The 230,686-nt window shown below is 50.0% G+C and carries 188 protein-coding genes, 3 tRNA genes and 1 pseudogene; 86 read left to right on the plus strand and 106 right to left on the minus strand.

Annotation, left to right across the window (positions count from 1 at the left end; translation table 11 throughout):
• Positions 1–109 precede the first annotated feature (109 nt).
• The 7 genes from FIU95_RS09750 to FIU95_RS09780 all read left to right on the plus strand — a co-directional run bounded on the left by FIU95_RS09750 (position 110) and on the right by FIU95_RS09780 (position 9,734).
• Positions 110–1,540 carry an aspartate kinase gene (locus tag FIU95_RS09750; RefSeq protein WP_152453591.1) on the plus strand — a complete coding sequence of 477 codons (1,431 nt, stop codon included), beginning with the start codon at positions 110–112 and terminating at the stop codon, positions 1,538–1,540.
• Positions 1,525–2,454 (plus strand): hypothetical protein, encoded by a 930-nt coding sequence (locus FIU95_RS09755; RefSeq protein WP_152453592.1) that lies wholly within the window; start codon positions 1,525–1,527, stop codon positions 2,452–2,454. The genes FIU95_RS09750 and FIU95_RS09755 overlap by 16 nt, the downstream gene beginning before the upstream one ends.
• A 60-nt stretch (positions 2,455–2,514) precedes the next feature.
• The gene (locus FIU95_RS09760; RefSeq protein ID WP_152453593.1) at positions 2,515–3,948 is read left to right on the plus strand and encodes a sodium/proline symporter; all 1,434 of its coding nucleotides are present in this window, start codon (positions 2,515–2,517) and stop codon (positions 3,946–3,948) included.
• 520 nt (positions 3,949–4,468) lie between these two features.
• A complete protein-coding gene (gene betB, locus FIU95_RS09765) occupies positions 4,469–5,932 on the plus strand; it encodes a betaine-aldehyde dehydrogenase (RefSeq protein ID WP_152453594.1) in 1,464 nt (487 codons plus the stop codon).
• 12 nt (positions 5,933–5,944) lie between these two features.
• A complete protein-coding gene (gene betA / locus FIU95_RS09770; RefSeq protein ID WP_152453595.1) occupies positions 5,945–7,618 on the plus strand; it encodes a choline dehydrogenase in 1,674 nt (557 codons plus the stop codon).
• A gap of 121 nt (positions 7,619–7,739) precedes the next feature.
• Positions 7,740–8,957, plus strand: coding sequence for a BCCT family transporter (locus FIU95_RS09775; protein WP_152453596.1), 1,218 nt, complete (start codon positions 7,740–7,742; stop codon positions 8,955–8,957).
• A 69-nt stretch (positions 8,958–9,026) separates the two neighbouring features.
• Entirely contained in the window at positions 9,027–9,734 is a 708-nt protein-coding gene (locus tag FIU95_RS09780) for a TorF family putative porin (protein ID WP_152453597.1), read from the plus strand.
• A 124-nt stretch (positions 9,735–9,858) separates the two neighbouring features.
• Here the strand turns inward: FIU95_RS09780 and FIU95_RS09785 are convergent, their stop codons facing one another.
• The gene (locus FIU95_RS09785) at positions 9,859–11,481 is read right to left on the minus strand and encodes a BCCT family transporter (RefSeq protein ID WP_152453598.1); all 1,623 of its coding nucleotides are present in this window, start codon (positions 11,479–11,481) and stop codon (positions 9,859–9,861) included.
• A 312-nt stretch (positions 11,482–11,793) separates the two neighbouring features.
• On the opposite strand from FIU95_RS09785, the gene FIU95_RS09790 reads away from it, so the two are divergent.
• From FIU95_RS09790 to rnr, 3 genes are all read left to right on the plus strand, one after another.
• The gene (locus FIU95_RS09790; protein ID WP_152453599.1) at positions 11,794–12,675 is read left to right on the plus strand and encodes a M15 family metallopeptidase; all 882 of its coding nucleotides are present in this window, start codon (positions 11,794–11,796) and stop codon (positions 12,673–12,675) included.
• 241 nt (positions 12,676–12,916) lie between these two features.
• Complete coding sequence (locus tag FIU95_RS09795; RefSeq protein WP_152453600.1) at positions 12,917–13,126, plus strand: cold-shock protein; 210 nt, start codon at positions 12,917–12,919, stop codon at positions 13,124–13,126.
• 257 nt (positions 13,127–13,383) lie between these two features.
• Positions 13,384–15,690 carry a ribonuclease R gene (gene rnr / locus FIU95_RS09800; protein ID WP_152453601.1) on the plus strand — a complete coding sequence of 769 codons (2,307 nt, stop codon included), beginning with the start codon at positions 13,384–13,386 and terminating at the stop codon, positions 15,688–15,690.
• A gap of 58 nt (positions 15,691–15,748) precedes the next feature.
• Here rnr and FIU95_RS09805 read toward each other — a convergent pair whose 3' ends face one another.
• The 3 genes from FIU95_RS09805 to FIU95_RS09815 all read right to left on the minus strand — a co-directional run bounded on the left by FIU95_RS09805 (position 15,749) and on the right by FIU95_RS09815 (position 20,935).
• On the minus strand, positions 15,749–17,443 hold the full coding sequence (locus FIU95_RS09805; RefSeq protein ID WP_152453602.1) for a BCCT family transporter: 1,695 nt from the start codon (positions 17,441–17,443) through the stop codon (positions 15,749–15,751).
• 401 nt (positions 17,444–17,844) lie between these two features.
• Positions 17,845–19,506 carry a BCCT family transporter gene (locus FIU95_RS09810; RefSeq protein ID WP_152453603.1) on the minus strand — a complete coding sequence of 554 codons (1,662 nt, stop codon included), beginning with the start codon at positions 19,504–19,506 and terminating at the stop codon, positions 17,845–17,847.
• A gap of 373 nt (positions 19,507–19,879) precedes the next feature.
• Positions 19,880–20,935: a DNA-binding protein gene (locus FIU95_RS09815; RefSeq protein ID WP_152453604.1), complete on the minus strand. Its 1,056-nt coding sequence runs from the start codon at positions 20,933–20,935 to the stop codon at positions 19,880–19,882.
• 192 nt (positions 20,936–21,127) lie between these two features.
• Between FIU95_RS09815 and FIU95_RS09820 the strand changes: the two genes are divergently transcribed.
• Positions 21,128–22,135, plus strand: coding sequence for a site-specific integrase (locus FIU95_RS09820; RefSeq protein WP_152453605.1), 1,008 nt, complete (start codon positions 21,128–21,130; stop codon positions 22,133–22,135).
• A gap of 9 nt (positions 22,136–22,144) precedes the next feature.
• On the opposite strand, the gene FIU95_RS09825 is transcribed toward FIU95_RS09820, so the two are convergent.
• On the minus strand, positions 22,145–22,819 hold the full coding sequence (locus tag FIU95_RS09825) for a hypothetical protein (RefSeq protein WP_152453606.1): 675 nt from the start codon (positions 22,817–22,819) through the stop codon (positions 22,145–22,147).
• A 356-nt stretch (positions 22,820–23,175) separates the two neighbouring features.
• On the opposite strand from FIU95_RS09825, the gene FIU95_RS09830 reads away from it, so the two are divergent.
• The 4 genes from FIU95_RS09830 to FIU95_RS09845 all read left to right on the plus strand — a co-directional run bounded on the left by FIU95_RS09830 (position 23,176) and on the right by FIU95_RS09845 (position 26,550).
• Positions 23,176–23,922, plus strand: coding sequence for a flavodoxin family protein (locus tag FIU95_RS09830; protein WP_152453607.1), 747 nt, complete (start codon positions 23,176–23,178; stop codon positions 23,920–23,922).
• Between the two features lie 226 nt (positions 23,923–24,148).
• Positions 24,149–25,009: a mechanosensitive ion channel family protein gene (locus tag FIU95_RS09835; protein ID WP_152453608.1), complete on the plus strand. Its 861-nt coding sequence runs from the start codon at positions 24,149–24,151 to the stop codon at positions 25,007–25,009.
• 388 nt (positions 25,010–25,397) lie between these two features.
• Positions 25,398–25,592, plus strand: coding sequence for a hypothetical protein (locus FIU95_RS21310; protein ID WP_216646333.1), 195 nt, complete (start codon positions 25,398–25,400; stop codon positions 25,590–25,592).
• A 364-nt stretch (positions 25,593–25,956) separates the two neighbouring features.
• Positions 25,957–26,550, plus strand: a complete 594-nt coding sequence (locus FIU95_RS09845) for an FMN-dependent NADH-azoreductase (RefSeq protein WP_152453609.1) — start codon at positions 25,957–25,959, stop codon at positions 26,548–26,550.
• 249 nt (positions 26,551–26,799) lie between these two features.
• Here FIU95_RS09845 and FIU95_RS09850 read toward each other — a convergent pair whose 3' ends face one another.
• The 3 genes from FIU95_RS09850 to FIU95_RS09860 form a co-directional block, all read right to left on the minus strand.
• Positions 26,800–27,726, minus strand: a complete 927-nt coding sequence (locus FIU95_RS09850) for a metallophosphoesterase (RefSeq protein WP_152453610.1) — start codon at positions 27,724–27,726, stop codon at positions 26,800–26,802.
• 269 nt (positions 27,727–27,995) lie between these two features.
• A complete protein-coding gene (locus tag FIU95_RS09855) occupies positions 27,996–31,172 on the minus strand; it encodes an efflux RND transporter permease subunit (RefSeq protein ID WP_152453611.1) in 3,177 nt (1,058 codons plus the stop codon).
• Between the two features lie 11 nt (positions 31,173–31,183).
• Positions 31,184–32,359 carry an efflux RND transporter periplasmic adaptor subunit gene (locus tag FIU95_RS09860; RefSeq protein ID WP_152453612.1) on the minus strand — a complete coding sequence of 392 codons (1,176 nt, stop codon included), beginning with the start codon at positions 32,357–32,359 and terminating at the stop codon, positions 31,184–31,186.
• A 275-nt stretch (positions 32,360–32,634) separates the two neighbouring features.
• Here FIU95_RS09860 and FIU95_RS09865 point away from each other — a divergent pair, with 275 nt between their 5' ends.
• Positions 32,635–33,294, plus strand: a complete 660-nt coding sequence (locus FIU95_RS09865; RefSeq protein ID WP_152453613.1) for a TetR family transcriptional regulator — start codon at positions 32,635–32,637, stop codon at positions 33,292–33,294.
• Positions 33,295–33,370: 76 nt separating this feature from the next.
• Here the strand turns inward: FIU95_RS09865 and FIU95_RS09870 are convergent, their stop codons facing one another.
• Complete coding sequence (locus tag FIU95_RS09870; protein WP_253869042.1) at positions 33,371–33,805, minus strand: isoaspartyl peptidase/L-asparaginase; 435 nt, start codon at positions 33,803–33,805, stop codon at positions 33,371–33,373.
• 323 nt (positions 33,806–34,128) lie between these two features.
• Between FIU95_RS09870 and FIU95_RS09875 the strand changes: the two genes are divergently transcribed.
• The 5 genes from FIU95_RS09875 (at position 34,129) to FIU95_RS09890 (ending at position 36,625) form a co-directional block, all read left to right on the plus strand.
• Positions 34,129–34,386 carry a YjhX family toxin gene (locus FIU95_RS09875; RefSeq protein ID WP_152453614.1) on the plus strand — a complete coding sequence of 86 codons (258 nt, stop codon included), beginning with the start codon at positions 34,129–34,131 and terminating at the stop codon, positions 34,384–34,386.
• A gap of 64 nt (positions 34,387–34,450) precedes the next feature.
• Entirely contained in the window at positions 34,451–34,684 is a 234-nt protein-coding gene (locus FIU95_RS21315) for a hypothetical protein (protein WP_216646334.1), read from the plus strand.
• 24 nt (positions 34,685–34,708) lie between these two features.
• Positions 34,709–34,957 carry a hypothetical protein gene (locus FIU95_RS21320; protein WP_216646335.1) on the plus strand — a complete coding sequence of 83 codons (249 nt, stop codon included), beginning with the start codon at positions 34,709–34,711 and terminating at the stop codon, positions 34,955–34,957.
• A 63-nt stretch (positions 34,958–35,020) separates the two neighbouring features.
• Positions 35,021–35,545: a GNAT family N-acetyltransferase gene (locus FIU95_RS09885; protein WP_152453615.1), complete on the plus strand. Its 525-nt coding sequence runs from the start codon at positions 35,021–35,023 to the stop codon at positions 35,543–35,545.
• Positions 35,546–35,677: 132 nt separating this feature from the next.
• Positions 35,678–36,625: an IS30 family transposase gene (locus tag FIU95_RS09890; RefSeq protein WP_152450975.1), complete on the plus strand. Its 948-nt coding sequence runs from the start codon at positions 35,678–35,680 to the stop codon at positions 36,623–36,625.
• Positions 36,626–36,632: 7 nt separating this feature from the next.
• Here FIU95_RS09890 and FIU95_RS09895 read toward each other — a convergent pair whose 3' ends face one another.
• The 12 genes from FIU95_RS09895 to FIU95_RS09950 all read right to left on the minus strand — a co-directional run bounded on the left by FIU95_RS09895 (position 36,633) and on the right by FIU95_RS09950 (position 51,326).
• Positions 36,633–37,220, minus strand: coding sequence for an isoaspartyl peptidase/L-asparaginase family protein (locus FIU95_RS09895; protein WP_253869045.1), 588 nt, complete (start codon positions 37,218–37,220; stop codon positions 36,633–36,635).
• 67 nt (positions 37,221–37,287) lie between these two features.
• Positions 37,288–40,047, minus strand: coding sequence for a TonB-dependent receptor (locus FIU95_RS09900; protein ID WP_152453616.1), 2,760 nt, complete (start codon positions 40,045–40,047; stop codon positions 37,288–37,290).
• 163 nt (positions 40,048–40,210) lie between these two features.
• A complete protein-coding gene (locus tag FIU95_RS09905) occupies positions 40,211–40,906 on the minus strand; it encodes a gluconate 2-dehydrogenase subunit 3 family protein (protein WP_152453617.1) in 696 nt (231 codons plus the stop codon).
• 1 nt (position 40,907) lies between these two features.
• Entirely contained in the window at positions 40,908–42,704 is a 1,797-nt protein-coding gene (locus tag FIU95_RS09910; RefSeq protein WP_152453618.1) for a GMC oxidoreductase, read from the minus strand.
• Positions 42,705–42,951: 247 nt separating this feature from the next.
• Positions 42,952–43,884: a sugar phosphate isomerase/epimerase gene (locus tag FIU95_RS09915; RefSeq protein WP_172975367.1), complete on the minus strand. Its 933-nt coding sequence runs from the start codon at positions 43,882–43,884 to the stop codon at positions 42,952–42,954.
• On the minus strand, positions 43,881–44,099 hold the full coding sequence (gene tatA / locus FIU95_RS09920) for a twin-arginine translocase TatA/TatE family subunit (protein ID WP_152453619.1): 219 nt from the start codon (positions 44,097–44,099) through the stop codon (positions 43,881–43,883). Before tatA ends, FIU95_RS09915 begins: the two co-directional genes overlap by 4 nt.
• Positions 44,100–44,103: 4 nt before the next feature.
• Positions 44,104–44,817, minus strand: a complete 714-nt coding sequence (locus FIU95_RS09925) for a DUF1080 domain-containing protein (RefSeq protein ID WP_152453620.1) — start codon at positions 44,815–44,817, stop codon at positions 44,104–44,106.
• Between the two features lie 78 nt (positions 44,818–44,895).
• Positions 44,896–45,906 carry a LacI family DNA-binding transcriptional regulator gene (locus FIU95_RS09930; protein WP_152453621.1) on the minus strand — a complete coding sequence of 337 codons (1,011 nt, stop codon included), beginning with the start codon at positions 45,904–45,906 and terminating at the stop codon, positions 44,896–44,898.
• 56 nt (positions 45,907–45,962) lie between these two features.
• Positions 45,963–47,285 carry a sugar MFS transporter gene (locus tag FIU95_RS09935; protein WP_152453622.1) on the minus strand — a complete coding sequence of 441 codons (1,323 nt, stop codon included), beginning with the start codon at positions 47,283–47,285 and terminating at the stop codon, positions 45,963–45,965.
• Between the two features lie 55 nt (positions 47,286–47,340).
• Entirely contained in the window at positions 47,341–48,402 is a 1,062-nt protein-coding gene (locus tag FIU95_RS09940) for a sugar phosphate isomerase/epimerase (protein ID WP_152453623.1), read from the minus strand.
• 222 nt (positions 48,403–48,624) lie between these two features.
• The gene (locus tag FIU95_RS09945; RefSeq protein ID WP_253868546.1) at positions 48,625–49,794 is read right to left on the minus strand and encodes a Gfo/Idh/MocA family protein; all 1,170 of its coding nucleotides are present in this window, start codon (positions 49,792–49,794) and stop codon (positions 48,625–48,627) included.
• 275 nt (positions 49,795–50,069) lie between these two features.
• Positions 50,070–51,326 (minus strand): FAD-dependent oxidoreductase, encoded by a 1,257-nt coding sequence (locus tag FIU95_RS09950; protein ID WP_152453625.1) that lies wholly within the window; start codon positions 51,324–51,326, stop codon positions 50,070–50,072.
• 627 nt (positions 51,327–51,953) lie between these two features.
• Between FIU95_RS09950 and FIU95_RS09955 the strand changes: the two genes are divergently transcribed.
• The gene (locus FIU95_RS09955) at positions 51,954–52,496 is read left to right on the plus strand and encodes a lipocalin family protein (RefSeq protein WP_152453626.1); all 543 of its coding nucleotides are present in this window, start codon (positions 51,954–51,956) and stop codon (positions 52,494–52,496) included.
• Positions 52,497–52,735: 239 nt separating this feature from the next.
• On the opposite strand, the gene FIU95_RS21125 is transcribed toward FIU95_RS09955, so the two are convergent.
• Positions 52,736–52,891 (minus strand): hypothetical protein, encoded by a 156-nt coding sequence (locus FIU95_RS21125; protein WP_172975368.1) that lies wholly within the window; start codon positions 52,889–52,891, stop codon positions 52,736–52,738.
• A 217-nt stretch (positions 52,892–53,108) separates the two neighbouring features.
• On the opposite strand from FIU95_RS21125, the gene FIU95_RS09960 reads away from it, so the two are divergent.
• The 6 genes from FIU95_RS09960 (at position 53,109) to arsJ (ending at position 59,457) form a co-directional block, all read left to right on the plus strand.
• The gene (locus tag FIU95_RS09960; RefSeq protein WP_152453627.1) at positions 53,109–55,208 is read left to right on the plus strand and encodes a carboxy terminal-processing peptidase; all 2,100 of its coding nucleotides are present in this window, start codon (positions 53,109–53,111) and stop codon (positions 55,206–55,208) included.
• A 94-nt stretch (positions 55,209–55,302) separates the two neighbouring features.
• Complete coding sequence (gene xthA / locus FIU95_RS09965; protein ID WP_152453628.1) at positions 55,303–56,118, plus strand: exodeoxyribonuclease III; 816 nt, start codon at positions 55,303–55,305, stop codon at positions 56,116–56,118.
• 111 nt (positions 56,119–56,229) lie between these two features.
• The gene (locus FIU95_RS09970) at positions 56,230–56,649 is read left to right on the plus strand and encodes an arsenate reductase ArsC (RefSeq protein ID WP_152453629.1); all 420 of its coding nucleotides are present in this window, start codon (positions 56,230–56,232) and stop codon (positions 56,647–56,649) included.
• 19 nt (positions 56,650–56,668) lie between these two features.
• Complete coding sequence (locus FIU95_RS09975) at positions 56,669–57,013, plus strand: metalloregulator ArsR/SmtB family transcription factor (protein WP_152453630.1); 345 nt, start codon at positions 56,669–56,671, stop codon at positions 57,011–57,013.
• A 107-nt stretch (positions 57,014–57,120) separates the two neighbouring features.
• Complete coding sequence (locus FIU95_RS09980) at positions 57,121–58,128, plus strand: ArsJ-associated glyceraldehyde-3-phosphate dehydrogenase (protein WP_152453631.1); 1,008 nt, start codon at positions 57,121–57,123, stop codon at positions 58,126–58,128.
• 84 nt (positions 58,129–58,212) lie between these two features.
• Complete coding sequence (gene arsJ, locus FIU95_RS09985) at positions 58,213–59,457, plus strand: organoarsenical effux MFS transporter ArsJ (RefSeq protein WP_152453632.1); 1,245 nt, start codon at positions 58,213–58,215, stop codon at positions 59,455–59,457.
• Positions 59,458–59,817: 360 nt separating this feature from the next.
• Here the strand turns inward: arsJ and FIU95_RS09990 are convergent, their stop codons facing one another.
• The 7 genes from FIU95_RS09990 to FIU95_RS10020 all read right to left on the minus strand — a co-directional run bounded on the left by FIU95_RS09990 (position 59,818) and on the right by FIU95_RS10020 (position 65,870).
• Positions 59,818–60,666 carry a polysaccharide deacetylase family protein gene (locus tag FIU95_RS09990; RefSeq protein WP_152453633.1) on the minus strand — a complete coding sequence of 283 codons (849 nt, stop codon included), beginning with the start codon at positions 60,664–60,666 and terminating at the stop codon, positions 59,818–59,820.
• A 30-nt stretch (positions 60,667–60,696) separates the two neighbouring features.
• Entirely contained in the window at positions 60,697–61,287 is a 591-nt protein-coding gene (locus FIU95_RS09995) for a cytochrome b (protein WP_152453634.1), read from the minus strand.
• 203 nt (positions 61,288–61,490) lie between these two features.
• Positions 61,491–62,129 carry a hypothetical protein gene (locus FIU95_RS10000; RefSeq protein ID WP_152453635.1) on the minus strand — a complete coding sequence of 213 codons (639 nt, stop codon included), beginning with the start codon at positions 62,127–62,129 and terminating at the stop codon, positions 61,491–61,493.
• A 130-nt stretch (positions 62,130–62,259) separates the two neighbouring features.
• Positions 62,260–62,685 carry a hypothetical protein gene (locus FIU95_RS10005; RefSeq protein WP_152453636.1) on the minus strand — a complete coding sequence of 142 codons (426 nt, stop codon included), beginning with the start codon at positions 62,683–62,685 and terminating at the stop codon, positions 62,260–62,262.
• A 97-nt stretch (positions 62,686–62,782) separates the two neighbouring features.
• A complete protein-coding gene (locus FIU95_RS10010; RefSeq protein WP_152453637.1) occupies positions 62,783–64,072 on the minus strand; it encodes a DSD1 family PLP-dependent enzyme in 1,290 nt (429 codons plus the stop codon).
• A 76-nt stretch (positions 64,073–64,148) separates the two neighbouring features.
• Positions 64,149–65,540, minus strand: a complete 1,392-nt coding sequence (locus FIU95_RS10015) for a D-arabinono-1,4-lactone oxidase (protein WP_172975370.1) — start codon at positions 65,538–65,540, stop codon at positions 64,149–64,151.
• 6 nt (positions 65,541–65,546) lie between these two features.
• Positions 65,547–65,870 carry a cytochrome c5 family protein gene (locus tag FIU95_RS10020; protein ID WP_253868548.1) on the minus strand — a complete coding sequence of 108 codons (324 nt, stop codon included), beginning with the start codon at positions 65,868–65,870 and terminating at the stop codon, positions 65,547–65,549.
• A gap of 552 nt (positions 65,871–66,422) precedes the next feature.
• On the opposite strand from FIU95_RS10020, the gene FIU95_RS10025 reads away from it, so the two are divergent.
• Positions 66,423–67,910 (plus strand): endonuclease/exonuclease/phosphatase family protein, encoded by a 1,488-nt coding sequence (locus FIU95_RS10025; protein WP_152453639.1) that lies wholly within the window; start codon positions 66,423–66,425, stop codon positions 67,908–67,910.
• Positions 67,911–68,156: 246 nt separating this feature from the next.
• Here FIU95_RS10025 and FIU95_RS10030 read toward each other — a convergent pair whose 3' ends face one another.
• Positions 68,157–68,981 carry a S1/P1 nuclease gene (locus FIU95_RS10030; RefSeq protein ID WP_172975371.1) on the minus strand — a complete coding sequence of 275 codons (825 nt, stop codon included), beginning with the start codon at positions 68,979–68,981 and terminating at the stop codon, positions 68,157–68,159.
• Positions 68,982–69,217: 236 nt separating this feature from the next.
• Here FIU95_RS10030 and FIU95_RS10035 point away from each other — a divergent pair, with 236 nt between their 5' ends.
• Positions 69,218–72,355: a TonB-dependent receptor gene (locus FIU95_RS10035; protein WP_152453641.1), complete on the plus strand. Its 3,138-nt coding sequence runs from the start codon at positions 69,218–69,220 to the stop codon at positions 72,353–72,355.
• A gap of 76 nt (positions 72,356–72,431) precedes the next feature.
• On the opposite strand, the gene FIU95_RS10040 is transcribed toward FIU95_RS10035, so the two are convergent.
• The 16 genes from FIU95_RS10040 to FIU95_RS10115 form a co-directional block, all read right to left on the minus strand.
• On the minus strand, positions 72,432–74,642 hold the full coding sequence (locus FIU95_RS10040; RefSeq protein ID WP_152453642.1) for a response regulator: 2,211 nt from the start codon (positions 74,640–74,642) through the stop codon (positions 72,432–72,434).
• Between the two features lie 44 nt (positions 74,643–74,686).
• A complete protein-coding gene (locus FIU95_RS10045) occupies positions 74,687–74,890 on the minus strand; it encodes a DUF2788 domain-containing protein (protein ID WP_152453643.1) in 204 nt (67 codons plus the stop codon).
• Between the two features lie 109 nt (positions 74,891–74,999).
• A complete protein-coding gene (locus tag FIU95_RS10050; protein ID WP_152453644.1) occupies positions 75,000–75,272 on the minus strand; it encodes an acetyltransferase in 273 nt (90 codons plus the stop codon).
• Between the two features lie 226 nt (positions 75,273–75,498).
• Positions 75,499–75,984 carry a type II secretion system protein GspM gene (gene gspM, locus FIU95_RS10055; protein ID WP_152453645.1) on the minus strand — a complete coding sequence of 162 codons (486 nt, stop codon included), beginning with the start codon at positions 75,982–75,984 and terminating at the stop codon, positions 75,499–75,501.
• Positions 75,985–76,027: 43 nt separating this feature from the next.
• Complete coding sequence (gene gspL / locus FIU95_RS10060) at positions 76,028–77,371, minus strand: type II secretion system protein GspL (protein WP_152453646.1); 1,344 nt, start codon at positions 77,369–77,371, stop codon at positions 76,028–76,030.
• Between the two features lie 13 nt (positions 77,372–77,384).
• Positions 77,385–78,401 (minus strand): type II secretion system minor pseudopilin GspK, encoded by a 1,017-nt coding sequence (gene gspK, locus FIU95_RS10065; protein WP_152453647.1) that lies wholly within the window; start codon positions 78,399–78,401, stop codon positions 77,385–77,387.
• Positions 78,388–79,176, minus strand: coding sequence for a type II secretion system minor pseudopilin GspJ (gspJ, locus tag FIU95_RS10070; RefSeq protein ID WP_152453648.1), 789 nt, complete (start codon positions 79,174–79,176; stop codon positions 78,388–78,390). The genes gspK and gspJ overlap by 14 nt, the downstream gene beginning before the upstream one ends.
• A gap of 5 nt (positions 79,177–79,181) precedes the next feature.
• Positions 79,182–79,565 carry a type II secretion system minor pseudopilin GspI gene (gspI, locus tag FIU95_RS10075; protein ID WP_152453649.1) on the minus strand — a complete coding sequence of 128 codons (384 nt, stop codon included), beginning with the start codon at positions 79,563–79,565 and terminating at the stop codon, positions 79,182–79,184.
• Positions 79,555–80,142, minus strand: a complete 588-nt coding sequence (locus tag FIU95_RS10080) for a prepilin-type N-terminal cleavage/methylation domain-containing protein (protein WP_152453650.1) — start codon at positions 80,140–80,142, stop codon at positions 79,555–79,557. The genes gspI and FIU95_RS10080 overlap by 11 nt, the downstream gene beginning before the upstream one ends.
• Positions 80,143–80,162: 20 nt before the next feature.
• The gene (gene gspG / locus FIU95_RS10085; RefSeq protein ID WP_152453651.1) at positions 80,163–80,591 is read right to left on the minus strand and encodes a type II secretion system major pseudopilin GspG; all 429 of its coding nucleotides are present in this window, start codon (positions 80,589–80,591) and stop codon (positions 80,163–80,165) included.
• Positions 80,592–80,856: 265 nt separating this feature from the next.
• Positions 80,857–82,074, minus strand: a complete 1,218-nt coding sequence (gene gspF / locus FIU95_RS10090) for a type II secretion system inner membrane protein GspF (RefSeq protein ID WP_152453652.1) — start codon at positions 82,072–82,074, stop codon at positions 80,857–80,859.
• A gap of 2 nt (positions 82,075–82,076) precedes the next feature.
• A complete protein-coding gene (gene gspE, locus FIU95_RS10095; RefSeq protein WP_152453653.1) occupies positions 82,077–83,573 on the minus strand; it encodes a type II secretion system ATPase GspE in 1,497 nt (498 codons plus the stop codon).
• Positions 83,570–85,609, minus strand: coding sequence for a type II secretion system secretin GspD (gspD, locus tag FIU95_RS10100; protein ID WP_152453654.1), 2,040 nt, complete (start codon positions 85,607–85,609; stop codon positions 83,570–83,572). The genes gspE and gspD overlap by 4 nt, the downstream gene beginning before the upstream one ends.
• Positions 85,610–85,666: 57 nt before the next feature.
• The gene (locus tag FIU95_RS10105) at positions 85,667–86,359 is read right to left on the minus strand and encodes a type II secretion system protein N (protein WP_152453655.1); all 693 of its coding nucleotides are present in this window, start codon (positions 86,357–86,359) and stop codon (positions 85,667–85,669) included.
• Between the two features lie 220 nt (positions 86,360–86,579).
• Positions 86,580–87,509, minus strand: a complete 930-nt coding sequence (locus tag FIU95_RS10110) for an electron transfer flavoprotein subunit alpha/FixB family protein (RefSeq protein ID WP_152453656.1) — start codon at positions 87,507–87,509, stop codon at positions 86,580–86,582.
• Positions 87,509–88,258: an electron transfer flavoprotein subunit beta/FixA family protein gene (locus tag FIU95_RS10115; RefSeq protein ID WP_152453657.1), complete on the minus strand. Its 750-nt coding sequence runs from the start codon at positions 88,256–88,258 to the stop codon at positions 87,509–87,511. The genes FIU95_RS10110 and FIU95_RS10115 overlap by 1 nt, the downstream gene beginning before the upstream one ends.
• Positions 88,259–88,611: 353 nt before the next feature.
• Between FIU95_RS10115 and FIU95_RS10120 the strand changes: the two genes are divergently transcribed.
• Positions 88,612–90,249 carry an electron transfer flavoprotein-ubiquinone oxidoreductase gene (locus tag FIU95_RS10120; RefSeq protein ID WP_152453658.1) on the plus strand — a complete coding sequence of 546 codons (1,638 nt, stop codon included), beginning with the start codon at positions 88,612–88,614 and terminating at the stop codon, positions 90,247–90,249.
• 129 nt (positions 90,250–90,378) lie between these two features.
• Here the strand turns inward: FIU95_RS10120 and FIU95_RS10125 are convergent, their stop codons facing one another.
• The 4 genes from FIU95_RS10125 to FIU95_RS10140 all read right to left on the minus strand — a co-directional run bounded on the left by FIU95_RS10125 (position 90,379) and on the right by FIU95_RS10140 (position 96,580).
• Positions 90,379–93,108, minus strand: a complete 2,730-nt coding sequence (locus FIU95_RS10125; RefSeq protein ID WP_152453659.1) for a TonB-dependent receptor domain-containing protein — start codon at positions 93,106–93,108, stop codon at positions 90,379–90,381.
• Between the two features lie 121 nt (positions 93,109–93,229).
• On the minus strand, positions 93,230–94,879 hold the full coding sequence (locus FIU95_RS10130) for a serine/threonine protein kinase (RefSeq protein ID WP_152453660.1): 1,650 nt from the start codon (positions 94,877–94,879) through the stop codon (positions 93,230–93,232).
• 467 nt (positions 94,880–95,346) lie between these two features.
• On the minus strand, positions 95,347–95,910 hold the full coding sequence (locus tag FIU95_RS10135; protein WP_216646229.1) for a DUF1285 domain-containing protein: 564 nt from the start codon (positions 95,908–95,910) through the stop codon (positions 95,347–95,349).
• Positions 95,903–96,580: a TetR/AcrR family transcriptional regulator gene (locus FIU95_RS10140; RefSeq protein WP_152453662.1), complete on the minus strand. Its 678-nt coding sequence runs from the start codon at positions 96,578–96,580 to the stop codon at positions 95,903–95,905. The genes FIU95_RS10135 and FIU95_RS10140 overlap by 8 nt, the downstream gene beginning before the upstream one ends.
• Positions 96,581–96,965: 385 nt before the next feature.
• On the opposite strand from FIU95_RS10140, the gene FIU95_RS10145 reads away from it, so the two are divergent.
• The 11 genes from FIU95_RS10145 (at position 96,966) to FIU95_RS10195 (ending at position 106,913) form a co-directional block, all read left to right on the plus strand.
• Entirely contained in the window at positions 96,966–97,814 is an 849-nt protein-coding gene (locus FIU95_RS10145) for an acyl-CoA thioesterase II (RefSeq protein ID WP_152453663.1), read from the plus strand.
• A 72-nt stretch (positions 97,815–97,886) separates the two neighbouring features.
• Positions 97,887–97,963: transfer RNA gene (locus tag FIU95_RS10150), tRNA-Pro, on the plus strand.
• Between the two features lie 1,140 nt (positions 97,964–99,103).
• Positions 99,104–99,937 carry a hypothetical protein gene (locus FIU95_RS10155; protein ID WP_152453664.1) on the plus strand — a complete coding sequence of 278 codons (834 nt, stop codon included), beginning with the start codon at positions 99,104–99,106 and terminating at the stop codon, positions 99,935–99,937.
• Between the two features lie 134 nt (positions 99,938–100,071).
• Positions 100,072–100,305, plus strand: coding sequence for a hypothetical protein (locus FIU95_RS10160; protein ID WP_152453665.1), 234 nt, complete (start codon positions 100,072–100,074; stop codon positions 100,303–100,305).
• Between the two features lie 86 nt (positions 100,306–100,391).
• Positions 100,392–102,299: a S8 family serine peptidase gene (locus FIU95_RS10165; protein ID WP_152453666.1), complete on the plus strand. Its 1,908-nt coding sequence runs from the start codon at positions 100,392–100,394 to the stop codon at positions 102,297–102,299.
• A gap of 387 nt (positions 102,300–102,686) precedes the next feature.
• Entirely contained in the window at positions 102,687–103,973 is a 1,287-nt protein-coding gene (locus FIU95_RS10170; protein ID WP_253868550.1) for a hypothetical protein, read from the plus strand.
• Positions 103,974–104,397: 424 nt separating this feature from the next.
• Positions 104,398–104,471 (plus strand) — tRNA-Cys (locus FIU95_RS10175).
• 94 nt (positions 104,472–104,565) lie between these two features.
• Positions 104,566–104,652: transfer RNA gene (locus FIU95_RS10180), tRNA-Leu, on the plus strand.
• 479 nt (positions 104,653–105,131) lie between these two features.
• Complete coding sequence (locus FIU95_RS10185) at positions 105,132–105,407, plus strand: hypothetical protein (RefSeq protein WP_152453667.1); 276 nt, start codon at positions 105,132–105,134, stop codon at positions 105,405–105,407.
• Positions 105,408–106,140: 733 nt separating this feature from the next.
• Positions 106,141–106,428 (plus strand): hypothetical protein, encoded by a 288-nt coding sequence (locus FIU95_RS10190; protein ID WP_152453668.1) that lies wholly within the window; start codon positions 106,141–106,143, stop codon positions 106,426–106,428.
• A 146-nt stretch (positions 106,429–106,574) separates the two neighbouring features.
• Positions 106,575–106,913: a hypothetical protein gene (locus FIU95_RS10195; protein ID WP_152453669.1), complete on the plus strand. Its 339-nt coding sequence runs from the start codon at positions 106,575–106,577 to the stop codon at positions 106,911–106,913.
• 163 nt (positions 106,914–107,076) lie between these two features.
• Here FIU95_RS10195 and FIU95_RS10200 read toward each other — a convergent pair.
• Positions 107,077–108,215 (minus strand): IS3 family transposase gene (locus FIU95_RS10200; RefSeq protein WP_152453670.1). Its coding sequence is split into 2 segments (ribosomal slippage): positions 107,077–107,957 and positions 107,957–108,215, totalling 1,140 coding nucleotides; the frame shifts between segments, so codons are not numbered across the junction.
• Between the two features lie 206 nt (positions 108,216–108,421).
• Positions 108,422–109,585, minus strand: coding sequence for a dipeptidase (locus FIU95_RS10205; RefSeq protein WP_253868553.1), 1,164 nt, complete (start codon positions 109,583–109,585; stop codon positions 108,422–108,424).
• Between the two features lie 187 nt (positions 109,586–109,772).
• Here FIU95_RS10205 and FIU95_RS10210 point away from each other — a divergent pair, with 187 nt between their 5' ends.
• Complete coding sequence (locus tag FIU95_RS10210) at positions 109,773–110,252, plus strand: LEA type 2 family protein (protein WP_152453671.1); 480 nt, start codon at positions 109,773–109,775, stop codon at positions 110,250–110,252.
• 112 nt (positions 110,253–110,364) lie between these two features.
• Here the strand turns inward: FIU95_RS10210 and FIU95_RS10215 are convergent, their stop codons facing one another.
• From FIU95_RS10215 to FIU95_RS10265, 11 genes are all read right to left on the minus strand, one after another.
• Entirely contained in the window at positions 110,365–111,321 is a 957-nt protein-coding gene (locus tag FIU95_RS10215) for a lipid A-modifier LpxR family protein (protein WP_371416904.1), read from the minus strand.
• A 507-nt stretch (positions 111,322–111,828) separates the two neighbouring features.
• Complete coding sequence (pgsA, locus tag FIU95_RS10220) at positions 111,829–112,395, minus strand: CDP-diacylglycerol--glycerol-3-phosphate 3-phosphatidyltransferase (RefSeq protein ID WP_152453673.1); 567 nt, start codon at positions 112,393–112,395, stop codon at positions 111,829–111,831.
• Between the two features lie 105 nt (positions 112,396–112,500).
• Positions 112,501–114,315 carry an excinuclease ABC subunit UvrC gene (gene uvrC / locus FIU95_RS10225; protein ID WP_152453674.1) on the minus strand — a complete coding sequence of 605 codons (1,815 nt, stop codon included), beginning with the start codon at positions 114,313–114,315 and terminating at the stop codon, positions 112,501–112,503.
• Positions 114,316–114,355: 40 nt separating this feature from the next.
• Complete coding sequence (locus FIU95_RS10230; RefSeq protein ID WP_152453675.1) at positions 114,356–115,009, minus strand: response regulator; 654 nt, start codon at positions 115,007–115,009, stop codon at positions 114,356–114,358.
• Positions 115,010–115,498: 489 nt separating this feature from the next.
• Complete coding sequence (gene murB / locus FIU95_RS10235; RefSeq protein ID WP_152453676.1) at positions 115,499–116,515, minus strand: UDP-N-acetylmuramate dehydrogenase; 1,017 nt, start codon at positions 116,513–116,515, stop codon at positions 115,499–115,501.
• Positions 116,516–116,527: 12 nt separating this feature from the next.
• Positions 116,528–117,295, minus strand: coding sequence for a 3-deoxy-manno-octulosonate cytidylyltransferase (gene kdsB, locus FIU95_RS10240; protein WP_152453677.1), 768 nt, complete (start codon positions 117,293–117,295; stop codon positions 116,528–116,530).
• Between the two features lies 1 nt (position 117,296).
• On the minus strand, positions 117,297–118,319 hold the full coding sequence (gene lpxK, locus FIU95_RS10245) for a tetraacyldisaccharide 4'-kinase (protein WP_152453678.1): 1,023 nt from the start codon (positions 118,317–118,319) through the stop codon (positions 117,297–117,299).
• Positions 118,320–118,327: 8 nt separating this feature from the next.
• Complete coding sequence (gene msbA, locus FIU95_RS10250) at positions 118,328–120,142, minus strand: lipid A export permease/ATP-binding protein MsbA (protein ID WP_253868554.1); 1,815 nt, start codon at positions 120,140–120,142, stop codon at positions 118,328–118,330.
• 127 nt (positions 120,143–120,269) lie between these two features.
• The gene (locus FIU95_RS10255) at positions 120,270–120,689 is read right to left on the minus strand and encodes a biopolymer transporter ExbD (RefSeq protein WP_152453680.1); all 420 of its coding nucleotides are present in this window, start codon (positions 120,687–120,689) and stop codon (positions 120,270–120,272) included.
• Between the two features lie 15 nt (positions 120,690–120,704).
• Positions 120,705–121,328, minus strand: coding sequence for a MotA/TolQ/ExbB proton channel family protein (locus FIU95_RS10260; protein ID WP_152453681.1), 624 nt, complete (start codon positions 121,326–121,328; stop codon positions 120,705–120,707).
• A 78-nt stretch (positions 121,329–121,406) separates the two neighbouring features.
• Positions 121,407–123,974, minus strand: coding sequence for a DNA internalization-related competence protein ComEC/Rec2 (locus FIU95_RS10265; protein WP_172975373.1), 2,568 nt, complete (start codon positions 123,972–123,974; stop codon positions 121,407–121,409).
• Between the two features lie 284 nt (positions 123,975–124,258).
• Between FIU95_RS10265 and FIU95_RS10270 the strand changes: the two genes are divergently transcribed.
• Positions 124,259–125,236 (plus strand): porin, encoded by a 978-nt coding sequence (locus FIU95_RS10270; RefSeq protein ID WP_152453683.1) that lies wholly within the window; start codon positions 124,259–124,261, stop codon positions 125,234–125,236.
• 130 nt (positions 125,237–125,366) lie between these two features.
• On the opposite strand, the gene FIU95_RS10275 is transcribed toward FIU95_RS10270, so the two are convergent.
• Positions 125,367–126,851 (minus strand): bifunctional 2-methylcitrate dehydratase/aconitate hydratase, encoded by a 1,485-nt coding sequence (locus FIU95_RS10275; protein ID WP_152453684.1) that lies wholly within the window; start codon positions 126,849–126,851, stop codon positions 125,367–125,369.
• A gap of 336 nt (positions 126,852–127,187) precedes the next feature.
• Between FIU95_RS10275 and FIU95_RS21720 the strand changes: the two genes are divergently transcribed.
• Together FIU95_RS21720 and yegQ are read left to right on the plus strand one after the other, a co-directional pair.
• Positions 127,188–127,394, plus strand: coding sequence for a cytochrome P460 family protein (locus FIU95_RS21720; protein ID WP_371416965.1), 207 nt, complete (start codon positions 127,188–127,190; stop codon positions 127,392–127,394).
• Positions 127,395–127,513: 119 nt separating this feature from the next.
• The gene (yegQ, locus tag FIU95_RS10285; RefSeq protein WP_152453685.1) at positions 127,514–128,881 is read left to right on the plus strand and encodes a tRNA 5-hydroxyuridine modification protein YegQ; all 1,368 of its coding nucleotides are present in this window, start codon (positions 127,514–127,516) and stop codon (positions 128,879–128,881) included.
• A 208-nt stretch (positions 128,882–129,089) separates the two neighbouring features.
• Here yegQ and FIU95_RS21130 read toward each other — a convergent pair whose 3' ends face one another.
• Positions 129,090–129,266 (minus strand): hypothetical protein, encoded by a 177-nt coding sequence (locus FIU95_RS21130; RefSeq protein WP_172975374.1) that lies wholly within the window; start codon positions 129,264–129,266, stop codon positions 129,090–129,092.
• Positions 129,267–129,380: 114 nt separating this feature from the next.
• Here FIU95_RS21130 and FIU95_RS10290 point away from each other — a divergent pair, with 114 nt between their 5' ends.
• The 5 genes from FIU95_RS10290 to FIU95_RS10310 all read left to right on the plus strand — a co-directional run bounded on the left by FIU95_RS10290 (position 129,381) and on the right by FIU95_RS10310 (position 135,310).
• Complete coding sequence (locus FIU95_RS10290; RefSeq protein ID WP_152453686.1) at positions 129,381–130,631, plus strand: HlyD family secretion protein; 1,251 nt, start codon at positions 129,381–129,383, stop codon at positions 130,629–130,631.
• A 35-nt stretch (positions 130,632–130,666) separates the two neighbouring features.
• A complete protein-coding gene (locus FIU95_RS10295; protein ID WP_152453687.1) occupies positions 130,667–131,383 on the plus strand; it encodes an ABC transporter ATP-binding protein in 717 nt (238 codons plus the stop codon).
• Positions 131,380–133,815, plus strand: coding sequence for an ABC transporter permease (locus tag FIU95_RS10300; protein WP_152453688.1), 2,436 nt, complete (start codon positions 131,380–131,382; stop codon positions 133,813–133,815). Before FIU95_RS10295 ends, FIU95_RS10300 begins: the two co-directional genes overlap by 4 nt.
• 89 nt (positions 133,816–133,904) lie before the next feature.
• Positions 133,905–134,801, plus strand: coding sequence for an alpha/beta fold hydrolase (locus FIU95_RS10305; RefSeq protein WP_152453689.1), 897 nt, complete (start codon positions 133,905–133,907; stop codon positions 134,799–134,801).
• Positions 134,802–134,992: 191 nt separating this feature from the next.
• Positions 134,993–135,310 carry a heavy metal-binding domain-containing protein gene (locus FIU95_RS10310; protein ID WP_152453690.1) on the plus strand — a complete coding sequence of 106 codons (318 nt, stop codon included), beginning with the start codon at positions 134,993–134,995 and terminating at the stop codon, positions 135,308–135,310.
• 205 nt (positions 135,311–135,515) lie between these two features.
• Here FIU95_RS10310 and FIU95_RS10315 read toward each other — a convergent pair whose 3' ends face one another.
• Positions 135,516–136,811: a S41 family peptidase gene (locus tag FIU95_RS10315; RefSeq protein WP_172975375.1), complete on the minus strand. Its 1,296-nt coding sequence runs from the start codon at positions 136,809–136,811 to the stop codon at positions 135,516–135,518.
• A gap of 224 nt (positions 136,812–137,035) precedes the next feature.
• Here FIU95_RS10315 and FIU95_RS10320 point away from each other — a divergent pair, with 224 nt between their 5' ends.
• The 5 genes from FIU95_RS10320 to FIU95_RS10340 all read left to right on the plus strand — a co-directional run bounded on the left by FIU95_RS10320 (position 137,036) and on the right by FIU95_RS10340 (position 146,860).
• Positions 137,036–137,911, plus strand: coding sequence for a trypsin-like serine protease (locus tag FIU95_RS10320; RefSeq protein WP_152453692.1), 876 nt, complete (start codon positions 137,036–137,038; stop codon positions 137,909–137,911).
• 50 nt (positions 137,912–137,961) lie between these two features.
• Entirely contained in the window at positions 137,962–138,420 is a 459-nt protein-coding gene (locus tag FIU95_RS10325; protein ID WP_152453693.1) for a nuclear transport factor 2 family protein, read from the plus strand.
• Positions 138,421–138,982: 562 nt separating this feature from the next.
• On the plus strand, positions 138,983–144,109 hold the full coding sequence (locus FIU95_RS10330) for an alpha-2-macroglobulin (RefSeq protein ID WP_152453694.1): 5,127 nt from the start codon (positions 138,983–138,985) through the stop codon (positions 144,107–144,109).
• The gene (pbpC, locus tag FIU95_RS10335) at positions 144,106–146,472 is read left to right on the plus strand and encodes a penicillin-binding protein 1C (protein ID WP_216646231.1); all 2,367 of its coding nucleotides are present in this window, start codon (positions 144,106–144,108) and stop codon (positions 146,470–146,472) included. The genes FIU95_RS10330 and pbpC overlap by 4 nt, the downstream gene beginning before the upstream one ends.
• A gap of 16 nt (positions 146,473–146,488) precedes the next feature.
• Positions 146,489–146,860 carry a tetratricopeptide repeat protein gene (locus FIU95_RS10340; protein ID WP_152453695.1) on the plus strand — a complete coding sequence of 124 codons (372 nt, stop codon included), beginning with the start codon at positions 146,489–146,491 and terminating at the stop codon, positions 146,858–146,860.
• A 37-nt stretch (positions 146,861–146,897) separates the two neighbouring features.
• Here the strand turns inward: FIU95_RS10340 and FIU95_RS10345 are convergent, their stop codons facing one another.
• Positions 146,898–147,263, minus strand: a complete 366-nt coding sequence (locus FIU95_RS10345; protein WP_216646232.1) for a MarR family winged helix-turn-helix transcriptional regulator — start codon at positions 147,261–147,263, stop codon at positions 146,898–146,900.
• Positions 147,264–147,450: 187 nt separating this feature from the next.
• Here FIU95_RS10345 and FIU95_RS10350 point away from each other — a divergent pair, with 187 nt between their 5' ends.
• The 3 genes from FIU95_RS10350 to FIU95_RS10360 all read left to right on the plus strand — a co-directional run bounded on the left by FIU95_RS10350 (position 147,451) and on the right by FIU95_RS10360 (position 149,067).
• A complete protein-coding gene (locus tag FIU95_RS10350) occupies positions 147,451–147,780 on the plus strand; it encodes a cupin domain-containing protein (protein ID WP_152453697.1) in 330 nt (109 codons plus the stop codon).
• 188 nt (positions 147,781–147,968) lie between these two features.
• Positions 147,969–148,475, plus strand: coding sequence for a GNAT family N-acetyltransferase (locus FIU95_RS10355; RefSeq protein WP_152453698.1), 507 nt, complete (start codon positions 147,969–147,971; stop codon positions 148,473–148,475).
• 109 nt (positions 148,476–148,584) lie between these two features.
• Positions 148,585–149,067 (plus strand): AgmX/PglI C-terminal domain-containing protein, encoded by a 483-nt coding sequence (locus FIU95_RS10360; protein WP_152453699.1) that lies wholly within the window; start codon positions 148,585–148,587, stop codon positions 149,065–149,067.
• Between the two features lie 130 nt (positions 149,068–149,197).
• On the opposite strand, the gene FIU95_RS10365 is transcribed toward FIU95_RS10360, so the two are convergent.
• A complete protein-coding gene (locus FIU95_RS10365; RefSeq protein WP_152453700.1) occupies positions 149,198–149,800 on the minus strand; it encodes a nitroreductase family protein in 603 nt (200 codons plus the stop codon).
• 117 nt (positions 149,801–149,917) lie between these two features.
• Positions 149,918–150,823, minus strand: coding sequence for a LysR family transcriptional regulator (locus FIU95_RS10370; RefSeq protein WP_152453701.1), 906 nt, complete (start codon positions 150,821–150,823; stop codon positions 149,918–149,920).
• A 103-nt stretch (positions 150,824–150,926) separates the two neighbouring features.
• Between FIU95_RS10370 and FIU95_RS10375 the strand changes: the two genes are divergently transcribed.
• Positions 150,927–151,871, plus strand: a complete 945-nt coding sequence (locus FIU95_RS10375; RefSeq protein ID WP_152453702.1) for a DMT family transporter — start codon at positions 150,927–150,929, stop codon at positions 151,869–151,871.
• Between the two features lie 49 nt (positions 151,872–151,920).
• Here FIU95_RS10375 and FIU95_RS10380 read toward each other — a convergent pair whose 3' ends face one another.
• Entirely contained in the window at positions 151,921–152,166 is a 246-nt protein-coding gene (locus tag FIU95_RS10380) for a DUF2164 domain-containing protein (RefSeq protein ID WP_152453703.1), read from the minus strand.
• Between the two features lie 197 nt (positions 152,167–152,363).
• Between FIU95_RS10380 and FIU95_RS10385 the strand changes: the two genes are divergently transcribed.
• The gene (locus FIU95_RS10385; RefSeq protein ID WP_152453704.1) at positions 152,364–153,200 is read left to right on the plus strand and encodes a DUF4349 domain-containing protein; all 837 of its coding nucleotides are present in this window, start codon (positions 152,364–152,366) and stop codon (positions 153,198–153,200) included.
• A gap of 142 nt (positions 153,201–153,342) precedes the next feature.
• Here FIU95_RS10385 and FIU95_RS10390 read toward each other — a convergent pair whose 3' ends face one another.
• From FIU95_RS10390 to FIU95_RS10420, 7 genes are all read right to left on the minus strand, one after another.
• The gene (locus FIU95_RS10390; RefSeq protein WP_152453705.1) at positions 153,343–155,970 is read right to left on the minus strand and encodes a TonB-dependent receptor; all 2,628 of its coding nucleotides are present in this window, start codon (positions 155,968–155,970) and stop codon (positions 153,343–153,345) included.
• A 288-nt stretch (positions 155,971–156,258) separates the two neighbouring features.
• Complete coding sequence (locus tag FIU95_RS10395) at positions 156,259–156,933, minus strand: 2OG-Fe(II) oxygenase (protein ID WP_253868556.1); 675 nt, start codon at positions 156,931–156,933, stop codon at positions 156,259–156,261.
• Positions 156,934–157,232: 299 nt separating this feature from the next.
• Positions 157,233–158,414 carry a 2-methylaconitate cis-trans isomerase PrpF gene (gene prpF / locus FIU95_RS10400; protein WP_253868557.1) on the minus strand — a complete coding sequence of 394 codons (1,182 nt, stop codon included), beginning with the start codon at positions 158,412–158,414 and terminating at the stop codon, positions 157,233–157,235.
• The gene (gene acnD, locus FIU95_RS10405; protein ID WP_152453706.1) at positions 158,415–161,012 is read right to left on the minus strand and encodes a Fe/S-dependent 2-methylisocitrate dehydratase AcnD; all 2,598 of its coding nucleotides are present in this window, start codon (positions 161,010–161,012) and stop codon (positions 158,415–158,417) included.
• Between the two features lie 129 nt (positions 161,013–161,141).
• Complete coding sequence (gene prpC / locus FIU95_RS10410; RefSeq protein WP_152453707.1) at positions 161,142–162,269, minus strand: 2-methylcitrate synthase; 1,128 nt, start codon at positions 162,267–162,269, stop codon at positions 161,142–161,144.
• A 98-nt stretch (positions 162,270–162,367) separates the two neighbouring features.
• Positions 162,368–163,246, minus strand: a complete 879-nt coding sequence (prpB, locus tag FIU95_RS10415; protein ID WP_152453708.1) for a methylisocitrate lyase — start codon at positions 163,244–163,246, stop codon at positions 162,368–162,370.
• Between the two features lie 3 nt (positions 163,247–163,249).
• On the minus strand, positions 163,250–163,930 hold the full coding sequence (locus tag FIU95_RS10420) for a GntR family transcriptional regulator (RefSeq protein WP_152453709.1): 681 nt from the start codon (positions 163,928–163,930) through the stop codon (positions 163,250–163,252).
• Positions 163,931–164,236: 306 nt separating this feature from the next.
• Between FIU95_RS10420 and FIU95_RS10425 the strand changes: the two genes are divergently transcribed.
• Complete coding sequence (locus FIU95_RS10425; RefSeq protein WP_152453710.1) at positions 164,237–164,764, plus strand: DUF2062 domain-containing protein; 528 nt, start codon at positions 164,237–164,239, stop codon at positions 164,762–164,764.
• Positions 164,765–165,180: 416 nt separating this feature from the next.
• On the opposite strand, the gene FIU95_RS10430 is transcribed toward FIU95_RS10425, so the two are convergent.
• From FIU95_RS10430 to FIU95_RS10450, 5 genes are all read right to left on the minus strand, one after another.
• Positions 165,181–166,440 carry a lipoprotein-releasing ABC transporter permease subunit gene (locus FIU95_RS10430; protein ID WP_152453711.1) on the minus strand — a complete coding sequence of 420 codons (1,260 nt, stop codon included), beginning with the start codon at positions 166,438–166,440 and terminating at the stop codon, positions 165,181–165,183.
• Positions 166,433–167,185, minus strand: a complete 753-nt coding sequence (lolD, locus tag FIU95_RS10435; protein WP_152453712.1) for a lipoprotein-releasing ABC transporter ATP-binding protein LolD — start codon at positions 167,183–167,185, stop codon at positions 166,433–166,435. The genes FIU95_RS10430 and lolD overlap by 8 nt, the downstream gene beginning before the upstream one ends.
• A 72-nt stretch (positions 167,186–167,257) precedes the next feature.
• Entirely contained in the window at positions 167,258–168,499 is a 1,242-nt protein-coding gene (locus FIU95_RS10440; RefSeq protein WP_152453713.1) for a lipoprotein-releasing ABC transporter permease subunit, read from the minus strand.
• A gap of 51 nt (positions 168,500–168,550) precedes the next feature.
• Positions 168,551–170,185 carry an alpha/beta-hydrolase family protein gene (locus tag FIU95_RS10445; RefSeq protein ID WP_152453714.1) on the minus strand — a complete coding sequence of 545 codons (1,635 nt, stop codon included), beginning with the start codon at positions 170,183–170,185 and terminating at the stop codon, positions 168,551–168,553.
• 84 nt (positions 170,186–170,269) lie between these two features.
• The gene (locus FIU95_RS10450; protein WP_152453715.1) at positions 170,270–171,904 is read right to left on the minus strand and encodes an alpha/beta-hydrolase family protein; all 1,635 of its coding nucleotides are present in this window, start codon (positions 171,902–171,904) and stop codon (positions 170,270–170,272) included.
• Between the two features lie 185 nt (positions 171,905–172,089).
• On the opposite strand from FIU95_RS10450, the gene FIU95_RS10455 reads away from it, so the two are divergent.
• Positions 172,090–172,386 carry a hypothetical protein gene (locus tag FIU95_RS10455; protein WP_152453716.1) on the plus strand — a complete coding sequence of 99 codons (297 nt, stop codon included), beginning with the start codon at positions 172,090–172,092 and terminating at the stop codon, positions 172,384–172,386.
• A gap of 217 nt (positions 172,387–172,603) precedes the next feature.
• Positions 172,604–174,010, plus strand: a complete 1,407-nt coding sequence (gene asnS, locus FIU95_RS10460) for an asparagine--tRNA ligase (RefSeq protein ID WP_152453717.1) — start codon at positions 172,604–172,606, stop codon at positions 174,008–174,010.
• A gap of 58 nt (positions 174,011–174,068) precedes the next feature.
• On the opposite strand, the gene FIU95_RS10465 is transcribed toward asnS, so the two are convergent.
• Positions 174,069–176,030: a GMC family oxidoreductase gene (locus FIU95_RS10465; protein ID WP_152453718.1), complete on the minus strand. Its 1,962-nt coding sequence runs from the start codon at positions 176,028–176,030 to the stop codon at positions 174,069–174,071.
• Between the two features lie 673 nt (positions 176,031–176,703).
• Here FIU95_RS10465 and FIU95_RS10470 point away from each other — a divergent pair.
• The 4 genes from FIU95_RS10470 (at position 176,704) to FIU95_RS10480 (ending at position 178,467) form a co-directional block, all read left to right on the plus strand.
• Positions 176,704–177,081, plus strand: a complete 378-nt coding sequence (locus FIU95_RS10470) for a hypothetical protein (protein WP_152453719.1) — start codon at positions 176,704–176,706, stop codon at positions 177,079–177,081.
• A 293-nt stretch (positions 177,082–177,374) separates the two neighbouring features.
• Complete coding sequence (locus FIU95_RS10475) at positions 177,375–178,016, plus strand: hypothetical protein (protein WP_152453720.1); 642 nt, start codon at positions 177,375–177,377, stop codon at positions 178,014–178,016.
• A 63-nt stretch (positions 178,017–178,079) separates the two neighbouring features.
• Positions 178,080–178,238: a hypothetical protein gene (locus FIU95_RS21135; protein WP_172975376.1), complete on the plus strand. Its 159-nt coding sequence runs from the start codon at positions 178,080–178,082 to the stop codon at positions 178,236–178,238.
• On the plus strand, positions 178,225–178,467 hold the full coding sequence (locus tag FIU95_RS10480; RefSeq protein WP_172975377.1) for a cyclase: 243 nt from the start codon (positions 178,225–178,227) through the stop codon (positions 178,465–178,467). The genes FIU95_RS21135 and FIU95_RS10480 overlap by 14 nt, the downstream gene beginning before the upstream one ends.
• A 135-nt stretch (positions 178,468–178,602) precedes the next feature.
• Here the strand turns inward: FIU95_RS10480 and FIU95_RS10485 are convergent, their stop codons facing one another.
• The 9 genes from FIU95_RS10485 to FIU95_RS10525 form a co-directional block, all read right to left on the minus strand.
• Positions 178,603–179,478: an alpha/beta hydrolase gene (locus FIU95_RS10485; protein WP_152453722.1), complete on the minus strand. Its 876-nt coding sequence runs from the start codon at positions 179,476–179,478 to the stop codon at positions 178,603–178,605.
• A 248-nt stretch (positions 179,479–179,726) separates the two neighbouring features.
• Positions 179,727–181,097, minus strand: coding sequence for a M23 family metallopeptidase (locus FIU95_RS10490; protein WP_216646233.1), 1,371 nt, complete (start codon positions 181,095–181,097; stop codon positions 179,727–179,729).
• 3 nt (positions 181,098–181,100) lie between these two features.
• Positions 181,101–181,649 (minus strand): M23 family metallopeptidase, encoded by a 549-nt coding sequence (locus tag FIU95_RS10495; RefSeq protein WP_152453723.1) that lies wholly within the window; start codon positions 181,647–181,649, stop codon positions 181,101–181,103.
• A 63-nt stretch (positions 181,650–181,712) separates the two neighbouring features.
• Entirely contained in the window at positions 181,713–182,597 is an 885-nt protein-coding gene (locus FIU95_RS10500; protein WP_152453724.1) for a M56 family metallopeptidase, read from the minus strand.
• A 22-nt stretch (positions 182,598–182,619) separates the two neighbouring features.
• The gene (locus FIU95_RS10505) at positions 182,620–182,997 is read right to left on the minus strand and encodes a BlaI/MecI/CopY family transcriptional regulator (RefSeq protein WP_152453725.1); all 378 of its coding nucleotides are present in this window, start codon (positions 182,995–182,997) and stop codon (positions 182,620–182,622) included.
• A 936-nt stretch (positions 182,998–183,933) separates the two neighbouring features.
• Positions 183,934–187,056, minus strand: coding sequence for an efflux RND transporter permease subunit (locus tag FIU95_RS10510; RefSeq protein WP_152453726.1), 3,123 nt, complete (start codon positions 187,054–187,056; stop codon positions 183,934–183,936).
• Positions 187,053–188,411 (minus strand): efflux RND transporter periplasmic adaptor subunit, encoded by a 1,359-nt coding sequence (locus tag FIU95_RS10515; RefSeq protein WP_253869105.1) that lies wholly within the window; start codon positions 188,409–188,411, stop codon positions 187,053–187,055. Before FIU95_RS10515 ends, FIU95_RS10510 begins: the two co-directional genes overlap by 4 nt.
• A gap of 27 nt (positions 188,412–188,438) precedes the next feature.
• Entirely contained in the window at positions 188,439–189,113 is a 675-nt protein-coding gene (locus FIU95_RS10520; RefSeq protein WP_152453728.1) for a TetR/AcrR family transcriptional regulator, read from the minus strand.
• 368 nt (positions 189,114–189,481) lie between these two features.
• Positions 189,482–190,882 (minus strand): tryptophanase, encoded by a 1,401-nt coding sequence (locus FIU95_RS10525; protein WP_253868559.1) that lies wholly within the window; start codon positions 190,880–190,882, stop codon positions 189,482–189,484.
• A 782-nt stretch (positions 190,883–191,664) separates the two neighbouring features.
• On the opposite strand from FIU95_RS10525, the gene FIU95_RS10530 reads away from it, so the two are divergent.
• On the plus strand, positions 191,665–192,489 hold the full coding sequence (locus tag FIU95_RS10530; RefSeq protein ID WP_152453729.1) for a hypothetical protein: 825 nt from the start codon (positions 191,665–191,667) through the stop codon (positions 192,487–192,489).
• A gap of 308 nt (positions 192,490–192,797) precedes the next feature.
• Here the strand turns inward: FIU95_RS10530 and FIU95_RS10535 are convergent, their stop codons facing one another.
• Both FIU95_RS10535 and FIU95_RS10540 read right to left on the minus strand, forming a co-directional pair.
• The gene (locus tag FIU95_RS10535) at positions 192,798–193,163 is read right to left on the minus strand and encodes a VOC family protein (RefSeq protein WP_152453730.1); all 366 of its coding nucleotides are present in this window, start codon (positions 193,161–193,163) and stop codon (positions 192,798–192,800) included.
• 213 nt (positions 193,164–193,376) lie between these two features.
• On the minus strand, positions 193,377–194,600 hold the full coding sequence (locus FIU95_RS10540; RefSeq protein ID WP_152453731.1) for a CaiB/BaiF CoA-transferase family protein: 1,224 nt from the start codon (positions 194,598–194,600) through the stop codon (positions 193,377–193,379).
• Between the two features lie 142 nt (positions 194,601–194,742).
• Here FIU95_RS10540 and FIU95_RS10545 point away from each other — a divergent pair, with 142 nt between their 5' ends.
• Positions 194,743–195,060 carry a DUF962 domain-containing protein gene (locus tag FIU95_RS10545; protein WP_152453732.1) on the plus strand — a complete coding sequence of 106 codons (318 nt, stop codon included), beginning with the start codon at positions 194,743–194,745 and terminating at the stop codon, positions 195,058–195,060.
• 6 nt (positions 195,061–195,066) lie between these two features.
• Here FIU95_RS10545 and FIU95_RS10550 read toward each other — a convergent pair whose 3' ends face one another.
• On the minus strand, positions 195,067–196,491 hold the full coding sequence (locus FIU95_RS10550) for a TyrR/PhhR family helix-turn-helix DNA-binding protein (protein ID WP_152453733.1): 1,425 nt from the start codon (positions 196,489–196,491) through the stop codon (positions 195,067–195,069).
• A 196-nt stretch (positions 196,492–196,687) separates the two neighbouring features.
• On the opposite strand from FIU95_RS10550, the gene phhA reads away from it, so the two are divergent.
• From phhA to FIU95_RS10565, 3 genes are all read left to right on the plus strand, one after another.
• On the plus strand, positions 196,688–197,494 hold the full coding sequence (gene phhA / locus FIU95_RS10555) for a phenylalanine 4-monooxygenase (protein WP_152453734.1): 807 nt from the start codon (positions 196,688–196,690) through the stop codon (positions 197,492–197,494).
• 311 nt (positions 197,495–197,805) lie between these two features.
• Positions 197,806–198,282, plus strand: a complete 477-nt coding sequence (locus FIU95_RS10560; RefSeq protein WP_152453735.1) for an Lrp/AsnC family transcriptional regulator — start codon at positions 197,806–197,808, stop codon at positions 198,280–198,282.
• Positions 198,283–198,348: 66 nt separating this feature from the next.
• Positions 198,349–199,518 (plus strand): cation:proton antiporter, encoded by a 1,170-nt coding sequence (locus FIU95_RS10565; RefSeq protein ID WP_152453736.1) that lies wholly within the window; start codon positions 198,349–198,351, stop codon positions 199,516–199,518.
• Here FIU95_RS10565 and FIU95_RS10570 read toward each other — a convergent pair.
• Genes FIU95_RS10570 through FIU95_RS10580 form a run of 3 tightly spaced genes read right to left on the minus strand, consistent with a single transcriptional unit; the run spans position 199,515 to position 205,331 of the window.
• Positions 199,515–202,664, minus strand: a complete 3,150-nt coding sequence (locus tag FIU95_RS10570; protein ID WP_152453737.1) for an efflux RND transporter permease subunit — start codon at positions 202,662–202,664, stop codon at positions 199,515–199,517. The genes FIU95_RS10565 and FIU95_RS10570 overlap by 4 nt on opposite strands.
• Positions 202,657–203,895 (minus strand): efflux RND transporter periplasmic adaptor subunit, encoded by a 1,239-nt coding sequence (locus FIU95_RS10575; protein WP_152453738.1) that lies wholly within the window; start codon positions 203,893–203,895, stop codon positions 202,657–202,659. The genes FIU95_RS10570 and FIU95_RS10575 overlap by 8 nt, the downstream gene beginning before the upstream one ends.
• Entirely contained in the window at positions 203,895–205,331 is a 1,437-nt protein-coding gene (locus FIU95_RS10580) for an efflux transporter outer membrane subunit (RefSeq protein WP_152453739.1), read from the minus strand. The genes FIU95_RS10575 and FIU95_RS10580 overlap by 1 nt, the downstream gene beginning before the upstream one ends.
• Before the next feature lie 314 nt (positions 205,332–205,645).
• On the opposite strand from FIU95_RS10580, the gene FIU95_RS10585 reads away from it, so the two are divergent.
• Positions 205,646–206,830 carry an acyl-CoA dehydrogenase gene (locus FIU95_RS10585; protein ID WP_152453740.1) on the plus strand — a complete coding sequence of 395 codons (1,185 nt, stop codon included), beginning with the start codon at positions 205,646–205,648 and terminating at the stop codon, positions 206,828–206,830.
• 101 nt (positions 206,831–206,931) lie between these two features.
• Here FIU95_RS10585 and FIU95_RS10590 read toward each other — a convergent pair whose 3' ends face one another.
• Positions 206,932–207,813 carry a DMT family transporter gene (locus FIU95_RS10590; RefSeq protein WP_152453741.1) on the minus strand — a complete coding sequence of 294 codons (882 nt, stop codon included), beginning with the start codon at positions 207,811–207,813 and terminating at the stop codon, positions 206,932–206,934.
• Positions 207,814–208,208: 395 nt separating this feature from the next.
• Between FIU95_RS10590 and FIU95_RS10595 the strand changes: the two genes are divergently transcribed.
• From FIU95_RS10595 to FIU95_RS10605, 3 genes are read left to right on the plus strand one after another with little or no spacing between them, the layout of a single operon-like run.
• The gene (locus tag FIU95_RS10595) at positions 208,209–208,826 is read left to right on the plus strand and encodes a trimeric intracellular cation channel family protein (RefSeq protein ID WP_152453742.1); all 618 of its coding nucleotides are present in this window, start codon (positions 208,209–208,211) and stop codon (positions 208,824–208,826) included.
• Positions 208,827–208,878: 52 nt separating this feature from the next.
• Complete coding sequence (locus FIU95_RS10600; protein ID WP_152453743.1) at positions 208,879–210,537, plus strand: alpha/beta hydrolase; 1,659 nt, start codon at positions 208,879–208,881, stop codon at positions 210,535–210,537.
• Between the two features lie 35 nt (positions 210,538–210,572).
• Complete coding sequence (locus FIU95_RS10605; RefSeq protein WP_253868561.1) at positions 210,573–211,412, plus strand: sulfurtransferase; 840 nt, start codon at positions 210,573–210,575, stop codon at positions 211,410–211,412.
• 72 nt (positions 211,413–211,484) lie between these two features.
• Here FIU95_RS10605 and msrA read toward each other — a convergent pair whose 3' ends face one another.
• A complete protein-coding gene (gene msrA / locus FIU95_RS10610; protein WP_152453744.1) occupies positions 211,485–212,108 on the minus strand; it encodes a peptide-methionine (S)-S-oxide reductase MsrA in 624 nt (207 codons plus the stop codon).
• A gap of 174 nt (positions 212,109–212,282) precedes the next feature.
• Between msrA and FIU95_RS10615 the strand changes: the two genes are divergently transcribed.
• On the plus strand, positions 212,283–212,810 hold the full coding sequence (locus tag FIU95_RS10615; RefSeq protein ID WP_152453745.1) for a molecular chaperone DnaJ: 528 nt from the start codon (positions 212,283–212,285) through the stop codon (positions 212,808–212,810).
• Between the two features lie 21 nt (positions 212,811–212,831).
• On the opposite strand, the gene FIU95_RS10620 is transcribed toward FIU95_RS10615, so the two are convergent.
• From FIU95_RS10620 to FIU95_RS10630, 3 genes are read right to left on the minus strand one after another with little or no spacing between them, the layout of a single operon-like run.
• Positions 212,832–213,629 carry a methyltransferase gene (locus tag FIU95_RS10620; protein WP_152453746.1) on the minus strand — a complete coding sequence of 266 codons (798 nt, stop codon included), beginning with the start codon at positions 213,627–213,629 and terminating at the stop codon, positions 212,832–212,834.
• A complete protein-coding gene (locus FIU95_RS10625; RefSeq protein WP_253868563.1) occupies positions 213,626–213,955 on the minus strand; it encodes a nucleotide pyrophosphohydrolase in 330 nt (109 codons plus the stop codon). The genes FIU95_RS10620 and FIU95_RS10625 overlap by 4 nt, the downstream gene beginning before the upstream one ends.
• On the minus strand, positions 213,942–214,673 hold the full coding sequence (locus FIU95_RS10630) for a DUF599 domain-containing protein (protein WP_152453747.1): 732 nt from the start codon (positions 214,671–214,673) through the stop codon (positions 213,942–213,944). The genes FIU95_RS10625 and FIU95_RS10630 overlap by 14 nt, the downstream gene beginning before the upstream one ends.
• Positions 214,674–214,848: 175 nt before the next feature.
• On the opposite strand from FIU95_RS10630, the gene FIU95_RS10635 reads away from it, so the two are divergent.
• From FIU95_RS10635 to FIU95_RS10650, 4 genes are all read left to right on the plus strand, one after another.
• Positions 214,849–217,758: an insulinase family protein gene (locus tag FIU95_RS10635; protein WP_152453748.1), complete on the plus strand. Its 2,910-nt coding sequence runs from the start codon at positions 214,849–214,851 to the stop codon at positions 217,756–217,758.
• 122 nt (positions 217,759–217,880) lie between these two features.
• On the plus strand, positions 217,881–218,624 hold the full coding sequence (gene cmoA / locus FIU95_RS10640; RefSeq protein ID WP_152453749.1) for a carboxy-S-adenosyl-L-methionine synthase CmoA: 744 nt from the start codon (positions 217,881–217,883) through the stop codon (positions 218,622–218,624).
• Between the two features lie 6 nt (positions 218,625–218,630).
• On the plus strand, positions 218,631–219,608 hold the full coding sequence (gene cmoB / locus FIU95_RS10645) for a tRNA 5-methoxyuridine(34)/uridine 5-oxyacetic acid(34) synthase CmoB (protein WP_152453750.1): 978 nt from the start codon (positions 218,631–218,633) through the stop codon (positions 219,606–219,608).
• Positions 219,609–219,795: 187 nt separating this feature from the next.
• Positions 219,796–221,181: an L-serine ammonia-lyase gene (locus FIU95_RS10650; protein ID WP_152453751.1), complete on the plus strand. Its 1,386-nt coding sequence runs from the start codon at positions 219,796–219,798 to the stop codon at positions 221,179–221,181.
• A gap of 429 nt (positions 221,182–221,610) precedes the next feature.
• Here the strand turns inward: FIU95_RS10650 and FIU95_RS10655 are convergent, their stop codons facing one another.
• Entirely contained in the window at positions 221,611–223,578 is a 1,968-nt protein-coding gene (locus tag FIU95_RS10655; protein ID WP_152453752.1) for a hypothetical protein, read from the minus strand.
• A gap of 260 nt (positions 223,579–223,838) precedes the next feature.
• On the opposite strand from FIU95_RS10655, the gene FIU95_RS21140 reads away from it, so the two are divergent.
• Complete coding sequence (locus FIU95_RS21140) at positions 223,839–223,982, plus strand: hypothetical protein (RefSeq protein ID WP_172975378.1); 144 nt, start codon at positions 223,839–223,841, stop codon at positions 223,980–223,982.
• A gap of 363 nt (positions 223,983–224,345) precedes the next feature.
• Here FIU95_RS21140 and FIU95_RS10660 read toward each other — a convergent pair whose 3' ends face one another.
• Positions 224,346–224,552: a hypothetical protein gene (locus tag FIU95_RS10660; RefSeq protein ID WP_152453753.1), complete on the minus strand. Its 207-nt coding sequence runs from the start codon at positions 224,550–224,552 to the stop codon at positions 224,346–224,348.
• 1,178 nt (positions 224,553–225,730) lie between these two features.
• On the opposite strand from FIU95_RS10660, the pseudogene FIU95_RS10665 reads away from it, so the two are divergent.
• Together FIU95_RS10665 and FIU95_RS10675 are read left to right on the plus strand one after the other, a co-directional pair.
• Positions 225,731–227,971 (plus strand): annotated as a pseudogene (locus FIU95_RS10665) (ribonucleoside triphosphate reductase).
• 2 nt (positions 227,972–227,973) lie between these two features.
• Positions 227,974–228,600 carry an anaerobic ribonucleoside-triphosphate reductase activating protein gene (locus FIU95_RS10675; RefSeq protein WP_152453755.1) on the plus strand — a complete coding sequence of 209 codons (627 nt, stop codon included), beginning with the start codon at positions 227,974–227,976 and terminating at the stop codon, positions 228,598–228,600.
• 141 nt (positions 228,601–228,741) lie between these two features.
• On the opposite strand, the gene FIU95_RS10680 is transcribed toward FIU95_RS10675, so the two are convergent.
• Positions 228,742–229,515 (minus strand): FMN-dependent NADH-azoreductase, encoded by a 774-nt coding sequence (locus tag FIU95_RS10680; RefSeq protein WP_152453756.1) that lies wholly within the window; start codon positions 229,513–229,515, stop codon positions 228,742–228,744.
• 121 nt (positions 229,516–229,636) lie between these two features.
• Here FIU95_RS10680 and FIU95_RS10685 point away from each other — a divergent pair, with 121 nt between their 5' ends.
• On the plus strand, positions 229,637–230,512 hold the full coding sequence (locus FIU95_RS10685) for a LysR family transcriptional regulator (RefSeq protein WP_152453757.1): 876 nt from the start codon (positions 229,637–229,639) through the stop codon (positions 230,510–230,512).
• The last annotated feature ends 174 nt before the right edge of the window (positions 230,513–230,686 follow it).

A 230,686-nucleotide genomic window follows, 5' to 3' on the forward strand; every position in this document is an offset into this window, starting at 1 on the left:
AAAGAAAGCGGCCCCGCTTTCGATCAAGATATCTTAATCCGGCCTTATTTGCGGAATTAATCCTAGCGATAGAGGCTATCCAAGAGTACAAAAGGATCTATTAGAGACTATGCATACGATAGAAAAGATTGGTGGGACTTCAATGACGGATTATGAATCTGTCAGGGATAATATTATTAAGGGAAGCCCAGGTGATCTCTACAATCGAGTGTTTGTGGTTTCTGCTTATGGCGGCATAACTGATTTATTGCTGGAGCACAAAAAAAGCGGCCAGCCTGGTATCTACGGATTGTTTTCTAGCGGCATAGAAGATGACAGCTGGCTGGATAAATTTGATGAACTGCGCTTAAAGCTACGCGAGATAAACGAGCGCCTATTTGGCGATAGTGAGCTGCTCACTGAAGCCAACCTATTCCTGGATGAGCGCCTGCAAGGTGCGCAAAAATGCTTGCGCGACTTACAAAGCCTTTGTCAACACGGCCATTTTGCACTGGATGCCCACCTGGGCACCGTAAGAGAGATGCTCGCCAGTCTAGGGGAGGCTCACAGCGCCTGGAACACCTCTAAACTCTTACAGCGGGATGGCGTTAACGCTTGCTTTGTCGACTTGACCGGCTGGCGTACCAGTAAACATATATCCCTGGATGAGCGTATTCGCGACGCCTTTGCAAGTATCGACTTGGGTAAACAGCTGCCTATTGTCACCGGCTACGCGCACAGCGATAAGGGTCTGCTGATCTCTTTTGACCGAGGGTATAGTGAGATGACCTTTAGCCGCCTTGCGGTATTAACCGGCGCCAAAGAAGCGGTCATCCACAAGGAATTCCACTTGAGCAGCGCCGATCCGCGCTTAGTTGGCCCCGACAATGCCGTTCCCATTGGTCGAACCAACTACGATGTGGCCGATCAGCTGGCCAATCTGGGGATGGAAGCGATTCACCCAAAAGCAGCCAAAGGTCTTCGTCAGGAGAACATTCCCCTGCGGGTAAAAAACACCTTTGAGCCCGAACATGCCGGAACCTTGATTACGGGTGACTACGTCAGTGACTCCCCCTGCGTGGAAATTATCGCCGGTTGTAAGGGGGTCTACGCGCTGGAGATGTTCGACCAAGATATGGCCGGAAGCCTTCCGGATTACGATCGCGAAGTGCTGGCAGTGATCAAAAGGTATAAGGCCCATATCATATCCAAAGATACCAATGCCAATACGCTGACTCATTTCCTTTCCACTAACCTGAAAACCATAAAGCGCATACAGTCCGCCATTGAGGAGCTCTTTCCAGAGGCAGAGCTCAATCAGCGCAAAGTAGCGATTGTTTCCGCAATAGGCAGTGATATGCAGATTCCTGGGGTCCTGGCCAAGGCGGTTCAGTCGATCTCCAGCAAAGACATCAGCGTACTGGCTGTACACCAATCAATGCGGCATGTAGACATGCAGTTTATTGTCAATGAATCCGACTATGACATGGCGGTGAGAGCACTGCACGAAGGATTGGTTGAGGTTCACGATCATGGAACCGCGATATGCCTCGCCTCCTAGCAGTTATTTTTTCAGTGGTTCTGTTCGCCTCTTTCGCAGTATTTGCCCAAGAGGCGAATGATAAAAAAAACAATGACACGAACAAAAACAACAATATTGAGCAAGAAGTAGAGGCCCTGAGTGAGGCCATGTATACCCCTTTTATAGAGCGGTATATCCTGGATGAGCTCAAGCAATTGCGTATTGACCAGGCGCAAACCAAGCAGGATCTGATCCAACAGATCGTAGATCGTGAGCACAACTCGGTGGATCGGGCGGTAACTTACGCGACCGATACCGTTACTTACTTCTTCTACCTGATTGCCGGTGCCACCTCGATTTTAGTTCTGGTGGGATGGCGATCATTTCAGGATATTAAGGAGCGTGTGCACTCTCTTGCCGATGAGGAAATTTCCCGCTTGGTGCAGGAATATGAAAAGCGTCTTGAAGTGATTGAGAATCAACTTCAGCAAAAGACCCAGCATATTGAGGAAAACCGCGAGGAAATCGAGCTAACCCAGGAGGTTCAGTCCCTCTGGCTGCGCGCGCAGCAGGAATCATCTGTAGCCAATAAGATCGCTGTCTACGATGAGATTTTGCAGCTGCGCCGAGAGGATGTGGAGGCGCTCACCTATAAGGCTGATGCCGTTCTGGAGCTCAACGAACCCCAGTGGGCCATCAATCTTTGCCATCAAGCGCTGAGTATTGACCATGACAATGGCCATGCTTTTTATCAATTGGCCTGCGCACATACCACCATGGGGCAGTTCGATGAGGCCTTGCGTTATCTGGCAGAGGCCATCATCAGGAGTGAAAGCTATCGCGAAGAAACTCTCAATGATAGCGCCCTAAAACCCCTGGTCGAAAGTGAGGTTTTTGCAGAGCTCGACAAGATTGTCGCCATGAAAAGCCACGATCACGAAAAGAACGCTTAAAACGGTATTTGTGAAAAGCATCGTCAAATCTAAAAAATGATAACGAGATAGGGTCTGCAGGTGATCTACGCATTTATTGGCTTTCTACTGTTATTTACCCTGGTGGGTATCTCCTCCGCACTGTTTAGCCGCGGTACCAAGGCCGATTACTACCTTGCCAGTGCCGGCATCCCACCCTGGCTGGTTGGCTTGTCTGCGGTGGCAACCAATAACAGCGGTTATATGTTTATCGGGGTGATCGGGTACACCTATGTCAGCGGGCTGGCATCTATCTGGCTGATGCTAGGCTGGATTGCTGGTGACTTTATCGCCTCTCTCTATGTGCATAGACGCCTGAGCTGCGCAACCAATGCCAGTGGCGAGGTCAGTTATGCCGGGGTGCTCAGTAATTGGTATGGGCAAAATCACTCTACTCTTCAGCGCCTTATCGGGGTTATTTCCCTGTTGTTTTTATTAGTCTACGCCTCTGCTCAAATGATTGCCGGCAGTAAAGCGTTGCATGTACTTTTGGATTGGCCACTTTGGTCCGGCGCTGTCGCTGGGGCGGTGCTGATTTGCCTCTACTGTTTTGCCGGTGGTATTCGCGCATCTATCTGGACAGACGCCGCACAATCCATAGTGATGATTGGCGCTATGGGCATCCTATTGGCGGTCGCCCTGGCCGACCTGGGTGGGATCTCCAGCACACTTGAGCAAATGAGGGGCGTCGAAGGATTTATGGACTGGTTCCCACAGGAGCTTGTCCTGCCCGGCTGGGCGGGTGTTGCCGTTTTCGTCGTGAGCTGGCTCTTTGCTGGATTTTCCGTTATCGGTCAGCCCCATGTCATGGTGCGCTTTATGACACTCAGCAACCCCAGCAAAATGCACCAGGCAAGAGCTTGGTACTATCTATGGTTTGTGCTCTTTTACTGTATGGCGACCGGAGTTGGCTTGCTGTCCAGGATATATATTGCGGATGCTGGCAGTTTTGATGCGGAGCTTGCCCTACCCACGATGGCCATAGAGTTGCTCCCTCCTATTCTCGTCGGTCTGATACTGGCTGGGATCTTTGCTGCGACTATGTCCACAGCAGACTCCCTACTACTAAGTTGTTCGGCGGCTATTACTCACGACATACTGCCCAAAAAGACTGAAAAGACCTGGCTACTGAAGGTCGCTACAGTGTGCATCACGGGCGCAGCGCTTTTGATGGCCTTAACCAACAATCAAAGTGTTTTCAGCCTGGTAATTTTCTCTTGGTCCGGCCTTGCCAGTGCATTTGGGCCATTGTTATTGGTGTTGTGCCTGGGCTGGAAGCCTTCACAGGCTACCAGCATCCTGGCGGTGCTCGTTGGCTTTTCCTCTGCAATAGGTTGGCGAGCCCTTGGGCTTCACGGTGCTGTCTACGAGGGGTTGCCTGGAATTATGGCGGGACTATCAGTGTTCTATTTGGCTCGCCAGTTCTTCCAGCCCGTTAAGCTTCCGTGTGCGAACCCGGCTGAAGGTAGTCGCTAAGCCGAAGGTCATTTTGATCACTTTTCCCTCATGGCCCCGGGGAGCTTTTCTGGGGCCTGCTTTTTCCAGCCCCTTCCTGGCCCCTATTTTTACCGCGGATAGCCCTCTCCTTAAGTGAGAGCCCAATCAAGTGACTGCCAGGTATTTTGATAGAGTTCGAATGAGATATTTGGTCTTAATTGATCAGATTTTAACGTATGACTTTCTTGTAGCTCCTCTATTTTCGGGAAAATCAATCTCGTTTTTTATCCCTCTCAGTGGTGCATCGAATACGAACAATTAGAGTTCAAACTAATAATATGTTACATTTTGCGTCATATACCCTACTACTTATGTATTAGGCATGGGCTTTCGTCCTGAACCTGTCGTCTGGTTTCGAAACGGTAAGCCCTATTTGCAATGATGAATTGCAGCGATGACCAGCGGTCCAAAAAAATGGCTAGCAAGTCTACCTACCCTGCTCTATCGCTTGAAAAACAACCTATTGACCCTCTGTTAAAGCAGTATGGAGAAACAACAGATGTCATTGGAAAAAGAACAAAGTTTTGTTGATGGCCGCTACCTGGCGAATGAAAGCGGTGATTGTTTTGACGTATTCAACCCCGCAACCAATGAAGTCAGCTATCAAGTAGAAGTCGCCGATGACAAGGTGCTAAAAGAAACCATTGAGAGCGCCAAGCGTGGCTTCGCTCAGTGGTCAGCGATGGCACCCATCGAGCGCAGTCGTATCCTGCTGAAAGCGGTGGCCATTCTGCGCGAGCGCAACGATGAGCTGGCAGCTATCGAAGTGGCTGATACCGGCAAGCCCTGGCAAGAGGCGAGTGTTGTCGATGTGGTGACCGGAGCCGATTCCATCGAGTTCTTCGCAGGCGTAGTCGCAGGCATCGAAGGTAATCAGCAGCAGGTCGGTGAAGACTTCTACTACACTCGCCGCGAGCCCCTGGGTATCTGTGCCGGCATCGGCGCCTGGAACTACCCTTTGCAGATCGCCTGCTGGAAAGCCGCCCCGGCTCTGGCCTGCGGTAACGCCATGATCTTCAAACCCTCCGAGGAGACCCCCAAAGGCGCTTTGAAGCTGGCGGAAATCTTTATTGAAGCGGGCATGCCTCCTGGTGTTTTCAACGTAATCCAGGGCGATGGCTCCGTGGGTGCCTGGCTGACCAACCACCCGGATATTGCCAAAGTCTCTTTTACTGGTGAGGTAGGTACCGGTAAAAAAGTAATGGCTGCAGCAGCTTCCAACCTAAAAGAGGTAACCATGGAGCTGGGCGGTAAGTCCCCACTGGTTATCTTTGAAGATGCCGACCTGGAGCAGGCAATTTCGGCCGCAATGCTCGGTAACTTCTACACCCAGGGAGAGATCTGCACCAACGGCACCCGGGTATTTGTACACCGCAGCATTCACGATCAGTTCCTCGCTCGCCTGAAAGAGCGTGTCGAAAAAAATATTGTTGCCGGCGACCCCATGAACCCGGACACCAACTTTGGTGCGCTGATCTCTGCCAAGCACCAGCAGCTGGTGCTGGATTACATCAATAAAGGGAAAGAAGAAGGTGCGACCCTGCTCTGCGGTGGCCATACCCTCTCCCCAGAGAATTCGCCTAACGGCTACTTTGTCGCACCCACCGTATTCACCGACTGTCATGACGATATGACCATCTGCCGCGAAGAGATTTTCGGCCCGGTAATGTCGGTATTGGTGTTTGACGATGAAGATGAAGTCATTCGTCGCGCAAACGACACCCGCCTGGGCCTCGCCGCTGGCGTTTTTACTCGCGATATCACCCGCGCCCACCGTGTAATTCACCAGCTGCAAGCAGGCATTTGTTGGATTAACGCTTATGGCGCTTCCCCGGCAGAAATGCCCGTGGGCGGATATAAATTATCTGGCATCGGCCGCGAAAATGGACTTGCGACCCTCAATCACTACACCCAGCTGAAAGCGGTGTATGTGGGTCTGGCACCACTGGGAAGTCCATTTTAAGCGGTATTCTGCATGAGTGAGTTTGATTACATTATCGTTGGCGCCGGCTCTGCCGGCTGCGTTCTGGCCAACCGACTGTCTACCCAGGAGGATAAAAAAGTCCTTCTGATCGAAACTGGCGGTAGCGATCGCAGCATCTTTATCCAAATGCCCACCGCGCTGTCTATCCCCATGAATACCAAAAAATACGCTTGGCAGTTTATAACTGAACCCGAGCCGTATTTGGATAACCGCAGTATGCACTGTCCTAGGGGCAAGGTGCTCGGAGGTTCTTCCTCCATTAACGGTATGGTTTACGTGCGTGGCCACGCAAAGGACTTTGATGAATGGGCCGAGCACGGTGCAGAAGGTTGGGATTACGCCCACTGCCTACCCTATTTCAAACGTTCTGAAACTTGGGCTTTTGGAGGCGATGAATACCGGGGCGATGAAGGTCCACTTGGGGTCAATAATGGCAACGAGATGGCAAACCCTTTGTACCGCGCCTTTATCGAAGCCGGTAAAGAGGCCGGTTACGATTACACCGCTGACTACAATGGCGAGCAGCAAGAAGGCTTCGGCCCCATGCATATGACGGTAAAAGATGGAAAGCGCTGGTCTACCGCCAATGCCTACCTGAAACCGGCCATGCAGCGCCCCAATCTGACCGTATTGACCCATGCCACCGTGCATAAGGTACTACTGGAAGGTAAACGGGCAGTGGGTGTGAAAGTTGAACGAAAAGGTAAAATCCAGGAGTTTAAGGCGCGGCAGGAAGTGATCCTGAGCGCAGGCCCCATCGGCTCCCCTCACCTTCTCCAGCTCTCCGGTATCGGAGATTCCGACACACTGGCAGAAGCCGGTATTGAACTTAAACACGAACTTCCCGGCGTTGGCCAAAACCTGCAAGACCACTTGGAGTTCTATTTCCAGTTCCGCTGCAACCAGCCAATTTCTTTGAATGGCAAGCTGGATCTCTGGAATAAATTCCTTATTGGCTCACGCTGGATACTGAAGAAAGATGGCCTGGGTGCAACCAACCACTTCGAGTCCTGCGGTTTTATTCGCTCCAAGGAAAATGTCGAGTGGCCGGACCTGCAATACCACTTCCTGCCAGCAGCCATGCGCTACGACGGTCGCGAGGCTTTCGATGGCCACGGCTTCCAGGTACATATCGGCCACAACAAGCCGAAGAGTCGTGGCAGGGTCAAAGTGGTGAGCAGTGACCCCAAGCAATCTCCTTCAATCCTGTTTAACTATTTACAGGAGAAAGAAGATATCGAAGGGTTCCGCGCTTGCGTGCGTTTGACCCGTGAGATTATCAATCAACCAGCTTTTGATGAATTCCGCGGGGATGAAATCCAGCCCGGTACTGATATCCAGACTGATGAACAAATTGATGCTTTCGTGCGGGAGTCCGTCGAAAGCGCCTACCACCCATCCTGTTCCTGCAAGATGGGCACCGATTCAATGGCAGTGGTAGACCCGCAAACCCGTGTGCACGGTTTGCAGGGCTTGAGAGTTGTGGACTCTTCCATCTTCCCGACCATTCCGAACGGCAACCTGAATGCGCCCACCATTATGGTGGCGGAACGGGCTGCTGACCTGATTTTAGGGTGCACCGTATTGGCACCCTCCGAGGCATCGGTAGCCCTGGCGGCTACCAGCACGCAGCGACCTGGCCGCCCTGTGCGGACAGCAAGCTAATCACCACCGGCGTCCTGTCAAGATTTGACTATCCCCTTCATTGTGGCGGGGATACTCAAATCTCGCACAGTTTAGCCTTCTGGAGGCGCCGGTATACCAATAACATAGCTGGAGACACAGCATGACGTTATGGCTTTCTGCGGGAATATTGTTTACTTTTACAGCAATAATCTTTGCTTTAATTCGCTGGGGAAACGTGAAGTTGGTTGGGGTTACACCTGTCCACACTTTCACTTTCATCGCTATTCTTTTCACTTCGGGCCTGGATGTTGGCCTGATCATGTTCCCACTAACCGAATTTGCCGGTTACGCGGATCTGGCCAACAGCCCGGAATACGGCTTCACCAACCCACTCGCTATTGAGTTTGGTTTTTGGGCCTTTTTAATCTGGGGCTTTTACTTTCTCACCTGCTTCTACTTTTGCGTCATTGAGCCCAAAGTGAAGTTCTTTGAGATTGGCCTGGTTAAGCTGATTAACAATGTGGTAATTATCGGCACCTGCGCATTTACCGCTTACCTGCTGCTTAGCAACCTGCCCTGGTATCTGCCCCAAATTGGCGATGGTGAAACCATTGTGGGCAGCTTCTATCTGATCGTATTTGCGGTAATCGCGGCTGCGGTTTATTCCTCCACCAGTTTGCGCTATGTGCGGCTTCTTAGCCTGGCCAGTACCTGGCTTTTCATCGGCCTGATCGCCCTGATGTGGGTTGGTGCTTTTACCGGCGAGAATGGCAACGTTGGTGACTTTACCTCAACCTTTGCCCTACTTGGCGGTTACTTTGGCAACATCCACCAGTTCGTACTGCCTCTGAATGACTACCACGAGTTCTACCTGTTCTGGTGGTTTGCCTGGAGCATCATGATCGGCCAGTTCACCTCCCGCTTTGTGGGCGGCCTGCGCACTTATCAGGTACTTGCTGCGATGCTGATCTTCCCGTCGATCCCCATCGCTCTGTGGTTCACGGTTCTCTACTACTACTCCAGCCAAGGCCTGGATACCAGTGGCTTCTATAATCTGGCTATGGTGGTAGTGGGTATCACCTTTGTGATCAACTCGCTGGACTCCCTAATTCGCCTGTATACCGACAACCTGGGTATGACGGTAGCCCGCCTCGGCAAGATGAAATACATCATTTTGAACCTGGTGGCTTTAAGTCTACTGACTCTGCTGTTCAAACTGGACTTCCTGCAAATCCAGTGGATCGGCGCTCTGGTAATCGGCATCTTCTTCTGCTGCCTCGGCTACATCCTGGTTAAACGTTACCGGGCGGTTGCCGCAATCGACTCCTCACCGAAAGAAAACCTGATTGATTTCAGAAAAATCGAGATGGCCAACTAAGAATTCTCAAGTGAGACAACCTGCCCGTTATACGGGCAGGGATAACGAATAATTTAAGGGGACAATACTATGAAATTGAAATTATCTGCCCTGGCTTGCGCCTCAATGCTGGCCCTTTCACAACAGACTTTTGCAGACCTTTCTTCAACTGTAAATCTGACCACCGACTACACCTTTAATGGTGTTAGTCAGACCAAAAGCGACCCGGCCCTGCAGGCTAGCCTGGACTACGGCTTCGATAATGGTTGGTACATCGGCTCCTGGGCTTCCAATGTGGATTTTGTAGGTGATGACGTCAATCTCGAGCTAGATTTCTACGCTGGCAAATTCTTACAACTAAATGACAAGGTGAGTCTGGATACTGGTATTGCTTACTACACCTATCATGGTGATGAGGATGTATCTAGGGATTATGACTATCCAGAAGCTTATACCAAGCTGGGTTATAGCTCCGACCTGGGCGAGTCAGAAGTGAATGGCTGGTACAGCTGGGACTACTTTGGAACTGGCGGCAACCACTACATTATGATGCTGGCTCACACTTTTGAATTTGCAGAGGGACATAACGTTCGTTTCAGTGTTGACCGCTCTACTTCTACAAATTTGGAAAACTGGGTTTGGGGTAATAATAAAAAATCCTACAACCACTACCGTGTAGAATACATGACTTCTCTAAACGGTTTTGATTTCAATATTGCTGCTGAGAACACTACTATCGATTCGAAGGATACCGACGAGCGTATCGTCTTCTCTGTTGCTCGCACATTTAACCTGTAAAGCTTGAATAGTGTGCCGAGGCCTATTATGGGCCTCGGTATTTCTTACTCTACTCCTAGTTATCGTCCTTTCCCAGGCTACCCCCCTTCCCTATCCCAGCCAGTTTCTGCGAAAAATTCCACCACTATTTACTCTCATTCCGGTTTTCCTTTTTTTCATCCCACGGGTCTTTTACCGGTAGCCCCTCCAGAACGATTTCTTTTTCCATTAGCGTCGAATGTGATCGCAAATCATGACGAGCAATTTTAACGATAGAGAAACAGAGCAATAGTGCGACTAACAATAAGGGGGCACCCGTAATAATACTCGCCGCCAGCAGTGCCTCGAATCCTCCAAGTATCATCAAGGCAACTGGCAACACTGCCAGAGCAAAAGCCCAAAAGATACGATTCCAACGCAGTGGCTCAACATCGACTTCTTTCTGTACAACTGCAGCAAGGATGTAGGATATATAATCAAATGTGATGGCTGTAAACAGCAGCGCCGCCAATGTGTATACCAGTACCACCAATTGACTTGCAGGCAGGGTTTTTAATATCGCGAAGATTGTCGCATTTGCTCCCTGATCATTGAGGGTTTCCACCAGGTCCAGCTCTCCAGAAAAATGCAGATAAACACCATAGTTGCCGAGCACCATATAAAACAAAAAGCATCCAAGGGTTCCGTATATTATGGAGCCAACGATCATTTCTCTGATTGTCCTGCCTCTGGAAATCCGAGCGATAAAAAGCCCGATGCTCGGTGCAAACACTAACCACCAAGCCCAGTAGAATACAGTCCACTGCTGGGGGAAACGATAACCTGGAGATTGCTCGAAGTGTGAAAAGGAATCGGTCCAGGTGGCCATTTGCAAGAAGCTGTGAAGCATTCTTCCCAGAATCTCCATACCATTATCGATAATAAATAAGGTTGGGCCAGCAAGGAAAACAAAAACTAACAACGACAGTGCAAGCCACATTGTGAAGTTGGAAAACGCACTGATCCCACGCCTTAAACCAACAAAGGCACTGTAACCAAACAATAATGCACAGAGTATAAGAACCGCTATTTGTGTCTTAAGTCCTATGGGGAGGCCCAACAACTCATGGAAACCTTGAGTGATCAATGGCGCGGCAATACCTAACCTGGTGGCAACTCCTCCCAACATGCCTAACACCAGAGAGATATCGATCAGTTTGCCTATGGCACCATTAGCTCTTCTCTGCCCTAGCACGGGCGCAAGCGCTTGACTGAACTTCAGTACATTGCGCTTCCTCACATAATAGTAATAAGCGATAGGTAATGCGGGGATTAGATAAATGGACCAAGCCAAAGGGCCCCAATGAAATATGCCATAGGTAACCCCCCAGCGAGCAGCCTCTGTTGTATTCGCCTCAACGAGAAATGGTGGCTCTTGGTAATAGTAAATCCACTCTACAAATGACCAATACAAGATAGAGGCTCCAATACCGGAGCACAGCAGCATGGCAACCCAAGGAATTGTTGTAAACTCTGGAGTCTCCTCTTTACCTCCTAGTTTTATACGGCCTATATCACTAAAGGCGATATAAGCCATGAAAAGAATCGATCCAATTCCCAGTAAGAGATAGAGAATACCAAAACGGTTCGTAAGAAAATCTTTTGCTGACATTATCCATAGAGAGCCAAGATCAGGAAATAAGATCAAAGGCACTGTCGTTATTAGCAACAACAGAAGTGCGCCGCAAAAAGTGGGCTTATCGATAAGGCCTTTTGTAGACTGACTCAATAAATGTCTCCACCCCAATGGAGTTTTAAAACAAATAACAAGCGTAGTCACTTAGAATGCTGTTTTTAAACAAAGACCTGACATCTTAGCCTCTCTTAGAGGGGTAAGTTACGCCAAACTCTTTGAGAGATACTTCAATCAATTCGTTAAACGCCAATCAACGATATTGAACGTCATATACCCCCTCCCCCCAAGGTATTCCGTAAATATCTACCACAATTCAATATATCCAAATTGATGGATACACATATCCTACCCAAATAAACACCGTTAAATGGGAGGAAGCCTTCATCGAACTGAGGCTGGGGAAGCATGTTCTATTTCTATATCATTGTGTTCGCTACTTTTGGCCTGTTTGCCAGTGCCAAAGACCCCTTAAGCCATATCACGGAAAAGGATTTCCGACCTGAATCTGAAGCGGGCATCTATGACATTTCTGAAGAAGAATGTGCCTTGATGATTTATCGAAAAATAATCATTAAGGAGTCACCTATCGGCTGTGAAAGGCTAAAGAAAGTAGTCTTCGAGTTTTACCCATTAACAGATGAGCAGCCTGGTGGAGCAGGAAGTGAAAACAAAAGAGCCTTAATAGTTCTTGATGTTGTAGCCGACAGTGTCCTTGCCCTATTCGATGAGCTATATCGAAGACAATTTCCAATAAAATCTGCAATACCCATTGAGTTCTTTAGTATGCAAGAGCGAAAAACAGAGGATATGAACAACTCTCTTGCATTTGACTCCCGACCAATCACGGGTGAAAGTCAATGGTCCGAGCACGCCTATGGCGTTGCCATTGATATTAACCCATTACAAAACCCCTACCTCTATATAGACCAGTCATCGAAAGCAATAGTGGTACCGAAAGATGCCAAGGAAGGTTACTTAAACCGAGCGAAGTATCGGGTGGGAAAGCCTGTGCGTGTCGGGATGTCTGAGGATGTAACCACCGTGTTTGCCAAACACGGGTTTGCCGTTTGGGGCGGGGATTGGAATATACCTATTGATTATATGCACTTCCAAGTGGGCTCTCGCCAATTTATTGAGCGCCTCGTTGCCTTACCTATAAAGGAGGCAGGCGAGTTATTTCGCCGCTATGTGAAACAGCTTAATCAATGTTTCCAGAAGAAAGAACCTACCGATAACGTTGCACTTCTGAGGAAAACCTGTGTAGAGCTAGTTTCGAGAACAGACTGAGACAAAACTGCTAGAATTGGAATGGTCCTCCGGCAAGCAATATTGGCACAAAAAAACTTGACCCAAGGCCCAGAACGCGTATACTGCCCCCCACAGCCAAAAAGTAAGTTACCCTTGTTTACACTCTCCATTACGTCGCATCTCTGTAGTACTTCGTCCTGTAGATTATTAAATCCAAGTCTGTCTTTTTGCTATTCTTGCCTTCTGAAGGCTTATTCTTTTTTATTTACAGGATATTATTATGTCTAAAACAAGCACCGGCACAGTTAAGTGGTTCAACGAAGAAAAAGGCTTCGGCTTTATCGAGCAAAAGTCTGGCCCAGATGTCTTTGCGCACTATAGCTCAATTGCCAGCGCAGGCTTTAAAACTTTGGCCGAAGGTCAGACTGTTGAGTTCGAAGTGACTCAAGGTAAAAAGGGCCCTCAGGCAGAGAACATTATTTGTATCTAAGCCGCTAGATTACTTTGCAGTTGCACAGCACTGCTAAGTAATTTTGTGATTCGTAGGTTGAGATAATAAATAGTTATATCTCAACCTCGATAACAAGTATTCGAGCAATTCGCACACCCTCCTATTTTAAGTCCTCGATTTCTATTGAGTGACGCCCGCCATTTTACCTTGCTGAGTTAAATCTGATCTGCACCAACACATCATTTAAGCCTTTACTAAAAGCAAAGAACGTTATTGGCGGTTTTCTGAGAAAAACTATGAATACAGCCATATTAACGGCACCCACCTCCCCAGACTCCTCTAAATACAGAAATCCCACCTCCGAACACACACTAATTATAAGCTTGCTGGAAAAAAGCCATAATGGGCTTCACCATGAAGAGCTAGCAAGAGCATTGCATCTAGCCTGTAAAGAACAGAAGAAAGCCTTAAATCGGCGCCTACGTGTAATGGAGCGCGACGGGCAACTCACTTTCAGCAAGCAAAAAGGTTATGGCTTGGTCAGAGCAGATGACGTGGTCAGCGGCATTGTAATCGGTCACCCCGACGGCTTTGGTTTTTTATCCTGTGATGATGTCGAAAATGACTTGTACCTTTCTAAAACCGAAATGTTCACTGTATTTGATGGTGATCGGGCTCAAGCCCGCATAAGTGGTATTGACCATCGTGGCCGACAACAAGGCACCATTATCAAAGTACTTGAGCGCAATACTACTCACGTGATTGGGCGCTTGCAGGTTGAAAATCAGGAGTATTACATAAAACCCGAAAACAGCCGCATCGCTCATGATATTGATGTGGATAGTGATCGGTTGATGGGGGCGAAAGCCGGCCAATATGTGTCCGTAGAGATCATTCACCCCCCCTGTCGTAGTTACAGTGCCTTCGGGCGGGTGACAGAGTTACTTGGCGATGCCGCGGCTCCAGGCATGGAAATCGAGGTGACGATTCGAAGCCACGATATTCCGAATCACTGGCCCCAACAGGCCGCCAAGGCTGCGCAATCTATGGGGAGTAAGGTCACAGAAGCCGATAAACTCAACCGCACAGACCTGAGATCACTGCCCTTCGTTACCATTGATGGTGAAGATGCGCGTGATTTTGATGATGCTGTCTATTGCGAAAAATCCAAAAACGGTGGCTGGCGATTATTTGTAGCCATCGCAGATGTGTCCCATTATGTTCACCCCGGCAGCGCACTGGATCAGGAAGCAAAAAAGCGTGGCACCTCCGTATACTTTCCCGGTCATGTCGTCCCCATGCTGCCAGAAACCCTTTCCAACGGATTATGCTCACTGAATCCTCATGTTGACCGGCTGGTTATGGTCTGCGAGATGACACTAAACGCCTCGGGCAAAATGACGGATTATAAGTTCTCGGAAGGAGTGATTCACTCGCATGCAAGGCTCACTTACAATCAGGTAAATGCATTATTAACCTCTTCTCACTCCAAGCCTTACCAAATGGCATCCGACCAGCATGCTGCAATAACGCCACGTATTTGCGAACTTTATAATCTTTACGCAGTACTGAGGAAAGCTCGGGACAAACGCGGCTCAATGGATTTCGACAAGCAAGAAGTACAATTTCAGTTCACGAAAGATCGCAAGCTTGACCGAATAATACCAGCCATACGCAATGATGCTCACAGGATGATCGAAGAGTTTATGTTGTGTGCAAATGTGGCTACGGCAAGGTTTCTAGATAAACTCAAAATGCCGGCACTATATAGAGTACATGTCGGCCCAAGGGATAAAAAGCTGGCTAGTCTGCGCGACTTTCTTGGGAATAAAGGGCTCAAACTGGCAGGAGGGAGCAAACCTTCACCCGTCCATTATAATCGCTTACTCAAAAGTATTGACCAGCGTGTCGATGCCGACATTATCCAAACGATGATGCTGCGCTCTCTTAGTCAAGCTGAATACAGCATTGAGAATCAAGGTCATTTTGGCCTGGCCTACCCCGCTTACGCGCACTTTACCTCACCAATTCGCCGCTATCCTGACTTGCTAGTACATCGCGCGATTCGCTCGGTGATCCACCAGGCAAAAAGTAAAAGTCCGTTACGCCGAGCCCTGAACTTTGTAAGCCGTGTTGGCAGAACCATGGGGCGGCGTAACATGAAAACAGAAGTCCTTGATTCAGCCAAAAGCTACCCTTATGACAATAACATCATGCAGGATTTAGCCGTGCATTGCTCGATGGCCTCCCGGCGCGCCGACAAGGCAAACTGGGAAGTTGAGGCCTGGTTGAAGTGTGAGTATATGCAAAATTTTGTCGGCGACACCTTTCATGGAGTCATCAGCAGCGTCACCCACTTCGGCCTATTTATAGAGCTTGAAGATACCCAAGTTGAGGGGTTGGTTCATATCTCTGCCTTGAAGGATGATTTTTATCACTTTGACGCCGTCAGCCAGAAACTTTGCGGCGAACGCAGTAATAACAGCTACGGCCTTGGCGACTCTATTTATATTCGCGTGGCAAGAGTCAATATGGAGCGACGAAAGATTGAGTTTGAGCTGGCAACCCAGCCAACAACTCAGAAGAAGTCCAAGGTGAATTGATCACAACAGAGCACCTTATATTTTAGGTGCTCTGTAGCAGCCAGCTTAACCTATCTGGCTATAAGCGAGATGGGTGGCTTCCCGGATCACCTTCTATATGAGGCTTGTCATTGTGCGACACCCCATGAGGCGGTTGAGCTGGTAGCTCCCAATCACCCTCCTTGCTCCAAGGGTCATCCTTAGGGAAATCCTCAATGTAGATTTCTTTCTCTTCGTAATTGGGTTGGAAGCGCAAATCATAGTGAGCGGCCTTAACAATAGAAATACACAGCAGCACCGCCACTATCAGCAGCGGGACGCCACCAATAACACTGGCAGTTTGCAAGGTATCCAATCCACCGAGGAACATTAGGGTTACGGGCATTATGGACAGAGCAAATGCCCAGAATACCCGATTCCAGCGCACCGGCTCTTCATCCACTTCTTTCTGCACCACCGCGGCAAGAATGTAGGAAATGGAATCAAACGTGGTAGCCGTAAAGATCAAGGCAAGAACTGTATAAACCAGTATCACCAGTTTGCTAGCCGGCAGGGTCTGCAAAACGGCAAAAATCGCCGCGGTGGCTCCCTCTTGGTTGAGCACCTGAACCACATCCAGCTCACCAGAAAACTGCAGGTAAACGCCGTAGTTCCCAAGCACCATAAAAAACAGGAAACAGCCAAGAGTGCCAAAGAATATGGAACCCACCACCATGGCTTTAATGGTCCTACCCCGAGATATCCTCGCAATAAACAACCCAACACTTGGGGCGAAAACCAACCACCAAGCCCAGTAGAAGATGGTCCAATCTTGTGGGAAATGGGTATCGGGAAACTGCTCAAATTGCGCGAAGGGCTCTGTCCAGGAAGCCATATGAAAGATGTTATCCAGCACCCGGCCCAGTGCATCCAGACCAGTATTCAGCATGAATAGCGTTGGCCCAACGAGAAACACAAATAAAAGGAGCACTACAGATAGCCACATATTGACATTGGAAAGTGCACGAATGCCATTCTTAAGGCCAACGAAAGCACTGTAGCCAAAGATAAGTGTGCAAATCATCAACACGATTACTTGAGTGCTTAACCCCTTGGATACTCCGAGCAGCTCATGGGCACCTTCGGTAATCAAAGGTGCAGCAATACCTAGGGTGGTGGCCCCTCCTCCCAGCATGCCAAATATGAAGAGAACATCAACCAGCTTGCCGATACCGCCCTTCGCACGCTCCTCGCCAAGCACCGGCATCAGTGCTTCACTAATTTTCAGTACACTGTGGTTTCTGACATAGTAGAAGTAGGCAATCGGTAAGGCGGGGATCAAGTAAATTGACCAGGCCAGCGGCCCCCAGTGGAAAATACCATAGGCGACCGCCCAGCGAGCCGCATCGGGAGTACCGCCCTCAATCTGGAACGGTGGCGTTTGATAGTAGTAAATCCACTCAACCATCGACCAATAGAGGATAGAGGCTCCAATGCCAGAGCAAAACAGCATAGATGCCCAGGACATCGTTGAAAACTCCGGGTCTTCTTCCGGAGTGCCGAGCTTTATCTGGCCAATATCGCTAAATACGATATAGACCATAAAGAGTATCGCCCCTACCCCTAGCAGCAGATAAAAGGCTCCCAGCTTGTCAGTAACAAAGTCCTTTGCCAGCCTTACCCATGCTGCACCCACATCGGGGAAAATAATCAGCGGCACCGTTACCAGCAATAGCAGTACCAATGACCCGAAGAAAGTCGGCTTGTCGATAATCTCTCTGAAACTCTTAGTCAATGCACTCCTCCAAAGTAACTAAAACCGACAAAATAAAAGTGGGCGCGGTGTCACATAGGACATCAAGACAAGTGAGAGAGCGGGGAAACTTTTATAGAGGCGGAATACGACAGATAATGTATTTCTTATAGTGGTGTCGAATTTTAACAGGACGGCGTTTTATTTCAACGTGGGGAACCGACAAGGTAATTGCGAAGGCCATCGCGTATGTCAAGCTGTATAGAGCAGATAATCTATTTAATGGTCAACAAACTATAATGTTGTTTGGCATGGACTTGAAAGGCAGATTAAGAGTATTAAAGGGTACACTCACCGCTTACCTTGAATGTGGTGACACTATAAGCTTAGTCAAGCAGCATCTTGGAAAGATATATAGAAGAGATATATAAAGGTAGCCGTATTTATGGCTTCTCATTACTGGAAGTCTTTTTATCGTTTACAGAGTCGCCGGGCGCCCCCCAATCCCCCTCCTCACTCCAGGGGTCATCTTCAGGCAAGTCCTCTATATAGATTTCCTTTTCTTCATAGTTGGGCTGGTAACGTAAATCGTACTGTGCTGCCTTAACGATCGACATGCAAAGCAATACCGCCACAAACAACAAGGGGACACCACCTATAATACTTGCCGTTTGCAATGCCTCCAGCCCACCGAGGAATAGTAAAGTGATGGGCATTACAGATAGTGCAAATGCCCAGAAAAGCCGGTTCCAGCGAGCGGGCTCTCCAACTATTTCTTTTTGCACAACAGCAGCCAAAATATAGGATATAGAATCAAATGTTGTGGCCGTAAAAATTATCGCAAGTAGAGTAAAAGTGAATATCACCAGCTTGCTAAGCGGTAGTGTTTTTAAGATGGCGAATATAGTTGCCGTTACGCCTTGCTGGTTAAGTGATTGCACAACATCTAACTCACCAGAAAACTGCAAGTAGACACCATAGTTGCCCAGAATCAAGAAAAATAGAAAACACCCCAAAGTACCATAAAATATTGCACCGACAACCATTGCTTTTATTGTTCTTCCCCGGGATATACGGGCAATAAACAAACCTACACTTGGCGCAAACACCAGCCACCAGGCCCAGTAAAAGATAGTCCAGTCTTGAGGAACATAGGTTTGCGGGAACTCCTTAAAGCGGCCAAAAGGCTCCATCCAAGTAGCCATATGAAGAATATCGTTTAGCATTCTACCCAGAGAATCCAATCCCGCACTCAACATAAATAATGTTGGACCCACAATAAATACAAAGGCCAACAAAAGAATAGAAAGCCACATATTGAGATTAGAGAGTGTTTGTATTCCCTTTTTCAATCCAGCATACACGCTACAGCCAAAAATCGAGGTACAGAGCATCAAAATAAAAATTTGTGTAGTGATACCTGTAGGGACACCAAGTAGTTCATGGGCACCTTCTGAGATTAAAGGTGCGGCAATGCCCAGTGTCGTAGCCCCACCGCCCAACATGCCAAATACAAAACACACATCTATTAGTTTACCGATGGATCCTTTGGCTCTTTGTTCGCCCAGAATGGGCATAAGAGCCTCACTAATCTTTAATACATTGCGATGCCTTACATAATAAAAATAGGCGATAGGAAGAGCTGGAATAAGATAAATAGACCAGGCAATTGGGCCCCAGTGAAATATTCCATAGGCCATTGCCCAACGTGCAGCTTCTGGCGTATTTCCCTTTACCTCAAAGGGTGGGGTTTGGTAATAATAAATCCACTCCACCATAGACCAATATAAAATGGAAGCTCCAATTCCGGTGCAGAAAAGCATTGAAGCCCAGGAGAGCGTACTGAACTCCGGTTCTTCCTCAGGTTTTCCAAGTTTGATTTGACCTATATCGCTAAAAATGATGTAGGTCATAAAAAGCAATGCCCCAACCCCTAGCAACAGATAAAACACTCCCAGATCATCCGTTACAAAGTTCTTTGCGTTCAGCACCCATTTGGTACCAAGCTTCGGATAAATAATGAGCGGTAGAGTAACCATCAGAAGCAAGCTAAGTGCACCAAAAAAAGTCGGCTTGTCGATGATCTGCTTAAAGTTCCCTGCCAATACTTCTCTCCGGGATACTCAAAAAGCTATAGAGGCTGGTTGTAGGTGAGCCTACTTTGCGCGCTAGGCTAAAAGCGAGTGACTAAAGTAGCTGAAATTGATCAGATACTGACTGGCCTGCCAGTAAGTTTAGCTGCCTATCTTTTAGGCAGCCATTGCTGGTTAGATTGCTTGCGTAGTGGATTCCGTGTGCTATCGCTGCTTGCCAATTGTTGGCAAATAGCTACGATGCGTGAGCTCTACTTGCGGCTCCATAGGCTGCAACAGTAAAGTCGCCGAGTTTAGCAGGCCTATCAGGAAAGCATGAGAGCTCATATCAGTCATTCAAACGGAGCCTCACCGAGAAGTATAGCGAACCCAGCGCATTCTCAGGTTAGGATTTTAATGAGCTCTCCAGTTGAGTAAATTGGCCTTGGATCATAGCTTTCTCTTGGATGAGTATGCGATTCTCATCCGTGACTTGCTCCAGGCGGTTTTGTGAAGCCGCTAATTCCGACTCCAATTTTTCCAGGGCGCTCTGTTGTAAGTGGACTTCCCTTCGAGTCGCAGAGCTTTCGCTCTGAAGTTGTGAGACACGCTCATGCAGACTGGCAATCTCAGCCTGTTTATCTTTCAGTTCACCACCCTGCATTTCCGCTTGTTGCCTCAGGTTGGCCGCTTCAGTGCTGGCAACCCCGACTTGCTCGCTGAGTTGTTGTTTTTCCCGGTTGAGCTCAACAATCAATGCCTGCCCTTGCTTATAAAGCAGCTCCTGTTCATTGAACCTGCGCTCGGAGAGGGCTAGCTGCTCATTGAGTACCGCAATCTGGCCCTTCATCTGCTCAGAGCTAGCGCGGAATTGGTCCCGCTCATGCTGGCGGTCGTTCGCTGTGCGCTGCTGGAAATGCTCAAAGTGCTCGCGAACATCTCTATTCTCCTGCTTGATCTCCTCAATCGCCGCCTTTTGCTCGGCAATGCGCCCTAGGGCCTCCTGCCTCTGGTAGTCACTCTTCTCCAGGGCGCCCCGTGTTTCTTCCAGTGATTGTTTGAGTTTGCGCTTTTCGGTTTCTGTGATGGAGAGCTTTTGTTCCAGCTCCCGGATCCTGGCAGCTTGCTGGCTGGTGGTACTTCGCGATTCTTCCAGTTGCGAGGTGATTTCCTTTTCTTGTACCTGAAACTCCTGTTGCACTTCCTCTATTTGTTTATTTGCCGCTCCCTGGATTCTCTGATGTAGCTCCTTTAAGGCATCGACCAGATCCTTCGGGAGTCCATTCACATCGGTGTCACTTGCGGATTCACTTCGCCACCTTTTAAGCAAGGGGGCAATAGTGCTCTTACTACCCGTTCCCAGCTGGGCGCGAACACGATCAACCGTTGGCTCCTCTCCGCGAACCTTAATCGCCTTTGCTGCCTGGACAATATCCAGATAAGTGACCCCTGTGCGCGCCATAAGCCTTGCCTCAGATTATTTCGTTACGAATTACATAATACGTAATATTACATTATATTCGCCTCACTTCCACTTTCAAAATGCACTTCTATGACCTTCGATAATGACTATTATCAAAGGTTATAACCATGTAAGATGCCCCAAATAACGTACCTCCAGTACAAGTAGGGGCTTTCTAGCGATACGGGCACCATGAAAAATCACACTCCTCAACCCACCAAAAAGCGCGCTAACTCCCAGCCCCCCAGTACGCTTGGCGCTGGCGGCGAACTCCTAACCGATGAGGACATTCAGAAGTACCTGAGCGCAGCCACCTCCGATAACACCCGCAGGGCCTACCGTTCAGCGGTTCGCCAGTTTGAAAAATGGGGCGGGCGGCTACCGACAGATGGCAACACTCTGGTTCGGTATATCCTGGGCCGTGCAGAGGAGCTCAATCCTCGAACCCTGGATCTTCATCTCACCGCTATAGGCCAGTGGCACCAATACCAGGGGATGCTCAATCCCATAACAGATCCGCTCGTGCAAAAAACGATGCGCGGTGTTCGTCGCACCCATGGCAAGCCCAAACAAAAATCGAAGGCCCTAGGTCTTCAGCACATTGCCACCATGACTCGACATTTGCGCAATCAACCTTCAAGCAAGAAAAGCGCCCGCGATCTCGCACTGATCTTGGTAGGGTTCTTTGGTGCTTTCCGGCGAAGTGAGCTGGTAGCGATTCAGGTGGAAAACCTGATCTGGGAGGATGAGGGCGTAATCGTAAGGCTCCCCAAGTCAAAAACAGACCAAAGTGGTGAAGGCATGATGCGCGCCCTGCCCTTTGGTACACCTAAGGCTTGCCCCGTAACAGCGCTTCGTACCTGGCTCAAGGTTGGCAACATTGAACGTGGTCCCGTGTTCCGGGCTGTGAATCGTTGGGATACAGTTCAAGACAGGCAACTTAATCCTGCAGCAGTCAATGACCTACTTAAGAACTTGGGCGCCGCCTGCGATTTCGACTTTGTCGGCGAACTGAGTAGCCACAGCTTTCGCCGTGGTCTGTCCACATCCGCGGCTCGGGAAAAGGTGGGCTTCGAGCTTATTAAGAAGCAAGGTGGTTGGAAAAGCGATGCCACGGTATGGGAATATATTGAAGAGGGGCAGCAGTTTACCGAAAACGCCTCCGCCATCTTGATGAAGAAGATGGCGGAGCTTCTTTAAGGCACAACGCTATTGCTCTTGGGTACTTTTCTTGTCTCCCAGTCTTCCTGCAGCGTCACTCTTTCCTTTGGGCGGGATGCCAGGTCTTGTTGCTGTTTTTTTGTGTGTCGCATCGAAGACCGACTGCCACTCTTTATCAAATACTGCTGGGATAGGACCTGGAGTCCTCTTAAAGGACAAAACACCAACATGAGCCTCATGAACATGGGCATCAGAGGTTACCTCCTCGATAAACCCATGCATTTTCCCGCTACTGTCGAGAGTAAAGTTGCCCACACTTTCATCTGAGACATCAACGGTCACTATACGAGTGGTATCGCCGGTATTTGAAAAGGCGAATATGCCGATATCCTTGCCAACAGTGCCTCCGTCTTTTGTCTCTTCGACACCACTTAATTTGTGCTTTATATCGGCAGGCTTTTTGAAACTATCAATGAACCGGCCGCCGCCTCCTGTTTTTGTTTTCTTTAGGACCTTAAAAGTTCGGCAAAATATATCTTTGCCAACATTCAAAGCATCCTTTTTACTTTCATATAAAATGAATGACTCCCCATCGACCGCACACCAGGTGCCATCGATTGAGTTTTTTGAGTCAGGGTTTGCGCTTAATTGACCTGAATAAACTGCTGCCAATACCATGGTCGCAGGCAACAATTTAGATATAAGATATGGTTTCGCCTTCATAGTGCACCTCTGATTATCATTAGCTAACTACAAGTTAATAAAGTAGCGGATTAATTCAGTGGGCTCGTGAAATTTTCAGTTTCTTATTGAAAGAGATACGCCAGATCAAAATTGAACCAATATATCTGTAGCAACCTATCAGCTTCGCTCCTATTATCATTGCGATCAACCAATGAAACACATGCAACCTAACCAGTGGCAACCTTGCCTTTGTCATTAGTAGCCGCCGGTTTCACTGTATCTTCAAACTACATATCATTAGACCCTATTGATAAAGTATTTTATTTTCTGACTGCTATACCTGTATTCACATCTTGGCGCAGATTCAATACTGTGCAGCGAAAAGGAGATCAGAGATGCCCCTGAACAATCAGCAAATCAAGGACTGTGAATCTAGCCATTGGGACTTCTCAGATCTGAAAGCTCTATTCCTTAACTGTACCCTCAAGCCAACACCAGAACTTTCCCATACAGATGGGTTGATCAATATTTCCCGTGAGATTATGGAGAGAAATAGCGTTGCGGTAAGTGTTCTAAGGCCGGTAGACCATGATATCGCCTTCGGCGTTTATCCAGACATGACCGAGCACGGCTGGGAAAATGATGACTGGCCCAATATCTATCGCCAGGTTAGCGAGGCAGATATCCTCGTGATCACAACCCCCATTTGGCTTGGTGAAAAATCCTCAATCTGCACTCAAATAATAGAGCGCCTCTACGCCAATTCATCAGATCTAAATGATCAGGGACAGTATGCCTATTACGGCAAAGTCGGTGGTTGCCTGATCACTGGTAATGAGGATGGCGCTAAACACTGTGCGATGAATATTCTCTATTCCCTGCAACACTTGGGGTATGTGATACCACCTCAAGCAGATGCCGGCTGGGTTGGTGAAGCCGGTCCCGGCCCTTCCTATCTAGACCCTGGGTCGGGCGGGCCTGAGAACGATTTTACCAACCGCAACACCTCTTTTATGACCTGGAATCTTTTACATCTGGCACGAACTCTGAAGGACGCTGGCGGAATCCCCGCCCATGGCAACCAGCGCTCCGCCTGGGATGCAGGCTGCAAGCCCGATTTTCCCAACCCAGATTACCGTTAGTAGGCTGCTGCATAAGGAATTTGCGATACCCGGCAAGGGTATCACCGGCCAATTCTATCGCTTTTTCCCTGAACATATTTACAAGTGGGGGCGCAAGAAGATACATTGCGCCCTTCTTTTATACCCCCGCCACACCCCCCTCGGCCCAATACCCATCAGCTATGCTTGCCGGGCAATAGCCAGAGGAGGTTGTTGCATATAACAACAACGAGGTAATCCCCTTCGAATGAAACCCGAGTTACTGCAACACATTCTCGAGAGCAAACTTTTTATTACCTTTTGTGTCATCGTAGTTATCTTATTACTGCGAGGATTCGCCACGCTAGCCATTGTCCGCAGTGGTTGGGCAAAGGCAGATAAGCGCCGCCGCATCAATACCGTGCATAACCTGGGCAACCTGCTATTGGTCATAGGTGTTATTGCTGTCTGGGTTACGGAATTACGCGAGTTTGCCCTATCGATTGCCGCCTTCTCGGTCGCTATCGTACTAGCCCTGCGAGAAGTTGTTCAGTGTCTGGTTGGGGGAGTTTATCAGGCCAATATGCGCTCCTTTACCGTAGGAGACTGGGTCAAAGTGGGCGATCAGTTTGGTGAGGTTACCGACAGTGATTGGTTGAGCACCACACTTTTAGAGATCGACCCTCACGGTCTGGGCAACGGATATACCGGCACCACGCTCTATATCCCTAACAATGCTTTCTTTACCCAGCCAGTAAAGAACTTGAATTTCATGCGCCGCTATATCGAACATTCTTTCTCAATCACTCGTGAAAGCGGAAAAGTTAATCCCTTTGAGGCCAAGAACTTTATTGCGGAACGGCTTAAGGAGCACTGTGACTCCTTTCGCGAGGTTGCCGAACGTTACTGCAAGCTCATTGAGAACCGTATGGGTGTAGAGCTTGCTGGGCCGGATGCAAAAGTGTGTATCTCCAGTAATGAACTGGGCCACGATGTGATTACTGTTAAAGTATTTTGCCCGAGGGAAGAGGCCACAAATATCGAGCAGCTAGTCACAGAAGATTTCTACAACTTCTGGTTCGAGAAAACCAAGGAGCTGGAGATAAAAGAAGAAGCTAAAAGCTTATAAATGATTAGCTTTGGTAAGCGGGACAACATGGCATGGATGCCGCAGGCAATATGCCCCCCTACTAGCTCAAACAAATAGTTCAAGCAAACCTTATTGGTCGAGATCTCTTAAACAGTCATTTTTTGGCGCTTGAGTGCGCTGATCACAGCCTCCTCGCTCTCAAGGCGACTGCGAAACTCAGCAAGAGAGGGAAACGAAGAGAGATCAAGTGGGGTTGAATCCATCCAACGCCACAAGACAAATAGATAAGCATTGACCACCGTTCGGCGCCCAAGAAAGCCATCCCCCCAGCCTCCTTGAAAGAGGTGTCGAGCCTACGAAAGTGCGCCTCTATTTTTTATAAGTATATTGATGGGTAGGATCAGAGGATGTCTACGAGGTACAGGTTGTGGCAGATGGTGGTGGCTCTCCAACCCAGATCGCAGATGAAATTTCCATCGAGCGAATGAGGAACGCTGGCGTAGGCATTACCACAACAAATCAACTAATGGCAGAGCTCGCTACAGATTGGGCCAATACAACGGGTCAAACCATCCAGTCCATTATGTACGAAGAGATATTGAAGCCTTTAGTTGAAGGCTAGACTCTGTTGGCGTTTATTCGATAGCGACTACGGATAACCATTTATTAGACAGGATTAGTTCTGATCAACCCCCAGGGGTAACTTCTTTATCACCGCTCAGCATAACCTCCATACGGCTGACTTGTGTGCCCTCCAAAACCTACATTTACCCCTCCCCAATACCGACACCGACACCGACACCAAAAGACTCACTGACACTCAGGGACCCAATAGTCAGGAGCCTTGGGGCTTCTTTGCTACCTAGTACAGGCAGACCGCCACCATTCTAATAAATCGATAGGTTTAGCGGTTTCTTTCTAATTTTCAATCTAATAAAGCGATGGTTAAATGGTGCCCAATCCAATCAACTTACGAGGGGCCAAACATGGCAAAGCTACTCAGCATCCAGTCTAGTATGTTCCAATCCGGTGGGCAGACCTCCCAGCTGGCTACAAAGTATGTAAAGAGCTGGAAAGCAAAAAACCCAAATGGAGAAGTGACCGAGCGCGATCTGGTAGCGGAACCTATCCCCCACCTGACTCTCGATCGCTTTCAAGCTTTCACTACTCCGGCAGAGCAACGTAGCCCTGAACAACAGGACATCGTGGAGTATTCAGACAAACTGATTGAAGAAATTTCCTCTGCAGATGTGCTGGTCTTTGGTGTTCCCATGTACAACTTCAACATCCCTTCTACCCTGCACACCTATTTTGACCATATTGCCCGAGCGGGGGTAACTTTCCGCTATACGCCTAATGGGCCTGAGGGACTACTGAAAGACAAGAAGACAATTATCTTTATCGCGCGAGGTGGATACTACGGTAACGAGCATTCACAGAGCGCGTTTCTCCGCCAACTCCTCGGTTTTGTGGGAATAACCAATATCGAGTTCATATACACGGAAGGACTAGCAACGGGAGATGATGCCAAAGAAAAAGCATTGGCGGCTGCAAATGCGCGTATCGCCCAGCTTGCATAAGCAAGCTCACAAATCCGTTAACACTAGAATTAGACATAGAAGCTCATCAATAAGCCGAGCAGATCTCCCCTCTCGGCTTATTTCCCATTAAGAATGGGAGGAGCTGCTCAATCTGTTAACCATGAAGACAGACGTGAAGATCAGTCATTCACTGGCGAGAACTGTGGGAATTTCACTCGATTAAACTTTCTTGTTTTTGACAACTCAAAGATAGTTAACCCAGCAATGTAAACTTCAGTCAGCCAGTATCTACGCCACGAACACAAACTTGTCTTTACTCAATATCTGTTCACCATCAAATCGATAAGCAACGAGCTTGCCATTCCCTGCGACGGAATAGTCGAGACAAGCAACATTATCAGTTAAAGGTGCTGGTGCACCTTTAAGCCAATAGTGACCGATAAAGCAGGGCTTATCTGCTTTAGGGTAATAAGGAATACCCCTAGGCGCTGGCAAGCTAGCGGCGGAACCGATATCAACACCACGTGGCAACGCTATCTCACCCAGCGCTTTTGCAGAAGAGTTCCACCATTGAACACGGACAGCAAAGCGGCGATTACCATCCTTATCCAGAAAACTTACATTTTGAGGCAGTTCAACTTCATAACCTTTGAGCAGAGTTTCCACTGCATTGAAGGCATCACTGCCCGGGGAGCTCGCTTGCAGTAAAAGCTCAGACGTTAACCTCGCCCCGCCAGTTTTTGATTTCAAAAAATCAATACTTTTCTCATCCCAGCAGGCGTGGACTGCTCGCAGTTGACCCAGGTCAAGCCATAGCGGCAATGACCTAAAGAAATTCAGCACCTGAGATTTCTCTGGATCGTTATCGGGGTACTCATTCAGAAAGGCCTGGTGTTGTTTTGTATTCTTATCGGTATGTGGGCGCAGGGGCTTGCCATTGACCTCGGTGTGATAAGCCAGGGCGTTAAACTCGTGATTGCCCATAATCGCTTGTGCATGACCATTGTTGACCATGCTCATAACTATCTTCAGGAGCTTGCGGTGCTCTACCAGGTGCTCACCGCGGTCGATAAAGTCTCCAAGAAAGATGACTTTGCGTTCTGGGTGCGCATAACCGCTGCTTGTTTCCCGATAACCCAGAAAATTGAGCAGCTCAATCAATGCGCTGGCGTGACCATGGATATCGCCAATAATGTCGTACTTGCAGTGTTCCATCCTGCTCCTGCCTCTAAAATACAAGAAAGCTTCAGTATCAAAATCCCGCTTTTTTTGTATCAAGGATTACTCTGTCCATTTTATGAAATGAACGCACTTCTCGGAAGCTGGGCATGGGGGATGAGACATGGGAGCGAAGAAAATAGCCGAAGCTACCGCCAGCCAGGGAATTACTGAGTTCACTTACATTTAAGGTGTGCTCTATCAAAGAGCGAATACAAAAAAGCCAGGCTGGAAAATGCGGCCTGGCTTTTTCTCTGGCTTGAGACTTACAAAGCTTCCGCAGCTTCTGTCTTTTTACTGGCAAGAACTTGATCCTGCCCAGTATCAGTACTGCTCACTCTAGTTTTACGCCCAAACAATCTCTGCACCACTACAAAGAACAGCGGTATAAAGAAGATTCCCAGCAGCGTGCCCACAACCATCCCTCCCAGCACCCCGGTTCCAATCGCACGCTGTGCGCCGGAACCTGCACCAGTGGCTATCGCAAGTGGAAGAACCCCCAAGCCAAAAGCCAAAGAAGTCATCAGGATAGGGCGCAGGCGATCACGGACTGCACGCATGGTCGCTTCCACCAGTTCCATTCCGTTTTCCAGGTTTTGCTTGGCAAACTCCACAATCAGAATGGCGTTCTTACTGGTCAAGCCGACAGTGGTCAGCATAGCTACCTGGAAATAGATATCCCTCTCCATGCCGCGCAAACTGTTGGCAAGCACTGCGCCGAGAATACCGAGCGGCGCCATCAACAATACCGCGGTCGGTACTGTCCAGCTCTCATAGAGAGCGGCAAGGCACAAGAATACAATCAGTAATGACAGGGTATAGAGCAGTGGTGTTTGTGCACCGGCGGCGCGCTCCTGATAGGAAAGACCGCTCCATTCAATACCAACCCCCGCCGGCAATTGCGCTACCAAGCTCTCCACTTCTGCCATGGCCTCGCCAGAACTGACCCCCGCTGCTGCCTGACCATTGATCTGCATGGAGGGCACGCCGTTATAGCGTTCCAAGCGGGGAGATCCATACTCCCAGGAAAAGCTGGCAAAGGAAGATAGGGGTACCATATCGCCTTTATCATTGCGCACAGACCAGAGCTGGAAGTCTTCCGGCACCATACGATATGGCGCATCCGCCTGCATATAAACCCGCTTGACCCGGCCGCGATCGATAAAATCATCGATATAGGAGCCACCCCAAGCGGTACTCAGCGCGCTGTTAATATCGGCAATAGACAAGCCGAGGGCCGCAGCTTTGGCATTGTCGATTTTCACTCGAAATTGCGGCGTGTCCTCCTGGCCATTGGGGCGTACGTTAGACAGTAACTTACTCTGCCCGGCCATCCCCAAGAATTGGTTGCGGGCAGCGGTCAGTGCTTCGTGCCCCAGGTTGCCATTATCTTTTAAGTAAAAGTTAAAGCCACCAGAAGAACCCAACTCTGGCAGAGGCGGAGGTGCAAAGGCAAAAGCCATGGCATCTTTAATTTGCATCAGCGCGCCCATAGCACGCATGGCTACTGCGCCAGCACTTTGCGACTCTTCTTCCCGCTCAGACCAGTCTTCCATATTCACAAAGGCGATACCAGTATTCTGGCCGCTACCGGCAAAGCTAAAGCCCTGCACCGAAAATACGGACTTCACGGTGCCCTGCTCGTTATCCAGGAATTGATCTTCCACTTTGCGGATAGATTCCATGGTGCGCTCCTGGGTCGCGCCCACGGGTGCCTGCACCATAGAGAAGAGCACGCCCTGGTCTTCATCGGGCAGGAAGGAGCTGGGTAAACGCAGGAATAAGAAGGCCATCACAGCGGAAAGGGCCACAAACAACAGCATAAAGCGGCCGCTACGTTTTAGGATGCCCTGCACTCCGCCCTGGTAGCGCCGACTGCCGCGCTCAAAGTTGCGATTGAACCAACCGAAGAAGCCTTTCTCACCGTGGCTTTCCCCTTTTGAAAGTGGTTTCAGCAAGGTGGCACATAGTGCGGGGGTCAGGATAATCGCCACTAATACAGACAAGGCCATGGCAGCAACAATGGTTGCTGAGAACTGCCGGTAAATTACGCCAGTGGCGCCATCCATAAATGCCATTGGCACAAACACCGCCGATAGCACGACACCGATTCCGATCAATGCCGGGGTAATCTGGTGCATGGATTTTTTAGTGGCTTCCTTCGGTGATAAGCCCTCTTCGCGCATCACCCTTTCTACGTTTTCCACCACCACAATAGCGTCGTCCACTAGCAGGCCGATGGCCAATACCATAGCGAACATGGTGAGCATATTGACCGAGAAGCCCAGTGCCGCGAGTACGGCAAAGGTACCCAACAGCACCACCGGTACTGCGATTGTAGGGATCAGGGTTGCACGGAAATTCTGCAGGAACAGATACATCACCAGGAAGACCAGCACAATTGCTTCAATCAATGTGCTGATCACACCTTTAATGGAGACCTCGACAAAGGGCGTAGTATCAAATGGTACGACCGAAGTCAGCCCCCGAGGGAAGAAAGGCTCCAGCTCTTTAAGTTTCGCTTTCACGCCTTCGGCGGTTTCCAGTGCGTTGGCACCGGTGGCCAGGTTAATGGCGATACCGGTAGCCGGTTGACGATTGTAGCGGGAGATAAATTCATAATTCTCTGCCCCCAACTCAACGCGGGCGACATCGCCAAGCCGCAGTATGGAGCCATCATCATTGGCTCGTACCACGATTTCCCGGAACTGTTGCGGGGTTTGCAGGCGCTCCTGGGAGGTAATAGAGGCATTGAGTTGCTGCCCTGGCACCGCCGGTGCGCCACCAAGGCTGCCCACTGTGACCTGGGCATTCTGGGCACGGACCGCCGCGGCTACATCATTCGGTGTCAAATCGTAAGTAGTCAGCTTGTTGGGATCGAGCCAGATACGCATTGCATATTTGGAGCCGAACACCTGCACATTACCAACACCGGGCACCCGGCTAACCGGGTCCACAATCGCTGAGTTGATGTAATCGGCAATGTCGTTGCGGTTCATACTGCCGTCTTCGGAGACAAAACCTGCAACCATCAAGAAGCCACCTCGGGACTTACTGACATTGACCCCTTGTAACTGCACCTCTTGGGGCAACAGCGGCATTGCCAGCTGTACCTTGTTTTGGACTTGCACCTGTGCGGTATCCGGGTCGGTACCATTCTCAAACGTAAGGGAGACAGACACACCACCGTTAGATTGACTGACAGCAGACATATAGAGAAGGCCATCGAGACCTTTCATATTCCGCTCCAGAATCTGCGTCACCGAATCTTCCACCACTTTGGCGGAGGCGCCAGGGTAACTGGCCTCAATATTAATAGAGGGCGGTGCGATATTCGGATAGCGCTCCACCGCCAACTTGCTGATAGACAATGCACCTGCCAGCATGGTGATAATTGCCAGAACCCAGGCAAAGATGGGCCGGTTAATAAAAAAGCTCGCCATAACCCCTACCCTCAGGAACCCTGCTCAGCAGCATCGTCGTCGTCACCAGCTGCTGCAGGTACCTGTTTATCCTCACGTTCACTAGGCTGCACCGGCGCACCGGGGCGAATTTTCTGCAATCCAGCCACTACGACACGGTCACCGGGCTCCAGCCCCTCTTCTACCAACCAGCGGTTACCGACTGTGCGACTGACCCGCACGGAACGTTGGGCAACAATATTCTCTTCATTGACCACCATTGCCGAAGTGTTACCTTTCGGGTCCCTTGCAATACCTTGTTGAGGCACCAGAATGGCATGTTCCCGTACACCGCTACCGACTATCGCGCGCACGTACATGCCTGGCAGCAGCATATTGTCTGGATTGGGGACAACGACTCGCAGCAACACACTGCCAGTAGAGGGATCGACACTGGCTTCGGCAAACTCGAGCTTGCCTTGGTGTTCAAACTCACTGCCATCTTCCAGCAAAATCTTAACTGGCAGGTTTGTGGCATCTGCCAATGTACCCGCCTGGAGGGCCCGACGCAGGCTGACCAGCTCTGCTGCGGACTGGGTAACATCCACATAGATGGGGTCCAGCTGTTGCACAGTGGCCAAAGTTGCGGCCTGATTGGCCGCTACCAAGGCGCCCTGGGTAACACTGGATTTACCAATACGGCCAGTAATCGGCGAGGTAATCTGGGCGTAGTCCAGCTGGATCTCGGCTCGATGTAACTCCGCCCTGGCAGCAGCAACAGAGGCACGGGCTTCCTGCAAATCTGCCTCTGCGACATCATTCTCCTGCTTGCTGACAGCGCCACTCTTAACAAGGCCTGCGGTGCGCTCAGCCTTGAGGCGAGCGATATTCATTGCCGCATTGGCACCCTGTAATTTAGCGCGCGCACTATCCACATCCGCTTGGTAAATGGCGTCATCCAGTTGATAAAGTGGCTGATTTGCATCGACACGCCCACCTTCACGGAACAATTGCTGTTTTATGATGCCATTTACCTGTGGACGAACTTCCGCCACCTTGAAAGGTGAAGTGCGACCAGGTAGCTCTCTGGTAAGCGTAACCGGCTCGGATTCCAGCGTAACCACAGTCACCTGTGGCGCCGGCATCGGTGGCGCAGCGGTTCTTTCATCACAAGCGGCAAGCAATGCACTAGTGATCAAAAGACTGATAAACGCTTTTTTATTGAGCATGGTTACCTCGATCAGGGCTGACGGCCTGGATACTGCGGTCAGTTCGGGAGAAAAAGAGACGGTGACAGGAAGGTCTAACTCCAGTGGCCACGCATTTTATGTGTAGTGATGAAATCCGATCAACTATTCATCAGCGCATGAATATCGACTAACATGCACTTTTACCCAGTGTTTTCAAGGGGTTGCACTAAAGTCTCATTTGTTTTCATGCGGCGAACAGCCGTGAATATGCGGTCAAATGAGGCGATTACGATAATGAAGAAGCTGCATTGCCCATGGCTAAATATAGAGAAGAGCAAATACTTAACACCCGAGAGCGTATTTTAGACGCCGCGATTCGTGTTTTTCACGAATCTGGCGTCACCCACGCCTCCCTAACGGCAGTCGCAGAGCTTGCCGGAGTCACTCGTGATTCCCTGCATAGCCATTTCCGCGACAGAGTTGGGCTACTCAACGCTCTAACCGAGCGCATGCGCCTGCCCGGTGAAGACCTCTGCGCGGCGGCCGGTGATGAGTTGAAGAGAGACCCTCTAGGCACCCTGCGTACCCGCTGGATATGGCTATTCGATGAGATTGCCTGCAATGATGAATGGCAGCGCTTGCTGGAGATTATCTTCCTGCCATGCGACCCAATCAGTGAAGTATGCGAGTCCACTCACCGTATTAAGCAAGGCCGCACAGAGCGGTTGGAGCGAATGGGAGAATTGTTGGAGATTGCACTTTCAGCCGGTCAATTACCTGCTGATCTGGATCTGAAACTGGCCCAACAAATGCTTCACGGAGGACTTTTTGGTGTTCTGGAAGACTGGCTTCTTTCTCCACGCTTTGTAGACCTTGGCGACTTAGGTGAACATTATTTTGATGCTCTCCTAGATATGATTCGCTTCTCCCCAGAACTGCGTCTAAACAGGCAGCAAGCACGAACTTTGCACTGAGCAGTGTATTGAGCAAATTCGAATTTTCTTCCTATTGGGGCAAGTCAACTAACTGCGGCTTGCTCCAAGAAGACAATCAGCCGAGTTTACTTTTCGAATCTACTAATTGTGCACCGCTCGCATCTCTTACTGCATAATTAAAACCCGGGTGAATACAGTGAGCACCGTAATTACCGGCTTTATCTAAAGCCAGGAAACCCACCTGGAACTTCTTATAGTCCCCCAGCTTGCGCGCAATACGCTCCACCGCCTCACGACAGGCTTCCTCCGGTGTGTAGCCATGACGCATCAGCTCCACGACTTGATGGCAACCGACAGTCTTGATCATTAGCTCGCCCATACCCGTGGCAGTAGCCGCACCCACTTCATTGTCGACATAGAGTCCGGCACCGATAATCGGCGAGTCCCCTACCCGCCCATGCATCTTGAAAGCCGCGCCACTGGTGGTGCAGGCACCTGAGAGATTGCCGTTCTGGTCCACGGCTAAGATGGTTAGCGATTGAAAGGGCAATAGTTCCGCGCAGCGGACCCGACAAAGCGCGACTAACGCCCATCATCATCACCTATGAACAATTAGCCGATAGATTGTTCATAGAAACCACCAGAGCGCATCCGACGCTAAATCCTCAATTTTTCTTGACATTTGATTTCTGATACTTAAGATACCGTTTTTCAATCCTTATGAACTCAATGGAGAGTTTTTGCTAGATCATCAGGTAATCGCACGTTCCTAGACCCGATTAGGGCTTAAGGGACATCTAAAACACTAGAAGGCCCTCATGCAAAATTCTGAGGCTGCCTAGTTTTGTGATTTCTGAAGATTGAGGCACTCCATTGAACATTTCAAAGCACGAGCAGCGCGTCCTGCACGTTCTCGCACTTGGTGGTGAGATACACCTCCTTCGCCGTGAAAGCGGCAAACCCTATGATGTCACTTGCTACACACGGGATGGTAACGTCCTGTCTAGCTGTACTTTTGACATTTTTAAACGCTTAAAAAGCAAAAAACTCATCGGCTCAAAAAATGGTCAGCCCTATCGTATTACGCGATTGGGGGCTACCTCTGTGCAGTCGCAAATGATCCAACGCTAATGCTCCAGGTCATATTTATCTTTAACAAATCAGGCTCTAAACCAAATCAAAAGGAGCTTTCTCTATGAAAACACCATACCAAATTCAATATGAAGCTTTTGCATCTGCTGGCGGACTTTATAACGAAGGACATGCAAAGCTGTATGCTGAATTAGCAGACGCCATGATTGAAGATGGGAGCTTTTCCATCGTATATGAGGGAGTGGCGCACGCCTGCTACACGCCCATTACAGTTGATGCCGCGCCACACCTTAAGTGTTATGTGTTGGCTCCCTTGGCCGTGCTGCCTCAGTATTAAAGAAAGGGTTATGCAACAAGGCTCATGGCCGAAGCTGAAAAACAACTTGATGCTGATGTCATCTTTGTTATGGGAGAGCAGTACCACTATGCTAATCGCTACAACACTCCTCACAAAATCTTACCGCCTGTAAGGACACAAGCCCCCCTAGAAAATTGGTTTGCACGTGAATTAACACCAGGAGCTTTAGATGGTTTTGGTGAATCGACGACAAGCATCACTGGTCCTTATGCCGCTCCAATAATGTGGGGGCATCCGAGCGAACAAGCGTAGCCCTAAAATTAACCACTTAATCTTTTATTCAACCTAACAAAACTTTGAGTTAGAGAAATTTAAATGAACACTTCAGAGACAGAAATAATCAAAAACATCCACCTTTTGGCATTTGGAGAAGAGGAAGGAGCTGAAACGGCTGATTTAGCTGAATCCTTTCTCGCGTTGCCAGATACTATTTCAATCAATGCAGAGCGAGATGGAAAAATAGTAGGCAATATTATTTTTACGCCATTTCTGTTTAAAGACCACCCCGATAAAAAGTGTTATCTACTAGCTCCTATCGGTGTACTACCTGAATATCAACATGGTCATGGTGTTGGTAAAGAGTTAATGCAGTCAGGCATCACTCACTTAAAAAACTGTGATGTTGATGCAGTTTTTGTATTGGGTGTGCCTACTTATTACCCACGATATGGATTTGTCCCAACAGACAAACAAACGCCATACCCAGATCTTCTCACGTTACCAGCTTCATGGATGGTGCTTGAGCTGAATCCGGGGGTGGTTAGTCTTCTCAGTGGTGAAACCACTGCTGTAGAGCCAATTATGCAGCCTATCTGGTGGGATACATCGGGGCGCGGTTAATCGTAAGCGGTACACGAACCACATTATTCATTAAAGCCTAGATTCTCACAATAACCGACACACTTGGCGATAGCGAAGGAGGCCAGCTGGTTGTAGGCTAGTAAGCTTCCACACAAACAAGCCAGGAACCTCATGGGAACCCGTACCAACCAGCTGACCTTGAAAGAACGATACCAGATTGAGGTCCTTAATGGGCAGAACTATTCAGCCCGAGCCATTGGACTACGCCTCAATAGATCCAATAAGACTATCTCTCGTGAGCTTGGTCGTTACAGCCCTTACTGTGCCGAGAGTGCCCACCGTCAGGCACTGCAACGACGGCACGGAGCTATTAAACATACCAAGCTCGACTTTGCCATGCAGGTACAAATCGACCACCAGCTGAAAAATGCAAGTCCTGAACAAATCGCTGGGCGAATGCAGCTTGAGAGGTGTGCGAAAACGGTTAGTTGTTCAACAATTTACCGCTGGGTCAGTCGACTTAACTGGAGGTCACGTCTGCCAAGGAAAGCCAAACCTTATCAGAAACGGGCAGGTTCCGAGGCAGGCGTAAAGCTTATTCCAGAGCGCATAGATATTGATCAAAGACCTGCGATTGTCGATGAAAACACTGAGATCGGTCACTGGGAAGGCGATACAGTTTATGGTCAAGATGGCTATCTGGTGACACTGGTTGAACGAGTTTCCAAATTATTGCTCACTCGCAGAGTCCCAAATAAGAGCAAGAAAACAGTGAGCCGGGCGATCAAGCAGATGTTGAAGCCATATCAGGCCATCTGTAAAACCATCACCTTCGATAATGGAGGAGAATTTGCAGGTCATCAATCGATTGCGCAGAAGCTAGGATGCAGAATATATTTTGCGAAACCTTACCACTCTTGGGAACGCGGGCTGAACGAAAACACTAATGGCCTTTTGAGGCGCTTCTTCCCAAAAGGAGTGGAAATTGGCAAGATACCAAAAAGCCGTATTGATGACGCAGTGTTTCGAATCAATACTCGACCTAGGAAAGTACTAAATTACTTGAGCCCGCTGGAATTTTTGGCGGGTAAACGTGTGTCACTTATGTTGGCAATCTAGGAAGTATTTAGTTTGCGTACCGCTTACCTAAGATGCCGATAGTATCGTGGTTTTCTCTATTGATTACCGGCTGGTAACGGGACTCGCGCTTCCACTCACGCCAGGCGGCTTCAGCTTTTGGAGTTAGCAGGTTCTCAATCTCAAATCCCTGTTCAAGCGCAAAACGCTGTGCGCCCTCGCCGACCAACATCACATGTGGAGTTTCCTCCATCACCTTTCGCGCAACCGAGATGGGATGCTTGATACCTTGTAAAAAAGCCACTGAACCACAATTTTGTTTGTCATCCATAATGCAGGCATCAAGAGTCACTACACCATCGCGATCGGGAAAACCGCCATAGCCAGCACTGGTTACCTGCGGGTCAGCTTCCGGCACCCGAGCACCTGCCTCTACGGCATCCAAAGCCCTGCCACCTTCGCTGAGAACCTGCCAAGCTGCCTCATTGGCTGGGCCCCCATGGTTCCAGGTTGATATGACTACGGGCTTTTTTCCCTTCTTCGTATAACGCCTTGCCATAGCTGCCACTGAAGGTGTTGCCAGGGCGCCAGCCGTGCCCAGGAAGGAATATTTCAGGAATTTTCTTTTGCTGATCACAATGATTTGTCTCAAATGGAAAGCGCACAGAGACATTACTGTACTGTGCGCCGAAGTTATGGCGGGATCAGAAGCTGTAAGTCAGCCCCATATAGGCTCGGCGACCTGAGTAGGAGGAACCCAAGACTCTGTTTTCTTCACCCCAGTATCTATCCACCTTCTCTTCGGTGAGATTAATAATGGAGGCAGTGAGAGTAAGGTTTTCCATCAAACTATAAGAAGCATTAACATCAAGCTGATCATACTCATCAGTAAACGTATTCACGCCGTTGCTATAGCCATCCGCATAAGCGCTGCGATAGTTGTAAGAGGCTCTCACACTAAAAAGGTCATTCTCGTAGTACACCGATAGGTTGTATTGATCTTTAGAGGTACCCGCAATTTCTGTTTTGATTGTTTCACCACTTTCGAGGTCAAGATTGGCCAGTTCTGTGTCCGTATAGGTGTAGTTGGCAAAAACCCCAAAACCGTTATCAAAGGCATATTGCACAAACAGCTCGGCACCCTGAGCGGTGGCATCGGTGCCATTAACAGGCATCGACATATTTACATTCCAAATTTCACCGTCGATTTCCCTGGTAACCAGGGAGCTGCCGTTAATGACGAATGATGCAATATCCTTCCTGAACAGGGTTACTCCCATTGCGGAAGCATCGTCAAAGTACCATTCCAGACCCAAATCAAACTGATCCGCCTTATAGGGTTCCAATTCGGAGTTCCCCGCAAATCCATCTCTTACGGTCGCTCCTGGCAATGGGGCGTGTATAGATTCAGAGCCACCGAGGCCATCATAATTAACTCGGGCAACAACCCTTGCGAGGGCTGCACGCATTACTAAATCATCGTTAATATCCCAAGCGATATTGGCGCTTGGCAGAAAATCGGTGTTACTGCTATCGCGAATATTGGGCTCATCTTGCAAAACGCCATCAATGTTGTCGTAGGTTCGGGCATATTGCTTGGTCTGCACCGCGCGAACACCAAAATTACCGCGCAAAGTGGCAGAGGCAAAATTCTGCTGTACATAGGCCGCAGTCACTTCCTCACCGATGCGATAGTCCTGGTCCCGTTCTACGATCACTGTAGGATCACCATAGGTCTCATAGAGAAATTCTTTTAGCTTCTCGAACTCCAGGTAGGCAAAGTTGGGCACTTTTACACCACCAATGATATTGTCGAGTGGGCCACTGGATAGGATATCAATCGTATCCGGAACGCCATTAGGGTCGGTGTGGAAAGAATCGTCCGGCCACCAGGGATAGCAGGCCCCTTCGACTTCGCCCCAATTAATAGTAGGACATGGTAAGTTATCGTCGTCCCAGGATTGTTTGGTAATCCTACGGTTAATTTCGTGGTCGCGGTATTTAAGTCCTACATCAAAGGAAGTCAGCCAGCCGTAATCCATATCGATAGATACATCTAGCTGGTAGTAGTTTTCATCATCCTCACTACTGGTCCAGTGCGAAGAAAACCAATCGTATAAGGGGTAAGTATTGGGGTCTCCCAGATCGGCACTGGTATCAATCTCTGCAGTACCACTGCTTAGGTCCCAGCTCCAGTCAGCCACAGTGCCATAGCGAGAGTTAACTGAGGCAAACAATTTCTCGGAAGGTCCGCCTTCCGCACTGGTGCTGCCCACAACCAATCGCACGCTATAGCCATCACCTTGGTAAATAGCATTAAAATCCAAGGTATCTGACACATATTCAGCTCGTGTGTAGTCACCAGCGACTTGTGGAGACTGCAATTCGGCCTGACCTCTGTCCAACATGCCCATACCGAGTAAGGTATCGCCATCCTCGTCAAATTTAAGGCTACCGGGTGCAACTGCATCACCATAGTTCCACTCTGGAAATACAATACGGTAATTCTCTGAGTTGCCACCCTGCTCAAAGCGAAAATAATTGACACCCAGCTCAAGTTGTTCAACCGGACGCCACTGAGCACTGAGCTGAATTCCCTCGCGGGTACGCTCCTCTTCAAAAACGCTACCCACTACGGCTCTGGGGGCATAGAAATCCCGGTACTCATTACCATCGATATCTATCATAGCCCCCCTGGCCTCTACGCCATCGTGCGGCTTTTCATCACCTTGCCATCCCCAGTTTTCAGTGGTGGTGCTAATCACCCGGTTCTGGCGGTCTTGCCTGGAATAACCAACTAATACACCAAAGGTTTCCTGATCATTTTTCCATGAGTAAAAACCCGTGTATTGTGGCTCATACTTCTCAGTGACATCCGCGTAAGTTGTTTCAACCGATAGCATGCCCTCTCCCGCGTCCAGATCCAGAGGTTTGCGGGTATGCAAAATGACGGTACCGCCGATTCCGCCTTCATCCAGCTTTGCCTCAGGGCTCTTATAAACATCTGTACGGGCAATCATTGTTGCGGGCAACAAGGAATAATCTAGCGAACGTGATGGCTCATCGCCCGGAGTGGCAATATAGTTACCATTAAGTTGAGTAAAAGTAAGTTCTGGGGCTGTACCACGAATACTGACCCTGGCGCCCTCACCACCACTACGGACAATAGAGACTCCCGGTACCCGCTGTAAGGCATCGGCTACGTTTTTATCGGGGAACTTGCCAATATCTTCAGCGGTAATTGAGTCCACCACCGCATTGGAAAAGCGCTTCACATCGAGGTTTTTCTCCATGCTCTGACGAATACCCAGTACTTCTACCTCTTCAAGCGCCAAACTTTCTTTTTGGGCTTCCTCGGTATTTTGCGCCTGTGCCATACCGACGACACTGCATAACACCAGTGCACTGGCGGATGTACGAAGTAATTCCGTCCTGCGGTTTTCTTTTTGGGTTTTCTCTTTCATAGCTAAGCATCACTTTTATTATAATTTTTGAGCCTTCCGTGCACCCTCTAAACTCGGCATACCCTCTTACCAAGTCTTCGGAATAAGCCCGGTTTCAGATCTATCCATCCTTGGCTTACTTTTATAGGCAACTCCTTTCCCTGGGGTTAGCCTTACACAGTTCTCAGCTTTCTAAGCCGAGTCGTTTTAATACTTCAGGTGGTGCGCCAGGAAAGCTGGCCATAGGCCTATTACCTACGTAGCCAATATCCGCCATGCCTTCCTCAGTGGTGTAGAAGGCGGTAGATACAAGAACTCGCACCTTGGCAAAGAAACGTGCACCGGCTTGGAATTCTGGCTTCGCGGTACGAGTCCATTTGATATCCTCACAAATGGCAATTTTTTGAGATGCATTCAGCTCGACAAATGGGCCTTGGAACCTGCGCCTGGACTCTCCCTCGAGCCAGACTACCCCTCCGCGAATAGTGACAAGGTCCGCCTTATTGTTGGAATAAGGTGCGCTGACATATTCATTGATGTAATGGTGTGCACCTACTGAAGAAGCGCTCGGGGAAATTTCATCTGCAGGTATAATCACATCGCAAAGCGCTGCGAGCACCGCCAACTCACGCGCATCTAATTGCATTTCCCATGGTACGACGGGGTTAAGCAGATCAGGATCTGTTGGTGTACCCCTGACTAAAGTTTGTTTAGGCGCGTCCAGATCCTTAACCGCTGGTTTCGTTGCCAGTTTGTCTTCCTTCAACTCAACTTTTGGTGCTGCTTTCTCAGAACAACCGATTACCGGAACCGCAGCCGCAGTAGTAGCAATCAAACGCAGGGCATTACGACGGCTCAGGTTTGTTTTATCCTTGCTCATATCAAATGTTCCTCCTTTTAAACTGGTCCACGATGTAGTCACAGGTACGCCAAGCCAGCGCCATAATGGTTAGGGTTGGGTTTTTATCGGCATTGGAAACAAAGGGAGCGCCGTCGGTTAAAAAGAGGTTCGGAACCTCCCAAGACTGGCAGTAAGGATTGAGTACAGAATCTCTTGAGTTGGAGCCCATTCGCGCAGTGCCAACTTCGTGGATAATCGCACCACCGTTGATAATGGCCTTGGCACCATCGGTCTGTACCGTTGTGGTCACATTACCACCCATACCCTCGATAATTTCGGCGAAGGTTTTGTGCATGTGGGCAGCCTGATTGAGTTCCTGGTCGCTCCATCTCCAGTGGAATTTCAGAACCGGGATACCCCACTGGTCAACTTGGTCCTTGTCGATTTCACAGTAACTATCATCATTAGGGATCATTTCCCCACGACCATCGAACCAAACAAAGGAGCCGTAATAGCGCCGGCAGGCCTGTTTCAGATCTTTACCATAGGCACCTTCGGTAAAGTCACCCATACCACCGAAGGCCCCGGCTCCAGGCATACTGCGGCCACCACCGAATTCAATGTGATAACCGCGCGCAAAATTCAGGTCTCCGCGCAACTGCTCTTTATATAGCCACCAGGGCATATACATATGCATTGCCGACGCGCCGTCTTCGTTATGGGCGGGCATATTTTCCAGTGCTGGAATTTGACCACCCACTCCCGCACCCACAGTATCCATCAGGTATTTACCTACAACACCACTGCCGTTGGCGAGACCGTCTGGGAATAAGGTACTTTTTGAGTTGAGAAGAATGCGCGATGTCTCGGCGGCACTGGCCGCGACGACAACGGCGCGGGCACTGGCAAACTTTTCCTGGCGGGTGATTTTATCAATGTAAACCACCCCATTGGCTTTACCTCCCTTATCAACGGTAACTTCGCGCACCATCGCGTCAGTGATGATGTCTAGGTTGCCTGTAGCCAACGCAGGAGGTAGTAGTACTGTGGTGGACTGGAAATTTGCCTTGATGGAACAACCGCGACCACAGGGTGTGGCCCAAAAACAGGCTGCGCGGGATTTCATCGATTCGCGGGTTACATCCTGGGCGAGCTTATTATCGGGGAACAGTTTCTGCGGAATAGCTTCATGGTCGAGGCACTCACTAAGAATCGCCAAGTGTGAGGGGATCACGGGGATACCCAGCTTATCACAAGCTTTTTTCGCTAGCAGTTCATAAGCACGGGGGTTAGGCGGCGGCAATAATACGCCGTCGGAAGAGTCCGGAGTATTTTCCAATCCCTCATTGGTACCGTAGACACCAATAAGCATCTCGGTTTTATCGTAGTAGGGTGCCAGGTCTTGGTAGCTGATGGGCCAGTCAAAGCCGAGCCCATCCCTTGAGTAGGGCTTAAAGTCGTATTCACCCATACGCAGGGAAATACGCCCCCAATGGTTCGTGCGGCCACCCAGCATACGCGCTCGCCACCAGTCAAAACGTCGACCTTTCTCTCGAGATCCCTGGGTATAGGGCTCGCCTGGTACCTGCCAGCCACCATCCACTGTCGCATCGTAAAAACCGAACGGTTTTTCTGGCGTACTACCACCGCGCAGGGGTGCGTCTTTGGGCAAGTTAAACATAGGGGTTTCTTTGACAGGGTCGTAGGATCGCCCCGCTTCAAGCAACAATACCTTTAAACCGGCGGTGGCCAGCACATAGGCAGCCATGCCACCCCCAGCGCCAGAGCCGACTATTAAGGCGTCGTACTCTTTATTCTCGATATCTTCACTCGCCATAACATCTCTCCTGCATGATTATTTATTTTTCTTCTGACCGGTTAAATTCTATCAGTTGGAAATATCCTCCTGTAACCGGTTACATTTATGGGATATTTTTCTGCTTTTTTCGGCGCTAATAAAGTCTAAATGTAAAATTATTAGTGTTGGAGACTGATTTCTTAAAGAAAGTAGGCATTTAAGTACTTATTTCTAGGTTAGGTGAAATTAAAAATATGTAACCGGTTACATTCGAAACTAAATTTTATCAGTTATTTTGATTTAGTTGCGCGGACAGCTCCACCCTCCTGCCAAGCTGCTCAAGCAGCTGCTTAGTTGCCAAGATTCCATGGTCCTCATCTCCCGGCCCTTCAAACTCAATGCCGATATAGCCTCGATAACCCGCATCGCGAATGATCCGTAACATCCGAGCAAAATCCGTATTGATTTCAATTCCCGCTGAATCGAACTCAAAGCTTTTGGCACTGATACCCTGGGCGAACGGCATTAGTTGCTGAACCCCCAAATAGCGATCGTAATCTCCAAAGTTTCCAAAATCCGGCAAGCTGCCACAATTGGACATATCTACACGTTGAAGGACTTGTGACAACCACTCACCGTTCGATGAGTAGCCACCATGGTTCTCAACAATCACGTTAATATTAAAATCCCGGGCGAATTCCGAAAGCGCGCGCAGTCCCTCAACAGCAGCCTTACCCACTTCTTCGCGGCTCCCCTGCCCTGCGGCATTGACACGTACAGAGTGACAATTGAGGTACTTAGCCGCTTCGACCCATTTGTAATGGTTCTCTATGGCCTGCTTTCTCTTGCCTTTATCGGGGTCGCCTAGGTCGCCTTCGCCATCAACCATAATCAACAGGCTGCGAACATTATGGTCTTCTGCTCTAGCCTTCATTGCAGCGAGAAACTTCAAGTCCTTTGCCTGATCCTTAAAGAACTGATTGACATACTCAACCGCTTCAATGCCAAAGACTTTGCGTGTTTTTACTGGAAAGTCCAGAACCTTGAGAGCTCCACTTCGCAGTTGCCGATGCAGGGACCACTGGGCTAAAGAGATTTTGAAAAAGCGTTCACTTGCCGCGCTGTGGCCAAGACGACTGAACCCAATAAAGGGGGCTGCAAGTCCCAAAGCCGCCAGCCTTGCACTATTTGTCAAAAACCGCCTTCTATTGATAGTCATTGCCGCCCTCCTATTTGGGAAACCTCAGCAGCAGATTTTGAGGGAGATTCTGCAGAGAAGCCTTCTTCTCCGTTATCCTTTAAAGAGCGGCGAAAGCCACTGATTGCTCCCCCCAGGTCTTCTCCCATACGACGAATCTTGCCGCTGCCAAACAGTAAAACTGCAAGCACCAGTACTATCAGGATTTGCCAGAGACTGATTCCTGAAATACCCATGAGCTTATAGCTCCCGGATTTTTATATTGCGATACCAAACTTTGTCACCATGATCCTGCAAAGCGATATAGCCGCTTTCAGAGCGTGCGAAATCTGGATAATTCGAAAACTTGCTGCCCGCCAAACGCTTGCCCCAATCCTCTGACCAAAGCTCGTAGCTAACAATCTTGTTGCCGTTCAACCAATGTTCTACCTTTCCGCTCTCTACGCGTATACGAGTTTGGTTAAACTGCCCCGCAGGTTTGACACTCTCTTCACTAGGTGCATACATATCAAACACTGAGCCGGCGCTGTGGCTTGGCTTTTCCAGATTGGGAAATGCAGCATTGTCCAACACCTGGTATTCCATACCACTCATCCAAACTGGCGAATCTCCATCGGCGACACGATAAATAATGCCACTGTTGCCGCCCTCAGAAATTTTCCACTCCAGCTGCAATTCGAAATCCTCGAATTGCTCAGCTGTTACCAGATCCCCAGCCCCTCCGGCAGTTAAGACCAGATTGCCATTAACAACCTGCCAGGCCTCTCCAATTTGTGAGCCATTTGTGCCGGTCCAGCCTTGTAACGTTTCTCCATCAAACAGGTAACGCCACTCTCCGTCCGCTTGTTGGACATTCGATTCGGGCACCCGCTCGCAACCTGCAGCTCCCAGCATCACTGCTGCTGCAATCGCTACGGATAGTTTGGATCTGGCTTTAGTAAGGTTTTTCATCATTATTATCTCCACACCTAACGCTGTAATCTAATCAATACGGCTCTTTTAAGGGCAAGAGTCCATGGGAATCTGCGGCCCTCACTGGTCCGAACAAGGACCTGTACTTTCCCGTTCCACCAGCTCAAAGGGCAAAATAGTCCGGCTGGACTTCAATGGCTTGCCATCGATGATCAATCGCAGCGTTTCCATTGCGTAACGGCCTAACTCCTCTGCGGGCTGGTTGATCGTAGTCAAAGGCGGATCTGTGAATTGTGAGAATTCAATGTTATCGAATCCTGTAACAGACACATCTTCCGGCACCCTGAGGCCCATTCTCTTCACTTGATGCACTGCACCAATTGCCATCTCATCGTTCATACAAAAAATGGCAGTCGGCCGATGAGGGGTCGATAGCAGAGTCTCTGCGCCTTCCCGCCCAGAGGTCATCGTGAATTCCCCGTGAACGACCATTTCAGGATCAAGTTCTAACCCACGTTTTTTTAGCGCCTCGGAAAATCCGGACAGCCTGTCTCGCACTATAGGGCTCTGCGAGGGCCCGGTAATAACCCCGATGCGACGGTGCCCCATCTCCATCAAGTGCCGCGCAACTTCCTGGGCAGCACCATGGTTATCCAACTCCACCACTGGATAACGATCATCTTCTGCTATGCGCTCACAGGCATTCACCAACGGAACAGATGCTGCCAGGTTTGTGTCCTTCTCTGCGAATGGATAGCGACTACCAAGCTGGATAACGCCGTCCGCTTGGTTAGTTAGCGCCATACCTGCATAAAATTGTTCATTGCTGGAATCCCCTTTTGTGTCCCCCAGCAGCACCGAATAGCCTTGGTCCTGAGCAGCTTTCTCAATCCCGCGAATGACCCGGGAAAAGAATGGATTGGCTATATTGGGAACCAAAACCACCACTGCGTATGACTTGCCCGAACTGAAGTTCCGCGCAAGGAGGTTCGGCCGGTAGCCGGCCTCCTCTACAGCCTTTAGCACCCGCTCTCTGGTTCGCGGAGAGACCATCTGCGGATCTTTCAGTGTCCGGGATACGGTCGCGACCGATACGCCGGAGCGGCGAGCAACTTCGCGAATGTTTGACATAATTTCCTGCTAATTACTTATTAGAAGCGAGCTATTTTCGCACAGTCGGATACCATCTACGGATTCCCCACTGAAACGGCGGCTTCTGATTTACTGGCTGCTTGCCTTCGATCCCAAAGCCAAATAAAGGCAAAAATGGGGAGCAGGATAAGTGGCACTACAGCCAGTGACTGGAATGACTCAACAGAAGCGGTGGCTAATACCGCGTCCAACTCATCCCCACTCAGCTTTTCAAAGGCTTCCAAGCCCCCCGCTGCCTCAATCTTGGCATTGTCAAAAATAGCGCCAAGCTTTGGCAGAACAAATTGGATAGACATACCACCGGCAAAACCCAGCAATCCCAGAAACAATGCCCCACCGCGCACAAAACGCTCGGAGACTGTGGCCAGCATAGTGGGCCACATATAACAAACACCAATGCCCCAGACAGTCGCTGCCAAAAATGCGGTTACTGGCGTCCTAGCCATACCCAGGCAATAGAGCCCAATTGCTGCAAGGAGACTGCTTAACCATAGAAGTCCGATAGAAGACAGCTTCTTTGCCAGCCGTCCGGCAAAGTGGCGCATCACAAACATCAACATGCTGACATAAACAAGAATAAGAATACCCTTCATGCCAACAACGCGTGATAGGGTCAGGTCTACCCACTGCCCAGGGGCCAACTCGGTTGCGGCGGTCAGCCACATGCACATCCACAGAAGGATAAACATCGGCTGCTTGAATACCTCTTTAAACATTTCGCCATAACTGATACCGGAAGAAACCCGCTCAGTAACAGGGAAATCAGTTTTAGCCACAAGCCAAGCCATAACAACAGCTGGCAGTGCTAACACGACAAGGTTCAACTGCCAGGGAAGCTCGAGGGCAGAGATTGACAATCCCAGTAATCCTCCAACCACAATACCCGCAGGCCACCAGGCATGTAGTACGTTTAAACGTTGCGTTTTATTTTCTGGGTCGACTGCAGCAACCATAGGATTACTGGCTGCCTCCACGGCACCCCAGCCCAAGCCTGTCAGTAACAGGCCAGCTAGAACCAGACTCTCTACCCCCTCCCCTGGAGTCACCATAGATGCCGCAATAGTAAGCAAACTGCCCAATACATAACCTATAGATGAGAGCATCAACATTCGCTTAATACCCACCAAGTCCACAAGTGCGCTGCCAAATAACAAGGTGAGAGCAAAACCTGTGAAAGTGAAACCCAGGGCTTCACCAAGCATGGCCGTAGAGTTGGCAAGATCAATAGGATCGTAAATGTCGCTTTGGAGGTCACCGGCGATTGAAGCCCTCACAGCAAATCCGAGGCCAATCATAAAAATCGAGAGATTCCCCACAAGAAAGACATTCTTATGCAGGGATTTTGTCTGTGTACTCATCAATCCAGTCTCCGCATGATTTATTGTTATTGGTTATTCACTTGGCTTGGAAAATTTAATCCAATCCTAAAATCCGACGATTTCGCGCGCTATCTGTTTCAGCACCAGCAAAATCATCAAAAGCCTTGCCCGCCACGGTAATCAGGTGATTCTGAATAAATGGTGCGCCCTCACTGGCCCCCTGTTGTTGATCCTTAATGCAGCACTCCCATTCGAGTACCGCCCAGCGGTCGTAACCGTATTGGGTTAAGCGGCTGAAAATCCCGCGAAAGTCCACTTGACCATCGCCCAGGGAACGGAAACGGCCAGGTCTATCAATCCAAGGGGCATAACCGCCATAAACTCCGGCCCTACCACTCGGATGGAATTCAGCATCCTTCACGTGAAACGCCTTGATTCGCTCGTGATAGATGTCGATAAAAGCCAGGTAGTCCATCTGCTGTAAAAGTAAGTGGCTGGGGTCATAGAGGATATTCGCTCTTGGGTGGTCCTCCACTTCGTAGAGAAAACGTTCAAAGGTCAACCCGTCGTGAAGATCTTCACCGGGGTGAAGCTCATAACAAACATCAACTCCAGCACTGTCAAACGCATCCAATATAGGGCGCCACAGCCGACCCAATTCGCGAAAGCCCTCTTCCACCAACATTGCGGGGCGTTGGGGCCAGGGATAAAAAGTATGCCAAAGTAGTGCGCCAGAAAATGTAGCGTGCGACTTAAGCTTTAGGTTGGCACTGGCACGAGCAGCCAATATCAGTTGATTGCTCGCCCACTCAGCGCGGGCTGGCAAGTTGCCTCGTACTTCCTCTGGGGAAAAAATATCCAGCATCTCTTTATATGCTGGATGGGCGGCAACCAGCTGGCCCTGCAAATGCGTGGACAGTTCTGTGATTTCCACTCCCGCCGTCTCACAGATTCCCAAAACATCGTCACAGTAAGCCTGGCTACTGCTGGCTAATTCCAGATCAAAGATGCGCTTGTCCCAAGTGGGAACCTGAATGCCTTTGTAACCCAGGTCCGATGCCCACCGGGCCATAGACTCCAGCGAAGCCGGTTGATCGCTCGGAGGGAGGAACTGGGCGAGAAATATCCCGGGCCCCTGAATTCTGGGTGCCTTCATTTATTCTTATCCTTTTTACTGCTGTACTTATTTACCTCTGCAACCAATCAATCCTTCCTGGGTGATCAGCTTGCACCTTTTGAAAAGCACAATGCTGTCTTTCCAAAAGCGGACTGGCACTGGGCCGACATCGACACCTCCCTGTGTCGTACTAACTGCCGGACTTCCACCCTGCCAGAGGTTCCTAAATTATTTGAAAATGAATTAATAGGATTTAGCGGCTTATTCCCAATAAGGCGCCAGAGCCACCCAAGAAGAATTCGCACGGCTGCTTTCCAATGCACCGCGCACAAACGCCATAGCACGGACACCCGCATCAATATCCCCAACGACAGAACTCTCTTTAATAGGTAATTCTTGCCGGCGGCATCGAACCTGGGCAGCAAAGTCGCGGTAAATATTCGCAAAGGCCTCTATATAACCTTCAGGATGCCCCTGCGGGGTCCGACAAAGAGCTCGGACCTCGTCATCCAGGTATTCACAGTCTGCACCCGCCTTCAAAAGGGCCACTGGCTCCCCCCTGCGCTTTAGCTGCAATTGATTGGGAGATTCCTGCTCCCAGAACAGCGAGCCATATTCGCAATAAACGCTGATATTCAGGTTATTCCCTTCCCCGCCACAGACTTGGCTGGCTGTCAGGGTGCCGCGCGCACCCTGATCTAATTTAAATAGCGCCGCACCATCATCATCCAGAGCCCTTTGGTCGACTACTGATTGCAAGTCCGCACAGACCTCAGAGATACGCTGACCGGTAAAGAATTCGACCAAGTGATGAGCATGGGTACCAATATCAGCAAAACAACCACTTTCCCCCGAGCGTGTGGGATCTGTCCGCCAACTGGCTTGTTTACTTCCGCTGGAGTCGCCAGCCAATGCCAGCCAGCCTTGTGGGTAGGCAACAGTTACCCGGCGGACTTGCCCTAGCTCTCCCCTGGCTAAGATTGCCCTGGCCTGTGTCGCAAGTGGATAAGCCGCATAGGTATGAGTCAAACCATAGAGATGGCCGCTCCGCACGACCTCGTTTTTGAGCGCAAGGGTTTCCTCAAGTGTGGAAGCGGCTGGCTTATCAGAGAGAACATGAAACCCCGCTCGCAGTGCGGCAATAGCAACTGGTAGATGTAAATCATTGGGAGTTACCACAGAGACAAACTCTATGCGCTCATCGATACTACGCTGGGATTCCTCCAGGAACATCTGCTCATAACTCTGATAAACGCGCTCTGGGTTAAGGCCCAACTTCTCTCCACTGCTACGGCTACGCTCGGGATTACTGCTAAAGCATCCCGCCACCAGCTCTATCTCACCGTCGAGGGAAGCTGCCATACGATGGATAGCACCAATAAAGGCACCTTCTCCACCACCGACCATGCCCATTCTTATTTTTGTTCCCATACCACTTCCCATATAGCTGCCTCTGGCAACCAGGTTCTTATTATTTTGGATTTCTAACCGGCCAAGTTTCTTGCCTCGCTATTGGTCCATTTCCTCTTTCACGGACCCTTGCAGCAAAATGTAACCGGTTACATTTTGTTTTTAAGATACAGAAAAAACTCACCGTTGCAAGCAACAGTTTCATTGCATGACGTTTATTTTTCGCCTTAGACCGATGTATTTATGTCCACACCGAACAGAAACCAATCAAATTGATTAAGCCGAAGAGGTTAAAGTTAACGGTGATAGCCTACTTTTCGAGCGAAATCTTCCCAGCACAGCCAGTTGAGCTTGTCGCTCTGCCACTTATTTTCTATGGAATGGCCAACCCCCGAACCTGGGGATAATCCACTATCGGCGCCCGGCTGGGGGTGACAGCTTTTGAGCTTGGACCGCACCCAACTTGCAGCGTCATCGGCGACATTAGCAGCCAAACCCCAATGGTTTGGCCATACCGCGAGAAAGTTTTGTACCCCAAAATCATCTAATTGGTACGGAGTGGGATAATCCAGCTGCACCAATGGATCCCCATCAGGCCCAGGCGCATCGGTTTTCCAGCCAGCATATACCGACCACTGGCAGCCCTGTGCCCAAGCCTCGAACGCCACCATCGCACTGGAAAGGCGCTCAAAAGTTGCACAAAGTAGATCATTCTCTATTTCTGGTGGGATACTCATATCGACAACACCCGCGTTGAACTTGGGAACTTCTGGGTTAAGCGTAAGAATCCAGAGCCCTTCTCCTCCTTCCAGTGGGTGGTACATCACTACCAAGTCGATCAAGAAAGCTGAAACCGGCGGGATATTGGGGCCACGAGCCAAGAGCATATGCAGAGGTCTTACTAACTGGGCATTTTGTATCTGCTCCTCCGCCACACCCAAATGCCGAATTACTTCAGCATTCCCCGCACCACAGGCAGAAATCACCAACTCTGGTTTTACCTCACAAGAGCGACCATCCATATCCAGAGTTACCCGCTCAATTCCTGCCCCGCCAAGCTGGAACGAAGCCAACCTCCCAGGATAGATTTGCTTCCTCAAGGGTTCGCTGATACTGCGATAGGCTGCAGCTCCATCAAAAATAAGATCACCAGGAAATCTGAACCTACGATTTGCTGGCAAATCATCCGGATCAAAGATCTCAGGCAACTCAACTTCCTCAAAGGTAATAGCTGCCCTGGCCCAGTTATCTTTAACAGTTTTTAGAAAGTCTGGAGTCAGCGCTGCATGGAAGTCTGTTATGCGACTATTCACGCCGCTAGTGGCAAGTTCTTTGTGCCAGCGTTGCGCGGCACACCGGTAAATTTCAGCAGCCTGGGGGTTGGCTGCATTCCAACCGGAAGAGAAATATCCATGGAAATGCAGGGATTCGGCGTCACCGAACTCGTCATCGACCAGTATCACCGAATACTCTGGTATCAACTCCCTCATCAGGGTTACTCCCTGAATACCACCTCCTAGGATCAGCACATCAACGGGAATTTCCTGTGACATAGAGTGGCCTACTTATTGTTTTGGCGTGATTGGAGAAGTGATCAACCCTAGTTACTGCAATAGTTACCGCAATGAATTTACGAGGATGCTGTTGGGGTGACCTCAACCTATCTCGTTTGATACCCGCTTACTGCCACTCTTTTATTCAACTATTTTCAATTTTCGGGGATTTTGGGCGCCGTAACCTCGCGAGAGGAGCCACCAAAATGCAAGAACATAAGACAAAAACCCACCCAAGATACAAAGAAGGTACCAAAACCAGACAGGAAACTCGTAGCCCAGTTTAGATAGAATGGAAAACGGCATGTAAATTGGCAGGTTGATCAGGATCGCCCTCCAACTAACCGCCCATGTCAATGCAACTACAGCCGATAGTGATGGTTTTTTATTCACTGTTGCTTCCTTACTACTGCGCTAATGAATAGGCAGACAGTTAAGGTTTCCCTCTTTGTCAATCGGTTTTCCTAAGTTTAGCGGGCAGTGCTGGTCATTCTTGAAGTTATTGTGAAGCTTTGCCCCAAACCAACAATTGATTAATCCGTTCCAGCTTGCCTTCCGTAAAGAGTTTGCCATCGCACAATTGGTACGGTGGAAAGTGATTCAATCCAATGACAAGGAAATGTGAATATGAAGGGTTTGGCAAAAGGTTTGGGGGTTCTTCTATTGGCTTTTGGAGCGCATCTCTCCTGGGCTGATAATGAGTCTGAGCTTGAGACGGTCCCCTACGTGGACGTTTATCAGTACGTTGGCAAGTGGTATGAAATAGCCCGATTGCCACAGATCTTCCAGCCTGCTTGTACAGCAGTCACGGCAGATTATGGTCTCAACGATGATGGCACACTCAGTGTTTTCAATTTTTGCCGAATCCTACACCCAAAGTACGGCTTTCCCATCAGTGTGCAAGGCACCGCTGTCCCTCTAGATGATACAAATAGCAAGCTTGCGGTTTCATTCTTCGATGGGAAAACCAATGGTAACTACTGGGTTCTAGAGCTAGACCCAGCATATCAATGGTCCCTCGTAGGCGACCCCGATCGCAGCAGCCTCTATATTCTGAGTCGCACTCCACAGCTCAATGAGGCCATTGTCGATGAGCTGTTGGAACTGGCTGTCACTAAGCACGGTTACAATATTGACCACATCATAATGACCAAGCAACTTCCAAACTAACAATTACTTAGGGGCACGAGCTGGGCCAACTGTTGCCCAGCTCGACGACTTAATAATTCACTTTAAGATCCAATAAATCTTTATTTATCAAGAAGTTATGTAGTTTATTTAAAGTATATAATCAAATTTTAGTTGAGCGGATTAACCTCAGGTGATCATCAACTAAAGTGCCAGGAGAGGACGCCTGCCATCCAGAGGCCCGGCAGCAGCGCTCCAACCAGTTTCAACAAGTGCCTCCATTAACCTGCTGACTCTCTAGCCTCAGCGCAACCCCGCCCATAAATACCCCCAAAGTGGATACCCGCATCGCCTTCCGATGTCTCAAACTGGCGTGCCAACACCATATCGAAATGTGATCTGACGCCAAAATCACCGGGCATATTGATGATGACCATTCATATTCAGGTTCATGAAATGAGAAAAAATGCCTCAGGTGACAGGTTTAAGGGAAATCTATTTTGCTAATTCGACCGGATTAGGGAAGGATCCATCTCTGATTGGAGGTATTTCATGCCCTTCGGAGCTTTCAGCCTTTATACTTGTCCTAAGCTATAGGTCGCCAAGCCATAAAGGCTGGTCGCCTATGAAGTAGGACGTATAAAGAGACTCCCTATGCTTACCAATCGGATCGCCGCTCTATTTTCCGGCTTCTTGGTCATTGGCCTGCTTTCCACAACCGCTCTGGCAGAGACTGAGCCCCTAGCTCCTGAGAAGGATCAGGGCAGCACTGCCAGGGAGATTGTCGGCAAGCTAGAAATGCTGCACTACAACAAGATCAAGGTCGGAGACGAAATGTCGGAAGACCTTTGGAATGAGTACATCGATGCTCTTGACCCCACCAAAAGCTACTTCCTCGCCTCAGACATCAATGAGTTCCGCGAATGGCAAACCAAACTTGACGACCAGCTGCGCGCTGGCGAAGTCAAAGCGGGCTTCGAGATTTACAACCGTTTCCGTCTTCGCATGGGGGATCGGTTAGACAATATCCTTTCTCAATTAGAGGACGGATTACCGCCGTTCGACTTCGATCGCGATGAATCCCTGGAACTTGACCGCGAGGAGAGCCAGTGGCCCGCCTCCATTAGTGATGCCGATGACCTGTGGCGCAAGCGCCTGAAGAGTAGTGTTCTTAACTTGAGGCTCACAGGTAAAAAGGATGAGGAGATCCGCGACTTACTGGAACGCCGCTACAAAGGCCAGAAAAAGCGTCTTGAGCAGCAAAACAGTAATGATGTGTTCGAGCTCTATATGAACTCACTGACCCGTCTTTACGATCCTCACAGTAACTATTTATCTCCCCGCTCCCTTGAAAACTTCAATATGAGCATGTCGCTGTCCCTTGAGGGTATCGGTGCCGTATTGCAGGCGGATGAGGAATACACCAAAGTGGCCCGCCTGGTAGCCGGTGGCCCCGCTGACCGCACTGGCAAGATCAAGCCAAACGACAAGATCGTGGGTGTTGGCCAGGATAAAGAAGGCGAAATGGTCGATGTTGTTGGCTGGCGCCTGGATGACGTGGTAGACCTGATCCGCGGTAAGGCCGGAACCTTCGTTCGCCTGGAAACCATTCCCACCGGCGGAGATGGCACCCACAGGACCATCCTGATCAAGCGCAGTAAAGTGAAGCTTGAAGATCAGGCTGCCAAGAAAGCCGTGTTTGAATTTTCAGACGGCAAGAAGAGCTACAAGATCGGCGTGATCAACCTGCCGACCTTCTATATAGACTTTGACGCCTATCGTCGTCGCGACCCCAACTACAAGAGCACCACCCGCGATGTGGCCAGGCTGCTCAGCGAGCTGAAAGAGGAAAAGGTCGACGGTATCATTCTCGATCTGCGCAACAATGGCGGCGGCTCCCTGCAGGAAGCCACCATGTTGACCGACCTGTTTATCGATCAGGGCCCGGTGGTTCAAATCCGTCACGCCAACGAGCAGATTTCAAGGCATAACCGCTCCCGCTCCCGCGCCATGTATCGCGGTCCGTTGATGGTATTGATCAACCGCCTATCGGCTTCCGCTTCCGAAATCTTTGCCGGTGCCATTCAGGACTACAATCGCGGCCTGGTGGTCGGTAACCAGTCTTTCGGTAAGGGCACCGTACAAACCATGGCCCCTCTCAAGGAAGGCCAGTTAAAAATCACCCAATCCAAGTTCTACCGCGTATCCGGGGACAGCACTCAGCATGCCGGGGTGAAACCCGATATCCCCATGCCGCAGCTTATCGACGCGGAAAGTGTTGGTGAGAGCGCCTACGATACCGCCCTGCCCTGGGACCGTATCCACGCGGTGCCTCACGCCAAGTACTTTAACCTGAAGACACTGATTCCCAACCTGATCACCAAGCACAATAAGCGCACTGAATCAGACCCGGACTTTGTTTTCCTGCGCGATCAGTTCAAGTTTGAAAGTGAGCGGGCTGACAAAAAGCACCTCTCTCTCAATGAGATGATGCGTGAGCAAGAGCGTGAAAATGTGAACCAACGCCTGCTCTCCATGGAGAACCGCCGCCGCGAAGCTAAAGGTCTTGAACCCTACAAGGATTTCGAGGCATACGAAGAAAGCGAGTCGGAAGAAGTGGCAACTATCGGTGGCCCTGTAGAGATCAAGCTGGAAAAAGATCCAATCTTGAACGAAGCGGGCTATATAATGGCGGACTTTATCGGACTGGCTGACAAGGCCAGCAAGGCCCCGCCGCAAGTAGCCAATTTCTAACAATGTGATGTGCTCTGGGTGAATTACGCTCACCCAGAGCACGCAGCAACAATTTAGGTCGGGCTTGCCCGACCTTTTTCATTTGGGGGAAGAAATGAAAGTCGTTTCCTTTAACGTCAACAGTATTCGTACTCGTCTGCACCAAATGCAGGCTTTAGTAGATAGCCATCAACCCGATATCATTGGTCTTCAGGAGACTAAAGTCACCGATGAAGACTTTCCTGTGGATGCCATCCGCGACCTGGGGTATGAGCTGATCTTTTTTGGCCAAAAAACACACTACGGTGTAGCTCTGCTCTCACGCCTGCCATTTATCGATCGCGAATATGGCTTCCCAACCGATGACGATAGCGCTCAGCGACGTATGGTCATGGGTAAATTCGATATTGGTGGCTCGAAACCCCTCACCGTGATCAACGGTTATTTTCCCCAAGGGGAGAATCGTGAGCACCCGGTAAAATTCCCGGCGAAAGAAAAGTACTACGCAGACCTGGATACCTACCTGCAAACCACCTGCGATCCCGAAGCCCCAGTATTGGTCATTGGCGACATGAACATCTCTCCGAGTGATCTGGATATCGGTATCGGCGAGCCCAATCGCAAGCGCTGGCTGCGCGACGGTAAATGCAGCTTCCTTCCAGAGGAGCGCGAGTGGTTGCAAAAGATTGAGGCCTGGGGCCTGGCGGATACCTTCCGTAGGATGAATCCCGAAACAGATGATGTATTCAGCTGGTTTGACTATCGCAGCAAGGGCTTTGACCGTGAACCAAAGCGTGGACTGCGGATTGACTTGATCATGGCCACTAGTCCACTGATGGAGCGCTGCGTGGCCACAGGTGTGGATTATGACATTCGCGCTATGGAGCGCCCCTCAGACCATGCACCGGTCTGGGCGGAATTTAAGCTCTGAGCATTTAGAAATAACCGGGACCCACTCCCGGTTTTTTTAGTCCTTTGAATATTCGATTTTCCATATATAATGCCGACTAGGTCGAACGGTATACCGTTCTGGAGCACTCCTATGAAGAGGCGCATCCTGTTTATCTGCTCGGGAAATTCAGCCCGCTCTTTAATAGCTGAGGCCTTATTGCGGCATTACGGTGGAGAATTCTTCGAGGTAGTCAGTGCAGGGACAGACCCCACACCAGTGGATGTCCGGGCTATCAGAGCACTCCAGCGTTTCGGCATCCCGATCAAAGGGCTTTACTCCAAAAGTTTGCAGGAGGTTTCCGACCAAGACTTTGACTTGGTCATTACCCTGTGCAACAAGAGCCACAGGGAGTATGTACCCGACGCAGGACATGGCAAGTTGATATCCTGGGATTTTGAAGATCCAGCCAGCCGCCACTGCTTTCGGCCCTTTTATACAACGGTGCTGGAGTTGAGCACCCGCATCAAGCTATTTGTGCTGGTATACACCAAAGCTGCGAAAGCGGCATAACCGAAAATTGGGGAAAACCTTGAACCCAGTTCAGTTTTACAAGTGTCTGGCAGATGAAACCCGCCTGCGCACATTACTTTTGATCTCCCATGAGGAGGAGCTTTGTGTGTGCGAACTCACTGCCGCTATGGGGTTGAGCCAGCCCAAAATTTCCCGTCACTTGGCCCTACTCCGCGGTGCCGATCTGTTGCAGGATCGCCGCCAGGGGCAGTGGGTTTTCTACCGTATTAATCCAGCTTTGGGGAACTGGGCCAAATCGATCCTTCAGGATACTCTTCAGGCAAATAGGCACTTTATTGAGGAGGATCTGCACAACCTGATCCAGATGGGGGACAGGCCCCAAAGGGCCACCTTGTGCTGCTAGGCCGTGCAGGCATCAGATTCCCAACAGGTAATTACATCAAATCGCTGTAAAAATTTATCTAGATATATGCGTTTTTTCATATGTCGAGATTACTTAGGAGATACAAAATGGCTATTAAAGTCGGAATCAATGGATTTGGTCGTATCGGTCGACTTGTTCTGCGTGCAGCTTGGGACTGGCCTGAAATTGAATTCATTCATATCAATGATCCCGCGGGAGATGCCCCAACCCTCGCTCACCTGCTTAATTTTGATTCTGTTCATGGGCGCTGGCAGCACAATGCAGAAGCCAGTGACAACACCATCACCGTTGATGGTCGGGAAATAAGCTGCAGCCACAATCTTGCCATTGCCGATACCGATTGGAGTGCTTGTGACCTTGTCATCGAGGCTTCCGGTAAAATGAAGACCAGCGCTGCTTTGGAGGATTACCTAAAGCAGGGCGTAAAAAGAGTATTGGTTTCGGCTCCAGTGAAAGAAGCCGGGGTGCCAAATATTGTTTTGGGGGTGAACCAACATATTTACGATCCCGCCAAACACCGAATCATTACTGCCGCTTCTTGCACAACCAACTGCTTGGCCCCAGTAGTAAAAGTGATACACGAAAACCTGGGCATCAAGCATGGTTCCATCACCACAATCCACGATATCACCAACACCCAGACAATCCTTGATGCGCCCCATGCAGATCTGCGCCGCGCAAGAGCCTGTGGAGCCAGTCTGATACCCACTACTACCGGCTCAGCTACAGCAATCACCGCCATCTTCCCAGAGTTGACTGGTAAGCTGAACGGCCATGCCGTACGAGTCCCGCTGGCCAATGCCTCCCTGACTGATTGTGTTTTCGAAGTAGAACGGGAAACAACTGTAGATGAGGTTAATGACCTTCTGAAAACCGCAGCAGAGGGTGAGCTGAAAGATATCCTCGGTTATGAAGAGCGCCCGCTGGTCTCTGTGGACTATAAAACTGACCCCCGCTCCAGCATCGTAGATGCTCTCTCCACCATGGTAATTAATGGCTCGCAGGTGAAAATTTATACCTGGTATGACAACGAGTGGGGCTATGCAAATCGCACTGCGGAACTGGCCCGCCTAGTCGGCACTATGGACCAATAAATTTTTGCCCAATTAATTCTCAAATAAGGCTGGCCTGGTCTCCAGGCCAGATAGCGCCCAAGCAGTAAGAGTTAAGAAAAGCCAATGCAGTTTTTATCCACCCTTTCACCCTCGGTACGCCAGTATTTATTGGTGACTGGCAACTATTGGTCTTTTACCTTGACCGATGGTGCATTGCGCATGCTGGTGCTACTGCATTTTCACACCCTGGGTTACAGCCCACTAGAAATAGCCTTCCTGTTTCTTTTTTATGAAATTTTTGGGGTTGTGACCAATCTAGTGGGCGGGTGGCTCGGCGCACGCCTGGGTCTCAATCGTACAATGAATATCGGTTTGACCTTACAGGTATGCGCCCTGGCCATGCTGCTGGTTCCATCCAGCTATCTCAGTGTGCCCTGGGTTATGGCCGCTCAGGGCATCTCGGGCATTGCCAAAGACCTGAACAAAATGAGTGCAAAAAGCTCGATCAAACTCTTACTACCCAGCAATGCTCAAGGGGCTCTATATCACTGGATTGCCCTGCTGACCGGTTCCAAGAACGCTCTCAAAGGAATTGGCTTCTTTATGGGGGGAGCGCTACTTGCGCTAATGGGATTTCGCGGGGCCGTATTATTGATGGCAATAGCTCTCGCCGTGGTGTTGCTATTGAGCAAGAAATTTTTGCGAGCAAATCTGGGCAAGGCGAAAGCAAAAGCCCGCTTCAAGGACGTATTCTCCAAGAGTCGTTCGGTGAATATTCTTGCTGCCGCCAGGTTATTCCTATTTGCTTCACGCGATGCTTGGTTTGTAATCGCCCTGCCCGTTTTCCTTGCAAGCCAGTTTAACTGGAGCCACTGGCAGGTTGGTGCCTTTCTGGCTAGCTGGATCATCGGCTATGGAGCTGTGCAGGCCATTGCCCCCAAAATCACCGCGAGTTTTTCTCCAAAAGTTCCCGATGGGCGGACAGCCCTACTCTGGGGAGGAGGGTTGACTCTGATACCCGCCCTTATTGCCCTCGCACTATATGCAGGCTTTCACCCACAGCTCAGTATACTTCTGGGCCTAATGGTCTTTGCGGTGTTATTTGCCGTTAACTCTTCGGTACACAGTTACTTGATCGTTGCCTATGCCAGAGACGATGGAGTTTCGATGGATGTGGGCTTTTACTATATGGCCAATGCCATGGGGCGTCTGGGTGGAACTTTACTATCCGGTTGGGTGTTCCAAACTGCCGGATTGCAAGCCTGTTTGTTGGTATCCACCGTCTTATTGCTTCTAGCCACACTTGTTTCTCTCGCCTTGCCCAAACATAAAGAGGAAGGAAATTCGATAGTCAATGCAGTAGCTTGAACAGATACCGGATTATAGGCGCTCAATAAAAAGTAATACCGACGACTTCTTCTCAGCTATGGGGTGAAACTCCCCCGGGGGATCACAACCTAGCAACAATAGGAGGGAGCAGGAACACAATATCCAGCAGAAACAACTTCGCATAAGTTACCACTTAGGACCCTGGAACAAACCGGCAGTCCAGTTATGACTCAGTGTCAAAAGGCCCAGAGTATCCAAAAGGTCAGGCCAGTTTTACGGGCAGAAGATTAAAGAACTGAAAGCCAAACATCCATGCCAAATTGGTACCAAATCCTGCCATCCAGCAATAGCCAAGGTGCCCCAGCTCCATGCACACTAACGTCCCAATAATGAGACGATTTAGTCACCCGTAGAGATATCTCTTCCACGTGTACATAAGTCAATGGCTGGAACTATTTCGTAGCCAAGCGCTAATGCCAGCCTCAATACCTTTTCCAGGGCAGCCATACGTTTAGGATCAGTGCCTGTCACATGGGCGTGGCTGATCAAAGTTACAAAGCCATTGGTCTGTGCAACATTCCTGATTACCTGGCACCAGTAATCGGATAGGAGTTGCGGATTGCTTAAACCATTGTCGGCAAGACGATAGTGAACAGCATCCACCATAAACCACTGCCAGGAAATACAGACCAGGCCATTTTCCTGTTGCTGGATTTTGTCACCAGTGAATCCGCTTACATCATTCGGGAGGCACTTGGGTAGAGCGGTTTCCACACTAGAGTCATAAATAAAATCATAATCAGCAAGTATCTGTCGGGTAAATGGCCCCACTTTGCCACCGGGTGCCCTAAAGCCAAAAGGCTGGATGCCACGCAACTGTAGAACTTTTAAACCATCATGAATGGATTGACGGGCTGCTCGCTGATCCAAGCTGGCAAAGTGCTCATGAGTCCAACCGTGCAGGCCTATCTCATGACCCCCGTTGTGGATATTCTCAATGATCGCCCCATAGTGTAGAGCACTCCACCCTTCTACGAAAAAGGTCGCCCGTATTTGCAAGCGATCCAACAGCTGTAAAACTTGCGGAAATCCAATAGTGATCTCTGGGGCTTCCCAATCTGGAACAGCGGACTTCTTAAGAAACATGTTTCTAGCTTCGCCAAGATTGTCAAAGGTCAAACAAAGTACCCTGGATTTATGGCTTTTAATCTCTGAATCCATATCAGAGACCACTGGATTCACTGGCATGTTTTTTCAGCTTCAGAAGGAGTGGTTATTTCACTTTTTACCGGTAGTCATTCGCACCAGGGTTCGGTCTTTCTTGATAAAGTGATGGTAGAGAGCGGCCAAAACATGACCAAGAATAAGCAGCCAAACCAACCACTCCCCCAGAACTTCTTTGTGAATGAAATCGATAGGTTCCTCGAACTGCTTGAAGGTCAGACCCATTTTATTTTGAACAATGCTTGTAAAAAGCGATGTGTCAGCAAATTGAGGGATTTCAAACAGGAAAAAGTACTCGGTATTCACCCCTGTACCCAGATATCCGGTTAGTGGTGCAATAATCATGATTAGATATAATAGGAAGTGACCCGTATGGGCAGCAAAGTGCTCTAACTTAGAGCCCGGCTCTAGCCTGGGTGTAGGATTGGTAAGGCGCCAGAAAATTCGCAACAATACAAACGCCCCAATGGTTATCCCAATAGATAAATGAAGCTGTAGTGCAGTCCAGTTTTCAGGCGTATCTTCCTCGGTAAACCATTTGAGATAATAGACGCTGACATAAGATCCCAGAAACAAGAAGGCTATGATCCAATGAAGCCATTTAGCGACGGTTCCATATTCATATATAGTATTTCTGGCGCCCATAGAATAGCCTTCTTCTGAATATTTCTATTTACAACACTATCAATCTAAAGATTACACGGACTCCTATTATAAGATATTGGCCAGGAGTGCTTGGGCACTAGGGATGTTATCGATAGGCTTTTGTGGATCTCCCCCCCAACCTTCTGTTTAAAGTAACTTATATGCTTATATCTTATGGGGAAACATTCAGGCAGCTAAATCCATTACATAACGGCTTGAAATGACTTCTTTACCCCAATAAAAAAGAAAAGTACGCCGACCGTCTGCACCATGTGGTAAATCCCATTATGGTTAAACGTCCAAATAAACGTAAATTCTACCGCCGTTCTTACCTGAAAGATCACAGCTGTAAAAGAAAAAATTCCGCCCAACACCATATACCATGCCCCAGGCAAGCGATCAGTCCAGCCCAGCCAGGCATAACCGATAATAACAGGAACCATTATTAGCGCCTGGTAAGCAACAAACATCAAGAATCCGTTAGTTTTCAAAACCGCCAGAACAAAAAATAGAAAGCCGGCCAGTAAGATATAGGGGAATGCTTTTTTAGAATAACATTCACCTAGGAGGTCATTAATAACAGCCAAAGTGAAAGTCGTCAGGAAAAGACCAAGGAAGATAAACAAGATATACCACAGCCCTATCCGAAGATATTGAGATGTCTCTACTCCATGTATAAAGGCGGCCAGAAGAGCACCAGCAAATAATAAAGCGTAGAAACAAAGCCACACATTCCGTTTCCAATCGGGCTGGAAATCACTTCTAATAAAATAAATAAAAATCAGCAGCGCCGAGACCGCCAATATCAAGTCTGTTATTGATGAAACCTGTTCAGTAGGCACATCTGTTAACCTAAGCACTTATTTCATATTCCTTCAATGCAACATATTAATTGGCAACCAACACTCAACACCACCCCATCAATCCAATAGCAAAATTACCCAAAGCAGCATTAATCGACAACCAACTTAATTACAACCAATACCAAAGCGCCAAGGTTAAATTAATCATCATCATGACAAAATCCATGACAAATATGAACTTCATCACGCCTTGCACTTTCCAGGGCCCACCCCCACTTCGATTCTTTAGCGCGACTGGCAAATTATAAAAAAACTGAGAACCATGTGTAACAGCAAAAATAAAAAGTAATATAGACCTTTGGATATACCCAGAAAAGGAAGCGTGATTAACCAATAAAAGAACACTCATTAGCGCCAATGAAAAATTAAATCCCCCTAGAAATTTACCCGACTCAGCCAGTATTCCAAAGACAGGGGTATCTCTATATTCTCTAGGGACAATCAGCTTGGCAAAAATTTTTCCCCGCAAGGAGAAAACATTAAAGCCCATTAAGAACCAAACAGTATTTAGCACTAAGACCAACTCAAAAATCACATTAATCTCCACAATTTATTATAGTAATTACTTGTGATTACATAAGGCAGCATACAGCACAGCACCAATCATTTAGGAACACATAAAACTGTATTTTTTAGGAGTTACTTAATACCGACCAGCAATTCACAATTGTCCCTTTGTCATACACAGCTATATCCCCAAACTGAAGAAATACGGACTCACTTTGAGTTGGCCTCAAGAAAACCCAGTCATCCTCTCGCAGGGCTACTTGGTTTGAAGCATTGAGCATCTCCTGATTTGTGGAGCGGCCATAGATAGGATTGATAGAAAGTCCTTTTGGAGATTCAGGCTGTGCCTTCCAATAGCCGCCGGAGATAAAGAACGTTTGCTCTCGGTTAGGATTTAACCAGCGCATAGCACCTGTCAAACTTTCCAATCCAGGAATCTGTGTTTGCGGCAGACGCTTTAACACGGGACTGGCAATAAAGGCAGCTGCTTCATGATCATCTAAGGTTGGAATATCAAAATCCGTAGGCTTTACCAAACAGGAACCCGCCGCTAACTCATTACAGGGGGCACTCCCTGAACGCCTTTTATAGAGTTGATAAGTGGGACTGCCAGCTCCATTCAATGTCAGATCACTGGGAAACTGATCACCCAGTATACGCCTGGCCTGCTCTAATCTTTGGCGGTAGATATTCAAGCCGCGGTCAATCGCCTTCTCTGGCCCACCCAGAATCCCCGGCATCTTAGCCGCATGAGCGTCATAGCCCATAAATCCCGATAAACTGAGCTGTGGTTCTTTCTGAATGATATTAAGCATTTCGGTAAGGCTTTGAACATCATTGACGCCGCCGCGATGCAACCCTACATCCAATTCGATATTGATCCGCAACTCTTGACCGAGGTTACTGGCCAATGCGGCATACTGTTGCAGACGCCGAGGGCTATCAATGAGCCACTGAAGCTGTAGTTTGGGATCAAAACCACTTGTTGGCGGGCTGCTATAAAAGCTTTTAGCCGCAGCAATCGGAAGCGGCTTACCCAGCAGAATGTCCGCCTTTGGTTGTGACTGTGCCAACTGTTGTAAAAAAGGCAGATGGAACACCATAAATCTATGGGTTCCAGTCTCCTTGGCTACCGTCTCCAGTAAACCCAGGGCCGGCAAAGACTTGGCAACAATACGATAGTCAAAATGTCCCCTTAGGTGCCCAGAGAGCACATCAGCATTGGCTTTCAGGCGACTTAAGTCCACCACCATTGTGGGGCCAGAAAAACCAGCGGCATCCAGGGCCTTGGAGATGTTTTGGAAATAATTGCTATGTCCTCCTTGCCCCAAGGCTTTTGGCCTCAAAAGTGGTACTGCAGCCGCAACGCCCAATGCCGCACCGCCCAGTATGAATTTTCGCCGTGCTTTCTCCAAAGTCCTCTCCAGAATTTCCTTTTTTAGCTCTTAGTTTGGGCGGTACCTCATAGTCCCGAAGCCAATATGGTGTCAATCAGCTTACAAGTTCCTTTAGGTAAGGGTTTAAAAATTTTCCTTTGGGATCCATTTCCTTTCTGACTTCAAGATAGTCCTTCCAGCGAGGGTATAATTTGGCGAAATTCTGCCGGTGCAAAGTATTGAGTTTGCCCCAGTGAGGCCTACCCCCATACTTGCGCATAATCGGTTCTAGTACCTTGAACAAGGGTTGGTAATCCTCTTCAAAGTAACGGTGCACTGCGATAGAAACAGAATCCTGTTGGTAAAAAGGGCTCAGCCAAATATCATCACCCTTCACAAAACGCACCTCAATAGGAAAGAAAACATTGAGGTTGTTCTCCTCTATTGTGCGCCGCAACTCCGCAAAAGCGGCTAAGCCAGCTTCCCGTGGTAAGTGGTATTCCATCTCATTAAAGCGAACATTGCGCTCACTGGCATAGTTGCGCCAGGAGGACTCTACTACCACCTCCTTTTCAATATCTTCCATTGCAGACCGCAAGGCGTATTGACGCAATTTAGGCGACCAACCAAGCCAGTCCCTTACGGTTTTAAGGGTCATCACCGCTTCATTGGTATCCTCCCGCTCGGTAGTGAAGATCTCCTCATTAGTCAATTGATGGGTATCTGCCAAACACATACCGGAGAAAGGAATATAGTAGAACTCGAAATTCCGATTTGAACCCGCAAGTGTCTCCGCCTGTTCAATCAGCTCCTCCATTGGAGCCACCCAGGATTCCCGCCGCAGCCTGTAGCTGGGCTGATTTTGCATGCGCACCTTGGTCACTAAGCCCAGGCTACCCAGGGAAACTTTGGCCGCAGTAAAGACCTCTGGGTTTTGTTCCGTATCGCACCAAAGGGTGTTGCCATCTGCAGTAACCAGCTCTAGCCCCACAACATAGCTGGACATACAGCCCAGGCCAGCCCCAGTGCCATGGGTAGCGGTAGCTAAACATCCACCAAGAGTCTGCTCATCGATATCTGGCTGATTGATCAAGGCTTGACCAACATCTTCCAGCGGCTGGCCCAGATCGGCTATTCGCGTACCCGCATAAATCGTAGCCTGGGCAGTTTCTTGACTGTGATCGACAACCCCACTAATGCGCCCAAGCGAAATAATGGTGTCATCTGTCGGCACCAAAGCCGTGAATGAGTGCCCTGCCCCCACAGCTCTCACAGTACCGCTAGCTTCTGCTACACGCTGCTGCAGTTCGGCAACCGTTTTTGGTGCCAAGCGCTCACTAGGTACACACTCTTGCGAACCAGACCAGTTACGCCAACGGATGCCCTTGCGCTTTCCAGTATCGCTGGCCTGTACCAGGGTGCGGGCAATAGAAGAAATTGGAGCTGCAGCCATGGCGGTAGAGCCTGCGGCAATGGTGGCAATAAAGCGGCGACGTGATTGCTGCATGATTCCTTACTCCGCAGTGGCCATAAAGGCGATTAACTGCTCAAACTGTTTTGGTGAGCACTCAAAACAAAGACCTAGGGGTGGCATGCCCTGGAATCCATTAACCGCGTTTTCAACCAGTACATCCATTCCTTTATCTAAACGCGGTTCCCAACTGGCAATATCGCCAGTAAGTGGTGCCGCACTGGCACCGGTACTATGACAGCTGCGACAGGTTCGCTGATATATCTCGGCTATTTCAGGATCATCAGGCGTCAAGGTGAGTGCTTGTTGGGCTAAAGCCAAACGGTTTTCGGGGCTATCCTCGGGGGATTCAGAACAACCAGCCATTAATACACCCAAAAGAAGGGGGGCGCAGAGAAGCCTAAGGCTCCGGTGAGGTCTTACCAGTTCCATGTATGTACACCTACTACATTATTGTTAATATTTCTCAGGTGCTTAAACCTGAGGTTGGCGTTGTGTACTCAAGTTGCAACCATTGTTAATCAGGCTGGCAGCTAAGACAACAAGCGGAACTGGTCAGTCTAACATTGAACTGAACTCACTATTTACTTGGTACTAATTCGTATCACCTGCCCATTATTCATTTAGTAATTACTATTCTCTGATTCTTTTGCACATCCCTATGAGTAAAGCCTTTGGCATTACGTCTCTTTTTATTTATTGATGGGTAATTTATTGATGAACTGAAAACTGTAACTATTATTAAACTCCCCGAAGGCCCCTTAGGCATTACTCAAATAGCCCCCATTTATATTCATTAGAGACAATGAATCAAGGAGGTAGCAAAACCAGCTAAAGTGCACAATCTTTATCGTCCTCAACCAAAAGCATGATTCTAAAGAGCAACTTATAAAAAAATATAATCGGCAAACTTAAACCATGGATAACAATAAAGTGAAAAATAAACTATTAAAATCCGCATTTGTTGTAGGAGGTCTGAGTTTTAGCTTTTCTGCTTCAGCAATCACTTTTTCTGAAATCTGGGATATTTTGATTAGTTCCAGCACGCAGGTAGGATTCACCGGCACAGTGGGCAATCAAGGCTATAGCAGGCCAGAGCACTTATCTGGACAGAGCGGCCAATTAAAAATAATGGCAGCCAATATCAAGGGCTTTCCTGAAGGCTTACAGGGGATTTCAGACAGCCAAGCCTCCCTGTTTTCTTCCACTTATATTACCGGTCAGGCCTACGATATCGTTGGGCTTCAGGAGAACTGGGTAAGAAACTATGCAGTTATGTCTTCACTCAACCCAACAGAATACCCTTATAGAAGCGATCACTTCCAGGGTGGAATTTTCAGCTTTGGCGATGGTTTAAGTACTATTTCCAAGCACCCTATCAATGGCAGACAGCTCCATATCGAATACTCAAGCTGTAAGGGTACCTATGCAGACTTTATAGCAAATGGTTCAAGCCCCGATTGTGAAACGGAGAAAGGCTTCACTTTCACCGAAGTTCAGCTGGCGAAAGACTTGAAAGTTCATTTTTACAACACCCATATGGACACCAGTAATGGTCCAGAAAAAACGGGCCAGTTCAATCAACTAAAGCAGTTTATCCAGCAAAATTCGGCGGGCTACCCTGTTATTGTAATGGGAGACTTCAATGCATGGATCGATAACGGTGGCTGGCAACCGGGCCCTGGCCAATCAGAATTAGGGCGCTGGGCCACAGATTTAGACTTAACCTGGGCTTGTAGTCAGGTCAGTTACGCCGCTGGCAATACGAACATCAATGATGTTAAGGGGCCCTGTAAAGGGGTTGACCACATTGCATTTCGTGGTAATTCGCAAATCAGCTTCTCCACAAATCGTTACGATGAGGTTCATCAGAGCATCAGTGACCACAACCCCATTACCGCAACATTAAATTGGACAAATCACGCAGCCGCTTATTCCTCCACTTATGCGAGAGCACATACCGCTTCTCTGCTCAACACCCACCACAACACACGAATTCAGGCAGTCTATGGTGGTAACGATGAGGCAAAAAATATGCCTGCGCCTGCTGCTGAATGGGAGACCTTTACTCTTGCATTAGAACAAAAAGGTAATACTCAGCCATGGGTGGATCATCGCTGTATTCAGAGCGGAGACACAGTTTCGATACGCTCCCATAACGGGCATTACTTACGTGCCACGCCGCATAACAATCATAATGTTGATGTCAGAGCCGGTGTGACCATGAGCTGGGAAAAATTTACTCTTTACAACCATACGAACGGATGGGCATGTTTAAACGCAAACGACAGGATTACTTTAAAAACAGCTCATGGGAAGTATGTAATGGCTGATGCAAATCGTAATTTATCTGCTTCCGATAACCAGCAGGCCTGGGAGTTCTTTCAGGTTGAGTTTGCGAGATAGCTGGTAATCCAGACATCGCGACTCGTTTGCGATCGTATATAGCCCACTTTAAGTGGGCTAGTTCTGATTTTTCTTTTTTGCTTGGAGTAAAGCTGTAGTAACTCGGACTTAAACGGACAGTGCCTTACGAGAGATTCAGGTGTTATCACGTAAAGTCCAAACTACAGTTTTAAACTCTATTGTTCTTAAAATCTGTGCCGAAGTTGTACTAACCTACCCGTCTAACGAAAACTTTGGATACCTCATTCAGTGATCGACCAGCTCAAATGATCCCTCACCCAGGGCTCTATTAATCACAGCGGCCAGGCGCACACCACCTTGTTGTAAGCGCATTTCCACGGAATCCCGACAACGCAGAAAGTACTTTTCACCTAACTGAGTTTCATTGGTATAAGCCAGCTGATGAGCCAGTTGATGGGACTCTTTGGCCCAGTGTGTGGCGCTTGTAGACTGCCAAAGCCGGCTCTGGGCCGCACCGATTTTTTCTGCCTGCTCTTTGGCATAATCCTGCCAATCGCTAACTATCCGTGAGACGAGATGAATATCCCAAAGCGCATGCAGGTTGGTTTCCTCTCCAAAAAACTGCACCACGACATCATTCCCACCTCTATCCGAGTAAAGACCGGTATGTAGGGGTTGGTGTAGGTCGCCCACAAAGTGGGTGATAAACATCAAGGCCTCAGCGCGCTCCGTGCCTGATCGACTGCGATCTGCAAGAATTTCCTCAAACTGCTGGATGGCTTTAAGGATGCAACCCGCCGGGGGGCAATCTCTCGCTGAGACATAACTGCGCCAGTCGCGTGACAGATTGATATAGTGCATGGGGGCAGCCCAGTTGTATTGCTCATTTGAGCGGATACGATCCGCCCAGGTGGCTGACTCTGCCAGGTGTGGCTCCCCAACTTCATCGAGAAGGAGTTCAACTTCTGCAGCCACATCCGGGGTCAAGTATTGCCAAGCAATTTCCCCAACCACTCTATGACCATCGTCCCCCCAAGCGTGAACCTTGAGAACACTGAACACTCCAACAAGTACAATATTTATACAAATTATTTTTTTCAGCTTACCCATCTCAAGCATCCGCTCTAAAAATTTGTCGCTACCTTAATAAACATTTGTGACAAATTGGTATTCATCAATGCCGTCCTACCAATTTGTTACCAAATTGCAACAAATCGTTAACCTGCCCTTCAATTTCACCCGCTAAAAAGCACACTGGCCGAGACCTGGGGAAGCGTCTCGGGAGCCGATTACAACCAGTACCCAAAAAGCCACGCTGATGGCTCATTCAAGACCAGGATTTAGTTATGAAACCTTCAATTTTTCGGCGCATGTGCTTATCCGCTGCGATCATCTCCGCGATTGGTTCAACACAAGTCTCTCATGCTCAAGAAACTGCCGCAGCCATCCGCGGTTCGATCACTGGTAATGGTGGCGAAGTAATCAGCGATGCGAAAGTAACAGTTATTCATACTCCTTCTAACAGCCGACGCACAACGCAGGTGGGAGAGTCCGGTCAGTTTAATTTAAGTGGCCTTCGAGTTGGCGGCCCTTACACAGTGACGGTTGAATCCGACCAAGGGAAAAGAGTACTCGAAGATATCTACTTGTCCGTGGGCGATACCCTGCCCCTAATGCTAACCCTTGGCTCATCCAGCCTTGAAGAAGTCAGCGTGCTTGGCCAGGCTTTGAGCAGCTCTCGATTGGCAGTGGGCCCCTCTTCCCATTTCAACAGCGACGATTTAAAAAGTGCACCGACTGGTGGTCGTGATATCAAGGATCTGCTACGCCTTGACCCGCGTGTTTATATTGATGAGGCCAATGCAGATTCCATTCAATGTGCAGGAGCCAACCCTCGCTTCAACAGCCTGACTGTTGACGGCGTGCGTATGAATGACAACTTTGGTTTGAATAGCAACGGCTATCCAACCGAACGTATGCCATTCTCCTATGACGCTATCGATCAGGTAGCCGTCGAGCTGGCCCCATTTGACGTACAGTATGGCGGCTTCAGCGCTTGTAATATCAATGCAGTGACCAAGTCCGGCAGCAATGAGTGGCACGGTTCTTTTTTCTATGACTATACCGATGATGGTTTTCGCGGGGACTCGCTAGAGGGAGAAGACATCAACGTCGCCAAGTTTGATGAAAAGCGATACAACGCAACCCTTGGCGGTGCCATTATCGAGGATAAGCTTTTCTTTTTTGCAGCCTATGAAAAACTCGATGGTGTAGCTACTTTTGACCGGGGCCCAGTTGGTAGTAATGCCGCTACCGAAGTCCAGGGCGTATCCCAGGCTCAACTGGATGAAATTGTACGAATTTCCAACGAGGTCTACGGTTACAACCCGGGCAGCTTACCCAGTAGTCTTCCGGAAGAAGATGAGAAACTGTTAGTCAAGTTCGACTGGAATATTTCTGAAAACCATCGCGCAGCATTGACTTACAACTACAACGATGGTTTTTCTATTGCCGAGGCCGATGGCGATCCTGATGAGCTGGAACTGTCCAATCACTACTATGAGCGCGGGGCAGAGCTGAACGCTTACGTCGTGCAGTTATTTTCAGACTGGAGTGACATCTTCTCTACTGAAATGAAGATTGGTTATTCCGAGCTGGATAACCGTCAGATTTCCCTGGGGGGGACTGATTTTGGTGAAGTACAAATCAGCACTTCCTACGATCATGACAACGATGGCAGTGACACAGATGCTACTGTTTATCTCGGTGCGGATGACTCCCGTCACGCCAACAAGCTGAGCTACGATAACCTGACCTTTAAACTCGCCGGCAAACTGCTTTTGGGTGAGCACAATCTGACTGCCGGCTACGAGCATGAAAATTTCGATATTTACAATCTGTTTATTCAGGAAGCTGCTGGTGAATATCGCTTTAGTAGTATTGAAAATTTTGAGCAAGGCGTTGCCGATCGAATCATCTATGAAAATGCTTCCGGCACCAACAATATCCTGGATGCCGCCGCTGAATTTTCATACGATATCGACACTCTCTACGTGCAGGATGAGTACACTTTTGCCAACGTCGACCTCACAGTTGTCGCGGGCCTGCGCTACGATCGCTACAGCAGCGATGACAAGCCTGTAGCCAATACAGATTTCACAACAGCTTATGGCTTCTCCAACCAACACACCATGGACGGTCTCGATCTACTGCAACCCCGACTGGGTTTGAGCTGGAATGTCGATGACAACCTAGAGCTGCACGGTGGGGTTGGCCTCTACTCAGGTGGCAATCCCAATGTTTGGATTTCCAACAACTACTCCAATAACGGCGTTATACAAATTGAGGCGAATGATTACAGTGGCACGCCTTTGTTTGATATGGATTGGACTGGTATCGGCGCTCCAATTTTTGACGTACCACAGTCCCTCTACAATCAAGTTGCGAGTGGAGACGGCTCTTTAGGTGGCGTAAACATGATGGACCCAGACTTTGAGATTCCATCAGTTTGGAAATATGCACTTGGGGGGAGCTATGAGTTTGAGTCTGGTTATCTACTCTCTGCAGACTATCTCTACAGCGACTATAACGATGCAGCCATTATTCAAGACCTGTCTTTAGAGCAGATTAGTACCGCAGCTGATGGCCGGCCTGTTTACGCCAACGCTAATGGACGCAGAGGCGACTACATGCTCACCAATGTTAAGGGTGATTCCGGTTATTCCAGTGTTATCTCATTGGGACTTAGTAAATCTTTCGACTTCGGTTTGAATGTAGCAGTGGGGTATGCCTATACCGATGCGGAAGATGTGAACCCTATGACCAGCTCAGTGGCCTATTCTAACTACACGACTATCGCCACCGTAGACGCCCAGGACCCAGGCACGGCAACTTCCAACTACGTGGTTCCTCACCGTTTTACACTGAAGTTGGACTATGCCCGCGAGTTTCTTGCCGGATATGAAACTCGCTTCACTCTCTTCGGTAGTGCAAATGAAGGCGTTCCCTATTCCTACACCTTCTCCAATTATATCTTTGGTGATGGGGGGCGAGGCCGTGGTCTGCTCTATGTGCCAACAGGCTTAGACGATGCCAATGTTGTCTTTGGGGATGACTTCGATACTGACGCATTCTTCGCATGGGTCGATTCTGAAGACCTAGATAGCGGCACTATGGAGCGCAACTCCCTCAGCAGCGATTGGTGGAGCAAATTCGACCTGCGTATTGACCAGGAGCTACCCGGCTGGCGCGCAGACGACAGACTCAATGCTTTCTTTGTTATCGAGAACCTTGGCAACCTGTTAAACGACGAATGGGGAGTAATGTACGAGGGTGCCTTCCCACGCTTCCAGGCTGCTGTAGATGGGAGCATTGATGAGCAGGGTCGCTTTGTATTTAACGAATTCAACGATCCAGCTGGTCAAACCCGCGTTACAGACGCTTCTCTTTGGAGCGCCCGTATGGGAATTCGCTACGAATTCTAAGTACAAAAAAAGCCGCGGCAACTGCCGCGGCTTTTTCATTCTCACAACGAAGTATGACAGCCCTGCTCAAACGAATTTAAGCACTACCCAACCAACGGGCTAAAGTCTCCCGTAACAAATCCTTACTCAAGGGTTTGGTCAGGTAATCATCCATTCCCGCCGCCAAACAACGCCCTTCAAATTGCTCTTCCGTAGTGCTGGTCAGAGCGACAATTGGCAATCGGTCATCAGGTCTGTGCTCTGTTTCCCAGCGGCGCAGCATCTCAATGATCTCGGCACTGTGATCGGTATTTTGTTGGCAGTCGACCAAAGCCAGGTCGTAATGTCCTTCTGACAGACGCGCCAAGGCCTCTTCACCGTCGCTGGCGATATCCACCTGGTATCCAAGTGCCTGTAACATTTCCTCCGTCACCCATTGGTGCGGACGAGAATCTTCCACTAATAGCAGGGAGTATTGCCGCGGTTGATCGGCGCCGCCTTTTACTACACGCCGGGTGGTTCGCTTGGCACCGCCAAAGATTCTCTCCACCAGGGTATCGTGCAACTCTTTACGGGTTACCGGACGTCCCAGGTAAAGCGCCGAAGGTACAAGTCGTTGCAGTTGTGCGAAGGTGGACTTCTGGCCAAAGCCACCGAGGCATATCAGCGGGCAATCCCGATCTTCGGCATGGGCCTTTTCAAAGAAAGGAGTCACAGACTCAAAAAGAATGTCATCCCCCATAGCAGGCACCAGCATTACCAGCTGACCACGCTCTAAAGCCTGCTGTAGCAGCTGTTGTACCTCACACTCGCAGCCTTCGCACCAGCGCTGGGATTTCACATCCATACCAAAGGAACGCAACATCTGAACCAGACCGGAAATAAATAGGCCTTTCTGGTGAATCAGCAAAATCTCACTGTCCTGCAAACGCCGATCTGGAGTGAGGTAAGTACGCTGATTGGGTTCGATGCTGAACTTGACGACCGCCTGGTAGCGATTGCCATCCTGGTTGGAATGCAATTGCAGGTAGCCCCCCATTGCCTCCGCCAGTCCCTTTGCGATGGAGAGGCCGAGGCCTGTAGTCACCTGATTAGTATCCATCCTGGAAAAGGCACCGAATAATTCACTTTCATCGGGCAGGATTTCACCGCGGCCGTCATCTCTCAGGGTAATACTCAGCTGTCCCTCAACCGAAGTGATTGGGGTAAAGCTCACTTCGCCCCACAATTCTCCGCGTTGGGCAATACCAGTGGCGGAGTCCACCAGATTGCGAATCAGCTGCGCTGTCTTGCGGTTATCCCCAGTGACCATCACCGGCAGGCTGTCATCAATCTGGAAATTAAATTCCAGAGCCTGGCTGTGTGCGGCACGCGCAGCAAATTTAAAGGACTTCTCAATTGTTTTTACCAGGTTAAATGGCCCCTGGCGCATACGGATGTCCTTGCGGGCAACACGGGTAAACAGGCCTACATTATCGACCAGCTTCAGCTGCTGGCTGCTGGCGGTTTTTGCCAGCCCTACCCACTCTTTTTGTCGCTCACTGAGGGGTTCCGCTTCCAGCAAAGAGAGAGCACCCAACGCATCAGACAATTGGCTGCGGAATTCCTGACCAATGTTTGCGATAAATTCATTGGTCAATTCAACTGCCGCTTCCGAGTGTTTGCGCGCAGCTGCGAGGCTACTGGCGCGCTGCTGTAGCTCTTGCATCGCAGACAGCCGTTCCCAGTAGTTTTCTGACTCTCGCCGCCCCTGGTGTGCAGTCAGCCAGATAAAGGCCAGTGTCAGGGTGCCGTAAATGGTGCCGAGGATCATGCCGGAAAAGAGTGCCATGAGCGCAGCTGGCAGCAGGGAAGTCACCGTAAACCAGGTGAGAAAGCGATGATAGGGCGAGAATACCGTGGTTACACTAGAGCAAAAGATAACGGAGTAGATCCACAGGAAGTGGGTCTCTGGAGCAAACCCCATCAGGTAGACAAAATAGAAAAGCGTGAGACCCCACCAGATGGAGCCGAGAATCGAAACGAAAAAATAATGATTTCGCCAGCGATTTGGCCCCGAACTGTATAGATGACCAAAACGGAATACGTAGTAACCACGAATCAGCGTAATTACCACGAGCCCTGCCCCCAGGATCAATAACAATCGCGGGGCTTCCAGACGCATGTCACCAATGGTGGCCGCGATTAAAAAGGCACAGAAGGAGAGCACCATACCCCGCCGGCTGTATTTGGCAATACGCATATCGGTGGCACGGCAGATGCGTCTATCCTTCTGCACCTTGAGTTCAGGGCGATCAAATAATGTCATAGCGACCTTCCCTGGAGCATTGGGTATCCGGTGACATAGAGGCCCTAGCCTATCCCAAGTACTTCAACCAGTACTGTTTTTATAATAAACCCGAGCAATCCAAGGCCCAGTGCGGTGAACAGGATAAAGGTACCAAACCTACCCGCTTTAGAATCCTTAGCCAGGTTCCAGACGATAAACACCATGAATAGGATAAGGGCGCCAATTCCCAACCACAGGGAATACTCTTCAAACTGCTCAAAAGTCATGCAAATCTTCGCCTATAAAAACTGGCGCGCATTGTACAGCGCTTACCAGCTACTGGTAAGACTTGGCCAAATAGTCTCGGTCAGGATACCACTTCATATGACTGGCAGTTCAGGCACCCTGATAATAGTCTCCATCCTCCTGGGCGTGGGTACCACAGCGCAAACGTCGAACCTCCTTCTCACGATAGCGGCTGTCATGCCAACATCTGGGCAGTGGCTCACCGGACAGAAAACACAGGTCTGTCTTATCGAAAACCTCAGGATCTTGAATTTCCTCCCCCCACAAGTAACGACCGACAACCGTCAGTTCATAGGGGTTTGAGAGTGTGACAACATCGGCTACTTCAACCAAGTGCTTGGTGTTTACATCTTTGAAAAGCATGGTGGCACCCTTTTCCACTTTCTGACTTCAGTATAGGGCTTTTGGCGACAATTCTGGCTAAATCAGAGGGAGTGGGCTGAAAGTGAGATAGAGGAGCTTCTTTTTGCCCGAAGGAAGCACTTTGTTGTAGAGAGGAGGATTTCGGTAGAACGTATTCTGAACTTCATAGAAAGGCCAGCTTTCCTCCCCGACTTTCCCCATCTCTATATCATCAGTAGAGCTGCCCTTAACCTTCAATAGTCAAGCGCGCAGAGACCATACCCTGCTCCTGCAGGGCATCCAGGTTGATAGTGCGAACGCCCAGCTGCTCTTTCATCAGCTGGTTCAGCCAGGGTTGAAGATCCTGATAGCGTACTTCTTCAACCCATAGGCGAATACGATTCTCCCCCTCGGGCTCAAAACGCTTAATGGTGACCCGGTTTTGCTTGGCCGCATTGGTCACTCGCTGTAACAAGGTGCCGGAAGCCTGGCCGCCGCCACCATTGGGCTGGATGCGGGAAAGTACGGGGCGCTGGGACTCCATCCACTGAACCAACTCTTTCGAGTCTTCTGCGCGCGCACGGGATTCATCGAAAAAGCTTTTGGCCGGACTGAACAGGCCGTAGACAATAAAAATTCCGCCTGCGAACAGGCTAAGGAGGGTCAGGGCACGTTGATCGCTGGGGGACAACCCCTGCCACTTCTGTTTCCACTGCTCAATTTGTTCTTTCATGCTGCTATAACTACCAAATTCTTTTGCCTTTTACCCTGCGCCTTTAGCGCACGCGTACCCGTCCGGAAACGCCTTCCTTCAATTCATTGGCACCGAGCAGATTAGCACGCAGACCATTACCGGAGAGCTTGCTAACAAAAGTGTCCAAATCCGAGAGGTTTTGCGCTTTCAGCTGTAATACCATTTCACCGCGTTGGCCATCAAAGCGCAGGGATTGCAGCTGCAGCTCTTTACCCCGTTGCTCAGTCCAAACTTTACTGAGCTGTTGCATATGCGTGGAAAAGGCGCCGCCCTGGTTTCCCGCGCTCTTTAAGAAACCATTAAGTTGTCGGCGCAGCTGAGCCGAGGGCCGAACATTGGGGAACATCTCCGTGAACATTGCGCGAGCCTGCTCCTCAGCCTGCTCCGCCTGCCAGTGGTAATAGGCACCCGCACCGACAAAGAAAAGCAGCTGGGCTGCAAAACAAAAAACAGCCACTTTTGCCGGCTTTACCCACCACACAGACTCGGTTTTGCCGCTGGCTAGCTGGTAATCGCCACTCAGCAAATTGCTGAGTTTGCCAGGCTTGTAACGCTCCAGAAAAATTTCTTCAGGAGAGCGCTTATTCATCTGTAGTCGGTCAGCAAAAAGAGACTCAAGCTCCGCTACAACAAGGCCATCCTCTTCGCCAGCGCCCAACAACAGTAGTTTTTTCCCCTCAGCTTCTTCATCGGTTCCTTCTGCATCGGCTCCAACTTCAGCAGATACAACCTCTCCCAGTAGGGAGCCAAGTAGTGGCTGGAGGTACTCACGGCGGATCGATAATCCCTGGCCGCTCGATTGCCAAACATGGGCCTGGTCTCCATCGAGCCACAGGGAGACATCACTCTCTAACAGGTCCAGTAATAGGTATTCCGGTAGCGCCGCAACCAACGGCCACTTGAGCCGCTCAACCTGGCTATGCAAGATTTCCATCTTGTCCTTGGAAATCGCATAAATACTACAGATATCGCCATTGCGCGGTGTGCAGACAAAGTGCAGGTCTTCCACATCTTCCGCGAGCTGTTCTTCCACCATATAGCCAATGGCATTGGCCTGGCGCCTGGCCGCCTTGGGAATAGACTCAACGCCACTCCAGACCCAGTTACCGGGTAAAAGCAACAGCGCTTTGCAGCCCTCTGGCAGGTTCAGTGACGGATGGGTGTCGGGTACAGCCGAGACTTCTAAATCTGGATTAAAAGCCGAGAGGAATTGATCGTCTAAAGCGGCTTCGCGCCAAACGCCATCCTCCCATTGATGCAGAGCGAGCCCATTGGCGCTAGTTTCAGTGAGCCGCAGCAGAACCAAAGCCGGCTTGGGTGGCACTGCAGGCATGCCGATTTCATTTACGCTTTTCTTTTTAAACATACAATCTTATTGGCTATCTACTGTCTTCACTCGCTGCGGTGCCATCGTAGTCGAGTAACTCCTGCATCATTGCACCAGAAAAAGTGCGGCGCTGGCGCTGCACAACTTTAACTTCACCATCCCCTGCCTCATCAAGCCAGAGGGCCGTCTCCCAGTACTGGCGATAGTCTTCGCTATCTCCGAGTTGGACAGCAATACGCGCCAGAAAGTGCTGGCTGTGAAACATAAACTGGTTGGTTTTGGTGATGTTATAAGAGGATAAATCTCCCGACTGGCTGAGAATGCCGCCGGATTCACGAAACTGCAGTAACTTGCTCACGCTCGCAGAAGAGTCCACCGCCTCAATGAGCTCCTGTGAAGCCAGGTTGATATTAATCTTGGTCTCGGTTTCTGGAAGCGCACAAAGGAACGGGGCCAATTTTTGCCAGTCCTCCAATTCCATCTCCTGCACAGAAGACAGTTCTGATATGTCACTGATCAGGGTATCTGGGGTGCGGTGAGCGAGGTCTCTACCGAGATAGCCATCATCCTCGGTTGCGGAAGAGCGCGGTGTATCGTTGTCATCCATCCAGTCGGCAATAATTCCGGCCAGATCAGATTTCCCAGTGACATTGCTTACCAGCCTGCGAAAGATTTCAAACTGGTCATTGCCATTACTGCTGGAAACCAGATTATTTACATTGAAGCAGGAGTTTAAGTCTTTGATATTTATCCGAATTTTTCCGTTATCGGGATTGAACTGCAACGCTGGTGAAGCCCAGGCCTCCAGGGCATGATCGGCGGGCTCCGCCGCGTCTTTATCCTCTTCAAAATCCTTGAGCAGCGCGACCCTACTCCAGGCTTCGGCACCGGCGACAAACTCGGCCAATTGCGTGTTGGCCAAAAGAGCGCCACTTCGGGTAATGGAAATCTGGTCGCGGGTTATGGCGTGCGAGACCAGGGCAATTGCAATCACCATCACCAGTAAAACGGTAATTAAGGCCACGCCCCGCTGGCGGCGAAAAGTCTTTATCGACTTAGAGCCGCTCATCGTTACCACCTCCGCCGGAATTATTCCCACCTGAATTGCCGCCGTTTGAGTTGTTCCCCCCTCCATTGCCACCGCTGCCGGAATTAGCTCCAGGAGGACTGAACTCTACCGTTGAGAAGGAAAAAACGCGGCGAATTTCACCGTACTGACGGGTCATTAATACGAACTCGATAGCCTTTGGCAGGCGGCTATCTGCACTGGTAGTAGATGCTGTAGTACCGGCTGGCGGCCATTGGGCAACCCAGGCATCAGAATTAGGGTCAAAGTACTGCAAAGTCAGGCTTTCCACCCCGGTTAGCAGTGGTTCGACAATGGGTTCTGAATCCGGTCCGCGATCCAGTACCTGCCAGCGGCTGCGCAACAACAGGGCCCCGGTATCTTCCTCTTCCGAAAAGGAGCTGCGTTCATCACTCTCGGGATAACCGATACTGTAACCCAGCCTCTGAAGTTCTCCTCGAGGTTCAGCGGTCAGATTTGCCGCCCCCAGGCGGGTAAATTCGAACTCATCCTGATCACCGCGAAAAGCGGGCTCATAACCCGTATAGGCATTCTTGACCGGTCGCGCCGTAACCTGGCGCAGGTCATCTTCCAGGCGATAAAGTGCCATGGAAAAACGGCGTAACTCTTCTGCACGTCGCTCAACAACGCTATCGGTATTGTGGAAAATCTCCAGAAGGGAAAATGAGCCGACACTGATGATCGCCACCAGTACCAGTACAACGAGCACCTCAACCAAGGTAAAGCCGGACTGACCTTTTATTTGGGGAATCTGCATCGAAGCTACTCCTCCGCCGCCCAGGCATCCAAGGTTAGGGTTGGATTTTCGGCATCGGGATAACCCACTTTAATAATGATATGGCGCAGGCGTTCTTCACTGGTCGCCTCCACCTTTGCAGTCACTTCCCAGTCCCTCTCGGCAAAGGACACTTCATCCTTTTTCTCACCAATCGGTGGCCAGGGAGTTTGCACACGAACTTGCGAGAGTATCTGTTGCGCCACCCAATTAGCAGCGAGCCGCTCCTCCATTACCCGCTGGCGCTGGACACTGCTCTGCATGGTGCGTAACACACTGGCAGCGATTACCCCAAAGATAACCAGGGCAATCAAAACCTCTACCAGGGTAAAACCACCCTGGCGATTCATGGTCTTGCACTTAAAGGTCATCGGCTTGCCACTCTAACTGCAAACCGTACAGGCTGCTGTAGGAAATTGTTGCGCCACGGGCATAGTCGCCATCCTCAATTAGGAAAACTGCCAACTTCACCGGTAGAACTTCACCACTCGATAAGGCAACGAACTGTGGCTTAAGATTTTCTTCGTCACCCTGCTCTTCGGCAAACTCGGTAGATTGAGTGGAGGGGAGCTCTGCCTCTTCAAGAACTTCAAGGCGCACAATTGCAGGGAATTCATGGGCCGCAAAGCGCTGACTGCGCCTGCCGGCGGCAGCCATATCGGGCGCCACCCAAGTCATGGTAGTGGGGTCAAACCGCACCACGGTATAAGATTCCGGTTCAAGAACGACACCGTAGTGGGCTTTGTCGATCAAGGCCCGATCGGCGACTAGCTGTAACAGGGCGGAGAGACGCTGAGTCTCCCCCTCCCACACACGTGCTCCGGAACTACCCAGGGACATCACGGCCATCCCAGCCAAGCTGGCGATGATTACAATCACCACCAATATCTCGACCAGTGTGAAACCGCGATTACGCTTGAGCCCCGTGAGAGCAAGTCGCTTGTACATCGAGTGCTATTGGACCCGGATTACAGATCAGCGGCGAAAATATCGGCGGCCTCACCTTCCCCACCGGGCTTGCCATCGGCACCAAGAGAGAACAAGTCGAAAGCGCCGTTGCTGCCAGGGCTGATGTACTGGTAAGCGTTACCCCAAGGATCCTTGGGCGCTTTCTTCAAGTAAGGTTCATTCCAGTTTTTGGCTTCCGGGAAACCAGACGGGCGTGTCACCAGAGCTTCCAGACCTTGGTCGGAACTTGGGTAAACAAAGTTGTCCATGCGGTACATGTCGAGGGCGGTCTCGATAGCGCGAAGGTCAACACGAGCTGCCTTCATGCGGGCCTCACCAGTTTTGCCCAAAACACTGGGGACCACCATGGCGCCGAGAACACCAAGGATCACAATCACCACCATGACTTCAATCAAGGTGAAGCCACCACTTCTACGTAGGTTTCGCATTTTTCTCTCCAAGTTCAGCTGAAAGCTGGGAACCCCCAGGGCCACGAAGGGAATCGTGACCCCAATTTAAAAATATTCAGTTTTTGTAAAAAGAGACTATCTACATTTTCAAAGCAGTAAGAAGCCGAGCACCCCTACTAAACCAAGACCAATAAGTACCCTTGAGGCCTCGCGTAGAGTAAAGCCACGGCTGTTTAGTAAGGATTTCATCTTCCCCTCCTAAATAACCTGCATCCAGAATCTATGGACTTCACTACTTTGAGCTCTACATAGCCAGTTCGTTCATGCTCATGATTGGCATCATGATGGCCATTACGATAAATAGTACGATAGCGGCCATAACAAGCAACATCAGCGGTTCGAACAAGCTCACAAAAGCAGTCACCGCCCCCTGGAGGTCTTGCTCTTGAGACTCCGCGGCCCTCTGCAGCATTTCGTCCAGGGTGCCGGAAGATTCACCACTGGCGATCATATAGATCATCATTGGTGGGAAATATCCAATATCTTCCATAGCCCGGTGCAAACTACCGCCTTCACGTACCGTCTTCTGTGCAGTTTCCAGGCGATCTTTCAAGAACTCATTGGTCATAACCCCGCGAGCAATACCCATCGCTTGGACCAGAGGGACACTACTACCGGTTAGGATCGCCAAGGTGCCCACATAGCGCGCACTTTGCGCACCGCGCACCATCCAGCCAATAACGGGAAGCTCCAACAAACGGTGGTGAAACTTAAATTTGATCGCTGGACGGCGCAGCATAATGACCACACCGGCAATAATGGCGCCCAGCGCTGGGGGTACCAGCCAGCCCCAGGCGGCAATAAAGTCACTCAGTGATACCAGTATTCGAGTGGGCAGCGGCAAAATTTGTCCGGTGCCTGTGAATACCTCAATGACATCCGGCACCACATAAACCATCAGGCCAGTAACCACGAGGACACAGATAAAGACCAATACCATGGGGTAAATCAGTGCCAATTGCACTTTCTGGCGAAACTGCTGCTGCCCCTCTGTGTAGTCTCCCAAGCGTTCCAGCACCGCATCCAGGTGCCCGGAGTGCTCACCGGCTTCCACCGTAGCCCGGTAGAGCTTAGGGAAAGCCTTGGGAAAACAACCCAGGGCCTGGGCAAAACTGTGGCCCTCCAGAATCTTGCCGCGCACTGCCAGCACTACACGCCGGATCTTTTGGTTGCGGGTCTGATTGGCAATTGCCCCAAGAGTCTCCTCCAAGGGAATACCGGCACGCAACAGAGTGGCGATCTGGCGGGTGAGCAGGGCTAGGTTTTTAATACTGAGCCCGGGACTTCCGGACATAAAGGCGCCAGCGCTCTTCTCGGATTGCTCCGCGGCTGGCGCGACATCCAAAGGCACCATGCCTTTAGCGCGCAACTGCTGTCGCGCGGAGCGGGCGCTATCCGCCTCGAGGGTTCCCTTGCTCTTCCGACCCGATGCCGCCAGGGCTGTGTATTCAAATGCTGCCACTATCAGGACTCCTGGGTTACCCGCATCACTTCTTCAAGGGAAGTCCTGCCCGCCAGGATCTTGGCGACACCATCATCGCGAATACTTGGCCCGAGCTTGCGCGCCTCTGCCACCAACTTACTTTCGGAGGCGCGATCATGAATCAACTGGCGCATGATTTCATTGAGTGGCACCAGTTCGTAGATACCGATACGACCCACATAGCCGGTATGGTTGCAATCATCACAACCCTTGGGACGGTAGATAAGGGCATCATCACCGGGTGCAACACCGAGCACCGCCCTTTCCCCCTCGTCAGGGATATGGGGCTGCTTACAGGTGGGGCAAAGTACCCTGACCAGGCGCTGCGCCAGAACCCCGATCAAACTGGAGGACAGCAAGAAAGGTTCGATACCCATGTCCATCAGACGGGTAACAGCACCAAGCGCGGTATTGGTATGCAGGGTTGAGAGTACCAAGTGACCTGTCAGACTCGCCTGAATGGCGATCTGCATAGTTTCAAGGTCGCGGATCTCACCAATCATCACCACATCCGGGTCCTGACGCAAAATTGCGCGCAAGCCCCGTGCAAACGTCATATCTGCCTTGGTGTTGACCTGGGTCTGTCCAACCCCTTCCAGGTTGTATTCGACCGGGTCTTCCACCGTCAGAATATTTTTTTCGCGACTGTTGATACTGCCGAGACCGGCATAGAGGGTGGTCGTTTTACCCGAGCCCGTCGGGCCCGTCACCAGAATAATGCCGTGGGGGTGGGCCAATAGCTCAGTCATAACACTGAGATCCCGTTCGGACATACCCAGCTTGGTTAGGTCCATCTTCCCCGCCTGCTTGTCGAGCAGACGCATCACCACACGCTCGCCAGCCGAAGATGGCATGGTGGAAACACGCACATCCACTTCGCGCCCGGCCATCAACAGTGAAATACGGCCATCTTGTGGAATACGCTTTTCGGCGATATCCAGCTTGGCCATCACCTTGATACGGGAAACCAACAGCGGTGCCAAGGCGCGCCGGGGCTGCAGTACTTCACGCAGTACACCATCAACCCGGAAGCGCACCACCAAACGTTTTTCGAAGGTCTCAATATGAATATCCGAAGCGCCCTGCTTCAGGGACTCCGCAAATATCGCATTGATCAACTTAACGATGGGCGCATCATCTTCCTGCTCCAGCAGGTCTTCTGTTTCCGGCAGTGAATCTACCACCGCAGCCAAGTCCAAGTCGTCGCCCAACCCCTCCACTTCGGAGAGGTTGCCGCCCTCACGATTTTCGTAGAGACGCTGTAGCGCCACCTGGAAAATCTCATCTTCCACCGACTCCAGGCTAACCGCACCACCGTTGATACGCTGCACCTCCGCAATCGCGGAGGGGCTCAGCGGTGCAACGTATTGGCACAGCGGGCGCCCCTCCTGCTCCAGTAGCAGGACCTTGTGGCGCTTGGCGAAAGCATATGGAAGGCGACGAATTGCTGGAGTCCCTGTTCCTGTATCAACCGTCATTTAGATTCTTCTACCTCCAGCACCTCAACCTCACCGTCCAATACCTCAACCTCGCCAGGCATTCCCTCCAGGGCATCTTCCAGGTTATCGACGGCATTGATAGAACCATCTACCGGCGCTGGGCTCTCGTTATAGGTGCCAGTCGGCGGCATCAAGTCAGGCAGTGCGTCACCGCGGTGCCAATCCCACAGCAGGCTGGTTCTGTCTTTCAAGAAGATCTGCTTCTGCTGCATATCCATATAGCGCTTGCGGGTTTCTTCGTAGCCTGCCCGCTGGGTGCTCAGGATTTTCGGCTTCAGGAACACCATCAGGTTGGTCTTTTGGACATCCTTCTTGTTGTTGCGGAATAAGCGGCCAATCCCAGGAATATCCCCCAGCAGAGGTACTTTCTGGACAGAGTCAGTGACTCTATCTTCAATCAACCCACCTAAAACCAAAATCGCACCATCATCAATCAATACCTTGGTACGTATCTCGCGCTTACTGGTAATGATATCCGAGGCACCAACAGCTGCATCTGCTGCGGCGGAAAGCAGGTTTTCAACCTTTTGCTCAATTTCGAGGGTTACCGAGTTATTGTTGTTCACTCGCGGGGTGACCTTGAGGGTGGTACCGATATCTTCACGCTGAATCGTGGTGAAAGGATCATCATTACTGCCGGACAGCAATTGCTCACCAGTAATAAAGGGTACGTTCTGACCGACGAGAATTTCGGCTTCTTCGTTATCCAGAGCCATAATGGTCGGCGTAGACAGGATATTGGTATTGCCTGCTGTGGCAAGCGCGTTCACTGCAACTCGCAGGTCGGTGCCACTCAGATACCCTAGATGCAATGCATTCGCTCCAGTGACACTCGTAAGAGGAAGAGAGAACGGATTGATATTTCCATCGCCATCTTCGGCCGGCAAGTTGTTCCAACCAGCAACAACATTTTCATCACCCGTAATCCAGCTGATACCCAGTTCGTTATTGGTATCCTCATTCACCTCGACAATAATCGCCTCGATCAGCACCTGGGCACGACGCACATCCAGGCGTGCAATAACGCCTTTCATCGTTTCCAGCAATGCCGGGGGCGCAGTGAGAACCAGGGCATTGAGAGATTCGTTGACCTGAATGCTGACTTCAACATTCGCAGCCTGCTGATCTTTCTCCGTATTCTGGATACTGCCACTCATGCCTTCCAATATCGGCTTTAGGTCAGCGGCATTGGAATACTGGACATAAACTACCGCCGTGTTACCGTCGCCAGCCAACGGCTGGTCCAGACGGCCAATAACAGTGCGAATTTGTTGACGAGTTACCGGGTCACCGGTCAAAAGCACGCTGTTGGATCGCTCATCCACTGCGATTCGCAGCGGCTGAACTTCTTGGCCCGCACCTTTACCTCCAGACGCCTGCAGCAAGTCATTGAGGATTTGCTTAACCTCTTTGGCGGAGGCAAACATCAAGGGAACCACTTCAATATCGATCGCACCGGCGCGGTCCAGCTGATCGACCAAGCGTACAATCTGGTCAATATTTGCCGCACGATCGGCAATGATCAGGGTGTTGGTATCGGCATAAGCCGCCAAGTGGCCGGTCTGGGGAATCAGCGGGCGCAACATGGCAATTAACTGGGAAGCGGAGATGTTTTCAACCCGAACCGTGCGGACAACCAGGGATTCGGCGGGAGCGCGGGTGTTTTCATCGGCAACAGGAATTGCCTGCTGTTTAGCGAGCGCATCGGGTACCACTTTCCAGGTACCGCCCTGCTCTACCAGGCTGAAACCGTTTACCTGAAGCACCGACATAAAAACATCGAAAGCTTCATCGTGTGTCATAGGGTCACCGGCAACGACGGTGACTTTCCCTTTTACATTGGGGTGGACAATAATATTTTTGCCGGTGAAATCGGCTGCCCAGTTAATCAGGTCGCGAACATCGGCATTGTCGAGAGAGAGGGTAACTCTCTCCGAGCCTTGAGCCAGCGTTGCAGTAGACACAAAAAAACCAAACCCGACCGCAATCAGCCGTCGATAAAACATCTTCATCATTATTTATCTGGCTCTAGTAAATGTTCAAAAAACTCAAAACAATCTAGTTAGACAGTTTTATTGGGGCTGGCGCTGAGCACGACGCTCACGGGCCAATTCACGCAGCTTTTCCATCCGCTCTCGAATACTTTCCTGGCTCGCTTCACGTCTCGAAGAACTTCTCGCACTACTGCTTTGCCTGGACCTATTTGACAGGCTTGAATAATTTCTCAACGGAACATTCGGGCGTCCGTCCATCTCTGGATATGTCAGTTTTTCCATCCTGCCATTACGACGAAGAACTACATGGTCTACCTCAACAGAATAAAGTTCGGCGCCACCGGGCAGGGAATCCCCAACAAACAAACGCTGGGCAGGCTTACCCTTTTCTGCAACCAGTGCACTGGCCTTACTCTTATCCGAGTTATCCAAAACCCCGGAAAGAACAATATTCAGCTGGGTTACAGGGAGGTTAGAGAGATCCACCTCTGGGATAGCTTCTTGCTTCTTGGCTTCGGCATAGCCGAAGAAGGGGGTATTCGGTATGGAAGCTGCCTGAGGGGCACTTACCCGACTATCGTTACGCTCGGCAAGGAGAGACTCCTCCGGCTCCGAGGGAATCAGCAATGCGCCATAGGCAAGCAAATTGCCAGACACCCAAAGTAGTCCCACTGCGGATGCCGCCATGGTGCCGCGAGAGAATGATCTTCGCGAATCGCCCTGGCCAAGGCCGTTACCTACTGAGCCAATGGCTCGCTTTAATGGGGACATGAACATACCCACGTACAAGTTCAACTTTCTTAGGTTATTGGTTTTTGACGCCTATTTTGTTGCCTCTGCCTCTGAAAGGCAACGCTCCTGCCCAGTTAAACGTTGCAAACCATCACTTCGTCCCCGAAATTGCACACTAGTTCCGTAGTCCAGAAGCCAAAAATGAGAAAAGGCGGCAATACGCCGCCTTTTCAATACTGATCAGTATACTAATCAGGAATTACAGCTTTGCTTCAAGCTCGGGGACCGCTTCAAACAAATCAGCCACCAGGCCGTAATCAGCAACAGAGAAGATTGGAGCTTCTTCATCTTTGTTGATAGCCACGATAACCTTGGAGTCTTTCATACCGGCCAAGTGCTGGATAGCGCCGGAAATACCAACAGCGATGTACAGGTCGGGAGCGACGATCTTACCGGTTTGACCAACCTGCATGTCGTTGGGTACAAATCCAGCATCTACCGCAGCGCGCGAGGCACCAACCGCCGCACCCAGCTTGTCTGCCAACTTGTACAGCATCTCGAAGTTTTCGCCATTCTGCATACCGCGACCACCGGATACGACCACGCTAGCGGCGGTCAGTTCTGGGCGATCGGACTTGGCGAGCTCTTCACCTACAAAGGATGAGACACCAGCGTCGTCTGCAATATCCACAGACTCAACAGCCGCGCTACCGCCTTCTGCAGCAACCGCGTCGAAAGCAGTGGTGCGAACGGAAATCACCTTGATGGCATCAGAGCTCTGCACGGTCGCGATCACGTTACCAGCGTAGATTGGACGCTTGAAAGTGTCGGCGCTCTCTACGGAGATGATGTCGGAGATCGGCTGAACATCCAGCAGCGCAGCGGCGCGCGGCAGCATGTTTTTACCAGTGGTGGTAGCGGGAGCCAGGATGTGGCCATAGTCTTTACCCAGATCGGCAACCAGTTTGGCAACGTTTTCAGCCAGTTGGTGCTCATAGGCAGCATTGTCAGCCAGCAATACTTTGCTAACGCCCTCAGCTTTGGCCGCAGCGTCAGCAACAGCAGAACAACCCGCGCCTGCAACCAGAACGGCGATGTCGCCACCGATAGCTTTAGCTGCGGCAATAGTGTTGAGCGTGGCGCCCTTCAGTTCGGCGTTGTCGTGTTCAGCAATAACCAGGATGCTCATCAGATTACCTTCGCCTCGTTTTTCAGTTTCTCTACCAGTTCCGCAACGTCGGCAACTTTAACGCCAGCCTGACGCTCAGCCGGTGGCTCAACTTTCAGGGTTTTAGTGCGCGGAGTGATATCTACACCCAACTCATCTGGGGTGGTGGTGTCGAGAGGCTTCTTTTTAGCCTTCATAATATTCGGCAGAGACGCGTAGCGCGGCTCGTTCAGACGCAGGTCAGTGGTCACGATAGCCGGCAGTTTCAGCTCTACAGTCTGCAGGCCGCCATCGATTTCACGAGTCACTTTTACAGCGTCGCCTTCAACAACCACTTCGGAAGCGAAGGTGCCCTGCCCCATGCCAGTCAAGGCGCCCAGCATCTGGCCGGTTTGGTTGTTGTCGCCATCAATAGACTGCTTGCCGAGAATAACCATTTGCGGCTCTTCTTTATCGACAATCGCCTTCAGGCATTTGGCTACAGCCAGAGGCTGCAGTTCGGCATCGGTCTCAACCAGAATGCCTCGGTCGGCTCCCAGGGCCAGTGCTGTGCGGATTTGCTCCTGGCTCTGCTTGGGACCCATGGAAACGGCGACTATCTCGCTAACAACGCCTTTTTCCTTCAAGCGAACCGCCTCTTCTACTGCGATTTCGCAGAAGGGGTTGATAGACATTTTGACGTTGGCGGTATCAACGTCAGTGCCGTCCGCCTTGGGGCGAACCTTGACGTTGTAGTCGACAACGCGTTTCACAGCTACAAGAACTTTCATGGAAATCCCGTCTCAAATATGCTTTTTAACAGCCGCGACTGACGATTCTCATCGCGAACGGATACGGTGTTCTGGTCAAACAAGTGTTTGAACGGCGTGTATGGTGGCGTTTCTATACGGCAAAATCAATAGTCAAATAGAGGTCACTGCTGCCATTCACACAATCTATTTCTGGAAATAGAAACCATCTATTCAGTCTCCCTAAGCCGTTGAAATACAGCACATTTGCCATAGCAATTGAATAGTCATGCAATTGGTAGGGTTGAATAAACGCCTATATAATCCGCCATCTATATAAATGATAAGGCCGGAATGGCCGCAAAAAGTTGAATACAACTGCTGAGGAGAGTGCCGTGGAACGCGAATCAATGGAATACGATGTAGTGATCGTGGGTGCCGGTCCGGCCGGATTGGCAGCGGCCTGCCGTATTCGCCAGCTCAATGAAGACGTCTCAGTATGCGTTGTAGAGAAAGGCTCCGAGGTCGGTGCCCATATTCTCTCTGGCGCAGTTTTTGAGCCAACCGCCCTGAATGAACTCTTCCCAGACTGGAAAGAGCGCGGCGCCCCGCTGAACACCGCGGTCAAGGGCGACGATATCTACGTTCTGCGTAGCGATGAGAACTCCATCAAAGTCCCCAACATGTTTGTGCCGAGCACCATGCATAACGAGGGCAACTATATTATCAGCCTCGGCAACCTGTGCCGCTGGTTGTCCGAGCAAGCAGAAAACCTGGGGGTGGAGATCTTCCCCGGCTTCGCCGCTGCAGAAGTCCTCTACAACGAAGACGGCTCTGTAAAAGGTATTGCCACCGGCGATATGGGCATTGGTTTGAATGGCGAGCAGAAAGACTCCTATATGCCGGGCATGGAGCTGCACGCCAAGTACACTCTTTTTGCCGAGGGCTGTCGCGGCCACTTGGGCAAGCAACTGATCGAGCGCTTCAAGCTGGATACAGATGCCGACCCGCAGCATTACGGCATTGGCATTAAGGAGATCTGGAAGGTTCCTGCGGACAAACACCAGCAAGGCTTGGTAGTTCACACTGCAGGCTGGCCTTTGGAGCAGAGCGGCACCCACGGTGGCGGCTTCCTTTATCACCTGGAAGACAACCAGGTTGTGGTTGGCCTGATCACCGATCTTGCCTATAGCAACCCACACGTTAGCCCCTTTGACGAATTTCAGCGCTACAAGCACCATCCGGTAATCAAACAATACCTGGAAGGTGGCCAGCGTGTCGCCTACGGTGCGCGTGCCATTGTCAAAGGCGGACTGCAATCTCAACCGAAGATGACTTTCCCCGGCGGCCTGCTGATCGGTGACAACGCCGGCACCCTCAACTTCGCCAAGATCAAAGGTAATCACACCGCGATGAAGTCCGGTATGATCGCCGCCGAGTCTGTTGTGGAAGCCCTTGCCGCAGAGCGCACGAGCGAAGAGCTGACCGACTACACCGCCAAGTATCGCGATAGCTGGGCCTGGAAAGAACTGCATATGCAGCGCAACTTCGGCCCGGCGCAGCATAAGTGGGGCAACATCCTCGGTTCTGCTTACGCATTTGTCGATATCAATATATTTAAAGGTAAGCTGCCTTGGACCCTGCGCGACACCAAAGCGGATCACGCACAGATGAAGCCTGCTGCAGACTGCGCAAAGATTGATTACCCCAAGCCCGATGGCGTACTCAGCTTTGACAAACTGTCCTCTGTGTTTATTTCTAATACCAACCACGAGGAAGATCAGCCCTGTCACCTGACCCTAAAGGATCCGGAGATCCCGCTGAACCACAATCTGCCAATCTATGATGAACCGGCTCAGCGCTACTGCCCCGCAGGCGTCTACGAAGTGGTTGAAGATGCTAATGGCAAGCGCTTCCAGATTAACGCGCAGAACTGCGTACACTGTAAGACCTGTGATATCAAAGACCCAACCCAGAATATTGTCTGGATTACTCCGGAAGGTGGCGGCGGCCCCAACTACCCAAATATGTAAGCAGTTTGCTTTCTGGCGCCTTCGGGCGCCATTTTTGTATCCGTATTATTGGCCAGCTCTTGGAAGAACGCGGAACAGAATGAACTCCTGCTTTCAGATACTGGAAGCAGGAGTTACCTGGAGAAAAAATCAGAATTTATATTGAGCGCTCAAAGCGAAGGTCTGGCCCGGTTTTTCTTCAAACACGATGACACTGTCACGTTCAATCTCAATGGATTCATTTAATAAATTTTGCATTTTCGCTTTTATTGTTACCTTTTCTGTTGGGTACCAGGAATAAGTCAAATCCAACGAGTGGAATGGCTGCTCATAAGAATCTGGATCCGGATTACGCCCTGCAAGGTGTAGACGTTCACCAAATACGTTATAACCCAGTGTTGCAGAATGGTTGCCATCTGGGCTATCAAAGCCCAATAACATATTCACAACATATTCGGATGCCCCAGTCATTTCCCGAACCGGACTTGTAGGTGCATCGGCCTCCTCTCCAGCAACCAACTCGGTCTCCTGTAGAGTGACATTACCCTGCACAAAGAAGCTATCCATAAAGCCACCGAGGAAACCCAACTGCTTCATGCCTTCGATTTCAATACCGTTAATTTCTCCAGACTCGGCATTAATAATTTCCCTGGCAACATTCGTATCACTGGAAGCCGCCTCAAAGAACTCGATTGGATCAATCACATCCTTATAAAAAGCGGACACCGTTAAGCTATCTCCACTATCAAAGAACCACTCGGCACGCAGATCATAATTATGAATTTCGGAGGGCCTAACGTTGGGATTACCCTTCACCTGCTCATCGGTAATAGGATCAATATAAAACGCATCAGTGATCTCACGAAGATCGGGTCGAACGGCCGTTTTCGATACTCCAAAACGGAGCTGGAAGGTCTCCGCCCAAAATGCCCCCATATAAGTCAGAGAGAAAGAGGGATAAATATCGTCCTCAGCATAAACCGCTTCCAACAGGTCATCTGGGTCTGTTGTTACCTGAGGGTCACTGATGGAGTAGCCATAAGGGTTCCATTCAAGTGCTACCTGACTGTAATCCTCCCAGCGGGCTCCAGCGGAAACCCGCCAGGTTTCAAAAAATGTCCAATCAAGCTTACCAAATACTGCATCTGTAGCCGTAGCTGCTAAATAGCTTTGCTTGTTACTTCCCGCCAAGTCGAAAACGTAGTCATTGCCATTGCTGGTGATATTTTCATCATTAAATACCTCGCCCAGTGGGCCAGCTAGTACATTTTCGTTAGCCACACTGAAGATATCTAGGCGCAGCTCAGTTTGCTTGTAGGAGCGCCCCTTCTCCATCCTCGCGAAGCCGCCCGTCAATTCCAAACTTGAAGATGAAAACTCTAGAGGCAAGACGACTGACCAACCGTAATTTTTGACTTCGTCTTCAAGCTCAGTAAATCGGAATCCTGCACTTCGAGAACCCCTGCTGACCTTAGAGCTAAGCACTTCACCCGTCGTAGGATCAGTAACTGTATCGGAAATGACGTCGACCTGATTAGGTATATCTGTAGTCGCTGTTGCATCCGAATAAAACCAATCAACAACCACCTCTTCCGGAACCCAATTGAGGAGGTCAAAGGGCATAAGAGTTTTGGTCTCAGGCCCAAGAGAGTGACTGCCCTTGACCTGATTCAGGGCTAGCTCTCTCTCTTCATACTTCAGCAAATACTCACGATAACCAGAACCGTCCGACACCTGTCGATTCTCATTAAAGTAATCAGTAATAGAGGTTTCATCATCAGTATTGCGTAGAAATATACTCGTAGTTTCAATCACATGCTCATCAGCAAAGCGTATACCTAAATTTAAATTCCCACTGATATCCACTGAATAAGTTGACTTGCTACGATTATTCATTTGCTCTTTGGGGGCACCAAAGCTGCGTAGGGTTCTCTCAGACTCCCTCCACTTACTTTTATAAGAAGCTCCAGCCAGAAATCCCAACTCCCAATGATCATTGAGGGAAAAACGATTGCCTACACTCGCTTTCACATCCCTATCCAGATCACTGGAATCCTCTTCGATAGAAATATCACGATTGAGATTTAAGGCCAGTTCACGATTTAGCGCTTGGGCTGCATCATCGGCCTCCTGCTCACTGGCATACTGATTTCCCTCCTCGACCAGAATTTTTCTGATATCGGAGACACCCAAGCCTCCCCTGAAGCGTTTTAGCGCTGCAGATATTTCTCCAGGGAGTGCCCTGGTACCATCATCAGTTCCGTAGATGTCATCATCCCCACCTTGATAACTCAGAACCTCACCGCTGGTTTCCGTATTGCTTCCTGTGCCTAACTCTACAGAATAAGTCAGGTCATCGGGAATTCCCTTTGTGCGAATGTCCACATTGCCACCGCCAAAGCTAGCAGCCTGATCAGCAGAGTAACTCTTCTGAACAGCCAGGGAGTCCACTATAGAAGTAGGGAATAAATCGAGGGGAATCACATTTCGGGTCAGGTCCGGTGAGGGTACTGTCGCACCATTTAGCGTGGTACTTGAGTAGCGCTCCCCCAATCCACGTACATAGACGAACTTATCACTCACGAGCGACAGTCCTGACACCCTGCGCAACGCAGCCGCCACTGTAGAATCCCCTACCCGTCCGATCATCTCGGCACCAAGGATATCGGTGACCACCTCCTCTTCCAGGCGCTCACTGACCAGGGCCTCCGCGGAGTCCCGCAAACGCCCCTGAACTACCACTTCTTCAATCCCTTGTGCTGTACCAGTGCTTTCTTCCACCAAATCCGCATCCTGGGCAAATACGCCAGGAGCCATAGCAGAGGCCGCGGTAATACCGATCACCAACGGCAGTCTCTGGAAATTTTCATATTTAGCCATTACACGGGCCTCTTATCATTCCTATTTTTAGGTGTTAAAACCAAACAAGGCGCCGACCCCATCAGCGAAGGCGGCGCCCTGCAGGTTCAGGAGAAATACTCCTAACAATCCCTAAAGCTAATTATTCAAACCAAAGAGGCTGTGCACGGCTGCCCTGGTGAAGGCCGTAAGTCCAACCTTGGGTCCAGTCAGTGCCATTTATGTCGAGGGCACCCAAGTAGGCGCGTTCAAACGCAGTTACAGTAGGCACGGCATCATTGATACGCTGTTGATCGGCAGCCACCGTATAGATTGCAGGGGTACCGTCTAGCAAAATAAAATTGGTATCAATACCGATGGTTGGGCTCATCGCACCAGAAATCGGAGCAAACTGGTTACCGTTATCTTCAGCCCAGGCCGCTAAATCGAATGAAGCTTCATCGGTTTTAGTGCGATCTTCACAAGCGAAAATGTTAGAAGTCAGGGCCAGCTCTGTTCCAGAGGTCGCTTCGTTACGGGTTTGGGCACTTTCCATACGCAAACAGTAGTTGCTACCATCATCTGCCGTTTCGTCAGCTTTAAATGAGGCAACGATTATGGAGTTTGTAATCATTGGGTAAATACCCTCACGCAAGCGCCACCCAGCACCCGGATCATGCGTACCTTCTTTTTGAGCAGAAACGATACAAGTCAGACCATCAATCATAGGGCGGCTGTTAAGCCCTTGGTTAATCAGTGCGGTGTAATCAATCGTGTCTTCATAAGAACCGATTCCATCCGCCTCAATACAGTGGTTGCCATCATTTTCACTCTGAATCACCAGGGCATTGGTGATACTTCCGCGGTAACCTTCGTCAATATCGATTGAGTCATCTCGCACATAAAGAGCAACATAATTATTAACATCTACCGCACCGCCAAAGAACTCAATCCCATCATCAAAAGTGGAATAAGCCTGCAAATTGTTTACCACAGTCCCACTCCCAACCGCATCAAATGAGATACCATTGAGTTCATCACCACTAGCGACCAAAGCTCCAGTATGTTTTACGACGACATAGGAAAGCTCACCAGAGTTATCCGCATTGTTATCACCACCGTAGTATGAAGTGTTATCGTCAGTAGACCCCTCGGCAGCAACATGACATTCTCCCTCCAGGTCCAAATCTCCGCCGTCAATAGAGCCTTTATATTTACATTTATTGGTGACACCAAAACCATTGATAACCATTCCACCCCACTGGGATACTGCATCAGCAGTTACAGTGCCGCGAACATCCGTTTCGGAGGTGAAAGTAATTGGTGCGGATTCAGTACCACGGGCAAAAACTTGCGAGCCACGATTCACGACCATAAAAGCCGAGTTATCCTTGAACGCAACGGTTGTCCCAGCCTGTATCTCCAGCTTCACGCCATCTCCACCCTTGGCGATACCAGCGGCCTGTAAGTCGGCATCACTAGAGAAATTTTCACCAACGAAAAGACTACCATCAAAAATATGAGCTCCACCTTCTGAAAGAGCCGGGAGGTATAAATCTTCAGTTAAAGGATTGGATGCAGAAACAAAATCGGTTCCATATCGACAGTTACCACTCTCGTAGGTACCTTGCACGCCAGAGCTTTCGATCATTGCACAGGGATTTTCTGAAGAACCGCTTCCAGAATTATCAACAGAGTTATCGACTGAATTATCCACGGTCTTAGGCTCGACGCTGACACCACCACCATCACAACCCGCCAATAAAGCCGTAATTACGGCAGCCAGGACAACTCGATTTTGTATACGCTTCATACTCCCCCCTAAAGGAATTAATATCCAAAATATGAGCAGTCTATGAATATTGATCACAGTTTTTACTTGCAGGTAAAAACTTGAAATCAAATAATTGACTGCCTGAACACTATGTTTGTTTTTACGCCTAAGCAAATAGGACGGAGGGGAGTGTAGAAACGGCGTGTTGCGAATTTGTTAACTTTTTATATATTTTCAGTAATTTTTGCAATAGAGACTGGAAGTTTACATTTAATGGTATTTTTTATTTCCCTTGGATTTACAAACGCTTTCAGAAAAATGAAAGAAATATAAAAGCCAGTAAATCTTGCCAATTTGCACAAGACTTCAAAGACATAAAAGAGATGTGGAAAGTTATGAATCTAGGCAGAAGTTACGTTAAAGGCAATTTCAAGAGAGGCTTATCTAAGTAGTTAGATAAACCTGGGGGAATAGAAAACAACCCCAGGTTTAGAAAAGGGCGTTTGTTAATATGAACCCAAAAGAAATTCGCCACCCGCACTGCGTATAAACAGCTGTCCAGAGCCATTTTCGCCCAGCCTTCTCTCTTCTGCCCAATCTACTAGCTGGTAGAAGACATCACGGGAAACCCTAGCCATTAGGCCATTTCGGGCTTCCACGTAGGGGACTGGCTGCGGAGGTGTGCCGAATTCTTGCAGCTGCCAATTGCTATCTTTATTCAGCTCGATAACATCGCCCAGACTCGTGGTAAATAACAGCCGCTGATCTTCACTCTCTGAGGTGCTGCGCGCAACCTGAGTGGCTACAAAAGGGACATCCTCGACCTGTATCCGTAGCTTTTCGACAGGGGTGACCAAAAAGTACTCGTCCCCTTCTCTTTTCAAGATGCTGGCAAATAACTTCACCAGTGGCTGCCGGCGAATCTCGGTACCTTCATGGATCCAACGGCCATCACTTTTGATCACCATATCCATGTCGCCACAGAAGTCCGGGTCCCACCGGTCAACCGGAGGGTGCCCGTGGAACTCCTCTTGCAACTTCTGCAGTTGCTGAAAAAGTGGCTCAGCCAAAGGAGGACCCCGCAGTGTCGCCAGAGTGGCCACTCTCCACAGGTTTGCGCTGCGAGGTGTCACCAATATGTACCCCCACATCCATAATGAACTCCATCAACCCCTCACGATCTTCGATCACATCGGCAAAGGATTTGGAGTGGTAGAGTTCAACGGCGCCCTGGACTAGAGCCCAGTAGGTTGAATAGTAATAATACGCAGGCACCTTCTTCAGCATGCCCTGCTCTATCCGGCGCTCAAACACGCGGTTCAAGGCCGAAGTGTTGGAGTTTCGGATAGCGTGTAATTCTGAAATCATCTCTGGGGCCAGGTTAAGAGAGATAATCTTCTCTTCCAAGCGCTGAAATAGGCGATCCTTGCCGGGATCGGCCATACGGGATTCAAAGTAAGCACGAGCGGGTGCGGTGATATCACCTTTCTCCGCATTCTCAACCGCAACCTTAAGGCGTTCTGCCAGGGACTTTTCATAGTCCATCAGCAAGCGCATATAGATTTCAGTTTTAGATATAAAGTGCTTATAGATAGTGCCTTTGCCGATATCTACACGCTCAGCAATCTGCTCGACCGTGACCTTTTCTTCACCATGCTCCAGCAGAAGCTCCAGAGCCGCATCCAGGATGCGCTGCTCTCGCGCGCGAAACCTCTGAACCTTCTCTTTTGCCTTATCCATACTTCCGACCTTCTCTGCCCGTAATGTTGGGGACTGAAATTGACTATTCATTCATGAATGATAGGCAATTCGAGTCGCTTGGAAAAGAGAATCGGGAAATTAGCCTAGAAAATACGCCCAAATAGGGATCGCGCCGCCTAATTTTTACCCTATTGCGACAGTTCGGGCCCCTGCCTGTGGCCGATTAGGTTGTGATAGACCTCTCACCACTAGCACAAAGTATTCGAGAGTGGTGAACCATCAGCCACTTGGAAACTGGTACTGAAATTAGTGACCGATAATGGTCTTTACGTCATCTGCTGTTATTATCACCCTTCTGGGCAGACCTGCGATACCAGCCCAGTCAAACCCGACTATCACTAATAGGTAACAGGTAGAGTCGTCCATGTTGGAAAAGCTGAGCAAACTTCTCGACGTCGAAGAGTTGGATCGCCACCTCTTTCGCAGCCGCCACCACGTCGAAAATTATCGAAAAGTACTTTTTGGAGGCCAAGTACTTGGCCAAGCCTTAATGGCCGCTGCCCGTACTGTTGAAGATCGCCTGCCTCATTCCTTGCATGCCTACTTTCTGCGCCCTGGCTCCAGTGAGCTTCCGGTTATTTACGAGGTGGACCCAATCCGCGACGGAGGCAGCTTCACCACCCGCCGCGTAGTTGCCAAGCAACGCGGACGCGCGATCTTTAATATGTCTGCCTCTTTTCAAATCCAGGAACCCGGCTTTGACCACCAGGCCGATATGCCCACTGAAGGTATTCCCGACCCAGAAGGCCTGAAGAACACTCAGCAACTGGCTTTGGAGGCTGGCCTTGTCAGCCCGCAATATGACCAGCGCCGCTATATGATCGATTTTCGCCCGATAGACCCGCAGAGCTACTTTGGCGCCGAAACCCGTGAGGCCAAGTGTATGTTCTGGCTTCGTGCAGAAGGTGAAATGTCTGATGACCCCATTGAGCACAGGGCGGCGCTTTGTTATGCCTCTGACATGGGGCTTTTGGGCACCTCCCTACAGCCCCACGACATCTCTCTGTTCGACCCACATCTGATGCCGGCCAGTGTTGACCACGCCATGTGGTTTCACCGCAATTTCCGTCTCGATCAATGGCTCTTGTATGTCACCGACAGTCCCTCTGCCTGTGGCGCGCGCGGATTTACCCGCGGACAGATCTATACCCGCGATGGCGTACTGGTAGCCTCCACCGCACAAGAGGGCCTGATTCGGCAAATTAAAAGTTAAATCAATGGTTTACAGTGCAAAATTGGCTGCTATAATGCCGCCCACTTCGCTAGTGAAGCGAAACCAATAAGTCGGTGAGTAGCGCAGCCTGGTAGCGCACTTCGTTCGGGACGAAGGGGTCGGAGGTTCGAATCCTCTCTCACCGACCAGATTTAAAAACCCGCTTTTAGCGGGTTTTTTCATGCCTGGAATTTATACAAAGCATACCCCTGCGCGATTATCCCCCCCCCAGAGCAACACTCCAGCCCACTAACTCTTCGGTAAAAGTCAGCATGCTGGAGCGCACCGATACTCTAGCCTCCCCCCTCCACTGATTAACATCCCGAGTTGTTCTAAAAATAAAACAAATATTATGATAACGACCTTTTAAGTGTATACTTTTAACATAGATTGTATCGGTAATTCTGATGTAGCTGCCAGTACAATTGGACGGGGCCCAGTACACATGGAGTGAGCAAAGCAACTTGTTAAGTTCATCAAAATCTGCGATTGAGAGTGAGTCTATCCCACCTGAGGCATCGCACTATAATCATTGACGTCACTACAAGGCCTGCCCTGCTGACCTAGCCTTCTATTTAACAAAACCCCTATTCCTTTTAATCAAAGCTAGCGGCCTCAAGTAAATCAGAATCTAAGATTGAACCTCGAGGGTAATGACGAGGCATCACTCAGAGCAGTTCAAATCAGAACTGCCGTAAACCAAAAACACCTGAACCCCATAATGTAAAATTTTTGCCCCCCGTAATGAGGGCATCTCAAATCATGGAGCCGCACCATTACTGCTTTGATGAAAATCAAGCTGATTATGTAAACATTGCCAAAATAGATGGTGTTCAAAGGAATCATTATTAGTGATTTTTACGCCCTGCTGTCAGATTTCAAAATCAAGAAAATTTAGCACTTAAAAACATTCCACCTCATCAACCAACAGCAAAAAACAAGAAATTACTTGCAACCTACCGGGAGCGCCATCACTTAGAAAACAAGAGGGTATTATCAGGCAAAATTCGTTACATTTTCGATAAATAATAAAGAATTTTTACGCCCCATTTTTCCCAAGAAAATTTCTCAAACTTTTCCTGCACAACACCAAAGCTTCTCTATACTCTGCTCAGCCGGATGGATAACTGACACCTAAAGCATTACCCCGATAATTGGCACCTGATTTATTTCCGGCCGGCTGAACTGTAAATGAGATTTTTAAATCTCAATATTCTCACCCCAGAAACAATGAAATACCCGGACGATAGATTTTTATATCGATAAAGGCCTACTTAAGGAGTACGTTCATGTACCAACCATATGCTTACGGACAAGGAAATTTTGGACAACCGCTCAGCTACGCAACCTCACCGATTAATACAGTTGCCGGATTTTCCAACCAATCACCTTACCAAGCTGCACCACAGATGAACCCACAAGGGTTCCTGGGCGATATTGTTAGCCGTGCAGCACCAATAATTGGTGGAATCGTTGGCGGACCTCAAGGCCAACTGATTAATTCTCTTGGCGGACTGGGCCAGTTACTTCCTTTTCAGGCGCTGCCACAAATTCACCCACAATTCGCACAGCAGATGGCGCCACAAAATTATCTCGGGGAGATAATTAATCGCGCAATGCAACAATTTGGGGGATATATGGGCGGTCCTCAGGGCCAATTCAACAACATAGAGAATAACCTCAGCCAGCTTCTACCCTACCAAGCTGCACCCCAGTTCTCTCCCCAGGGCCTCCTTGGTGAGCTGATAAGTCGTGCGGCACCTGCTATTGGTAACTACATTGGCGGCCAACAAGGCCAATTTCTGAATAATGTGGCACGCTTAGGTCAGTTACTGCCATTTCAAGCATTACCGCAGTTAGCTCAACAGTTAGCGACACAACCCTACTTAAACAGCCTACAAGGTCAGTTTTCGCCTTTACACCAAACTCAAGAACAATTTGGCGGCTTCCCAAACCAGATGATGAATCCTGCTGGAGGATTCGGTCAACCAACCCCTTTTCAGATGATTCCGCAGCAACATTACCAGGGGTTTCAAAACTTTGGCGGCATTGGCCAGCCCTACCCATTCCAGGCCATGCAACAACCTAATTCAGCATTCCAACAACAATCATATTTACACTGATCGTATAGGACTATAAGTGGCGGGTAATCCGCCACTTTTTTAATGAGGTTAATATTTCTTTTCAGAGATTTGACCATATTTTTTGTATAGCTGACTTCTATATCATTTTGGAACAAAGAGTTTAGAGAAAAATAATGAAGAAATTTGAGCAGTATGTGGCTGTCCCAAATCGCAAGGCATTAGCTACAACGATTGAGCTGGAAGAATTGGCTAGGGAGGCAGAAAATTGCCCAGATGTGAAAGAGGTCATTTTACGCAAAAGTAATGTCACTCTTCGGGCCACCCCAGATGCTATTGAAAACCTGAAGAAGAAGTTAGGCGGTAAAGTGATTATTGACCCAGACAGCCCTATCCAGCCAATCAATTAATAATGAATACCTTATCGACTCATTACTTTCAGACTCTAAGTACACGCTGACAAACAGTACCGCACTGAAAGCGAAGGAACATAAACATGACTGAATCCCGACAAGAAAAGGCCGCAGGAGAAACTTCGGTCGAGGTTGCAGAAAAGGTAGAGTTACTTATTTCACCCCGTAGAAGTCAAATTGCGAAGTCCATGGGTATACAACCATTAAGCGCGGGGTCGATGCACAATGTAATCTCATACATTGCAAAGCAACTAGGTTGTGAAGTACTTCGTGAAATCAGACCTGGAAGAAAGTTAAAAACACTTTCAACCGCTGATGAAGCAACAAACATCTATAAAGTACGCATGGATGTTGACGCTGCCGCAACACTCTACCAAACAGCTCCACCTAATGTTGCAGTGGAGTTGGATTCACTACTTTCCTATGGGCAGGCAAACTTTTCTCCCAGCTTCACCGCAATTTTTGCCCAGCAACCCGGCCTCCTACGCGAGTATCACGCTAAGGCACAACAAGTTCGACTTCGGGTTGTCGGCTCAAAAGGCGAACCCATTCGGGATGCGCAGGTTATTGTAGAAAGCGCAGGATTTCCACAAGAGGGAGTGACCAATAATAAGGGTGAAGTGGCACTGAATATTTTTGCCCAAAGTGGTGGGGCCCAGATTAAGTCCCTACTCATCCGTCCCGCAAAAGACTTCTGGAATAAATACATTCGCTGCCCGTCGCTGTCATTGACAGGAGTAAACCTGGTTAAGTTGCACTCGCTCAGCGAGGCAATTCCAAGTTTCCCCAATAATACGCCCTATGGTTGGGGGCAAAAATTCATGGGCTTGGATCAACTACCTGATGAATATACGGGCAAGGGAATAAAAATCGCCATTATTGACTCAGGTGCGGACAACCAGCATCCGATCCTTTCACACCTAAAAAATGGTGTTGACGTTACCAACAATTATGATACTAAAAGTTGGGCGGAAGATATCGTAGGCCATGGAACGCACTGCGCAGGCATTATTGCTGGCCAGCCATCCGGGACAGATGCTATTCGCGGCTTTGCACCAGAAGCAGAAATTTATGTATTCAAGGTCTTCCCGGGAGGCCAATTTAGCAGCCTGATTGATGCCCTTGCCCACTGCATCGAAATTGGCGTTGATGTTGTCAATATGAGTTTGGGGAGCTCAGATTCTTCAGATGCGGTTGAGCAGCAAATTGAAGATGCCGTTCAACATGGAATCGCTTGTATTGTTGCCGCTGGCAATTCCGGTGGCCCTGTGCAGTATCCGGCAAGGTCCCCTAACGTGATGGCGGTGGGGGCAATAGGAATGCTTAATGAGTTTCCAAGAGATTCCTGGGATGCACAAACGGTTATCGCATCAACGGTAACCGCCGATGGTGTTTTCTTGCCCACATTTGGTTGTCATGGACCGGAAATATCTGTTGCAGCCCCTGGAGTCGGCATTGTATCGGCAGTACCCGATAAAGGTTTTGATGTGCAGTCTGGTACATCCATGGCGGCACCTCATATCACTGGTCTTGCTGCCCTGCTACTTGCCCATCACCCACTATTCAAAGCTTCTTTAAGGCAGCGCGATGCCACACGCATTACCGGACTTTTCCAACTGATCCGATCTCTGACATCGCCTTTGAATCTGGGAGCAGAAAGAATTGGGGCAGGTGTTCCCAAGCTCTTTGGGGTCGATACGGTATTTGAATCAGCCAAAGAAATGGCCGCAGGTGAAAGTGTGGGAGTATCCTCAGCTCAGACTACAGGCCCTCAAGCATCTCCCTACACTGGATTTACCGTTGCCCCCATGCAGGGTTTTTCAGGTGCTGCAACCAATTGGTCTGGCCAATTTGTTCCCAACGCCTATTACGGGGCGGATGTCCGGTCAATACCTCCCCAGCAGCCAGTGATGGGTACCTTCCCGGATGGTTTTGCCTTTGGCCCTTATGGTGCGCCTTTTGTGGACCCGCGATCGATTCGCTTTTGGTAGCCTAGATAAGCAGGGGTCACTAATTTATGTGACCCCTCTTTACAATATCGCTTAATTTTCGACCTAAAACCCACCTCTCTCTCTCAGATTGCAGGTTCGCGATGGCGAACTTGCTCTCCTATCTACAGAGAGGCTTCACGCTCCCAACCTCCAACCCTTATTAACCGATGGGTGTTCAAAATAGATAAAAGAAAGATGATAACGGCTTTATAAGTGTATTTATTTTATGGCTTAATAGTCATAAAGCCCTATTTCATTCCTCATCCCGCCTATACCAGTGATCCTGCATTATGAGTCGATGTGACCCATTTGCTTGATGGCGACATGCCGGCACCTGTAGGCTTAAACATTGTCCAAATTGACACTTGTTGGATACTCTGCCAGATAATGATGCTTATAAGACTCTTCTCCTTTTCTCTGCTCGCTCTACTTCTCACTCCTGCTGCCAGGGCTTATGAGCTTCTGTACACAGCAATAATTGACCCTGAAACCAAGCTAGCCCGAGTCGAGTTAGCCTTAAAAGGGGAAGACATACCTAGCAAGCTTGTCCTTAACCTATCATCGGGGCGCTATAAAGACCTGAAAAGTACACAAGATCTACAGGAGAAAGGCGATAAAGCGATATGGCGAACTGAGGGCAACGAGTCAAAACTCAGTTACAGCTTTGTCATCGACAATCAAAGGAAAAATGGTGGCTATGACTCTCGCATCACCAAAGACTGGGCGATTCTCCGTAGTGATAAATTAATTGCGCCAATTTCTGCAACTAGTAGCGGGCGTTCGTCAGATACCCGCCTGAAATTGGTGATGCCTGAAGGCTGGTCTTCAGCCCTCCCCTACCCTGAAATCGAAGATGGCCTCTATCAGATATCAGACCCCAACCGACGCTTCGTAAGGCCCAAGGGGTGGATGATTGTTGGCAAGATTGGCAGCCGCCAAGATTATATATCCGGCACCGATACCAGAATCTCCGGCCCGAAGGGTCAAAACATTCGTCGCCAGGATGTGCTCGCCTTTCTCAATTGGAACCTACCGGAGCTAAAGAAAATTTTCCCGCTCTTCCCGGATCATTTATTGATCGTCACTGCCGATGATCCTATGTGGCGTGGCGGTCTCTCAGGTACACGCTCATTATTTATGCATGCCGATCGACCATTGATCAGCGGAAACCGTACCAGCAGCATGATCCATGAACTCATACATGTCGGTACAGGTATTCATGGTGACGACCAGAGCGATTGGATTGTTGAAGGTATCGCTGAATTTTACTCTCTCGAAATCTTGAGAAGGACTGGGGGCATTAGCGATGACCGCTACCAGGAAGCTATGGACAAACTTATACGCTGGGGTAAAAAGGCCCCCTCTCTATTGGTGAAGCGCTCTTCAGGACCGGTTACAGCCCGTGCAGCGGGGGTGATGCTTGAACTAGACAAAGAAATACGTGAGGCGAGCGACGGAAAAGCCAGTATTGATGAAGTTGCGAGGGCCTTGGCGAGCACCCGCGGAGAAGTCACCCTGGAGAGATTCAGAAAGCTATCGGAGCAGGCCGCAGGTAGACCGGTGAAAACTCTCACCTTAGAGAACCTAACCTCTAAAAGTAACAAGATCCTCAAAGACCAGGCAAAAAAAAGCCCTGACGACGGGGGGGGAGAGCGTCAGGGCCAAGACCATTAGGAGTGAAACTTGGAGGATTTCATCCTTGCTACACTACGGGCAAGTACCATCCTGGTGTGCCCTACCAGCATTACAAAACACGTTTGGGGGGGAGACGTGTTAGCCAGATAAAGACAGTATCGAACACCCTCAAGGGATTTCCAGCACCCCCCAAAATAAATTAAGAACAAATGGAAATAGGTTCATCTGCAGCAGTACTAAAAGTTATTACGTCTATTGCCAGAAGGTCATCCGTGCACTTTCCAGACTTTTTTCCTCAACTTTTACAATTTGTTGAAATCAACGCTTGACTAATCTTCGATAGTCCATAGAATAGCGCCCTCTTACGCAGCCAAGTGCACGTAAGTATAAGAAAACGCTAGGATTTTTCAGATTTATCAGATAGAATTCGCAGCGTTCTCATCCACACAAGATGTGGAACAAAGGCTAGGTGGCAGAGTGGTCATGCAGCGGACTGCAACTCCGTGTACGCCGGTTCGATTCCGACCCTAGCCTCCATTTTTCCTTTTCATTGCAGACTCCTGTGAACTGCATTGAGAGTGAGGACTCCGGGAAGAGCAAAAGCGCTAAAATCCCCCCTCGCAAAGGACCTGCCCGGGTGGTGGAATTGGTAGACACAGGAGACTTAAAATCTCCCGGCCTCACGGCCGTGCCGGTTCAAGTCCGGCCCCGGGCACCACACACTTATTTAGCTTCAATGGGCTATATTTCTTTTAGTGCAAATATGGAGCACTCCATCTGAAGCGCTAACCCTTTCAATCTTCAATCTCTCGCGACAAGAAGATTTTCGTTGATTCACAAATAGCTACCCTTCCCCCTTACATCACTTTACAGTCCTTACTGAGCCCCTCCCCTGATCACAGCATTTAAAACCAGCCTAGCCCTGTAATTGATATCGTAAAATAGTGAAACCGCTAGACTTCAATGCTGACCAGCTTAATAATTCGCCTTTGCCATAAAATGGAAAGATGTATGGCTGAAATTGGCCTCAAGGCAGCGTGAGAAAAGCTTGTAAACCGTTGGTCGCCGAAGGTGTGGCTCAATTTACCCGTTAGCAAAAAGGATTTTCAACATCCGTATCAGACAAGAACAACCATACAAGCCAAGTAAGATCACCCTTACTGGCAGCGTTATGAATCGTGTAGATTTCCGAGGATTATGAGAAATAAATTGATTTATATAATGGCCATTTTTATGGCTGCATGCGGGACAGGATGTGCGAGCCAAGAAGATCTTCTCCATGCTGACCTTTGGTCCGATGATTCCTATATAAACATGCCTAGCAACGATAGGGCTATCCAAGATCTAGGGAAGACACCTCGAGCTAAAATGTTAGAGCAAAGAAAGATCGATAAAGAGCGGAAAAATCGATCGTTAAAAGATCAGTTGCTCAGTGATTTAATTTTAGGTAAAGATGGGAAGATTAATTTTTAGCCTAATGCCGCTAGTATTCAAAGTGTGATGTGCTAGCGAATCCATAACAAAGCTAACAAATTCATTACGGCCGCAAAAAACGCAGCCTACACCAGACTTCGTTCATTTTGCTCCAGCAGCCGTCTATGGTGACGTTAAGCATCAAATAAGCAACGAGTGGAATATATGAGAGTTAATGAGCTCGAGGAAATTATTAGCATGGTATTTTAGGGCGCAACGGTCGCTGACCAGACTTTTTCTGATTTTGGTTCGACTCTCAAGCTTCACTATTCTGAAGAAAAGTATATGTATATCACAGATATAGAACTTGCTAGAGATGGTAGCACTGCTAATTTTTCTACCTAAGACCCTGAGGCAAAAAGTTACTTTTTTGCTGAGAAAAAATTTGAACCCTCCAAAAAAAATGGTGCTACGTTTAAGTATGCGCCAGGCTTGCTTCAAGTACAAATTGATCTAAAAAATAGGGTTAATGCGGAAGCCAAAAATACTAAAAAGCCAGCACAGTCACAGTCAAAGCAGCTACATACCCGGATTATAAAGACCCTTCTCTCTGGGAGTGAAAGTATGTTGAGAGTCAGGGAAGGCGTGTTATTTGACTTTTATCCCGAAGCGCTCAACAGAGCGATGTATCCGATGTCTTATTTTGTGCATGTTTTTCACGGCCGCTGCACTCCCATTATTGCGCTTAAAATATACAAAATAAATCGCACTATATTGCGGCATTGGATTCGTCATGACCAAATTTATTGAAACCTATAATCACCAGAATCGGATAGGCGTAATGATAGAGTTCGCCTGCTCGGATGCTTGGGCTTTCGAAACCGATGAATTTCGTGAATTTTCTCGCGATATCGCTTTACATATTGCAGCAAATGGTGAACTTCAAGAACCTTTGGTTACACAGCTATTCTTGAAAGAGCCATCTGAAACGGTGGGACACCAGTTTAAATTGATCTCAAATAAGCTAGGTGTAAAAATCACCATAGCCAAGTATGAGTATTATGGTGCCTCAAAAATCTAACAGGTACATGTTGTCACCGCAAAAAGAGCAGCTAGAACCGACACTTCGGCCCCATATATAGAAGTTAATACTATGGATTTAAACTGGAACCCATTTCTTGATTAGAGCCAACGCTGTATTCCAGTTATAGCTTAACAAACTGCCAAATGAGTCAGATAACTAAGCATAAGAAAATAGGGGTAATACTTGGCTCAATAGCGTTGGCATTAGCTATATTGGCCTTCATTCTCGGATCCGCACCATTTACCCCAGCATTAGCTCTGCTCTTTATCGCTGCTCCACTGGCCTTGATCGCAATTCTGCTAAGAGCATCGCGCTTGGCGATCGTTACCTTGTATTTTTCATTGGTAGCATGGAATGTAGTACCACTAGCTAGAGTATTAGCTATTAGGATTGATCATCTTCTCGTTATTATGGGTTTATTTGGATTCTTGTTGTCAGCCATATTGTTTTTTAGTTATCTGCGAGCGAACAGTACTGCTTAACAAGTGACTGTGGTTTTTCACCTTCGCTACTAAAAGCATTAGAATGAGCGAGGCCTTAACTTCTATAGACAAAAACTCAAGTCGCCACCATAGTCAGGTCCCTTTTAGTGGTATAGGCTGGGAAAGTAAAAACTGTTGTGGTCAAGTCTAACCGGACACCTCTTTAAGCACATTTTTCAAATTCGATAGGGGTTATATACTCCAGTGATGAATGTATCCTGCGTGAGTTGTAATAAGCAATATAGGCCCTCACATCGGCTATCGCATCTTCCCTTGCCGGATAGATATTTCCCGTCAGCCATTCTCGTTTTAGGCTGCTAAAAAAGCGTTCAGTGGGTGCATTGTCCCAACAATTTCCCTTGCGGCTCATTGAGCACACCATACCATGCTGTTTCAACAGCGCTTGGTAGGTATGGCTGGCATACTGACTGCCTCGATCAGAGTGGTGTAGAAGACCCTTTGGCGGTGTACGCAAATTAACAGCCATCATCAATGCACGACTTACCAGGGCCGTTTCCATCTGGCGATCTAGATGCCAACCAACAATCCTGCGTGAATAGAGATCAATCACTACCGCCAAGTACAGCCAGCCCTGTGCAGTCCAGATGTACGTGATATCAGTAGTCCAAACTTGATTTATAACACTCGGTGAGAACTCCCTATTCAAAAGGTTTTCCGCGGTAGGTAGTTGGTGTTTGCTGTCTGTCGTCAGTGTAAATCGCTTCTTGCGTTTTACTCTCAAACCTAGCTTTTTCATTAGCTTGCGGACACGATAGCGACCAATTTTAAAGCCTTCTTTACGTAACAGTTTCATTAACCGACGGCTTCCGAGACTCTGTCGAGATTCAGAAAATAAGGCCTTCAAACGATGGCATAGATTCCATGTCTGGCTATCTATTGAGCTATTACTACGCTGATACCACCCGTAATAGCTACTCTTATTTACCTGCATCACTCGGCAGAGTGTCCTAACTGGAAAGCTGCCTTGCTGTTCTTTAATAAAGTTGTACTTTACTTCATTTCTTTCGCAAAGAAGGCGCTGGTCTTTTTTAGGATTTCTTTCTCCATCCGCAACTGCTTGTTTTCGCGTCGTAACCGGTCCAATTCTGCGCGCTCGCCGACATCCAGCCTTTCTCCGCTCTCTTCCTGCTTCAGCTCTTTTATCCAGCGTCGCAGATTGTTGGCAGTGGTTCCTACAGCCTCTGCGGCCTTAGAGATAGAATACCCCTGCTCAGAGACCAGGGCTACGGCGTCTTTCTTGAACTCCGGCTTGAATTGCCGGCGTGTACCTTTCGTTGTCATACATCACCTCGCTTGGTGTTTTTACCATCTTAGCGAAGTGTCCGGAAGTATTAGACCACTACAAACCTGCCGTATCTTCGATTTTTTCTAAATGCATTCGGCACCTAGAAACAGAGTCTCCTGCCCAAAGTTTTTATTGATTCGCTCCATCGCCCGCATAGTCTCCGCTGCCCTGATGAGACTCAAAGCTGTAAACAGAAACTCTCTCAAGGAAGATTGTCCAGGAAAAAGTCCCGCATATTCTCCCCCATGACTTTGCGGATCTCCTGCTCTGTAAATCCTTGCCTCAACATTTCAGTGGTTAATACATTCAGGTCCCCAACATCAAATGAAACTTCAACGCTGCCATCATAATCCGATCCAAGGGCAACATGATCAACTCCCAGCAGATCTATGGCATAACGAAGTGTTTTGGCAATATTGCCTGGGCTGTTATCGCATACTGCTCCCGTCCAAAAGCCGATGCCTATCAACCCGCCCCGCTCAGCGATTTCTTGCATCAAGTCATCGCTTATATTGCGCGGTGAGTTACAGCTGCCTTTTAACCCTGTATGGGAAACGATTAAAGGGCGTTCACTCAGTATCAACACATCCTTCACTACAGACTCAGAGGAGTGAGCAACATCAATAATCATGGAGCGGCGATCCATCTCCTGAACGGCAGCGCGACCAAACGCCGTCAAGCCTGCTCCATTTTGCCCATGCAATGAACCACCCAACTCATTATCAAAAAAGTGTTGCAGCCCCATCACCCGAAAACCAGCATCATATAAGCGTTCAATGTTAGACAAATCACCTTCCAGTGGATGGGCTCCTTCAATACCAAGAATTGCCGCAAGAGTATTAGCTCCCTGCTCCCTCCCCTTAAGAACCTGACGCAGATCTTCAGCGGTATAAACAACATGGAACTGTTCAGGCGCGGATCTTTGTAAAGCACTTACCCGCTCGGAGTGGTAAAGGGCTCTCTCAAGCAGACTATCCCAGGTTCTAGGCGGCCACCCCTGCGCAACCGCAAGCAGGGTAATATTATCCCGAGCATCTGCAGAGTTTTCGCTATAGTTCTGGTCCTGGGGAGACTTGGTGACTGAAGTAAAAACCTGCATCCCAAGATTACCCCGTTGGGCCCTAGGCAGGTCCAGATGACCATAATCAGCCTCCTTTGATAGGTCACGAGCCCAGAGGAAACTATCCGCATGCAAATCACCAATAACAAGTGAACTATGCAATGCCTTGGCTTGCTCTGAAACCACAAGGGAACCACCTGAGGCCACCTTGTTTAATTTTTGCTCAACCCCTGGAATCAAAAACCATTTCCAGCTTGCGAACAATACCAGTGCCAGTGTTGTCAAACTTAAAAACCACTTCTTCATTATGATTTCCAGATATCAGTAGTGATGCCCAATGTTGTGGTTATAACCGATAAAGTCGTGGTATGTCAGGAGCTATGTAGAGTAATAAATGATCAACTGGCAATATACGCCCAAGATGATCAAAATATATTCACCCAGCCAACTTAACCGGTGAATAAACAAGTGGATAGAGGATTAGGGAATCACAGTGGAAAAAAACTACCGACTCACACTATTGCTATTGATTGCAATGCTCTTTAGCGTTAGCGGCTGTGCGACACTCTCACCAAATTTTCAAAAACCCGAGGTGGAAGTTATTGCGGTACAACCCCTGCCAGCAAAGGCCGGCAACAACCTGAGGTTCCGAATTCACCTTAGGGTTTTCAATCCCAATAATAGCGAGCTGGCTCTTTCGGGTCTTTTCTATACCCTGCGGCTCGGTGGGCATAAAGTATTAACCGGCACGTCAAACAATCTTATGCCTATTGCTCCCTATGGTCAGGACGACATTGCGGTGGATGCAACAGCCAGCTTGGTAGGCTCTATCTTTGCAGCAGTTGACCTCATTAACCTGAACCAAGACTCCATCCCTTATGAACTGGAAGCAAAGATCGGCTTAAGCAAGTCACTACTCCCCTCGATCAAAGTAAATAGAAGTGGGGTCATTAGCCTGAACCAGTATCAGTGAACCTTCTACAAAATTTACCAGCAACCTCATGACGTCATCGGCACTAGGTTGGTTACTATTTTTTAAGGAAATAATGCGAAGGTGGGAATCTACCCACCCATTTGCATAAGACTCAAATTTGCTTGGTGAGAATCACAGACATTACAAAGTTGCCCATAGGTGCTCCATTATGGCTCAGGAAACCTTCATCTGGGAGCCTCTGGGAGACATAGAGCTTTGTGTTATACCTAATATCAAAACCAAACTCATAAGTCCCACGGCCAAAGAAAACACCAAGGTTTGTTAGTGTCACCTCTCTCTCTGGAGTCACACCATAACTGAAGATTTTTGTCCCACTTTTTACCTTTGAGTTACCTTCCATCAATACATTTCTTTGGACGGTTTTATGTTCCAGTCCAGCCTTTAAATACCAATATCGCTCTCTTTCCGAAAATAAAGACACTGCACGGAAAGTCGGCAAGAAGCTACCGAAGAACAGGTGAACCCCAGCACCATAATCCCTTACGATGTTACCTGTTTTCCACCGAAGGTATGGGACTAACCGGTAGCTTGTTCCACCCAGACTTCCCTGTAGTAGACGGTAACCCATCTTCAGCTCTGGCATCAGGCCCCACTCATTGAAAACCTGTGAACCCCATCCATCAGGTGGCGACGATGAGACCATCCAATGCATTAACTTCTGAGTTTCTCGAGCACCTGCCCTAGGGCCAACGGTTCCAGCATCGAGAGTAAAATCGATCAACCATTGATCAGATAACAGGTATTTGTAGTTGACACCAAGATAGGTCCACCCCGCATAAGGGTGTTCATTATGGATAGGTTCTGATCTGCCAAGGTGATCTGGAGTGTAAATCTCCTGACCAAACCGAAAGGTGTAAGGTTTAGCAACAGGACTCCAACGAATAAAGATGCCACCGGTATAGTCCCGATCCGTCTGGAAAGGAGCATCATTTTCCAACTCAATCTGCAACTTACCTCTTGGAAGTTCATCCGCGTGAAGTGCAAAGTGATAACAGAGGATTGATAGCCCAATAGTCAAAATGGAGCGTGTTTTTAATATGCACTTCACCCTTAAGCTACCCCTTCCTATATTTAAAAGAATTTCGCCAGGTCAACACATGCGACTAATACGCCACCGCGCATAACATTCGGGGTCGGCTCTCCTTTAGAACCCACCAAAGGATGCGCTGTGATCTCAATAACGAATGGCTTCACCCTTAAGTAGCCGCTATGTGAGCACCGAGCGGCTTTTCACACTCGCGATTGGAATACCACTCAACCCAATCACCACCTACTAAGTAAAATTCGACACAGTGGAGCACTGGGGCAATTAAGCTCATCATGAAGAACCGTTAGCCCAGTTCATCACTGTAGAAGACAGATAAAGAGGAAAGGATGCTTCTAACGGCAGTTAAGAAATCTATGTGACAAACTCTTCACATCAGAGAATTTGCCATCCTATCAATGGTGAAAGAGGAAAAATAGAGAGGGGAAAGTGAAGGGGGAAGTAAAGGGGGAAATAAAGAGAGCAACGCTCCGTGCAAATAGCACGGAGCGCCGGGAAGTCGTATTTTAATTATGGCGACTTGTGGTTATCCGCCATTAAAACCGGCCAAGCCGCCCGCAGATACATCACCATAGTCCACAAAGTAAGCGCAGCGGCTATATACAGCAACAAGTAGCCCAGGCTTTCCATCACAGGGAAATCACGAACATCGAAAGCCAGTAATACGATAATGGCTGCCATTTGTGCCGTTGTTTTAATCTTACCGACATAAGACACAGCAACACTACTGCGTTGCCCCAACTCAGCCATCCACTCACGCAAGCCCGATACCGCAATTTCACGGCAAATAATGATGGCTGCAGCCACGGTAAACCAAGCACTCTTATGAAGACCCACTAGTAACACCAGCGCAGTAGCCACCATCAACTTGTCGGCAACAGGATCGAGAAAAGCACCAAAGGCCGTACTCTGATTGAGTTTTCTTGCCAGATAGCCATCCAGCCAATCAGTGGCTGCAGCAGCGGCAAAGATGACCGCAGAAGCGATGTAGCTCCATTTGTAGGGTAAATAGAAAACCAAAACCAAGACAGGTATCAGTGCGACGCGAAGCAGTGTAAGTTGATTGGCGAGTGTCATGCTTTTCTCTATTCTTGCGGAAGGCGTACGTTATCAAGCCATGAGGAAAATTGAAACGCTCATTGGGAAACCCGGAGAAAAATCCGCTGCCTTCGCCCTGCACTTTTATTCATGGTGAAGTGCCGAGTATATATCCTGTGCGAGCTTACGACTGATCCCCTCTACGCTCGCGATCTCAGTTACTGTCGCCTTCTTGATTTCCTGCAACCCACCAAAATGGCGAAGCAGTGCGCGCCTGCGTGCTGGCCCCACCCCTGCAACCCCCTCCAGCGGAGACTCCCTACGCTTTTTGTCACGCCTTGCGCGGTGGCCGGTAATGGCGAACCTGTGTGCCTCATCTCTAATCTGTTGAATTAGGTGTAACGCAGGAGAATCGGCGGAGAGTACCAACTCTTTGTTACTGGAAACAATGTGCAAGGTTTCAAAGCCCGCTTTACGGGTGGTGCCCTTGGCCACTCCGATAATCTGAACGCCCACGACCCCAAGACCGTTAAGGGTGTCGACCGCCTGGCTAACCTGTCCCTTACCGCCGTCAATTAACAGGATATTGGGAAACTTACCTTCACCTCCCGACAGACGTGTGTAGCGGCGCTTAAGCGCCTGCCCCATTGCAGCGTAATCATCTCCAGCCTGAATACCTTCAATATTAAAACGACGGTAGTCTGACTTAACTGGGCCGCCAGTATCAAAAACGACACAAGAAGCAACAGTGGCCTCGCCAGAAGAGTGACTGATATCGAAACATTCCAGGCGTTCAGGCAATTGCTCAAGACCAAGCACTTCTTGAAGTGTTTCAAAACGGCTGAACAACTTCTGCTGCGCCGCAGTGCGGCTACTCAAGTTTTGCTGAGCCGCCTGCTGAGCCATTTCCACCCAGGTTGCGCGCTTGCCCCGTAACTTATAGGTAACCGCAACTTCACGCCCCGCTTGAGCACTGAGGGCCTGTTGCAGCGGCACCAGATCCTCAATAGATTCCGATACTAGAATTTCGCGAGGGATTTCCCGTGGACTCCCCAGGTAAAATTGAGGGACAAAAGCCGAGAGTAATTCGGGATGGCTTAAACCCAAGCGTTCACTGGGAAAGTAGCTGCGACTGCCAAGAATTCTCCCCTGGCGGATAAAAAGTACATGTACACAGCAGCTACCGCCCTCACTAGCGACACCATGGACATCTACATCCCCCGTATCCCCCTCCGCCACTTGGTGGGCCTGAAGGCGTCGCAGTGCGGATATTTGATCTCTCAAGCGAGCGGCCTTTTCAAACTCCAGCGCCTTCGAGGCTTCATCCATCTGATCCGCTAGCTCGCGGACTATGTTGTCGCTCTTACCGGCAAGAAACATTTCTGCATGACGAACGTCCTGACGGTATTCTTCCGGGCTAATAAAGTCCACGCAGGGGGCCGTGCAGCGCTCAATCTGATATTGCAGGCAGGGTCTGGAACGGTTGCGGAAAACGCTGTCTTCACAGGAGCGAATACGAAAGGTCTTTTGCAAAAAGTTCAGGCTGTCGCGCACGGAGGAAGCATTGGGAAAAGGGCCAAAGTAGCGGCCTTTTTTCCGCTTTGCCCCACGATGCAGTGCGATACGAGGAAAGGTATCAACACTGGAAAGGAAGATGTAAGGATAACCCTTATCATCTTTCAGCATCACATTGTAAGGCGGTCGCTGGGACTTGATCAGGCTCTGTTCCAGCACCAGAGCCTCCGTTTCACTGCGGGTAACAGTTACCTCAATATTACAAATCTTCTGCACCAGCGCCATGGTCTTGGCGGTGAGCCCGGAACTTCGAAAATAACTTGTAAGCCGGTTGCGTAAATTCTTCGCCTTACCCACATAGAGAATATGGTTATCGGCATCAAACATTTGATAGACGCCGGGCTTGCGGGTAACCGTAGAGAGAAAACGCTTGCTATCGAACATCTGACAACCGGTCTTGCAATTTCAGTGAACACACCGATCTTTAGAGTGCCGCTTCGGGGTCGAGTATTTGGTATTTGACGGCGAGCAGGGTCAGCTCCACATCACTATTAATATTCAGCTTCTCAAAAATCCGATAACGATAGCTATTGACAGTTTTTGGGCTAACCGAAAGCGACTTGGCTATCTCAGCGACTTTTGAACCATTCACAATCATATCGGCGGTTTGCAATTCGCGCTTGGAAAGTTTTTCAAAGGGAGAAAGGCTGTCCGACTGACCAGAGACATTGCGCAGAGCCATTTTAGTGGCCATGGAGTTGCTGATAAAAACCCCACCGTTCATGACGGTGTGGATTGCACGCACCATTTCTTCGAGGTCAGCGCCCTTAGTTACGTAGCCCATAGCACCGGCCTGCATAAGGCGACCGGGAAACAGATCGTCATCCAGCGCACTAACAGCAACCACTTTCACTTGCGGGCAGCGGTTAAGCAGCTTTCGAGTAGCCTCCAAACCACCCATCCCAGGCATTTTTACATCCATCAGGATGACATCGACCGCAGCCTCGCGCACGAATTCCAGCGCTTCTTCGCCACAATTCGCCTCGCCAACAACTTCTATATCCTCGACGTCACTTAACATGCGCGAAATCCCCATTCGCACAAGATCGTGATCATCCACCACTAAGACTTTGATCAAGCTATCCCCAACTACGGATAAGTGCAGTGGCTACGCAGCGTACAATCCCCTCGCGCGTGCTCTTTGAACTGCGTTCTTCTTTTTACTCACGGAGAAACTACCCCGTGTAGATCCACCCCAAGAATCCAGTCGAAACATACCAGACAAAAACGCTACTGCAAAGCGAAACCACCGTTTCAAATGCTGCTGAATGGTTGTTTCACCGCAGGATCTTGGTCTCTATATAGCGATTAATTATAGCTTAAAAACGTACCAAGTAATCTTCCTGCGCTCAAGTAGAGCCGTTCCGCACTAGCTGCGAAAAGATGAGACTTAAAAAAAATAAAATTCTTTTTAGTTTTTTAGAAATATATGAAAATTTTTTAATTTCTTTAAGTTATAACACTATGATACACAGAAATCAGCATAAAGACCTGCCTATGAAGCTTGCAGGGCGGAGGGAACTACATAACTCTGCACTCAGAAAACCCAACCCGGGTTCACTAAGCCTTAAGGGTAAAAACGCGGTTCAGGCTCGAGAGAAACACCAAATTTTGTGTGAATATCCTCAGCAATGTCGTGGGCAAGTTGAACTAATTCACCTCCAGCCCCCCTACCGGGATTAATCAGCACCAATGCCTGGCGTTCGTGCACACCAACAGCACTCCGTCGCAAACCGCGCCAGCCAGCTCTATCGATCAACCAACCCGCAGCGAGCTTCCAATGCTCACCCGCTGCATAAGCAACTAGATCGGGGTGTTCGGCTTTCAAATTCTGATAGAGATCCGAATCCACTAGCGGGTTTTTGAAAAAACTACCGGCATTAGGGATTTGATCGGGCAAAGGAAGTTTGCTACTGCGGATATCTATAACTGCTTGCGCAACCTGAATCGGAGTGAGGTTGTCGATATCCCAGCTGTGCTCAGCCATATATTGGCGTAGTGCCGGGTAGTCTACTCGCGGTAGCCATTCTTGGGGCAACTGTAGGTTCACCTGGGTAATAATATACTGATCCCGTAGGCGTCCCTTAAAAACACTGTCCCGATAGGCAAAGCCGCAATCGTCTTTGTCAAAATCATGCAGTTCACCAGTGGCAATCTCCATGGCCTGCAAGCTCACAAAACGATCGCATAACTCGATACCATAAGCACCAATATTTTGAATCGGTGCCGCACCGATCTTACCGGGAATCAACGCAAGATTTTCAAGTCCACCGATGCCATTGTTTACTGTAGTCATAACCAACTGGTGCCAGTTTTCTCCAGCAGCAGCTTCAATAGAATGGCTATTCGTTCTGGCCTGCAAAGACAGACCGCGCAAATCCACCTGGATAACCAGGCCGGGGAAATCCCCGGTCAACACAATATTACTACCACCACCCAGGGGCAAAATCGGTAGCTTCTTTGCCCGGGCAAAGGCCAGAGCCTCACGCAGCTCATCCAGGCTGCGGACTCTGGCAAAATGGGCACTGCGTGCCGAGATTGCCAGTGTATTGTGGGGTTGCAGGTCGATATCGGTTTCTATCATGAAAGTAATTTCTTAACCGAGAAGCTCGCGCATACGCTGGAGATCCTGCTCAGTGTCTACGCCACCAGGCACCTCCGCACAGGCATCAGCCACATGAATATTTTCATCGTGATATAAAAAGCGCAGCTGTTCCAAAGCCTCAAACTGCTCTAAAGGAGCCACCGGCCAAGTTACAAAACTCTGTAAAAGCGCTACTCGATAAGCATAGATACCAATATGCCTGCGTGGTTCCAGCCCTTGTGGGAGCTCATTGGCGTGAATAGCAAAGGCATCGCGGGGCCAAGGTATGGGTGCGCGGGAGAAATAGCGGGCCAATCCGGATTCCGCAGCGACTACCTTAACAATATTGGGGTTGCGGAAATCTTCCACGGTAAGAATAGGTTCGCACAAAGTCGCAACGCCGGCGTGGTTATTTCCTGCTAGGTTTGCAGCCACCTGGTTGATCACTTGTGCGGGAATCAATGGCTCATCACCCTGTACATTAACTAGGATACGATCACTTGCCAAACCGAGGTTATTGGCTACTTCCTGCAAGCGGTCGGTGCCCGATGCATGATCGGCAGAGGTCATGCACACCTCGCCACCAAAGCCGCGGACCGCTTCCGCTACTCGCATATCATCAGTAGCGATGATCACCCGCTCGGCATCGCTCTCGCTGGCCCGCTCAAAGACATGCTGGATCATCGGTTTCCCAGCAATATCTGCCAGGGGCTTGCCCGGCAGACGGCTGGAGCCAAAGCGAGCGGGGATAATGACATCAAATGAATGTTTATTTTTCATCTCAAGAAAACTGTTGCAGGTGCTGGTGCACCTTTTGATAGAAAAGATCAGGCAATTTGGCGCGCACTTCCAACGCCCACCAGTGGCTCTCCCAGAAATCGCGGCACTTTACCGCATCTTTCATCGTCATAATCACTGGGGTCTCGCCATCGAAGTGCAGCTCCTGGGGGCTAAACTGGTGGTGGTCCGCGAAGGACTGCTCCATCACCTTGAAGCCCATACGCTGTAATTCGCGGAAAAACCGCTGGGGATTCCCGATCGCCGCCACCCCGTGACAGGGGCCAGGCTCAGGACCGGAAGTTAAACGCAATGTGGAAGTCTGATCGAGGTTAAACTGATGCCAGCAAGAGGGTTCCAGGGTCATCTGGTATTCCAGCAGGGCCCCGCACTGCTGCTTGACCCTGGCTTCGGGCTCACCATTACTCACCACCAAGTCGACATTCTCTAGGCGGCTGGCCGGTTCACGCAGCGGGCCTCGCGGAAGCATGTGGCCATTGCCGAGGCCTCGACTGCCATCCACCACACATATTTCCAGGCTACGCCAGAGGCTATAGTGCTGCAGCCCATCATCAGAGAGGATGACATCGCACTGGTGGTAATCGATCAGTGCCCTCGCCGCTTCGCTACGATTGGGGGAAACCATCACCGGTACCCCAGTGATCAAGTGCAACATCAGCGGTTCATCACCGGATTCCAAAGGGTGTGATTGAGCCGTTACCTGATAGGGATATTGCTCTGCACGGCCACCATAGCCGCGGCTGACAATCCCGGGATTTTTGCCCCGCTCTTTTAGCCAACGCGCCAACTCTGCCACCAGCGGCGTCTTACCGGCGCCACCGACAGTAATATTACCTACAACAATGACGGGAACCGGCAAAGGTTCTGGAGGCGTCCGGGAACTGATTACCCTGCGCCGCTTACTCACACCGCTATAGAGCATCTCTAAAGGCGTAAGCAGAGATAAAGTAGGGCTTGTGCCGTCTTTCTTATACCAGCGTTTGTTAAACCAGTCTTCCAGTGACATCCAGTGCCCTAACCCATTGTCTGCTGTTGTAATAAGGTTGCATAACGCCCACCACGGGCGAGCAACTCGCTGTGCCTGCCACTCTCTACGATGTGCCCTTTCTCCATAACCAGAATGCGATCGGCGTTCTCAATAGTACTGAGGCGATGGGCGATCACAAAAGTAGTGCGGTTCTTCATGACTTCCGTTAGAGCCGACTGAATATGGCGCTCGGATTCATTATCCAGAGCCGAGGTGGCTTCATCGAGAATCAGTACCGGCGCATCTTTCAACAGCGCCCGAGCTATCGACAGGCGCTGTCGCTGGCCTCCGGAAAGCATCTGGGCGTTGTCGCCCAATACAGTTTCCAAACCCTGTGGCAACTCTTCGATAAAGCTTGTTGCATGCGCTAACTCCACAGCCCGCAAGACGTTCTCTTTCGGGGCACCTTCCAGCTCGCCATAAGCAATATTGCGAAAGACGCTATCGTTAAACAGCACAATATTTTGCGACACCATGCTGATATGTCGGCGCAGCTCTTGCAGTGGAACCGTTGAAATATCGACCCCATCAATCAGGATGCGCCCCCCGGTAGGCTCATAAAAGCGAGCGAGCAAACTTGCTAGGGTTGTTTTACCGGAGCCCGAGGCGCCGACCAGCGCAACCGTCTCGCCCGGCTCTACCGAGAAGCTGATATTCGAAAGTACCTGGGGAGCGGCCTTATCGTAACTGAAATCAAGAGACTCAAAAGTAACCGCACCTCGCACGGGTTTGGGCAGTGCCTCACGGCCACCCTCCGGTTCACTGGGCGTATCCATTACCTCGAAAATACTTTCTGCCGCGGCGATCCCCTTCTGAATGTCCGCAAAGACTTCTGAAAGGCTGCGCACCGGCTTGGCCAAAGAGGCAGCGGCACCGATGTAAGCGGCGAAAACACCGGCAGTCATGGATTCCACCATGCCCGGTGCCAATGCCAACCACACGATGGTGGCGGTAGACAGGCCAACCAGAATTTGAATCACCGACACACTGGCGTTATTAGCCACCACCAATTTCATAAATTGCCGGCGGTTATTGTCACTAGCCGATTCAAAGCGTGAATTTTCATATCCTTGACCGCCGTACATCCGCACCACCTGATAACCATTAATGGCCTCCTGGGTAACATGGGTGACATCGCCCATGGAGTTTTGGATACGGTGGCTCAATTTACGGAATCGCTTGCCCACGGTACGCACAATAAGGGCAATCAAGGGGGCGAACAGGAAAAAGGTTAATGTCAGTTTCCAGTTCACCAGCAATAAGTAAGCCAGCAGCGCAACGGTCGTGAAGGTCTCGCGAAATAGAACCTTGACCGCTTTGGTGATGGAGTTGGTGACCTGCTCAACATTGTATGAGACTTTGGAAATCAGGTAGGCGCCGGTGTAACGATCAAAATAGGCGCTGGGCAGCTGACCAATTTTTTCAAATAACTGGGACCGCAACTGGTGAATAACCGCACGACCCACATAGGCGAGACCATAACTGCCAACAAAATTACCAATCGCGCGCAGCAGAATAATGATCAACATGGCCAGAGGTACCAGCCAGCGCGCAGTCTCTTGTGGCATCACTCCATCGGGATAATAGGAGGCGACATATTTCGACAGAAAACCTCTGCTTTCCTGGATACCAGCGCCAACCGCATCTAACAGCAGCTCCGTAACAGCGATCAGGCTGACGCCCATGATGGAAAACAGGAAAAAACCCAGCACCGCAACACCAAAAATGGACAGGTGCGGCCGGGCATAGGCGAGTAAACGTCGGTAAGTGTGTGCCCCTTGCTGAGGTTTACTGGGGGGCATGGTAACTTTCTTCATACAGACCAATGACTGGACTCACCCCAAAAACCCTAGGGTAATGGGGCGAGTGCGCTCGCAGGGCTAGCAGGGATAAGAGTCCATACCGGACCTTAAAACGAAGCCAAGCGTGCTAGTTCTCTTCTGGTTGCCGTGTAGTAATGCTTAGGTTGACAAAACCTAACTGTCCAGCGGCATCCATTGCCCGCACCACGGCCTGATGGTGAGCTGTGGCGTCGGCGGTTATCACAAGCGGGCGATTGTACTCGCCTGCAGAAACTTCCGACAGCGCAGATTTCAAAGTGGTCAACTTTTTATTGATCAACCCCTGACCATTCACTGAATAAGAGCCATCGGCACTGATCAGAATTTCAACAGCTCGAGACTGTTCCTCCGCCTGGGGCCCCGCGGCCTCGGGCAAATTCAATTTCAGATGACTCTCTTTGGTGAACGTGGTCGACACCATAAAGAAAATCAGCAGGAGAAAGACCACATCGATTAATGGCGTAAGGTTTACCCCATCCTGCTCTTTGGTTTGGCGGCGAAATTGCATGGATGGCTACCTCACTCAGGCCGCATTTTCAATTTTGCGATCACTGTGCAAAGCATCCACCAGCTTCACGGCTTCCTGTTCCATGGTGACCACGATAGTATCCACACGGCGCTGGAAGTACCTGTGCGCCATCAATGCCGGAATCGCCACAGTCAAACCCGCCGCCGTAGTAATCAGAGCCTGGCTGATACCACCGGCCAAAATACCCGCATTACCGGTGCCCTCCAACATAATGGCTGTGAACACCTGAATCATGCCGATTACCGTTCCAAGCAAACCAATCAATGGCGCAACGGCGGCAATGGTGCCCAGAGCATTGAGGAAACGTTCCAGCTCATGCACTACCTGGCTCGCAGTCTCTTCAATACTGTCTCTCATCACCTCACGACCATGGCGGGAGTTGGAAAGACCTGCGGCAAAAATTCTTCCAAGTGGACTGGAATCACGCAGCTCTTTCAGTTTCTCACCATTGACCTGATTGCTTTTCAGCCACCCCCACACTTCTCCAAGTAAAGTGCGCGGTGCAATGCGCTGGGGATTCAGCGTCCAAAAACGCTCAATGCTAATAGCAATAACAGCAACGGAACACAACAGGATCGGCAACATCAGCCAGCCGCCAGATTTTATTATTTCAAACACTTTTCTTGGCCCTAAACAGCGAGAGGGATTTCTGGAATTTTTCTGCATCTTAGACGCAGGAGTCGCACTTTATCACAGCTACTCTCGGCGGCTAAGTCTTCCACTAGGCTCAGCCTCACCATTGTGATCGGCATACCAAAACCGTGGCGCGGAACGCCCCAGATTTATTGCAGGTTCCGAAGTGCTTTTGTGCCAATGTAATTCGATAGCCCCACTCTGGGCCGTATTGAAAATTTGCGTGTCCATCGCGCGGTAGCGTGCAACTACGTCCGCATGCGGATGGCCAAAATGATGGCGATAACCCGCACTGAATATGACTCGTTCAGGCTTTGCCCAACTCAACAAGGCCTGCGATGAAGATGTCTTGGAGCCGTGATGCGGTGCCACCAGTAAATCCACTGGCCTCTGCATTGGATAGAGTTCCACAAGGCTGCGTTCTACCGAACTGGTGATATCACCAGTGAGTAATATACGTATTTGCTGCCACTCAATCAGAGCCACACAGCTCTGGTAATTCTCCTCACCATCCATCGCTTTTTGCAGTGGCCACAACCAATGCACAGAGAGATCACCAAAGAAAACCGTTTCACCCGCAACACAGGAATTCGCATGAATATCAGAGCCTCTCGTCAGCTTCTCTCCCAGCTGCCCTGGAGCATAGAAATTGTTGACAAACAAAGACTGCAACAGCGCTTCCACCCCACCGGCATGATCCCTGTCTCCGTGGCTCACGACTAACGCATCGAGTGCACTCACACCCGCTCCACTCAAATAAGGGGCAACAATGGCACCTCCAGCACTCCAACCCGATGAGGAGACTGGACCGGTGTCGAAGACAAGGCGCGCCTCTTGGGTGCGAATTGAAAGGGCCAACCCCTGGCCGACATCCAAAGCGGTGAAAGTAAGACCTTGGCGACCAGTAGCCGACATAGGCAATAGAGGTTGCAGTAATGGAAGTAGAAACAGGAGCCCCAGATAGCGCCCCGGTACCCCCCTAGGCAAAATCAGTAATAAGGCGCCCAGTGCGGATAAGACGAGCAGGGTTGCGCTTTGAGGTGGCAACAAAGGCTGCCAGGTAGGTACAAAATCCCCCGCATTCTCCAGCATTTCCATCAGAAGAGTCAGCTGCCAATCGGCAAACTTAAAGCACCAGATTCCTGGAATGGTCCCCATCAGTAAGGTACCTAACATCAAGGCCGGCAGTATTAGCAAGCCAAGCCAGGGGATTGCCAGCAGGTTCAGCAGTATCCCACCCGAGCTGTAGCCGGAAAAATATACTACCGAGGGCAGAATCAAACCCAGCGCCACCAGCCATTGGCTGCGCAATAATTGAACAAAGGTGGCAAACCTGCGTAAAAGCCAGGCTTTCATGCGCTTTTTCATCCCCACATGAGCGCATGTTTCACCACCTTCCACACCGATCTCCGCCGCCCTCGCCTGCCAAACGGAACTGCGCCCTGAAAACCCCAAAAGAAGCGCACCCACCGCGGTGAACGACAGCCAAAACCCTACTCCGAAGAAAGCCAATGGCTGAATAGTCAGCACTAGCGCCAAAGCGAGAGAAAAGGCCAAGCCAGCGCCTACTCTTCGCCGCCAATGCCAGGCCAGCAACAAGACCCAAGTCATCACCAAGGCCCTTTGGGCTGAAAGAGGCGCACCGGCCAAAAGGGTGTAGATCAGGGTGCCAAGGAGCGCCAGAAGCAGCGGCAACCACCTGGGGCTGGCACCCAGTAACACCCCCAAAGTTCGGGCCAAAACCTGCCCCAGCAAAAGTAAAAATCCAGCCACCATACCCACATGCAAGCCCGATATGGCCAAAAGGTGTGCGGTCCCTGTCTCCCTTAAGAGGTCCTTATCGGCATGGGAAAGACCACTGCGGTCTCCCAATAGCAGCGCTGTGACCAAGGCACTCTGATTTATCGGTAGCTTTTGAATCTTCTCCCTCAGAGTGTCTCGCAAGGCAGATAGCCCTAAACTCTGCCCTAACCACTGCGGATCACCATTTTGAGTACGCACATAGCCCGTTGCGTAGACGCCACGCCGTAAAAGCCAGCCCTCATAATCGAAGGTATGGGGATTCACACTACCGCGCGGGCGCTTTAATCGCACCGATAACAACCAGCGACTATTACCGCGCAAACGCGCCTGCACCTCTTCATCTGCTCGATACCAGGTGAGATAGAGGAGACTGCCTGAATCAATACCCCCTGCCCCCGCCTCCAAGACCCTCGCCTGGAAGCGTATATCCCTAGTGCCGCCACCCTGTAATGCGTGGTTATTTCTTACTTCGGGTAGGGATACAACCTCAACTCTTAGGCGTTGATCAATGCCATGTGCAGTTTCGGGTAAACGCTGCTCAAGCGCAGTTTTATTGCTCGATAGCGCCCAAAGAGCCCCGAGTAATGAGATGACAAGTAATAGAGAGAGGAAGCGTCTTTGAGGAAGAGAAAGCAACAGTAGTAAAACAACCAGGTATACCCACAGTACCGCTCCTATTTCCGGCAAAACAGGCAGCATGCCAATAACTGCAACTGACAGAGAGAACATCCAAAGAGCTAGAGTGAGGCTCCATGGCCACAGGGTAGATTTGTGCCCCAGCCTCACACCGAGGCTGTTCGTTTTTTGTGCAACCTCTTTGGCACCCATCCCTGTAAAAGCCCTGTAATAACAACACATTGATTAATTTGATTCACCATATGAAACAGGTACCTTAGAACCATAAAACACCTGTAATCGGCGCGCCATGCCGCATTGTGACTGCCTTAACTGTTATTCATGGCACCTGTTGGTCATATTTTTTTAAGAAAAATGCCATGTTTAACATGTTTGTAATATTCAGGTCGCAGAATCCGCACCAAATCGAGGGGCAACCAAAAGATTGAACGGAAGGCTTCCCCTCAACCCACAACCATAAACTGTGCGAGACGACTATGAATAAGACCGCTCTCTCTCTGGCCATTGTTGCCATGATCCCTACTCTGGCCAGCGCCCAAGAAGAAGGCGATGTCCTCGACTTTTACGGCAAAGCCAATGCTACCTTTCAGTCTGCTGACGAAGGTGATGGCTCTGTAACCGACGTTCAAAGCAACGCTTCCCGCTTGGGTGTTAAGGGCGAGATCGCCCTGACCGACGGCATCAAGGGTATCTATCGTATGGAATACGAAGTAGATATGGACGGCGACGCTGACGATACTTTCTCCCAGCGCAACATCTACGCAGGCCTGGAAGGCGGCTTCGGTCAGGTAATCGCGGGTAAGTTCGATACCCCACTGAAGGTTGCTCAGAAGAAAGTTGACCTGTTCAACGACCTGGAAGGCGATATCAAAAGCCTGATCACCAGCAGCGACAACCGCGAAGAAGACGCTCTGCAGTACACTACTCCGTCTTTCGCTGGCTTCAAAGCTTCTGCTGCTTACATTAGCAACAAAGATGAAGTCATTGGTTACGAGATCGTTGGCCAAGATGACGATGGTAACGACATCTTAGGTAAAGAAATCAAGCGCAACAACGGCATCTCTACTTCTATTGCTTACGATAACAATGGCGTTTACATGGCCTACGCTTTCGACCAAGACGTTGAAGGCCAGGACGTTGACGTTCAGCGCTTTGTAGCTCAATACAACATCGGCCCTGTACAGGTTGGTGCCCTGTTCGAAGACCAGGAAAACGCTGACGGCGAAAACGCCGATGGCTGGATGGGCTCTGTAGCGTACAAAATCGAACAGTGGACTCTGAAAGCTCAGTACGGTCAGTCTGACATTAAGAAAGAAGACGGCGAAACTTACAGCCTGGGCGTTGACTACAAGTTCAACAGCGCAGCAAAAGTATTTGGCTTCTACACCGACGAAACTGCTGATGGCGATTACGACCGCAGCTATGCCGGTATCGGTGCTGAATACAAGTTCTAAGAGCACTTGTGACGGCGGTCATCCAAATTGGGAAGAGCTGTTTGACCGTCGTATGATTTGAGAGCTTGAATTAGGCGGCCTATGGCCGCCTTTTTTATTGGAAGCTCTAAAGCCATATTGCGGCAGCCCATCAAATAACCAACTTCTCCATGAAAAGATGCACTGGCATTGCCTGTAACTGTTGTTGATCAGCAAATAAAGCTAATATTTTATCTGCTTGGCCTGAAGGGAAGCGTGCAGCCAGATTGGAGTGGAATTTCTTCAACAAAAGCGGTATCCCCTCTTTACGGCGTCGACGATGACCAAGGGGGTATTCCACCACTACATTCTCTGTTGCCTTGCCCCCCTTAAAAAATACCTGCACACCATTCGCAATTGAACGCTTATCCGGATCAAGGTAATCCTTGGAATAGCAGCCATCTTCAACAACCGTAATTTTCCCGCGCAGCATATCAATTTCCGGATGGGACTGATGGAATTCATCCTCGTAATAGCCAGCCTGCAAATCCCCAAACAAAAGCGCTGCAGCCACGATATATTGCAGACAGTGGTCGCGATCCGCCGGATTGGCGAGAGGGCCGCTTTTACTAATAATTCGTATTGCAGATTGATGGGTGGTCACGACAATCCTATCAATATCCCCCACTCTGTCTTTCACCTGCGGATGTAAAAAAATCGCAGCCTCACAGGCCGTCTGGCCATGAAATTCCGCCGGGAAGGAGATTTTGAAGAGGATATTTTCCATTACATAAGATCCGTATCTGCGCGGAAACTTGAATTGCTGCTCCTCCAACGGTTTTATTGCCTGATCAGCATTGGTTTTACTGAAAGCCACGTCATAAAAGCCCCACTGCTTCGCCGTAAGTACGGTTGGTATACCCATCTCACCACGCATGGCCATATCCGCCAAGCGAACTCCCCTTGCCGTGGCATCTCCTGCCGCCCAAGATTTACGCGAACCCGTATTGGGGAAGTGCCTGTAGGTACGCAGGGCACTACCATCTACCCAGGCCTGGGAAATCGCCGCCAATAATTCTTGCCGGTTTCCCCCCATCAACCAGGCAGCTACCGCTGTTGAAGCCACACGAACCAACAATACATGGTCCAATCCGACACGATTAAAGCTGTTCTGTAATGCCAGTATCCCCTGGATTTCATAGGCCTTGATCATCGCCTCCAACACCTTTCCCATTGTCATGGGCTCTTCACCTGCACTCAGCCGCTTCTGAGAAAGAAAATCGCACACCGCCAAGATGGCACCCAGATTGTCAGATGGATGCCCCCACTCAGCGGCCAGCCAGGTATCATTGAAATCCAGCCAGCGGATGGTGCAGCCTATATCCCAGGCAGCTTTAACCGGGTCCATACGAAATTGAGTACCCGGCACACGAGCCCCATTGGGCACCCAGGTTCCCTCAGCCAAAGGGCCAAGCAGTTTTGTGCATTCAGGAAAGCGCAATGCCAAAAAGGCACAGCCGAGAGAATCCATTAGGCAGTAGTGCGCTGTTTGCCAGGCCTCATTAGAATCAACCTCAAAATTGAGAACGTAATCGGCGATATCCTGGATGACCTGATCATAAATTAGGTGGCCAGCTTGGTCTGAGTCGGTACGCATAGCAGAAGGCCTGGTGGAATAGAGGAGAAATTAAATAAGCCTAGTAATTTTTTTATAATTGAGAGCTAGAGCTATTCCCCAACTCCATGGAATCAACATTGAAAGAGGTATTGTGTGCACAATCCGTTTAGTAACACTGGGATACTGTTTTGCCTACAGGCAGTAGCACAGAAGAATCCAAAGTCCACTTTCAGTCATTTCATCGACACATAGGGAAACATCACGTCACCCAAGGAGTATCGTCAAGAATGGACATTTCTAAGCTCTTATCATGTTAAGTCATTCAGTGGCAAGAACTGGGATACACACATTGTTTACACTCAACCTGAAGCGGTTATAACCTTTAGCAAAAGTGGAAGATTCCCTAAGAATGAGGCCTGGGCAGAAGGTTGGGGATGGGCTTTATTCAAGCCAGGGGTAGCAAAAAGTGAAACCAAAACCTGGAAGGGCAGCGGGCTTAACAACTGTTTTGGATGCCACTTACCAGCCAAAAATAATGACTGGGTCTATACACAAGGCTATCAACAAGTCCTACAGAATTAACAAGCAAGCATAGCCTCCTTCAAATCAGCTTATCACTTCCACCCCAGCACTAATTGATTTATATCAATTAGTGCAACCTTGATCACCGTTATCATGCGGCCGCGTCCGACTATTCCACTATGAGTTTTTCTGTGTTCAAACCTGAGTTACTGTCCCCCGCAGGGACTTTAAAAAATATGCGCTATGCGTTTGCCTATGGTGCCGATGCCGTTTATGCCGGCCAGCCCCGCTACAGCTTGCGTGTGCGCAATAATGAATTTAAAAATATTGAAACCCTGCGCCTAGGCATAGAAGAAGCACACCAGCAGGGAAAACAGTTCTATATCGCCTCTAATATCGCCGCTCACAACGACAAAGTTCGCAGTTACCTGCGGGACCTGGAAGAAATTGTCGAAATGGGGCCTGACGCCCTGATTATGTCCGACCCAGGCCTGATAATGATGGTAAGGGAGCGCTGGCCTGAACTGCCAGTCCACCTATCCGTACAGGCCAATGCGGTAAACTACGCGACCGTAAAGTTCTGGCATCGCCAGGGGTTATCTCGGGTGATACTTTCCCGGGAGCTGTCCCTGGATGAGATTGAAGAAATTCGCCAGAAAGTGCCTGAGATGGAGTTGGAAGTCTTTGTCCACGGAGCACTCTGTATCGCCTATTCCGGGCGCTGCTTGCTATCCGGTTATATGACCCATAGAGATGCCAACCAGGGCGCCTGCACCAACTCCTGCCGCTGGCAATACCAAGCTCATGAAGCCAAAGAGAATGAAGTTGGCGAGTTGATTCATGTGCAAACCCAGGAAACTATTCAGGAATCTATCCAGAAACCCATCCAGCAACCCACCTCCGCCAGTGGCAGTACTTCCCAGGCCTTTTTACTGCAGGAAGAAGGTCGCCCTGGCGAATATATGCCGGCCTACGAAGATGAGCACGGCACCTACATCATGAACTCCAAAGATTTGCGGGCCGTACAGCACGTCAAGCGCCTCACAGAAATGGGAGTTCACTCTTTAAAAATCGAAGGTCGCACTAAATCCCACTACTATGTGGCTCGTACTGCTCAGATCTATCGTCGCGCTATAGACGATGCTGCAGCAGGAAAAGACTTTGACATGAAGATGATGGACGAATTAGAAACCCTCTCGAACAGGGGCTACACAGAAGGTTTCTACCGTCGCCATCCACCAGCAGAATACCAGCAATATGAAAAGGGATTGATATCAACTCCGGGCCAACAGTTCGTAGGCGAGCTTATTGACGGAAGTCCTGAGCATTTGACGATTGATGTTAAAAATCGCTTTGAACGTGGTGATCAATTGGAGTTAATGACTCCCAGCGGTAGCTTGTTCTTCCCCTTGGAGCAAATGGAGAATACGGAGGGCAAAGCGATCGATGTAGCTCCGGGATCCGGGCATATCGTGCAGATACCCCGACCAGAGGGGGTTGATGACGATCAACTTCAACAGGCGCTATTGGTCAAAGCTCTGGGATAACCCTGGGTTTGTAATTTGCACTAAGGCTTATCAAGCCTCTCGTTTTGCAAACATATTTTGTTAAAGGTGTAGTGGTTTAGACAATCTACCGGATTCACTAAGCCACGACACCTTTATTCCCACTACATCTCCACAATTTTACTTGTGAATCGATCCTCAAAATGCATTGGGTCATCGTTAAACTTCTCAAGTGACTGCCCGCCTCATATTATTCAAACCGCCCTGTATTTCCCCACCATTCATCGCAAGCAACTGGTTCTTGTACCAATTTTCCTGCATTTTCAGCCTCACCTAAAACCCTTTTAAAGCCCTGAGTTTTGATCACAAAAATATGCTCGACAGTACTAATTACAAGATAAAAATCCGCCCTACCTCGGAGTTCCAACAGGAATACACCCGTTTTAAATAGTTATGATTTTCCACCTCTAACTCGCCCCCGCATCAAGGTTTCACAGTAGAAAAGCGTGCAACGATTGCTTAACCAAGGAAATGCCGCAATATGGATATTATTAAACCTAAGAAACGCCCCCTGATTAAGCACCCTTTAATGCTAGGTGGTGCTGCTCTTGCTTTTGTGGCATTTACCAGCACCCTCCTGTTACTTCCTGACAGCGCCTATAAGGTAGAGCGGGAACGGCTAATGCTAGGTACCGTCCAACGGGGAGACCTGCAGGTTGTGGTAGATGGCTACGGTAGGCTGCGTTCAGACAAGCAGACTTTAATTACCGCCCTAACCGCAGCGAATGTTGAAAAAATCATGTTGCGTCCCGGTGCAGAAGTACAAAGTGATAGCATCATTATGCAGCTGAGTAATCCAGAGTTAATGCGCGACCTGGATGCAGCCGAAACCTCCCTGGAGCAAGAGGAAGCTAATCTGCGCCGGCTTGTTCTGAACAACCAGCGAGATGTTCTCGCGGAGGAAGCCATACTCGCGGAACTGAACTCCAATTACCAAGTGATCAAGTTGCGTCGCGAAGCTGAGGACGAGCTGGTAAAAAGTGGAGTGGTTTCCCAGCTCACCTACCAAACCACCGTCTTACGCCAGGAACAGATGAAAAAACGTGTGGACCTGCAAAAACAGCGTATCAACCACCTGCGCAAAGTCGCCGTCGAATCAGAGTTAATCCAGCGCGAGCAAATCAACCAAGCCCAGACCCAACTGCAGAGCATCCAACAGCGGACAGATCGCCTCACAGTGCGCGCCGGCCTGGACGGCATACTACAACGGCTGCCAGTAGAGCTGGGGCAAGGTGTCAACCCCGGCCAGGAGCTGGCGCTGATCGGCAGCGAGACTGATCTTCTCGCTTTGGTTCAAGTCCCACAATCCAAAGCAGAACAACTGGAGGTTGGCCAGCCCGCTGAAATTGATACCCGCAGGGAAAAAGTCGAAGGTGTGGTAACCCGTATTACTCCTGAGGTTCGGGACGGCAATATTGAAGTGGAAATTGCTTTTAGCGCAGGCGCCCCAGAGTCTGCCAGGCCACAGCTCAACGTCGATGCCCGGATCTTCACTGCCACTATGGAAGATACGCTGTTCGTCGAGAGGCCTATCAATGTGCAGAGGCACAGTGAGGCCAATCTCTTCCTGATGAACGAAAACGAGGAGGAAGCGTCACTCCAGCCCATCAGCTTCGGCGAGGAGTCGGGTCGATATATCCAGATCACCCAGGGCCTCAATGAAGCGGACCGTATCATCCTCTCGGATATGACCCATTTTAATGAAGCTGAGCATATCCTGATTGTTGACTAAAGCCTGAAACCCAAAGTGAGAACAGGGAGTTCGCTATGCCCAAGCCAATCCTCCATATGGCCGGGATCACCAAGGTGTTCCGCACCGAAGAAATGGAAACTCACGCCCTGCGAGGCGTTGACCTGAGTATTTACCAGGAGGAATTTGTATCTATCTGCGGCCCCTCGGGTTGCGGTAAATCCACACTTCTCTCGATTCTCGGCCTGCTGGATCTCCCCACCAGCGGCAGCTATCAGATTGAAGGGTTTGAAGTCGCTCAATTGTCGCTAAGTGAGGCGGCGACAATTCGTAACGAGAAAGTAGGCTTTATCTTCCAGTCCTTTAACCTGATTGATGAACTCTCTGTCTACGACAATATCGCCCTGCCCCTGCGATACCGCCGCAATCCCATTCCCAAGTCTGAAGCCGACAAAAAAGTGAAACATTGCCTGGAGAAGGTGGGAATGAGTCACCGGGCCTTTCACAAACCTAACCAGTTATCCGGTGGCCAACAGCAGCGAATCGCCATAGCCCGGGCGCTAGTTGGCAATCCGTCCCTGCTACTGGTGGACGAGCCCACCGGCAACCTGGATTCCCACAATGGCGATGCAGTAATGGAAATGCTGCGGCAGCTCAATAATGAAGGGACCACCCTGTGCATGGTGACCCATGACTCTCGTTATGCAGACATGGCCAGCCGCCAATTGCATCTGCTGGATGGAAAAATCCCAACGCCGCAGCCCATACTAGAGCCCCATGAGATGGCCCTATGATCACCACAAAGGACCTATCCATTGCCCTCCAGTCCCTCAACCGGGCGCGGAGCTACACCACCACTATTATTCTGACCCTGGGTATCACCCTCGGCGCCCTGGTAACGCTATTTAATCTCAACTACCAACTGCTTGCCGCCCCCCTTCCCTACCCAGACGAAGACCGGCTGTATGTCGTGAATGGTAATCTCTACCAGAACAAGCAGTTGCGACTGGAAAATAACAGCCAATACCCCGCCCTGGTTGAAATCTATAAGAACGACAGTTTCTTCGAGTCCAGCGCCCTGGTGTACTTCTGGGAAGATGTGGTTCGCAATTTATCCGAATCACCACGGGTTAATGTTTCCTATGTCTCTCCAGAATATCTCCAGCTGGCTGGAGCACCCCTGGCCCTGGGCAGACAATTCAATGCCGATGAAGGGCTCGACAGCCGAGTCCCCGTGGCGGTTATCAGCTATCAAACCTGGGAGCAGATGTTCCGGCGAAACCCAAGTGTCTTGGAGCAAAGCCTGCAATTTGGGGAGGTGGACTTTCGTATTGTCGGCGTCACTGCCAAAGACTTCATTGAACCCCAGATCTATAAGCAGGGCCGGCAAACGGCAGTCTGGCTGCCCTGGGACTTTAACGATACACAAGTAGAGCGCAGAAATAATTGGAGAGGCTTCCTGCCTTTTCGCATGCTCACAGGGAAGTTGAAGCCGGGCATTGACCCCACCAGCGCAGGGCATGAATTGAGCACATTAATGGATGCCCAGTATCAAGCCGCCCTAGCGGGAAGATCCTCTTCGGTAGAGAGGTCCGTTGAATACCGACTCACCCCCTTCGCCAATAAAATACTTGGCGACAGCGCCACACGAACCCTAATGGTTATGGGCGGTACACTGGTGCTTCTGTTAATTGCCTGTGCCAATGTTACCAACCTGATTCTTTCTCGCGCTGCCAAACAACAACGCAATATGGCGATACAGGTCGCGTTGGGCGCACACAAAAAACATATCTTTTTGGCCCTGCTATGTGAAATCGGCCTACTAATGTTAGGGGCTGCATTACTTTCTCTACTTTTAGCCCTGGGATCGACGGAAGTATTAAAGGTGATGGCTACGGAACAAATTCCTCGCATTCAAGAGCTCACCTTAAACTGGCAGACACTGGTTTTTGCACTGTTGTGTGCCTTACTGCTCGCCCTGTTCTTCTCAACCATAGTCAGTCGCCAGGTTAATTACCGCGCACTGAATCAAATGCTGCAGAGCAGCGGCAAAGGTTCCGGCGTACAGATCTCGCCTCTAATCCGCAAAGTCCTCATCAGCAGCCAAGTGGCGATGACCAGTTTGCTTATCGTCGCCAGCTTGCAGATTTTCCTGCAAGCCAATCGCCTGATTAACCAGCCCTTTGGCTTCCCCTTGGACAACGTTCAAGTGATGACTCTGAATATCGGCAATCTTAGGAGTGCCCCCACTGCCGAACGGGAGAGTTACCTGAAGGCCATCAGGCAAAGATTGCTGGAGCACCCTAAAGTACAAAATGCCAGCCTGAGCCTAAACACTCCTATCTCCATCAGCCGGCCACTCTGGACCACATCCCTGAGTCATGATGCCAGCCGACAAAACCCGTTGATGGCCAAGACCACAGTGGTCGACGAAAACTACCTTTCCATTTTGCGTATGCCTTTGATAGCTGGCCGCCATATCAATGCGGCTGAATTTTCCGATAACAATCGCATGATGCTCGTCAACGAAACCCTGGCCCAGCAACTGGAACCGGATGGAGAAGTATTAGGCAATCGCTACTACTGGCGAGGTGACTTGCCCTACCAAGTGGTCGGTGTAGTACGCAACGCAAGCCTGCCCGGCAAAAAGGAACCCGCCCGCTTATTTGTGCGCGGTATCAATGTGAGCTATCCCCTACTGGTACTCAGGCATAAGCCTCACCAACCACTCAGCACCACAGAGATAAATCGGGAATTTGCCAAAGTAAACAGGCAGTACAAAGTTTCCGAGCTATTCTCCCTGGAGCAGGCGCGAGACCTTCTCCTAAGCAATGACCGGGTCTCAGTTTGGGTAACCACCGCCCTAACATTATTGGCACTCAGCCTCGCTGCCATCGGTATCTTTGGTGTGCTCAGTTACAGCGTGCAACTGCAGCGTACTGAGCTTGGCGTGCGCATGGCAATCGGCGCCCGCCCAGCGACAATTTTCTATCACACCCTAATCGATAGCTTGATTCCCGTAATTATCGGTATCGCTGTAGCGACTTTGGTAATAGTCCCACTGGCACTTTGGCTTGAGCAAAGCGAGTTCAGTATTGAAACCAGCCTCTGGGGCTGGCTGCTACCACCACTACTGATTATCGGCCTAACCGCCTCAGTTACCCTGCTTTCTGTATGGAAGATAATCAACAAACCCACGGTTTACGCATTGCAAGGAACAGGATGATTACTTTCCACCTGATAGCCGCTGCTTGAGGTTGCTCGCTTATCGTGCAATCTTTACCACAAATACAACGATAAGAAATGGAACAGCCAATGCAACCTCAGCAGTGGTTATCAAACGGAAAGATTTTTGAGCATCAAGGCCACCAACTTTTCTATGTCGATAGCAACCCAGGCTGTCGACATAAACCAGTACTGCTTTTGATTCACGGCTTCCCCACTAGTAGTTATGACTGGCAAAAGATATGGGCCCAACTGTCAGAGCACTATCGCTGTATTGCTATGGATATGCTGGGCTTTGGCTATTCAGATAAACCCAAGCGGCATAGCTACAGTATCCACGGGCAAGCTGATTTACATGAAGCTCTTCTGCAACATTTAAACATCAACAAGGTCCACCTGTTGGCCCATGACTATGGGGATACTGTTGCCCAGGAGTTACTCGCCAGAGCCAATAGCGGTGGTATCACGGGGTATATCTCAGCATGCCTGCTGAACGGCGGCCTTTTCCCAGAAGCTCATCAAGCTCGTCTCGTGCAGAAACTCCTGCTCTCTCCCGCAGGTTTTCTGATCAATAAACTAATGAATTATCGACAGTTTTGCCGCAGCTTCAGTGCCATTTTCGGACCAGAAACACAACCCTCCGACAGAGAATTGCGAGACCTGTGGCAAATTCTCCAATATAAGAATGGCAACCGGCTCCTCTATAAACTGATCACCTATATGCACGACAGGCGCCAGTATCGTCAGCGCTGGATCGACGCCCTAAACAAATACCCTGGCCCCCTACTGCTAATCAATGGCTCATTGGACCCAGTTTCGGGGAAGCATATGGTGGATCGATTTCGTCAATTGATAGATCGGCCAGCAGATATTGTTGAGCTGGGAAAGGTTGGGCATTATCCGCAATGGGAGGCGCCAGATAGTGTGGTAAATTCGTATTTAAGTTTCGTAGAGACTGAAAAGGATGAACAATTAATTCCTTCTTGAATGTCCTGGATAACTCTCAAGTACTAACATGATGACAAGGAGCTGGCTGCCAAAATTCCAGCCTAATACCAAGCACACCCCATTGATAAGATGTATTTTAAGCTTCATTTAAAAGTATTATTTTCTTCATTCCTAAGCATGTCCTATGCAATCATAGTAAGAACCATACCAAGCAACATTAAGAAAGTATTATGATCTACTCAACCACTGAAACCCTACCCGGACATGAAATTAAAGAGATACTCGGAGTGGTTACCGGCAACGTTGTCCAATCCAAGCATATTGGTCGTGATGTTATGGCTGGCTTAAAGAGTATCGTTGGCGGCGAGATAAGAGGCTATACAGAAATGTTATCCGAAGCCAGAAATAAGGCCCTTCAGCGGTTGATTGATAGTGCCCAGCAGAAAGGAGCCGATGCTGTAGTAGGCATCCGATTTTCTACAAGTGCCATTATGGAAGGGTCTTGTGAAATGATGGTCTTTGGGACTGCTGTCAAACTAAGGAAGTGATTAGCCCCAAACCACATCCTCTACTTTTTAAGCTTTTGTGACAGACTTGATGAAATATAGCTCTAACTGTTAATTAGCTTCAATTCAGGGGTACGAGGCTCCGAAATTAAATTCAATGGAGCCTCTAATTTATAACCACTTTGAAGAATCTAAATAGTCAAATTGCAACTATGGGCAAATTAAGCGTTAACTGATATTGAAGTAATTACAGGCGCTTTCTTATATCATCCAAAACCCACTCCAGCGGTTTATCTATCCCCTTATTATAACTTTGCCAGTCCTGCTTGATCATTACATCCGGTTGTACACCCTCTGTATAAACATCCTGGAACCTATAATTACGCTTCGAATAGGTTATAACCCAGTCGGAGTTAGGCAAAGAGAACTGGTCCATATCCTGATAACCAACAGGGTTCCCACCGGAAGGCTCTCCCACTAACTTGGCATTCAGAATTTGACGATATTGAGCCGCATTACTCATCGCTGCTGAATAGGTCTTACCGCCTATCAGTGTATAAACACCGTGATCCCAATCAATACTATCAACAAGGACCAGCCTCCAGGCTAAAGTCAGACCGACAAAGAAATCACCCCCGCCATTCTCCCTGAAATCAATAATCAGATTTTTCACATTATTTTTCTTTAAGAACTTTTCAGCATCAACTGCAAAGTCCTCCATATCTGAAAAACTTGGATAGCTTTTGAAGTATATATAAGCGGTTTGCGTATCTATATCAGCGGACATCCAGAGGTTAGATGATTCTTCGACCCTCTTTGACTTGAAGGGAGTGGTCTTTGGAAAAAGATGGTGAGTAATTTTAGAGTGGTAATTTCCCATAGACAAAGAAGACACCGATACAGTTTTCTCCCGACCAGAGTCGTCTGTAAATGTATAGACCGCTTTCTTAGTACTAGCTGAAATACCTGCTCCCTCGAGAACTTGTGCAACATTTATTTGAAAAGCTCTCCTTATTTTTAATGAATGCCCATTCTCAACCCCCTGCACAATAGGTGATAGTCGATCAATAATGGCATCTATGGGTGTACCGTTAATAGCGATTAATTTATGACCCAGTAACTGCCGGTAGGATTCATCGGTAGCGATCAGGCGAAGATCCCCATCAAACTCTAAGAATTGAAAAGGGTAAAGCTCTATATCCTGACTCCAAAAAGCAAGCTGAGTATGGCCATCCCCGATCATCCGGCTGATTTTCATCAATTCAACCATCACTTGATTTTCAGAAAGATTTGGCAAGTCGGATTTTAGTAGCAATAGTTTATCAGTGAGTTCTTCCTTAGAAACGTTATGGTAAAGATTTATATGATTCCTCTCTAACTCTTGATGGAAGTAATCAATATCTTCAACCCAGTCACCTGTATTTGAGATTGCTGATGCCTCGGCAGACAGTATTAGGCACAATCCAAGGTTTATCCATCTCAAGAACTTGACTAACACTCCCTCTCCTCCCTGATATCTTTTAACCAAATGAGAAATAGTCATGATCCACTCCATTTCACTTTATTATTTTGCAAAGGAAATGCAGTATACTCCCCTAGAGAGCAGAAAAGTGGGTTGATATAACATATAAGTACCCCTTCCCCGAGTGGTACAAGGGTGCCGCAGGATAGCCTATACGCTATTACCAACTAATGCAGTTTTACTCTCAAGATAGTTTTAAAGCTACTAAAGATCGATGCAGCTTTCCACTTACTGAAAGATCCCTCATGACAAGCCTAATTAAATATTTTTTCCTTTCTTTCCAGTTAACATTAGCACCTGCAGTAACAGCAATAACCATTCGTGATGATGTAAGTGACTCAGAATACCGTATAGATGCTTCTGAATTCCCAGCGCTTGTAGATTTACCGGGAGAGGGACATGGAGTACTTATCACCCCAAAATGGATTATTACAGCTGCGCATGCCATTACTTGGCAACATTGCATTGAGGAAGTCGTCATTAATGGCACTCCCAGAGAGATCGACAAATTAGTGATACACCCTGGCTACAAGAAGACACCTCAAAGGATGATTGATGAGGCACTAGAAACGGGAGATGCCAGTGAAATTGAAGCATTATTGGCCACATCAGATGATATCGCCTTAATCAAGCTTTCTCAGCCTGTCGCTGATGCTAATCCGGTGGGAATTTACCGTGAGAATGATGAGCAAGGACAAATAGTAAAGCTGATCGGAAAAGGAGCAACGGGTACAGCTGATCTCGGTCATGACCCCAAAGGCCCAAATCGAACAGAACTCCGCAGAGCATTTAACATAATCTCATCAACTCAAAGTCGTTGGCTTGGCTATGAATTTGATCAGGCCCCGGATGCATTACCACTTGAAGGCATGACGACGAATGGTGACAGTGGCTGTCCGGTATTAATTGAAGTTGACGGCCAGTGGTTACTCGCAGGTCTAACGTCCTGGAAGCATGCTGAAGACGTCGATATACGAACCTTCCGCCCCGGCACCTATGGACAGACTTCCTATTCCATTCGCTTAAGTCATTATGTAAGCTGGATTGACACAATGATTTCTAATCACTCATCTATTCAGCAATCTGTCAAAGCAGAATCTGACGGTTCATCAACTAAGTAACAATCCCTTTTTCTCCAAATCCAACCGCATGAGTTACCCGAGAAAATATAATGTACAAATTAATACCTTTCATCCTGTTAACTTTTTTAACTTCCTATGTATATGCCAGTTCCGCTGAGGACAACACCAAAATACGCAGAGCCGTACTCGACTACATTGAGTCACAACAAAAAGTTGAACCAGACCTAATGGAAAGAGGTTTAGATACGAAACTAGCCAAGAGAACCTACTGGAAATCCAAAGACGGCTCAGAATTCATCATGGAGACAGACTATGAAACTATGGTTTGGTTAGCCGAAAACTACAATAAGGAAGGCGATAAATTTACAGAGTCCTCCAAAATTGATATCAACATACTTGATATTGACAACCGGGTAGCCTCGGTAAAGCTTACTGTCGATGATTGGATTGATTATATGCATTTATATAAGAATGAAAAAAATGACTGGAAGATCATCAACGTTCTTTGGCAGTATCACGATACAAAACGGCACGTTAGCAAAAAATGATTTAGCATTCTGCTCTGCAGTTCTATGCGTAAGCATTGTTTATGTGGGTTTCGGTCTGGCATTCAGTATAGCCTTTGAAGTGTGCCAAGCTCGAGCCTGTGCCCACTCACAACATAAAAGGAGCACCAAATTGAAGAGGATCACCCTCGCCCTACTATTCTTACTAGCAGCCATTGCCTGTTATAAATTTGATGTACCTGTTGGCGGGGCCTTTTTTCTCGCTTTTGGTATTGTTTTTTTGAGAGGATCTACTGGATAAATCTGTTCAAATGCAAAAGAATGTCAGCCTAATAGCTAGTATCTAGGAATTTCCACCTAGGAATATAGGCGTTGACAGCTTAATCAATCCTCAACAATCCCACTTGCGCCCCCCCTACTAGCACTATCGAACCACATTCTCCTCTCACCGATACCTCCTTGGCTACAAATCCCAGCTCTGCTGATCCTCATTACCAAAGCTCAATACCCTTACTAACTCACATTGAGCAATACGAAAGCTTGAGACAACTTTCAAGACCAACTAAATTGTCCGCCACTTCATTCCACCAATTAGGAAATAGCCATGCTCCCTCACCGCTTACCGCGTTGGATTGCGGTCACTCTTCTCTGCCTTGTTGCTGTAGCCTGCACGCCAGAGAATCCGGAAAAGCCGGGCGAGACCTCTGCAGTTGTGGCATCTACGCATGGCCCACTCAAAAGCGGTGATGAAAAATCAACGGAGGAAATACCCCTATTGGTCTCTGCCACCAAGAATGGTGGTAAAGAGGCTAGCAGTGAGACTGGATCGACAACTTCCAATACCAAATCCATAAGCAGGTCCAGTGAAGAAGCTCCTTCCCAGGCTGCGACTTCCAACAAAGACACGATGCCGGTGGTTGCGGGTTCAACGGAGCGTGCTCTTACGGTGCTTCATATAGGAGAGCGGGTCTATATGGATGCACGAGCTATTGCGGTGATCTTCTCCGAACCCCTGCTGGGGAATACCCATTTTGGTTCCTACATGACCCTCTCCCGCGAAGATGGTGAAAATGTCGATGGGGGCTGGGTTTTATCTGACAACCAGAAGACTCTTTACTTCACTAACATCGAGCCGAATACCCGCTACCGAGTAGCGATAAACCCCGGCCTACCCAGTGAGGATGGATTCCAACTACAGAAGTTGAAGAAGGAAACAGTTCACACGCGGCGTATCGAACCCAGTATCAGTTTCACAAGTAACGGCAGTATATTTCCGTCTACGGTAACACCTGGCTTGCCGGTGACTGCCGTCAGTATCGAAGCAGTGCAAATCCATTTTCACAGGGTAAAGCCTGAACACTATTCCGACTTCTTTAGCCTGGTCAACAATCAGTCCCTGAAGTATTACTACCAGCTAAGAACACTGAACAATGTTGCCGAGTTAGTCTACAGTGCACATTTTGACCTTACTCAGGAAAAATATGTTCAACGGGATTTCGATCTCTCCATCGGCCATATTGAGCCTCTAAAGCAGCCAGGCATTTATGTTGCAGTCATGCAACCGGCCGGTGTGTACAACACCAACCTTTTCGATGTCACCCACTTCTCTATTTCCAACTTAGGCCTCCATGCCCGTTACTACCCGGAAAGCGTTGACCTCTATGTTTCTTCTCTGGACGAAGGGGAAGCATTGAAAGGCATCCAGGTGGAGTTACTGGACAACAAAGGAAGACTGATCAAGCAGCAGACGACCTCTAAAGAAGGGCATGTTCGTTTTCTGCTCAGCCAGGAGCAGGAGAACTCCCAGCGCTTCTTTGTTGCGCGAGACCCAGATACAGGCTATTTCTCTCTGTTAGATTTGCGCGAACCGGCGCTGGACCTGTCGGACTTTAAGCTGGGCCAACGCCCTTCCAGGCCGATGGAGTTCTTTATGTACGGTCCCCGGGACTTGTACCGTCCCACAGAATCCATACAGGTTAGCGGCCTGCTACGCAATTACGACGGGCGCTATTTAAAAGACCTACCGATCAAGGCGGACTTGATCAAGCCAGATAACACCAGTGCCCGTACATTCACCTGGCACGCCAGCGCGCCTGGATACTACGAGAAGCTCCTTCCCCTACCTCAAAATGCTCCGACGGGTGACTGGCGCCTGGAAGTTGAGTTGGCCGATGGACGCAAAGTGAATTACCCGTTCAAGGTAGAGGAGTTCCTGCCTGAGCGTATGAAGTTGGTATTACAAGACGGTGAAGAGCGCAGCCTGGTCCAGGGGCACGCTAAATCTTTGGAACTGGAAGTTGAGGGTAGTTATCTGTACGGCGCTCCGGCAGCGAATAACCGCTTGGAAACTTTGGTGCAAGTCGGCCACTACCGGGAACCCTTCCCTCAATGGAAAGGGTTTTTGTTTGGTGACGCCACTGAGCGATTGCCCGCACGTCAATTTAATGCCCCCACTATTGAGTTGGATGACAAAGGGCTTGGCAAGTTGCCATTGCGGTCCCGTTGGAGTCGCGCGAATAGCCCGCTAAAAATCAATCTGGTTTCCAGCCTGTTCGAGTCCGGCGGTCGCCCGGTAACTCGGCAGCATCCCGTTCTGGTTTGGCCAGAGCATCCAGTAGTCGGCATTCGCCCGAACTTTGGCAAGGAGAATCCCTCGGCCAATAGCCGACCGGAATTCGATATTGTCGTAGCCGATGCACAGGGTGAACCGGTCACAGGCCGCAATCTCAGTGCGGTATTAATCTCAGAGGATCGCCAATATTTTTGGGAGTACTCCGCTAGCCAGGGTTGGCACTATGAATACTCCACTGCCGAGTTCGAGTCTTTCAGCCGCCAACTGCAATTTAATGAAGAGACTCCCCTGAAACTCACGGTGCCTGTGGATTATGGCCACTACCGTTTGGAAATTACCGATACTAATAGCGGAGCCACCAGCAGCCTGCGCTTCCATGCTGGGCGCGACTGGTATTACTGGTGGCGTAAGGACCAAGTAGCGAAAGGCCAGGCGGCCCGCCCGGATACCGTGGCTTTATCTTTAGATAAACCCAAATACGCATCTGGAGATTTAGCGCAGCTCACTATAGTGCCACCGGCAGACGGAGAAGCGCTGGTGTTGGTAGAGAGCGATCGATTGCTGTGGTCTGAGCGTGTATCGGTAGAGAAATCGGGCACCAAGGTTGAAATCCCCATTTCAGCAGACTGGGACAGTCACGATACCTATATTTCCGTAACTGCACTGCGTCCGGCGGATAAGAACGAACGTATCGCCCCTAATCGCGCTTTCGGACTGGCTCACTTGCCACTGGACCGGGAAGCCCGGCGCTTGCCGGTGCGCCTGGAAGCCCCGGCACGCGCCCTGCCCGGCTCAGAGATAGAGGTCACCGTAATCACGGATCTGGATTCCATCGGCAAAAATGGCGGCACGGCCTGGACCACCTTGGCAGCGGTAGATGTGGGCGTGCTCAATATCACCCGCTTTGAAACACCAGATCCCTTTGAAGCCTTTTTCGGCCAGCGCCGCTATGGTGTCGATGTCCGCGATATCTATCACCGCATTATTGAGTCTGGTAATGGCAAGCTGTTGGAGCAACGCTTCGGTGGAGATGCTGAACTGGCGCGTGGTGGAGAAGAGCCTAATTCCGATGTGCAAATAGTTTCACTATTTTCCGGCCCGGTGGAATTTGATCAACAAGGCAAAGCCAAAGTTTCCCTTCAGCTGCCGGAATTCAATGGCAGCCTGCGCCTAATGGCGGTGTCATTCAGTAAAGAGGGGTTTGGCAGTGCTGAAGGAGAACTGACTGTAGCCTCCCCATTAGTGACCCAAGCTGCCCTACCCCGTTTTATGTCTCCCGGAGATACCAGCACACTGGCGCTTGACCTGAACAACCTGAGCGGCCGCACGCAAAAACTGACTGTAGAAATGCGTTCTGTGGGCGCTGTGGATATGGAAATGGGAGAGCGTTTGTTAGAGCTGGCCGCCGGCGAGCGCAAAACTTTGCGATTCCCCATAACCGCCAAAGACGCCACTGGTGAAGCAGAATTCCAGCTGGTTATCCGTGGTGCGTTAGATGAAGATGGCCAAGCTATTTCCATTGAACGCCAGTGGAGCCTGGGTGTTCGCCCAGCCTGGCCCGCCACCACGCACACCCAGCGCCGCCTGCTGGGCCAAGACGAAAGCTTCAGTATTGATACGGCTTTCCTCGATTCACTGATGCCGGATACAGTGCAGGCGCTGGTCTCCCTGGATAGCCGCCCGCAATTGCAACTGCAGGATCATCTGGCAAGCTTGCTGGGTTATCCCTACGGATGCCTGGAGCAAACTTCCAGCCGCGTTTACCCATTAGTAATGGCAACGCCACTACAACAAGAAAAATTGGGCATCGAACCTCTGGACGAGAGTGAGCGTGCGAAACGTATTGATGCCGGCATCGAGCGCATCTTTAGTATGCAAAAAGGCAACGGTGGTTTCGGCCTGTGGAGCTCGGAATCTCCGGAGAACCAATGGCTCACGGCTTATGTGGCCGACTTGTTACTGCGCGCTCGGGACCAGGGTATTGTGTTCGATAATGCACGCCTGGAGTCCACCCTAAAGCGCCTGCAAGAATATGCCCGCGAACGCGGTAGCTTCTATCAGCAGCGTTACAGTAGTGATCCTGACTTTTACGCTTATGCTGCCCGCTCCTATGCCGCCTATGTGTTGTCCCGTGTACAAAAAATATCGCTCGGCCAATTGCGTAGCCTGTATGAAAACGGCAGTACTATGACCCAGTCGCCCCTGCCGCACTTACACATGGCAATTGCATTGCACGCGATGGGCGATACCGCTCTAGCTCAGGAAGCCTTACAAAAAGCCCTCTCCATTGAACGCAAACGTCGCGATTACTACGGCGATTATGGTTCCGATCTGCGCGATACTGCACTGATGATTTCCCTATTGCTGGAACACGATTTAGCTACCGACAAAGCCGAAGGATTGCTGTTTGAAATGGTGAATCTACTCCGCGAACGCACGTACCTAAGTACGCAGGAACGTAACAGCGTGTTTATGGCCGGCGCGCAGTTGCAGCTGAATAGTGGTGAGAACTGGTCTGCCTCTCTGAGTACCGATGATGGCTTGCGAGAATTAAATCGCAACACCCCATATAACACCCTCTTCCGAGGCCGTGAGGCTGCTGAAGCTATTGAGGTAACCAGCCAAATAGAGAAACTTTTCGCTGCTATAAACACCAATGGCTACAGCAAACAGGCTCCCGCAGAGGTGATGGATAAGGGCGTTAAGGTCAGGCGCAGCTACCACAAACTAGACGGTTCGAGTGTGGTGCCGACTCAGGTACGTGAAGGTGAACTCTATCTGGTGCGCCTGCAAATCGACGCGGACCGACGCCTACCCGACCTTCTCGCAGTGGACCTGCTGCCCGCAGGGCTCGAACTGGAAAACCAGAACCTAGCCGATAGTATCAAAGTGGATGAGATTGAGTTCGACGGCAAGAGCATCGCTCAATGGCAGAACGAACAGGACAATGTTCAACACGTGGAATTCCGTGATGACCGCTTTGTAGCAGCGCTGGATCAATCGGAATGGAAAACCACCAATCTCTTCTACATTGCCCGAGCAGTAACTCCCGGTCGCTACCAAGTACCTCCTCCTTTTGTGGAGGATATGTACAATCCTGAACGCTTTTCCATTGGCAAGAACCCAATGGAGCAAGTGCAGGTAATCGGCAAGCAGTGAAACTGTTGGTCACTTCAACAGCCCGATGGAAAAACAGCAGTCGCGTATTTCGCGCGCTGCTGCTCTCCCCTTTCTTTCTTTTGGGTTCACTCTTAGGCCTGGATACTATTTTTCCTCCGCCTTTACCTGCAGCGCATGGTTTTGCCCGGGTAGTGGCCGATCGCCATGGCAAGCCGTTGCGCTTCTTTGCCGATAATCGCGGAATATGGCGTTACCCCATCACTCGAGATGAGGTATCGCCGCGATTTATCGAGGCACTGCTCACCTATGAAGATCGCCATTTCTATCAGCACCCTGGAATCAATCCCCTTGCTCTCGTTCGTGCGGCCGGCCAATACCTTCGCAATGGACATGTGATCTCCGGTGGCTCCACCCTGACCATGCAGGTAGCGCGCCTGCTAGATCCACATCACAGAACTTTAACCGGTAAAACCAAACAAATGTTGCGTGCCCTGCAGCTGGAGTGGCATTTCAGCAAGCGGGAAATTCTCGATCTCTACCTTAACCTCGCACCCTACGGCGGTAACATAGAAGGCGTGGAAGCCGCCAGCCGTTTATACCTACGCAAATCGGCTGCCGACCTTACCCACGCCGAAGCAGCGCTTCTGGCAGTATTGCCCCAAGCTCCAAGTCGCCTGCGCCCCGATCGACACCCACATCGCGCTCAGAAAGCGAGAGACAAAGTACTGACCAGGTTGCAGACCTACGGCGTTTGGAGCAAAGACGAAATCGAGCGCGCGCAGCTAGAAAACGTCTATGCCGAGCGCCTGGAATTCCCACAGAACGCGCCGCATCTATCGCGCAGACTGGTAGAAACCATCAGTGATAAAGAGGTGATCCACACCACTATCGACGGCAATATTCAGAGAGGGCTGGAGGATTATCTACGTGATCATATGGAGAGCTATCCGCATAAAACTTCTGCCGCTGTTGTAGTGCTGGAGAACTCCGATTTATCTGTACGTGCCTATTTGGGTGCCTCCCATTTCGGCGACGGGCGCCGATATGGCTATGTGGATATGGGAAGAGCCATACGCTCGCCCGGTTCCACTCTCAAACCATTTCTGTATGGGCTGGCAATCGATGGAGACCTGATCCACAGCGCCTCCTTACTCAGTGATGCACCTCGCATTTATGGAGATTACCGCCCAGAGAATTTCCACCGTGGCTTTTCCGGCCCGGTCAGTGCTACTGCCGCTTTGCAACGCTCTCTCAATGTCCCAGCTGTACAATTACTGGAGCACTACGGCCCCGGTCGATTCGCAGCAACATTGGAAAATGCCGGCCTCTCACTGCAATTCCCCAGCGGCGGTAAACCCAATCTGGCGATGATATTAGGTGGCGTAGGTGCCCGTCTGGACCAACTCACCGGAATTTATGCAGCCCTCGCTCGCGGTGGACTCGCTGCAGCACCCCGCTATTTACCAGAAACCCCACTGAGAGAGAGACATCTGATGTCCCCGGAGGCCGCCTGGATCACATTCGAAATGCTGGCTTCCAATCGCAGTGGCTCGCGCCGCTGGCGCAATCTGGTAAGGCAAACCAAAGCAGATATTGCCTGGAAAACCGGCACCAGCTACGGCTACCGCGATGCCTGGGCGATTGGTGTAACTCCCGGTTATACCGTAGGTGTTTGGATAGGCCGCCCAGATGGCACCCCTCTACCCGGCTACTATGGCTCCATCAGTGCTACACCGCTATTAAACGCAGTGATTGCAGCACTGCCAGGCAACAAACAGCAGCGCCTGGCAAGACCAGAATCAATTGCTAAAATCGAAATCTGCTGGCCCCTAGGAGGTCAAAAATCGTTAACACAAGCAGAACACTGCCACCAAGAACGCCATGCCTGGCTGATTCATGGCCGAGCACCCAGAACTCTACCGCCGAAAAGCGAGCCCTTGCATGCTGCGCAAACATACCGCTTCTTTATCAACCAACAGGGGTTACGTGTTAAACCCAGCTGTATGGACTCCTCGGCTGAAAAGCGAAGCATTGCCCTGTGGCCTAAAGAGCTGGAATCCTGGCTGCCTGCTAACCAGACTCGGGCCCAACAAATTCCACGGACAGCACCCGAGTGTAACGCCCCAACCGCAACTTCAGGTACTCCATTAAAAATTGTCGGTGCCGGCAATGGCAATCAATACCGCCCAACTGGCAACAATGCTCCTTTACCACGATTAAATCTCAGTGCGATTGGTGGGCAAGGAAAACGCTACTGGTTCGTCAATGGCGAACCAAAAGGGGAAACTTTAGGGACTCAAAATCTTGAACTCTCACCGCAGAATGGCCAGCATCAAATTGCCGTGCTGGATGAGAGTGGAAATCTGGATCGGATTGAAATATACGTAGGGATTAACGATTAAATGACACATTATCGATATGGACAAAGATAAAAGCTATCGCAGAGCTCATGAACTCCAAACTTCTGGGAAGCTTTCTCAAGCTCTTCAGCTGTATTCACAGTTAACGGCCTCGTCTAATGACCCAAGATATTTCATCGCTTATGGTATGTGCCTTCAAGATTTAAACCATTGGAAACAATCCATAGCGGTTTTAAAAAGAGCTATTGATCTAAAGCCCAGCTACTGCCTACCAGATGCACAACTTTCTCTGGCGATAGCTTACATTAAGACAAATCGAAAAAAAGAGGCAATAAAGCTACTGAGTCTTTGTGCAGCAAGGGCTCCTGAATACCCAAGTTACGACACGATTCCTAATAAAGCCAAGGAGCTGCTTAAGGAATGTAAATAACAAGCCAAAGTGATGGACGATTGAAAAAGGTCCAATCCTATTTTTTCAGCCGGGATAAAATTTTATGACACAATGAGGTCAAGTCCTGTTGCTCTTCAGCCGTTAATCTGACCTTGCAGGCCATATCTTCAAGTATATGAGAGGTTTTCTGCTTTAGATTGCGCCCTTTTTGGGTGAGGACAATCACTTTGGCCCGCTCGTCCACGCTGGACTTTTGCCTCTCGATAAACTCTTTTGCCTCTAACCGTTTCAGCACTTGAGTCAAGGTGCCTGCATCCAGGTACGTCTGGTGGCTTAGCTCTTTGATAAAAACAGAGTCCTCATTCCAAAGGCTCATCATCACCAGAAACTGCGGGTAGGTAAGATCAAACTGATCAAGCTCCGGCCTGTATTCACGCACCATAGAGTTGGCTGTTGAATATAAGGCAAAACACACCAACTCTTGGAGATTGAACTCTTTTAGGGTCATCTTGATTGCTCACTGAACATACCAATATATTATGCGCGCAAAATACTTGACGGTAAACCCGATCTTAAACAACAATACTTTGCGCGCAAAGTATTGTTGTTTAAATTGGAGGAGTATTACGATGGATATAGTCAATTTTTCTGGTGTCAGGTCTAGTAACTGGAAAAAAATTGAAGCAAGGGAGGTTGCTCCCGGCATATTCGAGAGGAGTCTATGGAGAGAGGAAGCAGGAAGCTGGGTGTCTGTCTTCGAGTTTCTACCTGGAGCCAGATACCCAGGTGTGGAAATACATATTGACGGCGCAGAACAAATTTTTGTGATTTCCGGGGTCTTTAATGATGGTAGAGACGATCATCCTGAGGGGTCATTTATTCACAACCCCATTGGTTCAGCACATATTCCCCAGTCAGAAGCAGGATGTATTATCTTGTTGAAATTCCAGGCGGCTTAAAATTTTCCTACCGTCTTGGGGCCCTATTCCTGGCATAGGGCACCCGAGATGCAGTCATTTACACCCGTCCCTCTATCCCCTTCTGCCAACTCAAATGTTTTAACAATTCTTTAGAACTTACACAGCTAATTTTTATATGCTAATTTTTACTTTCACCCTATTCATTACTCAAACTCCCAGGTATTACTTTGAAATTAGTATCCCCTTCAGCAAACTATGAGGCTAGTTATCGACAATATATAGAGGAACTGGGAAATGAAGAGCGCTATCCCTTTCCTATGGATTTTGATCATGCAGACTTCGAAGCTCTCATCCAAAAGCTCAGTAACTTTGCACAGGGTAAAAACCTACCGGAAGGCTTTGTCCCAAGTTCTACACTATGGCTTGTTGATGAAACTGAAATCGTAGGCGTCACCAATATTCGCCACTATCTGAACGATAGAATTACCCACTGCGGTGGGCATATTGGTTTGGGGATCAGACCCAAGTATAGAGGCAAAGGATACGGTAAACTCCTGATGAAACTCTCGATCCAGCGGCTTCAAGAAATGAGTGAAGGGCCAGTTCATATACACTGCCACAAAGAAAACTCAGCTTCTGCCAATACAATTAAGGCATGTGGTGGATTATTGGATTCTGAGATCGAAGCAGATGGGAAAATTGTACAAAGATACCTTGTAAAGCCAGGCGATTAATTCCTACAGGAAATTCACGAACCTTAGGTTTAACCAATCAATACGCTAATCTGTCTCCCCAGGGATAGCACCTAACGTAGATTAGGTGCTTGGTTAAGAATATCGAAGTATGAATGGAAAAATGAATCGATTTACTTATAGAAGCTTATTCTGTATCAGTCTCACACTCTCCAGCAATCTTGCAAGCGCGGAAACTTATCAGTGGGTCAATCAAAACGGGCATGCTAGCTTCTCGGATAAAAAACCGTCAGCCATATCAGCTAATCCCCTTAAAAGCACCGTTAAGAAAAAGAAAAAGCAAGAGCGTAGCAAAGCAGAAATCCAGCAGGTTTTTGATAAACACAAGGGGCAGCTTTTTCGTTTATACCTAAATGCGCGCAAACAAGACCCAGACCTTGAAGGCGGAGCGGAATTCATTATCGATATTGAGCCTAGTGGCGAAGTCGCCAATATCGCACTGGCCAGCTCCAGCCTCGATTCCAAGCCGTTTACCGATCAGTTAATGGCCAAAATTCAGCAATTTAACTTCGGGGCTAGCAACACACAAAGAACAACGATTCTCTACCCAATTCATTTTTTACCCGCCCAATAACGGCCAATTGACTTTGTGATCTAATCCACTTGTGAGCAATTATCCCACTAGCGGAGATATGGATAATTGATCACAAGAACAGCCTACAAATTGCAAGCATAAATACTAAGCTACGGTATGTAAGTTATGCTCAAAATTGGTTTTCAAATAACACTTCACCCAATGCTAACTGGCCACCACGTCCATTCGCTGCTTTGCTAGCCTTACCCACGACTATCATCATTCCGATCAGATAACCTTCTGGCAGGTTTATAAGCTCGGCCACTTTATCTGAGTCAAATCCAACGAGCGCGCCGGTGTCATAGCCCAGTGCTTTTGCCGTAAGCATCATGGTTTGCGCCGCTAAGCCACAGCTCCTTATTGCCTCATCTCGTTGTAATTGGGGTTTATCTCTATAGAAGTCGGTTAACATCGGGACTAAAAGTTCCCTTGCCTCTCTGGGTGCATCGGCCCAGTAGCGTTCGGGGCGATCTTTCCAGGCATTGATATCTGCACAAAGAACAATCAGCTCAGAGGCATCTTCCACCTGTTGCTGGCCCCAGGCGGCGTCCTTCAGTTGCGCGCGGAGTGCTGAATCAGTCACTCTTAGAAAGCGCCAATGCTGGATATTGTATGAGGTAGGCGACAACATCGTAGCTTGGATAAGTTGGGTAAACTCACTTGATGTCATCTTTTCAGATACATCGTAATGCTTTACCGAACGGCGAGTTTCAACAGCAGTGAACAGGTCCATAATTTCCCTCTGACAATTAATCATCTTGTGAATGTCGATGAGAGAAAGCTTATTGGGTTTCTCCTGGCTTGATAATGGGCTCTTTTGTTAAATGATTGTTGAGAAAAAGTTTACAAACTAACAATCCCAATAGGGAATGTCGCCACCAAAATACTCAATGGCAAAGTCTATAAAGGCCCGTACCTTGGCAGGCATATACTGCCGCTCAGGAAAGACGGCATAAATAGACTTAGCCGGCATTTGATATTCTTCAAACAACGGCACCAAGAGACCACTCTTGATATCCGCTCCTGCGACAAAAGTCGGCAGGCGGCCGATGCCAAGCCCCTGGAGAATGGCTTCCCGCAGCGCTTCACTGTTATTGACCTGGTAGTTACCCCTGACTTCTATGGTGTGCAGATGGTTATCCTGAATAAAATTCCACTCTTTTACATCCCTGGAATAAGTAAACATCAAACAATTGTGCTCTGTTAGCTGTTCAAGCTCGATCGGTTTGCCGAACTCTTCCAAGTACGCGGGAGAGGCACAGAGCACGCTTTGCAGAGGCGCCAGCTTGCGGGCAATCAAACTGGTATCAGGCAGGTCACCACCACGGATAGCGATATCAAACCCCTCTCCAATAAGGTCTAACACCTTATCGTCCATCACCAGATCAATCGTGATTTTTGGATAGCGCTTGAGAAACACTGGGATAAGCGGTGCCAAATGCAACCTGCCAAAGGACATTGGGGCATTGATTCGCAAGCGCCCCTGAGGCTCACCTTGAAGCTGAGTCACTGCATCCTGAGCGTCCTGTGCGGCCTGGTAAGCGATTCGGGCATGCTGAAAAAAATGCTCGCCCGCCTCGGTCAAGCTCAGCTTGCGGGTGGTGCGATGCAATAGTTTTACCCCAAGTTGCTCTTCCAGCTGACTGACCCGTTTACTAACTGCAGACTTGGATATCCTCAGCAACTTGGCGGCCGGGGAAAAGCCACCGGTTTCGGCCACTGTGACAAATACCGGTATGGCTGCAAAACTTTCCATAAACTACTGTTTCCTTTTTCTCAACAGTATGTATCTTAATTGATGGATTATCAGTTTATCAGAAACGAGTTACTCTGATCTCGCTTTTATTGAGGGAAGAGTCATGCGTGAACTTTCAAGGGGTATCAACCCTACAGCAACGGCAAGCAGCGGCACATCATTGTGGTGGGTTCACGGCTTGATGATAGCCTGCACATTACTTGTCGCTGGCTCATTTCCTGTTGGTGCGTTAATCGCCGATTCGTTACCGGCAGATTGCTTGATGATGATTCGGTTCTTAATTGCAACAGGGCTATTTGCGCCCTTCATATTTTTAAAGCATGGATTTCAGCTTCCACACCCCAAAAAGCTACTGGGTTATGCGCTACTCAGCATCCCATTGGTTATCTTTTTCTGGTGTATGTTTGAAGCGCTCAAATACACCACAGCAGTAAATACCGGCGCCCTTTTTACAACCGTTCCTGCAATGACTGCCGTTTTTACCTTGATCATCAATGGTGAGCGTAGCAGCGCCCGCAAAGTCATCGGTCTTACTCTTGGAACATTGGGTGCGGCCTGGATTGTATTTGAAGGGAGTATTACAACAGCGATAACGCTGGATCTAAATAGAGGGGATTGGATATTCACCTTAGGTGCTATATCACTCAGCTTGTATAATCCACTGATCAAGAGAGTCCACTCAGGGGAGCCTACAGAGGTTATGACATTCTGGGTTATTCTATTTGGCGCCCTCTGGTTACTACTGCTTTCATTCCCAAGTTTAAGCCAAATAGAATGGCGGAATATACCTGTCGAAACTTACGGAGGGCTATTCTATTTAGCCTTATTCACAACATTAATCAGTTTTTTCCTACTGCAATTTAGCACAATAAGAATCGGGGCGACCAAAGTTGCAGCATACAGCTTCTTGAATCCGGTATTTGTACTGGTATTGGCTACAGCATTGGAAATGACGAAATTCACTATCAACTTTATACCTGGAATAATCTTAGTATTTGCAGCCATGTTATTTATCCAAACAGAAAAACCCAAGAAAAAATACCCCTGAATAACTCAAGAACAATAGAATCAAATTGCCATCAATAGGGGCAATATTTCTAGTCGACAGTCTTTTCTATTTCATAAATTGCATCAGAAATATCTTCCAACTTAGAGGACACTATTACCTGAGCATCATGTAGACCTTGATTATAAAACCCTGCCCCCATCTCCTTTGCAAGAAAATCAATAAAGAACTCCGCTTCAAAACTGCCAATCTCCAACTCAAACTCTTTAGATAAATAACCCCTAATCTTTTCGATTAGCTCTAACTTTCGCCTTTCTTCCAGTTCTATTGTCGACATCACCTATTTTCCATCAATACACAAATTTAGAACAAACACTTAGCCCCATATGAGAATAACACAAATGTTGAGACCCTTAATGAATCCCAAATGCATGACTCCAAGTAAACAACATGTACAGCGGCGCATATCTTTATAAGCAAACCGGACAATGTTAGATTCGAATCTATTCGGATTAACTAAAAAACGGGATCAAAATGAGACTTTTTAACTACTTCTTTGCCCTGCTTATATTGGGTAGTAGCTCTGGCTGCTCAGAATCAAGCAGTGATAGATCAACAACTTCATACAGTCCCAATGCCCATACCGCCAGCAACAGAGTTGCAGATATCCGGTTCCCGGAACCTATCACAGGGGGCAATCGAGGTGGACAAGATCAGTATATTGCTTACGAACATTTCCTGACAGCTGAACTACCTGCTGAAGAAGTTGAACCTGTATTCCACAAACTCCAATTACTTTGCCAACAGGAGATGGAGAAAAAATGCACTATATTGCATTCTAGTCTCCGCAATGATGAAAAATCCTACGGAAGGATTCACCTTAGAATCCACCCCACCGGAGTCGATAAAATCATTGATCTGGCATCAAAGCAAGGAAGAGTGATACAACAGGAAACCAAAGCAGAAGATTTACAGGATGTCATTATCGACAACCAAAAACGTCTTGAAATGCTGCTCCAGTATCAATCGAGACTTATAGAGCTGGAACAAAAATCTGCGAGTGACATCGATACCCTAATCAAGGTTGCTGAAAAGTTAGCATCGGTACAATCTGATATTGAGTATTCACAAGGTAAAAAAGCTGAACTGCTGAAGCGAACTCAGATGGACGTGGTTCACATCGAGTTGCACTCAAAATCCTACACTTCTTTCTGGCGTCCCATATTAGACTCCCTATCTCATTTTCGTGAGAATTTGTCTGATGGGCTATCTGAGGCAATCACTGCAATCGCCTACCTTATACCCTGGACTTTTATCGCCCTTTTTTTATTTTATATGATTCGCATAATTTGGCGTAGAACCAGAGCTTAGCTACTTACATAACCCCATGATACTTGCATGTCTTAACCGTGCTAAAGAACTCGTAAGAAGCTTTGACTCCACAGGCGAGATATAAAAAAATCCGGATCATCTAAAATGATCCGGCTATATATTATGGAGCAGCAGCAACTACTTAGAAGTTGTAGTTAAAGCGCACACCGTAGCTCATTGGGGTAGAGAATGGGCCAGATACCAGGCCATCACTTCCATCTGCATAGTACGGAACAACTTCGTCAGTCAGGTTGTTACCAAAGGCTTCAACATTCCACTGATCGTCCGGGCTTACATACTTCACAGAAGCGTTCACCATCCAGAAAGAATCGCGGCTGTCATCAAAAGCAGAAGTATCTCCAGTGGGGAAGTCGTGCTTGTCAACATTCCAGTAGGTCAGATAAGACTCATCTTCCCAATGGATGCCTATAAACGGAATAATTGCACCGCCGTGGGCCAACTCAAAAGTATGATCGTAGTTGATGGTGAAGCTGAATTCAGGCGATACCGGCAGCTCATTACCCTTTAAGTTACGGAATAACTCGGGGTTTTCATTAGAGTAGGCATCCTCATAGCTTGATATTTCAAACAACGCCTGGTTATTGAAGTTCCAGCGACCCCAAAAGTCAGACGTGATTTCAGTCTGCATCCAGGTCGCAAATCCGCTAATCCGTCCATTAGGGTATGGTGCCCAGTCAAACTCCAGCTCCAAGCCCATAATCTCTGCTTCAGAGGCATTCTTAGTTAAGTAAATTACCACCGGCTCAGTAGTAATTTCTCCAGCGTCCTCGCCCTCTTGCTCTATAGCATAAACTGAAAATGCTGTATCTGGTGCAGCCAATTGCATATCCTGATACTTGGAGAAAAAGAATGTACTCGCTAAATTAAGCCGCCCATCCAGGAAAGTGCCTTTAGCACCCATCTCCCAAGTTACTACCTCTTCCTCACCATAACTAGTATCGATTACCTTCTGAACTATACGATTGCCGTCAGCATCAAGGGTATACTCAGCGGTCGTAGGGTCTTGCTCATACTGAATTACAACGTCACCCAACCCGCCAGACTTAAATCCAGATGCAACATAAGCATACAACATCACCTCATCAGTGAGATCATAGTCAAGGCCAATTCGAAAGTCTGATGAGTCCCAACTCTGACTGGCATCATTGTAAGTTTCTATAGTGTAAATTGAACTATCGGCAAAATGGTCAGTAGAAAAGCTATTAAAGGTGCCCTGTAAGTATGCGGGGAAACAACCATACTCTTCATCTGATTCAGTGGACCAATCACGGAGACATTTAAGGTTGTTACCACCTTCATCACTCTTCTTGTCTTCGGTATATCGGCCGCCCACAGTCAAGTGAAGTGTATCAGTGAGGCTATAGGTTGCCTGAGCAAAAATCGCCCCAGCCTCAACAGTTCTATCTGGCTGCCTCCAGAAGGTTGCATCGCTAAGCGAGGCTAAGAAATAACCGTTTAAGTCTGTATTCTCATGAAAATAGAATAAGCCCGCGATCCACTGAAGTGGGTCATCGCCTGTAGATTGTAACTGCAATTCATGGGAGTAAGAGACATTTTCTGAGTCTGTAATGCTCATACTCATATCCCAGGTATTGCGACCAGCATCAATATCAATCAGGTTGCTTCGTTCCTGAACTGCATACCCGGTGTTATACACAAACGCCATGGTATCGTTGAAATCCCAGCGGAAGTTAGAACGGAATGAAGTCATGGTGAGGTCGAGCTCACCTGGTACATTCACAGCAACAGTGTACTCGTCGGCACCGGAACCGTAGTATGTTTCACAAGTTGTTCCATCTCCACGTTGCTCGGCCTTTTCACAGTCAATGGTATTAATACCACCAGCACTTTCATCTTGATAATGCTCGGCTACGGCATACCAAGAAATGTCTTCAGTTGGCTCCCACAGAGCGCCTATACGTACTGCCTGCTGGTCAACATTTCCGTAGAAGTCTTCAGCATCAGCCTTTACCAGGGAAACATCCTCAGATGCCCACCAATTACCATCCTGAGTAAATGTACGCGCTGCATCATTAGAAAGAGTGGTCGCCCCGAGACTATCCGCTCTGATATAACGGTTGTCATACTGGTTTGCGTCGTAGTAACCAGTTAGATAGGAATCCCGGGTCTCGTTCATAAAGGACGCACGTAGAGCAAAGGTATCTGAAACCGGAATATTAATAACGCCTTTTACCAGCTCTTGATTCCAGCGACCCAGCTCAACTCCGACTGAACCTTCAAACTCGTTAATTACCGGTCTCTTGGAGATAACATTAATGGCACCAACAGTAGAGTTACGTCCATAAAGGGTACCCTGCGGCCCACGCATGGCTTCAACCCTTTCTGAGTCAAACATCATTGCCATAGCGGACTGGGGGCGCGAAGAATAAATACCGTCGAAGTGCAGACCAACAGCAGGGTCACCAAACTCGGTAGTGTTAGTTGAGCGCACGCCCCGCATGGAAATTACTGGTGAAGACTGGGAGGCATCATAGCCAATATCCACATTAGGGATAGTGTTGCCCAGATCTTTTACATTCTTAATACCCTGGCGGTCGAGCTCTTCCTGCGTAAATGCACTGATCGCTACGGGGGTGTCCATCAAATTGGTTTCGCGCTTGGTTGCGGTAACCGTTACTTCTTCCAACGCCCAGCCATCTTCTTGATTACTGGTTTCCTGTGCCCAGGCTGAGGCCACCGCTATATTGGCCATTGCAATCGCAAGGGTAAGTGGTTTTTTAATTGTCATTGATGTCTCTCCAATCTGCTGCAACAGGGAAGCCGGATTTGATTGTTATAAATGGCTAACCTACGGGCCGTCGGCTGTACGTCGGCTAGGTTAAAATCTCAAAAAGGAGAGTTCTGTGAAACTGAGATACGACGGGGCGGATCGCGATTAGGATCAATCGGACCTTTAAACCAATCGGAAGGCGATGTAGTACCCTAGAGGCCCTGCGGCAGCCGCAGAGCGCTAGTATGTTTTTCCTAGATAGGAGGGAATTTTAGAGCTTCATTTCAAGGTGGGTAACTCAGTACTTCAACGGGGCGGGTCAACCCGATCGGTTACAGAAGTATTTACCCGAAACCAGCCTGCAATAGAGTAGCGATCCCGATTAGCTGGTAGAACTTCGTGGGGAAACTCCTCGCTCAAGAAGGTCACCACCGTTCCCATTAGCGGAGTAACTTTGGTGCCGGCCCTATCCTGCTCATCTTTGTATAGCACAAGCTCACCAGCGTCTGCAGTGTTCCAGCCTGGATTAAGGTAAACGACCAATGAAAGCACCCGATTCGCCTCTCCGCGAAATGCATCGTAGTGCCTTTTGTAGTAGTCCCCAGGACGGTAATGGGCAAAATGGCTTTCAAATGAAAAGAGTCCCAGAAAAAGACGCCTGTTAAGATAAACCTGAAGCTGGCCCGCCCAGTTGAGCCAGTCTCTTCCTGTAGCAGATTCCCCGGTAATCCAACAAATTTCATCCGTTCGCACGAATTCATTCCGTAGGTAATCGTCGCCTCGCCCGATCCCTGCATCAATAAATTTCTCTGCATTCATTTCCTGTTGATAGGTAAAAAGCGCATTGGAAAGAGATTCAGGAAGCGCGGCATGGCGAATACTATAGCCCTGCTCGGTAAGATCCCTAGCGATGTGTGCAAATAGAGTCTCATCGATAGTGTTATCGCCACCGAGCGACATCAACAATTTTGCTGCTACCAAGTTATTTTCCTGCTAACAATAAGAGGTGCGGCGATGGGTGGAAATTTCGCCACAGGCACTGCTTAATAATCAATCTGTATTCTTATAGAAACAGCGTAATACCCGAGTGAGATTGCGGCCGAGGATAAGCCAGGAGCTGGAATGGGTGGCTCGGGGTGCAGGGAAAGGTAGCCCAAAGCTGCTTGAGAGTCTACGAAAGTATTGAGTGAGTCGGCTAATAAAATAGAAACCCTTCAAGAGTCCAAGCCGACTACTCAAAAGGGGCGTATCACGCCCCTAAAGATGTGATTATACCAAGACTAGAAACTATCCCCTGGCACCCTCACCCAGCCTTCCATCAGGATACGGGCACTACGGCTCATAATGGCTTTGGTGGCAACCCACTGGCCATCAACAACTTTCGCATGGGCCCCAACCCGCAATGTACCCGAGGGATGGCCAAAGCAGATGGAATTGCGATCACCCCCACCGGCGGCGAGGTTTACCAAGGTGCCGGGAATCGCCGCTGCAGTACCGATAGCCACGGCGGCAGTGCCCATCATGGCGTGGTGCAGCTTACCCATGGAGAGGGCTCGCACGAGCAAATCAATATCTTGCGCCGCTACCTTTTTTCCACTGGAGGCGATGTAGTCCTGCGGCTTGGCGACAAAGGCAATCTTCGGCGTATGTTGCCGGGCCGCGGCCTCCTCTACAGAGGAAATCAGGCCCATCTTCACCGCACCGTAGGCACGGATGGTCTCGAACATGGCGAGCGCCTTGCTATCGCTATTAATGGCATCCTGCAACTCAGTGCCGATATAGCCAATATCTTCCGCATTGACAAAGATCGTGGGGATACCGGCATTGATCATGGTCGCCTTGAGCACACCAATCCCGGGCACTTCGAGATCATCGACGGGGTTACCGGTGGGAAGCATGGCACCCTCGCCGTCCGAGGGGTCCATAAACTCAATTTCCACTTCGGCAGCCGGGAAGGTAACGCCATCCAGCTCGAAATCTCCGGTTTCCTGCACTTCACCATTGGTAATAGGCACATGGGCGATAATGGTTTGGCCAATATTGGCCTGCCAAATGCGCACGGTGCAAATACCATTCTCTGGAATTCGCGCAGCATCCACAAAGCCGCTATTAATCGCAAAGGCTCCAACAGCCGCAGTGAGATTACCGCAGTTACCGCTCCAATCGACCATGGGCTTATCGATGGAAACCTGGCCAAACAGGTAGTTCACATCGTGATCGGGCTTATCACAGGCAGACAGGATCACCGTTTTGCTGGTGCTCGAAGTGGCACCGCCCATCCCATCGGTATGCTTTCCGTAAGGGTCCGGGCTGCCAATTACCCGCAACAGCAAATTATCACGAGCCTCTCCGGGGACCTGCGCAACTTCGGGTAGATCCTGTAAACGGAAGAAAACGCCCTTGCTGGTGCCCCCGCGCATATAAGTCGCGGGGATTTTGACTTGAGGAGCAAATTTCAACATTTAAGCCGTCGCCTCTGCTTCGAGGAAGTCTTTCGCAAAGCGCTGCAAAACACCCCCAGCCTCATAAATGGAAACCTCTTCTGCAGTATCCAAGCGGCAGGTTACCGGAGCTTCAACTGTCTCACCGTTGGCGCGGTGGATCAGTAGAGTCAGCGTGGCATGGGGAGTGCGCTCACCGATCACATCGAAGGTTTCAGTACCGCCGATGCCCAGGGTTTCGCGGGTGGTTCCCGGCTTAAACTCTAGCGGCAACACGCCCATACCGATCAGGTTAGTACGGTGAATACGCTCGAAGCCTTCGGCCACAATCGCTTCTACGCCGGCCAGGCGCACACCTTTCGCGGCCCAGTCACGGGAAGAGCCCTGCCCATAGTCGGCACCAGCAATGATAATCAGCGGCTGCTTGCGATCCATATAAGTCTCGATCGCCTCCCACATCCGGGTAACCTGCCCTTCCGGCTCGACACGAGCCAGGGAGCCCTGGCGAATCTCGCCCTTATCATCGCGCACCATTTCGTTGAGTAGCTTCGGATTGGCGAAAGTTGCACGCTGGGCAGTGAGGTGGTCGCCACGGTGGGTCGCGTAGGAGTTAAAGTCCTCCTCCGGCAAGCCCATCTTCGCCAGGTATTCACCGGCAGCACTGCTGGCCAGAATGGCATTGGAGGGAGACAAGTGGTCGGTAGTGATATTGTCACCCAGCACCGCCAGCGGGCGCATGCCCTTCAAACTGCGCTCGCCTGCCAGGGCACCTTCCCAATAAGGTGGCCGGCGGATATAGGTGCTCATCGGGCGCCAGTCGTAGAGTGCGTGGCCCTGCTCTTCTGCGGCATCCCGCTCTTCGAACATGGGAATATACACATCGCGAAACTGCTGTGGCTTCACGCTCTGACGTACGATCGCATCGATCTCTTCATCACTGGGCCAGATATCTTTCAGGGTAATCGGGTTGCCATCGGCATCGTATCCCAGCGCATCTTTTTCGATATCGAAACGGATGGTGCCGGCAATGGCGTAGGCAACGACCAGCGGCGGTGACGCCAGGAAAGCCTGCTTGGCATAGGGGTGGATACGACCGTCGAAGTTGCGGTTTCCAGACAGGACCGCAGTAGCATACAGATCGCGGTCGATCACTTCCTGCTGGATTTTCGGGTCCAGGGCACCGCTCATACCGTTACAGGTGGTGCAGGCGAAAGCCACTACGCCAAAGCCCATCTGCTCCAGATCAGGTAGCAGGTCGGCCTCTTCCAGATACATTTTTACCGTTTTGGAGCCTGGAGCCAGGGATGACTTGACCCAGGGCTTACGGGTCAGGCCGAGCTTGTTCGCATTGCGGGCAATCAGGCCTGCGGCAATCATATTGCGCGGGTTGCTGGTATTGGTGCAGCTGGTAATCGCGGCAATAATCACAGCACCATCGGGCATCTCACCGGCTTTCTCTTCCCAGGCTTTAGCGATTCCACGATTAGCCAGTTCTGAGGCCGGCAGCAGCGCGTGGGGGTTGGAGGGGCCAGCAAGGTTACGGCCCACTGTGTCCAGGTCGAACTTCAGCACGCGCTCGTATTCGGCATCCTTCAAGGTATCGGACCAGAGGCCAGTCTCCTTGGCAAACTTCTCTACCAAAGCTACCTGCTCATCATCACGGCCGGTGAGCTTGAGGTAATCGATGGTCTGCTCATCGATGGAGAACATGGCCGCAGTCGCGCCATATTCCGGCGTCATATTGGAAATAGTGGCGCGATCACCCAGGGTCAGGTTGGAGGCCCCTTCACCATAGAATTCCAGGTAGGCACCGACCACGCGCTCACGGCGCAGGAATTCAGTGAGAGCCAGTACCAAATCGGTACCAGTAATACCCGGCTGCAATTTTCCGGTAAGTTCCACCCCAACGATATTCGGCAGACGCATATAAGAGGCGCGGCCGAGCATCACGCTCTCAGCTTCCAGGCCGCCAACGCCCACAGAAATCACACCCAAGGCATCGACCATCGGCGTGTGACTGTCGGTACCAACACAGGTATCCGGGAAGGCCACGCCTTCGCGCACCTGCACCACCGGAGACATTTTCTCCAAGTTGATCTGGTGCATGATGCCGTTGCCGGGAGGAATCACATCCACATTTTCAAACGCGGTTTTGGTCCAGTTGATAAAGTGGAAGCGGTCTTCGTTACGACGCTCCTCTACCGCACGGTTTTTTTCAAAAGCATCCTTCTCAAAACCGGGGTGCTCGACCGCGAGGGAGTGATCCACAATCAACTGGGTGGGAACAACTGGATTTACCTTGGCGGGATCACCGCCTTTTTCGGCAATGGCATCGCGCAGACCGGCCAGGTCTACCAATGCGGTTTGGCCGAGAATATCGTGGCACACCACTCGCGCCGGGAACCAGGGAAAATCCAACTGGCGTTTGCGCTCAATAATCTGCTTCAGGGAGTCGGTCAGTTTTTCCGGCTCACAGCGACGTACCAGGTTTTCCGCCAGAATACGTGAGGTATACGGCAGTTTGGCATAGGCTCCGGGCTGGATCGCGTCAACGGCGGCGCGGGTATCGAAATAATCGAGGTCGGTACCGGGCAGTGATTTGCGGTAATCAGTATTCATAGCTAGGTAAATCAGTTCAGTCGAATCTTTTTAAAATCGTGTCTCTTCAGAAAGTGGCTCCAGGTCGCCAACCAATGGCAACCTGAAGCCGGCACACCGGGTGTGCATCATTTCAGTAAGAAATGAAAATTAACCGCGCTCGGCGATAGGCGGTACTTCGCGCGGCTCAACACCTACATATTCAGCGCTAGGGCGAATAATGCGGTTGTCTGCGCGCTGCTCAAATACGTGGGCAGCCCAGCCGGTAACACGAGACATTACAAAAATCGGCGTGAACAGCTTGGTGGGAATTCCCATAAAGTGATAAGCGGATGCGTGGAAGAAGTCGGCATTACAGAACAATTTTTTCTCACGCCACATGACTTCTTCACAGCGAACAGATACCGGGTACAGCACTGTATCACCAACATCTTCAGACAGTTTCTCAGACCAGGCCTTGATGATCTCGTTGCGCGGATCGGACTCTCGATAAATGGCGTGGCCAAAGCCCATAATTTTCTCTTTACGCTCCAGCATGCCCAGCAGTTCTTTCTCTGCTTCATCCGGGTTGGCAAAACGCTCGATCATTTCCATTGCCGCCTCGTTGGCGCCGCCATGCAGCGGGCCACGCAGAGTGCCGATGGCACCGGTAATGCAGCTAAACAGATCAGACAGAGTAGAGGCACAAACACGGGCAGTGAAAGTGGACGCGTTAAACTCGTGCTCTGCGTAGAGGATCAGGGAAACGTTCATCACCTGCTCATGCAGTGCGTTGGGCTTCTCGCCACGTAGCATATGTAGGAAGTGGCCGCCGATGCTGTCGTCATCGGTATCTGTTTCGATCCGCACGTTGTCGTGGGTGAAGCGATACCAGTAGCAGATGATAGAGGGGAAAGCGGCCAGTAGGCGGTTGGCTTTTTCCAGTTGCTGGGCAAAGGACTCTTCCCCTTCCAGGTTACCCAACATGGAGCATCCGGTACGCATCACATCCATCGGGTGGGCATCGGCGGGAATGCGCTCTAGCACTTCTTTTAGCGCTTGCGGCAGGCCGCGCATGCCCTTTAACAGGGCCTTATATTCCGCCAGTTGGTCGCTGGTAGGCAGCTCTCCATAAAAGATCAGGTAGGCAACTTCTTCAAACTCGCAGTGTTGCGCCAGATCTTTAATATCGTAACCGCGGTAAGTGAGGCCTGAGCCGGATTTACCTACCGTGGATAACGCCGTTTTACCCGCTACCTGGCCGCGCAGTCCGGCACCACTCAATGCTTTATCTGACATCTTCCTTCTCTCCCCTAAATTGACACAGTCTCTGTGTTTATCCGAAAACCGCCGTATGAGCTGCCAAATCCGGCGGCTCATACATTTTGTAAAGTGATTTACTTCTTAAACAACTCATCGAGCTTCTGCTCGAACACGTGATAATTGAGGTAGTCGTATAGCTCCTCACGGGTCTGCATGGTGTCCACTACTGCTTTTTGGTCACCATTTTGCAGAATACTGGAGTACACATTCTCCGCCGCACGGTTCATGGCGCGGAACGCCGACAGCGGATACAGTACGATATCTGCGCCCGCTTCACCCAACTCTTTAGCGTTATAGAGTTCGGTTTTACCAAATTCAGTGATATTCGCCAAAATGGGCACATTCAGCGCGTCTTTAAATGCGCGATAATGCTCCAACTCAGTGACCGCCTCGGCAAAGATGCCATCGGCACCGGCTTCGATACAGGCCTGAGCACGTTCAACAGCGGCATCTAAACCTTCTTGAGCGAAGGCATCGGTGCGGGCCATGATAAAGAAGTCATCATCGGTACGCGCATCCACGGCCGCCTTGATGCGATCCACCATCTCCTGCTTGGAGACAATCTCTTTATTCGGGCGGTGACCGCAGCGCTTCTGCGCCACTTGGTCTTCGATATGTACCGCTGCAGCACCGGCACGAATCATTTCTTTGATAGTACGGGCGATATTGAAAGCGCCGCCCCAGCCGGTATCAATATCCACCAGCAACGGCAGCTCACTGGCCGCAGTAATACGGCGTACGTCCTCGAGCACATTGTCGAGGCTGGTCATACCCAGATCCGGCAGGCCGTAAGAGGCATTGGCAACGCCGGCACCGGAAAGGTAAATCGCCTTGTGACCAATACGCTCGGCCATAATGGCGGAATAGGCATTGATGGTGCCAACCACTTGAAGCGGTTGGTTCTCGGCAAGGGCGCTGCGGAAACGCGCGCCGGCGGAAGGCTTTTGGCTCATGCTCTACCTCAGTTTATTTTCAATGTTCTGCCTGGAAGCACGGATATGTCGGCGCATCAACAGCTCCGCCAATTCACCATCCCCCGCTTCTATGGCTTCGATAATGTGGCTGTGTTCGCGAAAAGCGCGCTGAGCCCTGGGGCTGGCCATGCCCAATTGATAGCGATACATACGAACACGGTAATAAAGACGGTTGCACAGGGTGTCGATCAACAGATCGTTCTTGGAGGCCTGCACAATACGAAAATGGAAGTCGAAATCCCCCTCTGGCTGGAAGTACGCCTTACCGGCTTGCAGCTCTTCCTGCTGCTCATGACGGGACAACATCTGGCGCAGTTCCAACAGGTCTTCCTCGCTGCGCTGCTCGGCGGCAAGACGGCAGGCCATCCCCTCAAGTGCTTCTCGCACTTCGTAGAGATCTAACAGACCGCGTTCACTCAGCTCTACCACGCGAGCACCCACATTGACCCGGCGCTCCAGCAAACCCAGTGACTCCAAACGCATCAGGGCTTCACGCAAACTGCCGCGACTGGCATTGAAGCGGCGGGCCAATTCCGGCTCGCTGATTTTGCTGCCCGCGGGAATACGCCCCTCCACAATTTCGCCGCGCAGGGTTAAAAACAGGCGCTCAGCAAGGCTTTGATGAGGCTCCCGCAGGGGGCTATTTACTCCAGTCGAACCCATAAGGTTTCAATATTGTCGACAATTTTTTGGGATGGCAGACCTTAAATCACTCAGACCTGAACGTCAACTCGAATCATTGTGAACAATTGTTGACAATTTATGGCGCAAAATGACTTCTATCACAGTAGTAGTCTTGCCTCCCTTAAGTGGGCATAATAGCGCCCGCGCCAGATACGGCATGCCCTACCACCCTGGGCGCTCTATGCTTATTTGGGGTAGGGAAAAAATCCCGACGAATGAATTTTCCAAACCCCGGTACAGCGCTCATTAACAAAGGCTGCCAGCACCCAGGTTTCAGACAGAGTTATGCCGAAGAGTATTATCAGGCGATGGCTGCCAAGCCCCGAAGAAATCCGAGCCAAGAATGGGCTCAAGTTTCTGGGGACTCTTCTTCACGATCCCAATCTATTTCACCTGAACCGTCACTCGGTTTCAGTCGCTTTTGCCGTTGGCGTTTTCACCAGCTTCCTGCCGCTACCCGGGCAAATGGTTATTGCCGCACTGCTGGCCCTATGGCTGCGCTGTAATCTGCCGCTGTCCATCATCCTGGTATGGATTAGCAATCCGATCACCATGCCCGCGATTTTCTACAGCACCTACAAGCTGGGCGCCTGGATTCTGGGTACCCCCCCGGTGGACTTTGATATCGAGCTCTCTTGGGAGTGGCTTACGGACGAGGTGGGTAAAATCTGGATGCCGCTGTTTTTTGGCTCGGTATTGGCGGGGGTTTTCTTTGCCACTGTCGCCTATTTTTCCATGCGCGCCCTATGGCGCTGGCACGTGGTAAAACGCTGGAAACTGCGTATAGAGCGCCGCTCTGCGGTCAGCAGCTGACCTTACTGTTGCAATACCTGCCAACACAAAACAAAGCCGCGGCTCCCGCGGCAATCGACAGCAGTGCCGGTAGGGCTTGATTAGTAAGGCTTCCCAGCCCTAGAGCTGTAAATGTACCGACCAGAAAGGAAATGGAAGCTGCCTTGACCCTATCTCCCGAGGCGGTTAAGGCTACCATCCAGACCACTACCAGGGCTGAGTTCATAGCGCCAAGGCAAACCAACCACAACGGAAAAATCTGCCAACCCTCGGCATAGCAAATCGTTCCCTCGCGCATGCCATCCGGGAAAAAGGTCTTTACCCGCCAGTTTTCAAATTCCAGACTTGCTATAAGAACAAGAATCTATGAGATGACTGCCGCTGGCAGCGGCAGTCACTTACGCAATATCTGTTGAGCCCTGACCAGCGCCAGCTGTTTATTCGTTGCGCAATGCCGCAGCGGGCTGCACGCGACTTGCCTGGAGAGCGGGATAGAGCGTGGCCAGCAGGCTAAGCAGGAAACCCGCGCCAACCACCAGAGCCACATCGGCCCAGGAAAGCTCCGATGGCAGATAATCTACCGGATAGACATCAGACTTTAGAAACTGGATGCCGAACGTGGATTCAAGACCCGCCACCAGGTCAGTTACCGTCAGCGACGCCAAAATTCCCAGTGCACCACCAACGAGAGCACCAACCAATCCTACTAGCGCTCCCTGACTAACGAAGGTGAGAAGAATCTGCCGGGTGCTTGCGCCCATAGTACGCAGAATGGCGATATCCGTATGCTTGTCGATCACCACCATCACCAGGGTCGAGACCACGTTGAATGCGGCAATGGCGATGATCAACAACACCAATAGTCCCACCAGATTGCGGGACATCTGAATCGCCTGGTAGAGATTACCGTGAGTGCGACTCCAATCCGTGCCGTAATAGCCATCGCGGGGCAGATCTTTCAGCAGTCTCCGCATGATCCAATTGGCCTCGAGCATCTCGGTCACACGCAGCTGTATACCAGCGCCACCTTTTTTACCGGCCAGCCCCTGGGCCTGCTCCCAGGAAACCAGCGCTAAGGACTGATCCAGAACCGTTCCCGAGTGAAAGACTTCCGCCACCTTGAAGCCGGCCACATGGGCGGCACGACGGCCACCAGAGGCTGCATCGTTGTTCGGTACGATCAAAGACAGGTAATCGCCCTGCTCCACTCCCAGTTTTTCCGCAATACCGCGCCCCAGAATCACTCCCGGCGCGGAATCATCGAGTATCGCTGGAAAGGCATTCGGGCTGAGGAAATCACTGATGTTCGACACATTAACGATGGTGTCCGGGTTGACTCCCTGCACTAACAGCGGTGTTACCTCGCTGCCGCGACGGGCAAGCGCATTCACCTGCCAAACTTCCGCTGCAGACTCCACCTGGGCATCCGCCGCCAGCTGATCGCGCAAAGCGGGCCAATCCACCTCCGCAGTGGCGTTATAGAGAGTGGCATGAGGCATGATGCCGAGAATGCGCTCACGCAGCTCGCGATCGAAGCCATTCATGACTGACATCACCACGATCATCAGGGCAACGCCAAGCACCAGGCCAATCATCGACAGACCAGAGATAAAAGAGACCAGGCCGGCGGAGTCATCGCTGCGGCGCTGGGCTCCCGCGTAACGCAGGCCGATAAAGGCGGGGAGTGGCTTAAACATGATCACCCTGGTGCCAGTCACTGAGAAGCTCACCATCCACCAAGTGCAGGCAGCGGTCCAAGGCCGCGGCAAGATCCGGGTCGTGGGTAACAATCACAAAACTGATGCCCATTTCGCGATTGAGCCGGTCCATCAACTTGTGAATCTCCCCTGCCGTCGCTCTATCCAGGTTTCCGGTGGGCTCATCCATCAGCACACAGGCCGGGCGAGTCACCAGTGCCCGTGCAATCGCCACGCGCTGGCGCTCACCACCGGATAGCTGTGAGGGTTTATGGCCAATTCTTTCCCCGAGACCCACCGCTTCCAGCATGGATTTGGCCTCGGCTCGGGCATTTGCCACACTGTGCTTACCGATCAGCAATGGCATAGCCACATTTTCCAGAGCGGTAAATTCGTTGAGCAGATGGTGAAACTGGTAGACAAAACCGAGACTGCTATTGCGCAGCCAACCGCGCTCATTGGCATTGAGTGTCGCCAGGTTCTGGCCAGCCACCCAAACTTCTCCCGTACTCGGCGTATCCAGCCCGCCGAGTAAATTGAGCAGGGTAGACTTGCCAGAGCCAGAGGCCCCCACGATGGCGAGCTTCTCACCCCGCTCTACCTGAAGCTCCACTCCACGCAGAACCTCAAGGTCCCTGCCCCCCTGGCGATAACTCTTGCGCAACTGGCGACAGGCCAGGACGGCATCACCGGGAGCCTGCGCCGGCCTCGCTTGCTCGGCGTCTATTTCCACTCGACTATTCATCAATATTTGCCGCTTCCAAATTCTAAGAAATTACTTTGCAAACCAATCATATCTATTTGATTTACAGAGACTTTATTCATATCGCAAAGCTTCAGCCGGCTCAATTTGCGCCGCCCGCCACGCGGGGAACAGTGTCGCCAGTAAGCTCATACAGACAGCGGCGGATAACACCACTACCGCATCCCCCAAACGAAACTCCGACGGCAGGTAGCTCACGAAAAATACCCGTGGATCAAATATCTTGGCACCCAGTAGATTCTCGACCCAGCTCACCATTTCGGTGAGATTGAGCGCAACCAGGACTCCCAGCAAGGCGCCACTGAAGGCACCGATCAACCCGATAGCACTGCCCTGTACAACGAACACCACCATAATCTGGCGGGATGTGAGCCCAAGTGTCCTGAGCACGGCGATATCGGAGCGCTTGTCCGCCACCATCAGCACCAGGGCTGAGACAATATTGAAGGCCGCCACTGCTACGATGATCATTAACATCAAAGTGACCACCGTCTTTTCCATCTTCACCGCTTGGAACAAGCTTCCCTGAGAATGACTCCAGTCCTCCCCACTGAACCCCTCACCGAGATTCGCGGCATAGGGCTCGACCCTGCCCAGGGCATTGTCCATATCGTCGAAACGCAGCTGCAGCCCCTGCACCTTGCCGGACATGCGCATCAGTCGGGCCGCATCCTCAACATGCATCAGCGCCACATTTTGGTCCACCTGAGCACCCACTGAGAAAACACCGGCGACGGTAAAGCGTTTGGTACGCGGGAAGATACCAGCGGGTGTTACCACGACTTCAGGCAGGGTCAGAATGACGGATTCACCGGGCATCACATTGAGCTGCTGGGCGAGGATACGACCGAGCACGATACGGTAACTGCGCGGCTGCAGCTCATCCAGGCTGCCCATCACCATGTTCTCACCCACTTTGGAGACGTTGCGCAGTGCTTCGGGATCGACACCCTGGAACTCAACTCCGTGGCTATCGCCGTAGGCGCTCAACAGGGCAAACCCTTTCACAAAGGGGCTCACCGCCTCCACATGGGGCTGCTGCACAAGCTTTTCGGCCACGCTCTGCCACTCCTGCAGGCCGCCTTCACGCTCGACAAAGCCGTGGGGCACCACGCTCAATATCCGTGTTTTTAGCTCACGATCGAAGCCATTCATGACTGAAGTCACGACGATCAAGGCAAAAACACCCAGCGCCATGCCAACCAGGGAGAAGCCGTTGATAAAGGAAATAAACTGCTGCCTGCGGCGGGCAGCGACATATCTCAGGCCGATAAAAAGGGGGACAGGTTTTAACATAGAGCCGATTTAAACGGAAAATAGTCAAGAAATCCAAGGATTTAAGCAACTTCAACGTTTAGAGAACGTTTTTAACTTAGCCCGTAGATTCTGCAGTTTTGTCTCATTCCAGCCTGGGGGCTCGGTCAGGGCTATCCAAGCGAGGGTATATCCCTCTGCAGAATAGCGGTGCCCAAAATCCTTCGGTGTCACCCCAACATTAAAGTCCGCCAACAACTGCAACATAGTGACAACAGGAAACCAGCGCAGATCCGGAGAGACATCGGGCCCCCTCGGGTGCTCCAGCCAGTCGGGCCTGCGAAGCGCCGAGCGCCAATCAAAAAAAACGATTGGATCACTGGCGTGCTGGAGAAAAGCGATACGGAATTTACCCCAGGGCTCTTGCCCCAAATAACCACCATATTGGTTGCCGAAGCGCACCACCTTCCCTCCCCTGAACTGGGGAAGCCAGGCCAGCGAGCCTGGATCGCGATTATCAGTAATCACCCTCCAGGCTTTCATACTAAAAGGGGGACCGGCCCAGAGCGCACCATCGATGGGGTTATCGATAATATCGTAGAACTCAAATGCGTCTTCAGACAGCTTTGCCCCCAAACTCAGTCCATATAGATAAAGCCTGGGGCGCTTACTCACAGGCAACTCTTTCCAGTAATCGTAAATCACCTTGAACAGTGAGCGTGCTGAGGTTCTGATATATTTATTGTCGGTAAATAAGGCGCTAGGACCTGGTAAATATGAATACTGAAGCGCGACTGTAGCCACATCACCCCGGTATAAGAACTCAAGTGAATTCACGGCACCCGGGTCTATCCAGCCATCTCCCACGGGAGTTGCGATCAACAAAATTTCCCGCTCAAATGCCCCGAGCCGCTTTAACTCCTCAAGCGCCAAGAGTGCACGTTGTTGTGGAGTATCCGCAGAATGTATGCCCACATAAACTCTGATAGGGTCTATTCCTTCTCCAGCAACCTCCCGAATATCCTCGACAGTGGGTCCAAGCGTCAGAAATCGGCGCCCTTCATGCCCGACACTGCCCCAGGACAGAAACGAGTCCGCCCCACCTGTCTCACTGGGGTTCTCAGGGGGCGGCAGGTTCTCAGCAATAATCAAATCCAGCTTTTCAGAGATGATTGAAATCGTATATAGACCCGCTTGAAGCAGCACCCCACTCAACACGCTCCAATAAATCAATAGCGCAATAAGTAACCCGGTGAGCATTGCCACTCGCTCTGGAATAACCTCTTCCAACCGAGCAGACACCGCGAGAACTATCTTACGGAAACCTTTACCGATCATCCTGAAGATTAGAAACACACAGAACGCAACAGCTCCGATCGTAACAGGGCCAATACCGGAAACCGATGGCATCCCCATTAATGAGCGCACCGAGTTCTGCCAGTCTGTCCCTTGCCAGAGAAACCCAAAAATCAGGCTGACGCCAATGAGAATCACCAAGATCCTCAATCTACGTTGTTGCTGATTAGTTAGCGGGGGATCAGGAATCTCTAAATACTTCCAAATCCGGCGGAAAAGCACGCCCAAAGAGTAGCCGATGGTGAAGGCGACGCCGGAAAGGATGCCCTGAACAAGGGAGCTGCGGGGAATTAGCGAAGGGGTTAGGCTCAGAGCGAAAAAAATTGCACCAAGCAACAAGCCAGCAAATGAAAAAGCAAGGGTTGTTCGCATCCATGCCTGCCCGCGCGACCAAGATATTCGTCAAACTAGCACAGTACCTACCCCACCTGAATCAGCCTCGGCATTTCCATATTTTCAACGCACCGGGTAGGTTCTGAGCTTTTCCCGCAGACGCTTTAGCTCCTCATCGCTCCAGTCAGGTGGCTCCGTCAGCGCCATCCATGCGAGGAGATATCCATCGGGAGAATAGCGATGACCAAAAGCCAGTGGCGCAATCCCCAGATTCAGGTCTGCCAGCAGCTGAAGCATGGTGACGATTGGAAACCAGTGAAGATCGGGCGAGACATCCGGCCCCCGGGGGCGCTCCAGCCAGTCGGGCTTTCGTAACATCCAGCGAAAATCGAAGAAAACAATGGGGTCACTGGCATGTTGTAAGAAGGCAATGCGGAAACGCCCCCAGGGCTCCTGCCCCAAATAGCCACCGTACTGATTGCCAAAGCGCACAACCTCCCCCCCTCTAAATTGCGGCAGCCAGGCAGGAGTACCGGGATCACGGTTGTCCGTTATTGTGCGCCAGATACCGGAACCAAACGGAGGCCCAGCCCAGAGTACGCCATCAATAGGGTCATCGATGATGTCGTAGAAATCAAAGGAGGCTTCAGACAATTGAGCGCCAAGGCTCAAGCCAAAAAGATATAACCTGGGGCGTGTTTCGACCGGCAAATCTTCCCAATATTCGTAGATCACCTTAAATAGTGCCCTAGCCGATTCCACGCCGTATCGGTTATCGGTTAAAAATGCAAAAGGGCTTGGCAGGTAGGAGTATTGTGTGGCGACACTAGCCACATCCCCCCGATATAGGTACTCCAAAGAATTCACCGCCCCAGGGTCCAGCCAGCCTTCACCGGTGGGGGTCGCGATCAGTAAAATCTCTCTCTCAAAAGCATTGAGGCGCTTCAGTTCGGCCAGGGCCAAAAAGGCCCGCTGTAAGGGGGTCTCTGCCGCACGCAGCCCAACAAAAACTCTGATCGGTTCTTTGCCCAAGCCGGCAACTTCACGAATGTCTTCAACGCTGGGCCCAAGTGTCAGAAACCGCCGCCCCTGATGTCCAACCGACTTCCAGGATAAAAGAGAATTGGCTCCCCCCACTTTATGTGGAGCCTCAGGTGCCTTTAGCCCCTCCGCAATAACCTGGTCGTGCCTTTCCCAAATGATTGAGATGGTATGTAGCGTCGCTTTTAGAAGTACCCCATTCAAAATACTCCAGTACAGCGCTAGCGCTACTACTAGCCCCGTGAGCAAAGCCACCCTCTCGGGGATATGCCTGGCGAGGTGCTGGGAGACAGCGAGAATAATATGCCGAAACCCTCTCCCCAATAGCCAGAAAGTTAAGAAGATAAGCAGGGCCACCGACCCTACGGTAAAGGGACCAACCCCGGAAACTGGTTGCATACCCATCAGGGCGCGCACCGAGTTCTGCCAGTGAGCACCCTGCCAGAGGAAAATAACGATCAGATAAATGCAGGCTACCAGCGCCAAGCGCTTGAGCACTTTACGCTGCCCGTGGTTCAGAGGAATGTCGGGAAGCTCAAGGTAGTTCCACAGCCAGTGCAAAAACACACCGATGACATAGCCGAAAGTGAATGATGTTCCCGCCAGAGCCCCCTGTATTAAGGTACTGCGTGGAGTCAGCGAGGGAGTGAGGGATAGAGCAAAGAGAATGGCGCCTAGCAATAGCCCCAGAACTGAGAAGGTTTTTGAGAGTCGCATCCATGCTCGCCCGCAGGACCAAGGCCAGTTGTCAGCCTAGCACACACGTTCACAGCCCTCGCGAACCTTTTTCCCTCTTCAAGGCGCCTTCAACGGTATAAAAACGTGAAGAAGTCCAAGTGTTTTGGCATTTTTTCTGTTCTAATGGCCTGGCGTATTCGAACACTTAAATCGGAGAACAATAAATGTTCAGCAGAAATCGCAACGGAGTGGCCCGAATTGCTGGTACCGTGGCACTTCTTTTGGCATTTGGCGCTCAGGCAAAACCCCTGGAGATTCCTGTGGGCTCCCAGGGCAGTGAGCTGTCCTTTGGTGAGGCTCGCGGAATGAAGAAAAACGATATCAGCACGCGCCTGGGTGAGCCCCTCAGTATCAAGGGCCCAATTGGTGAGCCCGCTATTACCCGCTGGGAATACAGCGACTTCTATGTCTTTTTCGAACGGGATACTGTGCTCCACACGGTGAAAAAGCCGCGCGGCTGAGATTGTATTGCATTGGGCTAGGCGTCAAATTCTTACCTAGCCCCTCCTCCCTTTCTTTGGCGAACAGCCCTGTTCCCCCTCCCCGGTACCTAAGGGACTGGATTTCCCCTCGGCAAAAGGTCAATATGCCCGCCGTAACTTCACCTTGGTGGAGTGGTCAGCTTTTAGGCAAGTTGACAGAACACCACCTTCAGGACCAGCGAGAAACCGATAGAAAATGACAGTAAAAGTCGAATCCGTAGATAGCCTATTGAAATCCAGCGGCCGCGAGGGCGAAGAAGTTCGCGTGCAAGGCTGGATCAGAACCCGTCGCGACTCCAAAGCCGGCCTTTCTTTCCTGGCGGTGCACGACGGCAGCTGCTTTGACCCTATTCAAGTAGTTGCAGAGAATCACCTGCACAATTACCAGTCTGAAGTACAGCGCCTGACCACCGGCTGCGCGGTGGATATTATTGGCACCATCAAGCCTTCAGAAGGCAAGGGCCAATCGATTGAGTTGTTAGCTACCGAAGTTCAAGTGGTCGGCTGGGTGGAAGACCCGGACACCTATCCTATGTCCCCCAAGCGCCACACCATGGAGCACCTGCGCGAACATGCGCACCTGCGCGTTCGCACCAATGTCAGCGGCGCGGTGGCCCGTGTGCGCAACTGTATTGCCCAGGCAATTCACCGCTTCTACCACGAGAACGGCTTTAACTACGTACACACGCCCATTCTCACCGCCTCAGATTGTGAAGGTGCCGGTGAAATGTTCCGGGTCAGTACCCTGGACATGGAAAACCTGCCGCGCAACGAGCAGGGTGCCATTGATTACAGCAAGGACTTTTTCGGCGAAGAGAGCTTCCTCACCGTATCCGGCCAGCTGAATGTGGAGAGCTACTGCTTAGCTCTGTCCAAGGTTTACACCTTTGGCCCCACTTTCCGTGCGGAAAACTCCAACACTACCCGCCACCTGGCCGAATTCTGGATGGTTGAGCCGGAAGTCGCCTTTGCCGACTTGGCCGATATCGCCGATCTGTCTGAGCAAATGCTGAAATACGTATCCAAAGCGGTGCTCGAAGAGCGCGCCGACGATATGGCCTTCTTCGCCCAGCGTATCGATAAAGAGGCCATTAGCCGCCTGGAGAACATCATCGGAAATGATTTCGCCCGCATCAACTACTCCGATGCCATCGAAATTCTGGAAAACTGCAACGAGAAGTTCGAGTTCCCTGTATCCTGGGGCATCGACCTGGCCTCCGAGCACGAGCGCTACCTGGCCGAAAAGCACTTTAAGAAGCCGGTTATTGTTCTGAACTATCCGAAGGACATCAAAGCCTTCTATATGCGCATGAACGACGACGGCAAAACCGTGGCCGCCATGGATGTACTGGCTCCCGGTATCGGTGAAATTATCGGTGGTGCCCAGCGTGAAGAACGACTGGAAAAGCTCGACGAGCGCATGGACGAAATGAACATCCCCAAAGAGCACCTCGATTGGTACCGCGACCTGCGCCGCTACGGCACAGTGCCTCACGCGGGCTTCGGTCTGGGCTTCGATCGTATCGTCTCCTACGTGACCGGTATGGGTAACATCCGCGATGTTATTCCCTTCCCCCGCACACCCAAGAACATCTCGTTCTGATGAAAAAGCCCCGCTCTGCGGGGCTTTTTTCTTGCACTGGCAAAAAGCTCACTCCCGATCAGGTCGATAGGCCTATCGCCGATGCAATAATGTCATCACTGGCCTTCTCACTGATCATATAGACCGGCACTACAATAAAGAAGCCGGGAATACGCGGAAATACCGAAGCGTCTACCACTCGCAAATTATTGGTGCCATGCACACGGAATTTACTATCGACCACAGCCATAGGGTCGCTGGACGGTCCCATTTTGTTTGAGCAGGAAGCGTGATGTCCCCACGCCTGATTTTTCACAAACTGACCAATCTGCTGATCGGTCTGTGCCTCACTACCGGGCAATAGCTCTTTGGATACACGCTTGCTAACAATCGGGCCGGACATAATATCCCGGGAAATTTTTACTCCCTCGACCACCGCCTGCAGATCCTCCTCAAAGGCCCCACTCCCCTCATCAAAATAGTGAAAATTAATTTCCGGAGTATCTTGCGGATTTGCTGAACGCAAAGTTACCCGCCCAGCAGTATTATTGGTGTGACCTTTAAGTACAATCCAGGAAAAGCGATCTTTGTACTCCCTCAACGCCTGGGAATAACCTGGGAAGTAACCATGAAAGTCAGAGGGCGCGCCAAAAATAAACAAATCAGGATCTGGTAAATCGGGGCGAGAGCGCTTCACCAAGGACAGTACAGGGCCATTGCCACTATAAGGACCTTTATTCAACCAGCCGTAGCGATATCGGTTTAAACAGGGGTCGCCCTGCTCGCCCCAGGTACAATCTTTGAGCAGTGCCAGATCCTCAGCCATCTCACTCACGACGCCCACCTCGTAGCGATCCTGCAGGTTTTCACCGACACCAGGCAAATCTACTACCTGATCAATACCATGCTGGAGCAGCTCTTGGCTTGGGCCAATTCCAGATAACTTCAATAGTTGAGGGCTGTTAAATGCACCTCCAGACAGAATCACTTCCCTACTGGCCCTTACCTGGCGCATTACGCCAGCCGAGCCCGAACCATCATGATAGGGGTCCGCCTGATAGAGACTCGCCCCTTCCATAAACTCCACACCAACAGCTGTTTTTCCATCAAACATCACCCGGGTTGCCAATGCATTGGTGCGTATATGCAACAGGCTCGGATAGATACTTTGGGTGTCCAAAAGGTGCTCGCGGACACTCTTGCGACGACTTCTACTATCTGCAGCCATCGGGGCAATAAAAGGACCTTCCTGCCCTGAGGCTACATCCCAGTGATTTATATCCAAGCGCAGGTTGCCTGAAATAATCTGTTCGAGAGCGCCCTCTAACCCATATTTCGCCAACGCCGCCTTGACAATTTTTAATATCGCCGGGTCTTCCAGCAATAAAGCAGGGTTACCTCTATTGGTAGGCAACCATCCATCAAAGCCATGGCGAGAGGGGTTCGAAAAAATGGGACGGGGAATATACTGGCAACGTTCAAGCCGCTCAAAATATCGCCGCATATTGCCGCTTGCCCAACTACTATCCCCGGTGGCCTGGGCGATGCGATCAAAGTCATTATTATGAGGATAAACTGTAATCAGCGCATGATGTGTGGTGCAGCCACCTATGGTACTGGCCCGAGGATATAAAATACCTTTGCCCGGGATATATTTGTCATCCAACTGCTGTTGATTGATATCCCCATAGTGTTTAACGAAAAAGTCCCAGCTCAGCTTGCGGTCCTCGGATGCAAATGGGTGCCAGGCGGGAATATTATGAGTGTCATCACTAGGGTCATTAGCACCAGCTTCAAGCACCAATACTGAAAAACCGGCTCTTGCGAGGTTTGCTGCCAGCGGTCCGCCACCTGCGCCTGAACCAACTATCACATAATCGTAAGTATCATAAAACTGGTTGGAACTGCCTGAAAATGCTGAGCCCAATCCGGAAGTAACAGCCCCAGCCGCCAAACCCGCTTGAATAGCGCGCTTGGTAAAAGTTCTTCGGCTAACGCCTTCCGTACCCTTTCTTTTGTCGGGTGTTTTTTTTCTATCCATACTGGTTATTCGCTCTAACGTTTTTAAGATTGCATTGAGTGCTTGGGAGTGTGAAAACGGTACAACTTGGTAAAACCAACCACTGGAAAACCACCACTAAAGCTCCTCAAGCCTATCTACAGCAGCCCTTTAAGCAATCATGGAAGCACTGTTTTAAAACGGGCATCTCAAAAACAGACAAATAACAAGACTCAAAATAAAACGGGCACCTCCCTATACCCAAACCATCACAGCTTCCACTCAAGAAACTGCAACCCATAAATAGAAAAAACTTGACTCATCAAAAAATTCTTCTCAGAAAGTTATCAATCACTAACATTACCAACAGTTCAAGCTACAAATCGGCGGACAAAAAGCCACCCTGTTATTAGGCGGTTTTATTTGATTATTTTTTGCGCCCAATCATCCCTAGGTTACAAATAGCGACAAACAATCAATCGGTGAGAAAAAAACACACGAAATTTTTCAAATTTTATACAATATTGCTACAAAACGACCGTACTTGTTGCGCCAAACGCTGAGGCGCAGTTATGATTGAGATCAACAAGCATAAAAAATAAAAGAAATATTTTTGTTTTTAGAATCAGGAAGAACCAAAAACAAGATGTTTAGCTGAAAAAACGTCAATAACAACAAAAACACCAACCCCGACAGTTTTTATAGGGAGAGCAAGATGTCCCTCAGAGAAATGTATATCGACTCAAATTTCCTACCTAAATTTGGCCGCTTCGAGCAGGAAGAAAACTTCGAATTTCTCACATCCAAACTGGATACAACCTTCCTGAATAACAGAACTATTGTTATTGCAAACGGCAAAGGGATACGGGTCTTTGACCAAAAAAGTATCAATCAATCAAACCTGAATGGTTGGGTCTGTCGCTTTACAGCGAGCACAAAACTCCCTAACGGCATTAAAATTACCGAGCACACCTCTGGTCAATATTTTATTTCCCCTGAAAGAAACATGACTACTGAGCGCTTTATAGAACTCCTCAAGGAAATGTCTCTCAGCGCAATAACATTATTTAAGCATTCTGATAAAGCAGTTTAAACCCAAATACAAGTGGACATCACTCTGCCACCCTCGATGGGACAAAGTTATATTTAGTATCACATAGCATTTTTTAAATAACATACACCCAATAAGGAGCATTTCTCATTCAACTTAAAGGTGCTCGGCAATAGATTTCTTTTTGTAAAACATCAAAGCAAGTATAACCACATAATTATAAAAATTTTGGTGCACCCAAACACCAATAAGAATTTACTGCCCGCATTAAATATTAACACTAAAAAAACATAAAAAGCTGTATATCCCTCTATCTACAAGAAAGGAGAATAGAAATGCCCAACCTTGTCCGCAGCCGCAACAATGCAACTAGCTGCAACGATATGTTAGGTGATCTAAGCGCTGCCCTTGGCGTCACCCAAGCAAATATGCGCTGTATTGGTGTAATGATACAGGCAGGGAAAACACTAACTTCATTTAGCAATATTAAGAAGACTATAGGCGGCGGGCACGTTTCACCATTTGTAGTGAATGCCAACGGACTGCAAAGCTGGGATGAGATCTGTGGTAACAGCTGGCAGGTCTGGGCACAAAATTCTGCCTCCGGCGAAACGCACGGCACTGTCAATAATGTTATGTTTTATCCAAGTTCAGCAAATGATGTCACTATTTACGTGCACCCCGCCTCTGATACTGAAGTTGCAACTGTTGTCAACAGAGCCCAACAGCTATTAAATTCCACCAGCCTCGTCTACAACCATAATCCAACTCTGACATCCAACTTCCCAACCTCCGGGGACTGCGTTACCAAGAGCGCATGGGTAATGGGAGCCTTTTCTTATTCAAAGCCCATGCAGGGCGCAGTCACTCCCTGGGGGCAGGCCGTTATCTATGAAGCCTACACGTCTCCGGTCAACTTTATGAGTAAATGGGTTAAGATCAAAAACAAAGGTTGTAAGCTTGGAGTGATGAACTGATTTCTTCCCACGAGATAAATCCTCTATCAGGAAACCTACAGCTGTAGCCCGGCGGAGAATTTAATGAGTCTATTTTTCTTTTGCCGGGTTGCTATCGACCACATCGAGCGGGAATTATTCGATGCTATAGTTAGTTCAGACGATATCATCCCCCTAGCAACCAATACTAGAGAAGCATCTGATGGTTTACCTATTTATGCAGGCTTCAGTGAAGGATTTTGATAAATGGCAAAAAGTTCTTACAGATTTCATGCCAATATTGAACCAGATGGGCGGTACAAACACATCAGTGTATCAAGAGGTGGGTAATCCTAGTAATTTAACTGTTATCCACGAATTCACCTCCAAGGAGAAAGCTGAAGCTTTCGTTAATAGCGTTGAGCTACATGAGTCTCGCAAAGAGGCTGAAGTCATTGGCACTCCTAAGATTTGGTATACAAATAAGCTATAAAAAGACTATTTTCATATAGCAAAAGGCCTTCAGATAAAGGCCTCCTACTTGATAAGATTACGCCGATCAATTCATTAGCAGAGAATACATCAGATCAAACTATACCTTAATTGCCTTATTCAAACTCACGAAATATTAAGGCATCTTCCATTGGTCCTGATAAAGCCACCTTAGACCTTTTGCCAAGCCAATAGGAAAGGTTGAATAGTGATCAGCTCCACTTACCACCTCATCATTGAGGTACATACCCTGATATTTTCGCGAACGCAAAAGCTCAACAAACTTCCTGTGGCCTTCCACCATGGTATGATTCATTCCAGAGCCTTCTTTAGTTTCCAAGGCGCCAGTTGCAAGGTAGATATTTGCAATTAATGACTTATGCCCTTTCGAATACTCTTCTTCAATATCAAAAATTATCTCATTTTTATACCAAAGCGATGGGCTTGTCAGGATATAACTGGAGAAAAGCTCAGGCTTGTTTAACAATACCCAGGCTCCAAAAGAGCCGCCTAAAGATTGACCAGCCAAGATTCTTCTTTTGGGGTTAACACGATAATTTTCCTCAACAAACGGAATTACCTCACTCTCGATAAATCTCAGGTACTCCGGAGCACCACCTGTTTTATAGCGCTTCCAGCTATCATCAGGCACAGGGGTAAGATCCCGCACTCGACTAAACTGCCCTTTCTCCCCTTTTGCAAAAGAGATACCGATCACAATCGCCTTATTCATGCTTTTCAAGTGTGTTACACCTGAGGCAACTTTGAATGTATAGGGGCCATCATTTAGATATAAAGATGGGTAGCTTTTTCTATTTTGAGCTTTATCGTAATAGCCAGCAGGAGTCTTAATATATATTTCATATTCTCGCCCTAAGATTTTTGAATGAATTGTAAAAACCTCAGAGTTCTCTAGATCAAAAGGCCCAGACTTTTGAACAACAAGCTGTTCTGCCAATATTGAAGCAGAATACAGAGAAAACACCAATACAAAAAAAATCAATCTATACATAATCCACCCTTGTATAACGTACTTTGACCCGAAAAAACTTTGATTCAATTGATTTGTAAATAGATACTTCTGCGAAAGCAGAAGTTATCCCAAAATCTTTAGAAGAAACTATCAATGTTTTTACTATTTCTTTAAGGCTAAAATTTATATAATGACCGTTGCGATCATTATCCACAATAACCTACTAACTATCTCTATGACTAAAAACCCGACCATTGCAACAGCTTAAATAAAACGCACAAAAATTTTCATTCTTTATGTTTCTTGTAAACCTTTATAGCTTCATCTACCGTCTCAATGAATTCATAATAACGCTCTAAACTTTCTCCTGACAAACGACTGGCAGCAGGGAGGTCCAACCTAAGTGGATCAACTGCCTTACCATTCTTATGAATTTCATAATGCAAATGCCGGCCTTTAACCCTACCCGTAGCCCCTAAATAACCAATCACCTGCCCTTGCTCCACTTTCACACCAGTCTTGATACCCTTGGCATAGCCTTTCAGATGCGCATAAATAGTTTGCACTCCCGATTTGTGGCCAATACGAATGTAATTGCCAAAGCTACCAAAGTAAGAGGCTCTTTCTATAGTGCCATCTCCAGCAGCAAGTATCGGCGTACCTGATGGAGCGCCAAAGTCCAGGCCATTATGCATTCTTGTATAGCCCAATACTGGATGTTTACGCCTACCATAATATGATGACAGGCGCGCATTCTTTAGTGGAGTCTTTATAAGAAAACTTCTGGAGTTTTTCCCTCTGGGATCCAAGTAATCAACCATTCCAGTCTCATTATCTTCATAGCGATATAGGGATACTGGATCATTTTTTAAAGCAACTTTCGCAAAATGTATTTCATGGAAAACTTCATCACCTTCCACATCATCTCGCAAAGTACTATAAAACACAGAGAAACGATCACCTGAATGAATCTCACGTTGAAAATCTATCTCGTAACTTAAAATTTCATTGAGCTTTGACAGAGTACCATTATTCAGGCCAAGCCGTAGACCAGACGTATATAAACTTCCTACAATCTCACCTTCAACATAATACTTTTTTAGAGTAGTTGGATTTTTATTCTTAACAACAATAAATTTTTGATCAGACCTCTTGACTTCAAGCTTCTCGGCAAATGCCCGTTTCACACCAATACTTTGAAATCTTAATTGCTCATCAAAAGTCAATTGAAATACCTTTCCAGCTGGTATTGCATTGACATTAAAGTGCTCGGAAAAAATTTTTACAACCGCATAAGCATCCTTATTGCTAATCGAGTTTTCGATTAGCAAGGACAGTAAACCTTGATTTTTAGCAAGAGATACCGACTTTATTCGCTCACCGTTCTCAACGGCAAGGACACCGTAATCCATATTGGATTGTCCAATTTGAGCATTACCTTTCATTAAATTTGATTGATCTGCTTTTACTGAATAAAGTATTGATAGAACATCGCCATTGAGCTGAAAGATACCTCCTTCCTGCTCTAAGGACTTTGCCTGCAATACCGCTGGGCAGAGCATTATTAATAATAGAACAGAAGCAAATTGAAGAATTAAATTGCCATAAAAAGCTAACAACTCCCTTGGAAAAATATGATCAATTAGATACCTTGCCATTGATCAACCGAACCACAGTGTAAGCAAGTGTTCTGGATCAACTCTTTCACCCCGCTCAATTAACTCAAAGTGCAAATGAGGGCCAGTCACATTTCCTGTGACACCGACTGTTCCAATCTTCTGTCCAGCTTTTACTGTTTGACCAACGCTCACTTCCCGCGAGTCTAAATGTGAGTAAAGTGTCTGAGCATTATCCCCATGATCAACAATAACAATCTTTCCGTAATTTCTATGTTTATAGTGATCAGTTGAAACAACAACGATTCCATCAGCAGCAGATACTATTGCTGTACCCAGGGGAGCGGCAAAATCTGTACCTAGGTGAGGTTTCTTTCTAAATTTCTCCAAACCTCCAAATTGACTACTGATACGTGCACCTTCAATAGGCGCCATCCAGATCTCTTTTTTAGAGCTAGCGATTGAGAAACTAGATTTTATAAGAATACCAATAAGAATTAGCAATATAGTAAAACTCACAAGTACCCCCCTAAAGATTCCAGAAGTAAAGCTGTTAGGCTTAGAATCTTCTTGAGCAATTTCCCTGATATTCACCAATCTTTTCTTAAAAAAAGTTAATTGGTTTGCCTCTTCAAATACTGAAAAGGCAGCAACACCCTAACAGCTGGCTTGCCCAGAGCACTGTTGTAATGTCCGCAGCATTGCCTGGGCATAAACTCTTCCATTCCCAACCTCTGAGGATTTCAATACTTGTCGATCGCAGCTAAGTTCAATAGCCCATAACAATTGCCCTTTAGCCCACCTAACAAAAGGAATGAACCATAAGAAACACACCAAAACATGAGCCACCATGATTAATAATGGATCTCGCCGTCTTATATGAGTTAATTCATGCTCTACAATCAATTGTCGTTCCTTGGCATCCATCGACAACAAATAACTAGGTAGAACAAGATTCAAGTTAAGTAAGCCGAAAACGAATGGAGAGCACTTAGCTTTTGTAATACTCAGTTTTACATTCTTTTTAGATAAGTAATCAAGCTGCTGATAAGTTAGTAGGCCACCTACAACTTGCGATTCAAATTCAACCTCCTTAACTATACCTAGTACGCTAACCAATCGGTTATGCCTTCGAAATATCAGTATCAGGCTCAACAATACCCCACTAACATAAAACACCCCCCAGCCACCAGCTAGAATTTCTAGGTAATTAAAGGTTAGTGTTTTGTCCACCAGCTGAGCGCCACCACTTATTGTTTGACCAAAAGCTGCATCCGGTGGAGTAAGATCATATTTAAATTCAGGCACTAAGCCTATTGAGGAAAGATCTAATAATTGCGCAAGAAAAAATGGTAAGCTAATCACACATAAAACACACAACCAAAAGCTACGCCAACCAGAAACACCCCAAGATTTAAGACTAGACTGTGCGGTTATAGTTCTTACACCAATATAAATGAAGCATGCCCAAATTACAGAAAATATGGATGTAACAAAAAGATTCGGCGCAAAGAATGACAACGAGGATAATAATTCCTGCATATAATCTCACTGCCTCCCCGACTCAATCTACATCAGGCCAGGTGTTCAACATTTCTTGTAGCTCTTCCAGGTCCTGATCACTCATTAATTTGCTGTTTGCAAACATAGCTATAGGGAGTGGACCATCCAGCTCAAGAACCCGTGAGGCGAAGTCTGTGGCATATTGCGCAAGTGTTTCGACTTTATCTAGGGCTGCCTTATAGACTTGAATACCATGTACTTCAGACTGAATTACAAAGGACTTGTCTCGCATTCTATCCAATGTTTTCCTAGTGGATGAATAGGACCAGCAGAGTTCGGATTTCACCTTTTCATGCAATTCTCTTGCACTTAGCGGACTCTGCTTCCAGAGCGCCTTTAGCAAGGTAAGCTCTGAGGGGGAAGGTTTAGATTCTTTCATTTACTTTCTTCTCGTGACTTTATGGGCACCCTCACTACACTGGGGGCAAGTGTGCGACACCTGTCGCACAGGGTCAAGCACAAAATTGCAAAGCATCTCCAAGCGACTAACTGTAACTATGCTAAAAAGAATAGGGCGTAGAGTGGGACAACTATCTGTCGAGCACCCTGAAAAAAAGAGATGTGAGACGGCCTGGTTAATTTTCAACCATCTATCTTTCCTCCAGTTCGATGGTGTTCTGAGTTCTGTTTCATTTTTTTACCATTATTGAAAAAGAGTCTTGTTCATTGCTATGAACTTTCGCGGAACCAGACCCACCTCCGCTGCATCCGTTTAAACAAAAAACAAAACATGAAAGCCCACTTAAAAAAATGTTTTGGTTAGTATTTATATTCCCTATCCGACATCCCTGGAATAATTGAGTCAGTTCTTGATACGGTAAGATTTATTAAACCCACTATCATTTACCACAACATGGCATCAGATGAAGTTTAGTTATTTATACTTACAAGCAATAGTGGCCAAACAGGAAAACATTCGCAATTTCTTATTTCAATATTTGTTGGTACTTCCGATCAAAATTGGGCAAAATTTCATCAGAATGGGCGTATTTTATTGATAGAAATGACCAACCTATGAATAGATTATGGTTGGTAGAATATCGCTCGATGCAATAATAAATCATTAAGGAAATGACACCATTGTAACTTTTTCTTGTAAAAAGTTCTTTCCAAAGTAGCACAGTATTTTCTTATAACGCTATCCAGTGGAGCGTAGTAAGTATGGAGAATTATAGAACTCTCCATACTTACTACGAGCTGAAAGAAAAGAATGCCCCCACATGCTATACCCCTTACTGTAAGCCAGTAAGCAGCATCCATGCTTGATACAATCACAATTTCATCCCTTTCACCTTTTAACTAAATACGTTTACTACTAAGCAACCATTCCCTCCATTTGAGACTGCTCCCCTTCCTCATCCTCCTGAGCCTCAGTAAACCCAAAGTCCTCCAAGATCCCATAGAGCGCCGGCAGCACCAAAAGAATCAACACGGTTGAGCTACTGATGCCGAAGACAATACTGGTTACCAGTGGTACCAACACCTGGGCTTGCAGACTTGTTTCAAACAGTAGAGGCAAAAGTCCTGCGACAGTTGTGAGCGAAGTCAAGATAATTGCGCGGAAGCGATCGCGGCTGGCTTGGCTAGCGGCACTATGAACATCCATACCTTCGCGTACGCGCCGCTTCACAAACTCCACCAGCAAGATGGAGTCATTTACTACAATACCTGCTAGGGAGACAAAGCCCATCATGCTGGGCATGGACATATTCTGCCCCATAATCAGGTGCCCCCAGATAACGCCAATCAGCGCTAGCGGAATGGCAACCAACACTATCAAGGGCTCTACATAGCTGCGGAATTGCAAAGACAATAACAGGTAAATGCCAATAGCACCGATTAACAGAGCGCGGCCGATGGATTCACCGGTGACCATACTGTTCTTTATCTCCCCCTCCATATCCACGCGCAGCTCAGGGAACTCTTTCATTAACTCAGCCAGAAACTTTTCCTGGGTATCTTCAAGTACTTGCCCTGCGTTAGCTTTCTCTGTGAAGACATCGGCGAAAACACTCACGACCCGCTCACCATCTATCCGCTGAATCCGCGCATAGTCGCGGTTCATTTCAACATCGGCAATGGCAATCAAGGGGACACGTTGCTTGGTCACAGGGTGGATAATTACAAGTTCATCGAAGCGGCTCAGGGCTCCGCGGGAATCCGCATCCATGCGCACTTGGATTTCATAGGTTTCTCCCTGGTATTGGATCTCATCAATTTCCATTCCTTGATAAGCGGCGCGCAACTGGTTGGCGACATTGCTGGCATCCAGGCCGGAAGCGTAGGCACCTTCACGCATTTTTAAGGTTAACTGCGGTTTTCCTGGGCGTAGATCATCCACCACATTCACTACACCGTCGTATCCTCGCAGCCAATTTTGCAGACGGATAGAAACCGCTTTCAGCTGGTCCAGCTCTAGCCCAGTAAGGCGCAAGTGGATTGCACGACCTGCGGGACCGAGGACGGGCTCTTTGTAAAGAATGGCGATCGCTCCGGGTATTTCACCGGCAGCCTCTCGCCAAGCGTGACGCAATGTATCCATACTGGTATTGCGCCCTTCGGCTGCCAGTAAATCAACATTGATCGTTGCCACATGGGGGCCAGTTTCAAAGGCGTCACCATTAACCCCAAAAGTAACACTGGTGTGATTGACGAGAGGGGCTCTTTCCTTTTCAGAAAGTTCTGCAGCAACCCGATCAAGTGCATCCAGCTGTTTATCAACCAGTTTTTCCATATCCTGCAGGGATGTACCCTGGGGCATTAGAATGCGAGCTTGTAACAGATCGCCCTCTAAAGTGGGGAATCCCTGAAATTTCACGATCCCCGCTGGCAACAAACTTACGGTCATGAAGAAAAGACCGAGCACACCACCAACAAAGGCGTAGCGATATTTAACAGCCCAATCGGCCGCGCGCCCTACACTTTCACGCCAGTTTTCAAAGCGTTTTGCAAAAGCCTGCTTCCAGGCGGGCTTACGGCTTTTATGCTCAAGCGCATGGCGCAGGTGTGCCGGCAGAATCAAGAAGGCTTCTATCAAGCTGACGATCAACACTGAAATCAGGACAATCGGCAGAACTTTAAGCACCTGCCCCATATCACCCTTAATAAAAATCAGCCCACCAAACACCATCACAGTGGTAGCGAAGGAAGACAGGACTCCGCGGGCAACGCGCTTGGTACCATTTACTACCGCCTCTAACGGAGAACCGCCCTCACGGTGTTCACTAGCAATACTTTCCGAAAGCACTATGGCATCGTCCATCAAAATGCCGATAGCAATGAGTAAACCCACCAAACTAATCATATTGATGGATACACCCATGGCGGTGATCAAGGCAAAGGAGCCGAGAAAGGACACCGGAAGCCCCATCACCACCCAGAATACATAGCGACCACCAAAGAAAAGGTACAGTGCCAAAGCTACCAGGATCAGGCCCTGCCAGGCATTAGAAATGATCATTTGCAGTCGATCAGCAACAATGGAAGCGCTATCCTGGGTAAGGGTCAGTTTTATACCCTCGGGCAGCTTTTCATTTTCACGATCGACAAAAGCACGCACAGCTTCCAGCACGCGCAGACTGTCATCCACACTATTCTTTTCAACATTGAGAAGCGCTGCGCGATGGCCATCGAAAGTAATCTTATCTTCCGCCAACTCGAAGCCATCATAAATTTTTGCGATATCGCCAAGGCGTACTTCGGCACCGTCCTCGCCTTTAATAACGACGAGATTTTCCAGTTCTTCTACGGTGCGACGCTCTTCGGTAAAACGCAGCTGGTATTCCCGATCTGGAGTGGACACTTTACCGGCAGGCATATCAATGGCCTGTTGATCGATAATATTGGCCAGTTCCATCACGCTGAGCCCATATTGACGCAGGTTGTAATCAGATATTTCGATCTGCAGCTGATGATCAGAGAAACCCGATATGCGCACTATGGGGATAGCAGGATCACGCAATAATTCGCGACGGTAGTGCTCTGCCAATTGGTTCAGTTGCGGCAACGGCAAATTAGCACTGATAGCAATACTGACAACACCCTGTGTCCGCCCCGTCTCTTTGACGATTGGGCGCTCGCTCTCTGCGGGCAGAGAATCAATGCTATCTACTGCGGATTCCACATCGGCAACAAACTGGTTCATATCTCCAGTTTCCTGCATCTTCAGTGTCATTAACCCGAGATTATCCTTAGCCTCACACAAGCGCTCATCAACAAAACTGATGCCATCGGTGGCCTCTTCCAGGGGAAGACAGATGCTGTCTTCCACCTCTGCAGCTGCGGCACCGGCGTAAGGAACGGAGACCTGCACTTCGAATTTATCGATCTCCGGCATGGTTTCACGCTTCATACTGGGCAGGACAAACAGCCCACTCAGCATCAGTGCGACCATTAATAGATTGGCCGCTGTGGGATGGGCGGCAAAAAAACGAATCACTGCTGCGTCCCTCCAGTATTCACGAATACGGCCTGTTGACTTCCAGACACCGATACCGCCATGCCGTCAATAGCCGGGATCACATCGGTAACAATAACCTGCTCACCGGGATTCAAACCTTCACGAATCACCGTGGTATCACCCTGGTGGTAATCTACCTGCACCGAACGCAGGCGCAATTGGCCATCTTCTACGAGATATACCCTTCCCTCGTGCAGGGCACGACGGGGAATGGCCAGTGCCGAAGCGGCGGGGGCGAATAACTCCACGCGGGAATACATACCACGAAATAGCGGCGGTTTATTGCCGGCAAGGGCTTCGCCATACGGATCATCTACAGCAACAACAACGGAAAGCGTGCGGCTGGTGCTATCCAGGGTGCCGCCCAAGCGCACCACCCGGCCCTGCCACTCATTGTTTCCAGGGCCTCCGACCAGGGTGATTCGAGCCTCCAAGCCCACCAGCATTTTGGGCAGATCCTCTGGGGTCGGTACACGATCATTGCTTGGCCTGAGATTGCGCAACAGTGGTGCCACATGAACCATGGGGAGTTCCGCTGCAATTTCCACCTGGTCCAGGCCACTAGCATCGAACAAGCGCGCATTGCCAGCCACGTATTGATTCTCCTCTACATAGACGTCACCAATGCGCGCATCGAAAGGTAAAATTACCTGGGTGCGTTCCAGGTTGTATTTACTATCACGCACTTGAGCCTCAGCGCGCGCGATCTGGGCCTCGATTACCTTGCGGCGTGTCGGAAACAAGGAGAGTTGGCTAGTTTGGTTTTGCACTTCCTGGCGCAGGCGCAACACATTTTGCTCTTCAACATCCACACTGGAACGGGAAACCGTGCCCTTAGCTACCAGTTTTTGTTTTCGTTCCAGCTCCTTTTCACCCAGCTTCAGCGTGCGTTCGGCAATTTCCAGAGAGCGCTGGCTGTTGGCCTCTTCCACTTTGAGTTCCTGCAGATTTGCCCGATTGGCTGCCAAATCGCTCTCAGCCTTGGCCAAGGCCAACTGGTAGCTGGTGTCATCAATTTTCAAGACCAAGGTGCCAGCAGGAATCATATTGCCGCGTTCAAGTTCCGGCGCTGTGTAGACAACTCGGCCACTCACTTCGGCATTCGCCTCAAGAAAAGTGCTGGGTTTCACTTCACCATAAGCAACGGCTCGCGCACGTAACGGTAGCTCTTGAACCTTTACCGCATGTACCGGGGTAACCAGCGTATCCTGCACATCGTGTATGGGTGGGTTCTTGCTCATGACCAATGCCATGGAAATTAAAACCCCCACGGCTACCAGAGTGGGAAGCGCCAGGCGGCGATTCATCAGTTTCTTTAGCTGGACCTTATTCATCACCACCAATCTCCAAATGTTCGACTATTACTCGGCTGCAGAGTTATTGGCCACTCCATGGAGCAGCAGCTTTACTGTGTGATCAATCCACTTTTCGCTGTTTTCCTCATCCAACATAAAAGCGAAAATTTCTTTAAAGGGGTCCCCAGCAATAAACGGAAAAGCGATCAGACTGATAAATGAAATAGGCATCAGGTTGACATCTAGATCTGGGCGCAGATGACCGGCACATTGAAGCACATGCAAAAGTTCGCGCAGCTTTGGGCCCAGTGCAGAAGCCAGTCTATCGGTAAACAATTCGCGCATTCGTCCGGGTTTGGAGGCCACCTCCCCCACAATCAAACGGGGTATCCAAGGTTCGCGGATATAAAGGCGAATAATACGGGCCATCGCTTCCTTCAATGTCTCTAAAGTGGGCTCTTTTACTTCCAGGCTCATATTGAGGAATGCCGGGCCGAACTGCATAAACTGGCCGCGGATAACCTCGATAATCAGCCCCTCTTTACCGTCAAAGTGATAGCTGATCATGGCAGAATTTACTCCAGCACCCTGAGCAATTTCTCGAATAGAGATATCGCGAAACGGCTTCTCTCGAAGCAGCCTATGGGCGGATTGCATCAGGGCCTCACGCACCTCTTTCTCGCGCTCCGGGTCCCTTGGCCGCCCGCGGCCACGGGTAGGTGTGGTTTTCGTCAACTTCATATCCCACTTAATTAATCGTGTGATTAATTAAATAGTAGTGCTTAAAGGAAAACAAGATAGAAAAGGGACTTAAAAGTCAAAACTGATTGGTACACCCCGGTGACAACCTATAAACGCCCAGTTAACGACTAACCAGTCAAAACCTAGAGCCTCTCTTAATGTCGACTGAAAACTGGGGATACCCTGCTCAACATCATATGGGTGGCGGGAGAGCTTTTATGGCTGACTGTTGCGTTAAGGGAAAATCACCACGCAGTGGCAAATCTGAACTTCGGATGAGAAACAAAAAAAGGCCCGTTAGGGGCCTTTATCGAAAGAAGAGGCTCAACAGAAATCACTTGGTCAATGCCTGTTGAGCTTCCCACTCACTACAGGGATTTAAATCTGGCCGTAAAGTGTCGCAACACTGGTGGCTCGTATTCAAAACTGAGCCCCTTCAATTCGTGTGCTCGGTTCTGCAATTCTATGATCGCATCGGCAATATAATCCATATGATCATTGGTATAGACACGCCGTGGAATCGTCAAGCGCATTAACTCCAGATCCGCCTTCTTCTGCTCACCGGATTCAGGATCACGCCCCAGCAATAAAGAACCAATCTCCACCGCTCGGATACCCGCCTCCAAGTACAGTGCATTAGTTAAAACTTGTGCAGGGAACTGCTCCGGTGGGATATGCGGCAGGATCTTAGCCGCATCCACAAATACCGCATGGCCACCTGTCGGATACTGGATAGGCACCCCACCCTCGCGCAAGCGCTCACCCAAATAAGCCACCTGACTGATGCGGTAATGCAAGAAATTCTCATCGGCTGCCTCATAAAGACCTCGCGCCAATGCCTCCATATCTCGCCCCGCCATGCCCCCATAAGTGACGAAGCCCTCCATAGGCACACAACGGGTTCGTACCGCCTGGAAAAGCTCCTCGTGATCACGGATACAACAGAGGCCACCAATGTTCACCATGGGATCTTTCTTGGCAGACATGGTCAGCATATCGCCGTATTGATACATCTCGCGAATAATCTCCAGGATCGACTTATCCTGATATCCCTCTTCGCGCTGCTTGATAAAGTAGGCATTTTCACAGTAGCGCGCAGAGTCTATCACCACTGGGATATCGTATTTCGTGGCTATCTCATACACAGCGCGCATATTCGCCATGGAAACCGGCTGACCGCCAGAGCTGTTGCAAGTTATCGTGGTGATAATTGCACAAATATTATTCGCCCCGTGCTCCTCAATGGTCTCGACCAGCCTCTCTAAATCGAAATTACCTTTCCAGTCATAAGCCGTTAAGGTATCAAAGGCTCGCTTGTCCAACACATTAACCGCCTTGCCGCCATTCAACTCAATATGGCCCGCGGTGGTATCGAAGTGATAGTTGGAGATAAAGACCGGCGTGGTACCGCCACGCACCTGGCGCATACGTTCAATCAGGGCGGGAAACAGGATCTGTTCAGCACCACGACCCTGGTGGGCGGGAACGGTTAATTTGTATCCAAAAAAGTGCTCGACCGCTTGACACAAATTGTAATAGTTGCGGCTACCTGCGTAAGACTCATCCCCCAACATCAAACCGGCCCACTGGTTATCGCTCATGGCCCCAGTGCCGGAATCAGTTAGCAGATCGATATAGACATCATCGCTACGCAGCAAGAAAGGGTTTAAACCAGCTTCCGCCAAAGCCTTTTCTCTGTCGGCCAGAGTGGTCATTTTGATCGGCTCAACCATCTTGATGCGGAATGGCTCAGGAATACGCTTCATCATTATTTTCCTTATCAATCCTGACAGCGGGAACTGAAATTTTGAATTCAGTCACACTGCATGCTGTTTTTAACGCGGATATAGTACAGATGAAGGGGGGAATAGGCGAATTGAAGAGGTGACAAGTACAACAGTTACCCTGCCTCTCAGGGGCAAGGAAGGTAACAAAATTGCTTTTAGCATGGTTTACCAGTAAAGCCTACCGAAAGGCAATTGTATAGATAATTTTTAATGTCATTTATGCCAAATACGAGAAAGGCAGCTAGAGAAACAACAGTAGGAAACGAAAAAATTAGCTGCTTGCCGTGTTGGAGCATTAACCTACTTACTGTAACAGTTAACCTACGCACTTAAATATCCATACACACTTCAACTCCCAAAAAATAATGAACCGCTTTCCTCAGACCTATTTAATCATTATTAAACTCAAAAAGAGCAGAAACTCAAGATAACTGGAATTATTGTACCAAATTTAATGCAGACCATTAAAACAAGTGATATTTACTTGGCCAAAATCGTACTGTAAGCTTCCCGTTAATTATTGGGGAATTTAAGCCATGGAGGGAAAACTTAATTCAATGATCTCACCTCAAGTAATCCATCACTTGAGAAAACTGAGAATTTTTTACAACCCACTTCGCACATAAATATTAAAGTCTCACTATTTTATGACACTTTTTCTTACGTGTGATTTTAGAGATGCCAAGTAGGCAGGCAAGTGAATTCACCATTTTGCCCCACAACAATACTTGGTTTAACAAGACGAACTTAAGCAGTAGATATATATGTTTCCAAAATTTGCCTTAGCAGCAGCCATTTCAGCAGCCTTTCTGGCTTTTGAAGCACAAGCAAAAACCTTCAAGTACGAAACTCTAGAACTCGATTCAGCTAACGCTGCCGTACAGTACCCTGGCCTCGACTTAAATGGGGCCAGCTATGCGACCTTAACTGTTGATCAAGCTCACTCCTCGGCTCCCGCGATTATAACCTCGTTAGAAGTGAACTTCCCCAACGCACCCAAGCTAACTGCAAGGAACTTCAACCTCCATGATGGCTTACATCAGGCAACAGTTGGCAACACCTGGGTATATCGCCAGCTCAACATCATAGTTGACGAATCAGATTTTGAAAATTCAAATGATCAAAGAATTCACTTTGGTGGCTTTGTATCCGAAGCCGACAGCTTTATTGGCACAGGGCAACCAGGAAACCTGGGGCAGCCATTATTTGATGCCTGGGGGCGCCTAGTGGATGTAACGCCAAGCAAGATAACTGATGTCAAAATGCTAACCGTCGATGGAAGCAAGCTCAGATTATCACTTAGCAATAAACTCGCTAAACACCCTAACTCTAACGATGAAAATGCAGTTGTTATTGATTCATTATGGTTTGGAAACGGGGAAGAAAAACTGTATGTTCCTATTTCCGTGCTCGGCAATAAAGCCAAATTTACTGAGCCATACAAACTCAACATATCTACAACTTCCGGTCCTGATGGGGATGAACACTTCATTCATGTTCTAGCAAGAGATGAGCATGGCAATGAATTGCCCTCCGCAGAAGTTCCCTTGCAGCATCTGCTCGAAGAAGCTTATCGTAACCATCAATAGTTTTAGCTAAGCCCTAAGACTCGAAAGTGGGAAAGGTGACCTTGCTATATTTGGCTTACAGTATTTCGGCAGGGTCACTTCCAGATTTACACTCCTTAGCAGAAAAACTTGGGAAGCAAAAAACCAGCCAAATCTATCTGATTGCCAACAGCTCAAGCTAGACAGAAAACAACCATACTAAATCTGTCGCATTTATGAGGCGACCACTACACCTAAAAACTCAATTAGGGTCAGATTAAGTGTTTCAGGCGGTTATCAGAGTGAGTTATTACATCAACTCTATTAACCGTTAAGGAGCTTTCAGCCATCTAAACCAGCGCATTCACCTCAACCTTAATCCCCACCGGATCAAAAAACACCAGCTGCCTCAGGTTACGGCCAGGGACATCCATCTGCTCGCAGGCAATGCCCATTGAATCCAATCGTTCTTTTATCGGCTGAAGATCATCCGTATGGAAAGCTACATGATCCAAGTAGGGCTTAGCAGGTTGCTTTTCAGAAACCTCGCCTTCCATCAGGTGAACGATTGGTTTGCCGTTGCTGTAGAGCCAAAAACCATTGTTTTTAAAGTTCGGTCGCTCCCCTTCGGTGAGACCAAGGATTTTTATATAAAAATCCCGTACGCGCAGTAGTTGATCTTGAGGTGCGGTGATATTGAAGTGATCCAGTTGCATAACCCTTCCCTGTGTTATTGGCTTTATAAGCTATAGGCGAAGAACATCCTGCTTCTTGGGTCGTATAAAAAAACATGAAACTGATTACGAGCCCACAGTGATGCATTCACAGCTTGCCCTAAGAGTGGAGGCTCTTTGCCTTCCCCCCTGTAACATCTGGCTCAATGTTTTGATTTAAACCCGGCAAAACATATTGCCGGGCCCGCAATAGGACTACACGACGCCGCTGCGGCGCAGTTGGTTAATTTGCTCCTCATCTTTTCCCAGTAATTCGCGCAGGACTTCTTCAGTGTGCTCCCCCAAAACCGGAGGGGCCTGTTGGTAGTCGAGGGCGGATTCGGAAAAGAGTACCGGGTTGCGTACGGTTTTAACTTTGCCGGCTTGCGGGTGATCCTGCTCCACCACCATGCCTCGCGCTTGTACCTGCGGATCGGCAAAAACCTCTTCGAGGGTATTGATCGGTCCACAGGGGACATGGGCTTCGCTGAGTTTTTCCAGCCACCAGGCGGAGTTCTGCTGACGGGTGGCGTTTTCAATTTGAGGAATCAGCTCTTCGCGGGCCATTACCCGTGAGGAGTTACTGGCATAAGCAGGATTGTCTGCAAGCTGTTCTATACCCGCGATCTTACAGAAACGCTTGAACTGGTCATCGTTACCCACGGCCAACATAAAATAGCCGTCTTGTGAGGGCACAGCCTGGTAAGGCACGATATTGGGGTGGCCTGTGCCCTGGCGCTCAGGGCTTTTGCCAGAGGTGAGATAGTTCTGGGCCTGGTTGGCAAGCCAGGACACCTGGGTATCCAGCAGGGCAAGATCGATATGCTGCCCCACTCCCGTCTGCTGGCGATGCACTACGGCGGCGAGGACCGAGGAAACCGCATACATGCCCGTCATCAGGTCGGCAACGGCCACCCCCACTTTTTGTGGGCCGGCACCTGGCTGCCCCTCAGGCACACCAGTGATGCTCATCAACCCACCCATACCCTGAATCATGGCATCGTAGCCGGCACGGTTTTTATAAGGGCCGGTTTGGCCGAAACCAGTAATAGAACAATAAATCACTCCGGGATTGATGGCCTTAATGGAATCATAATCCAGGCCGTATTTTTTCAGGCCACCTACCTTGTAGTTTTCCAAAAGAATATCGCAACGGGCAGCCATCTGTTTGATCAGGTCCTGGCCGGCTTCCGTGGTGATATCGATGGTGACCGATTTCTTGCCGCGGTTGGCACTCAGGTAATAGGCGGCATCGGCGGTGTCATTACCCTCTGCGTCTTTGAGGTAGGGAGGGCCCCAGTGGCGGGTATCATCGCCCCGCTCAGGGCGCTCCACTTTGATCACTTCGGCGCCAAAATCGGCGAAAACCTGTCCGGCCCAGGGGCCTGCGAGAATACGACTGAGATCGAGTACCTTGAGATGCGCGAGCGGTCCTGCCATAACTTCCTCGTTTCGCTAATACGGGGTGCATCCCCGATAAATTTTTGCGGCAGACTAACAGATATTGCCTGGAGACGCCCAGCTTGGAAGACCAGCGAATTGGCCTTAAACTGCGGTAGCAATAAAAATAAGGAGGCATAGCATGGCCGCTATAGAAGCCCAAAAATTTGAATCATTCCGTGACTTTTATCCTTTCTATCTGCAAGAACACAGCAACCTCACCTGTCGACGACTGCACTTTATTGGTACCAGCCTGGTGTTTGCCACTGTGATCGCCGCGATCAGCACAGGCAATATGTTATGGTTTGCCGCTACGCCTCTCACTGGCTATGGTTTTGCCTGGATCGGGCATTTCTTTTTTGAGAACAATCGCCCGGCCACTTTTAAGTATCCCTTTTATAGCTTTATCGGGGACTTTGTGATGTTTAAGGATATGCTACTGGGCCGTATTGAGCGCTGAGTCAGTCTATTTTTTATGCGCCGACAAGCCGTATTTTCGCAGCTTGTTGGCTACTGCAGTATGAGAAATACCCAGCTCCTTGGCCAGTTCCCTGGTGGAGGATCTTCCCACCAGCAATTCACTGAGCAATGATCTCTCCAGCTGCTCCATCATCTCCTTGTAGCTCAGCCCCCTGCCCCATTCTCGCCAGGGTAAACTCGTCCGCACGGTTAAATCCGGAAGATCCTCAATCGCGATAGTGCAGACTCCTCGGCGTTTGCAACCGCCCGCGGCAGCGGTCAGGTAGTCGCGCAAACCATTAAAGTTTTGCGGCCAGTCGTGCCTTCGAATCAGGTCGAGCACCCCCGCTTCCAAAGTGGGAACCTCCTTACCGTGAAACTCCTGTCGCAAAAGTGTTTCAGCAAAACGCGGCAGCGCCGGGCGCATATTGCGCAAAGGCGGTAACATCAAGGAGAGCGCACTAAAGCGCTGGGCCAGGGCCGGCACCAATGATTTGGGCTCGATACAGGTGGCTACCAAGCGAATTGAAGGGGGCAGACTGTGCAAGCGGCGGGCGAGAGTCAGCTGGGCTTCATCGTCCAACTGGTGCAGATCTTCAAGAATCAGGGTTCCGGTTGAACGCAAATGCCTGGGGAATTCCATTCTGCCGTCTTGGGGCACAAAGCGGTGGCAGTCTGCACGAGCGGCTGCGGGAGATAAATAATGTACCGCACAGGCAAAGGTCGTTTTGCCCGTTCCCGCTTCACCATAAATAAGCAATGGAGAATCCAATTCGGAAAGATCCTGCAGCTGCAGGCAACTTTCGCGGCGCAAATCAAAATCCCATAGAGCCACCGGGCGCGGGAGACCCGCAGCAAACTCACTTTTCTCTGATGGCTGCATTCGCAGCACGGCACCGGCCAAAGAGTCCACATCGCCGGTGTTATCCAGGGCGATGGGTGACCAGTCCACACGAAAATTTTGCCCTCGCACCACAACGGGGAGCCCAAAACGCGGCACCGCAAAATCTCTCAGTAACTCGGCCACTTGCATCAGGGGCAGAAAACGCTGTAACTGCAACCCCGGTACCCGGTCCAAACTGACCCCAAAGGCGCGCGCGGCGGCGACATTGGCGGCAATAACCCGGCCCGCGCGGTCCACACTGAGCACCGGGTCGGTAACATGCTGCAGCAGGGTGTCCAACTCAAAATATCTCCTCTCCAAAGGTAACAGGGAGATACGCCTGACCCTTTGGACGCCGGGAACACGATAGAGTGACTTCTCAATAGCTTGGTACTGGGCGGTGAGCATACCCGGCGCCAACAGGTAGACTTTGTCCCCGCTGTCCCCCCCCAGCTCCCCGGAGGTTACGTTAATCCGATATTCGCCGAATATCTGCATAATTTCATGCAGAATGCCGACACGATTAGCGCAGGTTATCTCGACTCTCACCGGCACACCTGTAAAGTTTTCTTTACAAAAAGTGTAAGAGGTTTGTAGCGAAGGACGCAATACTTCCCTGTTAAGACTCCCCTAATGGCGGGCCCCTGGCTAAAAATAAGGGAGACACATAACAACAAGGATTCAGCGGCAGGGCCGAAAGCCTCCGATATACCGGGGGGGTTGGCGGGCCGCAGGAGACAAAACCATGAAAAAAGAAGCAGCCAAGAAGAGCACCCAGTACGTCGCCCGTGAGCCCAATGCTGAGGGCTTTATCGAGTACACAGAGCTGGAACACCAAACCTGGCAGCGCCTAATTGAGCGCCAGCTGGACGTGTTGCCCGGCCGTGCCTGTGATGAGTATATGCATGGCCTCGAGCTGCTAGACCTGCCCCGCGATCGCATCCCACAGCTTGAGGAAATCTCCTCGGTACTGCGCCGGGAAACCGGCTGGGAAGTGGCGCGAGTACCGGCGTTAATCGGCTTTGAAACCTTTTTTGGCCTGCTCGCCGATCGCAAATTCCCGGTTGCCACCTTTATTCGCACCCCAGAGGAGTTCGATTACCTGCAGGAGCCGGATATCTTCCACGAAATTTTTGGTCACTGCGCCATGCTGACCAACCCGGCCTTCGCCAATTTTACCGAGAAATACGGCCAATTGGGCCTAAAAGCCTCCCCTGAAGAGCGCGCTTATTTGGCGAGACTCTATTGGTTCACCGTGGAGTTTGGCCTGCTCAATACCGGGGACGGCCTGCGTATTTATGGCGGCGGTATTCTTTCCTCCCCGAAGGAAACCCTCTACGCACTCAGTCATGAACCTGAGCGCTACGACTTCAGTGCCATCGACGCGCTGCGTACGCCCTATCGAATTGATATCGTGCAGCCTGTTTACTATGTGTTGAGCGACTTGCAGCAGCTGCAGGAACTCACCGAAATAGACCTGATGGCCAAGGTACGTGAGGCAATCGAACTGGGCCTTTTCGAGCCCCGCTTCCCACCGAAGAACGCCGCCTAAACCGTAACTGCCGGGTGCTGCCGCAGCACCCGGCCCTCTCTCCTGCCCACTTTTAAAATCCCAACTGAGCATCCGCCCACCCCACCCATTTGCACAAACTGCTCTCATCGACGTTGCACTTGGGGAAAATTCCACTACCGGCGCAATTCCCCTGAGCCTATCGTTACGTCAGGTGGAAAAGGAAGAGGCAAACTACCTGCCAGCCTTCCAGCCACCCAGAACATCCAACCACCGCCAGGGCAAAGCCAGTGAGGGCATGAATTTCAACGCAGGGAAACAAGGCCCTAGGTTACGGGGAGCGCTGTAGCACTATGTCCTCACTTGACGCGATTGATAGACACCTGCTCGCTATTCTGCAATCGGACGTCAGCCTTTCTATTGAGGAGCTGGCGGAGCGTGTGGGACTCACTAAAACCCCCTGCTGGCGCCGGGTGCAGAAGCTGGAGAAAAGCGGCATCATCCGCCGCAAAGTCGCCCTGCTCAATGCGGAAATTCTGGGGCTGCCGGTTTCGGTTTTCGCCCAGGTAAAAACGGATCAGCACACCCCAGAATGGGCTGAAGCCTTCTCCAAACATGTGGAGCAGCTGCCGGAAGTGGTGGACTGCTACCGCATGGCCGGGGACTACGACTACTTGCTACGGGTGGTGGTGAGCGATATTTCTGCCTACGACCGCTTTTACAAGGAATTGATCAGGCACGTAGGCATTAGCGATATTATTTCGAATTTCGCCCTGGAGCAGATCAAAAGCACCACTGAACTGCCCATCCCCACAGAGAACCCGGAGTGATAAAGGTTTAGCTGTCCGTCCATCTGTGGATAATGATGAGATCTCGCTCACTTTCAAGGATGACCTGTGGCGGACAGCTCTCTCTTCCAATCTTTCTTTCTTATTTTTAGTGGCGCCGCGATAGTCGCCACGCTGGCGCTCTTCGGCCGCCAACCCCTACTGGTTGCCTATATCGCACTAGGTGTGCTGCTGGGACCATCCGGGTTTGCGGTCATCGACAACCTGCGCCTGCTCTCCGATATGTCCAATGTGGGCATCATTTTCCTGCTGTTCCTGCTGGGGCTCGATATGCAGCCCCAAGCGCTGGTCTCGGTTCTGCGCAAGGCCACTTTTGTCGGCATTATCAGTTGCGCCATATTCCTGGGTATCGGATTTTCCATTGGCCAACTGTTTGGCTTTACCACCATGGAAAGCTGGGTGATCGGCATGGCCCTGATGTTCTCCAGTACCATTATCGGCATCAAGCTGTTACCCACTACGGTGCTACACCACAAAAAGCTGGGGGAATTGATGGTGGGCCTGTTACTGTTTCAGGATTTTGTCGCCATCGTCTGCCTGATGATTTTGCTCAGTGACAGCAGTGGGGATATGCACCTGGGGCAAGTGGCTCTGTCTTTCGGAGCCCTGCCCTTATTAGTGGCGTTTGCCTGGGTAGTAGTGAAATACCTGCTGCTGCCGCTGTTCAGCCGCTTCGATCGCTTCCATGAATATGTATTTCTGATGGCACTGGGTTGGTGTATGGGCATGGCGGAATTGGCCGAGACGCTGGGGTTGTCGCGGGAAATCGGCGCCTTTATCGCCGGTATCACGCTCGCCGCCAGCCGAATTTCGCAGTACATAGCCCTCAATCTGAAACCCCTGCGGGACTTCTTTTTGATCCTGTTTTTTTTCAGCCTGGGCGCCCAGTTCAAACTGTCGATGCTACCGGAAGTCCTGATCCCGGCACTGGTAACCGCTGCCGTGGTATTGCTGGCTAAACCGGTGGTATTCCGCTACCTGCTCGGTAGCCACAGCGAGCTCAAGATATTGGCCTGGGATATCGGCTTTCGCCTGGGGCAAATCAGTGAATTCTCCCTGCTGATCGCCCTACTCGCCTTCAGCCAGAATCTCATCGGCAGCGAAGCCTCGCACCTGATACAGGCCACCGCCATTCTGACCTTCCTGGTGTCCTCTTATATCGTGGTGATGAATTTCCCCAACCCCATCGCCACCAAGGACGAACTGCGCAGGGATTAAACCTGCGCAGGCCTGAGGAGGGATTTCACCACGGCTTTCGCCCGCTCCAGCAAATCGGGAATATCTTTGCCAAGCATCAGGTACAGGCAAGGCACCAACAACAGCGAGATAGCCGTGGCCGCGAGGATGCCGTAGCCGAGGGAAATCGCCATCGGGATCATAAAGCGCGCCTGCACCGAGGTTTCAAAAATCATCGGCATCAGGCCACAGAAAGTGGTGACCGTGGTCAGCACAATCGGGCGGAAGCGGCGCGCCGCCGCGTTCTTGATCGCCGTTTCCAGGTCGGTACCCTCGTTACGCAAGCGATTGCTGTATTCGATCATCACCAGAGTATCGTTAATAACCACCCCAGCGAGTGCTACCATGCCCAGCAGGCTAACCATGCTGAGGCCGTAACCCATACCCAGGTGGCCGAGTAATGCACCGATCACGCCGAAGGGAATGGCAATCATCACGATCAGCGGCTGTATATAACTCTTCAGCGGAATCGCCAGCAGCAGATAGAGCACCGCCATAGCCAGCATAAAAGTCATGCCCAGTGAGGCGAGCCCCTCCCTTTCATCCGCCTGACGCCCTTCATAGGAAACCCCGAGACCGGGAAATTCGGCTTTTAATTGCGGCATCACACTGAGATTGAGCTCGTTGATCACCAGGGCGGCCTGATCGCTGGGTTCCACATTGGCGGTAACCGTGGTCACCCGGCGCCCCTCGCGGCGATTGATCTTGGCATAGGCGCGCCCCTGGTCGATCTCGACAAGGTCAAGGAGCGGCAGCCACTGGCCGTTGCCGGCGCGAATCATCATATTGTGTACATCGTCCATCGTCACTCGCTCACTCTCCGGCAGGCGCACCATCACCTTCACCTGGTCACGCCCGCGCTGTTGGCGCAGCGCTTCGGCACCGTAGAGAGAAGCCCGCAGTTGACGACCGATGTCCTCGGCGGAAACGCCCAGGCTTTTGGCGGTTTCTGTGAGGGTTAAATCGAGCTGGGTTTTGCCGAGCGAAATACCCGCGTCGATATCGCTCACATTGGGGAATTTCTCCAACTCACTGGCCAGGCGCAACGCGGCCTGTTCCAGTGTGTCCGTATCGGTATGACGCAGCTCCACCGTCAAGGAGGAACCGGCGCCGGGCCCGCCGCGATCAGACGCCGTAATAGCACTGAGAGAACCGGCTATAGGCCCAACCTCTTTTCGCCACTCACGTACAAACTCCCCGGTGGAAAAGCTGCGCTGATCCGCCGCAACAAAATAGGCATCCACCTGAATCGCATCGTCCCCAATCATCCCTCGACTGCCGAGGAAAACCCGATCCCGGTCGTATTGTTCGAGCACTCTATCGGCCGCATCAATAATCTGCGCCCTGGCTTTCTCCAACTGTTGTTGAGGGGTACCGGTGGGGAAAGTCACCGCAAAACGGCCTGAATCCCGCTCCACTCGCGGCATCAGGGTAAAGCCCATGCGCCCACTGGCCGCATAGCCCCCCATCACCAGCAAAATAGCAATGGCGACGGCAATCGTGCTGTAGCGGTGCGCCACACAGAAATCCAAAAAGGGCCGGAAGCGTCGTTGTACGAAGCGATCCAAGCCGCGTGCCAGCAATTTTTGCCGGGCGGCAAACCGGCGGGCCCGCCGGCTCTTGTAACCCCGGCGGGAATGAGCCAGGTGCGCCGGTAAAATAAACAGTGCCTCGACCCAGGAAATAATAAATACCGAACCCACTACAAAAGGAATAACGCCGAAGATCTTGCCCATAAAGCCGGGCAATTCCATCAGGGGAATAAAGGCGACGATATTGGTGAGGATGGCAAAGGTGAGCGGCACCGCCACCTGGCGCGCACCGGCAATAGCGGCTTCTAAATTGCTGTAACCCTTCTGCCGCCACTCGTGAATATTTTCCCCGGCGATAATCGCATCATCCACCACTATGCCCAGGGCGATGATAAAGGCGAACATACTCACCATGCTGATAGAGATATCCAAGCCGGGCAGGAACAGCAGCGAACCGAGAAAACTGGTGGGAATTCCCAGCGTCACCCAAAATGCCAGGCGCAATTCCAGGAAGGCGCCAAGCACCACAAACACCAGCAGCAGGCCGATAAATCCGTTTTTCAACAACAGAGAGAGACGCTCTTTAAATATTTCCGAGTCGTCATCTCGAATTGTGAGAGTCACCCCCGGTGGCAGGCTGGTTCTGACCTCATCGATCACTTCCCGCGCCGCCTCACTGACACTCATGGGCGTCTGCTCACCCACGCGGTAAATTTTAATGCTGACGGCAGGCTCCCCGTTAAACACCATATTGCGCGCCTCGTCCTCGAGGGCATCGCTGATATTGGAGATATCACGCAGATAGACCGGGCCACCACCACTGCCGCGGGTTACCACCACATTGCCAAACTCGCGCGCCCAATCACGCCGCTCGGTAACCCGCACTAGGATTTCGCCGGCATTGGATTTAACACTGCCGGAGGGAATATCCACCGCCGCGTTTTTTACCACCTGGGCCACTTCCAACAGGGTGAGACCATAGCGCCGCAAATCATCGCGGCGTATCTCAACGGCCACTTCCAGATCGCGAACGCCCTGGGCTTCCAGCTGGGTAATACCGCTGTGCGCCTCCAGCTTGTCGTAAACCTGCATGGCCAGGGCGCGCAAACTGCGATCGTCCAGATTACCGTGCAGAACAAGATCCAGTACATCGCGCTTGCGCTCGGCCAGACTTACCTGCGGACGTTCGATATCACCGGGGAAGGTGGTCACTGAATCGATGGCTTGCTGAATGTTTTGAAAGACCAGATTGGCATCCGCATCGCCCTCCAACTCCAGAATCAGGGAAGCGCTGCCCTCATTGGCCGCACCACGCATTTCCTTGATACCCACAATGCCCTGAACTGCCTGCTCGGCAGCCACCAGCACGCCGCGTTCCACCTCTTCCGGACTGGCGCCAGGATAGGAGATGGAAACGGTCACCATATCCAAGCTGAATTCCGGAAAGACCTCTTTCTTCACCACCAGGGAAAAAATGAGTCCGCCCACAATCAGGACCAGCATCAACAGGTTGGCGGTTACATGGTTGCGTGCCATCCAGGCAATAGCACCTCTGCGGGTATCTATGCCCTCATCAGCTCTTTTGCGCTCAGTCATTGGCACCCCCAGCTTGCTGGGGTTGGAGTCCAGGCATTGCACCCTCATTTGCTGAGGCAGCGGCATCGGCGGGCAGGCTTTTACCCGGGCGGGGCTCCCCGGCAATCCTTACCGGCATGCCTTCGGTGACGGTGATCAGGCGAGTCGTTACCAAGGTTTCCCCACCGCTAAGGCCCCTGTCGAGCACAGCGAAGTCGCCGCTGGTATAAGCCACTTCAACAGGCTGAATACTGGTGCGGTTGTCACGTACTACCCAAACCTGATTGTCATCCTGCAAGGCGGTGAGCGGAATCCGCACCAGCGCCTCTTTACCCTGGGAGACGATTTCCACCCGCGCCAGATCATTGAGTAAAAGCTGCGGCTGAGAAGGGTCCATCACGGAGAGAGGATCCTCCAGCTCGACCAGCACCCGTGCCAGGCGCCCCTGCTCCTCCAATACCGGAATCACCCGCACAAACTCACCCCGGCGGTAACTACCGGCGGGCCACTGGCTGCCGTATATGCGCACTTCCACGTCAGCGCTGTTTAATCGGTGTAACTGACTAGCGGGAACCTCAACGGCTATCTGGAAGCGGCTGGCGCTGGCCAAACTGTAGAGATTGACGCCGGGGGAGACACGATCCCCCACATCTACATTGCGCTCCACTACGAGAGCATCAAAGGGGGCTCGCACTTCTGTGAGACGCAGATTGCGCTGTGCCAAAGCCACCTCGGCTTCTGCCGCCTGCACCGCGGCCTCGGCCGCTGCCTTTTGGGGTTCACGTAACACCAGTGCGCGGTCGGCATCGCCCAGGGCAGTTCCGAGCAGCTCGTACTCTTCCCGGGCCACCTGCTGTTGGCCCAACTCCTGCTGCAATTCCGCACGGCGCCCAGCCAGGGTGCTCTCGGCAGACTTCAGAGCCAATTGGTAGGGTTCGGAATCTATCCGTAACAACACCTTGCCCTTGGGCAAAACTGCACCGGGCCCCAGGTCGTAGTCGAGCCACTCCACCTGCCCATCGACCAGGGGCTCTACCTCTGCCAATTCACGCGCGGTCACTTTCCCCAGAGCACTCAGGGTAATGGGGAAGCTTCCCTGTTCCGCAACGGCTACATCTACAGCTGGCGGTGGTACCTTGCGCTCTCCACGGGAGACTGTGGGCTTCTCCCGCATCATCCAGGCGGCAATCACAACGGCCAAAGCCAACAGGGCTACTGGTATGAGCAAGCGCGGATTGAACTTCTTCAACATCAACTATTTCCCTCCAGGTACAGCTCCAGGTCTGCGGGCTCCGGTGCAGGCAGATCTTCCAGGGGCAACCCCCCGGAAAGTGCGCGATATAAAGTGACTCGGTTTTGCAGCAGCTGACGCTCGGCTGATAACACCTCACGAGCCAGGCTCTGCTGTTCGGTGGTGGCCGTCAGCAGATTGAGAAAATCGACGGCGCCGCGGGTATAGGCCCGGTTGCGCCGCTGGACGATCAAGTCGGACAAACGTTCCCGCTCACGCAGGTGTTCAAGCTCCTGACTCAAGGCGCGTTCACGGATCAGGGCCTGCTCAACTTCTGACAGCGCCTGATTCACCGTTTCGCGATACATCGCCCAGCGCTCCTGCAGGGCCGCATCCTGCTGTTGCCGTGCCGAACTGAGGGCGCCGCCATCGAAGATCACCCCTTCCAGGGAAGCGGCGATAGCGAGCAGCCAATTCTCGGTAATATCGCTGATCAGACTGGTACCGTTACTCGCCACTGCGGAGAGACTCAGTATCGGCAAGCGATCCGCCCAAGCTTGATCGGCCAGGTGGTAGTCCTGCACCAACTTGCGCTGAGCTTCCCGCACATCTGGGCGCCGCAGCAACAGTTGTGAGGGAATGCCGGTATCAGGCAGGGCTGGCAGAATGGGTAGACTCGCAACTTTGTGAATATATCCATCCAGCTGGCCTGGGTTGATACCCAGCAAGGTGGCCAGCTGCATCTCGAGTATTTCAATATCTGCGCCGGCTTGTTCCAGCTCCTGTTCAGAGCGCTGTACCAGCTGGCGCTGCTGCAGCACATCGGCAGCAACGCTGACACCGCGAGCAAAGCGCGATTCCAGTACCTGCAGAGATTTGCGGTTGGTTTCCAGCTGCTCCTGCAGCAAGTCGCGCTGGCCCCACTGTTCACGCAACTGCAACCAGGTTGAAGACACCTCCGCGGCGAGGCTCAGGGAGGCAGTCTGCAGATTCTGTTGCTGGGCCTGAAGCCCCGCCTCGGCCGCACTGGCTCCGGCGCGCACGCGCCCCCAGAGATCCAGTTCATAACTGGCGGCAATCCGAGTGCTCCAGCTATTGCCCTCATTGGAAGGGTCGGTGAATTCCCCGGAAGAGTATCGCTGCTCGGTATTTTCAATCTGGGCCGTCAATCTAGGCCACAGACCCGAGCGCGCCCCGCGGGCTACTGCTGAGGCCTGGCGTAAACGCCAGTAACTGGCCTGCAGATCCGGATTGTCCTGCAGGGCCAGCTCAACCAGCTGGTCGAGCTGGGGGTCTTCAAACCCACGCCACCAGCGGATATCGGCTGCCACTGCGCCCGAGTCACTAAATGCCTGCGGCAGGGACAAAATATCCTGCGGCTCGGCAGTCTCGATCGGCTGAGAGGAACAGCTGGCCAGCAGTGGAACACAAATTGCCAAAACACGGTAAAAGCCCAAGGAAAATCACCGGAAAAGTATTTAAAAACAGGAAAAACAGAGAATTATTGCGCCCATTATCTTCCGACAAAAATAGCTCGCAAGGCGTTTTACCCTTGTTTACACAGACACACTCCTAATAGCCTAAATTTTGCTGTCGATAGGAGTGCCCCGGCGCGGCTACTTAGGTATGATGCGCCACAATAAACTGAATGGTCACCGGGATTTGTCGCGGGGCAATTGCCAATGCTCCAGTCAGAATCCGTCAGCTTTTTGCCGGACTGGCGACAAACTTTGGTGCCGATTAATAACGGAAGAAGTAGAAGAGACTAGCCATGAGTAAACATCAGCCACTCGCCCACTGGGACGATATCCTGCTGCTGGATCAGCAGTTGACCGACGAAGAGCGCATGGTGCGCGATGCCGCGCGCGAATACTGCCAGAACAAGCTGATGCCGAGGGTCCTGGAGGCCAACCGCCACGAGATCTTCGACCGTGAAATCATGAGCGAAATGGGTGAGCTGGGCCTGCTGGGTTCCACCATCGAAGGCTATGGCTGTGCCGGTCTCAACTACGTTTCCTACGGTCTGGTGGCGCGTGAAGTTGAGCGCGTTGACTCCGGCTACCGCTCCGCCATGAGCGTGCAATCCAGCCTGGTGATGCACCCCATCTACGCCTACGGCAGCGAAGAGCAGAAGCAGAAATACCTTCCCAAGCTGGCCAGCGGTGAGTGGGTTGGCTGTTTCGGCCTGACCGAGCCGGATGCAGGCTCTGATCCTGGCGGTATGAAAACCCGCGCCAAGAAAGTGGACGGCGGCTACCGCATCAGCGGCGCCAAAATGTGGATTACCAACAGCCCCATCGCCGATGTCTTCGTGGTTTGGGCCAAAGACGATGACGACATCATTCGCGGCTTCATACTCGAGAAAGGTATGGAAGGCCTGACCGCACCGAAGATCGAGGGCAAGTTCTCCCTGCGTGCCTCCATCACCGGTGAGATCGTGATGGACAATGTCTTCGTTCCCGAAGAGAACAAGTTCCCGGAAATCGGCGGACTGCGCGGCCCATTCGGCTGCTTGAACCGCGCCCGCTACGGCATTTCCTGGGGCGCCATGGGTGCCGGTGAATTCTGCTGGCACGCGGCCCGCCAGTACGGCCTGGACCGCAAACAGTTCAACCGCCCACTGGCACAAACCCAGCTGTTCCAGAAGAAGCTGGCCGATATGCAAACCGAAATTACCCTGGGTCTGCAGGCCTCCCTGCGCGTTGGCCGCATCATGGATGAGAACAAGCAGTTCGACCCCACCATGATCTCCCTGGTGAAGCGCAACAACTGCGGCAAGGCCCTGGATATCGCCCGCGTTTCCCGCGATATGCACGGCGGCAACGGCATCTCCGACGAGTTCCACGTGATTCGCCACGTGATGAACCTGGAAGCGGTAAATACCTACGAGGGCACCCATGACGTACACGCCCTGATCTTGGGCCGCGCCCAAACCGGCCTGCAGGCGTTCGTTTAACGCCTCATCGGGCGCTACTCGCGGCAACACCCGCGGGTATGCGCCCTGCCCTATTAAACCGGCGGCTTTCCCTGAGCTCCCTAAAATTTTATTGCAAGACGTTACCCTTTGGCTTGCGCCTTTATCTCCTGCACATTGATCACGCAAAAGGCAATGCCTGCGAAAACCAACAGGGATGCCCACCACTCGATAGTATCCATCGACTCACCTAAAAGTACCCAGGAGCCTATCAAGCCAAATACCGGAACCAGTAGCCCAAAGGGTGCAACAAAAGCAGCTGAATAACGTCGAATCAAATCGCCCCACCACATAAATCCAAGCAGAGTGATAAACAAACACTGATATAGAACCGCGCCCCATGCCAAAGGTGAAGCTTCAAGTAAAACCTTAAGCGGTCTTTGCGTTTCCATAAAATAAGATAATACGAATAGCGGGATTGGCGGCACCAGTGATGCCCAAATCATCAGATGCAGCAGGTTTACCCCCTTCATACTTTTCAGCAACATGTTCCCAATAGCCCAGGCCATTCCCGAAGCAATCAGAAGCACGAGCCCCATTGTGGTTGTCGCTCCATTTTCATCGGCGTGTAGAAAAAATATCGTGAAACCCACAGCGGCAACCAACAACCCTAACAACTGCTGCCGGCTAATTTTATCCCCAAAAAAATAAACGCTAAAAAGCAGGGTAAAAAGTACCTGTGACTGCGCCAACAAACTGGCAACCCCAGATTGTGCATCGCTACGCAGAGCAAAATAAACCAAACCGGTATTGAGGAACTGAAGAAAAATTCCCGTCAAAAACACATTCATCACAGAGGTTTTCGGAAACGGGAAAAAAATGATAAGTGGCACACCCACCAATGAAAACCTCAGGGCGGTCAGCAACAATGGAGGGATATCATTGATCGCAAATTTAACAATTGGGTAAGCCATGCCAATGATAAATACACAAGCTAGCGCTTTTAGGATGCTATAAATTGGCATAGTGGATACTTGGCTTCAGATATTTATCACTCACTGTTTCTGTCCCAGCCCCCATCAACCTCCAGGGTTTTACCCCTTGGATGTGGCAGCATTCAATAACACCTGTCGGCAGGGTCAATTTTCCATCAAATCCCTTAAAATCCTTTTTTTTACTTTTTACGGCGCGTATAAGATTCGCTGGGCAAACCTGCCATGGTTAATCAGACAAAAGCTGGCTCCATGCTCTGCCAAGCTCACAGAGTGCTAAAGGGACTCTCTCCTGTGGCCAGCAGCCATAAATAGGCTGCCAATTGCACCGCCTCACACTTCTTACTGGCGGCCAAGTAGCCGACTCCCTTTGCGTAAATAGAAGTGCTATTCTCCCCTGCCCGCCAATCTCTGGATGTAACAATGATATGGATGAGCTGCTGCATTGGTTCGACTTGATCGGTATTGCAGTCTTTGCCTTTAGTGGTGTACTCGCTGCAGGCCACAAGCAGATGGATTTGTTTGGCGCAGTAGTGCTCGCCTGTGTCACCTCCACGGGAGGGGGAACCATTCGGGACATCATCCTCAATATTCCCGTGTTTTGGCTGCAAGACACCTACTATTTGTGGATCGCTGTCACCACCGGTGTAGTCAGTTTTTACCTGATACGCTATTTACAAGTGCCCATGCGCCTACTGATGATAGCGGACGCCATTGGCCTCGCAGTATTTGTCGTGATCGGCACACAGAAGGGTTTAGAGCTGGGTTACTCCGCCACTATTGCCATCGTAATGGGAATGATGACCGGTACTTTCGGCGGTGTAATTCGCGATGTTCTCTCCGGGGATATTCCACTGCTTCTGCGCCGAGAGATCTATGCCACTGCGGCCCTCACCGGCGCCGCCGTACTGGTTGCCCTCGATGCCAGTGGCAAATTGCCGGGGGACTTGGTGGTGGCTATAGCCGTGCTGGTTACCTTGGCAATCCGCCTGGCAGCTCTGAAGTGGAACCTCTCCGCACCCATTGCGCGATTCGGTAACCATTGAGCGGCACAGCCCACAGAACCTAGAACTTTTTTTGCCCACAGGAAGACACTTAGTGCGAAATCTCCGCCCACTGACCGCCTGCATCATATTCATCAGCTTACTGATGAGCGCCTGTGATCGGTCTGAGCAGGGGGCAACCCCCACGGTGAAAAAGCCCAGGAGCTATACCCACCTATATCCCAGGTCCTGCTGGTTTAAAACCGACGACAGTTGGCCCGCTACCCAGTGCTACATGATGGAAGTGCCGGAGGATTACGCCCACCCCACCAGGCGAAAAATTCGCTTCCCGGTAATTCGCTTTCGTGCCAATCATCCAGCCCCCAATAAGGCACCACTACTACACCTCGGGGCCGGTGGCCCCGGCGCCAGCATGGGGTTGGAGCCGGAAAACGCCAGCGACTGGTTGTGGTTGAACTACGCCGCGATGACTGTTGAAGACGGCCGCGATTTAATCGTGATCGATCCACGCGGCACCGGCATGGCGCGACCGCGCCTCACCTGCAGCGAGTTTATCGAGGACGCGCAGACGGCTTTCCAGCGCAACCTCTCCCCGGAAGAGGAGGCGCGTGTTTTCGCTTTCAGTATGGAGCGCTGCTACAGTCGTTTGAGTAAGGGCGCGGATATGGCGCAGTACAACAGCTCGGTGATTGCTCGGGATGTGGAAGAGCTGCGCAAGCTGTTGAAAATCGATAAGCTCGACCTCTATGGCGTTTCCTACTCTTCCCGCTACGCCCTCACTTATGCGCGGGATTTCCCCGATTCAACCCGCGCCCTGGTGCTCAACAGCGCGGTCTTCCCGAATATCGCCTATACCCAACAACTTGCTCAGGATTCACTGGCGGCTTACGAGCGCGGCCTCAAGCACTGTATTGAGGATGAAAAATGTAACAGCCGCTACCCGGATCTGCGCCGGCGCCTGGAGAACCTGGTGCAAACCCTCGATGAGAAACCGCGCACGGTTTCTATCAAGCACCGCTATTCGAATCAGCCCTACCCGTTTGTGCTCACGGGCCAACGCCTGCTGAGGGTGCTGTTCCAGGCTTTGTACAACGAGAATTTTTACAGTGAACTGCCAAAGCTGATTGAGGGGCTGGAGAACAGTGGCGACGAGGGCCTGAAGCCCGCGCAAAAAGCCATTGGACACTTTATGGAAATCGTACTGGACCCCTACTTTGGCGACGCGGCCGGGGTCAGCCACTTCTGCTACGAGGAAGCGCCCTTTGTCGATTTCGACCAAGCCCGCGAGAGCGCCGAGGGCACCGGCATACTCGGCGGCGCTGTGCGCTCAGACCTGAAGTTGCTGCAACTGCAATGCCGAATCTGGGCGATCCCCGCCGCACCACTGCTGGAATCCCAGCCCATTGCCACTCCCGCTCCAGTGATGGTGTTACACGGTGGGCTCGATCCGGTTTTGTCCGCGGAGGATGTAGATATAGCGCGCAAAGCGCTGCCCAATCACCAATGGCTGCTATTCCCTCAATTGGCTCACGACATTATTTCTGCCAGCAGCTGCGCAGAAAAGGCGGCGGCGCGCTTTCTCGACAACCCAGAAAGCGACCAGACAGAACCCACCAAAGACTGCCGCAAGCAGGAACTGGCAGACCAGATCCAGGAAGAGCAGGAAGAGCGGAAGGAACAAGAGGAGCAAAGCCAAGGTGGTGAAACGGAGGCCCCCTCCACGGGCATACCAGCTCTGGAAAGCGAACCCTAAACGATTGGCGTCATTGGACGACAACAGGAATCAACATGGACCGAATGCACAGCGCTTCGCTCATTGAAGTAAAGGATCTCCAAAAACAGATTGACGACGAGGCGGTGGTCATCCTGGACTGCCGCTATGATCTCGCCGACAAGGAAAGCGGAGCCCAAGCCTATGCAGCGGGGCATATTCCCGGAGCCCACTACGCCAGCCTGCACCGGGATCTGTCCGCCCCCACACACCAGTTTGGCGGGCGTCATCCCATGCCCAACAGCGCACAGTTCCAGCAATTCGCCCGCAAGTTGGGTATCAACACCGATACGCCAGTGGTTGTCTACGACGATAACCGCCTGGGCTTTGCTGCGCGCGCCTGGTTCCTGTTTTACTTTTTCGGCCACACAAATATCCAGGTTCTCAATGGAGGCCTGCGTGCATGGCTCGACGCCGGTCTGGCCTTAGAGAGCGGTGAATCGGAAGCCGCACCGGAAGGCAATTTCAGTGCAAGGCCAAAAGACAATCTGCTGGTGCACTACGAGACCCTTAAAACCTCTCTGGGCGATGCGCCTTGGCAGCTGGTAGACGCCCGAGATACAGATCGCTTTGCCGGCAAACACGAACCCATAGATCCCATCGCGGGCCATATCCCCAGCGCCATCAACCAACCCTGGCGGGAAATGACCGACGAGAAAGGCAAAGTGAAGTCGCCTGCGGCACTCCAAGCTATTTGGGATTCCCACTCAGATGGACGACCCATTCTGAATTACTGCGGTTCAGGGGTGACGGCCTGTGTAAACTACTTTGCTCAACAGCTGGCCGGACGCCGGGACTCCCTACTCTATCCAGGGAGCTGGAGCGATTGGTGCGCACATCAGCGGCAAAGCAAATAAGGGGCTAGGAAGAATCTAGTCAGGGGGATCAAGGGGGCTGTGATTTCCGCCCCCACGGATCAGCCGAGCGCCTTAATCGTGCATGGGATTACGCAGTATCGGGCAAACGGCTTCTTTGTTTTTCGCCATATATTGCTGGTGGTATTCCTCGGCGTAATAAAATGGCTGGGCCATGCTAATTTCGGTAGTCACCTCACCGCGCTGCTTTTCATTGAGGGCCGCTTGTATGGCTTCCCTGCTTGCTTCCGCTTCTTTCTTCTGCCCTTCGTGGGTACAGAAAATACAGGAGCGGTACTGGGAGCCGATATCATTGCCCTGGCGCATGCCCTGGGTGGGATCATGCATATCCCAAAATGTTTTCAGTAACTCTGCATAGCTGACCTTCTTCGGGTCAAACACCACCTTAACCACCTCGGCATGTCCCGTGCGGCCACTACACACCTCATCGTAATTTGGGTTCTCGGTGGCGCCATCGGTATAACCCACTGCGGTGGCATAGACGCCATTAATTTCCCAGAACAGTCGCTCCGCACCCCAGAAGCAGCCCATGCCAAATAATGCGACCTCCATGCCCTCGGGGAATGGCTCCTGAATGGGATTGCCGTTGACATAATGGACGCCGGTGATTTCCATCGGCTGTGGTCGGCCGGGCAAAATCTGATCCGCATCCGGAATCTGGAATTTGTCGTATTGCATACTGTTATCTCAAGTGCTGAAATTTTCTTCAAACAGGATAGCTACAAGCCATCATTCCGCCCAGAGTTTGGAAGGGCTTGAGGCGAGCCATGGTAACCTGACAATCCATGGGATCGGAAAGATATTTAAGCCCTGGACACAAACTTGGCAAGTTCAGAATCTAAGGAGCCGCCATTGGCACGTTTAATTCTTCTAATACTGATTGTTATCGGCGTCTGGTATGCCTGGCAGAAAATCAAAGCCAGTTCAAAGGGCGATAAACGCAAACAGATTTTCTTTATCACGCTAATGGGGGCGGCGGCGGTTGTCGTACTGTTGGCGATTAGTGGACGGCTACATTGGGTCGGCGCCACAGTATTGCTGATCTTGCCGGTATTGGGGCGCCTGCTCAATCAACTCACGCGCCTGATGCCCTGGCTGGCCCCCCTATTTGAGCGTTACGCACGCAACCGGCAAAACCCGAATCCACAACAAGAACAGGAAACTCAGCAGGAACATAAAACCACACAGACCGACCAGGGGCCGCCATTAAGTGAACATGAAGCGCGGCGGATTTTGGGCGTCGGCGCCAAGGCCGGGCGGGATGAAATTATCGGTGCGCACCGCAAACTTATCCAAAAATTGCACCCGGATCGCGGTGGTAACGACTACCTGGCGTCGCGGGTAAATGCCGCCAAGGAATTGCTGCTGCGCACGCTCTAATCTTCAGCCCTTTTCAGAGCTTTATTCTGGTACTCGACAGAGGAGGTGGATATAACGCGCCAGCTGACGATAGGGGTCGGTCTGCGAGTACTCCAGTTCCTTTTGTACGATTGCCGCGGCGGGCAGTTTGTCGCGAATAGCTGGCGTCATAAAGTCGTGAAAACAGCGGATGCCACTATGACAAGTCACTTCAAAACCCGCCTCTTGCAGCCAATCACTCACCCACTCCATTAGCAGCGGGTTTTGTGGTGTCAGGCTGCCGGGGTGCCCGCCCCAGTAATCCTCATCGATATTGCGCTCCAACTGACGAAAGCTGCCGCGCTGCAACAACCTAAACTCCAGCGCGCGCCGGTTGTAAAACGTCAGAGACAGGTAGCCACCCGGTTTCAGCAAACGGTGCAGTTGCTGCAAGGCCAGCCGTGGCTCCTCCAGCCACTCAAGCACCGCATGGCAGATTACCAGGTCCGCGCCCTGCAGCATTTTCATCTGCGCCAGCGCTTGTAGGGGCTTATGCAAAAGGGTTACCCGCTTTTGCAAATGTCTCGCCTGCACCTCTGCCGCAGCATGTTCCAGCATTTGCGCCGAAATATCTGCCAAGTACACCCGATGCCCTGCAGCAGCCAAGTCCATGGCAAAGTGCCCCTGGCCACCACCGGCATCCACAATTTTCAGAGTGCGCGATTCCCGGCTGACAATCGACGCCAAATCACGGTTCAATACCGCCAGGCGAATATCCCCCTTGAGACCACCGTAAATTCGATCGCGAAATCGATGCGCCAGGTCGTCAAAGTTTCTGTCGCTGTAACGTGTATCGCTCATGGGGCCCCACCATCCACAACTTCAGTAGCCCGGCGTTCGTTTTCCACGATTTTACTGCGCAGCGCCACATCCATATCCACTCCGAGTACCTCCGCCAACTTACACAGGTACATTTGGATATCTGCCAGCTCTGCGGCTACCTCTTCAGCATTCTCACTCTGCATCAGCGAGTGGATGTCACCGTTATCACGCCACTGAAAATGCCGATTCAATTCGGCCACTTCTACCGAGAGCGCCATCGCCAGGTTCTTTGCGGTATGCAGCTGCTGCCAGCCCCGCAGTTTTGCCACCTTGTCAAAGGCCGCCACAATTTCACGATTTTCCACTGAACTTCTTCCTCTGCTGGCGCTCCAGGCCACCCTCCCGCGCCGCCAAAATCGAATTGAGCGCGCGGGACATAAACTCGCGCCGGTACAACACACAAACCACAAAAACGTAACCGGCAATGAACAGCAGAGGGTGGATAAACCATCCCAGTACCGACATGGAAAAGTAATAGGAGCGCAAACCGTAGTTGTAACTGTGCCCGGCATGGTCAATTACTTTGGCGGTGCTGATGGCAAAACGGCGGCGCTCGGCCTCGGACAACTCCCCCGCTTCCGGCGGAGGCGCAGCGCCGATCAGCACATTGGCAAAGGAGTACTGGCGCAGGGACCAGGTAAAATTGAAAAAGGCGAAAATAAAAATCAGGATAAGCAGCATCACCTTAAGCTCAAACTGCTCAACCGTGGTGGGCTCGGCAAAGGGCAAGCTGGTGAGTACTTCAATGGCGGCCTTGTTCGCCGTTAGGGCCGTCACCAAGCCCGCCAAAATCAGGATACTGGTGGAGGCAAAAAAGCCAATCACCCGCTCCAGGTTACTGAGGATCGCGGTATCTGCCATCCGCATATCCCGGTCGAGCATGCGCAGCATCCACTCCACTCGATACCATTGCAATGAAGATGTGAGACACCAAGTCTCTTTGGCTTTCTTACGTGCGAATACGGTGTAACCCACCCATGTGATAAAAAAGCCAGTGACGCTGGCAATATCCAACCAGGACAACCTCTATCTCCCTGTTCGTCTACATTTATGCCGGGGCTTCGGTAGGTGAAGTCTTCGCCTTGCTGACATCCTTGTCAACACTGTCTTTCCGGTGTGTGCAAGCGGTAGAATAGCGCCCTTTCGCCGGCGGCAGAGGCCGGCCAGAAAATTTTCTATAACTCCAGGGAGCTGTCTTTTGAACAACTCACATCCTGCATTTGAACTGGTTACCAGCGCAGAAATCGATTCCCTCGGCGTGCGCGTCGAAGAATACCGTCACACCACCACCGGTGCCCAACACCTGCACATTGCCGCAGACAACGCGGAAAATGTTTTCCTGGTGGCACTGCGCACTGTGCCCCACGATTCCACCGGTGTGGCCCATATTCTCGAGCACACCGCACTGTGCGGCAGTAACAAATACCCGGTGCGCGACCCTTTCTTTATGATGATTCGGCGTTCACTCAACACCTTTATGAATGCCTTCACCAGCTCGGACTGGACCGCCTACCCCTTTGCAAGCCAAAACCGCAAGGATTTCAATAACCTTCTCGATGTTTATTTGGATGCGGTATTTTTCGCCACATTGGACCCGCTGGATTTTGCCCAGGAAGGACACCGCCTGGAATTTGCCGAAACCGAAAACACCAGCAGTGAGCTGGTCTACAAAGGCGTGGTGTTCAATGAGATGAAGGGCGCCATGAGCTCGGTCAGCTCGCAGCTTTGGCACACCCTGAGCAAATATCTGTTCCCCACCACGACCTACCACTTCAACTCCGGTGGCGAACCCTCAGATATTCCCAAGCTCAGCTACCAAGAGTTAGTGGATTTCTACCGCAGTCACTACCACCCCAGCAACGCCATTTTTATGACCTTCGGCGATATTCCCGCCGCAGAACACCAGGCTGCTTTTGAAGAAAAAGCGCTGCACAAATTTGAGAAGCTGGACAAGACCATCGAGGTGGGCCGCGAAGATCGCTACTACGCTCCACTCAAGGTGGAAGAGCACTACCCGCTTACCGGCGAGCCTCTGGAAGGAAAAACCCATATTGTTTTGAGCTGGTTACTCGGTGACGTAACCGATCTGGAAGAGGCCCTCACCGCACATCTGCTCGCCGGTGTACTGCTGGATAACAGTGCCTCCCCGCTGATGAAACTGTTAGAGACCACCGACCTCGGCACCTCCCCTTCCCCACTTATCGGGCTGGACGATTCCCAGCGGGAACTTGTGTTTGTCTGCGGTATTGAAGGCAGCGAGCGCGAGCGCGCCGACGAGCTGGAAAAACAAGTGCTCGCCGTTCTGGAAGAAGTGGCCGAGAAAGGCATTCCTTACGAGCAGGTAGCCGCTAGTTTGCACCAGCTGGAACTACAACAGCGCGAAATCGGTGGTGACGGCTACCCCTTCGGCCTGCAACTGATCCTCACCGCGCTTACTGGCGCTACCCACCGTGGCGATGCGGTTGGCCTGCTGAATATCGACGCCACCCTGGAAAAACTGCGCGAACAGATCAAAGATCCGATGTTTATCGCCAATAAAGCCCGCAAACTATTGCTGGAAAACCAGCACCGCGTGCGCCTGGTGATGAGCCCGGACGACAAACTGGCCGAGCGCAAAGAGCAGGCGGAAAAGGAACAGCTAGCGCAGATTAAGGCGCGCCTCAGCGAGAAGGAAAAAGCGCAGATTGTCGAAACCGCCAAGGCCCTAGCGGATCGCCAAAATCGCGAGGACGATGCCTCCATCCTGCCCAAAGTGGGTGTAGAGGATATTCCCGCGGAAATGCCCGATGTCGAGGGTGAAACCACTGAAATTGGCGAGCAAAAACTCACCCGCTACAGCGCCGGTACCAATGGTCTGGTTTACCAGCAGATGGTTTGCGCCCTGCCGGAATTTAGCGAAGAGGAAAAGGCGCTGCTGCCCTACTACTGCCAGGTATTGAGCGAGGTTGGCCTCGCCGATAAAGACTACCTGGAAGTCCAGCAATGGCAGACCCGTGTCGCCGGTGCCCTGCATGGCTTTACCAGCAGTCGCACCGCCATCGACAACCTGGATCACCTGTCCGGCCACTTTATTCTTTCCGGCAAGGCACTCTCTCGCAACCAGGGCGAACTCACCGAACTGATGCAGGCCACCATGGCGCAAGTGCGCTTCGATGAGCACGCCCGCATTAAAGAACTGCTGCAACAAACCCTGGCGCGCCGCGAACAGGGCGTTGTGGGCAACGGCCACGCTCTCGCCATGGCAGCTGCCAGTGCCGGCTACAATCGCGCAGCCTGGGAGAGCCACGCCAGCGGCGGCCTGCTGGGCCTGCGCAACCTGAGAGCTCTGGTCAAAGGGCTCGATGAAAAAGACGGCCTGAAGCAACTTTCCGCGCATTTCCAGGCGATCCACGACAAGATCCTCGCCGCCCCACGTCAGTTCCTGTTGATTGGGGAAGAGGAGAAACTGGGAGATTTCAGCCAGGCATTGGCCCCGCTCATCTCTACGCCCAGCGCAACTGCGGCCAACCCGGATGCACCCTTTGAGCGCAAACAGGTACAAGAGCTCTGGGTGGCCAACAGCCAGGTGAATTTCTGCTCCAAGGCTTACGCCACTGTGCCCATGTCGCACCCGGATGCCGCACCGCTTTCTGTATTGAGCGGTTTCCTCCGCAACGGCTTCCTGCACCGCACGATTCGCGAACAGGGCGGCGCCTACGGCGGTGGTGCCGGACACGATAGCAATATCGGGGTATTCCGCTTTTACTCCTATCGCGACCCGCGCATGGGAGAAACCCTAGAGGATTTCGATGCCTCTTTACAGTGGCTGGCCGAAGGCAAGCACAAGGAGGAGCAAGTGGAAGAATCGATCCTCGGTGTGATTGGCGGCCTGGACAAACCCGGCTCCCCCGCCGGCGAGGCCAAAAAGAATTTCCACTCCGGCCTATATGGACGCACCCACGAAGTACGCCAGCAGTTCCGCAAGCGGGTGACAGAAGTTACTTTGCAAGACCTGCAGCGTGTTGGTGCCACTTACCTGGAACCGTCCAAAGCTAGCACCGCTATTGTCACCGGCCCTCAAGGCAGTGAAGCGGCGGCAAAGCTGAACCTGCAAGAAGAAAAACTGTAATTACGCCAGGCCCCCGGCAGCAATATCTGCCGGGGCGCCGGTTTTACCCGCTTGCAGACAAAATGTACTCGGCGGTAATCATTTCTCTCGGATCATTGCCGTGATCCCTAAGCGAAGTCCCGATGAGCAAACAAGATAATATCTACGCAAACCCACTGGGCCAGGTGGCCGGTTTTGAATTTGATCGGCAGGTGGTGCAAGTCTTCCCGGACATGATCAAGCGCTCCGTGCCCGGCTACACCACCATCGTGGCCATGATCGGCACCCTCGCGGAACGCTATGCCCAGGCCGGCAGCCGTTGCTATGACCTCGGCAGCTCACTATGTGCCGCCACCCTGGCCATGCGCCACCGTATTCCCGCGGCAGATTGCGAAATCATTGCCGTAGATAATTCCGAGGCGATGGTGTCCCAGGCGCGCACGGTACTCGAAGCGGACAGCGGCGAAGTGCCCGTGCAACTCATCTGCGACAACCTGCAAAACGTGGCAATTGAAAACGCCTCCGTTGTGGTGCTGAACTTCACCCTGCAATTTATTCCGGTTGAGGAGCGCGAGGAAATCCTGCGTAAAATCCAGCAGGGACTGCGCCCCGGCGGCATACTGATTATTTCCGAGAAAGTGGACTTCGCCGATAAAGACCACAACGAACTGATGATTGAGTTACATCACTCTTTCAAGGCCGCTAATGGCTACAGCGCCCTGGAAATCGCACAAAAACGTTCGGCTTTAGAAAACGTATTGATTCCTGAGACCCTGGACACCCACCGCACGCGCCTGAAAAGTGTCGGCTTCACCAGCGTCGATGTCTGGTTCCAGTGTTTTAACTTTGCCTCCCTGATCGCCATCAAAGGCACCCCCGATAAGTAAGTACCCGTGATTGACTACACCCAACTCTACCAAGGCCTGCAACATATCCCGGAACTGCGCGGCTGGCTGACCCAGCTGCCTCAGCAGGTAGCCGAAAACCTGAGCCCGCATCGCTGGGGCGACCTGCCCGACTGGCGCGCCGCTGTCGAAGCTCTGCCAGATATCGCCCCTTCCAGCATCGAGCTCGGCAATAGTGTGCGTATCGGCCAGGCCAGTGACGCCTCGCCGGAGCAGTTGCAGTTACTGGAACAGGAACTGAGAAAACTGCATCCCTGGCGCAAAGGCCCCTGGGAAATTTTTGGCCTGCCTATCGATACCGAATGGCGCTCCGACTGGAAATGGGACCGGGTACTGCCTCACCTGGCACCTATGGAAAACAGGCTGGTGCTGGATGTGGGTTGCGGCAACGGCTATCACTGCTGGCGCTCCTATGGCGCCGGCGCCCGGCGTGTGATTGGCATCGACCCCTCGGCAAAATTCGTCGCTCAGTTTTACGCCCTGAAAAAATATCTCGGCGACGACCAGCCGGTGGACCTACTGCCACTCGGCATCGAGGCCCTGCCCGCAAATCTACGCGCCTTCGATACCACCTTCTCAATGGGTGTGCTCTACCACCGCCGCTCTCCAATGGATCACCTGCGCGAGCTACGTGAGACCTTGCGCCCCGGTGGCCAGCTGGTGTTGGAGACCTTAGTGATTGATGGCGGGCTCGGGGATTGCCTGGTGCCGGAAGATCGCTACGCCAAAATGCGCAATGTATGGTTCTTCCCCAGCTGCGCCACTTTGGAAAGTTGGCTGCGGAAATGCGGGTTTCACAACCCCAGGACGGTAGACTTGAATACCACTAGCCTGGAGGAACAGCGGCGCACCGACTGGATGCATTTTGAATCCCTAGCCGACTTTCTCGATCCGCAATCGCCGGATAGAACCGTAGAAGGTCACCCCGCGCCCAAACGCGCTGTTTTGGTCGCGGAAGTGCCGTAGCTTGTATCACAGCCGGTGATAGGGAACTCATAAATTCCGCAAAACCCGCAACAAGTAGAATTTTGTACGGAATAGCAGCTGCCATCTTGATTGTTGCGCCTTGTAAGGCAAAGTGCGCCCCTAAATGGTGCAACTATATCCTTAAGGGAGGGCCGCAACTGTGTGCGGCCCAGCGCAGAGAATTTATATGAGTATTAGCGTATTTGAACTGTTCAAAATTGGTGTCGGCCCCTCAAGCTCCCATACGGTGGGCCCAATGGTCGCCGCACGCCAGTTTGTTCAGGACCTGCGCGACCGCGACCAGCTCGCAAAAACCGACCGCGTTCAAGTACACCTTTACGGCTCCCTGGCCCTGACCGGCGTCGGCCACGGCACCGATATGGCCGTATTGATGGGACTGCTAGGCCAAACCCCCGATACTATCGACGTCGATAGCATCGACGAGAAGATGGGCGCCATCCACGGCGAGCAGGTGTTGACCCTCAATGGTGACCACAAAATAGAGTTTGTTCACGATCGCGACCTGCTCTTCCATATGGAAGAGTTTCTGCCTCAACATTCCAACGGCATGACCTGCCAGGCCTATTGCGGCGATGAACTGTTGTTCGAGCGCAGCTATTTCTCCATCGGCGGTGGCTTTGTTCTTTCAGAAGAAGACTTCGCCCACAAGGAGGAGATTGCCACCCTGCTGCCCTACGATTTCAGCAACGCCGAACAGCTGATGAAGATCTGCGACCGGCATGGCTGGACCATCGCCGAATTGGCTATGGAAAATGAGAAAGCATTTCGCAGCGAACAGGAAGTCAAAGACCGCCTGTGGAATATTTGGAAAGTGATGGAGGCCTCCATCGAGCGGGGCTGCCAGCAAAAAGGCATTCTGCCCGGCGGCCTAAAAGTGCGTCGCCGTGCCGCCGAACTCTACTGCGAGCTGAGTAAGCAAACCGCAGAGGAGCGCAATCGCGGCCTCGCCATCCTCGACTGGGTAAGCCTGTTTGCCCTCGCCGTTAACGAAGAGAATGCCGCGCGCGGCCGCATTGTTACCGCCCCCACCAACGGTGCCGCCGGTGTTATTCCCGCGGTTATCGCCTATTACGTGGAGTTTGTACACGACCCAGAAGTACACGGCGAACTCAAGGATCAGGTAGTGAAGTTCCTGCTCACCGCCGGCGCCATCGGCATGCTATTTAAGAAAAATGCCTCTATATCCGCTGCCGAAGTGGGCTGCCAGGGCGAGATCGGCGTTGCCTGCTCCATGGCCTCCGCAGGCCTGGCCGCCGTGGAAGGCGGCAGCAACCAGCAAATCGAGAACGCCGCCGAGATCGGGATGGAACACAACCTGGGCCTCACCTGCGATCCTATAGGTGGCTTGGTGCAAGTTCCCTGTATCGAGCGCAACACCATGGGCGCAGTAAAAGCCATCAACGGCGCTCGCCTGGCCCTACGCGGCGACGGCGCCCATATCGTACCGCTGGATAGCGTGATCGAAACCATGCGCCAGACTGGTATCGATATGCAGAGTAAATATAAGGAGACATCTCTGGGTGGGCTGGCGGTTAACGCGGTTAACTGCTGATTGATTTTTTTATGCCGGGGTTGGATTTAGCCCCGGTAATTTTGCTATTTCTGGCGAATCAATTTTTCACAGAAGCCTCTGAACAGCCCCATAAAACCTCTGTGGACCTCGAAGACTACAGAAGTTAGGTCCGGCTCGCCACAAAAGGCCTTAGTCCTTTCAAATTTCAACCTCGAAAAATACCTATAGCCTACTTTTATGGCCCGATCTTTATCTAGGGGCATTAGATTTTAATCTTAGGGCCACTCTTTGAAAGTATAAAAGCCCCCTTAAGCCTCCAGTGGCATGTTCTACGAGTCCCCATTGGCTTACATGGTATATTCTGCCGCAAGTCTAGCAGTAGTTACTTGGGCATCCAGAGTAAACACAACAAGAGGCAGTCTTAGTAAAAGACCGGGACCTTTAAGAAAAGGGCCCGGTCGATAAGGGTTAATTCACACTTTTAGAGTGGTAAACAATCGCTTGCCACACATTTTGCTGACCGCCGATATAATTCTCAAAGGTAGGGTTCTTAATATAATTCCAGGCCACTTTGCCGTTACCCAGATACATTGGCTCATCCAATCCACCCCATCCATAATCGGTGAGTTTTACCGGCCCCTCAAGTACATTCAGATCTGCGTCAATCTCCATCACATAATAGGCTTTTGGAACCAGCATACGCATGGCCTCGCCTTTCTTATTGTAACTGCGATTGTATGGAAGGTTATCGGAAATACACTGGAACTGTGCATAACCAAACAGGTAGCGGTCGTTCTTCAGGTCGACGAGCTGGGGGTCACTAATCTGGCAATCGGAATCTTCAGCCAGCCACTTGATACCAACCCCCTCAATATTGCCTTCCCAATCAACCTTGGCAATACCTACGCGAGTTAAAGAAGATTTATCCAGGGCGCCGCCAGAATAGAGTCCTTGCCTTGGTATCAGTGAATAGTCACCCTCATCATATTCGATCTCTTCGAGGTACGAGAAGAAGCAATTTTTATTGGCCTTATCAGCACATTGGTCATCAAAGGGACCATCTCCACTGGTATCAATACCGAGTGTATCCTGTAAGAACCTATCCATATCCTCATCTTCGATGTACTTCGGTGAAACGATTACAGATAAATTAGTATTAGCATCAACTGGGACGACTGTGTGCCCTCCCCCATTCGAAATCATTGCACTTGTTGTAGGAACCACGTGATTGTAGGTGCCTTCAAGGACAGAGGAGCCATCATCTTCCATTTTGATGGCAATTGCATTCAAGCCAGGAGAGGGATGATATTTATTCCCATCACTGGTACAGAGCGCACCAAACATTTCGTTGCCAGGGTTATAGAAAGCCCGGATATTCAGTACATGACCATGTCCACATAGCCAATACCAGCCCCTACGCTCATCCCCAGTCATGGTCATTGACCAGTCATCTCGGTCGATCACGGTAAGTCCCGCAGAATAGTGAGAACCGCTAACCAGTACTCGAGCAGTCACGGAAAATGCGTAACTGGTTCGTCCTTTACTGTCATCCTCAACATATAATAGTTCTTGGGTACCAAGATGAGTGCCACCATGCATTTTATTTACGACGTAAGCATCAGGCACTTCGGATAAAGGCTTGTTATCCCACTCCATCAGCCAAATCTGATCGTTATACTTTTTCTCATTATCGGTACCTGCAACAGCGTCAAGATTGTCCTCAATCTTCATCCAGCCAATACCGTGCTCTTCAATTAGATCTTTCTTAACATCGTATCGCTCACTAGCCTTGTATTCTGTATTACATAAAACAGCAACCCTGGAGCAGTCAGCGCTAGCTGTTATACCGTGAGACTCATAACACTGTTTCAGAATCGTGGTATTGCCAGTTTGATCAAAACTTGAAGTTTCAGGGTTATATTGGAGTTCATAGACTGAGCCATAGGTCGGATTTGAGGCGCTTTGTCCTTCAGATAAGGTCGTGGATACAAACATCCGAGGCTTATCTGTATCAGTTGCGCAGGTCGCAGTGTAGCTACGAATGGGGATATCGATATTTTCTTCATCTTGCTCACTATCTGTTCGGCCAATATAGTGTGCAAGCTGATACACTTCCTGTGCGTTTACCATTGCGTCAGGCAGTGTAATATCGGTGGCCGTTATTGTAGCAAAGCCCAGATCGGAGCTTGAAACACCTCCAACCGTTACCGTTGAGGGATCATTGTCGGGAAGAGGCGTATCGCTCCCAGTATCACCGGAACCACTATCATCTCCTTGGTTGTCGCCACCCTGATCACCACCATTATTACTGCCACCATCGCTCGCAGCTGGTGTCTCAGGTTCGGAGTCTGAAGAACCGCCCCCTCCGCCGCTACATGCAGCCAAAGTAGCAGTTAATGCCAAAACCAGTAAATTTTTGCCAAATAACTTGTCCATAATCGCCTGAAATCTTATTTTTTGATTTGTGTGTTAGGTAAGAATTAAGAATTAAGTTCCAATGAGTCACGAAATGAAAATACGAAAAGAATTTTATTTTTTCGTGAATATTTTTCTGTGTCGCATTTAAAAAAATGAAGAAACTAAAGCCGGCCTATATCAGCGCCTTTCTGACGATATTTGTCACCTATATACAAAATGCGTTAGAAGTGCTCTCTACCACCATATAGCTTTACTAAAAATGGGGGATATTATTCAGCATGAGCACTCCCGAATTGCTTCTTAATGACAGCCAAGCGCCTGTTGAAGCAATAGTGCTGGAGGTTTTAGCAGCAATAAACAAACGCTTAGCCGAAGAATCGGAGCAACAGGCTCTTCCCAGAGCCATGAGATTAACTCTTTGACAGTGCCAAGGGAGCCTCTAGCTTGCGCTACACTAAGATCGGATACAAACACCTACAAACTGAACACCACCAGAATTATTGTTATTATCATCTTATTCAAACTCACCTCCCTTATAATAAAATTTATATGTGGCTTAAACCACTAATGGCCATAGGCAATGGAGTTAGAAACCAATCCGGAATCAATTATTAGCAGCTGGGAAGCAGGATCAGACAACACAAAAAAACACAACCCCATAACCACGAATAAGTGAATTAGGCAAGAAGGGGTTTAGGTGTGAAAAATTTTGGTAGGTGCAAGCTTTTTTCTAATATCTGACAATAAAAACATTCGGGCAAAATATTGCCCGAATGTCCTTTCAATCAATTGCAACCGTGTCCGTCTACATCTGCTCCATCTTCAACGGCATTACACTTCGGACAACGGAAGCCACCACCTTCCACATTCTTATAGTTAACATAGGTCCATCCTTTGGGTGGATTTTCAGGCGAGTACTTCTCCCTAGTTGGCTCAGCAGTGGGATCGGCAGGATCTATAGAACCTTCATTAGAAGTGACTTCAATTTCCATGTTACTTTTCCTTATTAATCAGCTTAACAACATCAGAGGATATGGGTGCTTGGCATATAGACGGTGCTAATCCAGCCAAAGCCTCTCCATGCACTGAATTAACACGACGGTATTCTAAAGGAATATATATACAGGGCAGCACACTTTTAAGGTCACACGCTGTTACACGGCACGTTTACCAGCCATAAAACTGCACTTTAACTGATACCGCGCCAAATGACATCAAAAATCACTTTACTAAAAATCCGCATTCTTAGAATGCGGATTTGCCCTCTGCCCCCTAAAAGGAGGCTATTGAATCAGCTTTCCTAGGAGCTGCTTCATAACTTGAATCAGCTCATTATTGCAGGACTTTTTTCTATGTAATTGCGTGAGAATAACTGATTTCAAGATATGAAATAACCTTTAGAAGGGTAACCAATAAAAACCAATTACCGACCTCACTTTCGTACCGACCTAACATGAAAAACTCATGACTTCCAGAAGTCACCAGCTGTAAAGGGTCGTCTTTATAGACCTCATATGCAAACATCAGCTTTACAGTAAAAATGGACAAATAAATAGCTAAGGCAGCAAGGCACGAGACTCTGGCTTTTTAAAGAGCTCCGACTTATGAATCATATATGCCGCAACACAAAATATATCCAATCAGAAAATAGAGAAACAACTCATTTCCGACTTATCTTGTCGCAGCCCCTAAATAAACCAATTAATCCCCTACCCTATTAACATCTAAATAAACCATGGCACCCTGACCTTTTGAGTCAACCATAATATTTTACTTCGCTGCGAGCTAATGGAGGGCAGAGTAAAGTAGCGTTATCAAAATACCATCTTTTTATTTTTTTAAAAAAGGATAGAGATAGCTACTGTGCCCTTTACTAGCATATTTTTTATTGGCAATTCCTAGATTTAAAAGGACCACTAGGAAACTGTTATCTAGCAACAAGTGTGGATCTGACTATTTTCCGTGCAATACACCCCAAAATACTTAAGCCATACCACTATTACCCAGTACGGACGCCTTGATACTTTAATATTTTCAAACTAGACCCCTACTCTTTAGTACAACATAGTGTGCCACTTGAAGATCCAAAACACTATATATAGTGATCCAGATCAAGTGCTTCTCCCCTGGGCTTTTATAAGCTTCCCGCACAATCTGTGAAGGAAAGCCCATGACCAGTACCTCTACCCCAGAAATTGACAGTGCCATATCTCCTACTCAAAACCTAAGCAGTTTTCTGGTGCGAAAGCGGGATGGTCGCGCTGTGGCTTTTGATCCTCAACGTATTACTTCGGCACTTGTGCAAGCCGGGCAGGCTACTGGTGAATTTGGTGAGGATGAAGTTGATTGGCTAACCCAGGGCATCCTGAAAGTGATTAATCATCGCTTTGATGCAGCGACACCGGTCGATATTGAGGAAATCCAAAATATTGCCGAGCAAATATTAATCAATTGCGATTATATAGATACTGCTCGGGCCTACATCGCCTATCGGGAGCGACATGCGCGCATACGCAATGATCGACAAACTCTGGTAGATGTTGGGGCTTCCATTGAAGAATATCTGGAGCAGGCAGATTGGCGTGTCGCTGCCAATGCCAACCAAGGCTACTCCCTCGGCGGCCTGATTTTAAATAGCGCCGGTAAAATGATTGCCAATTACTGGCTGAATCATGTTTATTCCCCGGAGATTGGTGCAGCCCACCGGGATGGCGATTTACACATCCATGACCTGGATATGTTGGCCGGCTATTGCGCAGGTTGGTCACTTCGCTCCCTGCTGCACGAGGGGTTGAATGGGGTTCCCGGCAAAGTGGAGTCTGCACCGCCCGCCCACTTGACCAGTGCAGTTGGGCAGATCGTTAACTTTCTTGGCACATTGCAAAACGAATGGGCTGGAGCCCAGGCATTTAGCTCCTTCGATACTTATCTCGCACCCTTTGTACGCAAGGATCAGCTGGATTACGCCAGTGTGCGCCAGTGTATGCAAGAGCTGATTTTTAACCTGAACGTGCCATCCCGCTGGGGCACCCAGACCCCCTTTACCAACCTCACTTTCGATTGGGTTTGCCCTCAAGACTTGCGAGAGCAGGTGCCGGTGATTGCCGGCAAAGAAATGCCATTCACTTATGGTGACCTGCAGGTGGAAATGGACCTGATTAACCGCGCCTATATTGAGGTGATGAGTAAAGGGGACGCGCGCGGCAGGGTCTTCACTTTCCCAATTCCAACTTACAATATCAGTGAGGACTTTCCCTGGGAGAGCGAAAATGCCGAACGGCTATTTGCCATGACTGCCCGCTATGGACTGCCCTACTTCCAAAACTTTATTAACTCAGACCTCAGTCCAAACATGGTGCGTTCCATGTGCTGTCGCCTACAGCTGGACCTGCGAGAGCTACTTAAACGGGGCAATGGATTATTCGGCTCCGCGGAACAAACAGGCTCTCTCGGTGTGGTAACCATCAACTGCGCGCGCCTGGGGTACCTGTATAGAGGAAACTGGGATCTCCTACTCGCCCAGTTAGATAAACTACTGCTACTTGCACGGGATTCTCTGGAAGTGAAACGCAAAGTGATTCAGCGGCATATGGACGCCGGCCTGTTTCCCTACACGCGTCGATATCTTGGCACTCTGCGTAACCACTTCTCTACCATTGGCGTTAACGGCATTAATGAAATGCTGCGAAACTTTAGTGAAGACCGTGAAAGTATCGTCACAGATACCGGTAAAAAACTTGCCGAGCAGTTGCTCGACCATATTCGTTTGCGAATGACAGAGTTCCAGGAACAAACTGGCCACCTGTATAATCTCGAAGCCACACCGGCTGAGGGAACTACTTACCGTTTTGCCCGCGAAGACCAAAAGCGCTATGAAGATATTATTCAGGCTGGCAGCACGGAAGCACCTTACTATACCAACTCATCCCAGCTACCAGTCGGCTTTACCGATGACCCTTTCGAAGCGTTGGCCCGGCAGGAATCCCTACAATCCCGTTATACGGGCGGCACTGTGCTGCACCTATACCTGGGTGAACAACTGCCAGATGCCGATAGCTGCCGCCGCTTATTACAGCGCGCCCTGAAAAATTATCGGCTGCCCTATATCACAGTAACTCCCAGCTTTTCTATATGCCCAGTACACGGCTACCTGAGCGGCGAACACGAATTCTGTCCCCGCTGCGATGAGGCTCTGCTCGCTCGTGAGCAATCTTGCTGCAGCGATTAAAACCAACCACCAAGGAGAGACATCATGAATAAACCAACCTCACCACTCAAAAATGAAGACCGTACCCGCTGTGAAGTCTGGAGCCGGGTGATGGGCTATCACCGCCCAGTTTCCTTCTGGAATCCTGGCAAACAATCGGAACACAGGGAACGCCGCTTTTTTGTTGCAGGTAATGGCAAATAGCTATGGCTGAAAAGCTGCGCATCGGCGGTTTTACACCATTTACCGCTATCGACTTCCCTGGTGAATTGGCCGCGGTGGTCTTTTGCCAGGGGTGCCCCTGGCGTTGCCGCTACTGCCATAATGGTGATCTGTTGCCGGCCCGCGCGCCCAGTGCCTACGACTGGGACCAGATATTGGGGTTCCTCGCCAGCCGGCAAGGACTGCTGGATGCGGTGGTATTTTCTGGCGGAGAGCCAACTGCCCAGGGGGCACTGGAAGCCGCCATAGCCCAAGCCCGAAGCCTGGGGTTTAAGATAGGTTTACATACTGCCGGGATCTACCCTCGGAAACTGAGTCGCTTGATCCCCAGCTTGGACTGGGTTGGGCTGGATATAAAAGCGTTGCCGGAAAATTACCCTGCCATTACCGGGGTAGATGGTAGCGGTACAGCACCCTGGCAATGTGTAGAGCTACTCGTCGAGGCGGGAACAGCAATGCAAGTACGCCTTACTAGGCATCCTCGCCTCACCAGTGATGAGGAGCTAGCTCAAATTCAGGAGAAGCTTTGCAAATACGGTGTTCATCATTTAGAGGTGCAACACTGTAATGCCGAGCAAGCGCTTGACCAAACTCTGAAGTTTATTTCCTAGGGCTAAAAAGATTGGGGGACGAAATAGAATCGATGGTCGGCCCAGGACATCTTCTTTTTATGACTCTTCTGGTGGCGGGCTCAAAGGCCAGTAAAGAGGCCTAGGTTGGCCTCTTCCCGATAGGACACCAGCGCCAGTAGCTCAATCTTCCCTTTGAGCAATACTTTGCTTATTAAGAGCGATCGCTTTGGGTTGTGTTGAATAAGAGTGAGTAGGTTGGCTTTTAAGCTTAGCAGCAAGCTCTTTGGCCAATAACCTGCTTTGCAACAGAGCCTTGTTTACCGAATTTCTATGCCGTTCATCCGCAAACTCCTGATATTCGACGTTGATCTCATGGATTTGATCGACCCCCAGGTAATGGCTCAGTGTCCTGATATGAGGCCCCAAGTGATTCATGTTCTCGCGCACTCCCCCCTCTGCAAAGCCAAACTCTCCGGCAGAAGTAATTAGCACCAGAACCTTCCCCGACATAATGGGCTCAAGCGGATAGTCTCCACGGGCCAAGTCAAAGGTGAAGGTCTTATTGATACGTATCACCTGGTCGAACCAGGCTTTTAAAGCCGCCGGCATACCGTAGTTATACACTGGGGAGGACATTACTATGACATCCGCCTGGTCGAGTTCATTGATCAAAGTATCCGATAATGTAACCAACGATTTTTGCTCTTCACTGCGCTGGTCTTCTGGAGTGAATACAGAAGCAATCCAATCCTGGGTAATGAATCCTGGCGGGGTCTGGCCAACATCCCTATAGATGAGCTTATCTTTTGGTCTTAGCCCAAGCCAACGCTTCACAAAAGTCGCGGCAACGGCCTTGGAGATAGAGGAGTGTTTTGGTATGTCTCTATACTCCTCCGGTACCTGAATAGTCCCAAAAATCTGAGCGCTGGCTTCAATATGAAGAAGGGTTTTCATCTACTAGACCTCGAAAAATTCATCATTTGGTCCAGCGATAGTGCAGCCTACAAGCACTCTTGACAAATGAGATATTTTTCCTTATAGGTGAATTTATTTCATCTATAAGGAAGAGTAGTCCATGTATCCAAACCTACCCTCCCTCAATTCCTTAAAGGTTTTTGATGCAGCTGCGAGGCTCGGTAGCTTTAAGAAAGCTGCGGAGGAGCTCTTTATTACCCCTACAGCAGTATCCCACCAGATAAAAAACTTAGAAGAAACGCTAGGCAGCCAGCTGTTTGAGCGTAAAACCCGCGCAATACGATTAACAGAAGAAGGAAGGCTACTCGCAGAAACAACTTCACGAGTTTTTCAGCAACTTGCCGCAGCAATAGGTGAAATCGCTAACTCAAATCGTGTGATTTCTGTCAGTACAACTTCATCTTTTGCGGCTCTGTGGCTGGTTCCCCACCTGGAGCGCTTTTATCAGAAGCATCCAGGTATCGAGATATCCATTTCGACCAGTGAACAGATAGACAATATTGAGCGCGACCGACACATTGATATAGCTATTCGCTACGGTGAATTTGATCCAAAAACCGAAAATACGACAAGGCTTATTACGGAATCAGTGGGTATGTACGCTACGCCAAACTACTTATCAACTATAACGGATATCGAGCAGGCACAATTGTTAGAGACCAAATGGATTAACCAGTCTTTAACCTCATTCAGCTGGGAATCCTTACTTGGCGACTTCAATAAAAACCTTACCATCCGTCAATATGATCAGGAACATCACGTTATACAAGCCGCACTGGCTAGCCAGGGGATTGCTTTAGTCAGTTCTCTTTTGGTACAGAATGCTTTACAGAACAAATGGTTAGTGCCGTATAAAAACACAGACATAAAACACAAAGCCAATGGATTGTCATACTACGCAGTAACCCCAAGTCGCAATATAAATAATAAAAGTGTAACTAGCTTTCTTTACTGGTTGACTGAAGAAATAAAGTAAGTTGTGTAAATGTTTAAGATGTGACTCACTATAAAGAAAAGTAACTTTTATTGAAAAAAATCCACGGGACTGATCGTTAAAAATACTTCTAAGTTTGGGATAGAACTTTTAGCTGGAGTAATTGTGTAGGTTTAGGTCGAGATCCAAAAGCAATGTATTAATAAACATCGCGAC

Origin of the sequence: Microbulbifer sp. THAF38 (assembly GCF_009363535.1) — a bacterium.
Classification (GTDB): Bacteria; Pseudomonadota; Gammaproteobacteria; order Pseudomonadales; family Cellvibrionaceae; genus Microbulbifer.

What these genes read in the sequence shown, in the direction of transcription:
- FIU95_RS09750 (WP_152453591.1), top strand. Translation starts at nt 110, where the DNA reads ATGCATACGATAGAAAAGATTGGTGGGACTTCAATGACGGATTATGAA.
- FIU95_RS09755 (WP_152453592.1), top strand. Translation starts at nt 1,525, where the DNA reads ATGCCTCGCCTCCTAGCAGTTATTTTTTCAGTGGTTCTGTTCGCCTCT.
- betB (WP_152453594.1), top strand. Translation starts at nt 4,469, where the DNA reads ATGTCATTGGAAAAAGAACAAAGTTTTGTTGATGGCCGCTACCTGGCG.
- betA (WP_152453595.1), top strand. Translation starts at nt 5,945, where the DNA reads ATGAGTGAGTTTGATTACATTATCGTTGGCGCCGGCTCTGCCGGCTGC.
- FIU95_RS09775 (WP_152453596.1), top strand. Translation starts at nt 7,740, where the DNA reads ATGACGTTATGGCTTTCTGCGGGAATATTGTTTACTTTTACAGCAATA.
- FIU95_RS09780 (WP_152453597.1), top strand. Translation starts at nt 9,027, where the DNA reads ATGAAATTGAAATTATCTGCCCTGGCTTGCGCCTCAATGCTGGCCCTT.
- FIU95_RS09790 (WP_152453599.1), top strand. Translation starts at nt 11,794, where the DNA reads ATGTTCTATTTCTATATCATTGTGTTCGCTACTTTTGGCCTGTTTGCC.
- FIU95_RS09795 (WP_152453600.1), top strand. Translation starts at nt 12,917, where the DNA reads ATGTCTAAAACAAGCACCGGCACAGTTAAGTGGTTCAACGAAGAAAAA.
- rnr (WP_152453601.1), top strand. Translation starts at nt 13,384, where the DNA reads ATGAATACAGCCATATTAACGGCACCCACCTCCCCAGACTCCTCTAAA.
- FIU95_RS09815 (WP_152453604.1), bottom strand. Translation starts at nt 20,935, where the DNA reads ATGGCGCGCACAGGGGTCACTTATCTGGATATTGTCCAGGCAGCAAAG.
- FIU95_RS09820 (WP_152453605.1), top strand. Translation starts at nt 21,128, where the DNA reads ATGAAAAATCACACTCCTCAACCCACCAAAAAGCGCGCTAACTCCCAG.
- FIU95_RS09825 (WP_152453606.1), bottom strand. Translation starts at nt 22,819, where the DNA reads ATGAAGGCGAAACCATATCTTATATCTAAATTGTTGCCTGCGACCATG.
- FIU95_RS09830 (WP_152453607.1), top strand. Translation starts at nt 23,176, where the DNA reads ATGCCCCTGAACAATCAGCAAATCAAGGACTGTGAATCTAGCCATTGG.
- FIU95_RS09835 (WP_152453608.1), top strand. Translation starts at nt 24,149, where the DNA reads ATGAAACCCGAGTTACTGCAACACATTCTCGAGAGCAAACTTTTTATT.
- FIU95_RS09845 (WP_152453609.1), top strand. Translation starts at nt 25,957, where the DNA reads ATGGCAAAGCTACTCAGCATCCAGTCTAGTATGTTCCAATCCGGTGGG.
- FIU95_RS09850 (WP_152453610.1), bottom strand. Translation starts at nt 27,726, where the DNA reads ATGGAACACTGCAAGTACGACATTATTGGCGATATCCATGGTCACGCC.
- FIU95_RS09855 (WP_152453611.1), bottom strand. Translation starts at nt 31,172, where the DNA reads ATGGCGAGCTTTTTTATTAACCGGCCCATCTTTGCCTGGGTTCTGGCA.
- FIU95_RS09860 (WP_152453612.1), bottom strand. Translation starts at nt 32,359, where the DNA reads ATGCTCAATAAAAAAGCGTTTATCAGTCTTTTGATCACTAGTGCATTG.
- FIU95_RS09865 (WP_152453613.1), top strand. Translation starts at nt 32,635, where the DNA reads ATGGCTAAATATAGAGAAGAGCAAATACTTAACACCCGAGAGCGTATT.
- FIU95_RS21315 (WP_216646334.1), top strand. Translation starts at nt 34,451, where the DNA reads ATGAAAACACCATACCAAATTCAATATGAAGCTTTTGCATCTGCTGGC.
- FIU95_RS21320 (WP_216646335.1), top strand. Translation starts at nt 34,709, where the DNA reads ATGGCCGAAGCTGAAAAACAACTTGATGCTGATGTCATCTTTGTTATG.
- FIU95_RS09885 (WP_152453615.1), top strand. Translation starts at nt 35,021, where the DNA reads ATGAACACTTCAGAGACAGAAATAATCAAAAACATCCACCTTTTGGCA.
- FIU95_RS09890 (WP_152450975.1), top strand. Translation starts at nt 35,678, where the DNA reads ATGGGAACCCGTACCAACCAGCTGACCTTGAAAGAACGATACCAGATT.
- FIU95_RS09900 (WP_152453616.1), bottom strand. Translation starts at nt 40,047, where the DNA reads ATGAAAGAGAAAACCCAAAAAGAAAACCGCAGGACGGAATTACTTCGT.
- FIU95_RS09905 (WP_152453617.1), bottom strand. Translation starts at nt 40,906, where the DNA reads ATGAGCAAGGATAAAACAAACCTGAGCCGTCGTAATGCCCTGCGTTTG.
- FIU95_RS09910 (WP_152453618.1), bottom strand. Translation starts at nt 42,704, where the DNA reads ATGGCGAGTGAAGATATCGAGAATAAAGAGTACGACGCCTTAATAGTC.
- FIU95_RS09915 (WP_172975367.1), bottom strand. Translation starts at nt 43,884, where the DNA reads ATGACTATCAATAGAAGGCGGTTTTTGACAAATAGTGCAAGGCTGGCG.
- tatA (WP_152453619.1), bottom strand. Translation starts at nt 44,099, where the DNA reads ATGGGTATTTCAGGAATCAGTCTCTGGCAAATCCTGATAGTACTGGTG.
- FIU95_RS09925 (WP_152453620.1), bottom strand. Translation starts at nt 44,817, where the DNA reads ATGATGAAAAACCTTACTAAAGCCAGATCCAAACTATCCGTAGCGATT.
- FIU95_RS09930 (WP_152453621.1), bottom strand. Translation starts at nt 45,906, where the DNA reads ATGTCAAACATTCGCGAAGTTGCTCGCCGCTCCGGCGTATCGGTCGCG.
- FIU95_RS09935 (WP_152453622.1), bottom strand. Translation starts at nt 47,285, where the DNA reads ATGAGTACACAGACAAAATCCCTGCATAAGAATGTCTTTCTTGTGGGG.
- FIU95_RS09940 (WP_152453623.1), bottom strand. Translation starts at nt 48,402, where the DNA reads ATGAAGGCACCCAGAATTCAGGGGCCCGGGATATTTCTCGCCCAGTTC.
- FIU95_RS09945 (WP_253868546.1), bottom strand. Translation starts at nt 49,794, where the DNA reads ATGGGAACAAAAATAAGAATGGGCATGGTCGGTGGTGGAGAAGGTGCC.
- FIU95_RS09950 (WP_152453625.1), bottom strand. Translation starts at nt 51,326, where the DNA reads ATGTCACAGGAAATTCCCGTTGATGTGCTGATCCTAGGAGGTGGTATT.
- FIU95_RS09955 (WP_152453626.1), top strand. Translation starts at nt 51,954, where the DNA reads ATGAAGGGTTTGGCAAAAGGTTTGGGGGTTCTTCTATTGGCTTTTGGA.
- FIU95_RS21125 (WP_172975368.1), bottom strand. Translation starts at nt 52,891, where the DNA reads ATGGTCATCATCAATATGCCCGGTGATTTTGGCGTCAGATCACATTTC.
- FIU95_RS09960 (WP_152453627.1), top strand. Translation starts at nt 53,109, where the DNA reads ATGCTTACCAATCGGATCGCCGCTCTATTTTCCGGCTTCTTGGTCATT.
- xthA (WP_152453628.1), top strand. Translation starts at nt 55,303, where the DNA reads ATGAAAGTCGTTTCCTTTAACGTCAACAGTATTCGTACTCGTCTGCAC.
- FIU95_RS09970 (WP_152453629.1), top strand. Translation starts at nt 56,230, where the DNA reads ATGAAGAGGCGCATCCTGTTTATCTGCTCGGGAAATTCAGCCCGCTCT.
- FIU95_RS09980 (WP_152453631.1), top strand. Translation starts at nt 57,121, where the DNA reads ATGGCTATTAAAGTCGGAATCAATGGATTTGGTCGTATCGGTCGACTT.
- arsJ (WP_152453632.1), top strand. Translation starts at nt 58,213, where the DNA reads ATGCAGTTTTTATCCACCCTTTCACCCTCGGTACGCCAGTATTTATTG.
- FIU95_RS09990 (WP_152453633.1), bottom strand. Translation starts at nt 60,666, where the DNA reads ATGCCAGTGAATCCAGTGGTCTCTGATATGGATTCAGAGATTAAAAGC.
- FIU95_RS09995 (WP_152453634.1), bottom strand. Translation starts at nt 61,287, where the DNA reads ATGGGCGCCAGAAATACTATATATGAATATGGAACCGTCGCTAAATGG.
- FIU95_RS10015 (WP_172975370.1), bottom strand. Translation starts at nt 65,540, where the DNA reads ATGCAGCAATCACGTCGCCGCTTTATTGCCACCATTGCCGCAGGCTCT.
- FIU95_RS10020 (WP_253868548.1), bottom strand. Translation starts at nt 65,870, where the DNA reads ATGGCTGGTTGTTCTGAATCCCCCGAGGATAGCCCCGAAAACCGTTTG.
- FIU95_RS10025 (WP_152453639.1), top strand. Translation starts at nt 66,423, where the DNA reads ATGGATAACAATAAAGTGAAAAATAAACTATTAAAATCCGCATTTGTT.
- FIU95_RS10030 (WP_172975371.1), bottom strand. Translation starts at nt 68,981, where the DNA reads ATGGGTAAGCTGAAAAAAATAATTTGTATAAATATTGTACTTGTTGGA.
- FIU95_RS10035 (WP_152453641.1), top strand. Translation starts at nt 69,218, where the DNA reads ATGAAACCTTCAATTTTTCGGCGCATGTGCTTATCCGCTGCGATCATC.
- FIU95_RS10040 (WP_152453642.1), bottom strand. Translation starts at nt 74,642, where the DNA reads ATGACATTATTTGATCGCCCTGAACTCAAGGTGCAGAAGGATAGACGC.
- FIU95_RS10045 (WP_152453643.1), bottom strand. Translation starts at nt 74,890, where the DNA reads ATGACTTTTGAGCAGTTTGAAGAGTATTCCCTGTGGTTGGGAATTGGC.
- FIU95_RS10050 (WP_152453644.1), bottom strand. Translation starts at nt 75,272, where the DNA reads ATGCTTTTCAAAGATGTAAACACCAAGCACTTGGTTGAAGTAGCCGAT.
- gspM (WP_152453645.1), bottom strand. Translation starts at nt 75,984, where the DNA reads ATGAAAGAACAAATTGAGCAGTGGAAACAGAAGTGGCAGGGGTTGTCC.
- gspL (WP_152453646.1), bottom strand. Translation starts at nt 77,371, where the DNA reads ATGTTTAAAAAGAAAAGCGTAAATGAAATCGGCATGCCTGCAGTGCCA.
- gspK (WP_152453647.1), bottom strand. Translation starts at nt 78,401, where the DNA reads ATGAGCGGCTCTAAGTCGATAAAGACTTTTCGCCGCCAGCGGGGCGTG.
- gspJ (WP_152453648.1), bottom strand. Translation starts at nt 79,176, where the DNA reads ATGCAGATTCCCCAAATAAAAGGTCAGTCCGGCTTTACCTTGGTTGAG.
- gspI (WP_152453649.1), bottom strand. Translation starts at nt 79,565, where the DNA reads ATGACCTTTAAGTGCAAGACCATGAATCGCCAGGGTGGTTTTACCCTG.
- FIU95_RS10080 (WP_152453650.1), bottom strand. Translation starts at nt 80,142, where the DNA reads ATGTACAAGCGACTTGCTCTCACGGGGCTCAAGCGTAATCGCGGTTTC.
- gspG (WP_152453651.1), bottom strand. Translation starts at nt 80,591, where the DNA reads ATGCGAAACCTACGTAGAAGTGGTGGCTTCACCTTGATTGAAGTCATG.
- gspE (WP_152453653.1), bottom strand. Translation starts at nt 83,573, where the DNA reads ATGACGGTTGATACAGGAACAGGGACTCCAGCAATTCGTCGCCTTCCA.
- gspD (WP_152453654.1), bottom strand. Translation starts at nt 85,609, where the DNA reads ATGATGAAGATGTTTTATCGACGGCTGATTGCGGTCGGGTTTGGTTTT.
- FIU95_RS10105 (WP_152453655.1), bottom strand. Translation starts at nt 86,359, where the DNA reads ATGTCCCCATTAAAGCGAGCCATTGGCTCAGTAGGTAACGGCCTTGGC.
- FIU95_RS10110 (WP_152453656.1), bottom strand. Translation starts at nt 87,509, where the DNA reads ATGAGCATCCTGGTTATTGCTGAACACGACAACGCCGAACTGAAGGGC.
- FIU95_RS10115 (WP_152453657.1), bottom strand. Translation starts at nt 88,258, where the DNA reads ATGAAAGTTCTTGTAGCTGTGAAACGCGTTGTCGACTACAACGTCAAG.
- FIU95_RS10125 (WP_152453659.1), bottom strand. Translation starts at nt 93,108, where the DNA reads ATGGCTAAATATGAAAATTTCCAGAGACTGCCGTTGGTGATCGGTATT.
- FIU95_RS10130 (WP_152453660.1), bottom strand. Translation starts at nt 94,879, where the DNA reads ATGAAGCGTATACAAAATCGAGTTGTCCTGGCTGCCGTAATTACGGCT.
- FIU95_RS10140 (WP_152453662.1), bottom strand. Translation starts at nt 96,580, where the DNA reads ATGGATAAGGCAAAAGAGAAGGTTCAGAGGTTTCGCGCGCGAGAGCAG.
- FIU95_RS10145 (WP_152453663.1), top strand. Translation starts at nt 96,966, where the DNA reads ATGTTGGAAAAGCTGAGCAAACTTCTCGACGTCGAAGAGTTGGATCGC.
- FIU95_RS10155 (WP_152453664.1), top strand. Translation starts at nt 99,104, where the DNA reads ATGTACCAACCATATGCTTACGGACAAGGAAATTTTGGACAACCGCTC.
- FIU95_RS10160 (WP_152453665.1), top strand. Translation starts at nt 100,072, where the DNA reads ATGAAGAAATTTGAGCAGTATGTGGCTGTCCCAAATCGCAAGGCATTA.
- FIU95_RS10165 (WP_152453666.1), top strand. Translation starts at nt 100,392, where the DNA reads ATGACTGAATCCCGACAAGAAAAGGCCGCAGGAGAAACTTCGGTCGAG.
- FIU95_RS10170 (WP_253868550.1), top strand. Translation starts at nt 102,687, where the DNA reads ATGATGCTTATAAGACTCTTCTCCTTTTCTCTGCTCGCTCTACTTCTC.
- FIU95_RS10185 (WP_152453667.1), top strand. Translation starts at nt 105,132, where the DNA reads ATGAGAAATAAATTGATTTATATAATGGCCATTTTTATGGCTGCATGC.
- FIU95_RS10190 (WP_152453668.1), top strand. Translation starts at nt 106,141, where the DNA reads ATGACCAAATTTATTGAAACCTATAATCACCAGAATCGGATAGGCGTA.
- FIU95_RS10195 (WP_152453669.1), top strand. Translation starts at nt 106,575, where the DNA reads ATGAGTCAGATAACTAAGCATAAGAAAATAGGGGTAATACTTGGCTCA.
- FIU95_RS10205 (WP_253868553.1), bottom strand. Translation starts at nt 109,585, where the DNA reads ATGAAGAAGTGGTTTTTAAGTTTGACAACACTGGCACTGGTATTGTTC.
- pgsA (WP_152453673.1), bottom strand. Translation starts at nt 112,395, where the DNA reads ATGACACTCGCCAATCAACTTACACTGCTTCGCGTCGCACTGATACCT.
- uvrC (WP_152453674.1), bottom strand. Translation starts at nt 114,315, where the DNA reads ATGTTCGATAGCAAGCGTTTTCTCTCTACGGTTACCCGCAAGCCCGGC.
- murB (WP_152453676.1), bottom strand. Translation starts at nt 116,515, where the DNA reads ATGATAGAAACCGATATCGACCTGCAACCCCACAATACACTGGCAATC.
- kdsB (WP_152453677.1), bottom strand. Translation starts at nt 117,295, where the DNA reads ATGAAAAATAAACATTCATTTGATGTCATTATCCCCGCTCGCTTTGGC.
- lpxK (WP_152453678.1), bottom strand. Translation starts at nt 118,319, where the DNA reads ATGTCACTGGAAGACTGGTTTAACAAACGCTGGTATAAGAAAGACGGC.
- msbA (WP_253868554.1), bottom strand. Translation starts at nt 120,142, where the DNA reads ATGCCCCCCAGTAAACCTCAGCAAGGGGCACACACTTACCGACGTTTA.
- FIU95_RS10255 (WP_152453680.1), bottom strand. Translation starts at nt 120,689, where the DNA reads ATGCAATTTCGCCGCCAAACCAAAGAGCAGGATGGGGTAAACCTTACG.
- FIU95_RS10265 (WP_172975373.1), bottom strand. Translation starts at nt 123,974, where the DNA reads ATGGGTGCCAAAGAGGTTGCACAAAAAACGAACAGCCTCGGTGTGAGG.
- FIU95_RS10270 (WP_152453683.1), top strand. Translation starts at nt 124,259, where the DNA reads ATGAATAAGACCGCTCTCTCTCTGGCCATTGTTGCCATGATCCCTACT.
- FIU95_RS10275 (WP_152453684.1), bottom strand. Translation starts at nt 126,851, where the DNA reads ATGCGTACCGACTCAGACCAAGCTGGCCACCTAATTTATGATCAGGTC.
- yegQ (WP_152453685.1), top strand. Translation starts at nt 127,514, where the DNA reads ATGAGTTTTTCTGTGTTCAAACCTGAGTTACTGTCCCCCGCAGGGACT.
- FIU95_RS10290 (WP_152453686.1), top strand. Translation starts at nt 129,381, where the DNA reads ATGGATATTATTAAACCTAAGAAACGCCCCCTGATTAAGCACCCTTTA.
- FIU95_RS10295 (WP_152453687.1), top strand. Translation starts at nt 130,667, where the DNA reads ATGCCCAAGCCAATCCTCCATATGGCCGGGATCACCAAGGTGTTCCGC.
- FIU95_RS10300 (WP_152453688.1), top strand. Translation starts at nt 131,380, where the DNA reads ATGATCACCACAAAGGACCTATCCATTGCCCTCCAGTCCCTCAACCGG.
- FIU95_RS10305 (WP_152453689.1), top strand. Translation starts at nt 133,905, where the DNA reads ATGCAACCTCAGCAGTGGTTATCAAACGGAAAGATTTTTGAGCATCAA.
- FIU95_RS10310 (WP_152453690.1), top strand. Translation starts at nt 134,993, where the DNA reads ATGATCTACTCAACCACTGAAACCCTACCCGGACATGAAATTAAAGAG.
- FIU95_RS10315 (WP_172975375.1), bottom strand. Translation starts at nt 136,811, where the DNA reads ATGACTATTTCTCATTTGGTTAAAAGATATCAGGGAGGAGAGGGAGTG.
- FIU95_RS10320 (WP_152453692.1), top strand. Translation starts at nt 137,036, where the DNA reads ATGACAAGCCTAATTAAATATTTTTTCCTTTCTTTCCAGTTAACATTA.
- FIU95_RS10325 (WP_152453693.1), top strand. Translation starts at nt 137,962, where the DNA reads ATGTACAAATTAATACCTTTCATCCTGTTAACTTTTTTAACTTCCTAT.
- FIU95_RS10330 (WP_152453694.1), top strand. Translation starts at nt 138,983, where the DNA reads ATGCTCCCTCACCGCTTACCGCGTTGGATTGCGGTCACTCTTCTCTGC.
- FIU95_RS10340 (WP_152453695.1), top strand. Translation starts at nt 146,489, where the DNA reads ATGGACAAAGATAAAAGCTATCGCAGAGCTCATGAACTCCAAACTTCT.
- FIU95_RS10345 (WP_216646232.1), bottom strand. Translation starts at nt 147,263, where the DNA reads ATGGTGCGTGAATACAGGCCGGAGCTTGATCAGTTTGATCTTACCTAC.
- FIU95_RS10350 (WP_152453697.1), top strand. Translation starts at nt 147,451, where the DNA reads ATGGATATAGTCAATTTTTCTGGTGTCAGGTCTAGTAACTGGAAAAAA.
- FIU95_RS10360 (WP_152453699.1), top strand. Translation starts at nt 148,585, where the DNA reads ATGAATGGAAAAATGAATCGATTTACTTATAGAAGCTTATTCTGTATC.
- FIU95_RS10365 (WP_152453700.1), bottom strand. Translation starts at nt 149,800, where the DNA reads ATGGACCTGTTCACTGCTGTTGAAACTCGCCGTTCGGTAAAGCATTAC.
- FIU95_RS10370 (WP_152453701.1), bottom strand. Translation starts at nt 150,823, where the DNA reads ATGGAAAGTTTTGCAGCCATACCGGTATTTGTCACAGTGGCCGAAACC.
- FIU95_RS10375 (WP_152453702.1), top strand. Translation starts at nt 150,927, where the DNA reads ATGCGTGAACTTTCAAGGGGTATCAACCCTACAGCAACGGCAAGCAGC.
- FIU95_RS10380 (WP_152453703.1), bottom strand. Translation starts at nt 152,166, where the DNA reads ATGTCGACAATAGAACTGGAAGAAAGGCGAAAGTTAGAGCTAATCGAA.
- FIU95_RS10385 (WP_152453704.1), top strand. Translation starts at nt 152,364, where the DNA reads ATGAGACTTTTTAACTACTTCTTTGCCCTGCTTATATTGGGTAGTAGC.
- FIU95_RS10390 (WP_152453705.1), bottom strand. Translation starts at nt 155,970, where the DNA reads ATGACAATTAAAAAACCACTTACCCTTGCGATTGCAATGGCCAATATA.
- prpF (WP_253868557.1), bottom strand. Translation starts at nt 158,414, where the DNA reads ATGTTGAAATTTGCTCCTCAAGTCAAAATCCCCGCGACTTATATGCGC.
- acnD (WP_152453706.1), bottom strand. Translation starts at nt 161,012, where the DNA reads ATGAATACTGATTACCGCAAATCACTGCCCGGTACCGACCTCGATTAT.
- prpC (WP_152453707.1), bottom strand. Translation starts at nt 162,269, where the DNA reads ATGTCAGATAAAGCATTGAGTGGTGCCGGACTGCGCGGCCAGGTAGCG.
- prpB (WP_152453708.1), bottom strand. Translation starts at nt 163,246, where the DNA reads ATGAGCCAAAAGCCTTCCGCCGGCGCGCGTTTCCGCAGCGCCCTTGCC.
- FIU95_RS10420 (WP_152453709.1), bottom strand. Translation starts at nt 163,930, where the DNA reads ATGGGTTCGACTGGAGTAAATAGCCCCCTGCGGGAGCCTCATCAAAGC.
- FIU95_RS10425 (WP_152453710.1), top strand. Translation starts at nt 164,237, where the DNA reads ATGCCGAAGAGTATTATCAGGCGATGGCTGCCAAGCCCCGAAGAAATC.
- FIU95_RS10430 (WP_152453711.1), bottom strand. Translation starts at nt 166,440, where the DNA reads ATGTTTAAGCCACTCCCCGCCTTTATCGGCCTGCGTTACGCGGGAGCC.
- lolD (WP_152453712.1), bottom strand. Translation starts at nt 167,185, where the DNA reads ATGAATAGTCGAGTGGAAATAGACGCCGAGCAAGCGAGGCCGGCGCAG.
- FIU95_RS10440 (WP_152453713.1), bottom strand. Translation starts at nt 168,499, where the DNA reads ATGTTAAAACCTGTCCCCCTTTTTATCGGCCTGAGATATGTCGCTGCC.
- FIU95_RS10445 (WP_152453714.1), bottom strand. Translation starts at nt 170,185, where the DNA reads ATGCGAACAACCCTTGCTTTTTCATTTGCTGGCTTGTTGCTTGGTGCA.
- FIU95_RS10450 (WP_152453715.1), bottom strand. Translation starts at nt 171,904, where the DNA reads ATGCGACTCTCAAAAACCTTCTCAGTTCTGGGGCTATTGCTAGGCGCC.
- FIU95_RS10455 (WP_152453716.1), top strand. Translation starts at nt 172,090, where the DNA reads ATGTTCAGCAGAAATCGCAACGGAGTGGCCCGAATTGCTGGTACCGTG.
- asnS (WP_152453717.1), top strand. Translation starts at nt 172,604, where the DNA reads ATGACAGTAAAAGTCGAATCCGTAGATAGCCTATTGAAATCCAGCGGC.
- FIU95_RS10465 (WP_152453718.1), bottom strand. Translation starts at nt 176,030, where the DNA reads ATGGATAGAAAAAAAACACCCGACAAAAGAAAGGGTACGGAAGGCGTT.
- FIU95_RS10470 (WP_152453719.1), top strand. Translation starts at nt 176,704, where the DNA reads ATGTCCCTCAGAGAAATGTATATCGACTCAAATTTCCTACCTAAATTT.
- FIU95_RS10475 (WP_152453720.1), top strand. Translation starts at nt 177,375, where the DNA reads ATGCCCAACCTTGTCCGCAGCCGCAACAATGCAACTAGCTGCAACGAT.
- FIU95_RS21135 (WP_172975376.1), top strand. Translation starts at nt 178,080, where the DNA reads ATGAGTCTATTTTTCTTTTGCCGGGTTGCTATCGACCACATCGAGCGG.
- FIU95_RS10485 (WP_152453722.1), bottom strand. Translation starts at nt 179,478, where the DNA reads ATGTATAGATTGATTTTTTTTGTATTGGTGTTTTCTCTGTATTCTGCT.
- FIU95_RS10490 (WP_216646233.1), bottom strand. Translation starts at nt 181,097, where the DNA reads ATGGCAAGGTATCTAATTGATCATATTTTTCCAAGGGAGTTGTTAGCT.
- FIU95_RS10500 (WP_152453724.1), bottom strand. Translation starts at nt 182,597, where the DNA reads ATGCAGGAATTATTATCCTCGTTGTCATTCTTTGCGCCGAATCTTTTT.
- FIU95_RS10505 (WP_152453725.1), bottom strand. Translation starts at nt 182,997, where the DNA reads ATGAAAGAATCTAAACCTTCCCCCTCAGAGCTTACCTTGCTAAAGGCG.
- FIU95_RS10515 (WP_253869105.1), bottom strand. Translation starts at nt 188,411, where the DNA reads ATGAATAAGGTCCAGCTAAAGAAACTGATGAATCGCCGCCTGGCGCTT.
- FIU95_RS10520 (WP_152453728.1), bottom strand. Translation starts at nt 189,113, where the DNA reads ATGAAGTTGACGAAAACCACACCTACCCGTGGCCGCGGGCGGCCAAGG.
- FIU95_RS10525 (WP_253868559.1), bottom strand. Translation starts at nt 190,882, where the DNA reads ATGATGAAGCGTATTCCTGAGCCATTCCGCATCAAGATGGTTGAGCCG.
- FIU95_RS10530 (WP_152453729.1), top strand. Translation starts at nt 191,665, where the DNA reads ATGTTTCCAAAATTTGCCTTAGCAGCAGCCATTTCAGCAGCCTTTCTG.
- FIU95_RS10535 (WP_152453730.1), bottom strand. Translation starts at nt 193,163, where the DNA reads ATGCAACTGGATCACTTCAATATCACCGCACCTCAAGATCAACTACTG.
- FIU95_RS10540 (WP_152453731.1), bottom strand. Translation starts at nt 194,600, where the DNA reads ATGGCAGGACCGCTCGCGCATCTCAAGGTACTCGATCTCAGTCGTATT.
- FIU95_RS10545 (WP_152453732.1), top strand. Translation starts at nt 194,743, where the DNA reads ATGGCCGCTATAGAAGCCCAAAAATTTGAATCATTCCGTGACTTTTAT.
- phhA (WP_152453734.1), top strand. Translation starts at nt 196,688, where the DNA reads ATGAAAAAAGAAGCAGCCAAGAAGAGCACCCAGTACGTCGCCCGTGAG.
- FIU95_RS10560 (WP_152453735.1), top strand. Translation starts at nt 197,806, where the DNA reads ATGTCCTCACTTGACGCGATTGATAGACACCTGCTCGCTATTCTGCAA.
- FIU95_RS10570 (WP_152453737.1), bottom strand. Translation starts at nt 202,664, where the DNA reads ATGACTGAGCGCAAAAGAGCTGATGAGGGCATAGATACCCGCAGAGGT.
- FIU95_RS10575 (WP_152453738.1), bottom strand. Translation starts at nt 203,895, where the DNA reads ATGTTGAAGAAGTTCAATCCGCGCTTGCTCATACCAGTAGCCCTGTTG.
- FIU95_RS10585 (WP_152453740.1), top strand. Translation starts at nt 205,646, where the DNA reads ATGAGTAAACATCAGCCACTCGCCCACTGGGACGATATCCTGCTGCTG.
- FIU95_RS10590 (WP_152453741.1), bottom strand. Translation starts at nt 207,813, where the DNA reads ATGCCAATTTATAGCATCCTAAAAGCGCTAGCTTGTGTATTTATCATT.
- FIU95_RS10595 (WP_152453742.1), top strand. Translation starts at nt 208,209, where the DNA reads ATGGATGAGCTGCTGCATTGGTTCGACTTGATCGGTATTGCAGTCTTT.
- FIU95_RS10605 (WP_253868561.1), top strand. Translation starts at nt 210,573, where the DNA reads ATGGACCGAATGCACAGCGCTTCGCTCATTGAAGTAAAGGATCTCCAA.
- msrA (WP_152453744.1), bottom strand. Translation starts at nt 212,108, where the DNA reads ATGCAATACGACAAATTCCAGATTCCGGATGCGGATCAGATTTTGCCC.
- FIU95_RS10620 (WP_152453746.1), bottom strand. Translation starts at nt 213,629, where the DNA reads ATGAGCGATACACGTTACAGCGACAGAAACTTTGACGACCTGGCGCAT.
- cmoA (WP_152453749.1), top strand. Translation starts at nt 217,881, where the DNA reads ATGAGCAAACAAGATAATATCTACGCAAACCCACTGGGCCAGGTGGCC.
- FIU95_RS10650 (WP_152453751.1), top strand. Translation starts at nt 219,796, where the DNA reads ATGAGTATTAGCGTATTTGAACTGTTCAAAATTGGTGTCGGCCCCTCA.
- FIU95_RS10655 (WP_152453752.1), bottom strand. Translation starts at nt 223,578, where the DNA reads ATGGACAAGTTATTTGGCAAAAATTTACTGGTTTTGGCATTAACTGCT.
- FIU95_RS21140 (WP_172975378.1), top strand. Translation starts at nt 223,839, where the DNA reads ATGAGCACTCCCGAATTGCTTCTTAATGACAGCCAAGCGCCTGTTGAA.
- FIU95_RS10660 (WP_152453753.1), bottom strand. Translation starts at nt 224,552, where the DNA reads ATGGAAATTGAAGTCACTTCTAATGAAGGTTCTATAGATCCTGCCGAT.
- FIU95_RS10675 (WP_152453755.1), top strand. Translation starts at nt 227,974, where the DNA reads ATGGCTGAAAAGCTGCGCATCGGCGGTTTTACACCATTTACCGCTATC.
- FIU95_RS10680 (WP_152453756.1), bottom strand. Translation starts at nt 229,515, where the DNA reads ATGAAAACCCTTCTTCATATTGAAGCCAGCGCTCAGATTTTTGGGACT.
- FIU95_RS10685 (WP_152453757.1), top strand. Translation starts at nt 229,637, where the DNA reads ATGTATCCAAACCTACCCTCCCTCAATTCCTTAAAGGTTTTTGATGCA.